Source organism: Microbacterium sp. LCT-H2, from assembly GCF_001866135.1.
Taxonomy (GTDB): domain Bacteria; phylum Actinomycetota; class Actinomycetes; order Actinomycetales; family Microbacteriaceae; genus Microbacterium.
In genome coordinates, this window is record NZ_MODW01000002.1 from 110719 (window position 1) to 341404 (window position 230686).

General features: G+C 70.4%; 203 protein-coding genes, 1 tRNA gene, 1 pseudogene and 1 riboswitch (2 of these 206 running past the window's edge). Of the genes and pseudogenes, 124 read left to right on the forward strand and 81 right to left on the reverse strand.

Features of this window, described 5'->3' with window-relative positions; genetic code table 11:
- Positions 1-639, reverse strand: partial view of an MDR family MFS transporter gene (locus tag BK819_RS05010; protein WP_071328184.1) — the beginning only. 837 nt of this gene lie to the left of the window's left edge; 639 of the gene's 1476 nt are visible here — the first part of the coding sequence; its start codon is at positions 637-639; its stop codon lies beyond the left edge, outside the window.
- Positions 640-804: 165 nt separating this feature from the next.
- On the opposite strand from BK819_RS05010, the gene BK819_RS05015 reads away from it, so the two are divergent.
- Positions 805-2880, forward strand: a complete 2076-nt coding sequence (locus tag BK819_RS05015; RefSeq protein WP_071328714.1) for an ABC transporter ATP-binding protein — start codon at positions 805-807, stop codon at positions 2878-2880.
- 12 nt (positions 2881-2892) lie between these two features.
- Here BK819_RS05015 and BK819_RS05020 read toward each other — a convergent pair whose 3' ends face one another.
- Genes BK819_RS05020 through BK819_RS05050 form a run of 7 tightly spaced genes read right to left on the reverse strand, consistent with a single transcriptional unit; the run spans position 2893 to position 10212 of the window.
- Positions 2893-3666, reverse strand: coding sequence for an SDR family NAD(P)-dependent oxidoreductase (locus BK819_RS05020; protein WP_071328185.1), 774 nt, complete (start codon positions 3664-3666; stop codon positions 2893-2895).
- Between the two features lie 22 nt (positions 3667-3688).
- A complete protein-coding gene (locus BK819_RS05025; RefSeq protein ID WP_071328186.1) occupies positions 3689-4636 on the reverse strand; it encodes a glycosyltransferase family A protein in 948 nt (315 codons plus the stop codon).
- Between the two features lie 22 nt (positions 4637-4658).
- Entirely contained in the window at positions 4659-5795 is a 1137-nt protein-coding gene (locus BK819_RS05030; protein ID WP_071328187.1) for a cysteine desulfurase family protein, read from the reverse strand.
- Positions 5796-5799: 4 nt separating this feature from the next.
- Positions 5800-6651: a carboxylating nicotinate-nucleotide diphosphorylase gene (gene nadC / locus BK819_RS05035; RefSeq protein ID WP_071328188.1), complete on the reverse strand. Its 852-nt coding sequence runs from the start codon at positions 6649-6651 to the stop codon at positions 5800-5802.
- Positions 6651-8165, reverse strand: a complete 1515-nt coding sequence (gene nadB, locus BK819_RS05040) for an L-aspartate oxidase (RefSeq protein ID WP_071328189.1) — start codon at positions 8163-8165, stop codon at positions 6651-6653. The genes nadC and nadB overlap by 1 nt, the downstream gene beginning before the upstream one ends.
- Complete coding sequence (nadA, locus tag BK819_RS05045; RefSeq protein ID WP_071328190.1) at positions 8162-9499, reverse strand: quinolinate synthase NadA; 1338 nt, start codon at positions 9497-9499, stop codon at positions 8162-8164. The genes nadB and nadA overlap by 4 nt, the downstream gene beginning before the upstream one ends.
- Positions 9496-10212, reverse strand: a complete 717-nt coding sequence (locus BK819_RS05050; RefSeq protein ID WP_071328191.1) for an NUDIX domain-containing protein — start codon at positions 10210-10212, stop codon at positions 9496-9498. The genes nadA and BK819_RS05050 overlap by 4 nt, the downstream gene beginning before the upstream one ends.
- Before the next feature lie 265 nt (positions 10213-10477).
- On the opposite strand from BK819_RS05050, the gene BK819_RS05055 reads away from it, so the two are divergent.
- The 13 genes from BK819_RS05055 to BK819_RS05115 all read left to right on the forward strand — a co-directional run bounded on the left by BK819_RS05055 (position 10478) and on the right by BK819_RS05115 (position 26628).
- Complete coding sequence (locus BK819_RS05055) at positions 10478-12175, forward strand: ABC transporter substrate-binding protein (protein WP_071328192.1); 1698 nt, start codon at positions 10478-10480, stop codon at positions 12173-12175.
- A 43-nt stretch (positions 12176-12218) separates the two neighbouring features.
- A complete protein-coding gene (locus BK819_RS05060) occupies positions 12219-13214 on the forward strand; it encodes an ABC transporter permease (RefSeq protein WP_071328193.1) in 996 nt (331 codons plus the stop codon).
- Complete coding sequence (locus BK819_RS05065) at positions 13207-14187, forward strand: ABC transporter permease (protein WP_071328194.1); 981 nt, start codon at positions 13207-13209, stop codon at positions 14185-14187. The genes BK819_RS05060 and BK819_RS05065 overlap by 8 nt, the downstream gene beginning before the upstream one ends.
- Positions 14184-15038 (forward strand): ABC transporter ATP-binding protein, encoded by an 855-nt coding sequence (locus tag BK819_RS05070; RefSeq protein WP_071328195.1) that lies wholly within the window; start codon positions 14184-14186, stop codon positions 15036-15038. Before BK819_RS05065 ends, BK819_RS05070 begins: the two co-directional genes overlap by 4 nt.
- Positions 15035-15892 carry an ABC transporter ATP-binding protein gene (locus BK819_RS05075; RefSeq protein WP_071328196.1) on the forward strand — a complete coding sequence of 286 codons (858 nt, stop codon included), beginning with the start codon at positions 15035-15037 and terminating at the stop codon, positions 15890-15892. Before BK819_RS05070 ends, BK819_RS05075 begins: the two co-directional genes overlap by 4 nt.
- 49 nt (positions 15893-15941) lie before the next feature.
- A riboswitch (glycine riboswitch) is annotated at positions 15942-16036 on the forward strand.
- A 147-nt stretch (positions 16037-16183) separates the two neighbouring features.
- Positions 16184-17299, forward strand: coding sequence for a glycine cleavage system aminomethyltransferase GcvT (gene gcvT / locus BK819_RS05080; protein ID WP_071328197.1), 1116 nt, complete (start codon positions 16184-16186; stop codon positions 17297-17299).
- The gene (gcvH, locus tag BK819_RS05085; protein ID WP_071328198.1) at positions 17296-17673 is read left to right on the forward strand and encodes a glycine cleavage system protein GcvH; all 378 of its coding nucleotides are present in this window, start codon (positions 17296-17298) and stop codon (positions 17671-17673) included. Before gcvT ends, gcvH begins: the two co-directional genes overlap by 4 nt.
- Before the next feature lie 61 nt (positions 17674-17734).
- Positions 17735-20575 carry an aminomethyl-transferring glycine dehydrogenase gene (gene gcvP / locus BK819_RS05090; protein WP_071328715.1) on the forward strand — a complete coding sequence of 947 codons (2841 nt, stop codon included), beginning with the start codon at positions 17735-17737 and terminating at the stop codon, positions 20573-20575.
- Positions 20576-20790: 215 nt separating this feature from the next.
- Complete coding sequence (locus BK819_RS05095; protein ID WP_071328199.1) at positions 20791-22425, forward strand: ABC transporter substrate-binding protein; 1635 nt, start codon at positions 20791-20793, stop codon at positions 22423-22425.
- 101 nt (positions 22426-22526) lie between these two features.
- Positions 22527-23453 carry an ABC transporter permease gene (locus tag BK819_RS05100; RefSeq protein ID WP_071328200.1) on the forward strand — a complete coding sequence of 309 codons (927 nt, stop codon included), beginning with the start codon at positions 22527-22529 and terminating at the stop codon, positions 23451-23453.
- Positions 23446-24390, forward strand: a complete 945-nt coding sequence (locus tag BK819_RS05105) for an ABC transporter permease (RefSeq protein WP_071328201.1) — start codon at positions 23446-23448, stop codon at positions 24388-24390. Before BK819_RS05100 ends, BK819_RS05105 begins: the two co-directional genes overlap by 8 nt.
- The gene (locus tag BK819_RS05110; RefSeq protein WP_071328202.1) at positions 24387-26060 is read left to right on the forward strand and encodes an ABC transporter ATP-binding protein; all 1674 of its coding nucleotides are present in this window, start codon (positions 24387-24389) and stop codon (positions 26058-26060) included. Before BK819_RS05105 ends, BK819_RS05110 begins: the two co-directional genes overlap by 4 nt.
- Position 26061: 1 nt before the next feature.
- Complete coding sequence (locus BK819_RS05115; protein WP_083391669.1) at positions 26062-26628, forward strand: PH domain-containing protein; 567 nt, start codon at positions 26062-26064, stop codon at positions 26626-26628.
- 7 nt (positions 26629-26635) lie between these two features.
- Here BK819_RS05115 and BK819_RS05120 read toward each other — a convergent pair whose 3' ends face one another.
- Positions 26636-27379, reverse strand: coding sequence for a CPBP family intramembrane glutamic endopeptidase (locus tag BK819_RS05120; RefSeq protein WP_071328716.1), 744 nt, complete (start codon positions 27377-27379; stop codon positions 26636-26638).
- Positions 27380-27570: 191 nt separating this feature from the next.
- Here BK819_RS05120 and typA point away from each other — a divergent pair, with 191 nt between their 5' ends.
- Positions 27571-29484 carry a translational GTPase TypA gene (typA, locus tag BK819_RS05125; protein WP_071328204.1) on the forward strand — a complete coding sequence of 638 codons (1914 nt, stop codon included), beginning with the start codon at positions 27571-27573 and terminating at the stop codon, positions 29482-29484.
- Between the two features lie 186 nt (positions 29485-29670).
- On the forward strand, positions 29671-30555 hold the full coding sequence (locus tag BK819_RS05130; RefSeq protein ID WP_177173795.1) for a phospholipase: 885 nt from the start codon (positions 29671-29673) through the stop codon (positions 30553-30555).
- Between the two features lie 107 nt (positions 30556-30662).
- Here the strand turns inward: BK819_RS05130 and BK819_RS05135 are convergent, their stop codons facing one another.
- Positions 30663-31211, reverse strand: a complete 549-nt coding sequence (locus BK819_RS05135) for a helix-turn-helix domain-containing protein (protein ID WP_071328205.1) — start codon at positions 31209-31211, stop codon at positions 30663-30665.
- 96 nt (positions 31212-31307) lie between these two features.
- On the opposite strand from BK819_RS05135, the gene BK819_RS05140 reads away from it, so the two are divergent.
- From BK819_RS05140 to BK819_RS16330, 6 genes are all read left to right on the forward strand, one after another.
- Entirely contained in the window at positions 31308-32018 is a 711-nt protein-coding gene (locus tag BK819_RS05140; RefSeq protein WP_071328718.1) for an AzlC family ABC transporter permease, read from the forward strand.
- Positions 32015-32329, forward strand: coding sequence for an AzlD domain-containing protein (locus tag BK819_RS05145; protein WP_071328206.1), 315 nt, complete (start codon positions 32015-32017; stop codon positions 32327-32329). Before BK819_RS05140 ends, BK819_RS05145 begins: the two co-directional genes overlap by 4 nt.
- Positions 32330-32369: 40 nt before the next feature.
- A complete protein-coding gene (locus BK819_RS05150) occupies positions 32370-32780 on the forward strand; it encodes a histidinol dehydrogenase (RefSeq protein ID WP_256209393.1) in 411 nt (136 codons plus the stop codon).
- Between the two features lie 9 nt (positions 32781-32789).
- The gene (fdxA, locus tag BK819_RS05155; protein WP_017203330.1) at positions 32790-33110 is read left to right on the forward strand and encodes a ferredoxin; all 321 of its coding nucleotides are present in this window, start codon (positions 32790-32792) and stop codon (positions 33108-33110) included.
- 9 nt (positions 33111-33119) lie between these two features.
- Positions 33120-34232 (forward strand): succinyldiaminopimelate transaminase, encoded by a 1113-nt coding sequence (dapC, locus tag BK819_RS05160; protein ID WP_071328207.1) that lies wholly within the window; start codon positions 33120-33122, stop codon positions 34230-34232.
- Positions 34233-34422: 190 nt separating this feature from the next.
- Positions 34423-35712 carry a citrate synthase gene (locus BK819_RS16330; RefSeq protein WP_083391672.1) on the forward strand — a complete coding sequence of 430 codons (1290 nt, stop codon included), beginning with the start codon at positions 34423-34425 and terminating at the stop codon, positions 35710-35712.
- A 79-nt stretch (positions 35713-35791) separates the two neighbouring features.
- Here the strand turns inward: BK819_RS16330 and BK819_RS05165 are convergent, their stop codons facing one another.
- Both BK819_RS05165 and dapD read right to left on the reverse strand, forming a co-directional pair.
- Positions 35792-37162, reverse strand: a complete 1371-nt coding sequence (locus BK819_RS05165) for a DEAD/DEAH box helicase (RefSeq protein WP_083391673.1) — start codon at positions 37160-37162, stop codon at positions 35792-35794.
- Positions 37163-37399: 237 nt separating this feature from the next.
- The gene (gene dapD / locus BK819_RS05170) at positions 37400-38353 is read right to left on the reverse strand and encodes a 2,3,4,5-tetrahydropyridine-2,6-dicarboxylate N-succinyltransferase (RefSeq protein WP_071328208.1); all 954 of its coding nucleotides are present in this window, start codon (positions 38351-38353) and stop codon (positions 37400-37402) included.
- A 66-nt stretch (positions 38354-38419) separates the two neighbouring features.
- Here dapD and dapE point away from each other — a divergent pair, with 66 nt between their 5' ends.
- The 3 genes from dapE to BK819_RS05185 all read left to right on the forward strand — a co-directional run bounded on the left by dapE (position 38420) and on the right by BK819_RS05185 (position 40959).
- The gene (gene dapE / locus BK819_RS05175; RefSeq protein ID WP_060923139.1) at positions 38420-39493 is read left to right on the forward strand and encodes a succinyl-diaminopimelate desuccinylase; all 1074 of its coding nucleotides are present in this window, start codon (positions 38420-38422) and stop codon (positions 39491-39493) included.
- Entirely contained in the window at positions 39475-40692 is a 1218-nt protein-coding gene (locus BK819_RS05180; protein ID WP_071328209.1) for a hypothetical protein, read from the forward strand. Before dapE ends, BK819_RS05180 begins: the two co-directional genes overlap by 19 nt.
- Before the next feature lie 93 nt (positions 40693-40785).
- The gene (locus BK819_RS05185; protein WP_071328210.1) at positions 40786-40959 is read left to right on the forward strand and encodes a DUF3117 domain-containing protein; all 174 of its coding nucleotides are present in this window, start codon (positions 40786-40788) and stop codon (positions 40957-40959) included.
- An 81-nt stretch (positions 40960-41040) separates the two neighbouring features.
- Here the strand turns inward: BK819_RS05185 and BK819_RS05190 are convergent, their stop codons facing one another.
- The gene (locus tag BK819_RS05190; protein WP_071328211.1) at positions 41041-41679 is read right to left on the reverse strand and encodes an O-methyltransferase; all 639 of its coding nucleotides are present in this window, start codon (positions 41677-41679) and stop codon (positions 41041-41043) included.
- A 90-nt stretch (positions 41680-41769) separates the two neighbouring features.
- On the opposite strand from BK819_RS05190, the gene BK819_RS05195 reads away from it, so the two are divergent.
- Positions 41770-42144 (forward strand): twin-arginine translocase TatA/TatE family subunit, encoded by a 375-nt coding sequence (locus BK819_RS05195; protein WP_060923136.1) that lies wholly within the window; start codon positions 41770-41772, stop codon positions 42142-42144.
- A gap of 9 nt (positions 42145-42153) precedes the next feature.
- Here the strand turns inward: BK819_RS05195 and BK819_RS05200 are convergent, their stop codons facing one another.
- Genes BK819_RS05200 through BK819_RS05215 form a run of 4 tightly spaced genes read right to left on the reverse strand, consistent with a single transcriptional unit; the run spans position 42154 to position 45578 of the window.
- A complete protein-coding gene (locus BK819_RS05200; RefSeq protein ID WP_071328212.1) occupies positions 42154-42648 on the reverse strand; it encodes a YcxB family protein in 495 nt (164 codons plus the stop codon).
- 22 nt (positions 42649-42670) lie between these two features.
- Entirely contained in the window at positions 42671-43792 is a 1122-nt protein-coding gene (locus tag BK819_RS05205; RefSeq protein WP_071328213.1) for an Mrp/NBP35 family ATP-binding protein, read from the reverse strand.
- Positions 43789-44310, reverse strand: coding sequence for a DUF1003 domain-containing protein (locus BK819_RS05210; RefSeq protein WP_071328214.1), 522 nt, complete (start codon positions 44308-44310; stop codon positions 43789-43791). The genes BK819_RS05205 and BK819_RS05210 overlap by 4 nt, the downstream gene beginning before the upstream one ends.
- Entirely contained in the window at positions 44310-45578 is a 1269-nt protein-coding gene (locus BK819_RS05215) for a magnesium transporter MgtE N-terminal domain-containing protein (RefSeq protein WP_071328215.1), read from the reverse strand. Before BK819_RS05215 ends, BK819_RS05210 begins: the two co-directional genes overlap by 1 nt.
- Positions 45579-45665: 87 nt before the next feature.
- Between BK819_RS05215 and BK819_RS05220 the strand changes: the two genes are divergently transcribed.
- Both BK819_RS05220 and BK819_RS05225 read left to right on the forward strand, forming a co-directional pair.
- On the forward strand, positions 45666-46364 hold the full coding sequence (locus BK819_RS05220; RefSeq protein ID WP_071328216.1) for a general stress protein: 699 nt from the start codon (positions 45666-45668) through the stop codon (positions 46362-46364).
- A complete protein-coding gene (locus BK819_RS05225) occupies positions 46361-47038 on the forward strand; it encodes an alpha/beta family hydrolase (protein ID WP_143049255.1) in 678 nt (225 codons plus the stop codon). Before BK819_RS05220 ends, BK819_RS05225 begins: the two co-directional genes overlap by 4 nt.
- Before the next feature lie 259 nt (positions 47039-47297).
- Here the strand turns inward: BK819_RS05225 and BK819_RS05230 are convergent, their stop codons facing one another.
- A complete protein-coding gene (locus tag BK819_RS05230) occupies positions 47298-48719 on the reverse strand; it encodes an aminopeptidase P family protein (RefSeq protein ID WP_071328217.1) in 1422 nt (473 codons plus the stop codon).
- A 36-nt stretch (positions 48720-48755) separates the two neighbouring features.
- Entirely contained in the window at positions 48756-49778 is a 1023-nt protein-coding gene (locus BK819_RS05235; RefSeq protein WP_071328218.1) for an endonuclease/exonuclease/phosphatase family protein, read from the reverse strand.
- A 114-nt stretch (positions 49779-49892) separates the two neighbouring features.
- On the opposite strand from BK819_RS05235, the gene BK819_RS05240 reads away from it, so the two are divergent.
- Positions 49893-50756, forward strand: a complete 864-nt coding sequence (locus tag BK819_RS05240; protein ID WP_071328219.1) for a PHP domain-containing protein — start codon at positions 49893-49895, stop codon at positions 50754-50756.
- A 62-nt stretch (positions 50757-50818) separates the two neighbouring features.
- Complete coding sequence (locus BK819_RS05245; RefSeq protein WP_071328220.1) at positions 50819-51724, forward strand: DUF817 domain-containing protein; 906 nt, start codon at positions 50819-50821, stop codon at positions 51722-51724.
- Positions 51725-51733: 9 nt separating this feature from the next.
- Here the strand turns inward: BK819_RS05245 and BK819_RS05250 are convergent, their stop codons facing one another.
- On the reverse strand, positions 51734-53254 hold the full coding sequence (locus BK819_RS05250) for a DEAD/DEAH box helicase (RefSeq protein WP_071328221.1): 1521 nt from the start codon (positions 53252-53254) through the stop codon (positions 51734-51736).
- A gap of 193 nt (positions 53255-53447) precedes the next feature.
- Here BK819_RS05250 and BK819_RS05255 point away from each other — a divergent pair, with 193 nt between their 5' ends.
- Positions 53448-54161, forward strand: a complete 714-nt coding sequence (locus tag BK819_RS05255) for a ferritin-like fold-containing protein (RefSeq protein ID WP_071328222.1) — start codon at positions 53448-53450, stop codon at positions 54159-54161.
- Between the two features lies 1 nt (position 54162).
- Here BK819_RS05255 and BK819_RS05260 read toward each other — a convergent pair whose 3' ends face one another.
- Positions 54163-54450 carry a hypothetical protein gene (locus tag BK819_RS05260; RefSeq protein WP_071328223.1) on the reverse strand — a complete coding sequence of 96 codons (288 nt, stop codon included), beginning with the start codon at positions 54448-54450 and terminating at the stop codon, positions 54163-54165.
- 7 nt (positions 54451-54457) lie between these two features.
- The gene (locus tag BK819_RS05265; protein ID WP_025102974.1) at positions 54458-54682 is read right to left on the reverse strand and encodes a DUF3107 domain-containing protein; all 225 of its coding nucleotides are present in this window, start codon (positions 54680-54682) and stop codon (positions 54458-54460) included.
- Positions 54683-54833: 151 nt separating this feature from the next.
- Here BK819_RS05265 and BK819_RS05270 point away from each other — a divergent pair, with 151 nt between their 5' ends.
- Entirely contained in the window at positions 54834-58043 is a 3210-nt protein-coding gene (locus tag BK819_RS05270) for an ATP-dependent DNA helicase (RefSeq protein WP_071328224.1), read from the forward strand.
- On the forward strand, positions 58040-61522 hold the full coding sequence (locus BK819_RS05275; protein WP_071328721.1) for an ATP-dependent DNA helicase: 3483 nt from the start codon (positions 58040-58042) through the stop codon (positions 61520-61522). The genes BK819_RS05270 and BK819_RS05275 overlap by 4 nt, the downstream gene beginning before the upstream one ends.
- On the opposite strand, the gene BK819_RS05280 is transcribed toward BK819_RS05275, so the two are convergent.
- The gene (locus BK819_RS05280) at positions 61468-62817 is read right to left on the reverse strand and encodes a hypothetical protein (protein ID WP_071328225.1); all 1350 of its coding nucleotides are present in this window, start codon (positions 62815-62817) and stop codon (positions 61468-61470) included. The genes BK819_RS05275 and BK819_RS05280 overlap by 55 nt on opposite strands.
- 64 nt (positions 62818-62881) lie before the next feature.
- Between BK819_RS05280 and nudC the strand changes: the two genes are divergently transcribed.
- Together nudC and BK819_RS05290 are read left to right on the forward strand one after the other, a co-directional pair.
- Entirely contained in the window at positions 62882-63763 is an 882-nt protein-coding gene (gene nudC, locus BK819_RS05285; RefSeq protein WP_071328226.1) for an NAD(+) diphosphatase, read from the forward strand.
- Positions 63760-65481, forward strand: a complete 1722-nt coding sequence (locus tag BK819_RS05290; protein ID WP_071328227.1) for an ATP-dependent helicase — start codon at positions 63760-63762, stop codon at positions 65479-65481. The genes nudC and BK819_RS05290 overlap by 4 nt, the downstream gene beginning before the upstream one ends.
- A gap of 828 nt (positions 65482-66309) precedes the next feature.
- Here the strand turns inward: BK819_RS05290 and BK819_RS05295 are convergent.
- Positions 66310-67710: a zinc-dependent metalloprotease gene (locus BK819_RS05295; protein WP_071328228.1), complete on the reverse strand. Its 1401-nt coding sequence runs from the start codon at positions 67708-67710 to the stop codon at positions 66310-66312.
- A gap of 118 nt (positions 67711-67828) precedes the next feature.
- Between BK819_RS05295 and BK819_RS05300 the strand changes: the two genes are divergently transcribed.
- The 4 genes from BK819_RS05300 (at position 67829) to BK819_RS05315 (ending at position 74123) form a co-directional block, all read left to right on the forward strand.
- A complete protein-coding gene (locus BK819_RS05300) occupies positions 67829-68920 on the forward strand; it encodes a PDZ domain-containing protein (protein ID WP_083391675.1) in 1092 nt (363 codons plus the stop codon).
- Positions 68921-68994: 74 nt separating this feature from the next.
- On the forward strand, positions 68995-71901 hold the full coding sequence (locus BK819_RS05305) for a UPF0182 family protein (RefSeq protein ID WP_071328229.1): 2907 nt from the start codon (positions 68995-68997) through the stop codon (positions 71899-71901).
- Between the two features lie 225 nt (positions 71902-72126).
- A complete protein-coding gene (locus BK819_RS05310; protein ID WP_071328230.1) occupies positions 72127-73017 on the forward strand; it encodes a hypothetical protein in 891 nt (296 codons plus the stop codon).
- Positions 73018-73280: 263 nt separating this feature from the next.
- Positions 73281-74123: a universal stress protein gene (locus BK819_RS05315; protein ID WP_071328231.1), complete on the forward strand. Its 843-nt coding sequence runs from the start codon at positions 73281-73283 to the stop codon at positions 74121-74123.
- 23 nt (positions 74124-74146) lie between these two features.
- On the opposite strand, the gene BK819_RS05320 is transcribed toward BK819_RS05315, so the two are convergent.
- The 4 genes and pseudogenes from BK819_RS05320 to BK819_RS05335 all read right to left on the reverse strand — a co-directional run bounded on the left by BK819_RS05320 (position 74147) and on the right by BK819_RS05335 (position 77300).
- Positions 74147-75022 carry an aminoglycoside phosphotransferase family protein gene (locus tag BK819_RS05320; RefSeq protein WP_071328232.1) on the reverse strand — a complete coding sequence of 292 codons (876 nt, stop codon included), beginning with the start codon at positions 75020-75022 and terminating at the stop codon, positions 74147-74149.
- 73 nt (positions 75023-75095) lie between these two features.
- Positions 75096-75782: pseudogene (locus BK819_RS05325) on the reverse strand (TMEM175 family protein).
- A gap of 25 nt (positions 75783-75807) precedes the next feature.
- A complete protein-coding gene (locus BK819_RS05330) occupies positions 75808-76968 on the reverse strand; it encodes a glutathione-independent formaldehyde dehydrogenase (protein WP_071328233.1) in 1161 nt (386 codons plus the stop codon).
- 258 nt (positions 76969-77226) lie between these two features.
- A tRNA-Met gene (locus BK819_RS05335) sits at positions 77227-77300 on the reverse strand.
- Between the two features lie 78 nt (positions 77301-77378).
- Between BK819_RS05335 and BK819_RS05340 the strand changes: the two genes are divergently transcribed.
- Positions 77379-78188, forward strand: coding sequence for a carbon-nitrogen hydrolase family protein (locus BK819_RS05340; RefSeq protein WP_071328234.1), 810 nt, complete (start codon positions 77379-77381; stop codon positions 78186-78188).
- Positions 78189-78197: 9 nt separating this feature from the next.
- On the opposite strand, the gene BK819_RS05345 is transcribed toward BK819_RS05340, so the two are convergent.
- Positions 78198-79400 carry an aminotransferase class I/II-fold pyridoxal phosphate-dependent enzyme gene (locus tag BK819_RS05345; RefSeq protein ID WP_071328235.1) on the reverse strand — a complete coding sequence of 401 codons (1203 nt, stop codon included), beginning with the start codon at positions 79398-79400 and terminating at the stop codon, positions 78198-78200.
- Between the two features lie 95 nt (positions 79401-79495).
- Here BK819_RS05345 and BK819_RS05350 point away from each other — a divergent pair, with 95 nt between their 5' ends.
- The 3 genes from BK819_RS05350 to BK819_RS05360 are packed head-to-tail and all read left to right on the forward strand — an operon-like array spanning position 79496 to position 83803.
- The gene (locus tag BK819_RS05350; RefSeq protein ID WP_071328236.1) at positions 79496-81070 is read left to right on the forward strand and encodes a S1C family serine protease; all 1575 of its coding nucleotides are present in this window, start codon (positions 79496-79498) and stop codon (positions 81068-81070) included.
- Between the two features lie 46 nt (positions 81071-81116).
- Positions 81117-82370 (forward strand): CDP-glycerol glycerophosphotransferase family protein, encoded by a 1254-nt coding sequence (locus tag BK819_RS05355; protein WP_071328237.1) that lies wholly within the window; start codon positions 81117-81119, stop codon positions 82368-82370.
- The gene (locus tag BK819_RS05360) at positions 82367-83803 is read left to right on the forward strand and encodes a CDP-glycerol glycerophosphotransferase family protein (protein WP_071328238.1); all 1437 of its coding nucleotides are present in this window, start codon (positions 82367-82369) and stop codon (positions 83801-83803) included. The genes BK819_RS05355 and BK819_RS05360 overlap by 4 nt, the downstream gene beginning before the upstream one ends.
- 10 nt (positions 83804-83813) lie before the next feature.
- Here the strand turns inward: BK819_RS05360 and BK819_RS05365 are convergent, their stop codons facing one another.
- Positions 83814-84839 (reverse strand): glycosyltransferase, encoded by a 1026-nt coding sequence (locus BK819_RS05365; RefSeq protein ID WP_071328723.1) that lies wholly within the window; start codon positions 84837-84839, stop codon positions 83814-83816.
- Positions 84840-84986: 147 nt separating this feature from the next.
- On the opposite strand from BK819_RS05365, the gene BK819_RS05370 reads away from it, so the two are divergent.
- The 6 genes from BK819_RS05370 (at position 84987) to BK819_RS05395 (ending at position 90908) form a co-directional block, all read left to right on the forward strand.
- A complete protein-coding gene (locus tag BK819_RS05370; protein ID WP_071328239.1) occupies positions 84987-86270 on the forward strand; it encodes a CDP-glycerol glycerophosphotransferase family protein in 1284 nt (427 codons plus the stop codon).
- Entirely contained in the window at positions 86267-87037 is a 771-nt protein-coding gene (locus tag BK819_RS05375; RefSeq protein ID WP_071328240.1) for a biotin--[acetyl-CoA-carboxylase] ligase, read from the forward strand. Before BK819_RS05370 ends, BK819_RS05375 begins: the two co-directional genes overlap by 4 nt.
- Before the next feature lie 94 nt (positions 87038-87131).
- On the forward strand, positions 87132-87644 hold the full coding sequence (locus tag BK819_RS05380; protein ID WP_083391712.1) for a PH domain-containing protein: 513 nt from the start codon (positions 87132-87134) through the stop codon (positions 87642-87644).
- A 59-nt stretch (positions 87645-87703) separates the two neighbouring features.
- Complete coding sequence (locus BK819_RS05385) at positions 87704-88864, forward strand: 5-(carboxyamino)imidazole ribonucleotide synthase (RefSeq protein ID WP_256209395.1); 1161 nt, start codon at positions 87704-87706, stop codon at positions 88862-88864.
- A gap of 125 nt (positions 88865-88989) precedes the next feature.
- Entirely contained in the window at positions 88990-89457 is a 468-nt protein-coding gene (gene purE, locus BK819_RS05390; protein WP_060922793.1) for a 5-(carboxyamino)imidazole ribonucleotide mutase, read from the forward strand.
- Positions 89454-90908 carry an LCP family protein gene (locus tag BK819_RS05395; protein ID WP_071328243.1) on the forward strand — a complete coding sequence of 485 codons (1455 nt, stop codon included), beginning with the start codon at positions 89454-89456 and terminating at the stop codon, positions 90906-90908. The genes purE and BK819_RS05395 overlap by 4 nt, the downstream gene beginning before the upstream one ends.
- A gap of 176 nt (positions 90909-91084) precedes the next feature.
- Here BK819_RS05395 and BK819_RS05400 read toward each other — a convergent pair whose 3' ends face one another.
- Together BK819_RS05400 and BK819_RS05405 are read right to left on the reverse strand one after the other, a co-directional pair.
- Positions 91085-91651 (reverse strand): hypothetical protein, encoded by a 567-nt coding sequence (locus BK819_RS05400; RefSeq protein ID WP_071328244.1) that lies wholly within the window; start codon positions 91649-91651, stop codon positions 91085-91087.
- 142 nt (positions 91652-91793) lie between these two features.
- Positions 91794-93557, reverse strand: a complete 1764-nt coding sequence (locus BK819_RS05405) for a DUF4012 domain-containing protein (protein WP_071328245.1) — start codon at positions 93555-93557, stop codon at positions 91794-91796.
- A gap of 122 nt (positions 93558-93679) precedes the next feature.
- On the opposite strand from BK819_RS05405, the gene BK819_RS05410 reads away from it, so the two are divergent.
- The 13 genes from BK819_RS05410 to BK819_RS05470 all read left to right on the forward strand — a co-directional run bounded on the left by BK819_RS05410 (position 93680) and on the right by BK819_RS05470 (position 110111).
- Entirely contained in the window at positions 93680-94753 is a 1074-nt protein-coding gene (locus tag BK819_RS05410; RefSeq protein WP_071328246.1) for a glycosyltransferase, read from the forward strand.
- A 101-nt stretch (positions 94754-94854) separates the two neighbouring features.
- A complete protein-coding gene (locus BK819_RS05415; RefSeq protein ID WP_083391676.1) occupies positions 94855-98211 on the forward strand; it encodes an LGFP repeat-containing protein in 3357 nt (1118 codons plus the stop codon).
- A 28-nt stretch (positions 98212-98239) separates the two neighbouring features.
- Positions 98240-99235 carry a GDP-mannose 4,6-dehydratase gene (locus BK819_RS05420; protein WP_071328248.1) on the forward strand — a complete coding sequence of 332 codons (996 nt, stop codon included), beginning with the start codon at positions 98240-98242 and terminating at the stop codon, positions 99233-99235.
- Positions 99232-100389, forward strand: coding sequence for a LegC family aminotransferase (locus tag BK819_RS05425; protein WP_071328249.1), 1158 nt, complete (start codon positions 99232-99234; stop codon positions 100387-100389). Before BK819_RS05420 ends, BK819_RS05425 begins: the two co-directional genes overlap by 4 nt.
- On the forward strand, positions 100386-101549 hold the full coding sequence (gene neuC / locus BK819_RS05430) for a UDP-N-acetylglucosamine 2-epimerase (protein ID WP_071328250.1): 1164 nt from the start codon (positions 100386-100388) through the stop codon (positions 101547-101549). The genes BK819_RS05425 and neuC overlap by 4 nt, the downstream gene beginning before the upstream one ends.
- Positions 101546-102643: an N-acetylneuraminate synthase family protein gene (locus tag BK819_RS05435; RefSeq protein WP_071328251.1), complete on the forward strand. Its 1098-nt coding sequence runs from the start codon at positions 101546-101548 to the stop codon at positions 102641-102643. Before neuC ends, BK819_RS05435 begins: the two co-directional genes overlap by 4 nt.
- Entirely contained in the window at positions 102636-103274 is a 639-nt protein-coding gene (locus BK819_RS05440; protein WP_071328252.1) for an acetyltransferase, read from the forward strand. The genes BK819_RS05435 and BK819_RS05440 overlap by 8 nt, the downstream gene beginning before the upstream one ends.
- 7 nt (positions 103275-103281) lie before the next feature.
- Positions 103282-104313, forward strand: coding sequence for a nucleotidyltransferase family protein (locus BK819_RS05445; protein WP_071328253.1), 1032 nt, complete (start codon positions 103282-103284; stop codon positions 104311-104313).
- Positions 104310-105008, forward strand: a complete 699-nt coding sequence (locus BK819_RS05450; protein ID WP_071328254.1) for a cytidylyltransferase domain-containing protein — start codon at positions 104310-104312, stop codon at positions 105006-105008. The genes BK819_RS05445 and BK819_RS05450 overlap by 4 nt, the downstream gene beginning before the upstream one ends.
- Complete coding sequence (locus BK819_RS05455; protein WP_071328255.1) at positions 105005-106450, forward strand: hypothetical protein; 1446 nt, start codon at positions 105005-105007, stop codon at positions 106448-106450. Before BK819_RS05450 ends, BK819_RS05455 begins: the two co-directional genes overlap by 4 nt.
- A 108-nt stretch (positions 106451-106558) precedes the next feature.
- A complete protein-coding gene (locus BK819_RS05460) occupies positions 106559-107488 on the forward strand; it encodes an ABC transporter permease (RefSeq protein ID WP_256209396.1) in 930 nt (309 codons plus the stop codon).
- The gene (locus tag BK819_RS05465; RefSeq protein WP_071328257.1) at positions 107485-108222 is read left to right on the forward strand and encodes an ABC transporter ATP-binding protein; all 738 of its coding nucleotides are present in this window, start codon (positions 107485-107487) and stop codon (positions 108220-108222) included. Before BK819_RS05460 ends, BK819_RS05465 begins: the two co-directional genes overlap by 4 nt.
- On the forward strand, positions 108219-110111 hold the full coding sequence (locus BK819_RS05470; protein WP_071328258.1) for a DUF6541 family protein: 1893 nt from the start codon (positions 108219-108221) through the stop codon (positions 110109-110111). Before BK819_RS05465 ends, BK819_RS05470 begins: the two co-directional genes overlap by 4 nt.
- Here the strand turns inward: BK819_RS05470 and BK819_RS05475 are convergent.
- Together BK819_RS05475 and BK819_RS05480 are read right to left on the reverse strand one after the other, a co-directional pair.
- Complete coding sequence (locus tag BK819_RS05475; RefSeq protein WP_071328259.1) at positions 110095-110448, reverse strand: DUF2304 domain-containing protein; 354 nt, start codon at positions 110446-110448, stop codon at positions 110095-110097. The two genes, BK819_RS05470 and BK819_RS05475, sit on opposite strands and share 17 nt — an antisense overlap.
- A 2-nt stretch (positions 110449-110450) precedes the next feature.
- On the reverse strand, positions 110451-111149 hold the full coding sequence (locus BK819_RS05480; RefSeq protein ID WP_071328260.1) for a glycosyltransferase family 2 protein: 699 nt from the start codon (positions 111147-111149) through the stop codon (positions 110451-110453).
- A gap of 57 nt (positions 111150-111206) precedes the next feature.
- Here BK819_RS05480 and BK819_RS05485 point away from each other — a divergent pair, with 57 nt between their 5' ends.
- The 7 genes from BK819_RS05485 to BK819_RS05515 are packed head-to-tail and all read left to right on the forward strand — an operon-like array spanning position 111207 to position 119300.
- Positions 111207-112385: a glycosyltransferase family 4 protein gene (locus tag BK819_RS05485; protein WP_071328261.1), complete on the forward strand. Its 1179-nt coding sequence runs from the start codon at positions 111207-111209 to the stop codon at positions 112383-112385.
- Between the two features lie 44 nt (positions 112386-112429).
- Complete coding sequence (locus tag BK819_RS05490) at positions 112430-113041, forward strand: acyltransferase (protein WP_256209397.1); 612 nt, start codon at positions 112430-112432, stop codon at positions 113039-113041.
- Positions 113038-114135 carry a DegT/DnrJ/EryC1/StrS aminotransferase family protein gene (locus BK819_RS05495; RefSeq protein ID WP_071328262.1) on the forward strand — a complete coding sequence of 366 codons (1098 nt, stop codon included), beginning with the start codon at positions 113038-113040 and terminating at the stop codon, positions 114133-114135. Before BK819_RS05490 ends, BK819_RS05495 begins: the two co-directional genes overlap by 4 nt.
- Positions 114135-115121 (forward strand): Gfo/Idh/MocA family protein, encoded by a 987-nt coding sequence (locus tag BK819_RS05500; protein ID WP_071328263.1) that lies wholly within the window; start codon positions 114135-114137, stop codon positions 115119-115121. Before BK819_RS05495 ends, BK819_RS05500 begins: the two co-directional genes overlap by 1 nt.
- A 3-nt stretch (positions 115122-115124) precedes the next feature.
- Positions 115125-116903: an ABC transporter ATP-binding protein gene (locus BK819_RS05505; protein WP_071328264.1), complete on the forward strand. Its 1779-nt coding sequence runs from the start codon at positions 115125-115127 to the stop codon at positions 116901-116903.
- 11 nt (positions 116904-116914) lie between these two features.
- A complete protein-coding gene (locus BK819_RS05510) occupies positions 116915-118147 on the forward strand; it encodes a glycosyltransferase (RefSeq protein ID WP_071328265.1) in 1233 nt (410 codons plus the stop codon).
- On the forward strand, positions 118137-119300 hold the full coding sequence (locus BK819_RS05515; RefSeq protein ID WP_071328266.1) for a hypothetical protein: 1164 nt from the start codon (positions 118137-118139) through the stop codon (positions 119298-119300). Before BK819_RS05510 ends, BK819_RS05515 begins: the two co-directional genes overlap by 11 nt.
- A gap of 21 nt (positions 119301-119321) precedes the next feature.
- Here BK819_RS05515 and BK819_RS05520 read toward each other — a convergent pair whose 3' ends face one another.
- The 3 genes from BK819_RS05520 to BK819_RS05530 form a co-directional block, all read right to left on the reverse strand.
- Positions 119322-119762 (reverse strand): hypothetical protein, encoded by a 441-nt coding sequence (locus BK819_RS05520; RefSeq protein WP_071328267.1) that lies wholly within the window; start codon positions 119760-119762, stop codon positions 119322-119324.
- The gene (locus tag BK819_RS05525; protein ID WP_256209399.1) at positions 119759-120928 is read right to left on the reverse strand and encodes a glycosyl transferase; all 1170 of its coding nucleotides are present in this window, start codon (positions 120926-120928) and stop codon (positions 119759-119761) included. The genes BK819_RS05520 and BK819_RS05525 overlap by 4 nt, the downstream gene beginning before the upstream one ends.
- A 149-nt stretch (positions 120929-121077) precedes the next feature.
- Complete coding sequence (locus BK819_RS05530; protein ID WP_071328268.1) at positions 121078-122253, reverse strand: acyltransferase; 1176 nt, start codon at positions 122251-122253, stop codon at positions 121078-121080.
- A gap of 56 nt (positions 122254-122309) precedes the next feature.
- Between BK819_RS05530 and wecB the strand changes: the two genes are divergently transcribed.
- Genes wecB through BK819_RS05555 form a run of 5 tightly spaced genes read left to right on the forward strand, consistent with a single transcriptional unit; the run spans position 122310 to position 127432 of the window.
- A complete protein-coding gene (gene wecB, locus BK819_RS05535; RefSeq protein ID WP_071328726.1) occupies positions 122310-123383 on the forward strand; it encodes a non-hydrolyzing UDP-N-acetylglucosamine 2-epimerase in 1074 nt (357 codons plus the stop codon).
- A 54-nt stretch (positions 123384-123437) separates the two neighbouring features.
- Complete coding sequence (locus tag BK819_RS05540) at positions 123438-124733, forward strand: nucleotide sugar dehydrogenase (protein ID WP_071328269.1); 1296 nt, start codon at positions 123438-123440, stop codon at positions 124731-124733.
- Positions 124733-125869 carry a UDP-galactopyranose mutase gene (gene glf / locus BK819_RS05545; protein ID WP_071328727.1) on the forward strand — a complete coding sequence of 379 codons (1137 nt, stop codon included), beginning with the start codon at positions 124733-124735 and terminating at the stop codon, positions 125867-125869. Before BK819_RS05540 ends, glf begins: the two co-directional genes overlap by 1 nt.
- Positions 125870-125879: 10 nt before the next feature.
- The gene (locus BK819_RS05550) at positions 125880-126698 is read left to right on the forward strand and encodes an ABC transporter permease (protein WP_071328270.1); all 819 of its coding nucleotides are present in this window, start codon (positions 125880-125882) and stop codon (positions 126696-126698) included.
- Positions 126698-127432, forward strand: coding sequence for an ABC transporter ATP-binding protein (locus BK819_RS05555; protein WP_071328271.1), 735 nt, complete (start codon positions 126698-126700; stop codon positions 127430-127432). The genes BK819_RS05550 and BK819_RS05555 overlap by 1 nt, the downstream gene beginning before the upstream one ends.
- 22 nt (positions 127433-127454) lie before the next feature.
- On the opposite strand, the gene BK819_RS05560 is transcribed toward BK819_RS05555, so the two are convergent.
- Genes BK819_RS05560 through BK819_RS05570 form a run of 3 tightly spaced genes read right to left on the reverse strand, consistent with a single transcriptional unit; the run spans position 127455 to position 130913 of the window.
- Positions 127455-128042, reverse strand: a complete 588-nt coding sequence (locus tag BK819_RS05560; protein ID WP_071328272.1) for a hypothetical protein — start codon at positions 128040-128042, stop codon at positions 127455-127457.
- Between the two features lies 1 nt (position 128043).
- A complete protein-coding gene (locus tag BK819_RS05565) occupies positions 128044-129006 on the reverse strand; it encodes a glycosyltransferase (protein WP_071328273.1) in 963 nt (320 codons plus the stop codon).
- A complete protein-coding gene (locus tag BK819_RS05570) occupies positions 129003-130913 on the reverse strand; it encodes a glycosyltransferase (RefSeq protein ID WP_071328274.1) in 1911 nt (636 codons plus the stop codon). Before BK819_RS05570 ends, BK819_RS05565 begins: the two co-directional genes overlap by 4 nt.
- 146 nt (positions 130914-131059) lie before the next feature.
- Here BK819_RS05570 and galE point away from each other — a divergent pair, with 146 nt between their 5' ends.
- Positions 131060-132049, forward strand: a complete 990-nt coding sequence (gene galE / locus BK819_RS05575) for a UDP-glucose 4-epimerase GalE (RefSeq protein ID WP_071328275.1) — start codon at positions 131060-131062, stop codon at positions 132047-132049.
- A gap of 10 nt (positions 132050-132059) precedes the next feature.
- Here the strand turns inward: galE and BK819_RS05580 are convergent, their stop codons facing one another.
- Both BK819_RS05580 and BK819_RS05585 read right to left on the reverse strand, forming a co-directional pair.
- Complete coding sequence (locus BK819_RS05580) at positions 132060-133358, reverse strand: O-antigen ligase (protein ID WP_071328276.1); 1299 nt, start codon at positions 133356-133358, stop codon at positions 132060-132062.
- The gene (locus BK819_RS05585) at positions 133355-134770 is read right to left on the reverse strand and encodes an O-antigen ligase (protein WP_071328277.1); all 1416 of its coding nucleotides are present in this window, start codon (positions 134768-134770) and stop codon (positions 133355-133357) included. Before BK819_RS05585 ends, BK819_RS05580 begins: the two co-directional genes overlap by 4 nt.
- 69 nt (positions 134771-134839) lie before the next feature.
- On the opposite strand from BK819_RS05585, the gene manA reads away from it, so the two are divergent.
- From manA to BK819_RS05605, 4 genes are all read left to right on the forward strand, one after another.
- Positions 134840-135967: a mannose-6-phosphate isomerase, class I gene (gene manA, locus BK819_RS05590; protein ID WP_071328278.1), complete on the forward strand. Its 1128-nt coding sequence runs from the start codon at positions 134840-134842 to the stop codon at positions 135965-135967.
- A gap of 160 nt (positions 135968-136127) precedes the next feature.
- Positions 136128-136445 carry a WhiB family transcriptional regulator gene (locus tag BK819_RS05595; RefSeq protein ID WP_060921730.1) on the forward strand — a complete coding sequence of 106 codons (318 nt, stop codon included), beginning with the start codon at positions 136128-136130 and terminating at the stop codon, positions 136443-136445.
- Positions 136446-136527: 82 nt separating this feature from the next.
- Complete coding sequence (locus BK819_RS05600) at positions 136528-139560, forward strand: glycosyltransferase (RefSeq protein ID WP_083391679.1); 3033 nt, start codon at positions 136528-136530, stop codon at positions 139558-139560.
- Entirely contained in the window at positions 139557-140939 is a 1383-nt protein-coding gene (locus BK819_RS05605) for a DUF5719 family protein (protein WP_071328279.1), read from the forward strand. Before BK819_RS05600 ends, BK819_RS05605 begins: the two co-directional genes overlap by 4 nt.
- A gap of 9 nt (positions 140940-140948) precedes the next feature.
- Here BK819_RS05605 and BK819_RS05610 read toward each other — a convergent pair whose 3' ends face one another.
- Entirely contained in the window at positions 140949-141374 is a 426-nt protein-coding gene (locus tag BK819_RS05610; RefSeq protein ID WP_240742964.1) for a hypothetical protein, read from the reverse strand.
- 77 nt (positions 141375-141451) lie between these two features.
- On the opposite strand from BK819_RS05610, the gene BK819_RS05615 reads away from it, so the two are divergent.
- Entirely contained in the window at positions 141452-141658 is a 207-nt protein-coding gene (locus BK819_RS05615) for a DUF3499 family protein (RefSeq protein WP_025103036.1), read from the forward strand.
- A gap of 29 nt (positions 141659-141687) precedes the next feature.
- On the opposite strand, the gene BK819_RS05620 is transcribed toward BK819_RS05615, so the two are convergent.
- On the reverse strand, positions 141688-142497 hold the full coding sequence (locus BK819_RS05620; protein ID WP_071328280.1) for an RDD family protein: 810 nt from the start codon (positions 142495-142497) through the stop codon (positions 141688-141690).
- Positions 142498-142513: 16 nt separating this feature from the next.
- Here BK819_RS05620 and BK819_RS05625 point away from each other — a divergent pair, with 16 nt between their 5' ends.
- The gene (locus BK819_RS05625; protein WP_071328281.1) at positions 142514-143506 is read left to right on the forward strand and encodes a stage II sporulation protein M; all 993 of its coding nucleotides are present in this window, start codon (positions 142514-142516) and stop codon (positions 143504-143506) included.
- A gap of 16 nt (positions 143507-143522) precedes the next feature.
- On the opposite strand, the gene BK819_RS05630 is transcribed toward BK819_RS05625, so the two are convergent.
- From BK819_RS05630 to BK819_RS05650, 5 genes are all read right to left on the reverse strand, one after another.
- The gene (locus BK819_RS05630) at positions 143523-144830 is read right to left on the reverse strand and encodes a DUF58 domain-containing protein (protein WP_071328282.1); all 1308 of its coding nucleotides are present in this window, start codon (positions 144828-144830) and stop codon (positions 143523-143525) included.
- The gene (locus BK819_RS05635) at positions 144831-145754 is read right to left on the reverse strand and encodes a MoxR family ATPase (protein WP_256209416.1); all 924 of its coding nucleotides are present in this window, start codon (positions 145752-145754) and stop codon (positions 144831-144833) included. It abuts the gene before it with no gap.
- A gap of 97 nt (positions 145755-145851) precedes the next feature.
- Entirely contained in the window at positions 145852-147036 is a 1185-nt protein-coding gene (locus BK819_RS05640; RefSeq protein WP_071328284.1) for a DUF4350 domain-containing protein, read from the reverse strand.
- Positions 147033-147704: a DUF4129 domain-containing protein gene (locus BK819_RS05645; protein ID WP_256209401.1), complete on the reverse strand. Its 672-nt coding sequence runs from the start codon at positions 147702-147704 to the stop codon at positions 147033-147035. The genes BK819_RS05640 and BK819_RS05645 overlap by 4 nt, the downstream gene beginning before the upstream one ends.
- Complete coding sequence (locus BK819_RS05650) at positions 147671-149017, reverse strand: glycerophosphoryl diester phosphodiesterase membrane domain-containing protein (protein WP_071328730.1); 1347 nt, start codon at positions 149015-149017, stop codon at positions 147671-147673. Before BK819_RS05650 ends, BK819_RS05645 begins: the two co-directional genes overlap by 34 nt.
- Positions 149018-149112: 95 nt before the next feature.
- On the opposite strand from BK819_RS05650, the gene mtrA reads away from it, so the two are divergent.
- From mtrA to hpf, 5 genes are all read left to right on the forward strand, one after another.
- A complete protein-coding gene (gene mtrA / locus BK819_RS05655; RefSeq protein WP_025103044.1) occupies positions 149113-149793 on the forward strand; it encodes an MtrAB system response regulator MtrA in 681 nt (226 codons plus the stop codon).
- A 7-nt stretch (positions 149794-149800) separates the two neighbouring features.
- A complete protein-coding gene (mtrB, locus tag BK819_RS05660; protein ID WP_071328285.1) occupies positions 149801-151480 on the forward strand; it encodes an MtrAB system histidine kinase MtrB in 1680 nt (559 codons plus the stop codon).
- Positions 151477-153195 (forward strand): LpqB family beta-propeller domain-containing protein, encoded by a 1719-nt coding sequence (locus BK819_RS05665; protein ID WP_071328286.1) that lies wholly within the window; start codon positions 151477-151479, stop codon positions 153193-153195. The genes mtrB and BK819_RS05665 overlap by 4 nt, the downstream gene beginning before the upstream one ends.
- Positions 153196-153286: 91 nt before the next feature.
- Entirely contained in the window at positions 153287-153934 is a 648-nt protein-coding gene (locus BK819_RS05670; RefSeq protein WP_071328287.1) for a ComF family protein, read from the forward strand.
- A gap of 131 nt (positions 153935-154065) precedes the next feature.
- A complete protein-coding gene (gene hpf, locus BK819_RS05675) occupies positions 154066-154722 on the forward strand; it encodes a ribosome hibernation-promoting factor, HPF/YfiA family (RefSeq protein ID WP_071328288.1) in 657 nt (218 codons plus the stop codon).
- Between the two features lie 62 nt (positions 154723-154784).
- Here hpf and BK819_RS05680 read toward each other — a convergent pair whose 3' ends face one another.
- Both BK819_RS05680 and BK819_RS05685 read right to left on the reverse strand, forming a co-directional pair.
- Positions 154785-156113, reverse strand: a complete 1329-nt coding sequence (locus BK819_RS05680; RefSeq protein WP_071328289.1) for a hypothetical protein — start codon at positions 156111-156113, stop codon at positions 154785-154787.
- A gap of 80 nt (positions 156114-156193) precedes the next feature.
- A complete protein-coding gene (locus BK819_RS05685; protein ID WP_071328290.1) occupies positions 156194-156826 on the reverse strand; it encodes a PadR family transcriptional regulator in 633 nt (210 codons plus the stop codon).
- A 189-nt stretch (positions 156827-157015) separates the two neighbouring features.
- On the opposite strand from BK819_RS05685, the gene secA reads away from it, so the two are divergent.
- A complete protein-coding gene (gene secA, locus BK819_RS05690) occupies positions 157016-159820 on the forward strand; it encodes a preprotein translocase subunit SecA (RefSeq protein WP_071328731.1) in 2805 nt (934 codons plus the stop codon).
- A gap of 67 nt (positions 159821-159887) precedes the next feature.
- Positions 159888-161114, forward strand: a complete 1227-nt coding sequence (locus BK819_RS05695; protein WP_071328291.1) for a pyridoxal phosphate-dependent aminotransferase — start codon at positions 159888-159890, stop codon at positions 161112-161114.
- On the opposite strand, the gene BK819_RS05700 is transcribed toward BK819_RS05695, so the two are convergent.
- A complete protein-coding gene (locus BK819_RS05700) occupies positions 161005-162288 on the reverse strand; it encodes a P-loop NTPase (RefSeq protein ID WP_071328292.1) in 1284 nt (427 codons plus the stop codon). The genes BK819_RS05695 and BK819_RS05700 overlap by 110 nt on opposite strands.
- On the reverse strand, positions 162285-162905 hold the full coding sequence (locus tag BK819_RS05705; RefSeq protein WP_071328293.1) for an SAF domain-containing protein: 621 nt from the start codon (positions 162903-162905) through the stop codon (positions 162285-162287). Before BK819_RS05705 ends, BK819_RS05700 begins: the two co-directional genes overlap by 4 nt.
- A 98-nt stretch (positions 162906-163003) precedes the next feature.
- Between BK819_RS05705 and BK819_RS05710 the strand changes: the two genes are divergently transcribed.
- Positions 163004-163282, forward strand: coding sequence for a helix-turn-helix domain-containing protein (locus BK819_RS05710; protein ID WP_060923181.1), 279 nt, complete (start codon positions 163004-163006; stop codon positions 163280-163282).
- Positions 163283-163285: 3 nt separating this feature from the next.
- On the opposite strand, the gene BK819_RS05715 is transcribed toward BK819_RS05710, so the two are convergent.
- Positions 163286-163897, reverse strand: a complete 612-nt coding sequence (locus BK819_RS05715; protein WP_071328732.1) for a hypothetical protein — start codon at positions 163895-163897, stop codon at positions 163286-163288.
- Positions 163898-164081: 184 nt separating this feature from the next.
- On the opposite strand from BK819_RS05715, the gene BK819_RS05720 reads away from it, so the two are divergent.
- A complete protein-coding gene (locus tag BK819_RS05720; protein ID WP_071328294.1) occupies positions 164082-164468 on the forward strand; it encodes an Rv3235 family protein in 387 nt (128 codons plus the stop codon).
- 24 nt (positions 164469-164492) lie between these two features.
- Complete coding sequence (locus BK819_RS05725; protein ID WP_071328295.1) at positions 164493-165977, forward strand: sensor histidine kinase; 1485 nt, start codon at positions 164493-164495, stop codon at positions 165975-165977.
- Positions 165978-166037: 60 nt separating this feature from the next.
- Here BK819_RS05725 and BK819_RS05730 read toward each other — a convergent pair whose 3' ends face one another.
- A complete protein-coding gene (locus tag BK819_RS05730; RefSeq protein WP_017203224.1) occupies positions 166038-166286 on the reverse strand; it encodes a WhiB family transcriptional regulator in 249 nt (82 codons plus the stop codon).
- A 230-nt stretch (positions 166287-166516) separates the two neighbouring features.
- Here BK819_RS05730 and BK819_RS05735 point away from each other — a divergent pair, with 230 nt between their 5' ends.
- Complete coding sequence (locus tag BK819_RS05735) at positions 166517-166903, forward strand: hypothetical protein (RefSeq protein ID WP_071328296.1); 387 nt, start codon at positions 166517-166519, stop codon at positions 166901-166903.
- Positions 166904-166918: 15 nt separating this feature from the next.
- Here the strand turns inward: BK819_RS05735 and bcp are convergent, their stop codons facing one another.
- Genes bcp through aroA form a run of 3 tightly spaced genes read right to left on the reverse strand, consistent with a single transcriptional unit; the run spans position 166919 to position 169792 of the window.
- A complete protein-coding gene (bcp, locus tag BK819_RS05740; RefSeq protein ID WP_071328297.1) occupies positions 166919-167392 on the reverse strand; it encodes a thioredoxin-dependent thiol peroxidase in 474 nt (157 codons plus the stop codon).
- Positions 167393-167401: 9 nt separating this feature from the next.
- Positions 167402-168472: a ribosome small subunit-dependent GTPase A gene (rsgA, locus tag BK819_RS05745; protein ID WP_071328298.1), complete on the reverse strand. Its 1071-nt coding sequence runs from the start codon at positions 168470-168472 to the stop codon at positions 167402-167404.
- A 3-nt stretch (positions 168473-168475) separates the two neighbouring features.
- Positions 168476-169792: a 3-phosphoshikimate 1-carboxyvinyltransferase gene (aroA, locus tag BK819_RS05750; RefSeq protein WP_071328299.1), complete on the reverse strand. Its 1317-nt coding sequence runs from the start codon at positions 169790-169792 to the stop codon at positions 168476-168478.
- Positions 169793-169915: 123 nt separating this feature from the next.
- Here aroA and BK819_RS05755 point away from each other — a divergent pair, with 123 nt between their 5' ends.
- The 3 genes from BK819_RS05755 to BK819_RS05765 are packed head-to-tail and all read left to right on the forward strand — an operon-like array spanning position 169916 to position 172112.
- Positions 169916-170521 carry a sigma-70 family RNA polymerase sigma factor gene (locus tag BK819_RS05755; protein ID WP_200839056.1) on the forward strand — a complete coding sequence of 202 codons (606 nt, stop codon included), beginning with the start codon at positions 169916-169918 and terminating at the stop codon, positions 170519-170521.
- Entirely contained in the window at positions 170518-170763 is a 246-nt protein-coding gene (locus tag BK819_RS05760) for a zf-HC2 domain-containing protein (RefSeq protein WP_025103064.1), read from the forward strand. Before BK819_RS05755 ends, BK819_RS05760 begins: the two co-directional genes overlap by 4 nt.
- A 47-nt stretch (positions 170764-170810) precedes the next feature.
- Positions 170811-172112 carry a GNAT family N-acetyltransferase gene (locus tag BK819_RS05765; RefSeq protein WP_071328300.1) on the forward strand — a complete coding sequence of 434 codons (1302 nt, stop codon included), beginning with the start codon at positions 170811-170813 and terminating at the stop codon, positions 172110-172112.
- A gap of 62 nt (positions 172113-172174) precedes the next feature.
- Here the strand turns inward: BK819_RS05765 and BK819_RS05770 are convergent, their stop codons facing one another.
- On the reverse strand, positions 172175-175858 hold the full coding sequence (locus BK819_RS05770; protein WP_071328301.1) for a multifunctional oxoglutarate decarboxylase/oxoglutarate dehydrogenase thiamine pyrophosphate-binding subunit/dihydrolipoyllysine-residue succinyltransferase subunit: 3684 nt from the start codon (positions 175856-175858) through the stop codon (positions 172175-172177).
- A 161-nt stretch (positions 175859-176019) separates the two neighbouring features.
- Here BK819_RS05770 and BK819_RS05775 point away from each other — a divergent pair, with 161 nt between their 5' ends.
- The 3 genes from BK819_RS05775 to BK819_RS05785 all read left to right on the forward strand — a co-directional run bounded on the left by BK819_RS05775 (position 176020) and on the right by BK819_RS05785 (position 179965).
- The gene (locus BK819_RS05775) at positions 176020-177474 is read left to right on the forward strand and encodes a GuaB1 family IMP dehydrogenase-related protein (RefSeq protein WP_071328302.1); all 1455 of its coding nucleotides are present in this window, start codon (positions 176020-176022) and stop codon (positions 177472-177474) included.
- A 113-nt stretch (positions 177475-177587) separates the two neighbouring features.
- The gene (locus BK819_RS05780) at positions 177588-178907 is read left to right on the forward strand and encodes a hemolysin family protein (protein ID WP_071328303.1); all 1320 of its coding nucleotides are present in this window, start codon (positions 177588-177590) and stop codon (positions 178905-178907) included.
- Positions 178904-179965: a hemolysin family protein gene (locus BK819_RS05785; RefSeq protein ID WP_071328304.1), complete on the forward strand. Its 1062-nt coding sequence runs from the start codon at positions 178904-178906 to the stop codon at positions 179963-179965. Before BK819_RS05780 ends, BK819_RS05785 begins: the two co-directional genes overlap by 4 nt.
- A 59-nt stretch (positions 179966-180024) precedes the next feature.
- On the opposite strand, the gene BK819_RS05790 is transcribed toward BK819_RS05785, so the two are convergent.
- Positions 180025-181092, reverse strand: coding sequence for an NADH:flavin oxidoreductase/NADH oxidase (locus BK819_RS05790; protein ID WP_071328305.1), 1068 nt, complete (start codon positions 181090-181092; stop codon positions 180025-180027).
- A gap of 56 nt (positions 181093-181148) precedes the next feature.
- On the opposite strand from BK819_RS05790, the gene BK819_RS05795 reads away from it, so the two are divergent.
- Genes BK819_RS05795 through BK819_RS05815 form a run of 5 tightly spaced genes read left to right on the forward strand, consistent with a single transcriptional unit; the run spans position 181149 to position 185405 of the window.
- Entirely contained in the window at positions 181149-181979 is an 831-nt protein-coding gene (locus BK819_RS05795; RefSeq protein ID WP_071328306.1) for an ADP/ATP-dependent (S)-NAD(P)H-hydrate dehydratase, read from the forward strand.
- Between the two features lie 20 nt (positions 181980-181999).
- Entirely contained in the window at positions 182000-183214 is a 1215-nt protein-coding gene (locus BK819_RS05800) for a hypothetical protein (protein WP_083391681.1), read from the forward strand.
- 4 nt (positions 183215-183218) lie between these two features.
- A complete protein-coding gene (locus BK819_RS05805; RefSeq protein WP_071328308.1) occupies positions 183219-183551 on the forward strand; it encodes a thiamine-binding protein in 333 nt (110 codons plus the stop codon).
- A gap of 9 nt (positions 183552-183560) precedes the next feature.
- Positions 183561-184790 carry an MFS transporter gene (locus tag BK819_RS05810; protein WP_071328309.1) on the forward strand — a complete coding sequence of 410 codons (1230 nt, stop codon included), beginning with the start codon at positions 183561-183563 and terminating at the stop codon, positions 184788-184790.
- A gap of 9 nt (positions 184791-184799) precedes the next feature.
- Positions 184800-185405: an NUDIX domain-containing protein gene (locus BK819_RS05815; protein WP_071328310.1), complete on the forward strand. Its 606-nt coding sequence runs from the start codon at positions 184800-184802 to the stop codon at positions 185403-185405.
- 6 nt (positions 185406-185411) lie between these two features.
- On the opposite strand, the gene BK819_RS05820 is transcribed toward BK819_RS05815, so the two are convergent.
- Together BK819_RS05820 and BK819_RS05825 are read right to left on the reverse strand one after the other, a co-directional pair.
- Positions 185412-186617 (reverse strand): homoserine O-acetyltransferase, encoded by a 1206-nt coding sequence (locus BK819_RS05820; protein WP_071328311.1) that lies wholly within the window; start codon positions 186615-186617, stop codon positions 185412-185414.
- A gap of 105 nt (positions 186618-186722) precedes the next feature.
- Complete coding sequence (locus BK819_RS05825) at positions 186723-188045, reverse strand: bifunctional o-acetylhomoserine/o-acetylserine sulfhydrylase (protein ID WP_071328312.1); 1323 nt, start codon at positions 188043-188045, stop codon at positions 186723-186725.
- Positions 188046-188204: 159 nt separating this feature from the next.
- Between BK819_RS05825 and BK819_RS05830 the strand changes: the two genes are divergently transcribed.
- Genes BK819_RS05830 through BK819_RS05840 form a run of 3 tightly spaced genes read left to right on the forward strand, consistent with a single transcriptional unit; the run spans position 188205 to position 190309 of the window.
- Positions 188205-188987: an SDR family oxidoreductase gene (locus BK819_RS05830; RefSeq protein ID WP_177173796.1), complete on the forward strand. Its 783-nt coding sequence runs from the start codon at positions 188205-188207 to the stop codon at positions 188985-188987.
- On the forward strand, positions 188984-189697 hold the full coding sequence (locus BK819_RS05835) for a uracil-DNA glycosylase (protein WP_071328314.1): 714 nt from the start codon (positions 188984-188986) through the stop codon (positions 189695-189697). The genes BK819_RS05830 and BK819_RS05835 overlap by 4 nt, the downstream gene beginning before the upstream one ends.
- A 9-nt stretch (positions 189698-189706) precedes the next feature.
- Positions 189707-190309 carry a GNAT family N-acetyltransferase gene (locus tag BK819_RS05840; RefSeq protein ID WP_071328315.1) on the forward strand — a complete coding sequence of 201 codons (603 nt, stop codon included), beginning with the start codon at positions 189707-189709 and terminating at the stop codon, positions 190307-190309.
- Positions 190310-190388: 79 nt separating this feature from the next.
- On the opposite strand, the gene BK819_RS05845 is transcribed toward BK819_RS05840, so the two are convergent.
- The 6 genes from BK819_RS05845 to BK819_RS05870 form a co-directional block, all read right to left on the reverse strand.
- Positions 190389-191177, reverse strand: coding sequence for an ABC transporter ATP-binding protein (locus tag BK819_RS05845; protein ID WP_177173797.1), 789 nt, complete (start codon positions 191175-191177; stop codon positions 190389-190391).
- On the reverse strand, positions 191174-191965 hold the full coding sequence (locus BK819_RS05850) for an ABC transporter ATP-binding protein (RefSeq protein WP_071328316.1): 792 nt from the start codon (positions 191963-191965) through the stop codon (positions 191174-191176). Before BK819_RS05850 ends, BK819_RS05845 begins: the two co-directional genes overlap by 4 nt.
- Complete coding sequence (locus BK819_RS05855) at positions 191962-192831, reverse strand: ABC transporter permease (RefSeq protein ID WP_071328317.1); 870 nt, start codon at positions 192829-192831, stop codon at positions 191962-191964. Before BK819_RS05855 ends, BK819_RS05850 begins: the two co-directional genes overlap by 4 nt.
- Entirely contained in the window at positions 192828-193778 is a 951-nt protein-coding gene (locus BK819_RS05860) for an ABC transporter permease (protein WP_071328318.1), read from the reverse strand. Before BK819_RS05860 ends, BK819_RS05855 begins: the two co-directional genes overlap by 4 nt.
- Before the next feature lie 16 nt (positions 193779-193794).
- Positions 193795-195312: an ABC transporter substrate-binding protein gene (locus BK819_RS05865; RefSeq protein ID WP_071328319.1), complete on the reverse strand. Its 1518-nt coding sequence runs from the start codon at positions 195310-195312 to the stop codon at positions 193795-193797.
- 92 nt (positions 195313-195404) lie between these two features.
- Positions 195405-196322, reverse strand: coding sequence for an alpha/beta fold hydrolase (locus tag BK819_RS05870; RefSeq protein WP_071328320.1), 918 nt, complete (start codon positions 196320-196322; stop codon positions 195405-195407).
- Positions 196323-196499: 177 nt separating this feature from the next.
- Here BK819_RS05870 and BK819_RS05875 point away from each other — a divergent pair, with 177 nt between their 5' ends.
- From BK819_RS05875 to BK819_RS05885, 3 genes are read left to right on the forward strand one after another with little or no spacing between them, the layout of a single operon-like run.
- Entirely contained in the window at positions 196500-196976 is a 477-nt protein-coding gene (locus BK819_RS05875; RefSeq protein ID WP_071328321.1) for a carboxymuconolactone decarboxylase family protein, read from the forward strand.
- Positions 196973-197707, forward strand: coding sequence for a tyrosine-protein phosphatase (locus BK819_RS05880; protein WP_071328322.1), 735 nt, complete (start codon positions 196973-196975; stop codon positions 197705-197707). Before BK819_RS05875 ends, BK819_RS05880 begins: the two co-directional genes overlap by 4 nt.
- 33 nt (positions 197708-197740) lie before the next feature.
- The gene (locus BK819_RS05885; protein ID WP_071328323.1) at positions 197741-198211 is read left to right on the forward strand and encodes an SIP domain-containing protein; all 471 of its coding nucleotides are present in this window, start codon (positions 197741-197743) and stop codon (positions 198209-198211) included.
- A gap of 1 nt (position 198212) precedes the next feature.
- On the opposite strand, the gene BK819_RS05890 is transcribed toward BK819_RS05885, so the two are convergent.
- From BK819_RS05890 to BK819_RS05905, 4 genes are all read right to left on the reverse strand, one after another.
- Complete coding sequence (locus BK819_RS05890) at positions 198213-198656, reverse strand: Fe-S oxidoreductase (RefSeq protein WP_071328324.1); 444 nt, start codon at positions 198654-198656, stop codon at positions 198213-198215.
- Positions 198653-199456, reverse strand: coding sequence for an arginase family protein (locus BK819_RS05895; protein WP_071328325.1), 804 nt, complete (start codon positions 199454-199456; stop codon positions 198653-198655). Before BK819_RS05895 ends, BK819_RS05890 begins: the two co-directional genes overlap by 4 nt.
- A 63-nt stretch (positions 199457-199519) precedes the next feature.
- Positions 199520-200263, reverse strand: coding sequence for a PspA/IM30 family protein (locus BK819_RS05900; protein WP_071328326.1), 744 nt, complete (start codon positions 200261-200263; stop codon positions 199520-199522).
- Between the two features lie 59 nt (positions 200264-200322).
- Positions 200323-202356 carry a TPM domain-containing protein gene (locus tag BK819_RS05905; protein WP_071328327.1) on the reverse strand — a complete coding sequence of 678 codons (2034 nt, stop codon included), beginning with the start codon at positions 202354-202356 and terminating at the stop codon, positions 200323-200325.
- A 122-nt stretch (positions 202357-202478) separates the two neighbouring features.
- On the opposite strand from BK819_RS05905, the gene BK819_RS05910 reads away from it, so the two are divergent.
- The 4 genes from BK819_RS05910 to BK819_RS05925 are packed head-to-tail and all read left to right on the forward strand — an operon-like array spanning position 202479 to position 206049.
- Positions 202479-203318: a DUF3097 domain-containing protein gene (locus tag BK819_RS05910; protein WP_071328328.1), complete on the forward strand. Its 840-nt coding sequence runs from the start codon at positions 202479-202481 to the stop codon at positions 203316-203318.
- 41 nt (positions 203319-203359) lie between these two features.
- Complete coding sequence (trmB, locus tag BK819_RS05915; RefSeq protein ID WP_071328329.1) at positions 203360-204085, forward strand: tRNA (guanosine(46)-N7)-methyltransferase TrmB; 726 nt, start codon at positions 203360-203362, stop codon at positions 204083-204085.
- Positions 204082-204933, forward strand: coding sequence for a CPBP family intramembrane glutamic endopeptidase (locus BK819_RS05920; RefSeq protein ID WP_071328330.1), 852 nt, complete (start codon positions 204082-204084; stop codon positions 204931-204933). The genes trmB and BK819_RS05920 overlap by 4 nt, the downstream gene beginning before the upstream one ends.
- Positions 204934-204972: 39 nt before the next feature.
- Positions 204973-206049, forward strand: coding sequence for a DNA polymerase IV (locus tag BK819_RS05925; RefSeq protein WP_071328331.1), 1077 nt, complete (start codon positions 204973-204975; stop codon positions 206047-206049).
- Between the two features lie 2 nt (positions 206050-206051).
- On the opposite strand, the gene BK819_RS05930 is transcribed toward BK819_RS05925, so the two are convergent.
- The 3 genes from BK819_RS05930 to BK819_RS05940 are packed head-to-tail and all read right to left on the reverse strand — an operon-like array spanning position 206052 to position 207756.
- Positions 206052-206453 (reverse strand): RidA family protein, encoded by a 402-nt coding sequence (locus BK819_RS05930; protein ID WP_071328332.1) that lies wholly within the window; start codon positions 206451-206453, stop codon positions 206052-206054.
- Between the two features lie 43 nt (positions 206454-206496).
- Positions 206497-207330, reverse strand: a complete 834-nt coding sequence (locus BK819_RS05935; RefSeq protein WP_071328333.1) for a mechanosensitive ion channel family protein — start codon at positions 207328-207330, stop codon at positions 206497-206499.
- Positions 207331-207369: 39 nt separating this feature from the next.
- On the reverse strand, positions 207370-207756 hold the full coding sequence (locus BK819_RS05940; protein WP_025103101.1) for an SHOCT domain-containing protein: 387 nt from the start codon (positions 207754-207756) through the stop codon (positions 207370-207372).
- A gap of 180 nt (positions 207757-207936) precedes the next feature.
- Between BK819_RS05940 and BK819_RS05945 the strand changes: the two genes are divergently transcribed.
- The 3 genes from BK819_RS05945 (at position 207937) to BK819_RS05955 (ending at position 213356) form a co-directional block, all read left to right on the forward strand.
- Positions 207937-209586 carry a SulP family inorganic anion transporter gene (locus BK819_RS05945; RefSeq protein WP_071328334.1) on the forward strand — a complete coding sequence of 550 codons (1650 nt, stop codon included), beginning with the start codon at positions 207937-207939 and terminating at the stop codon, positions 209584-209586.
- A gap of 125 nt (positions 209587-209711) precedes the next feature.
- On the forward strand, positions 209712-210692 hold the full coding sequence (locus BK819_RS05950) for an FUSC family protein (RefSeq protein WP_071328335.1): 981 nt from the start codon (positions 209712-209714) through the stop codon (positions 210690-210692).
- Positions 210693-210824: 132 nt separating this feature from the next.
- Positions 210825-213356, forward strand: a complete 2532-nt coding sequence (locus BK819_RS05955; protein WP_071328336.1) for a LuxR C-terminal-related transcriptional regulator — start codon at positions 210825-210827, stop codon at positions 213354-213356.
- A 22-nt stretch (positions 213357-213378) separates the two neighbouring features.
- Here the strand turns inward: BK819_RS05955 and BK819_RS05960 are convergent, their stop codons facing one another.
- The 4 genes from BK819_RS05960 to BK819_RS05975 all read right to left on the reverse strand — a co-directional run bounded on the left by BK819_RS05960 (position 213379) and on the right by BK819_RS05975 (position 219454).
- Positions 213379-215721, reverse strand: coding sequence for an arylsulfatase (locus BK819_RS05960; protein WP_071328337.1), 2343 nt, complete (start codon positions 215719-215721; stop codon positions 213379-213381).
- A 122-nt stretch (positions 215722-215843) separates the two neighbouring features.
- The gene (locus BK819_RS05965; protein WP_071328338.1) at positions 215844-216515 is read right to left on the reverse strand and encodes a GAP family protein; all 672 of its coding nucleotides are present in this window, start codon (positions 216513-216515) and stop codon (positions 215844-215846) included.
- On the reverse strand, positions 216516-218195 hold the full coding sequence (locus tag BK819_RS05970) for a SulP family inorganic anion transporter (protein WP_071328339.1): 1680 nt from the start codon (positions 218193-218195) through the stop codon (positions 216516-216518).
- A gap of 122 nt (positions 218196-218317) precedes the next feature.
- Positions 218318-219454 (reverse strand): AI-2E family transporter, encoded by a 1137-nt coding sequence (locus BK819_RS05975; protein WP_256209403.1) that lies wholly within the window; start codon positions 219452-219454, stop codon positions 218318-218320.
- 181 nt (positions 219455-219635) lie between these two features.
- Here BK819_RS05975 and BK819_RS05980 point away from each other — a divergent pair, with 181 nt between their 5' ends.
- Entirely contained in the window at positions 219636-222089 is a 2454-nt protein-coding gene (locus BK819_RS05980; RefSeq protein WP_071328340.1) for a LuxR C-terminal-related transcriptional regulator, read from the forward strand.
- A 13-nt stretch (positions 222090-222102) separates the two neighbouring features.
- On the opposite strand, the gene BK819_RS05985 is transcribed toward BK819_RS05980, so the two are convergent.
- Complete coding sequence (locus tag BK819_RS05985) at positions 222103-222519, reverse strand: DUF6325 family protein (RefSeq protein WP_071328341.1); 417 nt, start codon at positions 222517-222519, stop codon at positions 222103-222105.
- Positions 222520-222672: 153 nt separating this feature from the next.
- Here BK819_RS05985 and BK819_RS05990 point away from each other — a divergent pair, with 153 nt between their 5' ends.
- The 5 genes from BK819_RS05990 to BK819_RS06010 all read left to right on the forward strand — a co-directional run bounded on the left by BK819_RS05990 (position 222673) and on the right by BK819_RS06010 (position 228152).
- Positions 222673-223107 carry a DUF6325 family protein gene (locus BK819_RS05990; protein ID WP_071328735.1) on the forward strand — a complete coding sequence of 145 codons (435 nt, stop codon included), beginning with the start codon at positions 222673-222675 and terminating at the stop codon, positions 223105-223107.
- A 1-nt stretch (position 223108) separates the two neighbouring features.
- Positions 223109-223459 (forward strand): SHOCT domain-containing protein, encoded by a 351-nt coding sequence (locus tag BK819_RS05995; RefSeq protein WP_071328342.1) that lies wholly within the window; start codon positions 223109-223111, stop codon positions 223457-223459.
- A 28-nt stretch (positions 223460-223487) separates the two neighbouring features.
- Positions 223488-224810, forward strand: coding sequence for a hypothetical protein (locus tag BK819_RS06000; protein ID WP_071328343.1), 1323 nt, complete (start codon positions 223488-223490; stop codon positions 224808-224810).
- Between the two features lie 80 nt (positions 224811-224890).
- The gene (locus tag BK819_RS06005; RefSeq protein ID WP_071328736.1) at positions 224891-227224 is read left to right on the forward strand and encodes an arylsulfatase; all 2334 of its coding nucleotides are present in this window, start codon (positions 224891-224893) and stop codon (positions 227222-227224) included.
- Positions 227225-227267: 43 nt separating this feature from the next.
- Entirely contained in the window at positions 227268-228152 is an 885-nt protein-coding gene (locus tag BK819_RS06010; protein ID WP_371259835.1) for a formylglycine-generating enzyme family protein, read from the forward strand.
- Positions 228153-228167: 15 nt separating this feature from the next.
- On the opposite strand, the gene BK819_RS06015 is transcribed toward BK819_RS06010, so the two are convergent.
- Positions 228168-229100, reverse strand: a complete 933-nt coding sequence (locus tag BK819_RS06015) for an HAD family phosphatase (RefSeq protein ID WP_071328737.1) — start codon at positions 229098-229100, stop codon at positions 228168-228170.
- 157 nt (positions 229101-229257) lie between these two features.
- Here BK819_RS06015 and BK819_RS06020 point away from each other — a divergent pair, with 157 nt between their 5' ends.
- Positions 229258-229467, forward strand: coding sequence for a heavy-metal-associated domain-containing protein (locus tag BK819_RS06020; RefSeq protein ID WP_025103117.1), 210 nt, complete (start codon positions 229258-229260; stop codon positions 229465-229467).
- On the forward strand, positions 229467-230686 hold the 5' portion of the coding sequence (locus BK819_RS06025) for a cation-translocating P-type ATPase (protein WP_071328345.1). 1036 nt of this gene lie beyond the right edge of the window; 1220 of the gene's 2256 nt are visible here — the first part of the coding sequence; its start codon is at positions 229467-229469; its stop codon lies beyond the right edge, outside the window. The genes BK819_RS06020 and BK819_RS06025 overlap by 1 nt, the downstream gene beginning before the upstream one ends.

Sequence of the window (230686 nt, forward strand, 5' to 3'; positions counted from 1 at the left end):
CACGTCCAGCGGAGCCTTACGGGTCTCGCCGAGGTTGGTCATCCACTTCGCCCCCATGCCGAGCGAGATCAGGGCGATGGGCAGCACGATCGCGAACAGCGCGCGCCAGTTGAACGCGTCGAGCACGGCGCCGGCGAGCGTCGGACCGATGGCTGGCGCGAGCGAGATGACGAGGCCGACGCGGCCCATCATGCGGCCGCGCGACTGCGCGGGCACGACGTTCATGATCGTCGTCATCAGCAGCGGCATCATGATGCCGGTGCCCGCCGCCTGGATCACGCGGCCCACGAGCAGCACGGAGAAGCCGGGCGCGACGAGAGCCACGAGCGTGCCGAGCGAGAACGCCGTCATCGCGGCGATGAAGACCTGCCGCGTCGTGAAGCGCTGCAGGATGAAGCCGGTGGTCGGGATGACCACCGCCATGGTGAGCATGAACGCGCTCGTCAGCCACTGCCCGAGCTCGGGCGGGATGCCGAGGTCGGTGTTCAGGTGCGGGATCGCGATGCCCATCGTCGTCTCGTTGAGGATGGCGACGAAGGCGGCGACGAGCAGCAGCCAGATGACCCGCATGTCCTTGCGGGGGATGCCCCCGCTCGATGCGGGGGGCGTCGTGATGGAGCCGGTATCGACGGCAGACATGGGCGGCCTCCAGGGCATCGGAGAGAAGGGGAAGGTGCGAGAGTTCGCGAGAGTCATTCAGCGTAACGGGTCGGACGGACATTTCATTCCGAAATCTGGGATATCGCTGAACGTCGGGACAGCGGAGCCGGTGTCGTGGGAGGTGAGTACGCTGGCGCCATGAGCATGGGCGGGATGGGCGGCGGTCCGCGGGGCGGTTTTCGCGGCGTGGACGAGGACGCCCAGCGTCGGCTCAACGCGGAAGCTCCGAAGATCGACGGACTCGGCACCCGGGTCGTCGCCCTGTTCAGCGCCTACCGGTGGCGCATCCTCTTCACCGGGGTCCTCGTGGTGCTCGGCGCGGGCATCGCGGTCATCCCGCCGCTCCTCGTGCAGCGCATCTTCGACGACGCCCTGTTCCCCGTCGACGGCGGCGGCCCCCACCTCTCGCTGCTCGGCGTGCTCGTCGGGGCGATGGTCGGCCTCTTCCTCTTCTCGGCGGTCCTCGGCGTCGCGCAGACCTGGCTCACCGCCACGGTCGGCAACAGCGTCACGGGCGACCTCCGGGTGCGGCTGTTCGAGCACCTGCAGGCCATGGAGCTCGGCTTCTTCACCCGCACGAAGACCGGCGTGATCCAGTCCCGGCTGCAGAACGACGTCGGCGGCGTCTCCGGCGTGCTGACGAACACCGTCACCAGCATCCTCGGCAACGCCGTCACGGTGATCGCCTCCCTCGTCGCGATGATCCTCATCGACTGGCGCCTCACCCTCATCGCCGTCGTGCTCATGCCGTTCCTCGTGCTCGTGCAGCGACGCGTGGGACAGGTGCGCGCCCGCATCGCGGGGGAGACCCAGGAGTCGCTGTCCGAGCTGACCTCCATCACCCAGGAGACCCTGAGCGTCTCGGGCATGCTGCTCTCCAAGGCGTTCAACCGCCAGCGCACCGAGTCCGAGCGCTACCAGCAGGAGAACCGCAACCAGGTGCGCCTCCAGGTGCGGCGGGCGATGAGCGGTCAGGGCTTCTTCGCGGTCGTCCAGGTCATCATGGCCAGCGTCCCTGCCGTCATCTACCTCGTCTCCGGATACCTCATCGCGGGCGGGACGGGAGCGATCACCGCGGGGACGATCGTGGCCTTCACGACGGTGCAGGCGCGGCTGCTCATGCCGCTCATGGGGCTCATGAGGGTCTCGCTCGATCTGCAGACCTCGTCCGCGCTGTTCGCCCGCATCTTCGAGTACCTCGACCTCGTCCCCGAGATCACCGACGCCCCCGATGCGATCGCCGTGGCGCGGGCACCGGGTCCGCGCGGACGCATCGAGTTCCAGGACGTCGTGTTCCGGTATCCGGACGCCGCGGCCGACTCGCGTCCCACGCTGCACGGGGTTTCCTTCGTGGCCGAGCCCGGGCAACACGTCGCCTTCGTCGGCCCCTCCGGTGCGGGCAAGACGACGATCCTGTACCTCGCACCGCGCCTGTACGAGGCCAAGGGCGGCGCGGTGCTGTTCGCGGGGGCCGACGTGCGCACCCTCACGCAGGAGTCGATCATCGACGACGTGGGCATCGTCTCCCAGGAGACCTACCTGTTCCACGCGACGATCCGGGAGAACCTCCGCTACGCGAAGCCCGACGCGACGGACGAGGAGCTGGTCGCCGCCTGCACCGCGGCCAACATCCACCACATCATCGCGGGCTTCGAGAAGGGCTACGACACGGTCGTGGGGGAGCGCGGGTACCGGCTCTCCGGTGGCGAGAAGCAGCGCATCGCGATCGCCCGTGTGCTGCTGAAGGACCCGCCGGTGCTCCTGCTCGACGAGGCGACCTCCGCCCTGGACACCGTGTCCGAGCGCGTGGTGCAGGAGGCCCTCGACGAGGCGGCCAAGGGGCGCACGACCCTGTCGATCGCGCACCGCCTGTCGACGGTCATGGGGGCGGACGTGATCCACGTGCTGGAGGCCGGGCGCATCGTGGAATCCGGCACCCACGCCGAGCTGCTCGCGCAGGGGGGCCTCTACGCCGAGCTGGCGGCGCAGCAGGTGGCCGCGTCCCGCGTGCTCGACGCGGAGATCGAAGCGGAGGCCGAGGAGGAGGCGGCGATCCGGGGCGGTGTCGAGGAGGGCGTCGAGACCGGCCTCGCCGCGCGCCGTGCGGATCGCGAGCCGGAGGACTCCGCCGCAGCCGACGCCGTCGTGGCGCTGACGACGGGCGTCCCGCTGCCGACGGCATCGAGCACCGACGCCCGGCCGCGCCGGACCGACGGGTGACGACCGCGAGGGTCAGTGCACGGAGAGCCCGCCGTCGATGAACAGCGACTGGCCCGTGACGTAGGCCGAACCCGGACCGGCGAGGAAGACCGCGGCTGCGGCGAAGTCCTCGGGGAGGCCGTTGCGTCCGATCATCGTGCGGGCCGCGAGGGCCGCGATCGTGGCGGGGTCCTTCTGCAGACGGGCGTTCAGGGGCGTGAGGACGAATCCCGGGACGAGGGTGTTGCTCGTCACGCCGGTGCCGCCCCAGGCCTCGGCCTCCGAGCGCATGAGCGACTCGACCGCTCCCTTGGAGGCGCCGTAGACCCCGCTGCCCACGAACGCGCGGTGCGCCTGCTGCGAGCTGATGTGGATCAGTCGCCCGTACCCGCGCGCCGCCATGCCCTGCGCCCAGCGCTGACCGAGGAGGAACGGGGCGAGCGCATTGACGGTCATCGTGACGTCCCAGTCCGCCTCGGTGATCTCGGCGTAGGGCGGACGGATGTTGATGCCTGCGGAGTTGACGAGGATGTCCGGCTCACCGAAGGGGACGGCCGCAGCCTCCGCGACCTCGTGGATGCCGTCGCGGGTGCTCAGATCGCCGACGACGCCCGCGGCCCCGTACCCCTGGGCGTTCAGCTCCTCGACGGTCTCGGCGATGCGCTCCGCGCCGCGGGCGACGATCACCGTCGCCGCGCCGGCCCGGGCGAGCGCCGTCGCGATGCCACGGCCGATGCCCGAGCTGCCGCCGGTCACGACCGCGGTGCGGCCGTCGAGCGCGAACAGCGAGGAGAGGTAGTCGGTCATGCGGGGGTCCTTCGGGCGGGGCTCACCACGCGAGGGCGTCGGCGAGGGTGGGGTCGGGGCGGGCGTCGGCGAACTCGGGAAGGGCGCGCAGCTCGGCCAGGAACGCGGAGACCTCCGCCGCGTAGGCGGGGTCGGGGTGCGTGTCCGCGATCTCCCGGAGCGGAGCGACGTCCATCGCGAGGATGAGGTCGAGCCGGGCGGTCACGGCGGCGTGCGCGCCCGCCTCCTGCAGGACGCGGATCCCGCCGCGGAGCGCGGCGAGGTAGTCGCGGAGCACGGGGAGCTGCGCCTTGCTCTGGGTGATCGAGGTGCCGTCCGCTCGGACGCGCCAGCGCACCACGACGTCCGGCAGCACGTCGAAGGCGCGTGCCCGGGTGTACATCGTCTGCGCGACGACCTGGTCCTCGTAGGCCACCCCTTCCGGGAACCGCAGATCGGACCACATCTCCGTGCGGCTCACCTTGGACCAGGCGACGATGTTCGACACGGCCTGCGGGTGCTCCGCGAGGGTGGTGCCGAGGCGGGCAGGAGTCGTCGCCGCGGCCACCCACGGCTGCACGCGGCCGGGCACATATCCTTGCCCCACGGGGCGCAGCCGCACGTAGGCGCCGGCGGCGAAGTCGCTCTCCGTGCGCTCGAGCGTGCCCACGAGCGTCGCCAGCGCGTCCGGCATCAGCTCGTCATCCGCGTCGAGGAATCCCGTGAAGGGCGTGTCGACCCGTGCGAGGCCGACATTGCGCGCGGCGCCGAGCCCGATGGAAGCCTCATGCCGCACCACCGTGAAGCGGGCATCCCTCGCGGCGGCGTCGGCGAAGATCGCTCCCGTGTCGTCGGTGGAGCCGTCGTCGATGAGGATGGCACGCCACCGCTCGTCCGTCTGCGCGCGGAGGGAGTCGAGAGCGGCGGGGGCGAACGCGGCGATGTCGCGTCCTGGCACGATCAGCGTCACGATCGGGGTGGGGGCGGTCACTCCGCCGAGTCTAGAGCCGTCGTCAGCCGCGGACGGCGTCGACCGCCTCCGCGACCAGTGCGGCGAGGTGCTCGGGAGCGTCCGCCGGGAGGGCCGCCCGCCCGAACGTGAACCGCACGGCCGTCTGGGCGACCGCGGGGGCGATGCCGCACGCGAGCAGCACGGGGGAGGGCTCATCGCTGTCGGCCGCGCAGGCGGAGCCGCTGGACGAGATCACCCCGCGGCGCTCCAGCCCCAGCAGCACCGCCTCGCCGCTCACGCCGGAGATGGTGAAGCTCGCGGTGCCGGGGAGCCGGTGCACGGGATCCCCTGTCAGCGCGGCGTCGGGCACCCGTCGGGTCACCTCGGCGATGAAGCGCGCTGTGGCGGCCCGCACCCGCGGCGCCGCGTGCTCACGCTCCCGCTCGGCGAGCTCCAGTGCCGTCGCCAAGCCCACCGCTCCCGCGACGTCGACGGTGCCGGACCGCCGTCCGCGCTCCTGACCGCCGCCGTGCAGGAGGGGTTCCAGAGGGAGCCGACCGCGGACGACGAGCGCCCCGGTGCCCTTGGGAGCACCGAGCTTGTGCCCGGCGATCGACACGGCGTCGGCATCCAGCTCGTGCAGGGGCAGCCAGCCGGCCGACTGCACGGCGTCGATATGGAGGGGCACGCGGCGGGCGCGGACGACCTCACGGAGTGCCGCGATGTCCTGGACGGTGCCGATCTCGTTGTTCGCGTGTCCGACGGACACGACGGCCGTGTCGTCGGTGAGCACCGTGTCGAGGGCGTCCGACGTGATCCGCCCGGTTCCCTCGACCGCGGGCATCGCCACCGTCACCCCGTGGAACCGCGCGAGGTACGCCGCCGACTCCCGGATCGACTCGTGCTCGATGGGGGACACCACGACCCGCTGCCGCCCGGAGGCGAGCGCTCCCAGGGCGAGGCCCTTCACGGCGAGGTTGTTCGCCTCCGTGCCGCCGCCGGTGAAGACGACGTCACCCGCCCGCACCCCGAAGACGCGGGCGACCCTGGTGCGGGCATCCTCCAGCGCGCGCGCCGCCGTCTCGCCCGCGGTGTGATGGCTGGCGGGGTTGCCGAACACCTCGGTGAGGAAGGGCTCCATGGCCGCCCGCACCTCGGGGCGTACCGGCGACGTCGCGGCGTGGTCGAGGTACAGCACGGACTCAGTCGATCCGCAGGTCGAGTCCGAGGTCCAGCGCCCGCGCGGAGTGCGTGAGGGCTCCGACCGAGATGACGTCCACCCCGGTCTCGGCGATGGCGCGGACGGTGGTCAGGTCGACGCCGCCCGAGGCCTCCACGGTGGCGCGCTCGCCGATGAGGGCCGCACCGGCGCGCAGGTCGTCCAGGGAGAAGTTGTCCAGGAGCACGGTGTGCGCACCGCCGTCGAGCACCGCCGGGATCTGGTCGAGACGGTCGACCTCGACGACGACGTGGGCGGTGTGCGGCAGCCGCGAGAGCGCCTCGCGAAGAGCCGTCGCGAGGTCGAGTCCGGATCGCTGGAGCACCGCGAGGTGGTTGTCCTTCGCCATGACCGCGTCGGAGAGGGAGTATCGGTGGTTCCGGCCGCCGCCGGACACCACGGCGTGCCGCTCGAACGCCCGCAGTCCTGGCGTGGTCTTGCGGGTGTCGGCGATGCGCGCCCGCGTTCCCTCGACTTCGCGGACGTAGGCGGCCGTGAGGGTGGCGACGCCCGACATCCGCTGCACGAAGTTCAAGGCGACGCGCTCGGCGGTGAGGACCGCGCGAGCCGGTCCGGTCACGGTGGCCAGCACGTCGGAGGCGGTGAAGGCATCGCCGTCGCCCACGTGCAGGTCGACCGTGACGTCGGGATCGGTGAGGAGGAACGCGGTGGCGAAGACCTCGCCGCCGCTGAAGACCCCGTCCTCGCGGGCGACGAGGTCGGCCGTGGCGGTCGTCTCCGCGGGGAGCAGGGTGGTGCTGGTGAGGTCGCCCCACGGCGCGTCCTCCTCGAGTGCAGCTCCGACGACGCGGTGCAGGGTGGCGCGGGTGAGCATCAGGCGGTCTCTAGGATCGGTGCGTGTGCCGGGGTCGGCGCGGCGGGGGCGGGGTCATCGCGGTGGTGGGCGCCGACCGAGACGGGGCGGGCCAGGGCGGCGCGGATGGTGGCCTCGGCGACCCGCAGCAGGTTCCGGTCCTCGTGCGCGCGGGCGTCGGAGGGGGAAGGTGTCTCGACGGCCCAGCCGCGCACGATCCGGAGCGCGCGCTGCAGGCCCGATCCGGTCCGGTGCAGGCCGACCTCGTCCCACAGCAGCCGCTGCAGCCCGGCGCGGTCGAACCGGGGGAGGGCCTCCGGTGCGGAATCCGTGTCCGTCGGTGACGGACACGGGGTGATGTCGCCGGCAGCGGGCCACGGTCCGTCCAGCGCGGCGGCGGCCCTGGCTGCGAACACGGCGCCTTCGAGGAGGGAGTTGGAGGCGAGCCGGTTGGCTCCGTGCACCCCCGTGCGGGCGGTCTCGCCGACGGCGTAGAGCCCCGGGATCGTGGTCCGTCCGTGGCGATCGGTGACGACGCCGCCCATGAGGTAGTGGGCGGCGGGGGTCACCGGCAGCGGCGCCCTGGACCAGTCGAAACCGCGAGCACGCGTCACCCGGTCGATGGTGGGGAAGCGGCGGGCGAGCGCGTCCGCACCCAGCGCCGTCGCATCGAGGTGCACGGGCGCCCCCTGCCGGGCGGCCTGTCGGGCGATGGTCCGCGCGACGACGTCCCTCGGCGCGAGCTCGCCGTCGGGATGGCTGTCGAACACGAACCGTCGGCCTTCCTGGTCACGGAGGACGGCACCCTCGCCGCGGACGGCTTCGGAGAGGAGGAAGACGGGGCTGCCGGGAAGCGCGGTCGGGTGGAACTGCACGAACTCCAGGTCGGCGACGGCGGCGCCGGCACGCAGGGCCGCGGCGATGCCGTCGCCCGTTGCCTCCGGCGGATTGGTCGTATGCGCGTAGAGCTGTCCCGCCCCGCCGGTCGCGAGGATCACGGCGTCGCCCCGGATCTCGGCCGTGTCCCCGTCGCGGAGGACCATGATCCCCCGGACCCGTCCCTCCTCGACGACGAGGTCGAGGAGCATCGTCCCCTCGCGGACGGGGATGGACGCGCGCTGAATCGCTGCGCACAGCGCCGCGGAGATCGCGGCGCCGGTGGCGTCACCTCCGGCGTGCAGGATGCGGGCATGGGCGTGCGCGGCCTCCCGCCCGCGGGCGAGAGAGCCGTCCGGTGCGCGATCGAAGGCGACGCCGCGGGCGAGGAGCTCGGCGATCCGGGCGGCGCCGTCCGCCACGAGGGCGTCGACGGCGGCTGGGTCGCACAGACCCGCTCCCGCGCTGATCGTGTCGGCGGCGTGCGTGGCCGGTCCATCTCCCGGCCCGTAGCTCCCGGCCACGCCGCCCTGCGCGAGAGGCGTGCATCCGCCCCCGAGGCCGCCCTTCGTCACGACCGTCACCGTGTGCCCGGCCTCGTGCGCGTGCAGCGCGGCGGTGAGCCCGGCGATGCCGGAGCCGACGACGACGACGTTCATCGCGCCCCGGCGGGCACCGGCGGCTTGGCGGCCAGCATCCGCTCGAGCGCGAGGCGAGCCGGGTCGGCGACATCGGCGGAGACCGTGATGCGGTTCGGTGTGCGACCGGCGACCAGCTCCTCCAGGACCCACGCGAGGTAGCCCGGGTGGATGCGGTACATGGTCGAGCACGGGCACACGACCGGGTCGAGGCAGAAGATCCGGTGCTGCGGGTACTGCGCGGCCAGGCGGCGCACGAGGTTGATCTCCGTCCCGACCGCGAACGTCGTCGGCTCCGAGGCCTCGGCGATGGCACGGCGGATGTACTCCGTGGAGCCGGCCTCGTCAGCCGCGTCGACGACCTCCATCGGGCACTCCGGGTGCACGATCACGCGGACCCCCGGGTGCTCCGCGCGGGCCTGGTCGATCTGCGCCACGGTGAAGCGGCGGTGCACGGAGCAGAAACCGTGCCAGAGGATCACCTGCGCGTCGGCGAGATCCTCCGCCGTCGAGCCGCCGAGCGCGCGCCGCGGGTTCCACAGCGGCATCCGGTCGAGAGGCACCCCCATGGCCTTCGCGGTGTTCCGGCCCAGGTGCTGATCGGGGAAGAAGAGCACCCGACGGCCGCGGGCGAAGGCCCACTCCAGCACCGTGGCGGCGTTGGACGAGGTGCACACGATGCCGCCGTGCCGCCCGACGAAGCCCTTGATCGCCGCCGAGGAGTTCATGTAGGTGACGGGGATCACCGGCACGCGGCCGTCGGCGTCCGGGGTCTCGAGATCGCCCAGCACGTCGGCGAGCTGCTCCCAGCATTCCTCCACCTGGTCGATGTCGGCCATGTCCGCCATCGAGCAGCCCGCGGCCAGGTTCGGCAGGATCACCGCCTGATCGGGCTGCGACAGGAGGTCGGCGGTCTCGGCCATGAAGTGCACGCCGCAGAAGACGATCGCCTCCGCGTCCGGCCGCATCGTGGCGGCGGTGGCGAGCTGGAACGAGTCGCCCACCTCGTCCGCATGCGTCACGACCTCCTCGCGCTGATAGAAGTGCCCGAGGATCACCACCCGGTCCCCGAGCGTGGCTTTCGCGGCTTCGATGCGGCGGTGGAGCTCCGCCTCGCCGGCCTCGCGGTAGGCGGCCGGGAGCTCTCCCTGCCGAGGAGCTCCGGTCGGGATGACGTCTCCCATGGAGGAGCCGGGGCCGTAGCCGGGGCGCGTGTCGAAGTCCCACGGTCCGACGGCGAGGTCGGTGGTGCACGTGGCGTCGGTGGACGCCCCGCCGACGATGGCCTGGATCGCATGGTCGACGGACGGGTCCGCCGGGGGGACCGCGGGCGTCGGGACGAAGGTGATGCTCATCGGGTTCTCGTTTCCTCGGGGCGGAGCGGGCCGCGGTCGGCCAGCTCGACATCGGTGTCATCGCGGTACAGGCGGGCGGGGCGGTGGCTGCCGGTGCGGAAGCGATCGGTCCGGGTGAGGTTTCCCGCCGTCTCCACCTGTCGCCGGAAGTTGGCCGGATCGAGCGAGCGTCCGAGGATCGACTCGTACGCCTCGCGTAGTTCGGCGAGGGTGAACTCCGCGGGCAGGAAGCCCTGGGCCACACGGCTGTAGCCGACCTTGTTGCGCAGCCGCCAGAGCGCGTACTCGATGATCTCGTGATGATCGAAGGCGAGCGCGGGGAGGTCGTCGGCAGCGAACCACTCCACGTTCTCCGGCGCGCGACCCGAGGCCTGGTGTGCGGCGATCTGGGCCTCGACGTCGTCCTGGCGGAGCAGGGCCCAGTACACGATCGAGACGACCCGCGTGGGGGAGCGGTCGACGGCGCCGAAGGCGTAGAGCTGCTCCAGGTAGGTGGGGGCGAGGCCGGTCGTCTCGGCGAGCGTGCGGGCCGCGGCGTCGACCGGCGACTCCTCGGGGGTGAGCCACCCGCCGGGGAGCGCCCATCGCTCCGCGAACGGCTCGCGGGTGCGGCGGACGAGGGGGAGCGCGAGCACGGGCGGACCGTCGTCGCCGCGGCGCAGCGTGAGGATCACCGTCGAGACGGCGACGCGGATGTCCGCACTTCGAGTCATAGGCACCTTAACCTCCGGAGTCGATCTTAGTGTCATTCGGACCTTTAGTGGGCGCCTGTGACGAACAGAAGCGTCGAGTCCGAAACGTTATCTCCTCCCCGCCGGAAGGCTTGTCCCCCCGAGGTGGGTTTGTTAGGTTACTGTCCTAACAAACCCCTTCGAGAGTGGCCACCGGCCGCCTCCCGGGGTTCCCGTGAACCCCGCCCGGGGTTCGGCTCCAACCGGAGAATCCCTCCTGCAGTGCAGCACCGAGAGGAAATGAAGAATGATCCGTAACGGAAAGCGCAAGATCGCGCTCACGGCGGTCGCGGGGGCCTCGGTCCTCGTCCTGGGCCTGACGGCCTGCGGCGGCGGCGGTAGCGATGACGGAGGCGGCAACGCGTCCAGCGACCGCGCCCTCCGCGTCTGGGCCGGCAGCACGACGCCGATCACCACGAACTACAACCCGTTCGCTCCGAACGTGCTCCACGGCGCACTCGGACCGATCTACGAGCCCCTGTTCTTCTACAACAAGACCAAGGACGAGGAGCCCATCGGCCTCATCGGCGAGTCCTTCGAGTACAACGAAGACGGCACGCAGATCACGGTGAAGATCAAGCCGGACCTGAAGTGGAGCGACGGCGAGCCGCTCACGGCCGCGGACGTCGCCTTCACCTTCCTGTACGAGGCGAACAACCCCAAGGGCAACCAGCTGATCTCCGCGGAGGCCACCGACGACACCACGGTCGTGCTCACCTACGGCATCGCGCAGTACACCACGGAGTTCCAGCGGATGGGGTCGAGCTACATCCTCCCCGAGCACATCTGGAAGGACGTCGACGACTTCGCGAACTTCACGAACGAGAAGCCGGTCGGCTCCGGGCCCTACGTCGTCGACAAGACCACCAGCGAGTCCTACACCTTCGTGGCGAACGAGAACTTCCGCGACGCCGACGACCTCGCCATCAAGAAGGTCCAGTACATCGCCGTCGACAACAACCAGACGGCCCAGGACCTCGTCGCCGCGGGCGAGCTGGACTGGACCGGGATGTTCATCCCGAACCCGGACGACGTGACCGGCAACGGCAAGATCGAGTGGATCAACACGCCGCAGGACCCGTCGGTCCTCTACACGTGCTCGAACGCCGACCTCGGCTGCACGGGCCCGCAGACCGACGTCGCGGTGCGTCAGGCGCTGAACGTCGCGATCGACCGCGCCACCATCAAGGACAAGGCGTTCGTCGGTCTCACCGCCGACATCTCGCCCGCCTACACGCTGCTCCCTCGTGACGAGAAGTGGCTCACGGACGACGCGTACGAGGTCAGCCCGCAGGAGGCCAATGTCGAGGAGGCCACGTCCATCCTCGAAGCCGCCGGCTACACCAAGGGCTCGTCGGGCATCTACGAGAAGGACGGCGTTCCGGTCGAGCTCAGCCTGATCTCGGTCGACGGCTGGACGGACTACAACGACGCCGCGAAGCTGATCGCCGAGCAGGCCGAGGCCGCGGGCATCAAGGTCACCCCGTCGACGGTGCAGTGGCAGGAGTTCGTCGACACCCGGCAGTCCGGTGAGTTCCAGCTGATCGTCGGTGGTGTGGTCGGCACGACCATCGCCGACCCGTTCCAGATCTACCGCGACTGGTTCGGCGGCACCGAGGTGCAGTCCACCAGCCCGGTCGGCACCGAGATCCCCCCGGGGCGCTGGAACTTCAGCCGCTACAACAACCCCACCGTCGATGCGGCCATCCAGCAGGCCATCAGCACCGAGGACGAGGGCGAGCGCAAGGAGCTCTACGCGACCATCCAGGACGCGATCGTCAATGACGTGCCCTACATCCCGCTCGTGATCAACGCCACGCAGACCTTCTACAACACGAAGGACTACACCGGGTGGCCGACGGAGGAGAACCTCTACGCGTTCCCGCCGTCCTGGGGCGCCATCGCCGCCGGTTACGTGCTGACGCAGATCAAGCCCGCCGGCTGAGTGACGAGAGGAGCAGGGGAAGCAGGAAGTCAGGACGAGTGACATGAAGTTCTATGCACGAAGGATCGGGTTCTACGCGTTCACGCTGTGGGCTGCGATCTCCATCAACTTCCTGCTTCCCCGGCTGATGCCGGGGGATCCCGCCGACATCATGATCGCCAAGATGCAGCGGGCCGGCGGAGAGGTCTCCGAGACCACCATCCGCAACATCAAGCTCCTGCTCGGCGGTGATGACTCCTCCCTCTGGGAGCAGTACCTCGCCTACTGGGGGCGCATGTTCCAGGGCGACCTGGGCGTGTCCGTGACGAAGTTCCCGACTCCCGTCGCCGAGCTCATCGCGGGTGCTCTCCCGTGGACCCTGGTGCTCGTCGGCACCGCCACCGTCATCTCCTTCCTGCTCGGCGTCGTGCTCGGCGCCTGGGCCGGGTGGAAACGCGGCACCTGGGTCGACCACCTCATCCCGGCGACCACCGTGCTGCAGTCCATCCCGTACTTCTGGCTCGCGCTCGTCCTCATCGCCGTCTTCGCGGTCGGGCTCGGCTGGTTCCCGATGTTCGGCGGCTACGACGTCTTCGACTTCCCGGACGGCCCGGAGCCGACCTGGGCGTTCTTCACCGACGCCGTCGCCCACTCGCTCCTCCCCGCGATCACGATCGTGATCAGCTCCGTGGGGGGCTGGATGTTCGGCATGCGGAACATGATGGTCTCCACACTCGCCGAGGACTACGTCCTCACGGCCGAGGCCAAGGGACTGCGGCCGCGACGCATCATGACGACGTACGCGGCGCGCAACGCGGCCATCCCGTCGATCGCGGGCTTCTCGATCACCCTCGGGTTCGTCGTCGCCGGCTCCATCGTCATGGAGCAGGTGTTCACCTACCCGGGTGTCGGCAAGCTCATGTTCCAGGCCGTCACCAACAACGACTACGCGCTGATGCAGGGACTGTTCCTCGTGATCACCCTCACGGTGCTCGTCGCCAACTTCTTCATGGACCTCGTCTATGGCTTCATCGACCCGAGGGCTCGCCAGAATGTCTGACACGAAGAACCCGCTCCTCGTGGAGGAGCCTCCCACCGTCGCCCCCGAGGGCACCGTCGCCCTGGCCACCCAGCGTCAGGACCGCCGGCGTCGCCGGATCCTGCCCAGCACATCGCCGAAGTTCATCGTCGGGTCCGTGCTCGTGCTCGCCATCGTGCTCTTCGCGATCATCGCGCCGTTCTTCACGCAGAACCCGCGCAGCACCGACAACCCCGCCCTCGCCGCGCCCTCGGCGGAGCACTGGCTCGGCACGACCAAGCTCGGCAACGACGTGCTTGCGCAGCTCGCCGTCGGGGCGCAGGGGTCGCTGCTCATCGGCGTGACGGCCGGCGGCATTGCCATCGTGCTCTCCCTCCTCTTCGGCGTCCTGGCCGGGTACCTCGGCGGCTGGCGGGAGGACGTCCTCGCTCTCCTGACCAACGTCATGATCGTCATCCCCGGGCTGCCGCTGGTCATGGTGATCGCGTCGTTCGTGCCGCAGCGCAGCTGGCAGCTCGTGGCCTTCGTCCTCGGCATCACCTCGTGGGCCGGCGCGGCCTACGTACTGCGACTACAGACCCGCTCGCTCCGCACCCGCGACTACGTGTACGCCTCGAAGGTGGCGGGGGAGAAGTCCTTCCGGGTGATCCTCGTCGAGATCATGCCGAACCTGCTCCCGCTGCTGACCGCGCAGTTCCTCTTCGCGATCATCTTCGCCATCCTCGGCGAGGCGGGCCTGTCCTACCTCGGCCTCGGTCCGAACTCCTCGATCACCTGGGGCTCGATCCTCAACGACGCCCAGTCCGGTCAGGCTCTCGGCCGCGGGGCGTGGTGGTGGTTCGTGCCGCCGGGCATCATGATCGCGATCCTCGGCGCGGGACTCGCGCTGATCAACTTCGCCATCGACGAGGTCATCAATCCGAAGCTGCGCAACGCGCCCGATGCGGCCCGTCGTCTGCGCAAGGCCGCGAAGGAGAAGGGGGTCACCGCATGAGCGACGCCGTGCTCACCGCCAGGAACGTCTCGATCGAGTACGAGGTTGACCCGCCCGTCAAAGCCGTCCGCGACGTGTCGCTGACCCTCCACCGGGGTGAGATCCTCGGACTCGCGGGGGAGTCGGGCTGCGGCAAGACGACCCTCGCGTACGGGATGAACCGGCTGCTCAAGGCGCCGGCGCTGATGACCGACGGCGAGATCGTTTTCCACGACCGCGACGGCCATGACATCGACGTCGTCGGACTCGACGGGGACGGGCTGCGCGCCTTCCGCTGGGACAAGATCTCGATGGTCTTCCAGGGGGCGATGAACTCCCTCAACCCCGTCATCTCCGTCCGCGCGCAGATCTTCGACATCTTCGACACCCACCGCCCCGGAATGTCGAAGAAGGCCAAGCAGGAGCGCGCCGAGGAGCTGCTCACGCTCGTCGGCGTCGACCCCGGCCGGCTCACGAGCTTCCCGCACGAGCTCTCCGGCGGCATGCGCCAGCGCATGATGATCGCGATGGCGCTCGCGCTCGACCCGCAGGTCATGATCATGGACGAGCCCACCACGGCGCTCGACGTGGTCGTGCAGCGCGGCATCATCCGGGAGATCATGCGCCTGCGCGAGAAGCTCGGCTTCGCCGTCATCTTCATCACCCACGATCTGCCCATGCTGATCGAGATCAGCGACCGCATCGCGGTCATGCTGCAAGGGCGGATCGTCGAGCAGGGCACCGCGGAGGAGATCTACCGCAACCCGCAGCACGAGTACACCCAGCGGCTGCTGTCGAGCTTCCCGTCCCTCACGGGCGAGCGAGGCGACTTCGTCCGCAGCGGCGGCGTGAACCGGGAGGTCATCCGATGAGCGTGGACGGGACGAGGCGCGACGGCACCCTCGAGGCGAGGAACCTCGTCAAGGACTTCCACCTGCGGTCAGGGTTCCGCACGCGCGTGCTGCACGCGGTGAAGGACGTGTCGTTCACGCTGGAGGCGGGGCGGACCACGGCTCTGGTCGGCGAGTCCGGTTCGGGCAAGTCGACCATCGCCCGGATGCTGATGAAGCTGGAGACGCCGACCTCGGGAAGCATCCTGCTCGACGGCGAGGAGTCCGGCACGCGGGGGACGGCTCTCGAGCGCTACCGGTCGGACGTGCAGATGGTCTTCCAGGACCCGTTCGCCTCGCTCAACCCGTTCCACACGATCGTCCATCACCTGGAGCGTCCGATCCGGCTGCACCACCCGAAGCTGGACGGCGGCGAGGTGCGGGCGCGGGCGATCGAGCTGCTGGAGCGTGTGCGGCTCACCCCGGGGGAGAACTTCGCCGAACGGCGTCCGCACGAGCTCTCCGGCGGGCAGCGGCAGCGCGTGGCGATCGCGCGGGCCCTCGCTCCCGGTGCCCGGTTCATCGTGGCCGACGAGCCGGTGTCGATGCTCGACGTGTCGATCCGGCTCGGCGTCCTCAACCTGCTCGCCGAGCTGCAGCGCGAGGAGAACCTCGGCGTCCTCTACATCACGCACGACCTCGCGACCGCGCGGCACTTCTCCGACGACATCATGGTCCTCTTCCAGGGTGACGTCGTGGAGCGGGGAACGGCCGACGAGGTGATCCTGAGCCCGCAGCACGAGTACACCAAGACCCTCCTGGCGGCGGCACCGGAGCCGGAGAACCTCGGCAGGCTCCGCGACGAGGTCCGGGCGGAGCTCGCCCTGGGCTCCTGAGCGGGCGGGGGAGACCGCTAGACTGAACCCACAATCGAAGACAGGCCGAACGACCGACGCGGGAGAGCCCCGGCGCATGCAGCCGGGCACCGAAGGAGCAAGCCTCCCCGCCAATCTCTCAGGTACGCGTACCGCGGAGGTCCGGCCGCTCTGAAAAGCGATCCCGAGCACCGGGGGATCCGCCGACGGTGAAAGCCCTGCGCACGCGGGCGAAGCTCTCAGGCCCATGACAGAGGGGGAGTTCCCAGGGACGACGTCGTCGTCCCGCCCGACCCAGCCCGGGAGAACTCCATGTCCGACCCCCGCTACACCACGTTGCGCGAGCGCCATGAGGCGCTCGGCGCCTCCTTCACCGATTTCGGCGGCTGGCAGATGCCGGTGCGCTACACGTCCGACCTCGCCGAGCACCACGCGGTGCGGCAGGCGGCGGGCATCTTCGACATCTCGCACATGGCGGAGTTCTCGGTCCGCGGCACCGGCGCCGCGGCCTTCCTCGACTACGCGCTCGCCGGACGGCTGTCGGCGCTCCCGATCGGCAAGGCGAAGTACTCGCTGCTGCTGACGCCCGAGGGCGGCATCGTCGACGACGTGATCGTCTACCGCCTGGCCGACGACGACTTCCTCATCATCTCCAACGCGGGCAACCGCGACGCGGTGCGGCAGGCGCTCACCGTGCGCGTGGCGGACGCGGACGCGGGCGCCGTGGAGGTCGCCGACGTCTCGGACGACTACGCGCTGATCGCCGTTCAGGGCCCGCGGGCCGAGGAGATCCTCGCGGCGACGGCGGGCATCGCCGACGTCAGCGTCCCCTGGGCGGAGCAGAAGTACTACGCGTGGGCGACCGCGTCGTTCGCCGGGGAGCCGCTGCTCCTCGCCCGCACCGGCTACACCGGGGAGGACGGCTTCGAGCTCCTCGTCCCGGCCGCCCACGCCACCGCGCTGTGGGACGCCGTGCTCGACGCCGGCGCCCCGCACGGCCTGGTGCCCGCCGGCCTCGCCGCCCGCGACACGCTCCGCCTGGAGGCGGGCATGCCGCTGTACGGGCATGAGCTCAGCCTCGACACCGCACCCGCCCAGGCCGGCCTCGGCCGGGTCGTGGTCGCCGCGAAGGAGCGTTTCGTCGGCAAGGAGGCACCGGCACCGGCCGACGACGCCCGCATCCTCGTCGGGCTGACGGCGGAGGGGCGACGCGCCGGCCGCGCCGGCTACGCGGTCGTCGACGCCGACGGCTCTCCGATCGGCGAGATCACCAGCGGCGCTCTGAGCCCGACGCTGGGCCACCCCATCGCGATGGCCTTCGTCGACCCTTCTTCCGCCGAGGAGGGAACCGCAGTATTCCTTGATGTGCGGGGGACCCGTATCCCCGCGACCGTGACCGCCCTGCCTTTCTACCGGAGGAACAAATGACCGACCTCAGCGCACTCCGCTACACCGACGAGCACGAATGGATCGCCGGTGACGGCGCCACCGTCACCATCGGCATCACCGACTACGCCGCCGAGAAGCTGGGGGACGTCGTCTTCGTCGAGCTCCCCGCCGTCGGCACCGAGCTGACCGCCGGCTCCGTCGTCGGCGAGATCGAGTCCACCAAGTCGGTCGGGGAGCTCTACGCCCCGGTCGCCGGCACCGTCGTCGAGATCAACGACGCCGTCGTCGACGATCCCTCGCTCGTCAACGCCGAGCCGTTCGAGGGCGGCTGGCTGCTCAAGGTGTCCGTCGCCGCCGGTGCGCTGGACGGACTGCTGGACCGCGACGCGTACGTCGCACTCACGGAGGGCTGATCCGGACGTGGTTGCATTCGCCGATCGTCACATCGGACCGACCGAGGCCGCCCAGCGCACGATGCTCGACGCGCTGGGTCTCGGCTCCGCCGGCAACGGGACGCTGAGCCCGGTCGAGGAGCTCATGCGACAGGCCGTCCCCGCCTCGATCTACACGGGACCGGAGGACGCGGTCGCCGACTCCCGCATCCCGGTCGCCGCGTCGGAGACCGAGGCACTGGCCGAACTGCGTGCCCTCGCCGCGCGGAACACGGTGAACCGCTCGATGATCGGCCTCGGCTACTACGGCACCGTCACGCCGCAGGTCATCCAGCGCAACGTGCTCGAGAACCCGTCCTGGTACACGGCCTACACGCCGTACCAGCCCGAGATCTCGCAGGGGCGCCTGGAAGCGCTCATCAACTTCCAGACCATGGTGGCCGAGCTCACCGGCCTCACCACCGCGAACGCGTCGATGCTCGACGAGTCCACCGCGGTGGTGGAGGCGATGCTGCTTGCGCGCCGGGCCTCGAAGACCGCGTCGAACGTCTTCGCGGTGGATGCGGATGCGCTGCCGCAGACGAAAGCGATGCTCGCGTCCCGGGCTGAGGCGCTCGGCATCGAACTCGTCACGGTCGACTTCGCGGCGGGGGAGGAGCTGCCCGCCGAGCTCTTCGGCGTCTTCGTGCAGTATCCGGGGGCCTCGGGCCGCGTGTGGGACCCGTCCGCGGTGTTCGACGCCGCGCACGTCGCCGGTGCGCTCGCCGTCGCGGCCGCCGACCTGCTCGCGCTGACGCTCCTCACCGCTCCCGGCACCCTCGGGGCCGACGTGGCCGTGGGCACGACCCAGCGCTTCGGCGTGCCGATGGGCTTCGGCGGCCCGCACGCCGGCTACATGGCCGTGCGCGCAGGCCTGGAGCGGCAGCTGCCCGGACGCCTCGTCGGCGTCTCCGTCGACGCCGAGGGCAAGCCGGCCTACCGTCTCTCGCTGCAGACCAGGGAGCAGCACATCCGCCGCGAGAAGGCGACGTCGAACATCTGCACCGCCCAGGTGCTCCTCGCGGTGATGGCGTCGATGTACGCGGTCTACCACGGCCCGGACGGGCTCCGTGAGATCGCCCGCGACGTCGCCGCCAAGACGACGACGCTGCGCGACTGGCTCGTCGAGGCCGGCGCCGAGGTCGTCCACGAGGACTTCTTCGACACGCTCGCCGTGCGCGTGCCCGGCCGGGCGGCGGAGTACGCCGACCAGGCGCGAGGCGGCTTCGGCATCCTCCTGCGGGTCGCCGACGCCGACACGATCGGCATCGCGGTCGACGAGACGACCACGGTGACCGAGCTGCACCAGGTCGCGCAGGTCTTCGGCGGGAAGCAGGAGCGCGCCTTCGGCTTCGGTCTCGGCGACGCGGACGCGCTGCCGGACGCCCTCCGCCGCGAGGACGAGTACCTTACGCACCCGGTGTTCCACAGCCACCGCAGCGAGACCGCCATGATGCGGTATCTGAAGAGCCTGTCCGACCGGGACTACGCCCTCGACCGCGGCATGATCCCGCTCGGCTCGTGCACGATGAAGCTCAATGCCGCCACCGAGATGGCCGCCATCACGTGGCCGGAGTTCGCGAGCATCCACCCGTTCGCCCCGGAGGCCGATGTCCGCGGCTACCTGGAGCTCATCGACCAGCTCGAGGGCTGGCTCGCCGAGATCACCGGGTACGACGCGGTGTCGCTGCAGCCGAACGCCGGCTCCCAGGGGGAGCTGGCGGGTCTCCTCGCGATCCGCGGCTACCACCGCGCGAACGGCGATGACCACCGCATTGTGTGCCTCATCCCGTCCTCTGCCCACGGCACGAACGCGGCCTCCGCCGTGCTCGCCGGCATGAAGGTCGTCGTGGTGGCGAGCGACGCGCTCGGCAACGTCGACCTGGACGACCTCCGCGCGAAGATCGCCCAGCACGCCGACGACCTGGCGGCGCTGATGATCACGTACCCGTCCACGCACGGCGTCTACGAGGAGCAGGTCGTGGAGATCACCGGGGCCGTGCACGCGGCCGGCGGTCAGGTGTACGTCGACGGCGCGAACCTCAACGCACTCCTCGGCTACGCGCGCTTCGGCGACCTGGGCGGCGACGTCTCGCACCTCAACCTGCACAAGACCTTCGCGATCCCGCACGGCGGCGGCGGCCCGGGCATCGGTCCGGTCGCGGCGAAGGCGCACCTCGCGCCGTACCTGCCGTCGCACCCGCTCGCGCAGCGCGCCGAGCACTTCGGCGGGCACACGTTCGAGGGCGCGGTGATCTCCGCGGCCCCGTACGGCTCCGCGGGCATCCTCCCAATCTCGTGGGCGTACGTGCGCATGATGGGCGCGGAGGGGCTCCGGCGCGCGACCGCCGCGGCGGTCCTCTCGGCGAACTACATCGCCGAGCGCCTCGGCGGGCACTTCCCGGTGCTCTATACGGGGGAGAACGGACGGGTCGCGCACGAGTGCATCCTCGACCTGCGTCCACTCAAGGAGGCCACCGGCATCTCCGTCGACGACGTCGCCAAGCGCCTGATCGACTACGGGTTCCACGCGCCGACCATGTCGTTCCCGGTCGCCGGCACCCTCATGGTGGAGCCCACCGAGTCGGAGGACCTCGACGAGATCGAGCGGTTCATCGAGGCCATGATCATGATCAAGGCCGAGGCGGACGCCGTCGCCGCGGGGCGCTGGCCCGCGGACGACAACCCGCTCGTGCACGCCCCGCACACCGCCGTCTCGCTCATCGCGGGGGAGTGGACGCACGCCTATACCCGCGAGGAGGCCGCCTATCCGGTGCGCTCCCTGGTGGCGGCCAAGTACTGGCCGCCGGTCCGCCGGATCGACCAGGCGTACGGCGACCGCAACCTCGTCTGCGCCTGCCCGCCGATCGAGGCCTTCGCCTGACACGGACCCGCACGACGAACGGCGTCGCGCCCGCCTCCCGGCGGCGCGGCGCCGTTCGGGTTACGCCATGTTTCCGTCATGTGACAGATGGTCACCACTCAGTAACAGTTCGTTAGCCGAACGTCCTGGACGCGCGACCACCGGGTTACGCTCAGGTATCCCTGCGCGCTCGATGATGAGCCGCGCAGAATTCCCACGTCCACAGGAGGACAAAAGTGAAGCGCAACAAGATCGCCCTCGCGGGCAGCGCACTGTTCGTGATCGGCGCCCTGACCCTGGCAGGCTGCGCCAGCGGCGGCGGCAACGATTCCGCGGAGGAGACGCCCTCGGGTGACCCGACCGCGGTGATCTCGGTCAACAACACCGAGCCGCAGAACCCCCTCATCCCGACCAACACCAACGAGGTCGGCGGCGGCCTGGTGCTGCAGAGCATCTTCGCGGGCCTGGTGTACTACGACGCCGAGGGCGCCGTGCACAACGATCTCGCCGAGTCGATCGAGACCGAGGACGCGCAGACCTACACGATCAAGATTAAGGCCGACCAGACCTTCGCCAACGGAGACCCTGTCGACGCCGAGTCGTTCGTCAAGGCCTGGAACTACGGTGCCGCGCTCGACAACAAGCAGCTCTCGAGCTACTTCTTCGAGTCCATCGAGGGCTTCTCCTATGAGGAGAACGTGCCGGAGCTCTCCGGCCTCAAGGTCGTCGACGACCTGACCTTCACCGTCAAGCTGAAGCAGCCGGAGTCCGACTTCCCGCTGCGCCTGGGCTACACCGCGTTCTTCCCGCTGCCGGCCTCGGCCTGGGACGACCTCGAGGCCTTCGGCGAGAACCCGATCGGCAATGGCCCGTACGTCTTCGCGGAAGAGGGCGCCTGGCGGCACAACGAGAGCATCGAGCTCGTCAAGAACGAGGACTACACCGGCCCGCGCGAGGCGCAGAACGGTGGCGTCGACATGAAGCTCTACGCCAGCACCGAGGCGGCCTATGCCGACCTCCAGGGTGGCGAGCTCGACATCATCCAGGAGATCCCGGACACCGCTCTGCAGACGTTCGAGACCGACTTCCCGGACCGCACGGTGAACCAGCCGGCCGCGGCGAACGCCACCATCACCATTCCGGAGCGCCTCGAGCACTTCAGCGGTGAAGAGGGCCAGCTGCGCCGCGCGGCGATCTCGCACGCCATCAACCGTGAGGAGATCACCGACGTGGTCTTCAGCGGCACCCGCACGCCGATGAAGGACTTCACCTCGCCGGTGATCGACGGCTACTCCGAGGACATCCCCGGCTCCGACGTGCTCGACTTCGATGCCGACAAGGCGAAGGAGCTGTGGGCCGAGGCCGACGCTATCGCACCGTGGACCGGATCCTTCCAGATCCAGTACAACGCCGACGGCCCCAACCAGGGCTGGGTCGACGCGGTCGCGAACCAGATCAAGAACAACCTCGGCATCGAGGCCTCGGGTAAGCCGATCCCGACCTTCGCCGAGCACCGCACGCTGATCACCGAGGACAAGGCGACCACCGCCTTCCGTACCGGCTGGCAGTTCGACTACCCGTCGATGTTCAACGGCCTCGGCCCGATCTTCGGTACGGGTGCAGGCTCGAACGACGGCGACTACTCGAACCCGGAGTTCGACAAGCTCCTCGACGAGGGGTCTGCGGCCCCGGACGTCGAGGCGGGCATCGCCAAGTTCCAGGAGGCGCAGGAGATCCTCTTCCAGGACCTCCCTGCCATCCCGCTGTGGTACACCAACGCCATGGGCGCCTGGGGCGAGTCGGTCGAGAACGTCGAATTCGGGTGGGACACCTGGCCGATCCTCTACCAGGTCACGAAGGACGGCGAGTAAGTCTGACAGCACGAACCTGTGAGGCGGTGACGGTCGTCCGTCGCCGCCTCACAGGCTGTGTTGGTCACACTGACTCCGCCTCCTGACTACGGGACAGACGCATGCTCGGCTACATCCTGAGACGTCTTCTGCAGGTGATCCCCGTCTTCTTCGGGGCCACCCTGCTCATCTACTTCCTCGTGTTCGCCATGCCCGGTGACCCGATTCTCGGGCTCTTCGGCGACCGGACCCCGAACCCGGCCGTGGTGGCACAGCTGCGCGAGCAGTACCACCTGGACGACCCGTTCCTAGTGCAGTACTGGTACTACATCACCGGTGTCTTCCAGGGCGACCTCGGCACGACCTTCTCCGGCCGGCCGGTGTCGACCGTGCTGGCCGAGACGCTTCCCGTCACCGGTCGACTCGCGGTGATGGCCATCGCTATCGAGTTCACGCTGGCGATCATCATCGGCACGATCTCGGCGCTGCGCAAGGGCAAGCTCTTCGACCACACGATGCTCATCGTCGCGCTCGTGGCGATCGCGATCCCGATCTTCGTCGTCGCGTTCCTGGCGCAGTACTTCCTCGCGATCAAGCTGGGCTGGTTCAAGCCGACCGTCGGGTCGGACAACGACTGGGGTGGCCTGTGGCTGCCGGCCATCGTGCTCGGCTTCAGCCTGTACGCCGTGAGTATGCGGCTGATGCGCAGCTCGGTCATCGACACGCTCAACCAGGACTGGGTGCGCACCGCGTACAGCAAGGGACTGTCGCGCGGTCGCGTGATCCCCGTGCACGTGCTCCGCAACTCCCTCATCCCGGTGATCACGAACTCGGCGACGAACTTCGGCGTGCTGCTCGTCGGCGCGACCGTGACCGAGGGCATCTTCAATGTGCCGGGCGTCGGCAACACCTTGTACCAGGCCGCGATCCGCAACGAGGGGCCGACGGTGGTTTCCTTCGTCACGGTGTTCGTGATCCTGTACGTCGTGGTCAACCTCATCATCGACCTGCTGTACGGTCTGCTCGACCCAAGGATCCGCTATGCCTGACCCCACCACGCAGAATCACTATGTCGCTCCGGTCGAGACGGAGACCATCTCCGTCGATGCCGTGCGGATCGCGGAGAAGCCGCGAAACCTGTGGCGAGACGCGTGGACTGACCTGCGTCGTCGTCCGTTGTTCTGGTTCTCGGTCATCCTCGCGCTGTTCTTCCTGGCGATGGCCCTGTTCCCCACGTTGTTCACGTCGGTACCGCCCAACAGCCAGTGTGAGCTGTCCAACAGCAATGCCGGCCCCGCGGACGGTCACCCGCTCGGCTATACGTTCCTGGGATGCGACATATACTCCCGTATCGTCTGGGGCGCACAGACCTCGCTCTCCGTCGGGCTCCTCGCGACCGCGATCTCCTCGATTCTCGGTCTGATCATGGGGGCGCTCGCGGGGTTCTACGGCGGCTGGCTCGACTCGGTGCTGTCTCGGATTGGCGACATCTTCTTTGCCATCCCGTACATCCTCGCCGCCGTCGTCGTCATGACGGTCTTCTCCCAGTACCGCTCGGTGCCCGTGCTCGCACTCGCCATCGGTGGCTTCGCGTGGGCGGCGACTGCGCGCGTCGTGCGGGCCGAGGTGCTCCGCGTCCGGCAGTCCGACTTCGTCGTGGCCTCCCGCGCGCTCGGGCGCTCGAAGTTCCGCACGCTGGTGGGACACGTCATCCCGAACGCGCTCGCGCCGCTGCTCGTGGTGACGACGCTGGGACTCGCTGCCTCGATCGTCGCGGAGGCCACGTTGTCGTTCCTCGGCGTCGGTCTCGGAAGCGACGTGATGTCGTGGGGAAATGACATCGGACAGGCGCAGAAATCGCTGCGTGTGGCGCCCATGGCTCTCATCTATCCGTCGATCGCGCTCACGCTGGCCGTGCTCGCCTTCGTCAGCCTCGGCGAGCTCATCCGAGACGCCATCGACCCGAAGGCGAGGGCACGGCGATGACCGCACGCGCAACCGCACAGATCCCGCTGCTCAGCGTCCGTGACCTCACCGTCGCGTTCCGCACTCAGGAGGGGGAGAAGGAGGTCCTCCACGGAGCGAGCTTCGACATCTTCCCGGGTGAGACCGTCGCCATCGTGGGCGAGTCCGGTTCGGGCAAGTCCACCACGGCGAGCGCCATCGTGAACCTCCTGCCCGGAACCGGTGTCGTCACCGGAGGATCGATCACTCTCGACGGCCGGGAGCTGACGAAACTCGGTCGCCGGGAGATGGAGGCCGTCCGCGGTCGCGAGATCGGCTTCGTCCCGCAGGACCCGATGTCGAACCTCAACCCGGTGTGGAGCATCGGCTTCCAGGTGAAAGAGGCGATCCGTGCGAACGGGATCGCCCGGGGCCGCGAGGCCGTGAAGGCGCGGACGATCGAGGTGCTGAAGCAGGCCGGACTCGCCGATGCCGAACGGCGTCTGCACCAGTACCCGCATCAGTTCTCCGGCGGTATGCGCCAGCGGGCGCTGATCGGCATCGGCCTCGCGGCCGATCCGAAGCTCCTCATCGCGGATGAGCCGACCTCGGCGCTGGATGTCACGGTGCAGCGGGTCATCCTCGATCACATGGCGACGCTCACGCGTGACAAGGGCACCTCGGTGCTCCTCATCACGCACGACCTCGGCCTCGCGGCCGAGCGTGCGGAGAAGATCATCGTGATGAGCAACGGCAACATCGTGGAGGCCGGGCCGAGCCGGCAGATCCTGGAGAACCCGCAGCATCCATATACCCAGCGACTGGTCGGGGCCGCACCGAGCGTCGCGTCGCAGCGCATCCAGGCGGTCGTGGAGGATCGGGGCATCGAGACGCTCGACGACCTCGCCGCCATCCCACCCACGGTGCGCGTCGCCGGACTCACCAAGGACTACAAGATCCGTCAGGGGAACTTCCGCAGCGAAGCCTTCCGGGCGGTCGACGACGTCTCCTTCGAGATCCCGCGGGGGAAGACGCTCGCGCTCGTCGGCGAGTCGGGGTCCGGCAAGTCGACCGTCGCGAAGATGGTCCTGAAGCTCGAGGAGCCCACCAGCGGCACCATCGAGATCGACGGCCAGGATGTGTCCCGCCTCTCGAACGCGCAGGCGTTCGGGTTGCGTCGCCGCATGCAGCCGGTGTTCCAGGACCCGTACGGATCGCTCGATCCGCTGCGCAACATCGGGAACACGATCTCGGAGCCGCTGCAGATCCACGGAGTGGGCGACCGCGCCGCGCAGCGGGCGCGCGTCGAGGAGCTCCTCGACCAGGTGGCCCTGCCCCGTGCACTGGCCACCCGGTACCCGAACGAGCTGTCCGGCGGTCAGCGGCAGCGCGTCGCGATCGCTCGCGCGCTCGCCCTCAAGCCCGACATCGTCGTGCTCGACGAGGCGGTGTCGGCGCTCGACGTGCTCGTGCAGGACCAGATCCTGCAGCTGCTCGCCGAACTCCAGTCGGAGCTGAACCTCACCTACCTCTTCATCACGCACGACCTCGCGGTCGTCCGGGTCTCCAGCGACCTGGTCTGCGTGATGGAGAAGGGCAAGGTCGTCGAGCAGGGCACGGTCGACGAGATCTTCGCGAACCCGCAGCAGGAGTACACGGATCGTCTCCTCAAGGCGATCCCGGGGGCGTCGATCCCGCTCGGCGGCCGCTGAGGTGGCATCTTCCGCACACCCCGAGGGCGCACGGACCTTCCGTGCGTCCTCGGGCACCGTCGTCTTCGTCCTCAGCATCCTGCTGGTGCTGTTCCTGCTCGGGGACACCGTCGTCAACGGCAGCATCGTGCAGGCGCTGCTCGTGGCGCCCTGGCTGCTGCTCGGTCTGTGGATCGTGTACGAGACGGCCTTCGTCTCCTTCGTCCGCGTGGATCAGGAGGGGGCCGTGGTGCAGAACCTGCTGCGTCGCACGACCTTCGGCTGGGCGCGTGTGCAGGACATCGACATGCGCTGGCAGCTCGAGTTCACGCTCGACGACGGTCGCACCCTGAGCTGCTGGGGCGGACCGGCCAAGGCGCGTCCGCCTCGTCACTCCCGTGATGACGACGCGGTGCCGAAGGTGCCGTCGGCGCTCCGGGTGCTCACCGGCATCCGCGATCTGTGGAGCACGGCGCCCGCGACGGCGGATGCGCCGATCCGACGCAGCTGGGACGGTCCGGCCCTCATCGCCCTCGCCGTCATCGTGCTGTGGGCCGTCGCGGCGCTCGTCGTCGTCAACCTCGGCTGAGCGCGCCTCAGCCGGGGAGACCGAACAGGCCGGGCCAGGTCGCCGCGGCCCAGGGGTAGCCGACGAACGCCGCCGCATCGATGAGGAAGTGCGCCACCAGGAACGGCAGCAGTCGACCGGTGCGGTGGTAGAGCCACCCGAAGAGCAGTCCCATCGCGAGGTTGCCGATGAAGGCGCCGGGCCCCTGATAGAGGTGGTACGTCGCACGGAGCACCGAGGTCGAGACGATGATCGTCCACGGCGACCACCCGAGCTGCCGCAGGCGGGCGAACAGGTACCCGAGCACGACGAACTCCTCCTGGAGCGATGCGCGGGCGGCGGCGAGCAAGAGGATCGGCACGGTCCACCAGTGCGCGTCCAGACCGGCGGGGTTCACGGCCACGAACAGTCCGAGCGCCCGGCCGCCGAGGTAGAGCGCCAGTCCCGGCACGCCGATCGCGAGGACGAGGAGCACGCCCCGGCCGATGTCGCCGCCCACGCGAGTGCCGTCGAGGCCGAGGCGCTCCAGGTGCGGGCGACGGCGCTGCCACAGCAGGAAGCACACGAGGAGCACCGGCACCAGGGCGAAGCCGATGGACAGCACCTGATAGATGAGGTCGAACACCTCCCGGTCGCTGCGGGAGGGGTTGAGGGTGGCGGTCTGATCTGCGAGGGGCGTGTCGTCGGTGAGCCGATAGGCGAGCTGCACGATCGCGTAGACCGCGGACTGACCCAAGCCCAGGGCGAGCACGATGGCGATCTCCCACCACAGGCGCGCTCGACCCTCACGCGGTTCGTCGCGCCGGGTGGGCGCGGTCGACGGCGTCTGCGGCGCCGGGGGAGTCGGGTCGGGGAGGGTCACGGGACGATGGTACGACGTGCGTTCAGGAACCCGATCCGCGCGTACGTTATCCTGGAACGTCGGCTTCCCGGCGCAACCCCACACTCTTTGAGGACCCTTGTATGGCGCACGCCCTCCGCTCTGACCTCCGCAACGTCGCAATCGTCGCCCACGTCGACCACGGCAAGACCACGCTCGTCGACGCGATGCTCCGCCAGACGGGCTCCTTCGGCGAACACTCGCACGTGGAGGAGCGCGCCATGGACTCCAACGACCTGGAGCGCGAGAAGGGCATCACGATCCTCGCCAAGAACACGGCGATCACCTACAAGGGCAAGCACGCCGACGGCAAGGAGATCACGATCAACGTGATCGACACCCCCGGCCACGCCGACTTCGGCGGCGAGGTCGAGCGCGGCCTGTCGATGGTCGACGGCGTCGTGCTGCTCGTGGACGCGAGCGAGGGTCCGCTGCCGCAGACCCGCTTCGTGCTGCGCAAGGCGCTCGAGGCGAAGCTGCCCGTCATCCTCCTCGTCAACAAGACCGACCGTCCGGATGCCCGGATCGCCGAGGTCGAGGAGGAGGCGCACGACCTCCTGCTGGGCCTGGCCTCCGACCTCGTCGACGACGTGCCCGATCTCGACGTCGACGCGCTGCTCGACGTGCCCGTGGTCTACGCCTCCGGTCGCGCCGGCGCCGCGTCGCAGAACCGTCCCGCCGACGGGTCGCTGCCCGACAACGACGACCTCGAGCCACTGTTCGAGGCCATCCTCGAGCACGTCCCGGCCCCGGCCTACGACGACGAGGCTCCGCTGCAGGCCTGGGTCACGAACCTGGACTCCAGCCCCTTCCTCGGTCGCCTTGCCCTGCTGCGCGTCTTCAACGGCACGCTCAAGAAGGGCCAGACGGTCGCCTGGGTCCGCTCCGACGGCACCACCAGCAACGCCCGCATCACCGAGCTGCTGAAGACCCGCGCCCTGGAGCGCTACCCGGCTGAATCCGCCGGTCCCGGCGACATCGTCGCCATCGCCGGCTTCGAGGACATCACGATCGGCGAGACCATCGCCGACCCCGAGGACATCCGTCCGCTGCCGGCCATCACGGTCGACGACCCCGCGATCTCCATGACGATCGGCACGAACACCTCGCCGCTCATGGGCAAGGTCAAGGGACACAAGCTCACCGCCCGCATGGTGAAGGACCGCCTCGACCGCGAGCTCATCGGCAACGTGTCGCTCAAGGTCGTCGACATCGGCCGTCCCGACGCCTGGGAGGTGCAGGGCCGCGGCGAGCTGGCCCTCGCGATCCTCGTCGAGAACATGCGCCGCGAGGGCTTCGAGCTGACGGTCGGCAAGCCGCAGGTGGTCACGAAGAAGATCGACGGCAAGGTCTACGAGCCCTTCGAGCACCTGACCATCGATACGCCGGAGGAGCACCTCGGCGCGATCACTCAGCTCCTCGCGAACCGCAAGGGTCGCATGGAGAACATGACCAACCACGGCACCGGCTGGGTGCGCATGGAGTTCGTCGTGCCCTCGCGTGGTCTCATCGGCTTCCGCAGCGAGTTCCTCACGACCACCCGCGGAACCGGTATCGCCAACGCGATCTCGCACGGCTATGAGCCGTGGGCGGGGCAGATCACCACCCGCCAGAACGGCTCGATCGTGGCCGACCGCTCGGGTGTCGTCACCCCGTTCGCGATGATCGCGCTGCAGGAGCGCATGTCGTTCTTCGTGCAGCCGACCGAAGAGGTCTACGAGGGCATGGTCATCGGCGAGAACTCGCGCGCCGACGACATGGACGTCAACATCACCAAGGAGAAGAAGCTCACCAACATGCGCTCCTCCACGGCCGACAACTTCGAGTCGATGACGCCGCCGCGCATCCTCACGCTGGAGGAGAGCCTGGAGTTCGCGCGCGACGACGAATGCGTCGAGGTGACTCCGGAGAAGGTCCGCATCCGCAAGGTGATCCTCGACCAGACCGTCCGCGGTCGCGAGGCCTCGCGTCTCAAGCGTCAGGACGCGAACGCCTGATCGCACCGCACTCCTTGAGAGAGGGCCCCACGCCGCCGCCCGGCCGCGTGGGGCCCTCTCTCATGAAAATCCCAGGTGAGGGCTAGTTTTCGCTCAGGTTGATGACGCAGACTCGTTGACTTGCGCCCGGGGCGAGCTCCCGATGAGTCCCCGATATGGGCGTACGACGACCCGAAAGTCAAAGCCTTGCTTCAGAAGACCCGTGCGCTTCGGCGCGCCTCCGACGCGGCAGCCGCTCGCGCCACCGTCACCCGTACCCCCCTGATCGCCCTCGGCGCCGCCACGGCCGCGCTCGTCGGCATCACCCTCAGCGTGGGCCTCGCCTCCGCCCCGGCGGCCGGAGCAGAGCGCTCCGACGCCACCGCCGCCGTCACGAGCCACGACCTCGGCGCCGAGCCCCTCGCCCGCATCGCCGATCAGGCCGTCATGACGGTCGCGAACGCGACCGATGCGGTCGCCGCGGCGAAGAGCCTGACCGCGGAGGTCACCGAGTCGGGCCTCGACGTGGGCGCGGCGGCGTCCGTGGACACCACCGCTCTCGAGGACGACCTGGAGACCCTCGCCGACCGATCCACCCTCCCGCTGGTCCTCATCACGGTGACGGCCGAGCAGGCCGAAGCCGAGACCGAGAAGGTCGTGACGGCCACCGCAGACCTCCAGGCGGCCTTCACGGCCGCGCAGGAGAAGAAGGCGGCGGAGGATGCTGCCCGCGTCGCCGAGGAGAAGGCGGCGGCCGCAGCAGCCGCGCTCGCCTCCGCGAACACGCCGGACGGCGCTCGGGCCACCGCACAGCAGATGATGGCGGACCGCTACGGCTGGGGCGGCGACCAGTTCTCCTGCCTGAACTCGCTGTGGAACAAGGAGTCCGGCTGGAACTACCAGGCGTACAACAACGACGGGGGAGCGACCGGCATCCCGCAGGCGCTGCCCGGCAGCAAGATGGCCTCGGCGGGCGCCGACTGGCAGACGAACGCCGCCACCCAGATCGCCTGGGGCCTGCAGTACATCGCCGACGCCTACGGCACCCCGTGCACGGCCTGGGGGCACTCCCAGGCCATGAACTGGTACTGAGCCGAAGAGCCATCCGCCGACCCGGCCTCTTGTGGGCGAACCGGCCCCTTGTGCGCGAACGCAAGGGGCCGGTTCGGTCGCAAGGGGCCGGGCCGGGGGAGTGATCCTCAGCGGAGCTCGGAGATGAGCACGGCGCTCGTCCCGGGCGCGATGGCCTCGAACACGTGGGCCGCGTCGCCGGCATACGTCAGGTAGTCGCCCGGGTTCAGCACCACGGCATCCTCGGGCGGGCCGACCCGCGCCTGTCCGGCGATGAGGATCACGTGCTCGATCGTGCCCGCATGGTGGGGGTCCGAGCGCCGGGGGTCGCCGGGCTCCGCCTGGATGAGGTACACGTCGCGCCGGGCGCCCGGAGGGCTCGCCGAGAGGAGGGTGGCGCTGTAGGCGGCGGCAGAGGAGGGCACGCCCGCGAGGTCATCGGCGCGGATGAGGGTGGGGGAGTTGGCCTGCTGGTCGACGAGCACCGCGAAGGGCACGCCGAGTGCGACGCCCAGCGCCCACAGCGTCTCGACGCTCGGGTTGCCGGCACCGCTCTCGAGCTGGGAGACCGTCGCCTTGGAGATGCCGGCCCGCCGGGCGAGCTCGGAGACGGACAGGTTCGCCGCCTCGCGCTCGCGGCGGAGCGTGCGGGCGATGCGGGTGCGGAGATCGTCCATGCGTTCATCATGGCAAACGATCGTTCGCTTGACTATGCATCCGGGCATGTTCAGAATGATGATCGTGTGTTCAGCGAAGCGAACGGGTGGCGGTCGATGACCGCTGAACGTGAGGTGTGGCGCGAGGCCCTCGGCGTCGTGCTCGCCACGAGCGCCTATGGCATCTCCTTCGGTGCGCTCGCCGTGGCCGCGGGCCTCGACGTGTGGCAGGCGTGCGTGCTCAGCCTCCTCATGTTCACCGGCGGGTCCCAGTTCGCCTTCGTGGGCGTCTTCGCCGCCGGCGGACTGGCCGCCCTGCCGTCGGCGATCGCGTCCGCCGCCCTGCTCGGGGTGCGCAACGTCGCCTACGGGATGCGCATGTCGCCGGTCGTCGGCGGGGGACCGGCACGACGAGCGCTCGCCGCGCACTTCACGATCGACGAATCCACCGCGGTGGCTATCGCGCAGGACGATCCGCGCCTGCGCCGGGTGGGCTTCTGGGTCACGGGGGTCGGTATCTTCGTCGGCTGGAACCTCACCACGCTCGTCGGCGCGCTGGTCGGCGACGTGCTCGGCGACCCGAAGGCCTGGGGGCTGGACGCCGCGGCGGCCGCGGCGTTCCTCGCCCTGCTGTGGCCGCGACTGCGCCGGCGGCAGGCGGTCGCCGTCGGCATCGCGGCGGCCGTGATCGCGGCCGCCCTCACCCCGTTCCTCCTGCCCGGACTCCCCGTGCTCGTCGCCGCTCTCGTCGCTATCGTCGTCGGGTGGTTCAACTGGCTGGAGACACCGCGAGCCGCAGAGGTCGTCGACGGGGAGGCCGGCGCATGAGTCTCTGGAGCGCCATCCTCCTCGCCGCCCTGATCTGCCTCGCCCTGAAGGCCGTGGGCTATCTCGTGCCGCCGAAGGTGCTCGAGGCGCCCCGGCCCGCCCGCATCTCCGATCTCCTCACCGTCGCGCTGCTCGCCGCCCTCGTCGCGGTGCAGTCCCTCGGCGACGGGCAGGCCATCACCGTCGATGCGCGTGTCCCCGCCCTGCTCGTCGCGGCGGGACTCCTCTGGCTGCGGCAGTCATTCCTCGTGGTGGTGGCGTCCGCCGCCCTCGTCGCCGCGCTGCTGCGGCTGTGGGGTCTCGCCGCCTGACGCGTCGATTCGCCGGACTCCGCCCGGGTAGGATCGGGGGGTGCGCGGGAAGTGGTTGTCGAGGGTGCTGTCCTGGGTGGCCGCTGCCCTGGTGGGCGGGGTCTACGGAGTGGCCGGAACCATCGCGCACAGCGTCCTGTGGGGCCCGATCCCGATCGGCCTGATCGTCGCCGCGATCGCGTGCGCCGCGATCCTCATCGCGGTGCGGGCGCTCACCCATGACCGGGGCGCCGCGGTCGCCGCCGGACTCGGGATGCTGGGCATGATCGTGCTCATCTCGGGCGTCGGTCCCGGTGGCTCGGTCGTCGTGCAGGAAACCCTCGCCGGGCGCATCTGGACGTATCTCGCCGCCGGCATCGTGCTGCTCGTCATCGCGTGGCCGTCGTTCTCCCGGCAGCCGGTCCGCCCCGCCACGCCGTCCTCGGAGGAACCCGAGGTCCACGGGTCGTAGACTGAGGGGGTGACGTATGTGATCGCCCTCCCGTGCGTCGATGTCAAGGATCGCGCCTGCATCGACGAGTGCCCCGTTGACTGCATCTACGAGGGCGAACGGTCGCTCTACATCCACCCCGACGAGTGCGTGGATTGCGGAGCGTGCGAGCCGGTGTGCCCCGTCGAGGCGATCTACTACGAGGACGATCTGCCCGACGAGTGGCAGGACTACTACAAGGCCAACGTCGAGTTCTTCGACGAGATCGGCTCGCCCGGCGGCGCCGCCAAGGTCGGCGTCTACCCGTTCGACCACCCGATCATCGCCGCGCTCCCGCCGCAGGGCGAGTAGGCCCGCTCCGTGAGCGTCCGCGACCTCGCCGACTACCCGTGGGACGCCGTGGTCCCGTATCGTGAGCGCGCCGCCCGGCATCCGGGCGGACTCGTCGATCTCTCCGTCGGCTCGCCGGTCGATCCCACGCCGGAGATCATCCGTCAGGCCCTCGCCGCAGCGACCGACGCCCACGCCTATCCGCAGACCGTCGGCACCCCCGCGCTCCGGGAGGCGATCGTCGACTGGTACGCCCGCCGCCGTGGCGTCCCGGACCTCCGGGTCGACAACGTGCTGCCGACGATCGGCTCCAAGGAGCTCGTCGCGCTGCTGCCCACGCTGCTGGGGCTCGGCGCCGGAGACATCGTGGTCCACCCCCGCGTCGCCTACCCGACGTACGACGTCGGCGCGCGGGTCGCGGGAGCGACGCCTGTCGCGGCCGACGACCCGACGGAATGGCCGGAGGGGGCGCGGCTCATCTGGATCAACAGCCCGGGCAACCCGGACGGTCGCACGTGGACCGTCGAGGAGCTCTCCGCGGCCGTGCAGCGGGCGCGTGAGCTGGGGGCCGTGCTGGCGAGCGACGAGTGCTACGCCGAACTGGGATGGGACGGTCCGTGGGCCGAGGAGCCCATCCCGTCGGTGCTCGACCCCCGGGTGACCGGCGGCACGCGGGCGAACCTCCTCAGCGTCTACTCTCTGAGCAAGCAGTCCAACCTCGCCGGCTACCGGGCGGCCTTCGTCGCCGGCTGCGCCCGCGTGGTCGGCGAACTCCTCACCGCACGCAAGCACCTCGGCCTCATGCCGCCCGCGCCCGTCCAGCGGGCGATGGCCGTCGCCCTCGGGGACGAGGCTCACGTGGGGGCGCAGAAGGAGCTCTACCGTGAGCGGCGGGCGCTGCTGCTTCCCGCCGTCGAGGACGCCGGCTTCCGCATCGACGGCTCGCAGGCCGGGCTCTACCTCTGGGCGACCGAGGGGCGCGACGCCTGGGAGTCGATGGCGCGTCTCGCGGACCTCGGGATCCTCGCGGGCCCCGGGCACTTCTACGGCGCCTCGTCGCCTGAGCACGTGCGGCTGTCGCTGACGGCGCCGAGCGACCGCGTAGCCGAGGCGGCTCGGCGCCTGCGCGACGCGGTTCTGTAGGAACCCTCCCTGTTGCGCCGATCTCTTTGGCCGTTGTCACAGTAGGCCTGCGCGACGACTAGGCTGTAAAGGCGATTCGGTCGGCACCCGGCCAGGCGCTCGGCGCCCGAGAGATCGCCAGTTCCGGCTTGATCAAGAACTTGCTGACGCCCGCGACGCCGGGGCGATCAGACAGAAGGAGGAGGTCCGCGTGAGCGCTGCGGCAGACCAGACGGCGAAGCTGACGATCGGCGAGACCACCGCCGAATTCCCCCTGGTGCGCGGTACCGCGGGCCACGACAGCATCGACTTCTCGACGCTGACCCGTCAGACCGGTTACACCGGTCTCGACTACGGCTTCGTCAACACCGCCTCCACGAAGTCGGACATCACGTTCATCGACGGAGACAAGGGCATCCTGCGCTACCGCGGCTACCCGATCGAGCAGCTCGCCGGCAGTACCAGCTACCTCGAGGTCGCGTGGCTGCTCATCTACGGCGAGCTGCCGTCCGCCGTCGAGCTGGCGGAGTTCGACGAGAAGATCCGCCGCCACACGCTGCTGCACGAGGACCTCAAGCGCTTCTTCTCGGCGCTGCCGCACACCGCGCACCCCATGTCGGTGCTGTCCTCCGCCGTCGCGGCCCTGTCGACGTACTACGAGGGCCAGACCGACCCGCACAACCCCGAGCACGTCGAGCTGAACACCATCCGCATGCTCGCCAAGCTTCCGGTCATCGCCGCCTACGCGCACAAGAAGAGCGTCGGCCAGGCCTTCCTCTACCCGGACAACTCGCTCGGCTTCGTGGAGAACTTCCTGAAGCTGAACTTCGGCGTGAACTCCGAGCCGTACGAGATCAACCCGACCATGGTGAAGGCCCTCGAGCTGCTGCTGATCCTGCACGAGGACCACGAGCAGAACGCCTCGACCTCCACCGTCCGTCTCGTCGGCTCGACGGGGGCCAACCAGTTCGCCTCCGTCTCGGCGGGCATCCAGGCCCTTTCCGGGCCCCTGCACGGCGGCGCGAACGAGGCCGTCCTCACGATGCTCGGCCAGATCCGCGACTCGGGTCAGAGTGTCTCCCGGTTCGTCGAGCGGGTGAAGAACAAGGAAGAGGGCGTGAAGCTCATGGGCTTCGGGCACCGGGTCTACAAGAACTACGACCCGCGCGCCAAGCTCGTCAAGGAGGCCGCAGACGAGGTGCTGAGCTCGCTCGGCGTCACCGACCCGCTCCTGGACCTCGCGAAGGAGCTCGAGGAGATCGCCCTCGCAGACGACTACTTCCGTGAGCGGCGCCTGTATCCGAACGTCGATTTCTACACGGGCGTGATCTACAAGGCGATGGGCTTCCCCACGCGCATGTTCACGGTGCTGTTCGCGATCGGTCGCCTTCCCGGCTGGCTCGCGCAGTGGCGCGAGCTGCAGCTCGACCCGCAGACGAAGATCGGCCGTCCGCAGCAGCTCTACACCGGGTCGCCGGAGCGCGCGTTCCCGACGCGCTGAGCGCGGCGCCGCAGACGCCGAAGGCCCCCTCGCACCGGAGTGCGAGGGGGCCTTCGCCATTGTGAGGCGTGAGCTGGGATCAGCGTCCCTGCGCGCCGCGCGTGCCCTGACGGCCCTGGCCGCCCTGACGCTGCGAGCCCGGCGCGCCGCCCTGGCCCGCGGAGCGCGGGCGACGGCGACGGCGGGACGGCGGGGTGGTCGCGGTGCTCTTCTCGCCGCCCGCCGGCCGCTGCTTCGCGGAGCGCTGCTGCTGCGGCTGCGGGGGAGCCGGGCGCACGTGCGGAGCACGCTCGGGGACGAGCTCGGTCACGGCGTCGGCGGTGAGGTTCTCCAGCGGTGCCGTGATCGCGGCCTTGCGCAGGAGATCCTTCACGTCGCGGCGCTGCTCGGGCAGGACCACGGTGACGACGGTGCCCGCCGCCCCGGCTCGCGCCGTGCGGCCCGAGCGGTGCAGGTAGGCCTTGTGCTCGACGGGCGGGTCGACGTGGACGACGAGGTCGACGTTGTCGACGTGCACACCGCGGGCCGCGACATCGGTCGCGACGAGGACGCGGACGCCCCCGTCGGCCGGGTCGGTGGAGAAGGCGCCGAGGTTGCGCTCGCGTGCGTTCTGGGAGAGGTTGCCATGCAGGTCGACGGCGGGGATCCCGGCGGCGGTGAGCTGCTTCGCGAGCTTCTTCGCCTGGTGCTTGGTGCGCGTGAAGAGGATGCGACGACCGGTGCCCGAGGCGAGGTCGCGCACCAGCACGGTCTTGTTCTCGGGGGAGTCGACGACGAGCACCCGGTGGGTCATCTCGCCGACGGGCACGCTCGCCTCGTCGACCTCGTGGCTGACGGCGTTCGTGAGGAACCGGCGGGCGAGGGTGTCGATGCCGCGGTCGAGCGTGGCGCTGAACAGCAGGCGCTGACCGTCGGCGGGCGTCGCCGAGAGGATGCGGGTGACGCCGGGGAGGAAGCCGAGGTCGGCCATGTGGTCGGCCTCGTCGAGCACGGTGACCTCGATGGCGCTGAGGCGCACGACCTGCTGCTTCATGAGGTCTTCCAGGCGGCCGGGGCAGGCGACGACGATGTCGACGCCGCCCTGCAGCGCCTGCTCCTGCGGACGCTGGCTGACGCCGCCGAACACAGTGGTGACGCGAAGGCCGACGGCCTCGGCGAGCGGGGCGACGGTCGCGGCGATCTGGGTGGCCAGCTCGCGGGTGGGGGCGAGCACGAGGCCGCGGGGCAGGCCGGACCGGCGCTTGTGGCCGGAGGCCGCCAGGCGGGCGACGAGCGGGAGCGCGAAGGCGATGGTCTTGCCGCTGCCCGTGCGTCCGCGACCGAGGAGGTCACGGCCGGCGAGCGAGTCGGGCAGGGTGTCACGCTGGATCGCGAACGCCTCGGTCTTCCCGGAGGCGGTGAGAACGGTGGCGAGCTCGGCGGGAACGCCGAGCTCGAGGAAGGAAGGCATGCAGAGAACTCCGTCAGCGCACGAGAACGGCGCGGGATAGTGGGGTGAGGTGGGCGAAGACGCAGCGAGTGCGCGTCCGTTCGCCGTGCGAATGGCCAGTTCGGGCTGGAGAGGGGAGCGCGGGCGCTCGCTTCGGTCCTCGGAGACCCCTAGACGACGACGATGCTGACCGGCCGGCGGCGCGGGCAACGACCCCAGTCTACCAGCGGAGACCGGTCGAAGGCTGCAGGTGGGCTGTCAGGCGTGGAGCGCTTCGTTGAGCGTCACGCCGACGCCGGCCCGACGGACGGCCTCGACCGCGCCCGTGAGCGAGTTGCGACGGAAGAGCAGGCCGTCCTGGCCCGAGAGGTCGGCGCCCTTGACGGTCTTGCGTCCGCCATCGGCCGTCGCGGGACCGTCGGCGAGCACGATCTTCGTCCCGGCGGTGACGTAGAGCCCGGCCTCCACGACGCAGTCGTCGCCGAGGGAGATGCCGATGCCGGCGTTCGCGCCGAGAAGCGTACGGGCGCCGATCGACACGCGATGCGACCCGCCGCCGGAGAGCGTGCCCATGATCGAGGCGCCGCCGCCGATGTCGCTGCCGTCGCCGACCACCACGCCCTGCGAGATGCGCCCCTCGACCATCGAGGCGCCGAGGGTGCCCGCATTGAAGTTGACGAAGCCCTCGTGCATGACCGTGGTGCCGGGGGAGAGGTGGGCGCCGAGCCGTACGCGCGAGGCGTCGGCGATGCGTACCCCGGCGGGCTGCACGTAGTCGGTGAGACGAGGGAACTTGTCCAGGCCCTGGATCTGGATCCCGGCGCGCTGAAGCTGCGGGCGCAGGCGTGCGGCATCGGCGGGGAGCAGCGGGCCGGCATTGGTCCAGGCGACGTTCGGCAGGTGACCGAAGATGCCGTCGAGGTTGAGGGTGTTCGGCCGCACGAGCAGGTGCGACAGCGCGTGCAGGCGCAGATAGGCGTCCGCGGTGGAGGTCGGGGCCGCGTCCAGGTCGATCGTGAGCTCGACCACCGCGAGGGTGACGTCGCGGCGCTCGTCCGGACCGGTCTGCGCGTCGAGCGCGGTGCGCGCGGCGGCGACCTCGGCCTCGGACGGCGTGGAGGAGCGGACCTCCGGGTACCACGCGTCGAGGACCGTGCCGTCGCTCGCGGTGGTCGTCAGGCCGAGTCCCCAGACAGATCGTGCGTCGCTCATGCCTCCACGGTATCGCGCCGACGACGGTGTCCCGTCCCGCATGACGGGCATCAGTAGGCTGGGGGCATGGTGCTCGATCTGACCGCGTCCTCCGCCGACATCACCCGCGCGATCTGCGACGTCCCGAGTGTCTCCGGCGACGAGAAGACACTCGCCGACCTGATCGAGGAGGCCGTGTCCGGTCTGCCGCACCTGGAGGTCATCCGGCACGGCAACACGGTCGTCGCCCGCACGGATCTCGGTCGGGCGCAGCGCGTCGCGATCGCCGGGCACATCGACACCGTGCCCCTCAACGACAACCTGCCCACGCGCGACATCGAGATCGACGGCGTGCCGTATCTGTGGGGAAGGGGCACCGTCGACATGAAGGCGGGGGTCGCGGTGCAGCTCAAGCTCGCCGCCGAGCTCACCGACCCCGCGATCGACGTGACCTGGATGTGGTACGACAACGAGGAGGTCGCGGCGTCCCTGAACGGCCTCGGACTTCTCGCCGCGGCACGACCCGACCTGTTCCAGGCCGACTTCGCCATCCTCGGGGAGCCGTCGAACGGTCAGGTCGAAGGCGGGTGCAACGGCACGCTGCGGGCGATCGTGCGGACCACGGGCGTCCGCGCGCACAGCGCCAGGGCCTGGATCGGCGAGAACGCGATCCATCGCGCGGCCCCCATCCTCACCCGACTGTCCGAGTACCGGGCGCGCGAGGTGATGGTCGAGGGCCTGCTCTATCGGGAGGGGCTCAGCGCGGTCCGCATCGCGGGAGGAGTCGCGGGCAACGTCATCCCGGACGCCTGCGAGGTCGAGGTCAACTACCGCTTCGCGCCGAGCAAGTCCGCGGCCGACGCCGAGGCTCACGTCCGAGCGGTCCTCGCCGGATTCGACGTCGAGATCACAGATGCCGCCGAGGGCGCCCGCCCCGGCCTGGACGCGGACATCGCGCGCCGGTTCGTCGCGGCTGTCGGTGCGGAGCCGCAGCCGAAGTACGGCTGGACCGACGTGGCGCGCTTCTCGGCCCTCGGCATCCCGGCCGTGAACTACGGGCCGGGCGATCCGCATCTCGCCCATCACGACGAGGAGCGTGTGCCGCTCGCCCAGATCGACGCCGTCGAGCGGGGTCTGCGCGCATGGCTGACGTCGCACTGACGCTCGCACGGCGCTGGGCGCGGATGCCGCTGGCTCTGCGCATCGGCATCGTCTACGTCCTCGCACGGGTCGTGACGACCGGATTCCTCATCGCCGCTGCCTCCCTGTCCACGGTGTTCTCTCGCTTCGGCGGCGACGCCGGGCTCGTGGACTTCGTCCTCGGCTGGGATGCGCAGTGGTACTGGCAGGTGGCGGTGCACGGCTATCCCACCGACCTTCCGCTGACCGACGACGGGAAGGTGGCAGAGAACGCCTGGGCGTTCATGCCCGTGTTCGCGTATGCCGCGAAGGCGTTGGGCTTCGTGCTCGGATCCTGGGGCGCGGGCGCTCTCGTGCTCTCGCTCGGAGCCGGCTACCTGGCCTGTCTCGCCCTGCATCGTCTGCTCCACGACCGCATCGGGAACGCGGCGGCGCTGTGGGCCGTCGTCTTCTTCGCGTCCGGACCGCTGGCCGCCCTCTTCCAGGTCGGCTACGCGGAGACGCTCTTCCTGCTGCTGCTCTTCCTCGCGCTGGATGCGACGATCCGGCGGAAGTACGCGTGGCTGTACGTGCTCATCCCGGTGCTGGGGTTCACCCGCCCCGGGGTGCTCGCCTTCGCCCTGTACCTCGGCCTGCACGGCATCCTCCGCTGGAGAAATCGCCGCACCGATCCGCTGGGCGCCCGAGAGGTCGTGCACATCGTCGCCCTCGGTGCGCTCGCGACCGCCACCGGGTTCGCTTGGCAGCTGATCGCCGGTGTCGTGACCGGCGACCCCGGCGCCTACCTCGCCACCGAGCTCGCTTGGCGACGACACTGGATCGCCGGCGGCGTCGAGGGCTTCGTGCCCTTCGAGGGATGGGTGCAGGCATCGCAGTTCTGGTTCGAGCTGTGGGGCCTGCCGGCCGGCTGGGGGCCGGTCGCGCTCATCGTGCTCGTGGTCGCGGCGGCCGCCGCGCTGCTGCTGTCCCCGCAGGTGCGGGCGCTCGGCCCCGACCTCCGTCTCTGGAGCGCGAGCTACCTGCTCTACCTGCTCGCGGTGTTCTTCCCGCAGTCGAGCACCTTCCGCCTGCTGCTGCCGCTCAGCCCGGCGTGGGGTGCGGTCGCGGTGCCCCGCTCACGAATCTGGCGCCTCGGGGTGCTGGCACTGTGCCTCGTCGGCCAGTGGGTGTGGATCTACCACGTGTATGCCCTCGGCAGCACGTTCTGGCAGGTGCCCTGACGACGCGGGGGAGCGGATTGTGTCCCCGCGTCGTCCACGGCACGGTCGCACCCGATAAACTCGTCCCATACCACCGGAGGAAAGGGAGCCACGATGGCAGCGATGAAGCCGAGGACCGGAGACGGACCCATGGAGGCCGTGAAAGAGGGACGACTCATCATCGTGCGTGTTCCGCTCGAAGGAGGAGGCCGCCTGGTCGTCTCCGTGAACGACGCCGAGGCCAAGGAGCTTCACGACGTGCTCGGTGCCGTCGTGGCCCCGGCCTGATCGAACCCGGTCCGCGGAAGCGCGACCGCAGAGGGCGAGGGATCGCGGATCCCCCGCCCTCTTCGCGTCCGGGGCGTCTGCTCAGGCGCGGTCGTCGAGGCGGATCAGCTGCAGCAGGCCCTCGCCCGCGGGGGAGACGGTCGCCAGCACCGCCGACGACTCCTGCGTCTCCTGGACCAGCGATCGATAGGCGGCGGTGATGTCGTCGCGCTGGACAGGGTCGGCCACGCGGCCGCCGGCGAGGATGCGGGGCACGAGCACCAGGCCACCGGTACGGGCGAGACGGAGTCCGTGCGAGACGTACTCGATGACGTTCTCGGGGTCGGCATCGACGAGGACGATGTCGTACGACGCCTCGTTCATGCGGGGGAGCACGTCGATCGCGCGCCCGGCGATGAACCGCGCGCGGGTGGCGGGCACCTTCGCGTCCGCGAACGCCTGGCGGGCGGCGGCGAGGTGCTCGGGCTCGTTGTCGATCGAGGTCAGCACCGCGTTCGGGGCCCCGCGCAGCAGCCAGAGTCCGGAGACGCCGGCGCCGGTTCCGATCTCGACGATGGAGCGGGCGGTGCCCGCGGCGGCGAGCACGGCGATCTGCGAGCCGACGACGGCGCTGATCGGGGCCGCCCCCAGCTCCACGGCGTGGGCGCGAGCGCGGGCGATGGTCTCCGGCTCGACGATGGACTCGCGAAGGAAGCGCGCGTTGGCGTCGTGCTCGCTCATGACCTGCCTCTCCCTGCGTGCATGGCTGATGTGTCCAGGGTATTCGCTCACCGCGCGCAGAGCCCGCAGGCGCGGCGGTAGCCTGGTCACATGACGTTCGGCCTCACCTTCGAGAAGCTGCTGCTCATCGGCCTGATCGCAGTGCTGATCATCGGCCCCGAGCGTCTGCCGCGTGCCGCGGAGGCCTTCGCGAGCATCGTGCGCAAGGCCGGCGAGTACATCCGCGACACGAAGTCCCGCGTCCGCGAGGAGATGGGTCCGGAACTCGACGACGTGGACTGGCGCAAGCTGGACCCGCGGCAGTACGACCCCCGGCGCATCATCCGCGACGCGCTCCTGGAGGAGCCGGAGCCCGCGACCCCCGCGCAGGCGACCGCGACGATCGCGGAGCCGGTGGCCCCGCGCACCGCGCCGCCGACCTTCAGCGCGGAGAACCGACCGCCGTTCGACACCGAGGCGACCTGAGTCGTCCGTTCAGGAGATCCGGGCCCGCAGCATCGCCAGCTCCTCCTCGCTGAAGAGCGAGCGCGGGATGGCGGTGGCGACCGAGGAGTCGCGCACCTTGAAGATCACGGCGTCCCTGCCGACACGGAGGCTCTGGAACGTGCGGTACGGGATCTCGGAGCGGCGGCGATCGCTTCCCAGCTGCAGCCTGTCCTCGTCCAGCGCGACCCAGACCACGCTCTCGACCGGCATCGCGGTACGGACGGCCCTGCGGGCGCTCGAGGTGGTCAGGATCACCGCGTAGGCACCCAGCGCCACCGTCATGGCGGGCAGCCAGGCGACGATCGTGCTGACCTCCGCTCCGCGGGAGAGGAGGGCGTTGAGCGTGAAGACGGAGAGGACCAGTCCGGCGGCGAGTGCGACCCACATCACGATCGCGACGGGTCTGGTTAGGGAGTACACGGCGGCGTCACGTGCCATCCGCCGCAGCAGGCTCTCATCCACGGTCACAGAACGGTGCGGCATCCGTCCATCCTTCCACGCGGCCTCATCCGATCGACATCGGCAGCGAGCGTCCGGCGAGGCCACGGCCCCGTCGGGCGAGGCCGGCGGCCATCGTCCGGATCGCCTGCGCGGCGGCGTCGTCCGGCGCGGAGGTGACGACCGGGACGCCCTCGTCCCCGCCCTGACGGAGTGCCGGACTGAGCGGGATGGAGGCCAGCAGCGGCACCGGCGCGCCGGGCTCGGACAGCGCCTCCGCGACCGCTGCACCGCCGCCCGCACCGAACAGGTCGACGACGGTGCCGTCGGGGAGGGTGTACGCGGACATGTTCTCGATCACGCCGATCACGCGCTGACCGGTCTGGCGCGCCACGAGTCCGCTGCGGATGGCCACGTCGGAGGCCGCTGCCTGGGGAGTGGTGACCACGAGCACCTCGGCGTGCGGGAGGAGCTGCCCGATCGAGATGGCGATGTCGCCGGTGCCCGGCGGCATGTCGATGAGCAGGACGTCGAGGTCGCCGAAGAAGACGTCGGTGAGGAACTGCGAGACCGTGCGGTGCAGCATCGGTCCGCGCCAGGCCACGACGGACTCCCCGTCGCGGAGGAACATCCCGATGGAGATGGTCTTCACCCCGTGGGCGACCGGCGGCAGCATGAGGTCGTCGATGCGCGTCGGCTGCGTGCCGGCGGGGATGCCGAGCAGTCCGGGGATCGAGAAGCCGTGCACGTCCGCATCCACCAGGCCGACGGCGAGGCCCTGGTCGGCGAGGGCGACCGCGAGGTTCGCGGTGACCGTCGACTTGCCGACGCCGCCCTTGCCGCTGGAGACGAGGATCACGCGGGTGAGGGAATCCGGCCCGAAGGGCATGTGCCGTGCCGGGCGTCCCGCGCGAAGCCGCTCGGTGAGGGCCTTGCGCTCGGCCGGGGTCATCACCCCCACCTCGACCTCGACGTCCGTGACCCCGGGGACCGCGGCCGCGGCACCGCGCACGTCGCGCTCGATGCGGTCGGCGGCGGGGCATCCGACGATTGTCAGCACGATGCCCACACGCGCCACCCCGTCCTCGACCGAGATGTCGCGCACCATGTCGAGGTCGCCGATCGGTCGCCGCAGCTCCGGATCGGTCACCGCCGCCACCGCGGCCCTGACGTTCTCGGCCGCGGTCATGAGGCGGTGCCGCCCGCGGGCTTCTCCTCGGCGTCGCCCAGCTCGGCCAGCAGGGCACGGAGCTCCTGCCGCAGCACGTCGCGGGTGACCACCTGCGCGTTGCGCTCTTCCAGCGACATCCGCAGCGCGACGATCTCGCGGGCGAGATACTCGGTGTCGGCGAGGTTCCGCTCGGCGCGCTGCCGGTCCTGCTCGATCTGCACGCGGTCGCGGTCGTCCTGGCGGTTCTGCGCGAGGAGGATGAGCGGCGCGGCGTACGAGGCCTGCAGTGACAGCATGAGGGTGAGCGCGGTGAAGCCCAGCGCGGCGTCGTCGAAGCGCACCTCGTGCGGCATCAGCGTGTTCCAGCCGATCCAGAGGATGCAGAAGAGGCTGAGGATGACGAGGAACGCCGGGGTGCCCATGGCGCGGGCGACCCACTCCGTGAAGCGTCCGAAGCGGTCGCGGGAGGTGGAGCGGGGGCGGGTGCTCGTCCGTCCAGGCGCGTCGAGGCGGGCGGCCCGCTCCTTGCGCGCCATCAGCGCGCCTCCGTCACGGGCGGAGTCACATCGTCGCTGTCGTGAGTGCGCCAGTCGTCCGGCAGCAGGTAGTCGAGCACGTCGTCGATGCTGATCGCGCCGACGAGGCGGTGGGCTGCGTCGATCACGGGCAGCGAGACGAGGTCGTAGCTGGCGAGCATGCGGGCGACCTCGGCGGCGGAGGCGGTGACGGGCACCGGCTCGAGGCTGTCGTCGAGGATGGCGCCGAGCCGCTCGTGCGGTGGATAGCGCAGCATCCGCTGGAAGTGCACGAGGCCGAGCAGCCGGCCGGTCGGCGTCTCGAACGGCGGGAGCGTGACGAACACGGCCGCGGCGAGGGCCGGGTGCAGCTCATGGCGGCGGATGAGCGCGAGCGCCTCCGCGACCGTGGCGTCGGCAGACAGGATGATCGGCTCCGGGGTCATCAGACCGCCGGCCGTGTCGGGGCCGTAGCGCAGCAGCATCCGCACGTCCTCGGCGCGCTCCGGCTCCATCCGCTGGAGCAGCTGCTCCAACTGGGCGGGCGGGAGCTGGGCGAGGAGGTCGGCGGCGTCGTCCGGTTCCATCTGATCGAGGATGTCGGCCGCGCGCTCCTCGCCGAGGCGGTCGAGGATGTGCACCTGCTCGTCCTCCGGCATCTCCTCCAGGGCGTCGGCGAGGCGGTCGTCGGAGAGCTCCTCCGCGACCTCGATCATCCGCTGCTGGGGGAGGTCGAGGAGCGTGTTGGCGAGGTCGGCGGCGTGCAGCTCCGAGTAGGAGGCGACGAGCTGCTCGGCGGACTGCGATTCGCCCGGTGCGTGCTCCTCGGTGACCTCGCTCCAGGCGGCGAACGTCGTCGGGCCCTTGGCGAACGGCGACGCCCCGGTCTTCGGTCGGCGCAGGAAGAGCTGGCTGATCGCCCACTCGCCGAGGCGGTTGGGCTCGATCGCGACATCCTCGATGACGGCAGTGCCGCTTCCGTCCGTGAGGCTCACGCGTCGGCCGAGCATCTCCGCGAGGACGCGCACCTCGCCGGCGCGCGGCGAGAAGCGACGGACGTTGATGAGCCCGGTGGTGATGACCTGTCCGGACCTGATGGATGTGACTCTACCGATCGAGAGGAACACGTGGCGGCGGCCGGGGATCTCCACGACCAGTCCGATCACGCGCGGGGCCGCGGTACTTCGATACACGACGACGACGTCCCGGACCTTGCCGAGCCGGTCGCCGACGGGATCGAAGACGGCGCACCCGGCCAGGCGCGCGGCGAAAACCCGTTGTGTGCTCACCCGACCAGCGTAGCCCGCGGCGTGCCGGGACGGCGGTCGCGGCGGTCGCTCGGCCGGACGCGGGGCACGACGTGGAAGAATAGCCGGATGAGCATGCTGAATCGCCCCGCGAGCGGCACGGACACCGGTGAGATCGTCGCCTCCATGCGCGACTACGAGAGCGCGCAGAAGGCGGTGTCGAAACTGATCGCCGGAGAGGTCCCCGCGCGCGACATCGCGATCGTCGGTCAGAGCGTGCGGACGGTCGAGCGGGTGACCGGACGGCTCGGCTATGCTGCGGCCGCACGGTCGGGAGCGATCAACGGCATCCTCATCGGCCTGTTCCTCTCGGCGATCCTCGTCCTCGGCAATCCCGAGGTGCCGATCCAGCTGTTCGTCGGCTTCGTCCTCATCGGCGTCGCCGTGGGCATGCTGCTGAGCCTGATCACCTACGCGATCGTGCGCCGCCGTCGGGACTTCGCGAGCGTGACGCAGTTCGCCGCGGATCACTACGAGGTGACCGTGCAGCCCGGTTCGCTGGCGAAGGCGCGCCAGGTCCTCGGTGCGCAGCGCGTCGCCCCGGTGCGTCCGCCGGTGAACCTGGACGAGCCGCCGAAGTACGGCGAGCGGATCCCGGCCGGCTCTCCCCAGCCCTCGCCTGAGCCCGCACCGGCGCCTGAGCCTGCCCCGGCGCCTGAGCCTGCACCGGCGCCTGAGCCTGCACCGGCGCCTGAGCCCGCGCCCGAACCGGGACTTCCGCCGCGACCCGCCGACCCGGAGACCGGCACCCCCGGATCGGTGAGGTGACCCCGGAGCCCACGCCGGTCCGCATCGAGGTCGCACTGCCGACCGGTACGACGACGGTGTCCGCCGACTGGACGCCGGGCACCGGTGACGATGTCGTGCTGATCGCCCACGGGGCCGGAGCGGGGAAGGACCACCCCTTCCTCGTCGGGTACGACCGCGCACTCGTGGCGCTCGGGTACACGACGCTGCGCTTCAGCTTCCCGTACGCCGAGCAGGGACGCCGCATGCCCGGTCCGGCCGCGCACGCCGTCGCGACGTGGCACGCTGTGGTCGCCGAGGCCCGCGCGCGAGCGCCACGAGCCGCCGTGTGGGCCACCGGGAAGTCCTATGGCGGGCGCATGGCCTCCCAGGCCGTGGCAGAGGGCCTCGTCGTGGAGGGCCTGGTCTATCTCGGCTACCCGCTCCATCCGCCCGGCCGCCCGGACAAGCCCCGGGTCGCCCATCTGCCGTCGATCACGGTCCCGCAGCTGTTCATCGAGGGCACGGCGGATCCGTTCATCCAGCCGATCGCCCAGCTCGACGACGCCGTCGCCGGCTGCCAGGACGCCCGGGTGCACTGGGTCGAGGGCGGCGGGCACTCCTTCGAGGTGAAGGGGCACCGGCGGCCCCCTGCCGAGGTCGGCGCGGACATCGCGTCCGTTGTGGACGCCTTCGTCGCAGCACGACGGGGCTGATCCTCCTCCGAATCGGAGAAACCGGCCGAACCGCGTAATGAACGGCCGGCTCCCGCATCTCTTCCGTGGGAGGCGGCCGCAGGTCTTCGGGGGGAGACACGGCACCGGCACGGGCACCATGCCGGGGGTGGCTCCAGGGATCCTCGGGGGAGGCCCCTGGTCGACCTTCGTCTCCGCGGAGGGGGAACGGGCCGCCGGTCTGGGGAGAGCGGCGGCCCTCCGTCCTCCCCAGCCTCGGCTCAGCGGCTGCGGTCCGAGCTCAGCGCTGCAGACGGGCCATCCACGCCTCGACCTCATCGGCCGTGCGGGGGATGTCCGCGGAGAGGTTGACCGGGCCGTCCTCGGTCATCAGGATGTCGTCCTCGATCCGGACGCCGATGCCGCGCAGCTCGGCGGGTACCGTGAGGTCGTCGATCTGGAAGTACAGCCCCGGTTCGATCGTGAAGACCATGCCCGGGGTGAGGATGCCGTCGTAGTACATCTCGCGGCGCGCCTGCGCACAGTCGTGCACGTCGATGCCGAGGTGGTGCGACGTGCCGTGCACCATGTAGCGCCGATGCTGGCCGCCCTTGTCCGCGTCCAGAGCTTCCTCGGCGGTGACCGGGAGCAGGCCCCACTCCGCGGTGCGGGCGGCGATCACGGACATGGCCGCCGCGTGGACATCGCGGAAGCGGGCGCCGACCTTCGCCGCGGCGAGGGCGGCGTCGGCCGCCTCCCGCACCGTCTCGTAGACGCGGCGCTGCACCTCGGTGAACGTCCCGGACACCGGCAGCGTGCGGGTGATGTCGGCGGTGTACAGGCTGTCGGCCTCGACACCCGCGTCGACGAGGATGAGGTCTCCGGGGATGACCGTGCCGTCGTTGCGCGTCCAGTGCAGGTAGCAGGCGTGCGGCCCGGACGCGGCGATCGTGTCGTAGCCCTCGCCGTTTCCATCCTCGCGGGCGCGCCGATGGAAGACTCCCTCGACGACGCGCTCTCCTCGGGCGTGCGCGACCGCGGCCGGGAGCTCGCGGATGATGTCGTCGAAGCCGCGGGCGGTGATCTCCACGGCCCGACGCATCTCGGCGATCTCGAAGTCGTCCTTGATGAGACGCAGCTCCGAGACGAAACGCGTGAGGGACTCATCCTCCTCGAGGACGAGCTCGCCGTCGAGCGGGGCGAACTCGTGCAGGTGCGCCGTGGCCACCTGCAGGTCGGCGGCGACGCCGTCCAGCGACGGACGCGGACCGATCCAGAACTCGCCCACCGTGGCGTCGGCGTAGAACTCCGTCGTCGTGCGGTCGGCGCGCTCGCGGAAGTAGAGCGTGACGTCGTGCCCGTCGTCCGTCGGCTCGAAGACGAGCACCGAGTCCGGCTCCGCGTCGGACCCCCAGCCGGTGAGGTGCGCGAAGGCGGAGTGCGCGCGGAAGACGTAGTCGGTGTCGTTGCTGCGCTGCTTGAGCGAGCCGGCGGGGATCACGAGCCGCTTGCCGGGGAATGCGGCCGAGACGGCGGCCCGGCGGCGCTCGGCGTACGCCGCCTGGGCGCGCGGCGCGGGCAGGGTATCCGGACGCTCGGCCCACCCGGTGGAGATGGTGTCGAGGAACCCCTGCGGGAAGGGCTGCTTGCGATTGGTCGAGCTGTTCTCGACGGGGGCTTCGACGGTCTCGTCAGCGATGGTGTCGTTTTCTCCGGTGCTCATCCGTCCAGTCTCTCACCTGGACGCGCCAAGCGCGGATCAGCCGGTCGGCTCGAGCTGCACGATGAGGGCGCGATGATCGCTCCCGCCGGCATCTTCGAGGACAGCGGACCCCGTGGGCCGCCAGTTGGGGGACGCCATCACGTGGTCGATGGGGGCGCCGGCGAGGGCAGGGAACGAGCTCGGCCAGGTTCCGGACATCCCGTTCCCGGTCCGGGAGGCAGCGTCGCGGCAGTACCCCATGTCGCCGCCGTCGACGCCGAGGGAGGCCATGTGATCGACGGTGGCGTTGAAGTCGCCGGCGAGGATGAAGTCACCCGCGGGGCACTGGTCGGCGATCCACTGCAGATCGCTCTGCCACTGCTGCATCTCCTCCATGCGCGGCGCGACCGCGTGCACGGCGACGATCGTGGGGCCATCGCCGTCGATCGGCATCAGCACGGCGCTGGGCACGGATCCGGTGTTGTTGCTCCCGTCCTTCGACGACTCGATGACGGAGTACTCGCCGAGCTCGGGGGCCACGAGGACCGTCGTCTGCCACGATTGCGGGCCGTCCTCCACGTCCGGGCGGAACTGCACGTGGTGCACCCACATCGGATGCCCCTGCTCGCGGAGCATGAGCGCGATCCGCTCGCCGACCTCCTCGGTGGTCTCGGGCAGCGCCACCACGTCGGCTTCCTGCTCCAGGATCTCCTGGGCGATCTGCTCGGCGGAGACGGCCTCACCCGCGGTGTTCCAGGTGAGCACCCGCAGGCTCGTGTCGGTTCGCTCGGGAAGGGCGGTCACGCCGAACCCCCGCGTCGCTCCGATCACCCCGGTCGCGCCGGCACCGAGCAGGGCGACGATCAGGATGGACGCCGCGAAGCCGCGCAGCGGCCGGGCGAGCAGGAGCAGCAGCGCCAGCACCGCGATGATCAGGAATCCGCCGAGCACGAGCCCGCGGGCGGCGACGAGCTGCGCGAACGGGTACGTCTGCTCGAGGTTGAAGAACTGCGGCCACACCACGACCGCCGTCGCGATCGCGAAGAGCACGGTGAGCAGGATCCCCAGGAGTCGAAACATCCCCTTCAGCCTAGAAGCGTCGCCTGTGAAGTCCCTGCCTCGCGCCCGGCCCGTCGCCGCGATCGGGGTCCCGGAATCCGCGCCACGCGCGTCGGCGCTCGGTACGCTCGGAGGATGCCCGTTCCGCCCGCCGGTCCCGCCGATCTGCACCTGCACTCCAACCACTCCGATGGCACCGAGGCGCCGGGCGAGGTCATGAGACAGGCGCATCGACACGGCGTGCGGACCGCCGCGCTCACGGACCACGACCGCACCACGGGCTGGACGGAGGCCGGGGACGCCGCCGTCGCCCTGGGCATGACCTTCCTTCCCGGGATGGAGCTCTCCGCCAAGCACGAGTGGCGCAGCGTGCACGTGCTCGGCTACCTCTTCGATCCGGACGACGCGGCGCTGCGGGCCGAGACCGACCGGATCCGGAACGACCGCATCGGGAGAGCGGAGCGCATCGTCCGCAACATCGGCCGCGACTATGACCTGCATTGGGACGACGTCCTGGCCCAGACCACGCTCGACGCGACCGTCGGCCGCCCGCACATCGCCGACGCACTGGTGGCGCGCGGCATCGTGCGTGATCGGGGCGAGGCCTTCGACGGCATCCTCCACCCGCGGGAGGGGTACTACGAGCCGCACTACGCCCCGGACCCGCTGACCGCCGTGCGACTGATCACCCAGGCGGGAGGTGTGGCGATCATCGCCCATCCGGTCACGGCCGGCCGGGACCGGATGATGCCGGTGCCGTACATCGAGCGTCTGGTCGACGCGGGGCTGGCCGGGTTCGAGGTGGACCACCGGGAGAACACGACCGCCGGCAAGAAGCTGCTGCGCGAGCTGGCAGCTCGGCACGACCTCATCGTCACCGGGTCCAGCGATTACCACGGCACCGGAAAACCGAACGTGCCGGGGGAGAACACCACCGCGACGGACATGGTCGCCCGGATCATCGATCGCGCCTCCGGCTCCGGCCCGCGGCGTCCCTGACTCCGGGGGACTGTCGGCGGTCTCCCGGCGTTCTGTCGAAACGGACCGATACGGTCCGAGGCATGCAACGTGCCACCTCGCTGGAGCGCCGCGTCGATGCGACCGCTCGCCGACTCCTCCGTGCGGTGCCGACCTCGGGCTTCCGTGCCGGGCTCGCCGAGTTCGTCGTGTTCGTGCTGAAACAGGCATGGGCGTGCGTGTTCGGGGCAGCCTTGCTGGTGGTGATCGTCGCGGCCCGCCTCTGGTATCCCGACGACGCGGCACTGGCCCGCAACGATGCACTGACGATCGCGGCCGTCCTGATCCAGGTGGCGATGCTCGTGTTCCGCCTCGAGAGTGGACGGGAACTCTGGGTGATCGTGCTCTTCCACATCACCGGCACCGCGATGGAGCTGTTCAAGACCGACGTCGGCTCCTGGGCGTACGCGGCCGACGGCATTCTCCGCATCGGCGGTGTCCCGTTGTTCAGCGGTTTCATGTATGCGGCCGTCGGCTCGTACATGGTGCGCGTGTATCGGCTCTTCGACCTCGGGTTCACCCGCTACCCCCGCCGGTGGGTGACGGCTGTCCTGGCGGCCGCCATCTACGTCAACTTCTTCACCCACCACTGGTGGTGGGATGCGCGCTGGGTGCTCTTGGCAGCGGTCGTCGTGCTGTGGCTGCCCACGATCATGCATGCGCGCGTATGGCGCCGCACCATCCGCCTGCCGCTGCTGGCCGTCTTCGCCGGAGTGTCGGTGTTCATCTATCTGGCCGAGAACATCGGCACCTGGGCGGGTGCCTGGGCGTATCCCGACCAGGCGGATGTGTGGCAGCCCGTGTCCCTGAGCAAGCTCAGCTCGTGGTTCCTGCTGATGATCATCTCGGTCGTGCTCGTCGCCTGGGTCTACCCGCCGCAGGTCCCGGCTGCACTCCTGGAGAACGAGGGGCGCCGCACGGAAGACCGTGCGGCGCCCCTCGGACGATGATGATGCGGATCAGGCGCCCGTGACGGGTGCCGCTCCGGTGCCGGAGCCGCCGCGACGACGGCGGCGACGACGTGCCGGAGCGGGCTTGCCGTCGTGGTGCTCCTTGCCGGCGCCGTCGTGCGTGCCGGCACCCTCGGCGCTGCGGTCGGCGGCCTGCGCGGTCGAGCCCTCGGCGGAGCCGCCCTCGCTCGCCCCGTCGGCGAAGGTCGAGCCGACGGGCGTGGAACCCGTGCGGCGGCGGCGACGGCGGCGCGTGCCGCCCTCCGCGGAGCCTTCGGCGGCGGCATCAGCGGCGCGCTCCGGACGACGGGTGCGCTCGGTCTTGACCGCCTCCTTCTTCGGAGCGCTCACGAGCCGCCCCTTCGTCCCCTCGGGGATGTCGAGGTCGGTGTAGAGGTGCGGGCTCGAGGAGTAGGTCTCGATGGGCTCGGGCTGGCCGAACTCAAGGGCACGGTTGATGAGGGCCCACTTGTGCAGGTCCTCCCAGTCGACGAACGTGACGGCGATGCCGGTCTTCCCCGCGCGGCCGGTACGTCCCGCGCGGTGCAGGTACGTCTTCTCCTCGTCGGGGATCGTGTGGTTGATGACGTGCGTGACGTCATCAACGTCGATGCCACGCGCGGCGACATCGGTCGCCACGAGGACGTCCTTCTTGCCCGCCTTGAACGCGGCCATGGAGCGCTCGCGCTGATCCTGGCCCATGTCGCCGTGCACGCCGCCCACGTTGAAGCCGCGGTCGGTGAGCTCGTCGACGAGTCGCTGCGCCGCACGCTTCGTCCGCGTGAAGATCACGGTCTTGCCGCGTCCCTCGGCCTGCAGGATGCGGGCGATGACCTCGTCCTTGTCGAGCGAGTGCGCGCGGTAGACGAGATGCTTGATGTTCGCCTGCGTCAGACCCTCGTCCGGGTCGTTGGCGCGGATGTGGATGGGGCTGGTCATGAACCGCCGCGCGAGCGCGACGATCGGACCGGGCATGGTCGCCGAGAAGAGCTGGGTGTGCCGCACTGCCGGCACCTTCTGGAAGATCTTCTCGATGTCGGCGAGGAAGCCGAGATCGAGCATCTTGTCGGCCTCGTCGAGCACGACCTCGGTCGCGTTCGAGAGATCGAGCAGGCGCTGGCCGGCGAGGTCGATGAGGCGACCCGGCGTGCCGACAACGATCTGCGCCCCGGCCTTGAGCTGGTCGATCTGTCCCTCGTAGGCCTTGCCGCCGTAGATGGCGACGACGCTCGTGGAGCGGTTGCTCGTGAGGAGGTCGATGTCCTCGTAGACCTGCACCGCAAGCTCGCGGGTGGGGACGACGATGAGGGCCTTGACGCCCGGCTCTGGGTCCTTCCCGAGTCGCTGCACCACCGGGATGCCGAAGCCGAAGGTCTTGCCGGTTCCGGTCTTGGCCTGCCCGATGATGTCCTGCCCCGGGAGGCCGAGGGGGATGGTCTGCTCCTGGATCGGGAAGGCATCGACGATGCCCTTCGCAGCCAGTGCGTCGACGATGTCCTGATCGATGCCGAGTTCGGCGAAACTTGTCACTGTTGTTCAGATGCCTGTCCGGCGACCGTGCGATCGCCTCGTAACGGAGCCACGCCGTCTCGTGTGCCACAGGCGCGGGGCCCCGCTCCGACGGCGGGGACACGCCCAGCCTACCGGAGCGGGGGCTCGGGGCAGGGAGGACGTCGTCGCCCGAGTATTGTGAACGACGTGGCCGACTCGGGAGGAACACCTCGTGGTTAAGTGGTTCTGGCAGCGCGATGCCGCGCCGCGACGCACCCTGGCGCTGCGCAGCCGGGGCGAGCAGAGCGATGCGACGCGCGTCGACTTCGCGGAGTTGGCGCCGGAGCTGGACCGGTTCCTCGGCCAGGCGGCCTACCTGCAGCTGGGCTACTTCGAGACGCTGACGCGGCTCATCCGCGCGACTCCCGAGCTGGCCGAGAAGGAGTCGCTGTCCCGGGCCGCCGGCGCCGCGCTCACCAAGCACCGGGGCATCGTCGACATCATCGCGGCACGCGGTCAGGACCCGACGCAGCTCATGCTCCCGTTCCGCGAGCATCTGGACGCGTTCCGGCGCAAGACCATCGGGGCGCGCCCGCGTGAGACCCTGCTCGCCGTCTACATCACGGCGGGCATGCTCGACGACTTCTACCTCGCGCTCGCCTCGAGCTACGGCGAGACAGGGCGGCGCGTCGCCGAGATCCTGCGCGAGGACGATGCGCGCCACGAGATCGTCGCGATCATCCAGGAGACGATCGAGAGCGACGAGGAGTGGCGTTCGCTGCTGTCCATGTGGGCACGGCGTCTCGTGGGCGACACCATCCTCGTCTGCCGTGCGGCGCTGCGGCCGGAGGTCCTCGCCGTGGAGGAAGCCCGCATCGAGCCGGTGTACACCGAGCTGATGGGAGCGCACGCCCGACGCATGGATGCGATGGGACTCGCGTCCTAGCTCAGATCCCGAGCGCGGCCTTCGCCTGCGCGTCACCGCGTCGACGCGCGGCGGTGAGCGCCCCGGTCACCAGCGCCGCGACCACCGCCGCGCCGAGGATGCTCGCGAGCCATAGCCAGACGCTGTCCTCGCCCACGCCGGCCCATTGCAGGCTCGTGTAGACGATCGCCGAGACGGCGGTCGCGATCGCCGGGGCGAGGGCGACGCCACGGCGTTCGCGACCGCCGATCAGGAAGTGCGCGGAGATGCCGAGAACGCACGCGCCGACGAGGGCGAGGAGGATGTACATGCGCGGGTCAGGCGACGAAGCCCACGCGACGCGACTCCTCGGTGCCCAGCTCGATGTAGGCGAGGTTCGCGGTCGGCACGATGTAGGAGTTGCCCTTCACATCGGCGAAGCTCAGGTGCGAGGCGCTCTGCTCGAGTGCCGCGGAGACCTGGGTGCGGACCTCGTCCGCCGTGGCAGCGGTGTCGAAGCTCAGCTCGCGGCCGGTGTTGATGATGCCGATGCGGATTTCCACGGATGCTCCTTGAAGGTCGTCGGACTCGGCCAACTCTATCGCGCGGCGAGCAGCGGAGACCGGCGACGGCGGCCGTTTCGCCCTGAGCGCACATCCGGTGACGGGCCTCGCCCCCGACGCCGATGTCCGCGCCTCCCGATAGCGTGGAGGGATGATGTCGGATGCCGCCCAGCGAGCCGTGATCACGGCGTCGCCGACCGCGTCCGGCGTCGTGATCGGCGCCCCCGGCACCGGTAAGACGCGCACGCTCGTCGACCGGGTCGTGCAGCTTCTCGAGGTCGAGGGCATGCAGCCGGAGGAGGTGCTGGCGCTCACCCCGAGCAGGCAGGCGGCGACCGCGCTGCGCGACCGCATCGGCGTGCGCATCGGCCAGGCGACGCCGGGCCCGCTGGCCCGATCGCTCGGGTCGTTCGCATTCCAGCTCGTGCGCGGCGCGATGGTCCGGGAGGGGGCTGAGCCTCCGGCGCTGCTCACCGGCGCCGACCAGGATCGCATCATCGCCGAGCTGCTGGCGGGCGACGTCGAAGACGGTCGGATCGTCTGGCCCCCGGCGCTCAGCGAACCCGTCCGTGCGTCGAAGGGCTTCCGCTCCGAACTCCGCGCCTTCCTCGCGGAGTGCACGGAGCTGGGGGCGAGCCCGGCGGAGCTGCGTGCCACCGGTGATGCGGTCTGGACGGCGGCCGCCGACTTCGTGGAGGAGTACCGCACCGTGCTCGACGCCCTGCGGTCCGCCCACCGCGACGCCGCCGACCTCCTCGCTGAGGCGGCGGGGATCCTCCGTACGGCGGACGCCGCGACGCTCGGAGCGCTGGCACCCCTGCGCGTGGTGCTCATCGACGACGCCCAGGAGCTGACGCGCGGCGGGATCGGCGTGGTGCGCGCCCTGCTCGACCGCGGCATCGCGGTCCAGGCCTTCGGCGACCCCGACATCTCCTCCGGCGCCTTCCGGGGCGCGAGTCCCGAGCTGTTCGCCCAGCTCGCCGGTGCGCTCGGCACCGTGCACGTGCTCGACGGCGCCCATCGCCAGCGCCCGCTGCTGACCGCGCTGACGCGTACGGTGACGCAGGCGATCGGCGTGTCCGGACGGGTCGAGCACCGCCGCCCGCCCGCCCCGGTCGCGGGGGACGACGAGGCCGAGGTCTCGACCTTCCTCGCGCCGTCGCCCTACGAGGAGTTCGATCGCATCGCCGGGGTCATGCGCGACTGGCACCTCAGCGCCGGCATCCCGTGGGACCGGATGGCGGTCATCGCCCACGACACCCGTCAGGTGACGGCCCTGGAGACCGAGCTCGCCGCGCGCGAGATCCCGACGAGGGCCGCTGGAGTGCAGCGCCCGCTCGGCAGCGAGGGGATCGTGCGCGACATCGTCGGCATCGTGCGGCTCGCGTTGACCCCGGACGAGGAGCGCACGGTTGGGGCCTGGGAGGAGGCGCTGCGCACACCGTTCGGGGGCATGGACGCGATCGCGCTCCGGCGGCTGCGCGCGCGGCTCCGCCACCTCGAACTCGGGCAGGGCGGCTCGACTCCGGCGCGCGAGCTCCTGCGCGCGGCGATGTCGGAACCGGCCACCCTCACCCTCATCGACGCTCCGGAGTCACGGACCGCCGAGCGCTTCGCCGAGACCGTGGCGGGCGTCGCCCGTGCCGCGGCGGAGGGCGAGACGATCCATGATCTCCTGTGGCGCATCTGGGAGCAGGCCAGGGCCGTCGACGGGCGGCGGCTGCAGGTCGCGTGGCGGGAGATCTCGCTGCTGCCCACCGGCGCCGAGACCGCGCGGTCGCTCGACGCCCTCGTGGCCCTCTTCGACGCGGCCAAGCGCTTCGTCGAGCGCACCCCGAACGAGCGCCCGGAGGTCTTCGTGCGCGACATCCTCGACAGCGAGGTGCCGGAAGACACGCTGTCGTCGCCCGAGCGTCCGGGCACGGTCACACTGCTCACGCCGGCCACCGCGCTCGGCACGGAGTTCGATGCCGTGGTCGTCGCAGGGGTCCAGGACGGCGTCTGGCCCAACGTGCGGCTGCGCGGTGGGCTCCTGCAGACCTGGCGGCTGGCGGACACGGTGACCGCGGCCCGCTCCGGCCTGCCGGCCCAGGTGCCGGATGTCCTCGACCGGCGCCGCGCCGCGCTCCACGACGAGCTGCGGCTGTTCGTACGGGCGATCTCGCGCGCTCGCCACCGGCTGCTCATCACCGCCGTCGACGACGACGATCTGACGCCCAGCGCCTTCTTCGGGTTCCTTCCGCCGCCGGAGCCGCCGGAGCGCCATGCCTCCGCGGAGCACCCGCTCACGCTGCGCGGGCTGGTCGCGCGATACCGTCGGGTGCTCACCACGACGCCAACCGAATCCGCGCGGCGCGAGGCGGCCGCCCAGCTCGCCGTCCTCGCCCGGGAGGGGGTGCCCGGAGCTCATCCGCACGACTGGTACGGGGTCACGGCGCCGTCGACGGCTGCGCCGCTGCGCGATCTCGCCGCGAACGGGGCACGGGTGTCTCCGTCAGCTGTGGAGTCGTACGAGGAGTGCGGCCTCAACTGGGTCGTCTCGGCCCTCGGAGGTGACACCGTCATGCCGCCGACGGCCGGTATCGGCACGATCATCCACGAGGCGATGGAGCGCGTTCCGGACGGCGACCTCGAGCGCATGCGCGAGGTCGTCGAGGAGCACTGGCCGGAGCTCGACTTCGAGACGGCGTGGATCGGTCGCAAGGAGCGCCGTCGCGCCGACCTGTTCGTCGACCGGTTGCACAGCTATCTCGGGGAGGTGAGGCGAGACGGCGGTCGTATCCTCGGCAGCGAGGTGGAGTTCCGGTTCGCCGTCGATGTGTCCGGTGCGACCGCCGAGCCCACCGTGCACCCGGTGGGCGAGGACCGCGGTCACCGTGCCATCGTGCACGGCTACATCGACCGGGTCGAGGCGTACCCGCCCGGGGCGGGCGAGCATGGCCCGGCCCGCGGCCGCGGCTGGCAGTCGATGGCCGGCGGGCCGGAGGGGACCACGGTGGTCGTCGACCTCAAGACCGGGAAGACCGATCCGGAGTCGGACGGCGGCGTGGTCGCTCACGCCCAGCTGGCGGCCTATCAGATCGCGGTGCAGGAGGGCCTCGTGCCGGGGGCCGCGCCGGCCTCGCTCGGGGGCGCGCGTCTCGTCATCGTCTCGAAGACGTTGGCCAAGAGCGACTACCGGGTCGCGCACCAGCACGCGCTGGACGGCGAGGCCCGGTCGCAGTTCCTGAACCGGGTCGCCGAGGTCGCCCGCGGCATGTCGGCGGCGAGTTTCACGGCCCAGGTCGAGGCGCACTGCGCGGACACGCAGCGCCGAGTGCATCCGTGCCGCATCCACACCGTGCCGGCGGTGAGCGCATGACCGCAGGAACCCCGGACGCCGTGCTCTCGGCGACCGATATCGCCGCCGCGCTCGGACTCCCGACCCCGACTCCCGCCCAGCAGCAGGTGATCGAGGCCCCGCTCGAGCCCGCTCTCGTCGTCGCCGGGGCGGGCAGCGGCAAGACGGAGACCATGTCGGCCCGGGTGGTCTGGCTCGTCGCGAACGGGCTCGTCCGCCGGGACGAGGTCCTCGGCCTCACCTTCACCCGCAAGGCGGCGGGGGAGCTGGCGGAGCGCATCGGCGCCCGCCTCGCCGTCGTCGACGAGTACGGTCGGCGGGGCCTGCTCCCGCATCTCCCGGAGATCGTCGCCGGAGAGGCGCTGCGTCGGGTGGCGGGGGCCGCGCCGGGGCGTCAGCGGGAGCTCGTGCGCGCCCACGTCCTCGACGACCTCGCGCGGCACTACGGCACGGGCGAGGAGTCCGGCGCGGTCCGCACGGCCGAGGACCTCCTCATCCGCCCTCGCGTGTCGACCTACAACGCCTTCGCGGACGGCATCGTCCGCGAGCACGCCGCGCGCATCGGTCGGGACCCCGATGTGGCGATGCTCAGCCAGGCAGCGTCCTGGATGCTGGCGCGGGAGGTCGTGCTCCGCAGCGACCTCCCGGAGCTGGAGGAGGTCGACTACGCCCTGGGAACGGTCATCGACGCCGTGCAGCGGCTCGCCGGCGAGGCTCTCGATCACCGGGTCGACCTCGCGGACGCCGAGCGCCTCGCCGCGGCGCAGGCCGCGGCGTTCGAGCCCTACCGCTCCCACGCCGACGTCGAGAAGGCGGCGGTCAACCTCCGAAGCCTGTCGACCCTGACCCGTCTGGTCCGCGACTACATCGCCGAGAAGGACCGGCGCGGGGTGCTCGACTTCGCCGACCAGGTGTCCGGCGCGTTCGACATCGTCGAGTCGGCCCCGGATGTCCGCGCCGAGCTCCGCGAGCAGCATCGGGTCGTGCTGTTGGACGAGTACCAGGACACCTCCGTGATCCAGACGCGCTTCCTCGCGGAGCTGTTCCGCGACACGGCCGTGATGGCCGTCGGCGATCCGCATCAGTCGATCTACGGCTGGCGCGGGGCCAGCGCCGACAACCTCTACGCGTTCCCCCGGTCGTTCTCGAGCGCGGGAGGGGTGCGCACCTACAGCCTCATGACGAGCTGGCGCAACGACCGGAGCATCCTCGATGTCGCCAACCGGGTCCTCGAGCCGCTCCAGCGTCCGGGACTCGACGTCCCGCCGCTGGAGCCGCGGCCGGGCGCGGGGGAGGGCACGGTCGGCGTGCGCTACCCGTTCACGGTCGACGATGAGGCCGCCGAGGTCGCGGCCTGGTTCGCCGAGCGCCGCGCCGCCCACGACGCGACCTCGGCCTCCCCGCACACCGGCGCGATCCTGTTCCGGTCCAAGCGCCACATGCAGACCTTCGCCGGCGCGCTCGCCGCGCGGGGGATCCCGCACCGCATCCTCGGACTGGGCGGACTCCTCGCCACGCCCGAGGTCGTCGACGTGGTCTCGACGCTGCGGGTGGTGCACGATCCGACCGCCGGTTCGGCGCTGATCCGGCTCCTCACCGGCCCCCGCTTCGGCGTCGGGGTGGCCGATATGGCGGCGCTCTACGAGCTGGGGCGCGCGCTCGCGGAGCGCGACACCGCCCTCATGCCCCTCCCTGAGGAGGTGCGGGCGCGGCTGCGCTCCTCCCGTGGCGCCGATGAGGCCGTCTCCATCGTGGACGCGGTCGACATCGTGCGAGCAGTGCGCGACGACTATCGCCTGCTGGAGGGCATCACCCCGGAGGGGCGCGCCCGGATCCGGGCTGCCGGGGAGATGCTGGAGCGCCTGCGCCGCGCGTCGTCCCAGCCCATCCCGGAGCTCATCCGGCTCATCGAGCTGGAGCTCAGGCTCGACATCGAGCTCGCCGCCAACGAGACACGAGGACCGGCGCGCGTCGCGGCCACCCAGTTGCGCGCGTTCGCTGACGAGGTGCGCGCGTTCCTCGCCGCCGATGAACGTGGCACGATCGGCAGCCTGCTGGCCTGGCTCGACAAGGCGGAGAGCACCGACGAGCTGATGCCGCGTCCGGAGCCGCCGGAGCCCGGGGTCGTGCAGCTGCTCACGATCCACGGGTCGAAGGGCCTGGAGTGGGATGCCGTCGCGGTCGTGCGCCTCGTCATCGACGAGCTGCCGGGGCGTGTGTCCGACACCTCCGGGTGGTTCGGGTTCGGGGTCGTGCCCTTCGCGCTGCGCGGAGACCGCGACGCGCTTCCGCGCTTCACCTGGGATCCGGAGGAGGCGATGGAGGGCGAGACCGATCCCGGCAAGCGGCAGAAGCTCGCCCAGGCATCGCTGTCCGGCGGCGCGACGAAGGCGAATCCGCACGGCGGCGCCCTCAAGCGGTTCAAGGACGCCTACCGGGAGTACCAGCGACAGGAGGAGCGTCGTCTCGCCTACGTGGCGATCACCCGCGCGAGGAGCGACCTGCTGCTCAGCGGGGCGCACTGGGCGGGCCAGAAGGCACCACGCACCCCGAGTCCGTACCTGCAGGAAGCCATCGACGTCCTCGGACTCGACGAGATCCCGCCGGTCGATCCGGATGAGAACCCGTACGACGGCCCCGGGGCCACGCTGCACTGGCCGCTCGATCCGCTCGGCGGGCGGCGTGGGGTGGTCAGTGCCGCGGCCGCGGCCGTCGGAGAGGCCCTCCAGGACGACGCGATCGTGCCGACGGAAGAACTGCGTCGGCTGCTGGACGAGCGCGCAGCCCGCCAACGCGGGACGGACGCGCAAGCTCCCACCCGCGTGCCCGCCTCCCGGTTCAAGGACTACGTCACCGACTACACCGGCACCCTGTCCTCGCTCGTGCGTCCGATGCCGGAGCGTCCGTACCGCCAGACCCGTCTGGGGACCCTGTTCCACGCGTGGGTCGAGCAGCGCTCCGAACTCGTCGGTGTCGGGACCCGGGTCGATGAGGCGCTCTGGGAGATCGACGAGGACCAGCCGGAGGGCGACACCGCCCCGGGCGCTCCCGCATCCGGTGCTGCTGCGGACGCCGCCGACCTCGCTGCGCTGCAGGAGACCTTCGAGCGGAGCGAGTGGGGCCCGTTGCAGCCGCTCGCCGTGGAGATCGAGATCGACTTCGCGCTGGGGGCCGGCCTCCCGGGCCTGCACTCAGCTACGGACGCGCACATCGTGATCTGCAAGCTCGACGCGGTGTACCGACGCGCCGACCGCGGCGGACGGATCGAGATCGTGGACTGGAAGACCGGACGGGCGCCACGGACGCCACAGGAGCGCGAGGAGCGGATGCTGCAGCTCGCCCTCTATCGGCTCGCGTACCATCGGCGCTTCGGCGTCCCGCTGGAGGACATCGACGTGGCGCTGTACTACGTGGCCGATGACCTCGTCATCCGCGGGGATCGCGTCTACTCCGAGGAGGAGCTCTTCCAGCGCTGGAGCGCCGCCCGCGCCGCGCGCTGAGCCTCTTCGGAGTCGTCGTCGTCCGCTGCCGGGGACGAGGCGAAGGCGGGCGACTCGCTTCGTCCGCTCCCTCGCGTCTCGGCGAACGCATGTGCGACGCCGGAGAGGTCTTCGGTCTCGATGCCCGCCACGGCGGCGCGGTGCTCCGCGTCGGGTTGAGACGGTGCTCCCGCAGGCGCATCCCGGTCGGCCGACACATCGACCGGGGCATCGCGGTCGGCGTCGTCCGCCTCCGCCGCCCAGAGCTCTTCGGGGTTGTAGGCGTCGGTCTGCATCGAGGTGTCCACCTCGGGAGCGGCCGCTGCCGGCACCCGGTCGAGCGCGTCCATCGCGGAGTCGACATCCGAGCGTCGATCGCCTGGCACGCCGAGGTCGTCATGGCGCAGGCCGTCGGCCAGAGCCTCGAGCAGCGCCGCGGCGTCCGCCACGATGTCCTCGCGCCGCAAGGCGTCGCCGTGGACGAGCCAGCGCGCGAACTCCAGTTCGGCGAGCAGGCGCGCGCGAACCTCGAGGCCGGCGTCGGGAGTGCGATCCATGGCGCGGGCATACGAGCCGTGCACGTCGGCCGCGGCGTCGGGAGCCGCGGACAGCCAGGACAGGTCGAGCGCCGGATCGCCGACGGCCAGACCGTGCCAGCCGATCACGCCGGTGACCTCGGGACCGCGCTCGGGATGATCGTCGAAGAGGAACGACGTGGCCTGCGCGCCGCCGAGGATGACCGTCGACTCGAAGCGCCAGAGGTCGTCGTCGGCGACCGCGTCCCGCCACCGCACCGTGAGGCGGGCGGGGACGCGTCCCGTGGCGGCCGCGGTGTCGACGAGCCGCTCCAGCTCGGCGCGGCTCTCCTCCGCGCTGCGCATCACCAGCCCGGCGCCGCGCACGACCGACGTCGGCAGTGCGTGCACGGCGGCGATCGCCGCACCCATGGACTCTGCGGCCCCGCGTCCGGCTGGCACCATCGCCGCTTCGATCTGGAAGCCGGGGAGCAGCTCGGTCACGAGCGCGCGCCCTTCGCCCACCCGGGTCTCGCCGATGTAGCCGGGCGCGCGGAACGGCAGCATGGCGCGGGCGCCGTCGGTGAGCGCTCGCAGCGCCAGGGCCTCTGCCGCCAGCTCCCGCGCCGCGTCGTCGTCGTCCGCCACGCGGATCGCGAGTTCCCGGCCGTCGGCGAGGGAGGCGACGGCGGAGTCGAAGCGCCCGTCGCCGTCCGCGGTGAGTGCCCGGGTGCCCGTGACCTCCGCGCCGGGAAGTGCGGCCGTCACCGCCGCGGCTAGAGTGAATGGAGAGCGTCCCATGCCCCCAGGGTAGGTCGGCTCAGGGGCGGTCCCGCCTCCGCCACGCCCGTGAAAGAGGGAGTCGATGAGCATTCCGCGCCCGTTCTTCGACCGCGCCGCCGAACTCCGCGAGGAGGAGGGCGTGATCGAGCGTCTGCGCGACGACGCGGGCTCGCGCGTCGTCGTCGTCCGGGAGGGACGGGTGCGGGTGGCAGCCTCCGCGCTGCTGCGCGTCTCCGCGGACGAGGTCGCGGACGGGACATGGGCGCTGCTCGGCCGGGATGCCGACGGCGGCGCGCTCCTGCTCGCCGCGCTCCCGCCGGAGACCGATGCCCTCGACACCGCGCCGGATGAGATCTGGCTCGGACTCCGCGACCTGGGCGGGCGTCTCGACGCCGGGGAGTCCGAGGTGCTCGTCGCCGCGGTCGCACTGGCCGGCTGGCTCCGCGACGCCCCGTTCTGCCCCACCTGCGGCGGAGGAACGGAGCTGCGCAACGCGGGCTGGTCTCGGCGGTGCCTGGTGTGCGGGCGCGAGCACTTCCCGCGGACCGATCCTGCCGTGATCGTCGCCGTCGAGAGCGCGGACGGCGAGCGGCTGCTGCTCGGCGCCAACGCAAACTGGGGCGGACGCATGTACTCCTGCTTCGCGGGTTTCACCGAGGCGGGCGAGTCCCTCGAAGCCACCGTGCACCGGGAGATCGAGGAGGAGTCCGGCGTGCGCCTCTCGGCGCTGCGCTACATCTCCTCCCAGCCGTGGCCCTTTCCGCGCTCGCTCATGATCGGCTTCCGCGCCGTCGTGGAGGACGAATCGGCGGCCAGGGCCGACGGTGAGGAGATCATCGACGTGCGCTGGTTCACACGGGCGGAGATCGGTTCCGCGCTCGCCGGGGACGGCCCCGTCGGGCTGCCGGGGCCCGCGTCGATCGCGCGCGCTCTCATCGTCGACTGGTTCGAGGATCGCCCGTGAGCGCACTCGATGCCCTCGACGAGCGGCAGCGAGCGGCCGCATCGGTGCTGCGAGGACCGGTGGCGGTGCTGGCGGGGGCCGGTACGGGCAAGACCAGGGTCATCACCCACCGCATCGCGCACGGGGTGGATACCGGTGCCTACTCTCCGTCGCGCGTGATGGCGGTGACCTTCACCGCGAAGGCTGCCGGCGAGCTCCGCGGTCGCCTCCGTGCCCTGGGGATCGAGGGTGTCGCGGCTCGCACCTTCCATGCCGCCGCTCTCGCGCAGCTCAACTTCTTCTGGCCCACGCTGGCGGGGGCTCCCGCGCCGTCGATCATCGACAACAAGGTGCGTATGCTCGGCCAGGCCGCCGATGCCCTCCGCCTGCGTCCTCGAACGGCGACCCTGCGCGACATCGCGTCGGAGATCGAGTGGCGGAAGGTGTCGATGATCTCGATCGACCGGTACGCCGAGCTCGGACGCCCGGTCAGCGGGGTCGACCCCACGCAGCTCGTGGAGTTGATGCGCGGCTACGAGGCGCTCAAGGACGAGCGTCACCAACTCGACTTCGAGGACGTGCTGCTCGCGTGCGCGGGGATGCTGGAGACCGAGCCGCGTGTCGCAGCGGCCGTCCACGAGCAGTACCGGCACTTCACGGTCGACGAGTTCCAGGACGTGTCGCCGCTGCAGAACCGGCTTCTGGAGCTGTGGCTGGGGGACCGTCACGACATCTGCGTCGTCGGCGACGCCAGCCAGACGATCTACTCCTTCGCCGGAGCCGACCAGCGGTTCCTGCTCGATTTCGAGCGGCGGCATCCGGATGCGACGGTCGTGCGACTGGAGACCAACTATCGGTCGCAGGCTCCTATCCTGACGGCGGCGAACGCGCTGATGCGCGGTCGCCCCGGGGCGTTGGAGCTGATCCCCGCCCGGGAGCAGTTCACCGCCGAGCCGCCGACGATCACGGCCTACGACTCGGAGGCCGAGGAGGCCGCAGGCATCGCGGCCGGTGTCGCCGCCCGCATCGCCGACGGCGCCTCGCCGGCGGAGATCGCCGTGCTGTACCGGGCCCACGCGCAGTCGGCGGTGCTCCAGCAGGCGCTCGCCGCCGAAGGGATCGCCACCTCGGTACTCGGCGGCACGCGGTTCTTCGCCATGCCGGAGGTGCGTCAGGCGATCCTCGCGCTTCGAGCTGCCGCCGTGGCGCCGACCGAGCACGGATTCCTGCCCGGGGTGCAGCGCGTGCTTCGGGAGCTGGGGCTGACCGAGGAGCCGCCGACCGCCGGGGGAGCGCAGCGCGACGGCTGGGAGGCGCGCCGGGCGATCTTGCGGCTCGCCGAGGAGGCGGGTCCGGAGACGACGCTCCGGTCGTTCAGCGACGAGCTCATGGCCCGTGCCAAGGATCAGCACGAGCCGACCATGCGGACGGTGACCCTCTCGACGCTGCATGCGGCGAAGGGCCTCGAGTGGCCGCATGTCTACCTCGCCGGATGGGCGGAGGGGTCTCTCCCCATCTCGTACGCGACGACGTTCGAGGCCGTCGATGAGGAGCGACGCCTCGCGTACGTCGGGATCACGCGGGCTGCGCGCACGCTCGAGCTCTCGTGGGCGCGATCGGCAGGGCGCGGCGAACGGGCACCGTCCCGGTTCCTGGCGGAGATGGGGACGACGGGTCGCGGCACAGGCATTCTGCGCGAAACCGCACCGAACGCCACACGATCACGCCGTCCGCGCTGATCCGGCCGATGCGCGCCGGATCGGTCGCGGCCAGGAGGTGCGCCGCGACAGCACCCGCCGACGCCACCCTGGCGAGCGTGAGGCGCCCGGGGTCACGGCCCACGAGCTGAGCGTGGAGCAGCGGCCAGGCCGGGTCGCGCGCCGTGTCCTCGGCATCCCGGCAGCTCAGACACGGCGTCAGCCCGGGGACCACGAGCGGCCCCACGGTGATCCGCCCCGGCTCGACGGCGATCGGGAGGTGCGGGTGGTCGGCGCGCAGCATCGGGGCGAACTGCACGGCGGCTGCCGCACCGGGGACGAGGACGACGGCGACCACCGTCGAAGCCCGCGCCTCCGCCTCCGCGAGCGGTACCCCTTCGTCGGCGAGCGTCTCGCACAGGCGCCCCGCAGCGCGGGCGTCGGTGAGGCCGAGCGCGGAGACCCGGGCCGTGCGCGGTCGGTCGGGCTCGTCCCTCAGGGCCGGTTCGACGGCGGCCAGCAGCCGTCGGGCCTCAGCCCACGGCGCGCCGGCGCGATGCGCGATGACGTCGAAGGAGCTGAGCCGGAAACCGCCGCGCATGCGGCTGAGGAGCCGTTCGACCCACGGTGCGGACGCCGGCACCCGGATGCCGCCGTCGTCGCCGATCTGGAGGGTCGTCCCGTCACGCCAGAGCAGCGGGAATGCGGGATCGAGACGGGTCAGGGTCGTCGGGGAGAGCGGCACCCCTCGATTCTGCGGAGCCGCACGGGGCCGCAGGCCGGTTCGAGGGATCGGTGGAGAAATCGGCGGGCCGTCCGCGGTCGGGGAGGGAGAGTGACCCGCCGTCCCCGACCACGCATAGTGCTGGCTCAGACCGGGCGGTCACCCTCGGGAGCGTCGTCGTCGCCGCGGTCGTCGGCGCTCTCCGTGGGCGTCTCCCCGGAGAAGTCGTCGCCGTCCAGCAGGCGGGCAAGGGCCTCGTCGAACTCGTCGGCCACCGGCTGCTCGCCGCGCTCAGCGGCCTGAAGGCGGGCGATCAGCGCTGTCGGGTCGTCGATGTCCTCTGCGGTGGGCATGAGGTCCGGGTAGTCCCACAGGGAGTCCCGGGCCTCGACACCGACGGCGTCGGTGACCGCACGCCACATGGCCGAGGCCTCCCGGATGCGCCGCGGTCGGATCTTGAGCCCGACCAGCGCGCCCAGAGCGTCCTCGGCGGGACCGCCGACCGCACGCCGACGCCGCGCCGCCTCGGCGATCCTGCCGCCGTCCGGCAGCCGGGAGGTGGCGTCCGCGGTGACGACGTCGACCCACCCGTCGATCGTCGCGATGAGGTTCTCCAGCCGGGCGAGGGCTTCGCGCTGCGCCTCGGTCTGCGTGGGGAGGAGGGCGCCGCCCTCGATCGCCGCGCGCAGCTCCTCGGGGTTCGAGGGGTCGAGGCGGCTCGCCACATCCTCCAGAGCGTCGACGTCGACCGTGACGCCCCGGGCGAAGTCGGTGATCTGCGCCATCACATGCAGGTGCAGCCACTTGGCGTGCCGGTACAGGCGGGCATACGCGAGCTCGCGCGTCGCCACGTAGAGGGCGATCTGATCCGCGGGGATCTCGAGCCCCTCCCCGAAAGCGGTGAGGTTCTGCGGGATCACGGCGGCCGTTCCCGCCGGCAGCACGGGGATGCCGACATCGCCGCCGGAGACGACCTCGAGGGAGAGGTTGCCGAGTACCTGCCCGAACTGGGCGGCGAAGACCGAGCCGCCGAGGCCCCGCATCAGGCGTCCCGCCCCCTGCACCACGCCGCGCATCTCCTCCGGCACCTGGGTGTCGAGGGCAGCCGTCAGCGCGTCGGCGATGCTGGTGGACACGGGGTCCGCGATCTCCTTCCACACCGGCAGCGTCTTCTCGACCCATTCGCCGCGGGTCATCGCCACCGGCGGGTCCGCGAGCTCGGAGATGGTGGTCGCCTCGCCCAGCCAGAGGCCGGCGAGAGCGAACGAGTCGGCGAGGGAGGACCGCGAGCCGTCTCCGATGCCCTGGCCCTCGCGGTTCGCGATGTGCAGGGCCTGCCGCAGGGAGTTCTCCCATGGGTCGCCGCCGAAGGCGCCCTGAAGCTGCGCCATGATCGTCTGCATCATCGCGGGGTCGAACGTGAAGCCGTCCATTCCCTGGAACGCGTCGCGCAGCGCCTCGGGGTCGATGTCTCCGCCGCCCTGGTTCGAGAGCATCCGTCGCAGGAACTCCTGGAAGTCCTCCGGGTTCGGTTCGTTGTCTGCCATCTCGCTCGCCCTCTCAGCACGTCTGAAGCCGTGGCATCTACGCTAGTCACAGGTTTCAGTGCGCGACCCCGAAGCGGGCAGATCGCTGTACGCCGCTCGCGAACGACGGAGGATTGCTGTGGAACGACCGCGCGCAGGGAAGCTCGGACTCGGTGTCTGGGCATTGGTGGTCGCGCTCGCCGCGCTCGCCGTCCTCACCTTCCTGCCGTCGCCGTATGTGATCCAGCGTCCGGGCCCCGTGTACGACACCCTCGGCACGGCGAAGAACGCCGACGGCGAGCAGGTCCCGCTCATCAGCGTCGAGGGGACCGAGACGTACGAGACGGGCGGGACGCTCGACCTGACGACCGTCCAGGTGGTCGGCAACCGGGAACGGACGCCGAGCTGGTTCGAGCTCGCTCTCGCGTGGATGGACGCGTCTCGGGCCGTCGTGCCGCTGGACGCGGTGTTCCCCGAGGGTGTGACCACCGAGCAGCGGGACGAGCGGAACGCGATGCTCATGGTCGACTCGCAGCACGAGGCGACGGCCGCCGCGCTGAACGAGCTCGGCTACGACACCGGAGCCGAGGTCGTGGTGGTGGACGCTGTCGAAGGATCGCCGGCCGACGGCCTGCTGCAGGCGGATGACGTGATCACCGCGATCGACGGCACGCCCGTCACCTCGGCGACCGCACTCCGCGAAGCCATCCAGGAAGCGGGCGGCGATCCGGTCGCGCTCACGGTGCGCCGCGACGGCGACGAGCAGACCGTCGAGATCACGCCGGAGGAGCAGACGCAGGACGGCACGACGACGTGGCTGATCGGCATCACCCTGCGCACGGACTACGACTTCGAGGTCGACGTCACGATCCAGCTCGACAACGTCGGCGGCCCGAGCGCGGGGATGATGTTCGCCCTCGGGATCATCGACACCCTCACACCGGGCGAGCTGAACGGCGGCAAGGAGGTCGCGGGTACGGGCACGATCGATGCCGAGGGGACCGTCGGCCCGATCGGCGGCATCCGCCAGAAGCTCTACGGCGCTCGCGACGCCGGTGCGGACTACTTCCTCGCGCCGGAGGCCAACTGCGATGAGGTCGTGGGGCACGTCCCGGACGGCCTGCAGGTCATCCGCACTGCGACCCTCGACGACTCGCTCGCGGCGCTGGAGGTCATCGCGGAGGACGGCGACGTCGACGCGCTGCCGACCTGCGACGTCCCGACCACCTGAGTCGGCGCGGGTCGTGACCCCGCCGTGACCGGTGTGACAGCCTGCCCACAGCGAGCGGTGCCTAGGATGGAGGGGTGACCTCGACCCCAGCCCAGCCCCCGGCCACGCCTCGAACCTCCCGACGCATCCTCGGAATCTCCCTGGTGATCATCGCCGCGCTCATCGCGGCGTTCTTCGTCTTCGCGTCGCTCTACACCGAATTCCTCTGGTTCGACCAGGTCGGCTTCACCGGCGTGCTCACCACGCAGTGGATCGCGACGGCGGTGATGTTCGTCGTCGGCTTCCTCGGCATGGCGGTGCCGCTGTTCGTCGTCATCCAGCTCGCGTATCGGCTCCGCCCGGTCTACGTCCGGCTGAGCTCGCAGCTCGACCGCTACCAGGAGGTCATCGAGCCGCTGCGCCGCCTCGCGATGTGGGGCATGCCCATCTTCTTCGGCCTCTTCGCGGGGTTCGCGGCGGCCGGCAACTGGAAGACCGTGTGGCTCTGGGCCAACGGCGTCGCCACCGGTGAGGTCGACCCGCAGTTCAAGGTCGACACCGGGTTCTACATGTTCGCGATGCCGTTCTACTCGATCCTTCTGGCGTTCGTCTCGGCGGTCCTGCTGCTGAGCCTTCTCGTCACCGCACTGGTGTCGTACCTGTACGGCTCGGTGCGCGTCGGCCAGGGCGAGCTGCGCATCTCGAAGCCGGCCCGCATTCAGCTCGCGGTCATCGCCGGTCTCTACCTGCTCGTGCAGGCGGCGAGCCTGTGGCTGGACCGCTACAAGACCCTCGTGGAGCCGGACGACCGGATCACCGGTGCCGCCTACACGGGCGCCAACGCGACCATCCCCGGCCTCGGCATCCTCGCGATCATCGCCGCCGTCGTCGCCATCCTCTTCTTCATCACGGCCGTCATCGGCCGCTGGCGCTTCCCGCTCGCGGCGACCGCGCTGCTGATCGTGGCCTCGCTCGTCATCGGCATCGGCTACCCGTGGGTGGTCACCACCTTCCAGGTCAAGCCGAACCAGAACGCCTACCAGGCCGAGTACTACCAGCGGAACATCGACGGCACGAAGGAGGCCTACGGCGTCGCCGACCTGGAGACCACGGCCTTCGAGGCCGAGACGGATGCCGAGGCGGGCCAGCTCCGCGCCGATGCCGAGACCACCGCGTCGATCCGCATCATGGACCCGAAGGTCATCCCGCCGACGGTCCGCCAGCTCGAGCAGTACCGCGGTTACTACCAGTTCCAGACGACCATGGACGTCGACCGCTACGAGATCGACGGCGTGAAGCAGGACACGGTCGTCTCCGTCCGCGACCTCGACATGTCGGGTCTGGGCGACGGTGACAACTGGAACAACCGCGTCGCGGTCTACACGCACGGCTACGGCCTCGTCGCCGCGGCAGGCAACCAGCGCACGACCGACGGCGAGCCCGTCTTCCTGGAGCGCGGCATCCCCACCTCGGGCTTCCTGTCCGAGCAGGGCGACTTCGAGCCGCGGGTCTACTTCGGCGAGAACTCCCCGGAGTACTCGATCGTCGGCGCCCCGGAGGGGGCCGACCCGGTCGAGATTGACTACCCGCGCGGCAAGGACGGCTCGAGCGAGACGAAGACGACGTTCTCCGGGAACGGTGGACCGAAGATCGGCGACAGCTTCACCAAGCTGCTCTACGCGCTCAAGTTCCAGTCGGAGCAGATCCTGTTCTCGAACCTCGTCAACGAGGACTCGCAGATCCTGTACGACCGCGACCCGAAGACGCGCGTGCAGAAGGTCGCGCCGTACCTCGAGCTCGACAGCGACCCGTACCCGAGCGTCGTAGACGGCCGCATCGTCTGGATCGTCGACGGCTACACGACGAGCTCGACCTACCCGTACTCGACGAGCGTGAGCCTGTCCGATGCGATCGCCGACTCGAACGTGCCGACGCCGTCGCTCGCGATCGACGACATCAACTACATCCGCAACTCGGTCAAGGCCACCGTCGACGCCTACGACGGATCGGTCACGCTGTACGCCTGGGATGAGGAGGACCCGATCCTCAAGACCTGGCAGAAGGTCTACCCCTCGACCCTCAAGCCGATCAGCGAGATGTCCGGCGAGCTCATGAGCCACGTCCGGTACCCGACCGACCTGTTCAAGGTGCAGCGCGACATCCTCGGCATCTACCACGTCGACAAGGCCGGCTCGTTCGCCCAGCAGGACAACCGCTGGCAGACGCCGAACGACCCGCGCAGCGACGCGATGCTGCAGCCGCCGTACTACCTGACCATGCAGATGCCAGGCCAGGACGAACCGCGGTTCTCGATGTTCTCCACCTTCATCCCCGCCTCCCAGGGTGCGGGGGGCAGCCGTGACGTGCTGATGGGCTATCTCGCCGTCGACTCGGATGCCGGCGCCGAGAAGGGCGTGAAGGCCGAGGGATACGGGCAGTTGCGCATGCTCGAGATCGACACCGACACCACGGTGCCCGGCCCCGGTCAGGTGCAGAACACCTACAACTCGGACACGGCCGTGGTCCCGCAGCTCAACCTGCTCCAGCAGGGGGAGTCCGAGGTCATCTACGGCAATCTGCTGACCCTGCCCGTCGGTGGCGGTCTGCTCTATGTCCAGCCGGTCTACGTGCAGTCGTCCGAGGGGACGCAGCTGCCGCGTCTGCAGAAGGTGCTCGTCGCCTTCGGTGACCGGGTGGCCTTCGAGAACACCCTCACCGAGGCGTTGGACACGCTGTTCGGCGGCGACTCCGGCGCGACCGGTGGGGACGACGAGGTCGAACCCACCGATCCGGGCACGACCGATCCCGACACCGGGGAGACGCCGACCACGCCGACCCCGACGGACGAGCAGGCCGATGCCCTGGCGAAGGCGCAGCAGGCACTGCTCGACCGCCAGGCGGCTCTCGCCGAGGGCGACCTGGAGAAGTTCGGCGAGGCGGACAAGCGGCTCACCGCGGCCGTCGAGAAGCTCCTGGAACTCGAGGCCGCCGCAGGAGAGTGATCCTCCCCGCGCACACGAAAGGGCGCCCTCATAGGGTGCCCTTTCGCGTTCCCCGGTACCTGTGCGCCGGAAGCCGGTCCGCCGCATCAGGCACTCGCGCGAGATCAGGCGTGACTCTGCCCGGTGGCCTGATGCGGCGCGGGTGCATGGTGGCGAGCGTGTTAGCGTGGGCATGTACCGCACCCGGTGGCGGCCTTCATTTCCTGACTCAGCTGGAGGCCCGCAATGCAACACCCACCCCGCGCTCGATTCTTCCGTCGCGACGACAGAGACCAGCTCACAGACCTGGTCAACGCACACCTCTCGACCGTGATCCCGGGAGCCCGCGTCTCGGTCAACACCGTTCTCAGCGCCCTCGAGCGTCAGCCGGACGAGTACGTCCTCGACCCCTGGGTCACTGAGCGCGCGACCATCGTCGTCGAGCAACGCGAACGTCTCGTCGCGGCGGCGCATCTGCAACGGTTCTCCGGCGACGCCCGCGTGAGCGACGACTATCGCGACGCGGGGCTGATCCAGTTCGCGCTGGCCTTTCCGGACTCCGATGACCCTTCGGCCTTCGATGTGCTCCTGCGCGCGTGCGTGGTCCAGCTCCGGACGTGGCGTGTGGCGGCGGTGTACGCAGAGGGACAGCTCCCGTTCCCGGGAGTCACCGGGGTTCCCGACTCCTGGCCCCACGTGCGCGAAGCCTTCGCGAGGGCGGGGTTCGTGCACGCGGGAACGACCGAGGTCGTGCTGATGGCGACGCCGACCGAGCTCGTGGGAGCGGGAGCCGGAAGCGAGGGGATCACGGTGCGCCGCGAGCTCGGTTCCGGCGGGGTCCGTTTCATCGCACGCACCGACGGTGCCGACACCGGGTACCTCGAACTGGACCTCACGGTCGGTCGCCCCGAGCGCCACCCCGTCGGCCCCGTGCTGGCGGAGGTGTCCGATGAAGACGCCGAGGACCCGATCGTGCGGCGCGTGCTCCTGGCAGAAGCCGGCCGGTGGCTGCTGGTCGGGGGCGTGCACGCCGTCCTCGTCGTCGTCGATGGCGAGGACGCGCAGGAACGGACCCGATGGACAGGATTCCGGGAGGTCACCGAGAACTCCCGGGGTTGGCGGTACGTCGGCGAGTAGTCGCCCCGCGCATTCAGGCACTCGCGCCGCTTCAGGCGACCCCCTGCCCGCGGGCCTGATGCCGCGCGGGTGCCTGGTTTCGTGCGCGGCACACCAGGACAGGCGTTCTCGCGGCAGCAGGCGGGCGCGCGAGGTCAGGCGACCTCTGGGCAGAAAGCCTGAGCTGGCGCGACTGCCTGAGTAGGCGGAGGGTTTTGTCCGGGACGGACCGTCGCGCGGGGAGGGGGTGGCATGGGAGGGTGGAGGGAAACAGGGAGGGTGTCGTGACTGAGCGCATCGTTGTGGGAGTGGTGGACACGTCGGCGGGACGACGAGCACTGGAGTGGGCGGCGCACCGCGCACGGTCGCGGAAGGCCACGCTGCTCCTCGCGAGCGTCGTCGGGGGAGCGGTCGGCGCCGTCGGAGAGGGCCCCGTGGTGGACGCCGCGATCGCGGCTGCGCGGAGTCTGCTGGAGGAGCACGCGGAGACGCTGAAGGATCGGGGCCTGGACGTCGACCTCGTCGTGCTCCGCGGCGACCCGGTCCGACAGCTCGTCTCGACCACCGCGGGCGCGAACCTCCTCGTGATCGGCAGCGACTTCCGTCCGGATGACGCGGACAGCCCTCGACGCGGGGCGCACGGACTGCGCATCGTCGCCGACTCGTCCTGCCCTGTCGTGGTGATCCCCGACATCGAGACCGCCGACCGTCGCGGTGTGGTCGTCGGTGTGGACGGGTCGCCGATCTCGGAGGCCGCGGTCGCCTTCGCCGCCGCCGAGGCCGACCGCCTCGGCGAGCCCCTCATCCCGGTGACGGTGTGGACCCCCGTCCCGCTTCCGCGCGGGGCGCGGGCATACCCCGAGCAGTACCTCTCCTCCATGCAGGAGCTGTCGGAGGAGACCCTCGCCGTCGCCCTCGCCGGACTGCGCCAGACGTATCCGGATCTCGAGCTCCAGCCCCGGGTGGAACGCGGCTACCCGTCCGAGGTCATCAACCGTGCGGCCGCCACCGCGAGCCTCGCCGTGGTCGGATCGCACGGACGAGGGCCGGTCGCCCGCTTCCTGCTCGGCTCCATCAGTCATGAGGTCCTCGCGGCCCTCGCGGCGCCCACTGCCGTCGTCCGCTGACCGGCTCGACGGCATCCGCGGGTCTAGAGCGGGCTGGTCAGCACCTCGTGGAGAACGCGACGGCTGTCGTCGCCACCCGGTCCTGACCCGCCTGCGAGTGTCACCAGGGCCTTCCAGAGCGCCCAGCCGCGAGCCCGTCGCCAGGTCGCGGCATCCAGGTCGACGGCGTCGCGGAACGCGTCGCGCGCGTCGCCGTCGAAGTACGTCCATGCCATGACGAGGTCGCAGGCGGGATCGCCGACGCCGCAGGTGCCGAAGTCGATCATCGCCGACAGGCGGCCGTCGCTGACGAGCAGGTTGCCCACGGCGACATCGCCGTGGAACCAGACCGGCGCGGACTCCCACGCGCTGCCCGTCGCGGCGAGCCAGACGCTCCGGCACAGTTCCGCATCCAGGGTGCCGTCCAGCCGCTGGAGCGCGGCCTGGACCTCGTCGCTGTAGACGCTCGGATGCGAACCGCGGAAGAACGAATGCCGGCCGGTGGCCCGCCCTTCGTGCACGGGGAGAGACCTCAGGACGCGGAGGAGACCTCCGAGATCCACGGCGAGGCGAACGCGATCGAGTTCCGTGGCGCGGTCCACGGTATCGCCGTCGAGCCACCGGCGGATCGACCACGGCAACGGGTAGCCCCGGCCGGGAGCCCCCAGCGCCACGACGGAGGGAACCGCGACAGGCAGCCTTCCCTCGAGGAACGCGAGCGCTCTGCTCTCCTTGTGCACGGCCGCGGCATAGGGCTCGGCGACGGGAAGCCGCACCGACAACTCGTCGCCCAGCCGGAACGTCCTGTTGTCCCACCCCTGACGCGCCACGGCGCGGACGGGCAGGTGCGCCCAGCGGGGGAACTGCTCCTCGACGAGCTCCGCGACGACGCGCGCATCGATGTCGACCGGTCGGCTCACCCCTCGATACTCGCAGAGGTCGCCTCTCGTTGTGGCTCGACCGGCCTCCGAGCACCGGGATGGGGCGCACGCTCTAACGGCGGGACGAGGAGAACAGCCGGGGCCCCTCGTCGTGACCGTGGCTCGTGAAGCCGTAGAAAGCCGGGAGGAGCAGGAAGACGATCGACGCGACGAGCGGGTGCACCGCGACGCCGAGGACCCCGGCGGCGAGGTACAGGGCGACTCCGATGAGTGCGCGCGGGCGTTCGTGGGCGAAGTAGGAGTCGTCGACGTCTTCGTGCGTGAGGTCGGGGTGACGAGCCAGGTACGAGAAGAAGAGCAGCCACGCGGAGCACAGCAGAGCCCCGACGAGAGCGTAGAGCGCCACGGCGACCCGCTCGTCTGCGAGATTCCCGGTCCTCGCCGTCACCGCGATCACCGCGGTGGGCCAGGGGACGAGTGCGAGGGTGGCGAGGATGCCGAGGTTGGCCCATTGCAGGCCGCGGTCCATCACCCGGATCCGCGTGAAGGCGGCCTTGTGGTTCAGCCAGATCACCGCGATATAGACCTACGAGACGGCATACGCCAGATAGGTCGGCCACTCGTCGAGGAGGGCGGGCAGCAGCTCGCCCTCCTCGGCCCGGGGTGGTCGGAGATCGAGCACGAGCAGCGTGATGACGATGGCGATGATCGCATCACTGAACGCGACCGCGCGGCCGGGATCCGCTCGTCCCGCGGCAGGCGCCGGCGAGCGCCGGTCCCGTCGGCCGTCCGTCCCCATCTTCGTCGCCCTCGCGCCCGTCGGGTCACGCCGCCGTCGAAGTGCGATCCGGGTGCAGCACGACCTTCGTCCTGCCGTCGTCCCGATTGTCGAAGTGCTCGTACGCCTGCGGTGCCTCTTCGAGCGGCAGATCGTGGCTGACCACACGGGAGGGTGTCGCCTTGCCGCCGGCGATGAGGTCGCGCAGTCGTCGGTTGTACTTCTTCACCGGACACTGACCGCTCCCGAGCTTCTGGCCGCGGAACCAGAACTCCCCGAAGTCGAAGGCGAGCTTGCCCTGCTTGGCCAGCTCATCCGTGGCGCCGGGATCCTGCGGGATGAACACGCCGACGACGCCGATCTCGCCCGTGAACCGCACCGACTTCACGAGCCGGTTCAGCGTGAGGGTCGGGTCCTCGGTGCCGCTCGGGTCGTGGGCCTGATAGCCGACGCATTCGCAGCCGTTGTCGGCGCCCAGCCCCATCGTCATCTCGTTGACCGCCTCGACGGGGTCCACCGCCGAGTCGTCGATCGCGATCGCCCCCAGCTCCTCGATCTTGCGCAGGCGGTCGGGATGCCGATCCACGACCATGACCCTTCCGGCCCCCTTGAGGATCGCGGAGTAGGCGGCCATGTAGCCGACGGGGCCCGCGCCGTAGATGACGGTCTGGTCCCCGGGCTTCACGTGGGCGAGCTCCGTGGCGTGATAGCCGGTGGGGAAGATGTCCGCGAGCATCACGTAGTCGTTCTGCTTCTCCTCGGCGTCCTCTCCCAGGCGGAGACAGTTGAAGTCGCCCCACGGCACCCGGAGGAGCTCTGCCTGACCACCGGCCCACGGCCCCATGTCGGCGAAGCCGTAGGCGGCTCCCGCCCACTCCGGGACGGGCTGCGCGGTGAGACAGTAGTTGGTGAACCCCCGCTCGCAGTTCTTGCAATGCCCGCAGGCGACGTTGAAGGGCAACGCGACGTAGTCGCCGACCTTCACCTTGTCGACGGCCTTGCCGACCTCGATCACCTCGCCGAGGTTCTCATGGCCGAACCATCGGCCGGTCTCGAAACTCGTCCGGCCTTCGTACATGTGCAGGTCCGAGCCGCAGATGTTCGTCGTGGTGATGCGCACGAGCACGTCGGTGGGGCGTTCGATACGGGCATCCGGTACGTCGGTGACGCTGACCGTATGCGGGCCTTCGTACACTACTGCTCTCATGTCCTCTTCCTTTCAGCGATGTGAAACGTCGATGGAGTGGCGCAGTGAGGAGCGCTGGTCAGGCCATGTCGTTTCGGCTCAGTCTGTGAGCCGGGCCATCGTGACTCCGCGGCGGTGCGCGACGGAGGGCCTTCCCAGATCCGGGGCGGGGGAGGACAATGCGGGAACCGCGCGGCGAGAGCGCCGGCCTGCGGTGACGCCGGACATGCGAAAGGCCCTCCGGCCTGGGATCTCTCCCGGCCAGAGGGCCTTCATTTGTTGCGGGGACAGGATTTGAACCTGCGACCTCCGGGTTATGAGCCCGGCGAGCTACCGAACTGCTCCACCCCGCGGCACAAGAGATAACTTATCACGGATCCGGGGAGGCGTCGAATCGAGCGCGGCACCGGCAGGTGCGAGAGGATGGCGTCATGTCTGAGAACACCGCCGTGCCCGTCGCCGTGTGCCAGTTCGCCCCCACCGATTCGCGCGAGCACAACAGGGAGCAGATCGCCGAGCTCGCCGCAGAGGCCGCGCGGCTCGGGGCGAAGCTGATCGTGTTCCCGGAGTACTCGAGCTTCTTCGTCGACCCGATGGACGAGCGCCTGGCGGCGAACGCGGAGCACCTGGACGGCGAGTTCGTGACCGGGCTCATCGGTCTGGCCGCGGAGCTCGCCGTCGTCATCGTCGCGGGCGTCACGGAGAAGGCCTCGGACGAGGGGCGCGTGCGCAACACCGTCGTCGCCGTGCGCGGCGACGGCATCCTCGCGGTCTACCGCAAGCAGCACCTCTACGACGCGTTCGGGCAGACCGAGTCGGACTGGGTGGAGCCGGGAGACATCGGCGAGCCCGCGGTGTTCGAGGTCGGCGGAGTGCGCTTCGGACTGATGACCTGCTACGACCTGCGGTTCCCCGAGCTGTCGCGGTTTCTCGCGGTCGCCGGCGCCGAGGCGCTCGTGGTGCCGGCGGAGTGGGTGCGCGGACCGCTCAAGGAGCAGCACTGGACCACCCTGCTCGCGGCGCGGGCCATCGAGAACACGGTGTTCGTGATCGCCGCGGACCACCCGGCGCCGATCGGCGTGGGGCACTCACGCATCGTCGACCCGCAGGGCGTCGTCCGCGCCGGTATCGGCTCCGAGCCGGGAGTGGCCCTCGGTGTGGTCGATGGCGCGGTGATCGCCCGCGTCCGTGCGACGAACCCTTCGCTGCGGGCACGGCGGTACGCCGTGGTCCCACGCTGACCGCGCCCCTCAGGGGTGCAGGCTCGCGAGGCGCGTAGCTGCCTCCTCCAGCACCTCCACGCGCTTGCATGCCGCGAAACGCACGAGCCCCGCGTACGTCGGGCGCCGCGCGGGGGACACGAAGGCGGTGAGCGGGATCGCCACGACACCCGCCCGTTCCGGAAGCGCGCGGCAGAAGGCCGCCGCGTCCGTGCCGCCGAGGGCCGTCGCATCGGCCACCGTGAAGTAGCCGCCCTGCGGTGCGTGGACCGTGAAGCCGGCTGCGCGCAGACCGTCGCCGAGGATGGCGTGCTTGCGGGCGAGCGCGGCGGCGGCATCCGAGAAGAACGCGTCGTCGAGGCGGAGGCCCACCGCCACAGCCGGCTGGAACGGGGCGCCGTTGACGTACGTGAGGTACTGCTTGACGGTCAGGACGGCCGTGATGAGCGCGGCGGGGCCGTGCACCCAGCCGATCTTCCACCCCGTGGTCGAGAAGGTCTTCCCCGCGGACGAAATGGTGAGGGTCCGCTCCGCGGCACCGGGCAGGGTGGCGATCGGGACGTGCGGGGTGTGGAAGGTGAGATGCTCGTAGACCTCGTCCGTGACGATCATCGCGTCGTGCCGCGCGGCCAGGCGCACCACCTCGCGGCGCACCTCCTCGTCGAAGACGGCTCCGGTGGGGTTGTGCGGGTCGTTGACGAGGATGATCCTGGTCCGGTCCGTGACGGCCTCCGCCAGCTGATCCAGGTCGGGCTGGAAATCGGGCGCCAGCAGGGGCACCGTCCGGAGGCGAGCGCCCGCGAGCGCCACCGCCGCGGCGTACGAGTCGTAGTAAGGCTCGAAGACGACGACCTCGTCCTCCGGCCCGTCGATGAGGGCGAGCAGGGTCGCGGTGAGGGCCTCGGTGGCGCCGGCCGTCACGATGACCTCGGAGTCCGGGTCGATTGCGAGGCCGTAGAAGCGCTGCTGATGCTCCGCGATGGCCAGAAGCAGATCGGGGTACCCGCGCCCGGGCGGGTACTGGTTGAGGCCGTCGGCGATCGCGTCGCGTGCGGCGGTGAGCACCGCCGCCGGGCCGTCCTCGTCGGGGAAGCCCTGGCCCAGATTGATCGAGCCGGTTCGGGCCGCCGCGGCGGACATCTCTGCGAAGATGGTGGGCGCGACGGAACCGTCCGCGTCGAGCAGACCGGCACCGGCCGCCGTGCGACGCCATGCGCCGGGGATGACACTCATGAAGAACAGGCTAAGGCCATAGCGGAAACTCAAGCTCGGCATAAGGAACGCACAGGGATGCGGGGCATCCTGGAGGAGCGTTGAAGGAGCACACCATGAACCAGGACAACCCGCAGGACCGCCCGGCACCGGCGTCGGACGACGCTGTGTCCGCCGGACACACCCCCCAGATCCCCCAGACCCCCGAGGCCGCGCCGAGCGCGCCGTCTCCGGCCGCCGACGGCACCCCTGCGACGGGCGCACCGGCTGCCTCCGCCCCGGTCGCCCCGCAGGGCCACCACATGCCGCCGACGTTCGCATCGCACGCCGCCGGTACGCCGACGGTGGCCCCCGTGCCGCACGGGCTGGCCGCGCCCGGTCCGGCCGCCGCCGGCGTCCCCGGCGCTGCATTCGGCGTCCCGGCGCAGGACACCCGCCCGCTCGACGGCACCGTGCCGCCGGCGGAGCCGTCTCCCGCCGCCACGAAGGAGAAATCGCGCGGTGGCACCCGCGTCGCGGCGTTCATCGTCGCGGCCGCCCTCGTCGGTGGCGTCGCCGGCTTCGGCGGCGGCGCGCTGCTCACCGGGCTGCAGGACTCGCCGTCCTCCGGGTCGGCGCAGGGACCGCAGACCGTCACGGTGAACAATCCCGGCTCGGTCAACGAGACCACCGCGGTCGCGACCGAGGCTCTTCCCTCTGTCGTGACGATCGAGGTCGCCGGCTCCCAGGAGGCCGGCAGCGGCTCGGGCGTCATCATCAGCAAGGACGGCTACGTCCTCACCAACACGCACGTCGTCACGCTCGGCGGGGCGGCGGCAGACCCGACGATCCGGGTCACGACCTCCGATGGGCGCATCTACGATGCCACCGTGGTCGGCACCGACCCGATCTACGACCTCGCGGTGATCAAGCTCACCGACGCCGAGGGCCTGACTCCGATCGCATTCGCAGACTCGTCGAAGCTGAACGTCGGCGACACCGCCGTAGCCCTCGGCGCCCCGCTGGGCCTGGCGAACTCGGTCACCACCGGCATCGTGAGCGCGCTGAACCGCAGCATCCAGATCGCCTCCTCCGCGCTTCCCGACTCCTCCTCCGAGGACGCCCCGCAGCAGCAGGCGCCGGAGGACGGGCAGAGCGAAGGGCCGTTCCAGTTCGATCTGCCCGGCAACAGCGGGCAGCAGGCCACCGAGTCGATCTCGATCGCCGTGATCCAGACGGACGCCGCGATCAACCATGGCAACTCGGGCGGCGCCCTCGTCAACAGCAAGGGCGAGCTGATCGGCATCAACGTCGCCATCGCGAGCTCGGGCAACTCCGAGGAGTCGGGCTCGATCGGCATCGGCTTCGCCATCCCGTCCAACATCGCCAAGCGCGTCGCGGACGAGATCATCGCCGACGGCGCGGCCACCCACGGCCTGCTGGGCGCATCCGTCCGCGATGCCTCCGGCGTCGAGGGCGCGACCGAGGCCGGTGCGTACATCGCCGAGGTCACCGACGGGGGCGCGGCCGCGGCCGCCGGTCTCCAGGTCGGCGACGTCGTGACGAGCTTCAACGGGGTGCCCATCACGAGCGCGACCGACCTGACCGCGCAGGTGCGTGCGGCGGCGGCCGACAGCAAGGCTGACGTGACCTACGTCCGCAACGGCAAGCAGAGTGAGATCGAGGTGACGCTCGGCACGCTCGCCGGCTGATCCCGACGGTCAGAGAAGGACGCCACCCGCGCGATAGGCTCGCCGGGTGGCGTCCTTCTCTTTCGGCACCGGCAACGCGGCCAAGCTGCTCCGGATCCCGCTGTACGCCCTCGGTCGTCTCGGCACCCTCGTCGTGCCGCGCGGTCGGCGATGGGTCTTCGGCTGCGGTGCCGGCGTCGGCGACGGCGCTCTCGCCCTGCAGCGGTATGCGGCAGGGGAGGGGCATGAGACCCTCTGGCTGACCGGATCGGCGCGCGAAGCGGCCGACGCCGAGGCCCTCGGCCTGCGGACCGTCCCGCGGGGCGGGTTCCGCGGATGGTGGGCGACCGCGCGCGCCGGCGTGCTGATCGTGACGCACGGCCTCGGCGATGTGAACCGCTACGGCAACGGTGGCGCCTTCGTCGTGCAGCTCTGGCACGGTATCCCGCTCAAGCGCATCGGCCTCGACTCGCCGGCCACCACGCAGGTGCCCGCCGTCCCCGGCGCCCCGATCCTCCGGCGCCTCGTCGGGCTGCTGTACCGCGGCGCCGCGCAACGGATCCGCGTCCTGCCCGCCGCCTCGCACCGGGCCAGGGCGCGCCTCGAGTCCGCGTTCGGGCTGAGCGACGGCCGGGTCGTGGTCACGGGGGAGCCGCGCGTCGATGTGCTCTCCCTCGGCACGCCCCAGGAACGCCGCGCGCATGCACGGGCTCTGCTCGCGGAGGCCCTGGGCGCGATCGGCGACGCCCGACGAGTGGTCCTCTACGCGCCGACGTGGCGGGACGGCGCCCCGGACCCCTCGGTGCCGACGGCCGAGGAATGGATGCAGATCATCCGGGTGCTGGAGGAGCACGACGCCGTCCTCCTCGTTCGTTCGCATCCGCTCGGTGACGGCAGCTACACGCCACCGCTGACGACCGAGCGAGTGCGCGCGCTGCCCAGCGCGGTCGTCAGCGACGTCACCCCGGTGCTGGCCGCGGTCGACGTCCTCATCACCGACTACTCCTCGCTCGCCTACGACGTAGGGCTCCTGGACATGCCGGTGGTCTTCCTCGCACCCGATGTGAGGGAGTACGCCCGCACCCGCGGCTTCTACGGGCGCTTCGAGGACGTCGCCGCTTCAGGCCTCGCGACGGGATGGGAGGCGGCGCTCGTCCGGCTGGCGACGCTGCTCGGCGACCCCGCCGCGTTCGACGAGGCTGCCCGACGTTCCGCTACGCTCAGCGCGGAGATGCACGCGTTCCGTGACGGTCAGAACACTCGTCGGGTATACCGGACGATCCGTGCGCGGGGGATCCCTGCGCCGAAGGGAGCAGCATGACGACGGCCCGCATCGATGACACGGCACAGGCGCTGGTCATCGCAGGGACCGGGCAGCGTCCGGAGAGTGCCGAACTCTCCGGACCGCGGGCGCGGGTGGAGGCCCGCGTCACCGGCGGGGGGAAGACCTGGAAGGCGACGTTCGTGCTCCGCGCATCCCGGTGGGGTGGCCCGGAGCTGCCCCTGCCATCAGGTGAGTACGAGCTGCGTATCGGCGGTGCCGATCTGGCGGAGCTGCGTCTCGCGCCGGTCGTGCTCCCGGGCGTGCGGATCGCCGTCGAAGGCGCGCTCGTCCGCATCGCGGCACCCGTCGATCCCGTGTACGACACGGCAGAAGGGCGCTCGACACTCGAGGAGCGCTATGTGGCGCAGACCGGCGGGACGGAGAACGCCGTGTTCTTCGAGAGCTTCTACGGCCGGAGCGTCGGGTGCAACCCCCGCGCCATCGATCGGGAGCTGGCGCGGCGTGCTCCGCAGGTGCGCCGGTACTGGAGCGTCGCCGATCTGTCGGTGGAGGTGCCGGACGGCGCGATAGCGGTCATCGAGGGCAGCCCGGAGTGGTGGCGCGCCCGCGGTGCTGCACGACTGCTCATCGTGAACGACTGGCTGCGCCGTCGCTTCGCGCGCAAGCCGGGGCAGAAGGTGCTGCAGACCTGGCACGGCACGCCCCTCAAACGTCTGGCGCTGCACCGCCCGGGGTTCGACCCCCGGCGGATGGCGGCGGTGGTCAAGGAGTCCCGGCGGTGGGACGTGCTGCTGGCGCAGAACACCTACTCCGCGCGCATCCTCCGCAAGGCCTACGCGTTCTTCGGGCGGCCGATCTGGGTCGACGGCTATCCTCGCAACGATGCTCTGCGCACCGGGGATCCGGTCGCCGTGCGCGCGGCGCTCGGCATCGGAGCCGACGAACGCGTGCTGCTCTACGCCCCGACGTGGCGTGACGACCGTGCGGAGATGGTCGACTTCGTCGATCCGGAACTCCTCGCGCGGCAGACGAACGCCGTCGTGCTCGTGCGCGGTCACTCGCGCACGCTGGGGGAGGGCAGGGACCGTGCCGGCGCGCGGGTGATCGACGTGACCGGCTATCCCGAGACGTCGCAGCTCCTGCTCGCCGCCGACGCCCTCGTGACGGACTACTCCTCCGTCATGTTCGACTTCTCGGTGACGGGCAAGCCGATGTACTTCCTCGTGCCCGACCTCGACCACTATCGCGGTCAGCTCCGCGGCTTCTACTTCGATCTCGCGGAACGCGCGCCGGGCCCGCTGGTCCGTACGCAGGACGAGCTCGTGGCCGCGCTGGACGACCAGGGCCACCGGGAACGGTACGCGGAGCGCTATGCCGCGTGGCAGCGGCAGTTCAACGCGCTCGACGACGGCCGGGCCGCGCAGCGGGTGGTCGACCGGATCCTCGACCTCGGATTCGTCACCCCGTAGCCGTCGGCGTTCAGGGCAGGGGAGTGTTCCGCGTGCCGAGCCGCGATGCGTCCACCGTGTCGCCGGCTCCGCGCAGCACCCCGCCGAGGAAGCCGAGGCCCCACGAGAGGTGCATCGTGGGCAGCACGAGGAGCGTCCACAGGCGTTGCCGCACGCCGCCCCCGCCCGGCGCGAGAGCCACGCCGACCACGAGCAGGACGTAGAGCGCGAGCGGGACGTAGACCAGACCCGAGGCGATGAGGGAGACGATGCCGGACACGACCCCGGTGAGCTGCAGGATCCCGAGGACGACGGCGAGCACGACGAACAGCAGGAGCACGGGTGGGGCGAAGTAGCGCAGACCGTTGCGGCGCCCGAAGCGGCGCACCAGCTCTCCTCGCCAGGCCCCGGTCGCGCGGAACTGTCTGGCCAGTCGCAGCCAGCTCTCCCGCGGCCAGTAGGTCACCGACAGCTCGGGATCGAACCACACCCGGTGGCCGGCCTGACGGATGCGCAGATTCAGCTCCCAGTCCTCGCCGCGGCGGATCGACTCGTCGAAGAGACCGACCTCGTCGAGCACCTCCCGCCGCATCACGCCGAGGTAGGCGGATTCCGCCTCGCCCTCGACGCGGCCGCCGTGATACGCGCCGCCGCCCAGGCCGACCGGGGAGTTGTACAACCGGGCGACGGCCTTCTGGAAGGGAGTCCGGCCCTCGGCGTGCATCACGCCGCCGACGTTGGCCGCCCCCGTGCGCTGCAGCGTCTGCAGGGCACGGGCCGCGTAGCCGGGGGCGAGCTCGGAGTGCGCGTCGACCCGGATGACGGTGGGGTAGCGGCTGGCCCGGATCGCGGCGTTGAGTCCGACGGGGATGTGCGCGGCGGGGTTGTCCACGAGGCGTATCCGGTCGTCGGCAGCGGCCAGTCGGCGGGCGAGGGCCGTGGTGCCGTCCGACGACGGTCCCAGCGCGAGGACGAGCTCGGCCGGAACCCCGACCTCCTGAGCGAGCACCGACGCGACCGCGTGCTCCAGGTAGGCGCGTTCGTTGAGCACCGGCATCACGAAGGACACCCCGGTGACGGGGGCGGGGGATCCGTTGGCTGGCACACGTCGATCATGTCACGCCGCTCCTGCCCCGCCCTCCCAGGCAGAGCGCGGTGGTCGCGGCTCAGCGGGGGCCGCGAGCGGACGAACTATCCTGGAGGGATGGGTGCACTGTCTGACGCGAAGAAGGCCTACCGTCTCCTGCGGCGGGCGCTCGCTTCGCGCTCCGCGGTGCAGCGTGTCCGCCGTCGGCTGGCGGATCAGGCGCCGTACCCGGCAGATCACTTCCGGGTCGCCGTGTACTTCGCAGACGGCGCGGTCAACATGTATCAGATGCGGCAGTGGTACCGCCCGCTCGCCGCGCTCGCCGAGCGGTGGCCCGTGGTGGTGCTCGCGCGCCAGGCGACCGGCGCGGAGAAGCTGCTGGAGGAGGACGGCCCGCCCGTCGCGTTCGTGCCGAAGGTGCGCGATCTCGAGCGGTTCCTGGCCACACAGGACATCCGGCTGGTCCTCTACGTGAATCAGAACACCCGCAACTTCCAGATGTTCCGGTACGGCCGTCGCTGGCATGTGTTCATCAATCACGGCGAGTCCGACAAGATGTACATGACCACGAATCAGTACAAGGCCTACGACTACGCCTTCGTCGCCGGTCAGGCGGCCAGGGATCGGCTGTCGCGGACGCTGTGGGACTACGACGTGGAGAGCCGGACGATCGAGATCGGACGCCCCCAGGCGGACCACTACTCCGGCTCGCTCCCGTACACGCCGGACGACCGTCTCGTCGTCCTCTACGCCCCGACGTGGGAAGGCGATCGTCCCAGCGCGCATTACGGCTCCATCGCCTCGCACGGCGAGCGCCTGGTGGCGCGACTGCTCGCGACGGGCGAGCACCGGGTCATCTACCGCCCGCACCCGCGCAGCGGTGTCATCGACGAGGCCTACGGGGCGGCGCATCGGCGCATCGTCGCGGCCATCGCCGCCGCGAACGCGGCCGACTCGACCGCGCAGCACGTGTACGACGACGGCCCCGAGCTCGGCTGGCAGCTCGCCGCCGCCGACGTCGCCGTCGTGGACATCTCGGCCATGGTGTACGACCGCCTCGCGGCGGGAAAGCCGCTCATGATCACGCGCCCTGTCGACGAAGAGGCCGCCGTCGACACCACCGGCTACCTCTCCGACTGCGAATGGCTGTCCGCGGAGGCGGCGGACGACATCGTCGCCGAGGTCGAGCGCGTGCGGGAGGACGAAGCGGCCGTCGCGCGCCTGCAGATGTGGGTGCGCCACTACTTCGGCGACACGACCCCCGGCGTGGCGACGCAGAAGTTCCACGCCGCCGTCGACCGGCTCATGGGGGAGTGGGAGCGGTGGCGCGACCGGGAGATCGGTGCCGTCCGCGGTGATGCGGACGATGACGACGACGAGGCGGACGACGAGGACGCATGAGCGGCGACTTCTCACGTTCCGCTGCGCTCGTACCGCGTCTCGAGGTCGTCGACGCGACCGGATCGACGAACGCCGACCTGCGGAGAAACGCGGACGACGCCGACGCCTGGCCGCACCTCTCGGTCCTCCTGACCCGGCACCAGACGGCCGGACGGGGGCGGCTGGATCGCCGGTGGGTGGCCCCGGCGGGTTCGGCGCTCGCGGTGAGCGTCCTCCTCCGCGATCTGCCTGCCGAGCCGGCGGCGCGAGGCTGGATCCCGCTCGCCGCCGGGGCGGCCATGACCGAGGCCGTCGCCGCACAGCTTCCTGATGCCGCCGTCGTCCTCAAGTGGCCGAACGACGTCCTCGTCGACGGCCGGAAGATCTGCGGCATCCTCGCCGAGGCCACGCCGACGGCCGTGATCGTCGGGGCGGGCGTCAACACCGCCATGACCGCGACGCAGCTTCCGGTTCCCACGGCCACCTCCTTCGCGGTGCAGGGGACCGTCGTCGACGAGGACGAGCTGCTCCGTTCCTACGTGTCGGCGCTCGACGGCCACCTCCGCGCGCTCGCCGCGGCGGACGACGCGACCGCGAGCGGTCTGCATGCGGCGGTGACCGCGCGGTGCGCGACGGTCGGACAAGCCGTGCGCGTCTCGCTCCCCGGCGGGTCCCTGCTCGAGGGCGTGGCCGTCGGCATCGACGACGAGGGGCGTCTCCTCGTCGCGGCGGAGGGGACCGTGCACGCGGTCTCCGCGGGTGACGTCGTGCACGTCCGGCCTGCGTGACGCGGGGACACGCCGTCTCGCGGACGGTGTTGTCGGCGATCGCGGGCACAATGGGGGTGTGACCCAGCCCGTGACGCTCGGCGGACGCCCGCTGATGCCGCCGCCCGGCACTCCCGCCGAGGAGTTGCTCATCGCGCGCTTCCGCGGCCACGCTCGCCGGCTCTTCTGGTCGGCGCTCGTGCTCGTCGCCACCTTCGGGGCCACCGCCTACTTCTACGGCAACCTTCCGGCCGGCTTCGAGGACTGGATGCTGCTCGCCGCCGCCGGGGTCGTCGTGCTCGTCGCCGTCGTGATCCCCTTCATCGTCTGGTACTCGCGGACGACGACGATCACGACCCGTCGTGTCATCGCGGCCCAGGGCTTGGGCGCGCGCAACCGCCGCGAGATGTCGCACGCCCGCGGCTACACGATCGGTGTCCGCCGGGGTCCGCTGCAGCGGATGTGGGGCTGCGGCACCATCACGCTCTCGAACGGCGTGGACGCACCTCTCCGTCTCGTGAACGTCCCGAACGTCACCCTCGTGCACGAGACGCTCGCGGATCAGATCGAGGTCGGACAGATCCTCGCCCATCGCGACGCCCAGGCGAGCGGCGACGAATTCGCCTGAGCGCGAACTCGCGACCGCCTCCCGGCCCGTTCGCTTCGCCGTTCCCCGGACCAGCGAGCGTGCGGAAGAATGGGCATAACGAATGGAGGCGGCACATGGCGCTGCGTGTGGGCGTGATCGGCGGAGGACAGCTGGCACGGATGATGATCGCTCCGGCGGTCGAGCTCGGTCTCGAACTGCGGGTGCTCGCCGAGGAGGAGGGCATGGCCGCGGGCCTGGCCGCCACAGCGGTCGGCGACTACCGGGACCTCGACACCGTGCGCGCCTTCGCCGCCGACGTCGACGTCCTCACCTTCGATCACGAGCATGTGCCGCAGGAGGTGCTGCGTGCCCTCGTCGCCGAGGGGATCGCGGTGCATCCCGGACCGGATGCCCTCCAGTTCGCGCAGGACAAGCTCGTCATGCGCGCCCGCTTGGCAGAGCTCGGCGTGCCGCAGCCGGAGTGGGCCCCGGTCCGTTCCGCCGATGAGCTGCAGCGCTTCCTCGACGAGCACGATGGTGCCGCGGTGGTCAAGACGCCGCGGGGCGGATACGACGGCAAGGGCGTGCGGGTCGTGCGCTCCGGTGTCGAGGCGCAGGACTGGCTCGATGCGCTCGAGGGCTCTGACGCCCTGCTCGCCGAGGAGCTCGTCCCCTTCGTCCGCGAGCTCGCCCAGCAGGTCGCGCGCCGACCCGGAGGCGAGATGATCTCGTATCCGGTCGTCGAGACCGTGCAACGCGATGGCGTCTGCGCCGAGGTGATCGCCCCGGCGCCCGCGGCGACCGAGCGTCTCGCCGAGGTCGCCGAGGACATCGGTCGTCGCATCGCGGAGGGCCTCGGCGTGACCGGGATGCTCGCGGTCGAGCTCTTCGAGACGGACGACGAGCGCATCCTCGTGAACGAGCTCGCGATGCGTCCGCACAACAGCGGGCACTGGAGCCAGGACGGCGCCGTCACCGGACAGTTCGAGCAGCACCTGCGTGCCGTGGCTGATCTGCCTCTGGGCGACACTCGGCCTCGTGCGGCCTGGGCGGTCATGGTGAACATCCTCGGAGGTCCCGTGGAGGGCACGCTGGGGGACCGTTTCGAGGCGGCGATGGCCGCGCACCCGGACGCCAAGATCCACACGTACGGCAAGGCACCGCGTCCCGGTCGGAAGGTGGGTCACGTCAACGTCGCAGGGGACGACCTCGACGACGCGGTGTACGTCGCCAGGGCGGCCGCGGCCGCCTTCGTCTGAGGATTCCCGCGGCGGCGCACGGGAAAAGACGTGTGCCGCTCGGGTGTTCTCCCAGCGCGAGACCGTAGCCTGATCTGGTGACCGAGCCACTGCACTCCTCCGCCGTCCCTCTGGTCGGCGTCGTCATGGGATCCGACTCCGATTGGCGCGTCATGAGCGACGCGTCCCAGGCGCTCACCGACTTCGGGATCCCGCACGAGGTCGAGGTCGTCTCGGCCCACCGCACGCCGGACAAGCTGATGTCCTATGCGCGGGAAGCCCGAGCTCGCGGCCTGCGTGTCATCATCGCCGGCGCCGGCGGTGCCGCCCACCTTCCGGGCATGCTCGCGTCGATGACGGCACTTCCCGTCGTCGGGGTCCCCGTGCCGCTCGCGTACCTGGACGGTATGGACTCGCTGCTGTCGATCGTGCAGATGCCCGCGGGCATCCCGGTCGCGACGGTCTCGATCGGCGGTGCGCGCAACGCGGGTCTGCTCGCGGCCCGGATCCTCGGTGCCGCGGACGACGAGCTGGCCGACCGTGTCGAGGCTTATGCCGCCGACCTCGAGGCCCAGGTCGAGGAGAAGAACGATCGGCTGAAGGGCTCGCTGTGACCCTTGCGCCCCCGCGCGCGACGCGACGTCCGCTCATCGAGACGCGGCCGCTGCGACACCCGGATACGGCCGACGCCGGGCTCATGTCGAAACGCGCCTGGTGGCTCGTCGGTCTCAACGTCCTGCTGCCGGGGTCCGCGCAGGTCCTGGCGGGCAATCGACGCCTGGGGAGATTCGGACTCGGCGTCACCCTGACGACGTGGTTCCTGGCCCTCGTCACCGTCGGGCTCGTGCTGTTCGCCCGCCCCGTCTTCCTCTGGCTCACGATCGGCGGCGGCTTCGTATCGGCGGCGCTTCTCACGCTCGTGCAGGTGCTGCTCGTGGGAGTCGTGGTCCTCTGGATCGTCCTCACCTTCGACACGCTCCGCCTCGTCCGACTGGTCAAGGTGCCCGCGCCGTCGCGGTTCCTCGTGCCGGTCGTCGCGCTCGTCCTGCTGGGGCTCGTCGGAGGCGTCTTGGGCTACGCGGCCACCGCGGTGGGCTCCGTGCGCGGCAGCGTCGGGGCGATCTTCGGGCAGAGCGGCCCGAGCCTCCCGCCCAGCGACGGCTACTACAACATCCTGCTGCTCGGCGCAGACAGCGGGGACGGCCGCGACTCGATGCGTTTCGACAGCATCTCCGTCGTCTCGGTCAACGCCGAGACCGGAGCAGTGACCATCACCGGGATCCCGCGTGAGCTCCCGCACGCGCCGTTCAGCGACGGCAGCCCGATGCAAGAGCTCTATCCCGACGGCTTCCAGGGCCACGGGTCGTCCACCTGCGGCTGGAACGGGTGGATGAACCATGTCCGCAACGCCGCGGAGGTCTGCCGGGAGGACAAGGGGACCGGGCTCTATCCGGATGCGGAGGCCACGGGTTCGGCGCCGGGCATCGAGGCGACCAAGGATGCCGCGGAGGGCGTGCTCGGTATCGAGATCCCGTACTACGTCTTCGTCGACATGCACGGCTTCGCCGACCTCGTGGATGCTCTCGGCGGCGTCGACATCACCGTCACGGAGCGCCTGCCCAAGGGCGGCCCGCCGGAAGGCTGGTCCGGCACGGACGTGAACGAATGGGCGATCGGCTGGATCGAGCCCGGGCAGCAGCACATGGACGGCGACACGGCCCAGTGGTACGCCCGCTCGCGCTACACGACCAGCGACTGGGACCGCATGAAGCGGCAGCGTGAGCTGCAGGAGGCGATCCTGGCCCAGTTCACTCCGCAGACCGTCCTCACCCGCTTCAACGAGGTGGCGGCTGCGGGCACGGCGCTCATCAGCACCGATCTTCCGCAGGGCAAGCTGCCGGAGTTCTTCGACCTCATGCTGAAGGCCAAGGAGCAGCCGGTCCAGACCGTCGAACTGACACCCGAGAACGGCGTCGACGAGTTCGACCCGAACTACGGCTTCATCCACGAGCTGCTGCAGCAGAAGCTGCACCCGCCGACGGAGACCCCCGTCCCCGCTCCCTGAGTCCGCAGGGGACGACGCAGCCCACGGGCGATGTTCCCGGGAACATCGCCCGTGGGCCGTCCGGTGCATGACCGGATTCGCCAGACGACGGTGATCGGAGGGGGAGGGATCACCGTCGTCCAGCCGGCCACCGCGCAAGGCGGCGACCTGGCTCAGGCGCGCATGCGGCGCGCGATTCAGGCGCGCTTGCGGCGCGCGGCTCCGACGGCGACGAGGGCGCCACCGGCGACCAGAGCGACTGCTCCGCCGCCGATGATCCACGGCGACACCGATCCACCGGTGAGCGCGAGTTCCGTGCCGCCGGTGAGCGGCAGCTCGGTCCCGGCGGGCGCGGCGGTGCCGGGATCGTGGTCGCAGCTGGAGGCAGCGGCGTTCCCGTGCGACACCGTCACCGTGGCGGTGTAGGCCCGGGAACCGGCGAAGTCGAGCGCGTAGGAGCCCTGACCGTCGGAAGGCGGGCGGAACGTGACCGTCAGGCTGCCGTCGGATGCGGCGGTGTTGCCCGAGATGGCGGCGGCACCGGCGTTCTGCCCCGAGACGGACACGCCGACGGTCTCCGCCGGCTCGAAGTACCCGGCGCCGAAAGCGACGGTCGAGACCTCACAGGTGTCGATGATCGCGTCGCCCACCTTCGCGCCCGGAGGCGAGGGGTAGGAGTCGCTCGGCGCCGCAGAGGCGACGGTCGGCGCGGCCAAGATGAGCGCGCCAGCGGTAAGGCTGATGGCAGCCAGTTTCTTCAGCATGATTTCTCCCCAGAATGTCACGCGGAATCGCCTCCGGACACACCCCTGCGTCCGACTGCGCGAAGTCCTCTGCCCCCACGGCAGGTTCACGGACCCCGGTTATTCCCCAGTGAGACGACAGTACCTCATCCGTCGGCGATTGTCACGAGCCGCACTGCAGGGTGTCGCGGGTCAGCTTCGGGGCGACGATCAACGGGGTGTGCTGCACCTCGGTGAGGCGCGCTCCGGCGCCGTCGCCCTGGAACTCCACCGTGATCGTGGTGGAGGCGCCGGGGGCGAGGAGCACCTCGTGCTGCACGACGGAGCGACCGCCGATGGTCGTCGTCTGCACGCCCTCCTCCGTGCCGTCCCGGTCGATATGCGACGGCAGGGCACCGTCCGGACCGTAGACGGCGATCAGGGTGCGCACGCTGCCGGCCGGCACGCCGTAGATGCCGTCCCCGGTGACGTACGGAGGCAGAGAAGTGGCGGCGTCGGCGGGGGCCGTGTTCGACCAGGTGACGCGCACCTGGGTCGTCGGCACCCCCGCGCAGGTCCCCACCGCCGTCGCGATCGAGGCGCGGGTGTAGTAGTCCATCTTCCCGCCGGTCCCGTCGTTGATCAGGACGCCGACCACCGCGGCGTCCTCATCGTCCTGCGGCATGGCGCCGCCGAGCGCGCTGGCGGCGAGGAGCGACTCCTCCGACTCGTGCGCGCTCCAGATCCGGATGCGGCCTTCGCCGGCGGCGTCGGCGAGAGCACGGACGAGGGCCTGCGGCTCCGCGTGGGACAGAGCGGCCGAGAACAGCCCGCCGGCGGCCTGGGCGAAGATCGCGTCCTGAGCCGCGGGATCGGGGATCGCCGCGTAGATCTCCGAGAGGAGCAGGTCGGTCACGGTGTCCGCAGTCGCCGTGAAGGGCCCGAAGGAGAGATCCCCGGTGGCTCGCATGAGGTGTGCGGCGACCACGGCGTCCACCGCGATCACCCCGTCGACCTTCCCCCCGTAGCGTCCCTCCCATCGGGCGGCGATGGTCTGCCCCGCTTCACGGAAGTCGGGGATGCTGGTGATGTTCTGCAGATAGCGGCCGGGGCGGTCCTCGAAGAGCGCGACGGTGCTGTCGCTGAGGGGCAGCGCCGTGTCCAGCGGGGGGAAGTCGCGCGTCGACGCCTGCCGTTGCAGCGTGACCTTGCCGTTCTCCGCGCGCAGGAGCGCGATCGAGCCGATGATGCCGCCCGATGACCGCAGCTCTGCGTTGTTCTGCATCGCGAGAACGTACGTGCGCGGGCCCTCGCCGCCGAGCATGGTCGGCAGCAGGACGGAGGCGCCGTGCAGTGCGCCGACCGCCGTGGCGGCCTGGGTGACGGCGCCGCGCATCTCCCGCACCGCGTCAGCGAGCGGCGGAAGGGTGGCGTCGGCGTCGATGCGGCGGGCCCGCTCCTCCGCCACGGTCAATGCCGCGCTCGCAGTGGCGAGCGGCTTCTCGGCGGCGGCGAAGGGGGCGAGGTCGATCGCCCCGCCTGCGAAGCCGAGGCTCGTGAGGTCGACGTCGTCGGCGACGTCGAGCAGCGGACCGAGGGCTTCCGTGGAGACGTCGTCGGCGATCTCGGCGACCTCGCTCACCGCGCGGAAGTTCGGGCCGATCCAGGGCAGCACAGCGAACGCCTGCCAGATCGGGTCTCCCGTCAGCGATCGGGCCGACTCCGCGTTGCGCGAGATGCGGGCGGCGACCGGGGCTGCGCCATCGAGATCGCCCTCGGCGATGGACTGCTTGAGCTGACTGGTCGCTTTCGAGATCTGCTGGAGGTTGTCGACCGCGCCGATGCCGCGCACCGTGACCCAGCCCAGCGCGAGGACGAGGAACACGAGGACGAGGCCGACGGTCCACCCGACCCATCGGCGGCGGACGGGAAGGCGACCATCGCTCACCCTGGCATTCAAGCACGGCGACGCTGCCTGCCGCGCTCCCGATGCTGTGGGAACGCTGAGTAGCGGTGTGGACGGGTGATGCGCTCCCGGGGTCGTCGGCGTCCCGCGGTTAGCCTGATCGCATGGGTGCTCGACTGCGTGTTGTTCTGGATCAGCTCGTCCATGTCGTCGACCCCGATCAGGCGGCGGCATCACGGGATCTCGCCGCCGGGCTCGTCCAGACGGCCCCGCCGAACTGCACGGTCGACGCGATCGTGCCGTCGGGGGTGGACGTCGACCTGCGCGGTATCGGAGAGGTGCGCACCCTGGCGGTCGGACGCCGTGAGCTCGCCGCGTCCTGGCAGCTCGGTATCGCCCCGGGAGTCGGCGGCGGCCTCATCCACGCACCCACGCTGCTCGCTCCGCTGGTGCGTCATGACCGCGTGCACGACAACGACCAGACGACCGTCACCCTGTGGGATCTGCGGGCCTGGGAGGCGCCGTCCCACCTGTCCAGGGGCGCCGTCGCCTGGCAACGCGGGATGCTCCGCCGTGCCGTGAAGCACGCGGACGCCGTGGTCGTCCCCTCGCATTCCATGGCGCAGCGGCTGTCCGGCCTCGTGAAGCTCGGCGACCGCATCCGCGTCATCGCGGGCGCTCCGCCCCAGGGTCTCGTCCTCCCGGAGGACGCCACGTCGCGCCGCGACACACTCGGCCTGCCGTCGGAGTACCTCGTCCTGTCCGGCCCGCAGGACACCCTGGCCGCCGGGTTCCGCGGGGCGGTCGCGGCCGGTCTCGACGCCGTGGTGATCGGGGCGGCGGAAGGCGCGGAACCGCGCATCGCCGAGATCGCCGCCGCTGCCGGACTGCCCGAGCGTCGCGCGCACATCCGAGGGTCCCTCGAGGTGTCGGACCGCGCCGCCGTCGTCGCCGGGGCCCGCGTCTTCGTCTCCACCGACGCCGTCACCGGATGGCCCTGGCGCGCCGTGGAAGCGATGTCGCTGGGTGTCCCCGTGGTGGCCGTGGAGTCCGGGTGTCATCACGACGTCCTCGCCGACGGGGGAGCGGTGGTCGCCGAAGAGGCACTGCCGGAGGCGATCGAGGACGCGGCGGGCGCCGGAAGGGAGCGCCTGCGCGTGCTCGCCGCCGACCGGTCGCGGGCCTTCTCCTGGGCGAGCGCCGCGGAGCGGGTGTGGAGTCTGCACGCAGACCTCTGAGCACCTGAACGCCAGCTTCGCATCCACGCGACACGCCGGGAGCTGATCGCGTTTCCGTGGCAACAGTGGCATCATCCCGCAACTTCCGTCACACTGGTCACATGTCTCGACGTGCCCCACGCTCTCGAAACACCACGAAGGTCACCCGCCTTCTCACCTGTTTCCTCGCTGCCTCCGCTCTGGTGATCGGCACGGTGGTCCCCGCCACCGCCGCCTCCGCCGCGACCTCGGTCGCACCGACCATCGCGCGCACCGCCGTCGATCCCGCGCAGACGGGGCTGGCCAAGACGTCCCTCGTCGGGTTCACCCCCGGCAACATCATCAGCGACGCCACCTTCACGAACTCGGGCACCATGACCGAGGCGCAGATTCAGACCTTCTTCAACAGCAAGGTCTCGCGGTGCCTCGGTGGGCGTGATGAGAACAACGAGGCGATCGTGTGCCTCAAGGACTTCCGGATGGATACCGTCACCCGTCCCGGTGACCAGTACTGCAGCGGATACTCGGGCGCGGCGAACGAGTCGGCAGCGCGCATCATCTACCGCGTGGCTCAGGCCTGCGACATCAACCCCCAGGTTCTCATCGTCATGCTCCAGAAGGAGCAGGGGCTCGTGACCCACACCTGGCCGAGCGCCTGGCGGTACCGCATCGCACTCGGGCAGGGCTGCCCGGACACGGCGCCGTGCGATCCGAACTACATCGGGTTCTTCCACCAGATCTACGGCGCGGCGCGCCAGATGCAGATCTACATGGAAGGCAAGTGGTTCCAGTGGTACGCGCCGGGACGGACGTGGAACATCCTCTGGCATCCGAACTCCTCGTGCGGCTCGGCGCCTGTCCGGATCGCGAACAAGGCGACCTCGGCGCTCTACTACTACACCCCCTACCAGCCGAACTCGGCGGCGCTCAAGGCGGGTTACGGCAGCGGAAACAGCTGCTCGTCCTACGGCAACCGGAACTTCTACAACTACTTCACAGATTGGTTCGGATCCACGCAGGCCGTGGATCCCCTGTTCGCGATCAATCAGCTCTACACGAAGCTCGGCGGCGCCGGTGGGGTCTTGGGTGCGGCCGGTGCCAAGCCGTCCTGCACGGCTTCGACGACCCGGTGTACCTGGAACTATGCGAAGGGGCTCATCACCTGGACGCGTGCTCTCGGAGCGCTGACGGTGTACGGCGACGTCTACACCGCGTATGCCGCCCAGGGCGGTCTCGGTGGCAAGCTCGGCTATCCGGCCGTGACTCCCAAGGCGGTCACGGATCCGAACGGGAACGGCATCTCCCAGCAGTTCGACAAGGGATGGATCCATTCCTCGAGCAAGGGGACGTTCGCGTCGTCGTCGACGGTCATGACGGCTTACAGTGCGGCCGGATGGTTGCGCGGCACCCTCGGCTGGCCGACGGGTGCGGAAAGCTGTGCGTCGGGACGATGCCTGCAGACCTTCGCCGGCGGAGTGATCCGGTACGACACCGGGAAGCCTGCCTACGTCGTTCCACCCGTCGATGACTCGAACATCCTCACCGTCTACACCGCGCAAGGCGGATCGACGGGCGCGCTGGGTTACGCCGCGGCGGCCACGCAGACCGTGGTCGATCCGAATGGCAACGGCACGGCGCAGCGCTTCGATGGGGGGTGGATCCATTCCTCCGCAGCCGGGACATTCGCCTCGTCGACGACGATCATGACGGCGTACAGCAAGGCTGGCTGGGTCCGTGGCTCATTCGGCTGGCCCACGGGGCCGGAGAAGTGCTCGGGGGACGTCTGCACGCAGCCGTTCCAGCGTGGCGCGCTGCAGTACACGAAGGGTGGGGCGGCAGGCCCCGCGGCGAGCGTCACCAACTCCGCGATCAAGACGGTGTACGACGCCACCGGCGGCGTGAACGGCCCGCTGGGGTACCCGCTGAAGTCGGTCCAGACGGTGACGGACAAGAACGGCAACGGATTCGCTCAGCAGTTCGCAGGTGGGTGGATTCACTCGAGTGCTCGGGGGACCTTTGCCAGCTCGACGGCGATCATGTCGCTGTACTCGGCCGCAGGGTGGATCCGCGGAAACCTGGGTTGGCCCACCGGGGCGGAGAGGTGCTCCGATCTCGGGTGCTCACAGACCTTCGCGAAGGGTACCCTGACGGTCCCGAGCGCTGGTTCGGACGGGGCCAAGGTGACCGCGGCGATCCGTGGTCTGCACGACGCCATCGGCGGCGCGACAGGGTGGATCGGGGCTCCTGTGGCTCTGGTGCAGCACGTCACGGACCCCCAGGGCAACGGCGACGCGCAGAAGTTCGCCAAGGGATGGATCCACTCGTCGGCGAAGGGGACCTTCTCGTCCTCGGCGACCGTCATGGCAGGGTACAGCGCGGCAGGGTGGCTGCGCGGACCGCTCGGGTGGCCCATCGCGGAGGAGAAGTCCGTGACGGACCCGAACGGCAACGGGCTTGCCCAGCAGTTCGCCGGTGGATGGGTGCATTCCTCGGCGGCCGGATCGTTCGCTTCATCCTCGGCGATCATGTCGGCGTACAGCGCCGCGGGGTGGCTGCGCGGATCCCTCGGATGGCCGACCGGTGCGGAGACAGCCGTGACCGACAAGAACGGGAACGGTCTCTCGCAGAAGTTCGCCGGTGGCTGGATCCACTCGTCTTCACACGGGTCCTTCTCATCCTCCGCAACGGTCATGAAGGCGTACAGCGCTGCCGGCTGGCTCCGCGGCCCGCTGGGCTGGCCGATCGGTCCGGAGACGTGCGTGAACGGTTCGTGCGGGCAACCGTTCATGGGTGGATCGATCCGTTATGAGTCGGGCTCGCCTGCGGTCGCGATCCTGACCAATCAGAACGCGGCGATCCAGAAGGCGTATCAGGCCGCCGGCGGTGCCGACGGACCGATGGGCCATCCACTGGCTGCGCTCCAGACTGTGACCGACAAGAACGGCAACGGCTTCGCCCAGAAGTTCACGGGTGGCTGGATCCACTCGTCCGCGGCGGGCACGTTCCCGTCGTCCACGGCGGTGATGGATGCCTACAGCGGCGCCGGCTGGCTCCGGGGCGCGCTCGGCTGGCCGGCGGGCGCGGAGACGTGCGCGGGGGACGTCTGCCAACAGGCTTTCGTCGGTGGCACCATCCGCCTCACGGGAACGAACGACGACGTGTTCCTTACGAACAAGAACGCGGCGATCCAGAATCTCTATACATCCATGGGCGGTGCGAAGAGTTCGCTCGGCTACGCCTCGTCTCACCTGCAGGTCATCTCGGACCCCAACGGCAACGGCTTCGGGCAGGCCTTCACCGGCGGATGGATCCATTCTTCGGATCGCGGCACGTTCGCGACCTCCACGGCGATGATGAAGCTCTACAGCGCTCGAGGATGGATTCGCGGAGACCTCGGATGGCCGACCGGCCCGGAGACCTGCACGGCGACCACCTGCACGCAGACCTTCGCGAACGGCACGCTGTCTTTCACCAGGTGAGGAGGAGGCGGTCCGATAGACTGGCGATATGAAGGTACTGCTCACAGGAGCTGACGGATTCATCGGATCGCACCTGGCGGAGCAGCTCGTCAGGGACGGACATGAGGTGCGGGCACTCGTCCTGTACAACTCGTTCGACTCGCGCGGATGGCTCGACGGGCTCACCCCCGAGGTGGCCGCGGAGATCGAGTTCCTTCCCGGTGATATCCGCGATCCGGCGCTAATGATGTCGGCGGTCCGGGACCGTGACGCGGTGCTCCACCTCGCCGCGCTCATCGCGATCCCGTACTCGTACGCGGCGCCGGACCTCTACGTCCAGACCAACATCCAGGGTACGCTCAATCTGCTCAACGCCGCGCGTGCCGCCGGCGTGAGCCGCTTCATCCACACGTCGACGAGCGAGGTCTACGGCACCGCACGGTACGTGCCGATGGATGAAGGCCATCCGTTGCAGGGCCAGTCGCCGTACTCGGCGTCCAAGATCGCCGCGGATCAGATGGTGAACGCGTACCACGCCTCCTTCGGGCTGCCTGCAGTGACCATCCGCCCCTTCAACACGTTCGGTCCGCGGCAGTCCGCCCGCGCGGTGATCCCCACGATCATCAGCCAACTCGCCGCGGGCAAGCGTGAAGTACAGCTCGGCGCACTGACCCCGACGAGGGACTTCACGTTCGTGCCCGACACGGTGTCCGGGTTCACAGCGGCGCTCACCACGACGGCGGCTGTCGGCGAGGTCGTCAACCTCGGCGTCGGGTTCGAAGTCTCCATCGGTGAGACTTTCGACCTCATCGCCGAGGTCATGGGCGTGGACGCGGTGGCTACGGAAGACCCGGCGCGCCTGCGTCCGGCGAACTCCGAGGTGGAGCGGTTGTTCTCGAACAACGCGAAGGCGAGGGAGCTCCTCGGCTGGACTCCGCACTACGACGGCACGGAGGGCTTCCGTGAAGGCCTGCGTGTGACGGCGGAGTGGTTCACCGACCCGGCGAATCTCGCTCGATACCGCACTGACGCCTACATCGTATGAGTGCCGCCACAGAGATCGTCCACCGGTTGCGCGAGGTCGTCGGCGACGACGAATTCGTCGGTCTGCACATTCCCGACATCACCGATGTGGAGAAGCGGCGAGTGATGGAGTGCCTCGACTCGACCTACGTGTCCAGCGTGGGACGGTTCGTGGGAGAGTTCGAAGGCGCGGTCGCCGACTACACAGGGGCGGCGCACGGCATCGCCGTGTCCAACGGGACTTCAGCGCTGCAGGTCGCGCTGCAGCTGGCGGGCGTGCGTCGCGGAGACGACGTGCTCGTCCCGGCCTTGTCCTTCATCGCCACGGCCAACGCCGTCATGCATGCCGGTGGTCAGCCGTACTTCCTCGACAGCGACGAGGGAACGCTCGGACTTTCGGTCGAGGCGGTGGCGGCGGTGCTCCGCAGTGCGCGGACCAGCTCTGAGGGGCTTCTCAACCCCGTCACCGGCAATCGGATCGGCGCGATCGTTCCGATGCACACTCTCGGACATCCGATGCGCATCGGCGAGCTCGTCGCCCTGGCGGACGAGTACGGAGTGCCGGTCGTGGAGGACGCGGCGGAATCGCTGGGAAGCCGCGTCGGGGAGAAGCACACCGGCACGTTCGGTCGGCTGGGAATCTTGAGTTTCAACGGGAACAAGATCCTCACCACAGGCGGCGGCGGGATGATCCTCACCGACGACGACGAGCTCGCCCACAGAGCGAAGCACCTCACCACGACGGCCAAGCAGCCGCACCGGTGGGAGTTCGAGCATGACGAGGTCGCTTTCAACTATCGGATGCCCAACCTCAACGCCGCCCTCGGCGTCGCTCAGCTCGAACGTCTCCCGGCTTTCGTCGATGCCAAGCGTCGGCTGGCCGCGCAGTACAGCGCGGTGTTCGCGGAGCTCGACGGCGTCACCTTCCTCGAGGAGCCACCCGGCACGAGCAGCAACTACTGGCTCTGCGCGATCCGCCTCGATGACGGGGCTGGAACCCGCGACGATGTGCTGGAGGCGACGAACGCTGCCGGGCTGCAGTGCCGTCCCTTCTGGAACCTGCTCCCGCACCAGGCCCCCTACCGGAATCTGCCGCACGGTGGCTTCCCGGTGGCAGAGGCTCTGCACGCGAGTGTCGTCTGCATCCCCAGCTCCCCGGCACTGGCTGACGCATGAGGAAGGTAGCCGTCCTGACCGGAACCCGCGCAGACTACGGGTTGTTGCGCGGACTGCTGCGGCAGATCGTCCAGGATCCTGAGCTGGAGTTGCAGCTCCTCGTCACGGGTACGCATCTCCGTGACGACTTCGGACGAACCGAGCGTGAGATCGAGAGAGATGGATTCCGGATCGCGGCCTCCGTGCCGATCTGGTCCGGAGACGACACCCGGGCCGCGGTGGCCGCCGACGTCGGCGCCGCACTGCCGGCGTTCGCCCAGGCGCTTACCGCGCTTGCACCGGACGTGCTGGTCGTCCTCGGCGACCGGTTGGAGGCCTTCGCCGCTGCCACGGCCGCGACGATCCTCTCGGTGCCGGTTGCCCACATCCACGGGGGCGAGGTGACCGAGGGAGCGATGGACGAGGCTCTCCGTCACTCCATCACGAAGATGTCGTACCTCCATTTCGCCTCGACCGAGGAGCATCGGCACCGGGTCATCCAACTGGGTGAGGACCCGCAGCGCGTGTACTTCCTCGGAGCGCCGATCGTCGACGCGCTCGCCGGTATGGACCTGCAGTCGCCGTCGGACGTGGAGAAGGAGTTCGGGATCCGGCTGCCCCAGCCGACCGCCCTGGTCACCTTTCATCCGGCGGTGATGGATGTCGCGCCGCCGGACCAGCTCGTCGAGGAGCTGCTCGCGGGCCTCCTCGCGGTGGACGGGCTCCACATCGTGCTCACAGGTTCGAACTCGGACATCGGAACCTCCGATGTCCGCGCCCTCATCGCTGCGTTCGTCGCGGAGAACGGCGACCGCGTGGATTTCGTGGAATCGTTCGGCCAGCGCGGATACCTCAGCGCCATGGCGGCCGCCTCGGTGGTCGCCGGCAACTCCTCCAGCACGGTGCTCGAGGCCCCTGTTCTCGGGATCCCTTCGGTTCTGGTCGGCGATCGGCAGAAGGGACGCCCGCTGTCTCCGAGTACCGCCACGCCGGAGCCGCACAGGGAGGCCATCGCCGCCGCGCTCCGCTCCGCTCTGCAGGGCCGGTCCGGAGCGACGGAGGCGGCGATCTTCGGGCGTCCAGGATTCGCGCTGCGTGCGGCGGCGGTGCTGCGTGAGAGTGCACTCCCGCATCCGCCGCGAAAGACTTTCCATGACCTTCCGAAGGAGTCGACCTCATGACCGCACCCGTATTCGTGATCGCCGAGGCCGGCGTGAACCACAACGGATCGATCGAGACGGCGGAGGAACTCGTCGATCTCGCCGCGTCCTCCGGTGCCGATGCGGTGAAGTTCCAGACGTTCTCCGCCGACGATCTCGCGCTCGAGTCGGCGGGACTCGCCGACTACCAGCGCACGTGCGATGACGATCATCGATCGCAACACGACCTGCTGCGGCGGCTCGAACTGACGCATGACGAGTTCCGACGTCTGCGAAACCGCTGCGCGGAGCGTGGCATCCAGTTCCTCTCCACTGCTTTCGACCTGCAGGGGCTGGACTTCCTCGTCGACGAGCTGCGGATCCCGCTCGTCAAGATCGCCTCCGGGGACCTCACCTTCGCTCCGCTCCTCGTCGCCGCCGGCCGCACCGGATTGCCTGTCATCCTGTCCACGGGAATGGCAGACCTCGCGGAGATCGACCGTGCTTTGCGCTTCCTCGCCGCGGGGCTTCAGCAGCATGACGGCACGCTGGAGCGCGGGGCACGGCTGACGCCCGACGTCTTGGACGAGGCGTGGCGACGCCGCGACGAGGTCCGGGATTTCGCCGCGCATGTCACGATCCTGCACTGCACGACCGAGTATCCGGCGGCCGACTCCCACCTCAATCTGCGAGCGATGCAGACGATCGCCGGCGAGTTCGGGCATCGAGTGGGCTATTCCGATCACTCCCTGGGGTCGCTCGCCTCGGTCCTCGCCGTGGGGATGGGGGCGACCGTGCTGGAGAAGCACTTCACCTTCGACGTCGCCGCCGAGGGGCCGGATCACGCCGCCTCCCTGGACCCCGATGGGCTCCGCGATTATGTGGCTGACGTTCGCCGAGTGCCGGTCATGCTCGGATCCGCAGAGAAGCGGTGCCAGCCGGTGGAGGAGGGCAACCGGGCGGTCGTCCGACGCAGCCTCGTGGCGGTGCGGGACCTTGCGGCGGGTGAAGTGATCGGTGAAGACGACGTCGCCTGCTTCCGTCCGGCATCCGGTCGGACCTCCTTCGATTTCTGGGAGGTCGTCGGGACGTCGGCGACACGGTCCTACACGCGTGGTGATCTCATCGATGCATGACCTCCTGCTGCTCGGAGCAGGCGGCCACGCCCGGTCCGTCCTCGCTGCGCTGCGCGGCGGGGAGGCAGTCGTCAGAGGCGCACTCGCACCCTTCGCTCCGGAACGCTCACTCGGTGTGCCCTACCTAGGTGACGACAGTGTGCTGGCTTCGTTCGACCCGGACGATGTGGCGGTCCTCAACGGTCTCGGTCCGGTAGCCGCCCGTGCTCGTCTGCACGAGCTGGCGGTCTCGCTCGGGTTCCGAGTCGAGAGCGTCGTTCACCCCCGCGCGATGGTGGACGCCGCCGCGACCGTGTCGCCCGGCGCGCAGCTCTTCGCCGGCGCCGTTGTCAACACCGGGGCGGTCATCGGCGCCGGGGCGGTGGTGAACTCCGGGGCGGTGGTCGAGCATGACTCCGTGGTCGGGGACCATAGCCATATCGCGCCGGGAGCCGTCGTCGCAGGCGGGGTGCGGATCGGCGACGGCGTCCATGTCGGGCTCGGCTCACGGATCATCGAAGGGGTCACGGTAGGGTCGGGATGTGTGGTTGGGGCGGGAGCCGTGGTGATCCGCGACGTGCCTGCGTGGACGACGGTCGTCGGTGTCCCGGCCCGCCCTATCACCGACAGGAGGGTGTCCCGTGACGGTTGATCGACCTATGCTCGTCGTCTCGCCCGACGTCAGCATCCGGACGGCTCTCGAGCGGATCGACCGGGGGGCGTTGCAGATGGTCTTCGTGGAGGATGCCGACGGTCGGTTGATCGGTGCGTTGAGCGACGGCGATGTCCGCCGCGGTCTCATCGCCGGCTCCGAGCTGGGCGACGCCGTGGCGACGGTCATGAACCGCACTCCGGCGACGGTGGGCCCGCATGCAACGCAGGACGACATCGCCGCGCTCAAGGCGCAACGAGGTATCCGTGTCGTCGCGGTCGTGGACTCGCGAGGGCGCATGATCGACATCGTCGGTGAGAACGAGCGCATCGGGACACCGCTCGACATCCCCGCCGTCTTGATGGCAGGCGGTCGAGGGCAGCGGCTGTATCCGCTCACCAAGGACATCCCCAAGCCCCTCGTGCCGCTCGGTGAGACGCCGATGATCGACATCATCCTGGGACGGTTGCGCAGCCAGGGGTTCCGACGCGTCTACGTTTCGGTGAATCACCTCGGACATCTGATCGAAGAGCACCTCGGTGACGGGACGGCCCACGGCCTCGAGATCAGCTTCCTCCACGAGCCCGCTCCGCTCGGCACCGCTGGCGCGCTCGCGCAGCTTCGGGGACGCATGGGCACTCCGTTCGTGGTGATGAACTCGGATCTGCTCACACAGGTGGATCTCCGGCGCATGCTCTCCTTCCATCGCTCCCTCGGAGCCGCCGCGACCATCGGCGCCCGGGAGTACGGCTTCGAGATCCCCTACGGCGTGATCCGTCGCGACGGCGACAGCGTCGTCGAACTCGCGGAGAAGCCGTATCACAGCGAGTTGGTGAGTGCGGGCATCTACGTCCTGGAACCCGACGCCCTGGAGGCGCTGGGGGAGGACGAGTACTGCGACATGCCCAGCCTGTTGGCGCGCCTGATGGACGGCGGGCAGCGGGTCGGAGCGTTCGAGATCCATGAGGAGTGGATCGATGTCGGACGCCCAGAGGATCTCGAGCGCGCCAGGCAGGCGTGGGAACGGAACGGCCGATGAGGATTTGCACGATCACGGTGCGAGCGGGATCGAAGGGTGTCCCGGGGAAGAACTTGCGTGTCGTCGCCGGTCGGCCTCTCTTCGGCCACTCCGTCGCGCAGGCGGTGGCGACCGGTCTCTTCGACGAGATCGTCGTCTCCAGCGATTCGGAGGAGATCCTCGCTCAGGCGCCGGCCTTCGGTGCGACGGGCGTGGTCCGCCGGCCTGCGGAGATGGCGACGGATACGGCGGGGAAGGTCCCGGCGATCGCACACGCCGTGCGCACCACAGAGGAGCGCACCGGGGCCCAGTACGACGTCTGCGTCGACCTCGACGCCACCAGCCCCTTGCGGACGATCGATGACATCCGCGACGCGGTCGCGCTGTTCGAGAGTGCACGGCCCGAGTCGCTGATCACCGGTGCCGAAGCGCGCCGCAATCCGTACTTCAATCTCGTCGAGGAGCAGCCGGACGGCACCGTCGCGGTGAGCAAGACCCCGGACGACGCCGTGCTGCGTCGCCAGGACGCGCCCCGCTGTTTCGATATGAACGGCTCCATCTACGTGTGGCGCCGGTCGTCCCTCCTGGACGATCAGGTCGTCTTCTTCCCGTCGACGATTCTCTTCGAGATGCCGGCTGAGCGTTCGATCGACGTCGACAGCGAGTTCGATTTCCGTATCGTGGAATGGCTCATGGGTCAGAGGAGCGACCTGTGAGTCAGGACGCTCGCGACATGGATGTGCGCACCTCTCCGGCTGTCCGCGCCCTGCTCGATCTCGAGGACGCAATGCCGGACAGTCTGCTCGAGGTGCTGCCTGGATCCACGGTGCCCTTCTGGGCGCAGGTGCGAGTGCAGATCGCGTGGGCACTCGCCGAGCAGGACACCGGCAGCGTCGCGGTGACCTCTGCATCCACGTGGTCACGACGTGCCGAAGCGCGGCGGGTGCTCCGCGGGTTCCTGCCGAGCCGTTGGGACGCCGTCCGGCGGGCACGCCCGCACGACGTCCTCTTCTACGTGTCGGGTGCCACCCTCGCTGCCGAGGCGAACCGGGCTCGCAACTGGCTCGTCGACGACTTCGCCGAAGCCACCCCCGGAGCGGTCGTCGTTCAGCTCCGCCCCCTCCCGTCGCCCCTCGGATCGCCCTCGTTCCGGCCGACCCTGAGCATGGAGGCTTCCGTGGCTCGCGCGCGGTGGCGCGAGCGGGGCAATCCCGTCCCGGCCTCCACCGTCTCCAGCGCGATGACGCTTCTCTCGGACTTCGCTCAGCGACTAGGCCGGCCCGCGGACGCCTTCGCCGCCATCGGGGCACGTGCCATGCGCGATGCCCGGCTCCGTCCGTTCCAGCTCGCCGAGCTCGAGCGCATGCTGGACCGCGTGCGTCCGCGTGTCGTCTTCTACGACAACGGCTCGTACACGTACAACGGCGAGTCCGTTGGGCTGATGAAGGACGCAGGCGCGTACGTCGTGGAACCGCAGCACGGCTGGATCGGTCCTTCGCACGCCGCCTACAACTTCGGTCGGGTCTTCGCGCACCCCTCGTTGGCTCGTGCGATCCCGGACGAATTGCTCACCTTCGGTGACTACTGGTCGCGGTCCGTCCGTCACCCTGGAGCGGTGACCGCGATAGGCAAGCCCCACCTCGAACGACAGGTCGCTTCAGCGCCTGCACAACGCCCGAAGCGGATCCTCGTGGTGTCATCGCGCAGCGACCCGGCCGCGAGCGACGCTTTCGTGACGACACTGCGCGCTTCCCTGGATCGCGAGTGGGAGGTGGCTTTCCGACCGCATCCCGGCGAGCGCAGCGGCGTCGAACAGCGTTACCCGAGCATCGCGGCGGATGCCGGGATCGAGATCGACGTCACCCCGGACGTGTATGAGTCTCTGAAGACCACCGCCGTGGTGGTCGGGGAGGCGAGCACCGTGCTGTTCGAGGCGCGCGCTTTCGGCTGCCTTGTGATCGCTCGCGACAGCGCATTCGCAGAGACCGTCATCGGGGACGCCTTTGGTACGCGGATCCGCGGAGTCGAGGAGGCCGTGGAACGCCTGCGGGGACTCACGGACGACGAGGCCCGCCTCGGGGAGGCTGACCCGGACATCTGGGCGCCCGGAGCGGTCGAGACGTATAGGCGCTGGCTCGCGGATCGAACCGCGAAGTGAGGTTCGACGCCAGGACGCGCGTCGCTGGAGGGGGCTTTCAGCGTGTCTGACCTAGAATTGCTTCGTTCCGCGGCGGTATCCGTCGCCGCGTCCTGAATGAGTGGGCCTGTGACCGTAACCCGAGATCTTTTCGCTGCCGTCCCGCGCAACCAGTTCGACACCCCCGGAAAGAGTCGTGGGCTGATCGACGTGGTGCGCTGGCGGTACCTGCTGCGTCTGCTCGTCCGGACCGGCGTCACGACCCGCTATCGCAACTCGGTCCTTGGGTGGACATGGTCGTATGTCCGGCCCGGGGCGCAATTCCTCGTCTTCTGGGTCGTCCTGGGTCTGTTTCTCAGCCTCGACCGTGGCATCCCGAACTATGCGGTGTATCTGTTCTCGGGGATCATCGTCATCAACCTGTTCTCCGAGGCCTTCAAGAACGCGACCACCTCGATCGTCGGCAACGCGCCGCTGGTGCGAAAGGTGTTCCTGCCCCGACAGCTCTTCGCCGTCTCTGCGACGATCGTGGCGCTCGTCCATTTCCTGCCGCAGATGGCTCTCCTGCTAGTGGTGTGCCTTTTCCTCGGCTGGCTGACTCAGATCTCCGTCTTGGGTCTCCTCGCGATGGTCGCGGCCGTGGTGATCGTGATGGTCTTCAGCCTCGGACTCGGACTGCTCTTCGGCGCGCTCAACGTCCGGTACCGTGACGCCGAGAACATCGTCGAGCTCTTCCTCCTCCTCGCGACCTGGGCATCGCCGGTGCTTTACAGCTGGACTCAGGTGCAAGACGCCGTCGTGAACACACTGGGATGGCCGCAGTGGATCGTCGAGATCTATCTCCTGAACCCCATCACCCAGGCGGTGGAGTTGTTCCACTACGCATTCTGGCGCCCCGTGACAGAGGGCGTCGTGACGGCGACGGGGGAGACGATGGCCTCCCTGCCCCCCGGACTCGCGTGGAACACCCTCTTCGCGTTCCTCATCGCCGCCGCAACGCTCCTGATCGGCCAGGCGGTCTTCCGTCGGCTCGAGGGAAGGTTCGCCCAGGATCTATGACAATGCAGACCACGCAGCGCCCGAGCATCATCGTCGACGGCGCCCGCAAACGTTTCACGCTCAACCACGCGTTCTCCCTGAAGGACACGGTGGTGTCCTGGATCAAGCGGCGCAAGCTCACGAGCGCATTCGAAGCCCTCAAGGGTGTGGACCTCGTGATCGACGAGGGCCAATCGGTGGCCATCCTCGGTTTCAACGGGTCAGGGAAGTCGACCCTGCTCAAGCTCATCTCCGGTGTCATGGAACCTGATGAGGGCGAGGTGCTCACCCGAGGACGGGTCGCCGGCCTCATCGAGGTCGGCGCCGGTTTCCACCCGGAGCTCTCGGGGCGGGAGAACGTGTTCCTCAACGCGGCGATCCTCGGGATGAAGAAGCACGAGATCGAGGCGAGATACGACGAGATCGTCGCGTTCAGCGAGATCGAGCAGTTCATCGACCAGGAGGTCAAGCACTACTCGTCGGGCATGTTCATGCGGCTGGCCTTCTCCGTCGCGATCCATGTCGAACTGGATGTGCTGCTGGTCGATGAGATCCTGTCCGTCGGCGACGCACCCTTCCGAGAGAAGTGTCGTCTGAAGTTCGAAGAGCTCATCGCAGCAGGGAAGACGTTGGTGGTGGTCAGCCACGACATGGAGATGGTGCGGGAGCTGTGCACCCGCGGTGTCGTCATCAGCAAGGGGCAGGTCGTCTACGACGGAGATATCGAGGGCGCCATCGCCCTGGTGGACGCGTGAGCGCCTGGCTGGCGCAGACGCCGGCGCTGGTGACTGCGCTCGCTCTGCTCGTGATCCCCGGACTTCCTGCCGGCCTCATGCTCCGCGGCGTCTCGGCCGTCGTTCGTCTCGGTGCCTCGATCGGCGTGTCTCTGGGCATCGTGGCCGCGTCGTCGCTTGTCGCTCCTCTCCTCGGAATGCGCTGGAGCCTGCTTCCGGTCGGGATCGTCAGCGCCGTGGTCTGGGCAGTGGCGGCGATACTGCGTCTGTTCGGTCGCCGCTCGGCAGTCATCGCTCATGTCCGGACGGGCCTCGGTGTGTGGCTCGCGATCGCGGCGGCCTTCATCGGGTGGGTCGTCATCCTCATGGTCGGCATCGGAAGCCCGGACGACCCCTCGCAGCTCTACGACGGTCTGTTCCACCTGAATGCTGTCGAGTTCGTCGCGGCCACGGGGGATGCGTCGCCCCTCCACATGACGATGGTGCTCCCCGGCCACAGCACATCGTTCTATCCGACGCTGTGGCACGCCCTCACGAGTCTGGTGCTCCCCGTCGCGGGAGACGTCGTGGCCGCGACCAACGTCGTGACCATCGCCGTCATCGCTCTCATCTGGCCCGTCGCCCTCGCCGCTGTGACGAGAGTCGTCTTCCCCTCGCGTCCCGACGCGGCGATTTGGGCTCCGCTGGTCGGCTTCGCCTTCAGCGTCTTCCCGCTGGGATTCCTCAACTGGGGCGTCCTCTATCCGAACCTGATCGGCACAGTGCTGATTCCGATCCTGATCGCGGCCGTGCTCCTCGCGTTCGCGCCGGCAGTCTCCTGGCCCGAGCGGACTCTGCGCATCCTCGTCGCTCTCGCCGTTGCCGCGGGAACCGGTCTCGGGCATCCGTCTGCGCTCCTGGGGGGCCTGGTGCTCCTGCTCCCCTTCGCCCTGTGGCGCGCGTGGGAGGTCGCTCGTCGCGGGGGGACGGCGACCCGAGTGGCCGTGGGTGCAGGCGTCGTCGTCGGGTTTGTGGCCTTCGTGGCGCTGTGGAGCAAGGCGAACGTCACCACTCACGAGTGGCTGCCCACCCAGACGATCGCGCAAGCCACGGGGGAGGTGATCTTCCTCAGCCCCGTGGGGCGCAGCACCGGACTCCTCCTGGGCCTCCTGGTCCTTCTCGGCATCTGGCGCGTCTGCAGAGATCGCCTCTGGTGGGTGCTGTCCTCCTACCTCGTCAGCGTCGTGCTCTACATCGCCTCCGCGTGGCTCCCGGTGCTGCCCCTGCGCAGCTTTCTCGTCGGGATCTGGTACGACGACACGACTCGGGTGGCCGCTCTGCTAGCGATCTGGGGGCTTCCACTGGCCGCTCTCGGGATGACGCTCGTCGTCGACAGGCTGCGTGCGCTCTGGCGTGCGGGGCGACGGGTCACGGCCGTCATCCTCATCGCGGTCGTCGCCGTCCTGGCGGCCACTCATCTGCTCGCCGTGCGCAACGATCTGCGCTACATGCGTGATGTCAGCTATCGCTTCGACAGTGCGTCCCAAGGACTCTCTCCCGACGAGGCAGCTCTGTTCGAGCGCCTGGAGACCGAGCTCCCGGAGGACGCGCTGGTCATCGGCGATCCGCTCACGGGCGCGGGGCTGCTCTTCGCCTACACCGGGCATGATGTGGTCTTCCCGCACGTGACCGGCCGGTACGGCGCGGACGCGGCGCTGCTGGCGCGCACCCTGGTGGAGGGGGACGCGGCCGTCTGCGACGCGATCGAGAACCTCGGGGTCACGCATGCGCTCGACTTCGGCGACACCGTGCTCTTCCAGAACCACTACACCACCTACGACGGTCTGCACCATCTGGGCGAGTCCTCGATCCTCACCGAAGTGGACCGCGTGGGGGACGCGGCGCTCTACGAAGTCACGGGTTGCGACTAGCGTCCTTCTCGTGCTCCTCCGCTTCGAGCAGCGAGATCTTGCGAGCGAGCAGGGTGAGCTGACGCTGCAGAGCGACGTTGCGCCGGTACTGGGAGTACACGAAGGCGAGGAACATCACGATGAGGCCGTACAGAACGAGGTCGGTGCCACGGCCGACCCCGACGAGTTGAGCGAGCCAGCTGAGCCACTGCGGGAACAGCACGGAGAGCACGGCGACGACGACGAAGAGCCCCATGAGCAGGCGCCGGATGGCGAGGTGGCTGTCGGCGCCGGTGCGGCGCATCATGAAGACAGCGAGGATGACGATCGCGGCGATGAGAAGGACCTGGATCCACATGATCAGCGCACCACCAGGTCGACGAGGATGTTCACGGAGTTCAGCACGCTCTGGCCCTTCGCCTTCGAGTAGTCGGTGTAGAGGAGTTCCACGGGATACTCCTTCCATGGCAGACGGGTCCGCCCCAATTCGAGCACGATCTCGGTGGCGTGTGCCATGCGGTCCTGCTTGAGCTCGATGCCCTCGGCCGCGTCCCGGCGGATCACGCGCAACCCGTTGTGGGCGTCGGTGAGCTTCAGGCTCGTGGTGAGGTTCGTGACCCACACGGCCGTCTTCAGGATGACCTTCTTCATCCATCCGGGGTTGGTCCGGTCGTCGAGGAAGCGGGAGCCGAACACGATGGCGACATCTTCGTCCCTGGCGAGCTGGAGCATGCCGAGGGCGTCCTCCACTCGGTGCTGGCCGTCCGCGTCGAAGGTCACGATGTAATCGCACTCGGGGTGTGCCAGAGCGAAGTCGATCCCCGTCTGCAGGGCTGCCCCCTGACCGAGATTGACCGGATGCTGCACGAGGTGCGCCCCCGCCGCGGCGGCTTCCGCCGCCGAGCCGTCGCTGGATCCGTCGTCGACGCAGACGATGTGGGTGAAGTGGGGCTTGAGGCTCTCGATCACGCCGCCGATCACGCTGGCTTCGTTGTAGAGGGGGATCACGACCCAGGCGCGAGGATCGGCGGGGGAAGGCGCGGGGACGCTCGAGGACATGGTTCTATTGTGTCAGGTGTCGATTCGGGCGCCGGTCCACCGAACAGCAGGGGCAGGATGTCGAGGAGACGACGCGCCGTCATCGCGACACGGCTCTACACGCCGGAGGTGACCGCCGCCAGCTTCCGGATGGAGGCGCTCGCCCACGCGCTGGCCGCCGACACGGATGTCACCGTCCTGAGCACGAAGCCGCCGCGGGACACGGTGATCGCCGATGCCCCTGGCGTGGTCGTGCGTCGCGCGCCGGTGCTCAGAGACCGCAGCGGAGCCATCCGCGGGTACGTCCCGTACCTGTCGTTCGACGTGCCCCTCTTCTTCCGGCTGCTGGTCCGGCGGAGCGACGTGATCGTCGCCGAGGCGCCGCCGACGACCGGGTTCGCGGCCGCGATCGCCGCCTTCCTCACTCGACGCCCGCTGGTCTACTACCCCGGCGACGTATGGACCGACGCGGTCGCCTCGATGGACGCCCCCGGCCCGGTGGTGGCGGTCATGCGGTTCGTCGAGCGCTTCGTCCTGCGCCGCGCGGCACGGTCGCTGGCGGTCTCCACGGAGGTCGCCGATCGGCTTGCCGCGATCGGCGGGCGACCGGAGCGTGTCGTGACGGTGGGCAACGGGATCGACACCGCGGTCTTCCGTCCCGACGTCGTCCCGCACGAAGCGGAGCGGCCCTACTTCGTCTACACCGGCACGATGTCGGAGTGGCAGCAACCCGACGTCTTCATCCGTGCGCTCGCTCTGCTCCCGGATGAGGACGTCGAGCTCCGGTTCTTCGGACAGGGAGCCGTGGAGGCAGAGCTGAAGGAACTCGCTGCACGGCTCGCACCGGGCCGGGTGCACTTCGGAGGACTCGTCGGCCCCGCGACCTCGGCCTCGTGGATCCGTGGAGCCGTCGGGGCGCTGGTGAGCATCGTCCCCGGGATCGGCTACGACTTCGCCCGACCGACCAAGACGTATGCGGCGGCCGCGGTCGGGACCCCCGTGCTCTTCACGGGCGCGGAGACCGGCGGCGAGGTCGTGCGTGCGGGCGGACTCGGCGAAGCCGTCGGATTCGACCCGGAGGAGGTGGCGGCGGCCATGCGGCGGCTGCTCGGCGAGTGGGCGTCGGGGGAGACCGAGCGCATCCGGGAGGCTCGGGCCGCGTGGGCGGTGGACAACGCCTCGCTCACCACCGTCGGCGCCCGCGCCGCGGAGGTCGTTCGCGGCGCGCGTCGAGGTTCGCGGAGCAACGGCAAGTAGAATCTCGTCAGTGCTGCCTCATCGCGCAGCGTGCAAGGAGCCCCGTGACTGAAACCTCCCGCGTGCGGATCGTCGATTCCGCCGATGTGTCCGCCGACGCCGTCATCGGCGACGGATCCTCCATCTGGCACCTCGCCCAGGTCCGCGAACAGGCCCGCCTCGGCGAGAACTGCATCGTGGGTCGCGGTGCGTACATCGGTACCGGTGTGGAGATGGGCGACAACTGCAAGGTGCAGAACTACGCCCTCGTCTACGAGCCCGCCAAGCTCGGCGACGGCGTGTTCATCGGCCCCGCCGTCGTGCTCACCAACGACACCTACCCCCGCGCGATCAACGCCGACGGGAGCCTGAAGAGCGCCCACGACTGGGAGCCGGTCGGGGTCACCATCGAGCGCGGCGCATCGATCGGCGCCCGTGCCACCTGCGTCGCCCCGGTGACGATCGGCGCCTGGGCGACGGTCGCGGCCGGCGCCGTGGTCGTCAAGGACGTCCCGGCGCACGCCCTCGTCGCCGGCGTCCCGGCCCGGCGCATCGGCTGGGTCGGCGAGGCGGGTGTCCCGCTCACCCGCGGCGACGACGATCACACCTGGGTGTGCCCCGCGACCGGGGCGCGCTTCATCGAGACCGACGGAACACTGACCAAGGAGACCGTGTGAGCGAGTTCATTCCCCCCGCCAAGCCCCTCATCGGCGACGAAGAGCGCGAAGCCGTCGATCGCGTCCTCCGCAGCGGCATGGTCGCGCAGGGCCCCGAGGTCGCCGCCTTCGAGCAGGAGTTCTCGGCGCACTTCGTGCCCGGCCGCCCGTCGGTGGCGGTCAACTCCGGCACCGCAGGCCTGCACCTCGGTCTGCTCGCCGCGGGCGTCGGCCCGGGCGACGAGGTCATCGTGCCGTCCTTCACGTTCGCCGCGACCGGCAACTCGGTGGCGCTCACCGGGGGCACCCCGGTCTTCGTCGACATCGAGCCGGACACGTTCTCCCTGGACCCCGAGGCGGTCGCCGCCGCGATCACGCCGAAGACCAAGGGCATCCTCCCCGTGCACCTCTACGGACACCCGGCCCGCATGCGCGAGCTCGAGGCGCTGGCCGCCGAGCGCGGCGTCGCCCTGTACGAGGACGCGGCGCAGGCGCACGGCGCGTCGCTCGACGGCCGCCCGGTCGGCTCGTTCGGCGAGTTCGCCATGTTCAGCCTCTACCCGACGAAGAACATGACCAGCGGCGAGGGCGGCATGGTGACCACGGCGACCGACGAGATCGCCCGTCAGGTCAAGCTGCTGCGCAACCAGGGCATGGAGCGGCAGTACGAGAACGAGATCGTGGGCTTCAACGCCCGGATGACCGACATCCACGCCGCGATCGGTCGTGTGCAGCTGACCAAGGTGGACGGCTGGACGAAGACCCGTCAGCAGAACGCGGCCTTCCTCGATGCGAACCTGCAGGGCGTCGTCGTCCCGCCGGTCGCCGATGGTGCCGTGCACGTGTACCACCAGTACACGATCCGCGTCCCCGAGGACCGGGACGGCTTCGTGGCCGCGCTGAAGAGCGAGCACAACGTCGGCGCCGGCGTGTACTACCCGATTCCGAACCACCGGCTCCCGTCGCTCGCGCACTTCGCTCCCGGGCTCGACCTTCCGGAGACCGAGCGTGCGGCGCGCGAGGTCGCCTCGCTGCCGGTGCACCCGTCACTCAGCCAGGACGACCTCGAGCGCATCGTCGCCGCGGTGAACGCCGTCGCGAAGGCGGGTGCCTGATGGCGGACCTGCGCGCCGGCCTCCTCGGCGTCGGGATGATGGGCCGCCACCACGCCCGCGTGCTCCGCGAGCTCGACGGTGTGGAGCTCGTCGCGATCGCCGACCCCGGTGGCGACCCGCACGGCGTCGCCGGCGACCTGGAGATCCTGCACGACATCGACGCGCTCATCGGCGCCGGCATCGATATCGCCGTGGTCGCCGTTCCCACGCGATTCCACGAGGACGCGGCGCTCAAGCTCGCGGCCGCCGGCGTGCACACCCTGGTCGAGAAGCCGATCGCGCACACGGTCGACGCCGGCCAGCGCATGGTTGACGCCTTCGCTGCGGCCGGACTGGTCGGGGCGGTCGGGCACATCGAGCGCTTCAACCCCGCCGTGCAGGAGCTGCGTCGCCGGATCGAAGCCGGCGAGCTCGGCGCCGTGTACCAGGTGGTCACCCGCCGGCAGGGTCCGTTCCCGTCGCGGATCGCCGACGTCGGCGTGGCGAAGGACCTCGCCTCGCACGACGTCGACCTCACGGCCTGGGTCGTGCAGAGCGATTACGAGCGGGTGTTCGCCCAGACCGCGTTCAAGAGCGGTCGCGAGCACGAGGACATGATCACGATCACCGGCCGGACGGCCAACGGCGTGATCGTGAACAACATCGTCAACTGGCTGAGCCCGATGAAGGAGCGCGTCACGGTCGTCACGGGGGAGAAGGGCGCCTTCGTCGCCGACACCTCCACCGGCGACCTCACCTTCTACGCCAACGGCACGATCCCCCTCGAATGGGAATCCGTGTCCTCCTTCCGCGGGGTCTCCGAAGGAGACGTCACGCGCTACGCGTTCGCCAAGCGCGAGCCGCTGCGCGTCGAGCATGAGGCCTTCCGCGATGCCGTGCTCGGGCAGCAGACCGACGTCGTCACCATGGAGCAGGGACTGCGGACGCTGACTGTCGTGGAGGCTGCTCTAAGCTCCGCACGCAGCGGTGATGCCGTCGTCATCTGAGTCATGATCCAGCTCGTCCGGACGCTTCGCCGTCTTCTTCCTTTCCTCCCGTCGTCGGCGAAGAAGTTCCTCGGGATCTTCGCCGTGGTGACCTCTGTCCTGGCTCTGGTCGACGTCGTCGCGCTGATGCTGCTCGCGCTCACCCTCGCCGCCAGCGTGACGAGAACCGACATCGTCCTCCCCCTCATCGGCACGGTTCAGGCTGATCAGGTTCTCTGGCTCATTCTGGTGCTCGCGGTGATCGTCGTGGCCAAGTCTGCGGCGAACGTGTGGCTGCAGTGGATCGCGACGCGACGGTTCGCCTCCTACGAGCTCGCTGTCGGTCAAGAGCTGTTCGGCGCCTACATCCGCTCATCATGGACGGATCGGATCTCGCGAAACAGCGCCCAGATCGTGCAGATGTCTGACACCGGCATCGCCAGCGTGATCGCCGGGTTCCTCCTCCCCGCCACCACGCTCCCCGGCCTCATCGTGACTTCGGTGGGCGTGGTGACAGTGATCGTCGTCGCCCAGCCGGTGACGGCCCTCGTCACGATCGTCTATCTCGGTGGGATCGCCGTCCTCCAATACCTCGTCCTGAGCGGGAAGACCCGCCAGGCGGCCCGTGTAGCGCGCAATTCGTCTCTTCGTGTGGCCACGCTGATCTCCGGGATGGTGGCATCGCTGAAAGAGATCACGCTCCGGGGCAAGGCGGATGAAGTGAGCGAGGTGATCCGCGTGAACCGGCAGCGCACCGCGCGGGCTCGCGCGAACGCAGGATTCCTTTCGGCGGTTCCTCGCTTCATCTTCGACGCTGCGATCATCGGCGGTTTCGTGATCGTCGGAGGAGCTGCCTTCCTCCTCGGCGGAATCGATCAGGCGATCTCCGCGGTGGCGCTGTTCGGTATCGCCGGCTTCCGTCTCGTGCCTTCCCTCACGGGCTTCCAGTCCGTCATCACCCGAACGATCACGTCGACCCCCTACGTGGACGCCGTCATCGCCGACGTGGAGGCGTCGAAGAAGTTCCTTGCAGACCGCGAACAGCTGGGTAAAGAACCCTTGCCGGGGGCACCGCGGCTCCTCCAGCTCTCCGGAGTTGGGTTCACGTTCCCGGGCAGCGACGTGGCAGCGGTCCGCGATGTGGGCATCCGCATCCCGATTGGGACGACCGTCGGGATCGCCGGTGCGTCCGGCGCCGGCAAATCGACCCTGGTCGACCTGCTCCTGGGGCTGCTGACCCCCACCGAGGGATCGATCACGATCGACGACAAGCCTCTCGAGGACGTGCTCGAGGCATGGCGATCCCACGTGGGGTATGTGCCTCAGGAAGTCACCTTGTTCGATGGCACGATCGCGCAGAACATCGCGCTCACCTGGGGTGATGACGTCGACCTCGTGCGTGTCGAGGATGCCGCTCGTCGCGCACAGCTCTGGAGCGTGATCGAGCAGCGTGCCGACGGTCTCCAGGCGCGTGTGGGGGAGCGGGGGCTCACGCTATCGGGCGGACAGCGTCAGCGGCTGGGCATCGCGCGCGCACTCTACTGCGATCCCTTGGTCCTCGTCCTCGATGAAGCGACCAGCGCCCTGGACACCAAGACCGAGGCGGACGTCTCCGCAGCCATCCGCGACCTCAGGGGCGATGTCACCGTGATCGCCGTGGCACACCGCCTGAGCACGATCATGGATTCGGATCAGATCCTCTTCATGCAGGACGGGACGGTGGCGGCGCAGGGCACTTTCGCCGAGGTCGTCGCCGCCAGCCCCGCCTTCGCCGATCAGGCGAAGCTGGCGGGGCTCGCCTGAGAGAGGACGTCATGAGCCTGCGCAACAACGCCGTCGAAGCGGTCCGTGCCGTCACCGGACTCATCCCCGATCCTCTGCTCGCCCGGATCATGCCCGGGACTCTCGGCTGGGATCAGGGAAGGATGCAGGTCGCGTCTGCTCCCGAGGCGGAAGTGCGTCTGCTGATCGCACCCACGAACTCGGCTGGCCAGGCGCACCAGTGGGCGCACGCTGTGGAATCCCATCTCCCGGGTGTGGGCGCAGTGAACTACATGACCTCGAACGAGCGCACGGACAGATTCGGCTTCCCGTCGGACGTTACCGTGCCCGACTCCGGTTACCTCTTCGCGCACGGATGGCAATCGCGCCAGCGGCGCGCCATCGTCGAGGGGTTCACGCACGTCCTCGTGGAGTCGGGACGGCACCTCTTTGGTCCCCGGCCCTGGCGGTCTCCGCTGGACGTCCTGGACGACGTCGCCGCCCGAGGCGTTCACGTCGGCCTGCTGTGGCACGGCAGTGACATCCGGGTACCGAGTGCGCACGCCGCCTGGGAGACCGATTCCCCCTTCGGGGCGCGCGGTCGATATCCCCGTGCGGCGACGGCGACACTCCAGGCCAATGCGGAGCGTCGGCGCCAGATGATCCTCGACTCCGCGTATCCGTCGTTCGTCTCGACGCCGGGGCTGCTCGACGTCCCCAGGTCGCAGTGGCTACCCGTCGTCGTGGATCCCTCGCGATGGAGGACCGACTCGGAACCGCTACGCCACGACGTCCCGGTCGTCGCCTATGTACCGAGCAACTCCGCGATGAAGGGCGACGAGTCCGTCGACAGCCAACTGGAGGAGCTGGCCGCCGAAGGACTCATCCGCTACACGAAGCTCGAGGGCATAGCGTCGGCGGACATGCCAGCGGTGTACGGTTCCGCCGACATCGTCCTGGATCAGTTCCGTCTCGGAGACTACGGGGTGGCGGCCTGTGAGGCCATGGCCGCCGGGCGCGTGGTGATCGGTCATGTGCATGAGGATGTCCGGGCGGCGGTCCGCGTCCACACCGGCATCGACCTGCCCATCGTCGAGTCCCGGTTCGACCGGGTCGGTGAGACGATTCGCGGGATCCTCGCCGACCCGCACTCGGCGCGTCGCCTCGCGGCCGACGGCAGACGCTTTGTGGAGCAGGTACATGACGGCCGGAGATCCGCGGCCGTGCTGGCGACGTTCCTCGGGGTCACCGATCCCGCGGACGGAAAGGAGAACCGTGGCGTCTGAGACCCCCCGCCCTCGCATCCTGTGCATCTCTTTCTCCGAGGTGGTGTCCGACTCCCGCGTCCTCCGGCAACTCGACGTTCTGGCCGAGTTCGGTGACGTCACGACCCTCTGCTACGGAGATCGACCAGCGGGCGCCGTTGCGCACATCGAGATTCCCCGACAGCTGCCGTCGCTCCCGCAGACGCCGTCCGGGGTCCTGAAGCTCGCGTTGCGACGCTACCGTTCGGTAGAGCTCGAAGCACCGGCGCTGAAGGAGGCTCTTCGACTCCTGGGTGACCGTGAGTTCGACATCGTGGTCGCCAATGAAGCGCGGGCGCTTCCCCTGGCGTTCCGCGTTCAGGGTGCACCGCGCATCTGGTGCGACCTCCACGAGTGGGCGCCGGAGGAGCGAACCCATGTCCTCTCCTGGCGGCTTCTGATCTCGCCGTTCATGCGGTGGGTGTGCGCGGAGTACCTCCCGCGGGTCGACGCGGCCACCACGATCAACGACTCGATCGCAGAGATGTACGCGGATGCGTTCGCCGTCACTCCGGAGATCGTCCGCAATGCCATCGCCCACCGGCCCGATCTGCAGCCCTCACCGGTTCGCAAGGGTCTCGTGCGCCTCGTCCACAGCGGCGGCGCCGTGCCGGGGAGGAACATCGAGGCGATCATCGATGCTGTCGACGAACTGGGGGACGGCTACTCACTGGACTTGTACCTGATCCCCTCACGGCAGGGGGATTCCTACTGGAGGGATCTTCAGGCGCGCATCGCTGCCAGCCCTCGTACGACCCTGCATGCCCCCGTGCCACCTGACACGCTGCCGGAGACCCTCAATCCCTTCGACTTGGGTGTCTTCATCCTCCCGCCCCTCACGCCGAACCACCGGTACATGCTCCCCAACAAGTTCTTCGACTTCGTGCAGGCCCGGCTGGGCGTGGTGTTCGGCCCGTCGGTCGAGACGGATCGCCTCATCGAGAATGAGCATCTGGGACTGGTCACCGGGGGGTATTCGGGAAGCGATGTCGCCGCATCGATCCGGAAGGTGACCTCGGACGACATCGAGGCGTTCAAGCGGTCGGCCGACGCGGCGTCACGGACGCTCTCCTCAGAGCGAGATGTCGCGGTCGAGCGGGCGATCCTCTCCCGCTTGGCAGCGCCGCGGGACTGACTCGATCGCCTCAGGGCGTGGTCAGGCTGCCGGACGCCGCGAGGTGAGCAGAGCGCGGGCGGGGGCGAGGCCGAAGACGCCTCGTGTTCCGGCGGGCGCCCACCCGTGCAGGGCCTTCCAAGCTGCAAGCACGCTGTCCCTTTCGAGCGCGACGATGAGGTCTGCCTGTGCGACCGCTCGTCGCAGCTCCGCGCTCCGACGAGCGGCGGCCGCGAAACGCCGGCTCCCGTCGAGCGGGCTCAGCCGCTTGATGTTGCGCCCTATCACCGATGACTCCAGTGCTCTGGCGAGCCGACTGCGGGAGGGGAGCGCCGCCGCTCCGAGCCGGATGAGCGGGCTCGCGTCCTGGGCGTCGCTCGCGACAGCGGTGACGAGCGTCACACGGTCACCTTCCCGGTCCAGCGGCAGCGATTCCAGGGCCGAGGCGAACGAGCCGCCGGGGGAGAGGAGCAGGATGTTCATCGTCCGACCTCCCCAGCGGCGATCCGCTTCGTCCAGGCCTCGATGCGAGGCGTCAGCTGCGCGGCACGGGAGTACCGCTGAGAATACGTGCGTGCCGTCGTCCGGTCGTCGTCGCTCTGCGTCGCCGCGTGTTCGGCCGTCGCGATGAAGGCGTCGGCGATCGCCTCGGCCGTCATCGCGACGGAACCGTACCATCCGGGGTAGTCGGCGAGCGTGCGGGACGTCTCGTTCTCCGGGTCGTGCACGGAGACGATGGGCAGCCCTGTGGAGGCGTACTCGTAGACCTTGCCGCCGGTGATGAAGCGCCCCGCGCCGAACGTCAGGACGAGGGCGTCGAACGTCGCGTACGTCGCGGCGATGTCGGCTCGTCCCACTGGCCCGAGGTACCTGATGTCGTTCTCCTCGAAACGCTCCATCGCCTGCACCATGTTGGCGCCGGGGACACCGAAGTGGTCCAGGTATCCGTAAAGATCCATCCGCGCGTCGCGCACGAGAGTGCTCCGTTCCCGAGCGAGGGCCCAGCCGTCGATGAGTTCCTGCAGAGGGATCGCGCCGGAGATCGTGCCGATGTAGCCGAAGACCAGCCCGTCATCCCGGCCGTCGCGAGGAGGGAAAGCCAGCGGGTTGTCATAGCCGTTCTCTACGACCAGGAAACGGTCGGAGAACTCGGGATACTGCTCGGCATACCAGTCCCGGATCGGAGTGTTGACGAACCAGACTTCCGCGGCGTCCTCGATAAGCGTGCGCTCCCACCGGCCGGCGCGGCTGCGAGGCTCGATCACTCGCCGTCCGGAGTATATGTCGACAGCCCACGCATCCCGGTGGTCCATGACAGCGGGCACGCCGAATTCCGTGCTCAGCACGTGACCAGGGATGAAACCGACGTTCGGGTTCGCTGTGCCGATGGTGAGGTCGACGGGGGATTCGTGATGGATCCGCCGAGCTGCCTCTTCCAGGACCGGACGCCACCCGCCGTAATTGCGTTCCGGGAAGGAACGCTGACCGCGCCAGGACTGAATGGTGTTCCAGATCTCGGGAGCATGCGCGCGCAGCCACGACCATTCGCCGAGGTCGTTCGCGAAGGCGCCAGAGGTGAACGGAACTCGGATGATCTCGATGGCCGGGTCTACCTGCGCCTCGAGCGTCAGATCGACGCCTGTGGACATTTCGAATACTTCGCGCGGAACGGTCAGCACCGTGACCTTCCAGCCCGCTCGAGCGAAGGCGTTCGCCGTCGCCCAGGCGCGATAGACACCGCTCCCACGAGAGGGAGGGTATCCCCATGCGACATACAGCAGGTGCGGCGTCTTCGTGGTCACTGGCGCTCCTCGATCACGGGTTCCTCCGTCGGCCGTCGGTCGTTCCGGCGCATCGCGCGCTGCTCGACCTTCTTGTTCTGCCATGCGCGCAGGCGCTTCTCGACCGGGCGCTCGATGAAGGCATGCAGAGCCCATGCCGCGATGATCGAGGACCCGAGAAGGACGAGGATCCAGATCACGCCGGCGACTCCGTGCTGAGGGCCCAGAGAGCCCAGCACGATGTAGATCAGTGTGGCGTGGATCAGGTAGAACGCATAAGACCACTCGCCGAGGAGCACCAGGGGGCGTGAACGCGCGATCCGCGTCTTCCCTGCGAGATCCGCGGCGGCGAAAGCGCAGATCAGCAGAGCGAAGAGGGCTGTCATGATCTCACTGACGAACGAGGCGAGCACGTCGTAAACGGGAGCCAGATACGGCACCCTCTGGAAGATCTGGAGCCCAAGGAGGAAAGCGACGAGAAGCGTGATCGGCACGAAAACCGGTATCCGTGGCCGCCACCCCAGGCGGATGGACCAGGCAAGGCACATCCCGATGACGAACTCGTTGAGCCGAAGGATGGGCCAGGGCAAGCCGGCGAGCCACCCGGCGGGATCGAGGATGATCAGCGCACGGGCTCCGACACTGAGGCCGAGGACGCCCACCGCCGCCCACAGCGCAGCGCGGCTCGAGAGGAGCTTGAGGACGCGCGTGATGAAGGGGTGCATCGCGTAGAAGAACATCTCGGCCGTGAGCGTCCACGCAGCGGGATTCCCCGCGAAGAGCACCGCCGGGTCGCGGGACCAGCCTTGGAGCAGCAGCACGCACAGGACCAGGACCGCGATGTCGAAGGGCTTCACCCAGGTCTGTTGCGGGTCAGGGGAGTAGCTGTAGAAGACCGGGATCGCAACGATCAGGGTCACGATGTGCAGCGGATAGATGCGGGCAAAGCGTCGCCAATAGAAGGTTCCGATGCCGACCGTCGGACGCCACGACCAGGTGAGCACGAATCCCGAGAGGATGAAGAAGAACGCCACGCCGAAGTTGCCGTACCTAGCGACGTCGCCGATCACCCCGGGGAGGGGGACGACGTTGCGGACGTGGAAGAAGAAGACGGCGAGCGCGGCCCACCACCGCAGGCTGGTCAGTGAGTCCAGTCGGGGCGTCCGCGCCTCGGTGACGGTAGCGCTGGCCATAGGCTCCCCATTGTAGAGGTGTGGACCGGTCAGAGTGGCAGGTAGAGTCGGCGATCGTGAAGATCGTCAGCGTCGTCGGCGCCCGCCCGCAGTTCGTGAAGCTCGCTCCCATCCACAAGGCGGCGCTCGCCGCCGGAGTGGACCACGTGATCGTGCACACCGGCCAGCACTACGATCCGATGCTGTCCGACGTGTTCTTCGACGATCTCGGGATCGGCGCACCGGACGTGCACCTCGGGGTCGGGAGCGGGTCCCATGGCGTGCAGACGGGCGCGATGCTCGCCGCGCTCGACGCGGTCTTCGACGAGCACCGTCCGGACTGGGTGCTGGTGTACGGCGACACGAACTCCACGGTCGCCGCGGCGCTGAGCGCGGTGAAGATGCACATCCCCGTCGCGCATCTCGAGGCGGGTCTGCGCAGCTTCAACCGCCGGATGCCCGAGGAGCACAACCGGGTGATGACAGACCACGCCGCTGACCTGCTGCTCGCTCCGACGCAGGTCGCCGTCGATCATCTGGAAGCGGAGGGGCTTTCCGCCCGCACTGTGCTCGTCGGCGACGTCATGACCGATGTGCTGTTCGAGGTGCGTGATGAGGTGGCAGGGCGGCCCTCGATGTTGCTGGAGGAGCTGGATCTGGAGGCGGAGGGGTACTACGTCGCCACCATCCATCGCGCCGAGAACACGGACGACCCCGCTCGTCTCGCCGAGGTGGCAGCGGGCCTCGCGGGTCTGGACAAGCCGGTCGTCCTGTTGGCGCACCCTCGGGTGGTTGCCAAGGCGGCGGCGCACGGCATCCCGCTCACGCAGGGGTCCCTGATCGCACACCCGCCGCTCGCCTACCCGGATCTCATCGCCGCCGCGTTGTCGAGCGCGGGCGTCGTGACGGACTCCGGCGGGCTTCAGAAGGAGGCCTTCCTCCTCGGCGTCCCCTGCACGACCGTGCGCACGGAGACGGAATGGGTGGAGACGGTCGAGCTGGGCTGGAACGTGCTCGCGAACACGGCGGAGGAGATCGCAGCCGGCGTGACCCGTCCTCGCCCACAGGAGACCGCGGCGGCGCCGTACGGCGACGGTCACGCAGCCACGCGGGTCATCGAGGCGCTGCAGTCTCACGGCGCCGACATCTGAGGGGGACCTCGTCGCTGGGAGTCCGCCCATGCTGCGCCCCATAGACTGGACCCCATGCGTATCGCCGTCGTGGCCCTCGGAAAGATCGGGCTTCCCCTCGCCGTCCAGTTCGCCTCCTCCGGTCACGATGTGGTCGGCGTCGATGTCAACCAGAAGGCGGTCGACATCATCAACGCCGGGCAGGAGCCGTTCCCCGGTGAGGCCCACCTGGCGGAGAAGCTGCAGGAGCTCGTTCCGGCCGGCCGGCTTCGCGCGACGACCGATTACGCCGAGGCGATCCCGGGAGCCGACGCCGTCGTCCTCGTCGCCCCCGTGTTCGTGAACGACGAGACGTGGGAGCCGGACTTCCAGTACATGGACTCGGCGACGCGCTCGCTCGCCGAGCACCTCACGCCCGGCACCCTGGTGTCGTACGAGACGACGCTGCCCGTGGGGACGACCCGGAACCGCTGGAAGCCCATGCTCGAGGAGGGTTCCGGCCTGACGGAGGGCACGGACTTCTTCCTCGCGTACTCGCCGGAGCGCGTGCTCACCGGGCGGGTCTTCGCCGACCTGCGCAAGTACCCGAAGCTCATCGGCGCACTGTCCGACGAGGGGAACCGTCGCGCCCGCGAGTTCTATGAGGCGGTCCTGCAGTTCGATGAGCGTCCCGATCTCCCTCGCCCGAACGGCGTGTGGGACCTCGGCACGACCGAGGCCTCCGAGATGGCGAAGCTCGCCGAGACCACGTACCGCGACGTCAACATCGGCCTGGCCAACCAGTTCGGGCTGTTCGCCGCTGCCCACGGGATCGATGTCTATAAGGTGATCGAGGCCTGCAACTCGCAGCCGTACAGCCACATCCACCGCCCGGGCATCGCCGTGGGCGGACACTGCATCCCGGTCTACCCTCGTCTGTACCTCTCCACCGACCCCGACGCCGACATCGTGCGGGTGGCGCGCCAGCTCAACGCCTCCATGCCGGAGCGCCTGGTGGCGCAGGCAGAAGGCATCCTCGGCGACCTGAGCGGTCTGCGGGCGGTCGTGCTCGGAGCCGCCTATCGCGGCGGCGTCAAGGAGACGGCCTTCTCCGGTGTGTTCCCGACCGTCGAGGCGCTGCGCGCCCGCGGTGCCGAGGTCGTCGTTCACGACCCGCTGTACACCGACGAGGAACTGCGTCGACTCGGGTTCGAGCCGTACGACCTCGGCGGACCGGTCGATCTCGCCATCCTCCAGACCGACCACGCCGACTATCGTGAGCTCAGCCCGGCCCAGCTGCCGGGAGTGAAGCTCCTCGTGGACGGTCGCGCGGCCACGGACGCCGCGCTGTGGTCCGGGACGCCGCGTCTCGTGGTGGGGACGGCAGCCTGATGGATCTTCTCGTCGTCGGGTCGGGTTTCTTCGGCCTCACCATCGCCGAGCGCGCCGCGGAAGCGGGCCGCAAGGTCACCGTCATCGACCGCCGCTCCCACATCGGCGGCAACGCCTACAGCGAGGCGGAACCCGAGACCGGGATCGAGGTGCACCGCTACGGCGCGCACCTGTTCCACACGTCGAATGCGACGGTGTGGGAGTACGTCAACCGCTTCACGTCGTTCACGAACTACGTGCACCGTGTCTACACGACCCACAAGGGCGTCGTGTTCCCGATGCCGGTGAATCTCGGGACGATCAACCAGTTCTTCCAGGCCGCGTACACGCCGGACCAGGCCCGTGCGCTCGTCAGGGAGCAGGCGGGCGAGTTCGATGTGAAGTCCGCGACGAACTTCGAGGAGAAGGGCATCGCGCTCGTCGGGCGCCCGCTGTTCGAGGCGTTCTTCCGCGACTACACGGCGAAGCAGTGGCAGACCGACCCGCAGAAGCTCTCCGGCGACATCATCAGCCGGCTCCCGGTGCGCTACACCTACGACAACCGCTACTTCAACGACACGTGGGAGGGGCTGCCCACCGACGGCTACACCGCGTGGCTGGAGCGCATGGCCGACCACCCCAACATCGAGGTGAAGCTGGACGTCGACTACTTCGACGAGTCCCAGGCCCTGAACAAGAAGGCCACCGTCGGGCAGGTCCCGGTGGTCTACACGGGCCCCGTCGACCGCTACTTCGACTACGCCGAGGGCGCGCTGAGCTGGCGTACGCTCGACTTCGAGCAGGAGGTGCTGGACGTCCGCGACTTCCAGGGCACCAGCGTCATGAACTACCCGGACATGGACGTGCCGTACACGCGCATCCACGAGTTCAAGCACTTCCACCCGGAGCGCAAGGACGTCTACGAGTCCGACAAGACCGTCATCATGCGGGAGTTCTCCCGCTTCGCCGAGCGCACCGACGAGCCCTACTACCCGGTGAACACCCCGACTGACCGCGAGGGCCTGCTGGCCTACCGCGAGCTCGCGAAGGGGGAGAAGGACGTCCACTTCGGCGGTCGCCTGGGCACGTACCAGTACCTCGACATGCACATGGCCATCGGGTCGGCGCTGTCGCTCTGGAACAACACTCTCTCCTAGACTCGGAATCGTGAGTCACGCTGCTGTCGGGGCGCCCGGGACGCCCCGGCGCTATCTGCATTCGCTGTGGCTGCTGTCGGCCCGTGACCTCAAGGTCCGGTACGCGACGAGCTTCCTCGGCTACGTGTGGTCTGTTCTCGACCCGCTGGTGATGAGCGCGATCTACTGGTTCGTGTTCACCCAGGTGTTCCGTCGCGACGTCGGTGAGCAGCCGTACATCATCTTCCTCATCAGCGCGCTGCTGCCGTGGGTGTGGTTCAACAGCTCGGTGTCGGACTTCACGCGGGCGTTCAAGAAGGACGCCCGTCTCGTCCGCTCGACGTCGATCCCGCGCTCCATCTGGGTGAACCGCATCGTGCTCAGCAAGGGCATGGAGTTCCTGTTCTCGCTGCCGGTGCTGGTGCTGTTCATCGTGGTCAATCTCCTGTTCGAGAGCCATCCCGACCAGGTGGTGCAGATCGGCTGGGGCGTGCTCTGGGTGCCGGTGGCGATCCTCATGCAGACGATACTGCTCGTCGGCCTCGGCCTGCTGGTCGCGCCGCTGTGCGTGCTCTACACGGACCTCGAGCGCACCACGGCGCTCATCCTCCGGGCGATGTTCTACGCCACCCCGATCATCTACAACGTCACGGACCTGCCCGGTGTCTTCCAGACGCTCGGCGCCTTCAACCCGCTCGCCGGGATCTTCATGCTGTATCGCATGCCGTTCTTCCCGGACCAGTGGAACCCGTTCACGCTCACGGTCAGCGCCGTGATGTGCCTGCTCATCCTCGCGCTCGGCGTCTGGGCGTTCCGGCGTCTCGAGCGCCCCGTGTTGAAGGAGCTGTGATGGACGCCGCGATCGACGTGCAGGGCCTCGGTGTGCGCTTCCGCCGCAACCGTCGCGGGCAGCGCAGCTTCAAGGACCTGTTCGCCGGGGCATCCCGGCGGTCGCGTCCCGGGGAGTTCTGGGCGCTCCGCGACGTCTCGTTCACGGTGCAGCCGGGCGAATCGATCGGCGTGGTCGGACGGAATGGGCAGGGCAAGTCGACGCTGCTCCGCCTCGTGGCCGGTGTGCTGCTGCCCGATGAGGGCTCGGTCAGCGTCAATGGCGGCGTCGCTCCGCTCATCGAGATCACCGGCGGTTTCGTCGGCGATCTGACGGTCCGGGAGAACGTCCGGCTGACTGCAGGACTGCACGGCATGTCGAAGGACGAGGTGGCCCGCCGATACGACGACATCATCGCGTTCGCCGAGCTCGCCGGGTTCGAGGAGACGCCGTACAAGCACCTCTCCAACGGAATGAAGGTGCGCCTCGCGTTCTCCGTCGTCTCTCAGCTCGACGAGCCCATCCTGCTCGTCGACGAGGTCCTCGCGGTGGGCGACAAGGCCTTCCGTGAGAAGTGCTACAAGCGCATCGACGAGCTGCTCTCAGACGGTCGTACGCTGTTCTTCGTCAGCCATAACGAGCGCGATCTGCGCCGCTTCTGCAGGAGGGGACTCTATCTGGACCGCGGCACGCTCGCCCTGGATGCCCCGATCAACGAGGTGCTCGACCGCTACAACGCGGACTACTCCGTCTGAATCGTGCTCGGACCCCGGGGCGTCAGAGTCCCACGAGGCTGCGCAGGTCTGCCGCCGCAGCGCGCGCGCTGTCGATGGCCGCTGACGCACCCGAGCCGTCCTCGACCGCCGCGCGCAGTGCCGTGAGCCGCTGGGCGTAGGTCTCCACGCCGGAGCGCCAGGAGTCCTGGATGGAGGACGGCGGCAGGGCGTCGCCCAGGCGCTGGGCGTCCTCCTGGAGGGAGTCCACGACGGGAAGCGCATCCTGACCGCTCGCCCCGGCGACGATGTCGAGACCCCGATCGGCGGAGTTCAGCCACCCGGACACCTTGTCGCGGAACACCTCGATCGTCGGATCGCCGATCGGGGGCGCCGTCGTGATCGACGTCGGCTCGGGGGTCGTCGTCGGAGTGGGAGTGGCGGTGGGCGTCTCGGAGGGGGTGGCCGTCGGAGACGGACTCGTGCTGCCGACGGGCTCGGGGCCACCGTCGCGCGGGAGCAGGAAGAACAGCAGGATACCGACGATCGCGAGCGCCGCGACGCTGAGACCGACGATCAGCCACACCCGACCGGTGCGCTTCGGCGCGGGGGGAAGTGGGGCCCATCGCACCTCGGGCTGGGGCTCGTCCATCTCAGGCCTCCAGGGGGCTCATCGGCTCCCAGGTGCGATCGCGACCGATGCGGCCACCGTCCCTGAGCCCACGGAACAGGTTGCTCGTGCCGCGGACGGTGCGCTCGACGAAGACGAGCCGGATCAGCTCCTTGAAGAACGTCGCGGTCGTCCCGAGGCCGAACAGCACGGGGTTGTAGACGCCGTGCACGCGGTAGTACTGCTTGATGAAGGCTCGGTTGCGCATGATGTAGTAGCGGTAGGCGTTGCTCGAGGCGTTCATGTGCCGGATGCCCATGTCCCACTGCCGGATCTCGCGCGTGCGGCGCAGCACGAACTCGTCGACGATGACCGCGGTGGTCAGGCGAGACGCCAGCCACCCGTACATCTGGTCGTCCCAGTAGATGAAGAAGCGCGGGTCGGGGAGGCCGATCTGCTGCACGATCGAGCGGTGGATGAACATGCCCTCGAAGCAGCCGCTGTTCATCTCCTTGTACCCCGAGGAGTCGAAACCCGCCGGGGCGAACGGGATCGGGATGCCCATGCGCTCCGCGATGCGGTACTGCCAGTAGAACTCGCTGCCGTCGTAGTCGTAGCGCCGTCCCTGGATGCTCTTGAATCGCGGCGCCCAGGCGCCCATCCGGGCGAGACCGTCCGGGAGCACCTCGACGTCGTCGTCCATCATCCAGATCCACTGGGCGCCGAGATCGTACGCCGTGCGCATGCCCTCGCTGAAACCGCCGGAGCCACCGGTGTTGACGTCGAGACGGCGATAGACGAGGTCGGTTCCGATGTCGTCTCGGAAGGACTCGACGACGTCGGTCGTATCGTCCGAGGAGGCGTTGTCGATCACGATCACGTGGCCCGGCTTCGGGTCCATCGCGGTGATGCTGGTGAGCAGGCCGGTCAGCAGATGCGAGCGGTTGTACGTGACGATGACGATCGCGGCGGAGGAGGGATCGAAGGGACGGGCGTCGGCGGTCATGCCTTCTCCTCGAAGACCTGCTGCCAGGATTCGGCGGAGACCAGGTCCGGCAGAGCGGCGCGGTACTGGCGCTGGAGCTCCGGCCACCGTCGTCGCAGCTCGGCGTGCAGGCGCACGGACTCGCGCAGCATGCGGCGGTACTTGGCGCGGTCGCGCGTGTAGATGTTCTTCCCGGAACCGTCGGCGGCGCTCACGAGAGCGCTGTCATACAGCGGGAGGCGCCACCAGTGCGCGTCGCCCTTGCCGAACTCCACCTCGGGCTGAGCGATGTTCGCGGGGTCAGGGCGGTGCACCCAGTGCGAGAGGAGCGTCTTCAGGGTGAAGATCCGCAGTCGCACGCCGGTCGGGCTGTCGAACTCGTTCTTCGGCAGCCGCTTGTAGACCTGGCGGCCGCGGCGGGAATGGAGCACCCGGGCAGGGTCGCGATGGATCACCGTCTCCGGGTACTCGGCGGCCAGGGCGCGTGCGGCCGGCATCGCCGTGCCTAGGTTTCGGCGCATATGGTCGGGTCCGGAGAGCACGTCGCGCAGAGCCCGGTTGCGCAGCGCCACCGGGTAGTACTGCATCATCATGAGATGCTTCAGGTCCACGCGGCGGCTGTGCACGATGAGGCGGCCGCCCCGGGGTGCTCCGGAATGCAGGAGCCCGGCGACGATCCGGTTGCGGGCGTGGAAGTAGGCCTGCCAGTCGATCGAGTCGTCCTTGTTCACCCAGGAGACGTGCCAGAGCGCCACACCGGGCATCGACACGGTCGGGAAGCCCGCCTCGCCGGCACGGAGGCAGAATTCCGCGTCGTCCCACTTGATGAACGCAGGGAGCGACAGTCCCACCGTGCGGACCGCGTCGAGCGGGATGAGGCACATCCACCACCCGTTGTAGTCGGCGTCCATCCGCATGTGCAGCAGCGGCGACTGGCGCAGATTGGCGACACCGAAGTCGTGCGGCATCTTCTCCTGGTAGAGGTTGCGCCACATGAAGGGGCCCTCGTCGACGACCTCCGCCCAGCCGTGCAGCTTGGGGCGGTCGAGGAGGTCGAACATGTGTCCGCCGACGAGCACGGGCGTGGTGGCGAACTGACCGAAGACGATGGAGCGTCGCAGCGACTCCGGCTCGATGCGGACGTCGTCGTCCAGCAGCTGCACGAAGTCGCTCTCGGGGCGCTGCAGGGACTCGTGCATCGCACGGGCGAAGCCGCCCGATCCGCCGAGGTTGCCCTGGCGGATGACCTGCAGGGTCTCACCCAGACGCTCGGCGACCTCGGCGTAACCGTCCTGGTCCGCGACGAGCTGCGTGCCCTGGTCGACGAGGAAGATGCGGTCGACGAACTCCAGCGCATCCGGAGAGGAGGCGAGCGCCCTCAGGGTCTCGACGCAGTAGTCGGGCTTGTTGTAGGTCGTGATCCCGAGAGAGGCCTTCCCGGTGCGGGCGGGGGACTGCTCGGTGGTCCACTCCGCGCCCTCGAGCACGGCCGGCTTCTCGTCGGCGACGATGTCGAACCAGATCCAGCCGCCGTCGCTGTACTGGGTGAGGTCGAGGTCGAACGAGGTCGTGGCCTCGCCGGTCACCTCACGCGTGGCCACGCGCTGGCGCACACCGCCGCCGTTGGAGCGGTAGACGAGGATGGTCGCCGGCCCCGTGGTCCGTACGGTGAGCTGCACCTCGCGGACGCTCGTCCAATGCTGCCAGTATGACGCGGGGAACGCGTTGAAGTAGGTTCCGAGGGAGACACGCCGACCGGCCACGATCCGGGCGCGGTGCCGTCCCAGGATGTTGCCGAGATGCGCGCGACTGGAGACCCGGACCGGTTCCTCCTCGATCACGGACCACGTCTCCGGGTCTGCGTACAGCGGGAGCAGATCGGGGTCGCGATCGAGCGGGAAGACGACGTTCTGAAGGACGTGGGCCACAGGGAGGTTCTCCGTTGTTGATGCCGCGGCCGCTGCCGGAGGGCAGCGCGGGACTCGACGAGCAGTGAGTAGCCTACCGGTGGTCGCCTTCGGATCTGCGGAGAGCCGATCCCCTGCGCTCGGCGTGGCTGGCTAGACTGACCGCGATGAAGGTACTGATCACCGGCGGGGCCGGCTACATCGGATCGACCGTGGCGACGGCGTGCATCGAGGCCGGGATCCAGGTCGTGGTGCTCGACGATCTGTCCACCGGGCTGGCGGCTTTCGGTGAGGGACGCAACCTCTACGTCGGCGACATCGCCGACGCCGACGTCCTCGACCGGCTGCTGGCGGACCACCCCGACATCGATGCCGTCGTGCACTGCGCCGCCCGGATCGTCGTGCCGGAGTCCGTCGCCGATCCGCTCGGCTACTACGACAGCAACGTCGGCAAGACGATCACTCTGCTGCGACGCCTGCGCGACGCCGGCATCGCGCGCATCGTCTTCAGCTCGTCTGCCTCGATCTACGCGGGGGAGACCGGCGACGGCGTGGATGAGGGCGGCCGCCTCGCCCCCTCCAGCCCCTACGCGGCGACGAAGGCCATGGTCGAGCAGATCCTCGCCGACGCCGCAGCAGCCGGCGACTTCCGCGCCATCGCGCTCCGCTACTTCAACCCGATCGGTGCCGACCCGAAGCTGCGGACCGGACTGCAGAATCCCACGCCGTCGCATGCGCTCGGCAAGATCATGCAGGCGCGGGCGGCGGGGGAGCCGTTCCAGATCACCGGCACCGACTGGGCGACCCGCGACGGATCGGGCCTGCGGGACTACATCCACGTCTGGGACCTCGCGCTCGCGCACGTCGCGGCGGTGGCCCGGTTCGACGATGTCGCGACGCCGGAGCAGCCGTATCAGGTGATCAACCTGGGCACCGGCGACGGCGTCACGGTCCGCGAGCTGGTTCAGGCCTTCGAGAGGGTGACCGGGGACCCGCTGCCCGTCGTCGAGACCGATCGCCGACCCGGGGACCAGGCCGGCGCCTTCGCGATCGTGGAGCGGGCGCGCGAGGTGCTGGGGTGGCGCGCGGAGCGCTCCGTCGACGACGGCGTCCGCGACGCCCTCGCCTGGGCGGAGAAGCTCCCCACCGTCCGCTGACGGCGCGCCGTCACTCCTGCGGGCGCAGAGTGGGGATGGCGCCGGTATGCGCGGCGTCGATGTTCTCGCGCCACGAGCGGGACTGCCCGGCGCGCAGGGCGCACAGGGCGAGCATGAACCACCCCGCGCCGACGAGTGTGAAGCTCTCGAACATCGAGTCCACCGCGAGAGTCACGAGCGTGATGGGCGTCCAGGCGTACACGACGGAGCGGCGGACGCTCGCGACCAGCCAGGAGCGGATCAGCGCGATGCCGCCGAGCAGGAGGAACAGCACCAACCCCGCCGCGCCGAGCTGCAGCAGCACGTCGAAGAAGGCGTTCAGCGCGCTCTGATGCCGGTCGTCGAGCTGGAAGTTGATGAACGTGAACGGATACTCTCCTCGGGCCCAGTCGCCGAACCAGCCCCATCCGGTGATGGGCTTGACGGCCACGAAGTCGAGGATCATGTTCCACAGCTCGGCCCGCATGGAGAAGTCGGATCCGGCGTCGAGCAGCGCGATGATCTGGTGACGCAGGGCGAATGCGACGGTGAGTGCGAGGGCGACCAGGACGCCCAACGTCCATTGCACGAGGTTCCGACGGGCCGGGGCGGTATGGCGGACGATGGTGAGCGCGACCGTGACGATTCCGACGGCGACGGCCAGCACGAGCACCGTCGGCGAGGACGACAGGAAGGCCAGCCCGCCGGCGAGGGCGACGGAGACCACCGCGAGAGGCGGATCGACGGATTGGGTGCGCCACTCGATCACGAAGGTGATCAGGGCGAGCACGGCGATGAAGCCGAGCATGTTCCGGCTGCCGAACAGTCCCTGGACCGGGCCGCCGGAGGCGAGATTGCCCTGGATGTCCAGGAAGGCGAACGGGAGGTCGAGGAGCACGCCCGAGAGGATCTCCACGCCGAGGGAGATCCCGAGCAGGACGCGGAGGGTGTCGCCCAGCGCGCGGACGGTCTGCAGCGTGTCGCGGATGTGTCCGATGGTGATCGCGAGGAATGCGTAGCCGAAGAGCGAGAGCCAGCCCAGGATCGTGTCGGAGCGGTCGGTCGTCCACACCAGGCTCACGAGAGCCCAGGCGAGGAAGGCCAGCAGCGAGGACGGCGCGATGCGCAGCGGGGACAGCTCCTCTCTCCGCACCCAGAGGATCGCGGCGCCGAGCAGGCACAGGGCCGTGATGATGGTGGCGAGGGTGACGGCCGACGTCATCCGTCCGATCGCGAACGAGCCGAACACGGCGGTCAGTGCCGCCAGCGTGAACGCCCGCGCCATCTCCGCCGAGCCGAGGAGGCGGGCGAGCGGGTGTGCCACCGTCACGGCACCCGCCGCGGCGTCGCGCCGCGTTCGAAGACGAGATCCCGCTCGCCGACGCCTACCAGTGGCACCGACTTGAGCTTGAACGACAGCATCACCAGGAGCAGCCACCCCCACAGCATGATGGGGGTCGACTCGGTGAGCCCCTGCACCAGCAGCACGACGGTGAACAGGCTGGGCAGCAGCGTGAGCGGGGAGTAGGGGCGCCGCGCGTCGAGGTCCCACCGGGGGCGGTCGACGGCGAAGAACCAGGAGCGCCACAGGAGGCTGGCGTAGGCCACGGCCATCAGTACGAGGCCGACGATGCCGAGCTGCAGCAGCACGTCCAACCACATGTTGTGGGCGTGGAACACGGTGATCCCGTGGTCGACGATCCAGCCGTCGAAAGCCGGGTCCGTGGGCACCCACGGGCTGGAGAAGCCGTTGCCGATGACGGGGTGCTCGCCGACCCGTTCGAGGACCGCCGCCCAGATCTTGTCGGAGCGGCCGGTGAGGTCGGCGCTGCGGCCGAGGAGGCCGAGGAGGGGCTCGCGCAGCAGCCACACGGCGAGAACGCCGAGGACGGTGGAGCCGATCGCGACGACGTAGATGCGAGTGCGCGCGGTGGGCGAGGCCGCTCGACGCATCAGCAGGGCGACGACGAGGACCACAGCGGCCGCGGCGGCGCACACGAGCGCGGTCGCCGACGCGGTGCGGACGAGGAAGTATGCCGCGAGGAGCATCCACAGCGCGAGCGTGGTCCGCCAGCGGGCTCGCGCGGCGAAGAGCACGCCGAAGGTGATCAGCGCGAACAGCGACACGATGCCGAGCAGGTTCGCGTTGCCCAGGATGCCCTGGATGCGTCCGCCGTCGAAGAGGTTGTCGCGGACCCAGTACCACTGGGGGTCGATCTTCCCGTCGGGGATGTCGGCGAAGTTCGGCAGCAGGGGACCGTGGAGGACCAGCGACACCCACAGCTCGAGGGCGAGGGAGAGGCCGAGGATCCATTTGAAGGCCGACGACAGGGCGCGCACGATCTCATGCCAGGTCAGCACGTGTGCGATGAACAGACCGTTCACCGTGACGGCCGCCAGGAGCACACCCGTGGCGACGGTGGGGACGCGCCACTGCGACCAGGCGACCGAGAGGAGGGCGAGTGCCGTGTAGCCCATGGCCGCCCACGGCAGCCGACGCCAGCGGAAGGACTGCGGGCGCTTCCTGGCGAGCATCGGGACGCCGATCGCGAGGGTGGCTGCGCTGAAGAGGGCGAGCACGATCGCGGCCCCGATCTCGCCGACGAGGTTGTACACCGCCGAATGCGCGAAGGCCACGAACAGGACGGCGATGACGTATCCGCGTAGCAGGAGATGCCCCGTGGACTCGCGCTCGGGCGCGGTGGGCGGGGCTGCCACCGGGTGCTTGGTGTACTGGGCCATCGCGACTCAGGCTACCTCGACGGGCCCGGATCCGACCTGTCCGTCGCGCCGGGCTCTACGCTGGGGGGCATGCTGCGCAGCCTCACCAACGTGCCCCGCGACTACGCCTGGGGATCGTCCTCCCTCCTCGCCGAGCTCGAAGGCCGCACCCCGACGGGCGTGCCGGAGGCCGAGGTGTGGTTCGGCGATCACCCGGGCGATCCCGCCGACCTCGCGGACGGCGGGACGCTGGACGAGGTGACCGGGGGCACGCTGCCGTACCTGCTGAAGCTCCTCGCCGCCGCGCGGCCGTTGTCGATCCAGGTGCACCCGACTAGGGAGCAGGCGCAGGAGGGGTGGGCACGGGAGAGCTCGCTGCCGCTGGACGACCCGCGGCGGAACTACCGCGACGCCAATCACAAGCCGGAGCTGATCGTCGCCCTGAGCGATCGCTTCGAGTCGCTCAGCGGCCTGCGTCCGGTCGCGGACACCCTGCGACTTCTCGACTCCCTCGACGACGTCCCCGGGGTGCGCTCCCTGCGGGAGCGGCTCTCGGGCGAGGGTGACCCGCTCCGGGGCGCGATCGGCTGGCTGCTCGGAGGGCAGGCGCAGGGCGACGTCGACGAAATCATCTCTGCCGTCGTCAGCGCCGCCTCCGGTGACGCAGGGGAGCGGGAGCCGGCTCTGCGGGCGGTGGCCGCGATCGCCGAGGCCTCGCCGGGCGACCCGGGGGTCGTCGTCGCCCTGCTCATGAACCACGTGGTGCTGCGCCGCGGCGAAGGCGTCTTCCTGCGGGCGGGACTCCTGCACGCCTACCTCTCTGGCCTCGGCGTGGAGATCATGGCGGCGAGCGACAACGTGCTCCGCGGCGGTCTGACCCCCAAGCGCATCGATGTCCCCGAGCTGCTCGCCGTGCTGGACACCACCCCCGGCGAGGTGCCGGTGCTGCGGCCGACGGCCGACGAGGCCGTGACGACGTACTCCGTGCCCGTCCCCGATTTCGCGCTCCAGCGGGTCCGGATCGATGACGCTCCGGTGACCCTGGACGTCTCCGGCCCGACGATGGTGCTGGCCACGGCCGGGGCGGTCCATGTGACCGCGGAGTCCGGCGTCGAGACCGTCGTCCCGGTCGGCACGGTGGCGTTCGCCGACGCCGACGAGCGCTCCCTCACGCTCTCCGGTGCGGGCGAGGCCTTCGTCGCGACCCCCGGCCGCTGAGGCGTCGCCCCGGGTCGGCGACACGCCGAGGGACGTCCAAGAACCTTCAAGAATCGCTTGAGGGTTTACGATCCGCGACTTGACCGGAGGGAATGACACGGGTGTAATTAGGTGAGCACGGCCCGCCAGGGGGGCGGTTTCTGAAGGGTTGGAGGTCGAGATGACGGGTTACCGTTCCGATGTGCCGGAGAACTGGTTCGTCGATCCGGTCAACCTCGGTGTCCCCGGGGTCCGCCGGTCCGACCAGGATGACGACAACGCCCTCGCCTGGCAGAGCGACGCGCTCTGCTCGCAGACCGACCCCGAGGCGTTCTTCCCGGAGAAGGGCGGCTCGACGCGGGACGCCAAGCGTATCTGCACGGCGTGCGACGTCCGTGGCGAGTGCCTCGAGTACGCGCTGGCCAATGACGAGCGCTTCGGCATCTGGGGCGGTCTCTCCGAGCGCGAGCGGCGCAAGCTCAAGCGTCGCGCCAGCTGACCCGACTTCGCGGCGCGGCTTCCCGGGCGCGCCGGGAGCGGTGCGCATCCCGGCGTGACGCCCCGCATAGGCTGACCACGTCATGCCAGCCCGAGTTCATGCCCTCATCGTCGCGCGCCCCGGCCCCTCCGCCCGCGCCCAGCTCCTCCGCACGCTCGACGCGGTGCGCTCGCAGACGCTCCCGCCCGCGGCCGTCACGCTGATCATCTGCGGCGACGCCACCACCGCACGGGAGAGCGAAGCCGTCGCCGCGACCGTCGAGGGCATCATCGAGGCGCGCGCGTCGACCTCCTTCGCCGAGGCTCTCGATCTGGCGCGCCCCCGCGTCCTCGACGGATCGGCGATCTGGATCCTCGCGCAGGACACCGCTCCGCACCCGCGTGCGCTGGAGCGCCTCACGGGCATGCTGGAGCGCTCGCCGTCCGCCGCGATCATCGCGCCGAAACTCGTCGCCACCGACAACGAGCGCGAGATCGTCTCCTTGGGCGTGAGCATGACCACGTTCGGCCGCTCGGTCGAGCTGGCGGCCGGGGAGTTGGACCAGGGCCAGCACGACCGGATGGACGACGCCCTCGGCGCCGACATCCGCGGCCTGCTCATCCGCGGCGAGGTGCGCGAGGCGTTGCGCCCCGATCCCGCCCTCGGCGGTGCCGACGAGGGTCTCGACCTCGGCGTGCGCGCGCGGCTCGGAGGCGGCCGTGTCGTCCTCGCTCCGGCTGCGCGGGTCTCCGCCGCCCCGGACGGCCCTGCGGCGCTCCCTGCGGGACGAGCACGCCGCGCCTTCGTCACCCGCCTCGCACAGTTGCACCGCCGCCTCGCCTATGCGCCTGCCGCCGCCGTGCCGCTGCACTGGCTGACGTTCCTGCCACTCGCACTGTGGCGTTCCCTCACCCATCTCATCGGCAAGCGGCCGGAGGCCGTGTTCCCGGAGTGGGGGGCGGCTCTCCTCGCGATGGTCCGTTTCGGCGCCGTCGCCCGATCGCGCGCCCGGATCCGTTCGTTCCGTTCCTCCAGCTGGGCGAGCATCGCCCCGCTGCGCGTCACCCCCGCACAACTGCGTCGTCGGCTCGACGACGGGCACGGCAGCGAGCACGGTGCCGTCAGCGAGCTCCGCTTCTTCTCCGGGGGCGGAGCCTGGGCGGTGCTGGCCGCGCTGGTGGTGAGCATCGCCTCCTTCACGAGTCTCCTGGCGTGGCCGGCGCTGGGAGGCGGTGGCCTCCTGCCCTTGCGTGAGACCGTGGGCGCGTTGTGGCAGGACGCGGCATGGGGTCTGCGCGGGGTCGGTGTCGATCTCGTCGGACCGGCCGACCCGTTCGCCGCGATCATCGCCGTCCTGGGGTCGCTGTGGCCGGGCGCGCCGTCCTTCGCGATGGTGCTGCTGTGGATCCTCGCGCTGCCGCTCGCCGTCCTCGGCGGATGGTTCGCCGCGACTCGGGTCACCGATCGGGCCGGACTGCGCATCTTCGCCGGCATCGCGTGGGCGCTCGCGCCGACCTTCCTCACCGCGCTCGTGGACGGGCGTCCTTCTGCCGTGCTCGTCCACCTGCTGCTCCCATGGCTGTTCCATTCGGCGGTGGTCGCCCACCGCTCCTGGGGCGCGGCGGGCAGTGCGTCCCTGCTCCTGGCGGCGGTCGTCGCCTGTGCGCCGGTCCTGGCTCCGGCCCTCGCGCTGCTGTGGGTCGTGGCTCTGGGGATCGTGCTCGGCACGGCGCAGTTCCGAGGGGCGGGCCGCCTGCTCTGGCTTCCCCTGCCCACCGCGGTGCTGTTCGCTCCCCTGATCTTCTGGCAGCTCGCCCACGGCACCGCGCTCGGTCTGCTCGCCGATCCCGGCCTGACGTGGCTCGGGCCGCAGGCGTCGGCTGACGCCGCCGGACGCCTGGCGATCGCCGGGGGCTTCCCGACGAGCGATCTGGCGGGCTGGGCGAGCGTCGTCCCCGGAACCTGGGCAGCGCTGCTGTGCGCACCGCTCGCGCTGCTCGCGCTGGGGTCAGCCGTCTCCCCTCGATGGCGGGCGGGCATCACCCTGCTGGTCGTCGCGCTCAGCGGACTCGCGACCGCCTTTCTCGCCGTCGGGATCAGCGTCGCCGCCGCGGGGAGCGCTCCGGTGCCGATCTGGCCCGGCACCGGTCTGAGCCTCGCCTGGATCGGCGTCGTGGGTGCCGCGACGATCACGCTCGACACGGCGATCACGCTGCCGCGCCTGCGCGTCGCCGCCACAGGGGTGGCCGCCCTCGCTCTCGTGGTGTGCGCCGTCCCCGCTCTCACCGCCTTCCACACCGACCGCTCCGCACTGACGAACGGCCCCGAATCCACCCTTCCCGCCTATGTGCGAGCCCAGGCGGCCGGGGATCGGCCGATCTCCACTCTCATCCTCACGCCGCAGAACGACGGCGGTCTCGCTGTCGACGTGGTGCACGGTCCCAGCGAGACCCTCGGCTCGCAGACGACGATGCTCTCGACGGCGGTCGAACCGCAGGGGACCGACATCGCGACTCTCGCCGTCGACCTCATCTCCGCCCGCGACTTCGACGCGCCGGCGGAACTGCTCGCGCAGGGGATCAGCTACGTCCTCCTCGCGGAGGCGCCGGGTGAGGGGGATCGCGCACGCACACTGCGCACGGCGTCCGTCGCCGCGATCGACCAACGGGCCGGCCTCGTGCAGGCAGGGTCGACGGATCGAGGAGTCCTCTGGCGTCTCGAGGGCGAGCCGGCGGCGCCGGCGTCGCTGAGCGCGACCCAGGAGGGCACGGCCCGGATCGTCGTGACGGTGCAGCTCCTGGTCCTGCTCGCCGCGCTGCTCCTGTCCATCCCGACGCGCGCGTCGCGTCGGGCGGCGCGGGCGCAGTCGCGGATCGTCGGCAGGGCGCCGGAGGAGCCGCTGGTGCTCCCGCGCCATGCGGAGGACACCGTGCCAGACGCAGCCGACGTGCCGCCGGTCGGCGCCGTCGAGGATCCGCAGGACGAGCCCGCGCTGGCCGACGAGGCGCTCGCCCCGATCGCCGACGCCCAGCCGACCGACGAAGACCATGACGACGTGCCGGACGGCGATCCCACCGACACCCCTGCGTCCGTCGAGAGCCGAGGAAGCACCGGCACCGAGGAGGACCACCGATGACCGGCAACCGTGCGTTCCGCGTCGCCGCGACCAGTGCGCGCGTCGTCACCGGAGTCGTGGTCGCCGCGGCCTGTGTGCTGGGCGTCGCGACCGCCGTGCACGCCCCTTGGCCGACCGTGACGCACGAGCCGGCACAGCAGCAGGTGACTCCGCTCCCCGGGGACAGCGTCCTGGTGTGCGCGGGCGATTTCCACGCTCTCGGTCGCAACACGGCCGCCCCGTCGGAGATGCGCCGGGCGGCGACTCCTGAACTCACGACAGGGGGCACGAGCGGTGTCCCGTCGCAGGCGGGGCTCGCCGTCCCGGATCTGGTGGACGGGCAGGAGGTGCCCGTGCTCACCGGTGCCGTCGAGGGACGCACGGCGCCGCTCATCGCGGGAGCCGAGTCGTCCACCCTGGCCTCGGACGACCTCGCCGGTTTCGCGGCTTCGCCCTGCGGCATCCCGCGGCTGGAGTCGTGGCTCGTCGGAGGGTCGGTGGGCACCGGAGCCGAGGACGTGGTCCTCCTCGCCAACGCGTCCGACGTCCCCGCGACCGTGACCCTCGCGGTCTACGGATCGGCGCGTGGCGGTCGTACCGTCATCGTCCCGCCGCGCACGCAGACGGCGCTGCCGCTGACCTCCGTCGCCGCAGGGAACGACATCCCCGTCGTCAAGGTGAGCGCGGTCGGGGCACCGGTCCGCGCCGTCCTGCAGTCCGCGCTGATGCAGGTGCTCGACCCGGTGGGGGCCGACCAGCAGGAAGCGGTGCCCGGGCCTCAGCAGCGCGTCGTGCTCCCGGGCGTGCAGGCGTTCGCCGCGACGGGGGACCAGGGGGACATGACGGTGCTGCGACTGCTTGCTCCCGGCGCGGACGCGCTCGCCCAGGTCCGTGTGACCGCCGAGGGCGGCGGCCCCGGTCTGGACGAGTTCACGGTGCCGCTGACCGCGGACGAGCCGGCCCAGGTCTCGCTCAGCGGACTCGAGCCCGGGACGTACACCGTGGAGATCGAGGCCGACGCCCCGGTCATCGCGGGAGTCCGTCAGCAGGACGGCTTCGGAGCGGATTCCGACTTCGCGTGGGTCACCCCCGCCCCCGAGATCGATGCGGAGGTCGCGTTCGCGGTGCCGTCCGGTCCGTCTCCGCGACTGCAACTGGCCAACACGTCTGACGAGGACACCACCGTCTCGCTCTCGTCCGTCGACGGCGGCTCGCCGCAGGAGATCGTCATCCCGGCGGGGGAGACCCGTGGCCTCGATGTCGCCGCGGAGACGACCTACCTGCTCCGGCCCTCGGGCGAGGTGCACGCCGCCGTCGCGATGACCGCGCCCGGCGCCGTCGCCGTGCTCCCGGTCCCACCGTCCCCTGGTGTCGAGACGTCGATCACCGTCTACCCCTGACGAGCCGGATCAGTGGTCGTGGCCCAGATCCCACGGCTCCCGGCCCACGTACTCGGCCGCCGCGCGGAAGACAGCGCTCTCGATCGCCATCCGTCGATGCGCGGCGTCGTCGTGACCGGGCGGAAGAAGGCGTTCGATGGGGATGCGGAAGAGGACGATCCTCCGCTGCTCACGGTCGAGATGCCAGCGCGGCACCTCGCCGTCGGCGTCGTATGACGGCAGCGCACCGATCTCGAACCGGACGTCCTGGAGCTCCGGCCACGTCCCGCGGAGGAACTCGACCGCGGTGCCGACGGTGAGATCGAAGCGATCGATGCGCCCGTCCAACGGGGCGAGCGGAGGCTTGACGACCTCGCTGCGCCCGAGGCGGCCGTGTCGGCCGTGCCTGGCACCGCGGCGAGCGGTGGAGGCGGGGACGGAACGGCGACGGGGCATGTCGAAAGTCTAGGCGCAGCGGCCACTTCCGGCGCGGCACCGCCGCCGCGGTCGGATGGAGTCGTACGCTGACGGAGATGGACGGACGACTGTGCTCGAAGGTCGGCTGCGCGCGCGAGGCCGTGGCCACCCTCACGTATGACTACGGCGACCAGATGGCTGCGCTCGGCCCGCTCGGCGCGGCGAACGATCCGCAGGCGCACGACCTCTGCGCGCCGCACGCCGACCGGCTCTCGGTCCCCGCGGGATGGCTCGTCGTCCGCCACGAGGCGCTGCGCGCATGAGCGTCGACCGGCCCTGACCGGCGAGGCCGTCAGACGCTCAGACGACGACCGGTCAGGCGCTCCGCGCGCCGGTCCGCGTTGGCGAGCGCGCGGCGTTCGCGCTCGCGCCGGAGAACGGTGACACCGACCAGGACGAGCTCGGGTGGCGCAGCCGGCAGCGGGGAGATGAAGGGCGCGGCCTCGGCGAGCAGATCACGGGCCACTCGCTCCCGTGCAGCCGGGAGCATGCGAGGAGCGCTCACCAGGAACTGCGAGATGCGCCGGGCGAGTCGGTCCGGAAGGCGCGCCACATCGGCCACCTGCGCCCACGCCGTTAGCTGCGGAGGCAGCACCGGCGCGAGCGTGACCAGCTTCGGAGTGCGCACCCGCTGGCTGTACGTGCCGGCGACGAGGTCGCCGAGGCGCTGGGATCGTGCGGTGAAGGCGCCGACGAGCACGGCGAGGCCGCCGAAGGTGAGGTAGATCTCGAGGACGCCGAGGAGCGCGCGGATGAACGCGTGGCGGAATCCGGCCGCTCCGCCGTCCATCCGCACGATCCTCCCGCCGATGGCCAGCTTTCCGAGGCTGCGTCCCTTGAGCGCCACCTCCATCGTGATCGGCAGGACGACGAAGCTGAGGACGAGGGAGGCCACGAGGGCGATGCGGTCCGTGGCCGGGTCGAGCACGCCGATGTCGAGGAGCCAGATGCGCAGGAGGATCGATCCGATGAAGACGGCATAGCCGAGCAGCATGTCGATGACGGCGCCGGCCGCCCGAAGGAGGAACCCCACGGGCTGGACGTCGATCGCGACCGCCTCCCCGGAGAGCACCTCGTCGGAGACGTCGATCTGCGCGGACATGAGTACAGTAAATCAGGTGGATGCCGATGCCCTCACCGATGCGCGCCGGTCCGAATGGGAACGGCTGGACACCCTCAGCCGCGCCCGTCTGGACGGCGCCGGGGTGGACGAGCTCATCGTGCGGTACCGCGCCGCCTCGGCCGACCTCGCGGAGCTGAAGACCTCCGTCGGGGAGTCGCCGCAGGGCGCCTACCTCTCCACGATCCTCGTGCGCGCGCGGCTCCGGCTCACGGGTGCCGCCGACAGCATCCTCACGCAGACGTCGCGGTTCTTCCGGCTCCAACTGCCCGCAGCCCTGTACCGGCTGCGGTGGACGACCCTCGTCATCGCCCTCGCCTTCGTGGCCGTCGCCGTCGGCACCGCGGCCTGGATCGCGAGCGACCCCGCCCTGGTGGCCACGCTCGGGCCGCCCGACACTCTTCAGCAGTACGCCGACGAGAGCTTCACCGGGTACTACACGGAGAACCCCGCCGCCGTGTTCATGGGCATGGTCTGGACGAACAACGCCTGGATCGCGATGCAGTGCGTGCTGTTCGGCGTGACCGGGATCTGGCCCGTCTACATGCTCGTGCAGAACGCCATGGGTCTCGGCACCTCCGGAGCGGTGATGGCCGTCCATGACAAGGCCGACCTCATGGTCCTGTACATCCTTCCGCACGGCATGCTCGAGATGACGTGCATCTTCGTCGCTGCGGCCGCGGGTCTGCACATGTTCTGGGCCTGGGTCGCCCCGGGCCATCGCACCCGCGGCGAGGCGCTCGCGGAGGAGGGCAGAGCACTGGCCACCGTCGCCCTCGGTCTCGTGTTCGCGCTCTTCCTCTCCGGACTCGTCGAGGGTTTCGTGACCGGATGGGCCCTGCCCTGGCCGCTCAAGATCGGCATCGGTGCCGCGGCCCTCGCGGTCTTCCTCATCTACATGCTCGTGACCGGCCGACGCGCCTCTCGTCGCGGCGAGACCGGTGATCTCGTGGAGTACGAGTCCGGCACGCCGCGGCTCGTCGCCGGGTGAGGGCCGGCGTCCGCGGTCAGAGCCGCCCCGCCGCCTTGAGCTCGAGGTAGCGGTCGGCGATCCGCGGCGGAAGGTCTTCGGGATCCGCGGCGATGGCCTCGCCACCGGCCCGACGGATCGCGTCGGCGACGTTCTCGGCGTCCCGCAGCGTGCGCTCGGCGGCGGCGGCGAGGTAGACGTCCTCCCTGGACCGTCGGGCGCGGGCGAGCGCGGCGATGCCGTCGTCTGTCACCGAGCCGACCAGCACCGTCATGGCCCGCGAGGCGTCGGGGAAGGCGCCGAGGAAGCCGCGAGCCGATTCGGCGGCGTCCTGCGCCGTGAGGACGACGAGTAGGGAAGGGCGCGTGGTCAGCGTACGCACCGCTGCGAAGGCCGCATGCCAATCCGTGTCCACGAGTCGGGCGTGCACCGGAGCCATCGCATCGGTGAGCGCGGGCAGGAGCGCGGCGCCGTCCACTCCGGTCACCCGCGCCCGGGCGACCCTGTCGTGCATGAGGAGGTGGACGTGATCCCCCGCCCGTGCGGCGAGCGCCGACAGCAGGAGCGCCGCCTCCAACGCCGCATCGAGCCGCGTGCCGTCACCGACCCTGGCGGCAGCCGTGCGGCCGGTGTCGACGATGAGGACCACATGCCGGTCCCGCTCGGGACGCCAGGTGCGGAGCATCGTCGTCCCCGCCCGCGCCGTCGCCCGCCAGTCGATCGAGCGGACGTCGTCCCCGCGGACGTACTCGCGCAGCGAGTCGAACTCGGTGCCCTGGCCGCGGACCTGGATGCTCGTGTTGCCGTCGAGCTCGCGCAGGCGCGCCAACCGGGAGGGCAGATGCTTGCGCGAGGTGAAGGCCGGGAGCACGCGGATCGCGCCGCGGACGGGGTGCTGCGCCTGTCGGCCCGCGAGCCCCAGTGGCCCGCGGGACCGGAGCACGACGAAGGCACTGACGAGCTCGCCCCGGCGCCGCGGACGCAGGGGGATGTCCACCCGCCGTCGTTCGCCGGGCGGGATGCGCAGGTGCTGCCGCTCGGACGGCGCTCCCGCGGTGGGCTGCCAGGCGTCGCGGAGGAGGACGTCGAGCAGCCGGGCCCCGCGGTTCTCCACCGCCACGCTCACCGGGATCAGCTCGCCGAGGCGCGCGCGCGACGGGACCCGACGGGTGACGGTCGCCGCGCGCGGGTCGCCTGCGAAGACGAGATCGACGCCGACGAGGAGGGCGCAGAGACCGATCCACCCGCCCAGGACGGCGTAGGGCGGGAAGCCCGCCAGTCCGGCGAGGACCAGCGGCACGATGCCGACGGCGAGGGCAACGGCGAGACGGCCCGTGACGAACACCTAGATCGGCACCCGGGTCTGCTGGACCACCGACGTCAGCACGGCGTCCGCGGACACGCCCTCCATCTGGGCGTCGGGGCGGAGCTGGAGACGATGCCGCCACACCGGCACGAGCATCGTCTGGACGTGGTCGGGGGTCACGGCGGTGGAGGCGTTCAGCCACGCCCAGGCCTTCGCCGCGGCGAGGAGGCCGGTCGAGGCGCGGGGGCTGGCGCCGAGCTCCACGGACGGCGACTGCCGGGTCGCCCGGGCCAGATCGACCACATAGCCGAGGACGTCGTCGGTCACGTCCACCCGGGCTGCGGCGCGCTGGGCGGCGCGGATCTCGTCGGCGCCGATCACCGCCTCCACTCCCGTGAGGTCCCGCGGGGAGAAGCCCTGGGCGTGGCGTCGCAGCACGGACACCTCCGCGTCCCGCTCCGGCATGCCGACGACGAGCTTCATCAGGAAGCGGTCGAGCTGGGCCTCCGGCAGCGAGTACGTCCCCTCGTGCTCGATCGGGTTCTGCGTCGCGGCGACGAGGAAGGGATCGGGCAGCGCGCGGCTCACACCGTCCGCCGAGACCTGGCGTTCCTCCATCGCCTCCAGGAGCGCCGCCTGTGTCTTCGGCGGTGTGCGGTTGATCTCGTCCGCCAGCAGGATGTGGGTGAAGACCGGTCCGGCGCGGAAGTCGAACTCCCCGGTCCGGGCGTCATAGACGAGAGACCCTGTGACGTCCCCCGGCATCAGGTCGGGCGTGAACTGCACCCGCTTGGTGTCGAGGCCCAACGCGCGTGCGAACGAGCGCACGACGAGGGTCTTCGCCACCCCCGGCACCCCTTCCAGCAGCACGTGGCCCCGAGCCAGGAGCGATACGAGGAGGCCGGTGACGGTGCCGGCCTGGCCCACCACCGCTTTGTCGACCTCGGTGCGGACGCGGTGCATGGCCTGCCGCAGCGCGGCGTCGTCGGCGGGACTGTTCTCGTCGGTCACGGGGTCTCCTCGGCTTCGGTCGGGAAAGGGATGCGGGGTGGACGGGTGCTCATGCGGGGCTCCCCGGGGGCTGTGTGCTCGTCTCCACGGCTGTCTCCAGCTCGTCCAGGCGTCGGGCGAGGGCGACGAGCGCGGCGTCATCGCCGGGCGGTGGCCCCGCCAGAAGACTCTGCAGTGTGCCGCGGGGGATCCGGAGGCGATCGGCGGCGGCGTCGGCGATCTCGTCCGCGTCGGCGTGCACGGCCAGCCCGAGGCGTCGCGCGAGTCGTCTTCGGGCGCCTTCCCGGAGCGCTTCGGCGGCGTGCGCGGCGTCGGCGGCCCTGGCGGTGAGGCGGGCGCGTCCGTGCATGGTCTCCGACGCGCGCACGGTGACGGGGAGCGTCTCGGCGACGAGCGGACCGAATCGCCGGCCTCGGGCGATCGCGACGGCGAGGCCGGCGATGAGCAGCAGCAGGATCGCCGGCGTGACCCATTCGGGGGTGAGCGTGCCGAGGGTGTCGGGGGAGGCGGTCTCGATGTCGGTGTCCTCGAAGGACGGCACGTACCAGACGACCCGGTCGGTCTGCCCGAGCAGGGCGAGGGCGAGCGCGGCGTTGCCGTCTTCGGCGAGAGCCGCGTTGCTGAACAGCTTCACGCCCTCGACGACAGCGCGGTATCCGTTCCTCTCATCGACGAGGACGGCGGCGGCGCCGTCTTCGCCGAAGCAGCCGGTGACGCCGTCGGCGGGGGCGAAGAGCCGATCGGGGCGGATATCGCCGATCTCGGCGAAGGCGGGCACGGCGCACCCGGCTGATCGCGGCGATGCCGAGCCGGAGGCGTTCTCTCCGATGGCGAGTTCGCTCAACAGGTGCGTTCCCGTGGAGAGGAAGACGACTCGGTCGGCCGGGGCGAGGAGATCCGCCAGCGCGTCGTCGGAGAGGGCGTAGGGATTGGTCAGGGCGAGGGTGCTGTCCGCGTCGAGAGCGGCGACAGCGGCGGCCCGGGAGCGGACGACCTCCACCTCGACCCCCTGATCCCGCAGGATCTCGGCCAGGGCGAGGGCGCCGGTTCCCGAGCGGCTCTCCGGATCGAGGGTGCCGCGCGCGCCGGGTCCGCTCGCCGCGAGCTGGGAGGCCGCGAGGGCGACCCCGATCACGAGTGCCGCGACGAGGAGCCATCCGAGGACGGAGGCGGTGCGACGCCGCGGACGCTCGGCGGTGCCGCCGGCGGCGAGGGCGGGTGCGGTCGTCGTCAAGCGGGCACCTCCTCGGGGCGGCGGGCACGGAGGCGTTCGTCGGTCGCAGCGAGGTGCCGGTAGTCGTCCTCGGTGGCCGGGTGCCGGAGATAGCGCACATCGTCGAAGCATGCAGCGGCGCGCCGGAGGGCGTCCGCCTCATCGGCGAACACCGCGCTCGCGGAGCGGGCGAGCGACTGCGCGGTCGCGCCGGGCGCCGGATCGATGAGGTCCCGTTCGAGCAGGTTGCGGGCGATCGCGCGATACCGGAGCACGACGGCGGTGTCCCAATCCTCCTGGCGTGCGCTGCGCTCGGCATCGGCGCGGAGCTGTGCGGCGCTGCGGTCGTCGGCGGCACCGAGTAGGTCGCCGGGCGCGCGCCGGATCGTCCGGGAGCGTCGGGGGCGTCCCCAGACGATCAGCGCGGTGATCAGGGCCGCGGCGATGAGGACCGTGACGACGATGAGCGCGGTGGGGCCGACGTTCGCCCCGTTGTCCCCGCTGAAGAGATCGGTGAGGAAGCGCATCACATCGCGGGCGAGCAGATCGAACCAGGTGGGCTTGGCGTCCGCGTACCGCGGGTTGGACAGCTCCTCCTCGGCCCAGCGTCGTGCTTCGTCCCCATCCGGGACGAAGACGTCGTCGAAGCGTCGCATCATGGCTGCGGGGCGCTGCCCGGAGCTGTCCATCCGCCGCCGGCCTCGGCGGGGGGTGAGGCCGACGGCGCCGGTGCGGGCGGGGGCGGCGGGGCGAAGGCGGGGGGAGCGGGAGGCGCCGTCTGCACGCCGGGCGCGGGCGGTGGCGCGTACCCGGGGGGACCGTACGCCGGGGGACCGTACCCGGGGGTGCCGTACCCGGGGGTGCCATACCCGGGGGCACCGTATGCCTGCGTCATCATGACGTGCTCCGGCACCTGGCGCGGCGGGGGAGCACTGGTGACGGCTCGCGAGGGATCGACCGCGAACGGATCGCCGAGCTGCTCCTCGGGGAGGCCGAGGTCGCGGCGCTCGACATGGGAGAGGAGGGCCTGGTCCAGACCCTCGTAGCGCATCCGGCAATCGAGGTAGACGAGCACGCCGCCGGTGCTCTGCACGACGATGGCGATCGCCTGCAGGATCAGCAGGAGCACCTGCGGGGCGAGGAGAGCGAAGACGTACCCGACGACCGCGCTCGGCTCACTGGCGCCGGTCGGCGCGATGACGGTGCCGAGGAACGAGGAGAGCATGGCGGTCGGGAAGCTGACCACCTGCATCGCGAGGCCCATGATCAGGCTGATGAGGAAGGTGACGCCGAACGCGACCCAGAACCGGCCGCGGGTCAGGCGCCAGGACCGCACGAACGCCTCCCGGAAGCGCGCGCGCTCCAGCACGAGGATCGAGGGGACGAGCAGCAGCTTGGTCGACAGCCAGACCGTGAGCGGGATCGCTGCCAGGCCCAGGAGGACCACGACGAGCACGACGATGCCGATCATCTCGGGGGTGCCGCCGAGGCCGCCGGCGATGAGCGCGCCGATGACCCCCGCGACGATCGCCAGGCCGCCGAAGAGGGCGACCACCGAGAGGGACGCGAACCCGGCGAGCCGCCAGAACGCCGGGAGCATGCGACGCCACAGCATGCGCAGTGTCGCCTTGACGCCGATCGTGGCGTAGCCGACCTCGGCGGCCACGACGCCCTGCATGAGAGCGGTGAACGCGATGGACGCGAGCCCGACGATGAGTCCGGCGAGGAGGTTGATGGCGATGGTGCCGGCGAACACGGCCTCGAAGTCGGGGGAGGAGGGCGAGACCGTCTCCAACCGGGAGAACGTCGTGAACAGGACGACGCCCATCACCCCGGCGGTGGCGATGACGACCACGAGCTGGATGACGACGGCGAACCCGAACAGGACCTTGGGATTGTGCCGCAGCGCCGCGAAGGCCTTGCCCAGCAGCATGCCGAAGGTCAGCGGGTGAAGGGGGATGATGCCCTTCCGGGGAGCTGGGGTCCACGTCTGGCCGCTCACGGGCCTCCCTCCGTCGTGCGCTCCCATCGTGTCATATCCTCGTGCTGAGGCGCAGACCTGCGGAGGGCGGGACTCGGTGCCATAAGGTAACAGTTATGACCTCACGCATCCTTGTGGTCGACGACGACACCGCGCTCGCCGAGATGATCGGCATCGTGCTGCGCACGGAGGGATTCGAGCCGGTGTTCTGCGCGGACGGCGCGCGCGCCGTCGACGAGTGGCGCGCGCAGCGTCCCGACCTGGTGCTCCTCGACCTGATGCTCCCCGGTATGGACGGCATCGAGATCTGCACGCGGATCCGCGCCGAGTCGGGGGTGCCGATCATCATGCTGACGGCACGCAGCGACACGGCCGACGTGGTGCGCGGTCTCGAGGTCGGGGCCGACGACTACATGGTCAAACCGTTCAATCCCAAGGAGCTCGTGGCGCGCATCCGTACCCGGCTGCGGCCGACGCCGCAGGCCTCCAGCGAGCAGCTGCGGATCGGCGACCTCACCGTCGACGTGGACGCGCACGAGGTGCGCCGCGGGACGACGCCGATCGCCCTCACACCGCTGGAGTTCCAGCTCCTCGTGGCCCTCGCCTCCAAGCCCCAGCAGGTGTTCTCCCGGGAGATGCTCCTCGAGCAGGTCTGGGGGTACCACTACAAGGCCGACACCCGGCTCGTGAACGTGCACGTGCAGCGCCTGCGGGCGAAGGTGGAACTCGACCCGGACAACCCCAAGATCGTCATGACGGTCCGCGGCGTGGGCTATCGCGCCGGCAGCGTCACCTAGGGACCCCATGGCCGCGACGACAGCGACCACGGCCGTCGCCGTCCTCCGCGACTGGCGCGGTTGGCCGGACGTGCTGGCGGCGCTGTGGCGACGGTCGCTCCGGTTCCGCACCCTCGCGATCACCCTGGTCGCCACCTCGTTGGCGATCTTCATCACGTGCGTCACGATGGCGCTCGTCATCCAGAACGACCTCTTCGTCTCCCGGAAGAACGTGGCGCTGGAGGACGCACGGCGTGCGGTGGACCAGGCGCAGTCGCTTCTGGACGTGGCGGAGGTGGGCGATGATCCCGCCGCTCTGACCGATCTGTGGAACGGCATCCCCGACACCCTCTCCCGGACGTCGAGTGCTGATCTGCTCGCCGGCTTCAAGATCCAGGACGGCTCGGGGGCGGTCCGGCTCAACGGCTTCACCGCCGGACTCACACCGGATCTGCTGAGCCCCGAGCTGCAGGCCAGGGTCCGCGAGTTCGACGACCGGCAGGCCTGGCAGTCCGTCGCCCTGCCCACGGAGGACGGCGGCGTGGTGCCGGGCATCGTCGTGGGGCAGCAGCTCCAGGTGCCGCAGGCCGGGTCCTTCGAGATCTACTTCGCCTACGACCTCGCCGACGCCGACCAGACCCTCGTCTTCGTGCAACGCACCCTGTGGATCGCCGGGATCGGGCTGGTGGCCATCGTCGCGGCCATCTCCTGGATCGTGCTGCGGACGGTGTCCACTCCGATCGTCCAGGCGGCGGAGACGAGCGCGCGGCTCGCGGCGGGTGACCTCGGGGTGCGGCTGGAGGTGCACGGTGAGGACGAGCTCGCGACGCTCGGTCGCTCCTTCAACGCGATGGCCGACAGCATCGAGGCGCAGATCAAGGAGCTCGGCGAGCTGTCGATGGTCCAGCAGCGCTTCGTGTCCGACGTGTCGCACGAGCTGAGGACCCCGCTGACGACGATCCGCCTCGCCGCCGACATGCTCAACGACCAGCGCGACGAGTTCGACCCCACGACCGCACGCACCGCCGAGCTCCTGCACGCGCAGGTGCAGCGGTTCGACACGCTGCTGGCCGACCTGCTGGAGATCAGCCGGTACGACGCGGGGTCCGTGCAGCTCGAGCTGGAGGCGACGAGTCTCGCGCAGCTCGCGGAGGACGTCATCGAGCAGATGCGGCCGCTCGCCGAAGGACACGGCACGGAAGTCCGTCTGGTGGCGCCGGGGGGCTACTCGCCGGTGGACATGGACCCGCGCCGCGTGCGGCGGGTGCTGCGCAATCTCATCGGCAACGCGATCGAGCACGGAGAGGGACGCCCGGTCGTCGTCACGGTGGACAGCAACCAGCACGCGGTGGCGGCCGGTGTCCGCGACTTCGGGCTCGGCATGGACCCCGGGGACGCGGAACGGGTGTTCGATCGTTTCTGGCGGGCCGATCCGTCGCGCCAGCGCACGATCGGCGGCACGGGGCTCGGACTGTCGATCGCCCTCGGCGACGCCACGCTGCACGGCGGGACCCTGGCGGTCTGGTCGGAGCTCGGCGTCGGCTCGCACTTCGTGCTCACCATCCCGCGCCACGACGGAGTGCTGGACGGTCCGAGCCCGATCCCGGTGGAGCCGCAGGAGCCGCTCGCCGAACTCGGTGATGCCACGCAGCCGATCTCCATCGCCGAGGCCTACTCCGATCTGCTCGACGGGAAGGATCAGTCATGAGCACGCGCATGAGGAGTCGATTCGTCCGTGGCGCCGCACTGGCGTTGGTCGCGCTCCTGCTTCCCGCGTGCGCCGGGCTGCCGACGAGCGGAGACGTCGCCGTCGGGCTGGAGCTGGGGGAGTCGCCTGACGACGTCGACGTGCTCCCGGTGGCCTCCGGTCCCGTGGCGGGGGCGGGGCCAGAGGAGATCGTGGAGGGGTTCCTCGAAGCCGGCATCACCACCTCCGACAACTGGGCGACGGCCCGGGAGTTCCTGGCCCCGCCGCTGCAGCGCAGCTGGCGGCCTTCGGCGGGGGTTTCCATCGACGCCGGGCCGGAAGCCCGCACGTTCACCTCCGACCTCGCCGACGATCAGCTCGAAGACGCCGAGGAGGCCGAGGTCCAGGTCCTGCTCGAGCTGGTCGCGAGCGTCGACGACTCCGGGGCGTACAGCGGCGCCCCCGGCGATTCGAGCGTGCCGTTCGCTCTCGCCCGTGGCGAGGACGGCGAGTGGCGGATCACCGAGGCACCGGACGGCGTGGTGATCGACCAGAGCAGGTTCCCGAACGTGTTCGAGGGATACTCGCTGCAGTGGTTCGATGCGCGCTGGTCGCGGCTGGTCCCGGACATGCGATGGTTCCCGCGACGCCAGAGTCCGGCGACGACCGTCACGCAGGCACTCGTCAGCGGCACGCCGGCGGAGTGGCTCGATCCGGCTGTGCAGACGGCTTTCCCCGCGGACGTCCAGCTCGCCCAGGACGCGGTGCTGATCACGGGGCAGGCGGCGGAGGTGGCGCTGACGCGCCCCGCGGCGAGCCTGGACGACACGACCCTGGCCCGGATGCGCACACAGCTGCAGGCCACGCTGAAGGCCGCGGGGGTGAACGTCACCCAGGTGCGCTTCAGCGTCGACGGCAGAGCGCTCGATGCGGGGGTCGTCGACGTCGTGGGCACCACGCCGGAACCGGGGACGCTCGTGCTGAAGGACGGCAGGTTCGGTCGCATCGTCGGCGACGAGATCGCGTCGATCCCCGGGATCAGTGCGCAGATCCAGGCCGTTCCGCAGCCGATCTCGGCGATCGACGTGGCCGCGGACGATGCGACCGCCGCATTGCAGCTGGACGACGGCCACGTGTACCTGGCGACCGAGGATGCCCGCAACGAGCTGGATGCCCGCCCGGGTCTCGTGCAGCCGTCCCTCGATCCCTATGGCTACGTGTGGTCGGTGCCCGCGGGAGCGCCGCAGGCACTGCTCGCGGTCGGCCCGGATGTCGTCGGGCACCAGGTGGCCGGCGCGTGGCCGAACGCCTCGGCCATCTCGGACATCCGGGTCGCCGCCGACGGCGCCAGGGTCGCTGCGGTGGTGCGCGTCGGCGGCCAGCTCTGGGTCGTCGTCGCGGCAATCGTCCGGGACGGCGCCGGGGTGCCCACAGAGCTCGGTGAAGTGCGACAGCTCATCCAGCTCACCGAGCCGTCGACCGGGCTCGTCTGGCTGGGACCCGATCGGCTCGCCGTGCTCACGGATTCCACGACGCCCCGGCTGATCATGCAGCCGGTCGGCGGACCGGCATCGGCGGAGAGCGCGCCCAGCGATGCCGCGTCCATCGCCGGTGCCAGGACTCCTGCAGGCGTGCGCATCCTGGACACCACGGGGCAGTTGTTCGCGCACGCCGGTTCGGCGTGGCGGGAGATCGCCGAAGGGGTCTCCGTCCTCGCCACACGCGCCGGCGAATGACCTTTCCTGCACGGAACGGGATCCCCCTCGATCGGTTTCACCGCTGCCGCGGGATGATTCGCGAGCACGCTTCCGGCGGCAGGATCTCGGCATGGGGATCACGACACGGATCGGCGAGCTCGCCGCGGAGACCGGGGCGTTGCTGCTCGCGGCGAGCTGCGCGGGGTGCGAGCATCCCGGTACCGTGCTGTGCGACTCCTGCCTGGGCGCTCTCGCTCCCGTGCCGCGGGAGGTGCGTACCCCGGACGGGCTGCGGGTTCACGCCGCCCTCGTCTTGGATGGCCCGGTCGCTTCCTGCATCCGGCGGCTGAAGGGAGCGGGGCAGACCGTGCTGGCCCGGCCGCTGGGTGCCGCACTCGCCGCTGTGCTCCTGCCCGCCCTCGTGCCGGGGGCGTGGGTGGTCCCCGTCCCCACCTCCCGGGCCGCGTTCCGCCGGCGCGGCTACCGCGTGCCCGAGCTCCTGGTGCGGCGCGCCGGTGCGGAGCCGCAACGCGTCCTCGCGCTCACCCGGCGCGTGCGGGATCAGCGGGAGCTGCCTGCTGCGGCGCGGTCCGACAACGTCCGCGGGGCGATGCGCGCGCGCCGACAGGGGCACGGTGCGCCTGCGGTCCTGGTGGACGACGTGGTGACGACGGGGGCCACGCTCGACGAGTCCACGCGAGCCCTCGCCGCCGTCGGATTCGTGGTCGTCGGGGCCGTCGCGCTCGCCGCCACGCCGCCGCCGACCGAATCCGGATGAGGTTCATCGGAGACTCACTGGAGACACAGGGCCTCAGGCCGTGACATCCGCGGCGGGTCGGACTACGGTGGGGTGTCACAAGGCGACCACGGTCCGCCCTTGGCCGGGTGGACCGGGACAAGGAGGCAGCAATGGAAACGAGCATCGTGGGCGTCGGAGTGGGCATCACCGATCGCTTCCGCACCGTCGTCGAAGAGAAGATCGCCAAGATCCAGACCCTCGCCGCCAAGGCGCAACGTCTGGACGTGAAGGTCACGCACCGGGTCTACCGCAACGGTCGCGTCCCGGATGAGACGGTCGAGCTGACCCTGGTTGGCAAGGGCCCCGTGGTCCGTGCCGAGGCCGTCGACGGCGACAAGTTCGTGGCGCTCGACCTGGCGATCGACAAGATGACCGAGCAGCTGCGCCGCGCGAAGGAGAAGCGCGTCGACGGACGGCAGCATCCGCGCGGACCGCACTTCGAGAAGGGCAGCGGTTCGCTCGAGGGCATCGATGTGCAGCCGGCCTCCGCCGAGGTGCTGCACGCCGTGGCGACGGGCAGCATCCCGGTGCAGACCGAGGAGGAGGAGGACTACTCCCCGGTAGTCATCCGCACGAAGAGCTTCGAAGCGGAGTGGATGACCGTGGAGGAGGCCGTCGACCGGATGGAGCTCGTCGGGCACGACTTCTTCCTCTTCGTCGATGCGCGCACGGACCACCCGAGCGTGGTCTACCGCCGCAAGGGCTGGGACTACGGAGTCATCGCCCTGAGCACGCAGGCGCCGCCCGCCGAGGCGCTCGCCTCCTGAGACGACCGAGAACGGCCCGACCCCGCGGGGGTCGGGCCGTTCTCGTGCAGTGGTGCGGAACGTTAGTCGAAGATGCCGTCCAGGAGGCTGCCGATGACGAGGCCGCCGAGGATGCCGGAGGCGAGGTCGCCACCGCCCATGCCGCCGCCGCGACGAGGGCCGCCACCCCAACCGCCGCCGCCCCAGTCCTGGTCCTGCGGGCGCGAGGAGTCGATGTCGCGCTGTGCGAGCTGGAGAGCCTCTGCCGCGAGATGAGCCACCCGGCGGGCCTGGGTCAGTGCCGCCTCGCGGGTGTCCTCGGCGGGGAGGAGAGCCGGCAGGTCGACCCGCAGCCGCTCGGCCTCCGCCAGCCGCGTGCGCGCGTCCGCGCCGATCCATCCGCGGTGGCCGGCGATGAGCCCGCGAGCGACGCCGAGCTGGCGGTCGGCGTCGTCCATCGCGTGCTGCACCTGTGCGATGGACGGCAGCGGGTTCTCGGCGCGGTGTCGCGCGGTGGCGATGGCGTGGTCGAGGCCCGCGTTCGCTTCGCGCAGCTGCGAGAGCTCGGCGAACGGGTCGTTGGGCTGACCCGAGGGGGTGAGCGCGGCGAGAGCCGCCTGCAGACGGGCGACGGCTTCCGCCACCGCGGGCGTGGACGGAGCGGTCCGCGCCGCGATGAGGTCGTTGCGGGAGTCGGCGATCACCTCGGCGAGGGTCGATTCGGCGCGCAGCGCCTCGATCTCGAAGTCCTCCACCGCATCGAGCAGGGCGCCCGCACGACGCGTCGCCTCGGTGGCCGTCTCCAATGCGAGGTTCGCCTCCTCGTTCTGCTTGGCGGCACGGCGGCGCTCCGAGATGTCGGCGCTGTGGGTGGCGAAGCGGATCAGCTGCTCCGCCTCGGCGGCGCTCGCGGTGATCTGGTGCATCGCGGAGTCGGAGTAGCGCGCGGAGAGCCGGGACACGGTCTCGTCCGTCTGCGGGATGCGGGCGCTCAGCGCCTCCGCGTCCGCCCGGACCTGCGCGATGATCTCGGGCGCGCGCCGCACCTTCGCGACGGACTCCGCGAGCACGGTGGTCTTCTCGTCGAGCAGGTCCTGGGCCCAGTCGCAGAGCTGAAGGATGCGCGCGTTCCGCGTGCGCAGCTCCTCGTCGGTGTCCGGGATCTCGTCGTGGTTGAGCTGGTGGAGCTGGAACGCCTCTCGCAGGTGCGTCCGCACCGACAGCAGCGCGGCCTTGAGGTCGGCGGTCAGGGACTCGCCGAGCTCGGCCTCCGCGAAGACGAGCTCGTCGGAGGTGGTGCGGATGCGCTCGTCGGCGGCGACAAGTGCCTGCTCCGCACGCCGGGCGAGGTCCGCGTCCTGCGCGGCGAGTTCTTCCTGTTCGCGTTTGCGTCTGCCCCAAAATCCAGCCATGTGCCGATCCTAGTTTCCCGGGCGCGTGCGCGGGCTGAGCATCCGCTCCAGGCGAACGGAGGGCGTCGTCGCCGAACTCTTCAGGCGGGCACCGCGACGGGGTCGCCGCCGGCGACGGCGGACGGCAGCGTCTTCGCCGGGCGCCCTCTCTTGGGGCGTTCCGTCGTGAGCTCCAGGGCCATCTCCGGATGCGGGTGCTGCGCGAGTCGTGCCTCCGCCTGGTCGAGCCATCGCAGCTCGGCCTCCGCGGCGCACACGAGGGAGTCGAGGACGAGCGACCACGCGAGGTCCTCGGGACTGCCCGCCGCGAGTCCGGGGGAGGGCGTGCGGCGCAGCTCGTCCAGCCGCTGCTGCGAGGCGTCCCGCTGACTGCGGAGGATGGTCGCGGCATCGACTCCGGGCAGGGTGGCGGCGACCGCGAGCTTCACGGCGAGCTCCTCGCGCGTCGCCGGGGCGCGGAGCACCGGAGCGGCGAGCCAGCGCGCCGCCTCGGCCGAGCCCGCCGCGGTGATGCGCCAGTAGACATGGCCGTGCTCGTCGGCCTCCCCGCGCTGGACCAGCCCGTCGCGCTCGAGCCGCTCCAGGGTGTTGTAGATCTGGCCGACGTTGAGCGGCCACGTCGATCCGGTCCGGCGGTCGAACTCGTGCCGCAGCTGGTAGCCGTAGCAGGGGCCCTGATCGAGGATGGCGAGCAGGCTCTGGCGTACGGACATGACCGGTCTCCTGAAGGCTGGCGGATGGAAAGCAGTGCCGAGTATATGCATACCGGGCAACTTCCCGGACGCGACGCGGCGGACCCATGCAGGCGACGTGGAGGTCACAGGCCGGTAACATGGCAAAGTATGCCTGGCGCCCGCCTCACGGCGGCCGGCGAATGACCCAATGACAGGGAGATGACATCCGTGGCGAATCCTCTTGAGAAGCTGCTGCGCGCAGGTGAGGGGCGGATCATCCGCCGTCTGAACCAGGTGGTGAAGGCGGTGAACGCCCTCGAGGAGGACATCTCCCAGCTCACGGACGACGAGCTGCGCAACGAGACCGCCGAGCTGCGCGCCCGCTACGAGAAGGGCGAGACGCTCGACCAGCTCATGCCCGAAGCCTTCGCCGCGGTGCGTGAAGCCGCCAAGCGGACACTCGGCATGCGCGCTTACGACGTGCAGATCATGGGTGGCGCCGCCCTGCACCTCGGGAACATCGCCGAGATGAAGACCGGTGAGGGCAAGACCCTCGTCGCCACCTTCCCCGCCTACCTGAACGCGATCGCCGGCGAGGGCGTGCACGTCATCACCGTGAACGACTTCCTCGCGAGCTACCAGGCGGAGCTCATGGGCCGCGTCTACCGCGCGCTCGGCATGACGACCGGGATCATCGTCTCCGGCCAGACGCCCGCCGTGCGCCGCGAGCAGTACGCGGCCGACATCACCTACGGCACGAACAACGAGTTCGGCTTCGACTACCTCCGCGACAACATGGCCTGGCGCAAGGAGGACCTCGTCCAGCGCGAGCACTTCTTCGCGATCGTCGACGAGGTGGACTCCATCCTCATCGACGAGGCCCGCACGCCGCTCATCATCTCCGGGCCGTCCTCCGGCGAGGCGAACCGCTGGTTCGCGGAGTTCGCCAAGATCGCGCGCACACTCGTCGCCGGCGAGGACTACGAGGTCGACGAGAAGAAGCGCACCGTCGGCGTCCTCGAGCCGGGCATCGAGAAGGTCGAGGACTATCTCGGCATCGACAACCTCTACGAGTCCGCCAACACGCCGCTCATCTCGTTCCTGAACAACTCGATCAAGGCGCTCGCGCTGTTCAAGAAGGACACCGACTACGTCGTGATGAACGACGAGGTCATGATCGTCGACGAGCACACCGGGCGCATCCTCGTCGGGCGCCGCTACAACGAGGGCATCCACCAGGCGATCGAGGCGAAGGAGGGCGTGCCGGTCAAGGCCGAGAACCAGACCCTCGCCACCGTCACGCTGCAGAACTACTTCCGCCTCTACGACAAGCTCGCCGGCATGACCGGTACCGCCGAGACCGAGGCCGCCGAGTTCATGTCGACGTACAAGCTCGGCGTCATCCCGATCCCGACGAACAAGCCGATGATCCGCAAGGACCAGCCGGATCTGGTGTACAAGAACGAAGCCGCGAAGTTCGCGCAGGTCGTCGAGGACATCGCGGAGCGCCACGCGAGCGGGCAGCCGGTGCTCGTCGGCACAACCAGCGTCGAGAAGAGCGAGTACCTGTCGCGCCTGCTCGCCAAGAAGGGCGTCAAGCACGAGGTCCTCAACGCGAAGAACCACGCGCGCGAGGCGGAGATCGTCGCCCGCGCCGGCCGCCTCGGGGCCGTCACGGTCGCGACGAACATGGCCGGTCGAGGCACCGACATCATGCTCGGTGGAAACGCCGAGTTCCTCGCGGTGCAGGAGCTGAAGGCGAAGGGCCTCGACCCGGTGGAGACGCCGGAGGAGTACGAGGTCGCCTGGGACGAGACCTACGAGGCCATGAAGAAGGTCGTCGAGGAGGAGGCCGAGAAGGTCATCGAGGCCGGCGGCCTCTACGTGCTCGGCACGGAGCGCCACGAGTCGCGCCGTATCGACAACCAGCTCCGCGGTCGTTCCGGACGTCAGGGCGACCCGGGCGAGAGCCGGTTCTATCTGAGCCTCACCGACGACCTCATGCGGCTGTTCCAGTCGGGCGCCGCCGAGGCGATCCTGGCCCGCACGAACTTCCCCGACGACGTCCCGATCGAGTCGGGCCTCGTGTCCCGGGCGATCCGCAGCGCGCAGTCGCAGGTCGAGGCGCGCAATGCCGAGATGCGCAAGAACGTCCTCAAGTACGACGACGTCCTCAACCGTCAGCGCGAGGCGATCTACGCCGACCGCCGCCACATCCTCCAGGGCGACGACATCGCCGATCGGGTGCAGCACTTCATCGAGGACGCGATCAGCGGCGTCGTGAAGGACCACACCGGCGAGGGCCACAACGAGAGCTGGGACTTCGACGCCCTCTGGACCGAGCTGAAGACCCTGTACCCGGTGAGCGTCACGATCGACGAGGTCGTGTCGGAGGCCGCCGGACGCAAGGGCGGCATCACCGCCGAGGGCCTGACGCGCGAGCTGCTGTCGGACGCGAAGATCGCCTACGAGAAGCGCGAGGAGTCGCTCGGTGAGGCCGCGACCCGCGAGCTCGAGCGCCGTGTCGTCCTCCAGGTGCTCGACCGCCGCTGGCGCGACCACCTCTACGAGATGGACTACCTCAAGGACGGCATCGGCCTCCGGGCGATGGCGCAGCGCGATCCGCTCATCGAGTACCAGCGTGAGGGCTACGCGATGTTCCAGTCGATGATGGGTCAGATCAAGGAGGAGTCGGTCGGCTACCTCTACAACCTCGAGGTCGAGGTCCGTCGCGCCGGCGATGCCGAGACGGCAGAGGTCGAGGCCAAGGGGCTCGCCACCGACGGCGGAGAGCAGCGCCTGGAGTACTCGGCGGCGAACGACGCCGGAGAGGTCGAGGTCCGCAACGACCGCGGGCAGGTCCAGCAGGCCGCGACCGACCGGATGCGCCAGGCCGCGGCACGGGCGCAGGCTCCGCAGCAGGCCGAGCCGGAGGAGGCCCCGCGCGGCGCCTTCGGCCAGCGCACGGAGCCGGCCGCCCCGGCGGCGGGCAACCGCGAGCAGCGGCGCGCGCAGAGCAAGAAGAAGAAGTAGCCTTCGGGTGACGAGGAGGGCCAGTCCGTGCGGATTGGCCCTCCTTGCGTCCCTGTAGGCTTGATCGATGACACCATCGCGCACCTTCGACCAGTCGTCGAAGCTCAAGAACGTCCTGTACGAGATCCGCGGAAACGCCCTCGTCGAGGCGGCGCGATTGGAGGCAGAGGGCCACCGGATCCTCAAGCTCAACACCGGCAATCCCGCGATCTTCGGCTTCGACGCCCCGCATCAGATCGTGCACGACATGCTCGCCGCGCTCCCCACAGCCCACGGGTACAGTGACAGCAAGGGCATCATCTCCGCCCGGCGTGCCGTGGTGAGCCGGTACGAGGAGATCGAGGGGTTCCCCCGTTTCGATCCCGATGACGTGTACCTCGGCAACGGCGTCTCCGAGCTGATCACCATGACCATGCAGGCGCTGCTGGACGAGGGGGACGAGGTCCTCATCCCCGCTCCCGACTACCCGCTCTGGACGGCCATGACGAGCCTCGCGGGCGGCACGCCCGTGCACTACCTCTGCGACGAGGAGCAGGGCTGGCAGCCCGACCTCGAGGACATCCGGTCGAAGATCACCCCGCAGACCAAGGCGCTCGTGATCATCAACCCGAACAACCCCACCGGGGTGGTCTATTCGCAACAGGTGCTGGAGGGCCTCGTGCAGATCGCGCGCGAGCACCAGCTCCTCATCCTCTCCGACGAGATCTACGACCGCATCCTCTTCGACGACGCGGTGCACATCCCGACGGCGACCCTGGCCCCCGACCTGCTCTGCCTCACGTTCAACGGGCTCTCCAAGACGTACCGCGTGGCCGGCTACCGCTCCGGCTGGATGGTCGTCACCGGGCCGCAGGACCACGCCAAGGGCTTCATCGAAGGCATCACGCTGCTGGCGTCGACGCGGCTCTGCCCGAACGTCCCGGCGCAGCACGCCGTGCAGGCGGCGCTGTCCGGCGTGCAGTCGATCGACGCCCTCATCGCACCGACCGGGCGGCTGCACGAGCAGCGCGACATCGCCTGGGAAGGTCTGGAGGCCATCCCCGGCGTGTCCTGCGTGAAGCCGCAGGGCGCCCTCTACGCGTTCCCCCGCCTCGACCCGGACGTGCATGAGATCCGCGACGACGCCAAGCTCGTCTACGACCTGCTGGTGTCCGAGCACATCCTGCTCGTGCAGGGGACGGGTTTCAACTGGCCGACGCCGGACCACCTGCGCCTGGTGACCCTGCCAGAGCCGCGAGTGCTGAGCGAAGCCGTCGAGCGCCTCGGGAACTTCCTGTCGAGCTATCGGCAGTAGTCTCCACGGAGACGGACGGGTCGAGGTCGGCCGCGAGCCGGCGCACGGCGGCCACCAGCGCCGACCGCGGCGCGACATCGGAGATCGGCCGGGCATGCAGGAGAGCCGCATCGACGGCACGGCGGTCCAGAGGGAGGAAGGCGATATCGGTGAGCCCGGCGAACCGCTCCAGCGTGCGTCGGATCTGACTGCGGGCGTCGAGGCCGAGCGGCCCGGGACGGACCTGGTTCACGACGACCGTCACCGGAGTCTGGCCGACCAGACGCCGCAGCTCTGCATGGTCCCGTAGGAAGCGGCTGATCCCCAGCGGGTCCGCCAGGGCCACGGCCACGACCCGGTCCGCCTCGCTCAACGTCGCGACGGTCGCGGCGTGTCGCCGCGGGCCGACCACGTCGTACATCGCCTCCTCGTCCGTGTCGACGGCGGCCGAGACGTCCACCACCGTCTCTTCCGCCCACCTCCGGCAGACCGACAACGTCGCCCGCATCCGCGCGTCGGAGAGCTCGGGCCAGCGGCTCGGCCGGTTGAGGCCCGCCAGCACGTCGACCTCGGTGCCGCCTGCCGCGAGCCGGGCGGACAGGCGGGTCAGCTCGGCCGGATCGAGCGCACCGGCCTCGGCACGACGGCAGGCTGCCGCGAGCCCGGGGCCGTCGTCGTCCATCCCGAGGAGCAGAGCCAGAGAGGGCGCCACGGTGTCGGCGTCGATCAGCGCCGTCCGGCGTCCGCGCCGCGCGAGTTCCACGGCGAGCTGAACGGCGATCGTGGAACGCCCTGGTGCTCCGTGCGAGCCCCAGATAGCCGTGAGGCGGGACGCCGCCGTCGGTGTGCCCGCGACAGGGGGCCGCACGTCGGTGGAGAGCGCTGCAGCGATCTCCCACCCCGGAGCATCCGCGCGCAGCGGCGGGGCGAGGCCCATCCGCAGGACCGCCCGACTGTCCGTGCCCCCGAGGGTGACGATGCGGACACCGGCGCGATCGCACGCCGAAAGGAGTTCGGGGGTCAGCACAGCCCTGGTCGCGGGGGCGACGACAGCCTCCACGTCCGGTTGCAGGCGGGCGATGATCGCGGAAGCGGACGCGGACGGAAGGCTGAGCGCTGAGACGCCCTCCCATTCGAGTTCGGCGACCAGCTCGTCGGCTCGAGGCTGGGTCACGGCGAGGAGGACGACGCTCACGACCCGGCTCCGACCGGGACGACCGAGAGCGCGGCGCCACCGGTGACCGCGGCGAGGACCGCAGCGACGTCGCTCCGATCGATCACGATCTCCAGCTCCGCCGCATTCTCCGCCAGCAGTCCCTCCGGCTCGAGGACAGCGCGGACGACGACGTCTCCCACGAGGATGCGGGGTTCATCGTACGAGCGTCCGTCGTCGCGCAGCGGTGCCTGCCAGATCTCCACCTCGGTTCCCGCTGCGACGTCCTCCGGGAGACCCACGCTGCTCTCGACGACGACCGTCGTCGTGCGACTGTCCGAGGCCGCCGTCGTCGCTGTCCTTGGCACCAGCTCGCCCTCCGTGAGCGTTCGGATGGCGACCTGTCCCGCAGGGAGCTGATCCGGCCGGAGGTACTCGTCGGTCGCCGCGCCGAGCGCCACATCGACCGTCTCGAGATCGGCGGCTCGGAGGACCTCCCCGCGAACGATCGTGCGTCGTGCCTGGAGCACCGGGACCGCCTGGTCCGACGAGGTGAGCACGAACCAGACGCCGGCGATCGATGCGAGGACGAGCACGATGCCCACCGCGAAGCGGGCATCGCCGCGGAAGCGACGAGGGGAGCGGGAGAGCGGGGCCATGGCGATATGGTCACAGAAGCAGGGGACCGGGCCGTCGAGTTATCCACAGGCTCGCGCCTGCCCGTACGGCGTCCGCCGTGGGCACCCAGAATGAGGGCATGACACCCCCGCACCCGCACACCCCCCGGTTCCTCGCGCCTGCGCAGGTGGCAGAGCTGCTGAGCATCGACGTGGACGAGGTCATCGCGCTCGTCCACGCCGGTCACCTTCGCGGCGCCCCCCTGGGCGCTCCCGCGCGCTGGCGCATCGAGGAGCCGAGCATCGAGGAGTACCTGGCCGCGCAGACGGAGGAGGCGCGCCGGATGGCCCTGTGGCGGCAGTCGCAGGCCGCGAGCTTCCCCGAGCTGTGGGGCTCCTCCGCGGCGCGGCACCGCTGAGCGTCAGAGCGTCGCCGTCCCCTGCACCCGGATCGCCGCCAGCGCCGTGTACGGCACCATCCTGAATCCTCGGACGGCGTCGGCCCGACGCGCTGCGCCGCTGTCGTGCTCGGCGAGGTCGAGATGATCGGCGGCGGCGCGATCGATGGTCCCGTGGAGGTCGTCCCCGACGAGGAGACGGAGGTGCACCGGGAGGCGACGACGCGCGAGGTCGCGGAGAGCGAACCCCAGCGACATCCGCTCGCGGAGCGTCAGCGCCCCCTGGCTCTCGTCGACGAGGCTGCTCAGCATCGCACCATGGTCGACGCTGAGCCCGAGGACCGATGTCATCGGGATCAGCAGCAGGGAGCTCGGCACGCGCGCGCCCTGGGGCACTCGGGAGACGGCGGCGAGCCAGTCCACTCCCAAGGACCGCAGCCCGACGGGGACGCGGGCCCCGTCGGCGAGGTGGAGCGTCGTGTCGGTGTGCTCGGCGCACAGATGCCGCAATCGTGCGCGCAGATCGAGCCGGGCGATGCGGAGCCGCTCGGACTCGGCGTCGCGGGCGGCGCGTTCCGCCTCCCACTCCGCGGCGAGCTGTCCTTCCAAGTCGTCGAAGAGGGATTCCCAGTGCACCCGACCGAGCGTAGGGGCCGGCGTCGCCTCGTCCGAGTTATCCACATCGCTGCCGAGACCGCACTCCTTTCGGCCCGTGGTGCGGTCGTCTACGGGTTGTCCACAGACCTGAGCCGGTGGCGCCCGCACCGCACCGGGATCGTGTTCTACTGACGGCTCGCCGACCCCGTGAAGGGAGATCGAGATGATGCTGGCCGAGTACTTCGGACCGCAGCCCACCCCGGCCGATGAGCTTCCGGACCCCGCACTCCTCGTGCGGAGCCTCACCCAGGGCGCGCTCGAGGCTCTGGCGGGGGTGCGGGAGGTGGATCAGCTCGCCCGGTGGTTCAGCGAGGAGGCCTACCGCAGCGTGGTCGTCCGGGCCAACCTCGCCGCCCGTGCGCGCAGCGCTCGTGGTGTCGCGCCGACCCGGCCCACCTTCGTCATCCGCACCGTGCGGGTGACCCACCCACGGGACGGCATCGTGGAGGCAGTCGTGGTGGTGGCGGGACCGGGGCGCACACGTGCCGTGGCCATCCGGCTCGAAGGGCTGGACCGACGGTGGCGCGCGACGTCGCTCGCCATCCTCTGAGGCGGGGGAGCCTAGGCTGGTGAGGTGTCAACCCTCAGTGATCTCGCCCAGGCCCAGGGCCTTCTGACCGACGACGACGTGGAGTGGCTGCACCGGCTCGCCGGTGACGGACAGCTCCTCGCTGACCTCGCCTCCGCCGACATCGTCCTGTGGATCCAGACGGACGACGGATCGTTCGTCGCCGTCGCGCACGCACGACCGAGCGGCGCGGCGACGCTCTTCTACCGTGACATCGTCGGGGAGCGGGTGCGTCCGCAGTGGCGCACTCAGGTGCAGGGCGCCTTCGAGTCGGCGGAGATCGTGGACTCCTCCTCGCCCGACTGGTTCGAGGAGACGCCGACCAGGGTCCGCGCCGTCCCGATCGTCATCGAGCGTCGGGGTGAGGATAAGGCTCCCCGCGTCATCGGCGTGGTCACCCGGCACACGAACCTCGGGGAGGTGCGTACGCCGTCGCGTCAGCAGATCACCTTCGACGAGTGTGCCAACGACCTGTTCCGCATGATCGCAGACGGCAGCTTCCCGGACCCGGCAGCACCGACGTCACCGCGCCGTGGCGCTCCACGGGCGTCGGACGGCCTGATCCGGATCGACGTGGACGGCATCACGACTTTCGCCAGCCCCAACGCCCTGTCCGCGTTCAATCGGATGGGTTTCGACGACGAGTTGGAGGGGGAGTCCCTGGCCGAGGTGACCACCCGGCTCGTGCCGCCCTCCCGGCAGGTCGACGAGTCGCTGCCCGTGGTGGTGACCGGACGGGCACCGTGGCGGACGGACATCGAGGCGCGTGGCGTGACGGTCTCGCTCCGTGCCATCCCTCTGAAGGATCACGGCACGCGCATCGGGGCCATCGTGCTCTGCCGCGACGTCTCGGAGCTGCGCCACCAGGAGCAGGAACTCATCACCAAGGACGCGACGATCCGGGAGATCCACCACCGCGTCAAGAACAACCTGCAGACCGTGGCCTCCCTGCTCCGGATCCAGGCGCGACGCACGCACTCCGACGAGGCGCGGGATGCTCTCACACAGGCCATGCGTCGTGTGGACGCGATCGCGGTCGTGCACGATACCCTCGCCCAGGGTCTGACGCAGAAGGTCGACTTCGACGAGGTCTTCCATCGCGTGCTCAAGCTCGTCGCCGAAGTGGCGTCGGCTCCCAACACGCGCGCCCGCACCCAGTCGACGGGACACTTCGGCGTGCTCCCGAGCGAGTACGCCACTCCGCTGGCCCTGGCCCTGACGGAGGTCGTGACCAACGCGGTGGAGCACGGCCTCGCCGGGCAGGAGGGTGTCGTGACCATCGACGCCAAGCGCACCGAGGACAATCTCCGCGTGACGGTCCGCGACACGGGCCACGGGCTTCCGGAGGGCCGGATCGGTCGGGGCCTGGGCACACAGATCATCCGCACCCTGATCCAGGGCGAGCTCGGTGGCACGATCGACTGGCGGGGGAGCGAGGGCGAGGGGACCGAGGTGGTCATCGACATCCCGCTGCGCTGGCTCGAGCGCTGACGCTCTACCGGAACATGCAGAAGCGGCCTGAGACGATGTCTCAGGCCGCTTCTGCGAATCTCAGGAAGCGCGGCGGGCGCGTGCGGCGCGACGCTTGAGCGCGCGGCGCTCGTCTTCGGACAGGCCGCCCCAGACGCCCGAGTCCTGGCTGGTCTCCAGGGCGTACTGCAGGCAGATCTCGGTGACCGTGCACGTCGCGCAGACGGTCTTGGCCTTCTCGATCTGATCGACGGCCGGGCCGGTGTTCCCGACGGGGAAGAACAGTTCGGGGTCGACGGTCAGGCAGGCGGCCTTGTCACGCCAGTCCATGGGGGCTCCTCGGTGTGGATTTCATGAGATGTCGCGATGCGACCTCTCGATTCGGGTGACGGTTCGGGTTCCGCTACCCTGTTGAGATACGGGCGGATGCCCGCTGATTGTGATGCGAACGCGAACGTTCGCCCCACGCCGCTGTGGGAGCACATGACTTTCTCTATTCTGTTACATGAATACCCTGAAATCAAGGGTTTTCTCGTCATTCGATCCCCGGGAGGACACCCGTGCGCGCACCGGGAATCGCCCGCGCCGCCGCCGCCGTCTTGGCGGTCGAAGCCGTCGCCCTGCTCGTGTTCGCCGCGATCGAGATGGCCGGCCTGGGGGCGGGGGACGCGGCGTCGCTGCCGACGGCCATCGCCCTCATCGTCCTGACGCTGATCGGCGCCGCGGCGCTCGCGGCTTTCGCGTTCGGCACCCGGGCCGGACGCTCCTGGGCGCGATCAGGCGGGGTGGTGTTCCAGGTCCTCGCGATCGCGCTGGCGCTCGGCGCTCTCACGCTGCCGCCCATACCGTGGGCCTTCGTGCTCGGACTCGGTATCCCGGCCGTCGCCGGACTGACGCTCCTCATCGCGAGCGCGCGCCGCGAGGGGACCCGACGCGAAGCGGACTGAGTCCGCGCCGTCCTGTCAGGCGTCGATGCCGAGCTGCTTGCGCAGCCGCGCGACGTGACCCGTGGCCTTCACGTTGTACTGCGCGCTGGTGATGACGCCGTCCTCGTCGAGGACGAACGTCGAGCGGATCACCCCTTCGACGAGCTTGCCGTAGTTCATCTTCTCGCCCCAGGCGCCGTACGACTCATGCACGGCGTGATCGGGGTCGCTGAGCAGCGGGAACGTGAGGCCGTCGCGGTCGCGGAAGGCGGCGAGCTTCGCCGGTTCGTCCCTCGAGACGCCGACGACCTGATACCCGGCGCCCTGGAGCGACGAGATGCTGTCGCGGAAGTCGCAGGCCTCGGTCGTGCACCCCGGGGTCATCGCCGCGGGGTAGAAGTACAGCACCGTCTTCGTGCCGCGGAGGTCGGCCAGGCGGACGGTGTTCCCGTCCTGGTCGAGCAGGGTGAAGTCGGGGGCGGCGGTTCCGGTTTCCAGGCGTTCGGTCACCGCCCCAGCCTATCGTCCGGGGGGCTGCTCCGCCTTGTCGGCGAAGGTCTGCAGGAGGCGCTGCAAGGAATCGAGGCGAGCGCGTCCGGTCTCGCTCAGCTCTCCGCGGTCCGCCGCTTCGATGAGGGCGCAGTCCGGGGCATCGGGCAGGTGGGTGCAGCCGCGCGGGCAGTCCTCCGCGATCACGGCGAGCTCGGTGAAGGCGGCGAGGATGTTCGCGGGGTCGACGTGCCCGAGGCCGAAGGAACGGACACCGGGGGTGTCGATGACCCAGCCGGTGCCGTCGGCGCCCTCGTAGCGCAGCGAGACGGTCGAAGAGGAGGTGTGGCGTCCGCGGCCGGTCACCTGGTTCACGTGTCCGGTGGCGCGGCCCGCGGTGGGCACCAGGGCGTTCACCAGCGTCGACTTGCCGACACCGGAGTGCCCGACGAAGACCGTCGAGTGGCCGACGAGCGCAGCGCCGATCTCGTCGATCGGCATCTCGTCCTTCGCGCTGGTGAAGACGCGGAGGTCGAGGCCGTCGAAGTGGGCGAGGAATGGCGCCGGGTCGGCGAGATCGGTCTTCGTCACGACGAGGAGGGGTCGGATGCCGGCGTCCAATGCGGCGACGAGGTAGCGGTCCACGAGACGGGCGCGGGGCTCGGGGTCGGCCGCCGCGACGACGACGAGCATCTGGTCCGCGTTGGCGACGATCACGCGCTCGACCTCGTCGGTGTCGTCGGCACTGCGACGGAGGAGCGAGGTGCGCTCGACGATTCCCACGATCCGGCCGAGCGTGCCCTCGTCTCCCGAGGTGTCGCCGACGACACGAGCCCGGTCGCCCGTCACGATCGGCGTGCGCCGCAGCTCCCGCGCGCGCGCCGCGGTGATCGTGCGCTCCTGCGGGGTGTCCTCGTCGAGGAGCACGGAGTACCGGCCCCGATCCACGCCGAGGACGCGGCCGATCTGCGCGTCCTCGTGCGCAGGACGGCGTTTGGTGCGCGGCCGGTTGGCCTTCGGGTTCGGACGCGTGCGGATGCTGCTCTCGTCGTAGTCCTCGAAGTCGTCCTCGAGGTCGTCGGCGTCGTTCAGCCAGCTCACCCGTCAGCCTCGCAGCATCCGCTCCCAGAGCATGGTGAACTCCGGGAGGGTCTTGGCGGTGGTGCCGATGTCATCGATCACGACATCCGGGACGCGGAGGCCGATCAGCGCGCCGGTCGTCGCCATCCGGTGGTCGTGGTGCGCGGCCCAGGTGCCGCCCCGGAGCGGGCCGGGAACGATGCGGATGCCGTCGGGGAGCTCCTCGGCGGTCCCGCCGAGCGCGCGCAGGTTCCCGACGAGCGCCGCGATCCGGTCGGTCTCGTGGAGACGGATGTGGCCGATGCCGCGGATGGTCGTGGGGCCCTCGGCGAAGGCCGCGAGACCGACGAGGGTCGGCGTCAGCTCGCTGGCGGCGGAGAGATCGAGATCCAGTCCGCGGATTCCGGATCCGGCCCGCACGGTGAGCACCCCGCCGTGCCGGCTGACGTGCGCACCCGCCGCCTGCAGGATCTCGGGGAGCAGCGCTCCGGGCTGGGTCGAGTGCGCCGGCCAGCCGGTGATCGCGACGGAGCCGCCGGCGACGAGGGCCGCGGCGAGGAACGGGGCGGCGTTGGAGAGATCCGGCTCGATCGGGATCTCCTTGGCGCGGGGGACTCCGGCCTCCACCAGCCACTCGCCGACCGCGGGGCGCTCGATCCGGATGCCGCGGCGGCTCAGCGCCTCGATGGTCATGTCGATGTGCGGCAGGCTGGGCAGGCGCTCGCCGGTGTGCACGAGGTGCAGACCGACGTCGAAGCGCGGGGCGGCGAGCAGCAGGCCGGACACGAACTGGCTGGAGGCCGACGCATCGATCTCCACGCGGCCACCGCGGATGTGGCCATGGCCGCGGATGGTGAATGGAAGGGCCCAGGTGCCCTCGTCGTCGATGTCGACGCCCAGGTCGCGCAGGGCGCTGATCAACCCGCCCATGGGGCGGTGCAGAGCCGTCTCGTGCGCGGTGAGATGGACATCCTGCTCGGCGAGGCCGGCCAGCGGCGCGATGAAGCGCATGACGGTCCCGGCCTGGCCGCAGTCGATCGTCGTGCCGCCGCGGAGCTTGCCGGGCGTGATCACGAGGTCGGGACCGAACTCGTGGCCGGCCTCGACCTCCTCGATACCGACGCCGAGCGCGCGGAGGGCCTCCACCATGCGCTGCGAGTCGTCCGAGTGGAGCGGGGCGATCAGGCGACCGGGGCCGTCCGCGATCGCTGCGATGAGGAGTTCGCGGTTCGTGAGGGACTTGGAGCCGGGGATCGTGAGCTCGGCGTGCACCGGGCCGTCGATCGTGGGCGCGGGGTAGGCGCCCTGCACTCGGGTGGGGGAATACCTTTTGGCGCTCATCGGTTCTCACCTTAGTAAACACAGCGCCGTCATCGTGAGAGGCGGCCTCGGTGCGAAGGGAAGAGGATGCCTGCGACGCTGGAACGCGAGGTGATCGACCTCAGCCGCCTAGACTGGCCGGTGATGGACGACACCGCAACCGCAGCCACCGTCGGCGACCCTCGGCGCGAGTTCGAGGAGCAGGCGCTCCCCTTCATGGACCAGCTGTACGCCGCCGCGATGCGTATGACGCGCAATCCCGCCGACGCTGCCGATCTCGTGCAGGAGACCTTCGTCAAGGCCTACGGCTCGTGGTCGACCTTCGCGCAGGGCACGAATCTCAAGGCGTGGCTGTACCGCATCCTCACCAACACGTACATCAACATCTACCGCAAGCGGCAGCGAGAGCCCTTCCAGGGCACCATCGACGAACTCGAGGACTGGCAGCTCGGCGGCGCGGAGTCGACGACGGCTTCGCACAGCCGGTCGGCGGAGGCGGAGGCCATCGACCGCATGCCGGCGTCGGTCGTGAAGGACGCGCTGCAGGCGGTTCCGGAGGACTTCCGGCTCGCGGTGTACCTCGCCGACGTCGAGGGCTTCGCGTACCAGGAGATCGCCGACATCATGAAGACCCCCATCGGCACCGTGATGAGCCGTCTGCACCGTGGCAGGCGGATGCTGCGGGAGCTGCTGGCCGACTACGCCGCGGAGCGGGGAATCGCCGCGGCTGACCCGAGGAGCAAGAAATGAGCGACTGCGGCTGCGACAAGGCCCGTCAGGATCTGGAGGAGTACCTCCGCAACGAGGTGTGCAAGACCGAGCACGCCGAGATCCGCGAGCATCTGGAGAACTGCCCGGCGTGCCGGGACGAGGCTCTGGTGGCGACGACCCTCACCGAGGTCATCGCCCGCGCCTGCAAGGAGACCGCTCCGGAGGAGCTGCGCGACCAGGTGTTCGCCCGGCTCCGCGAGGTCCAGGCCGCGCAGCACTGAGCGCCCCCGGGGCGCGGAGCGTCGGAGACCGCCCGTAGGCTGTGTGCATGGCCCTCATCGATGCGCGCGGGATCCCCGCTGACCAGACGTCCGTCGACCGCCTCGCGGGGGAGGGCCTCGAGTACCGGGTCCTCGATACGACGGATTCGACGCGCGTCGCCGCTTTCCAGCGGGCGATGGCCCGCGGGTTCCTCGGCGCCGACCCCTCGGAGGCGGCTCGTGAGGAGGGCGTGGGCACGCTGAGGAGCCGGCGCAACATCGGCGTCTACGAGCCCGACGCCCCGGCCGACCGCTTCCCGGTGGCGACCATCGACTCCTGGGTGACGCCGCTGACGATCCCCGGCGGCGAGATCGGCATGTGGGCGATCAGCGGCGTCACGGTGGCAGGCACGCATCGCCGCCGTGGCATCGCGCGGGCGCTGCTGGAGGGGGAGCTCCGTGCCGCCGTCGGGGCCGGCCTCCCGATCGCGGGGCTCACCGTATCCGAGGCCACGATCTACGGGCGCTACGGCTTCGGTTCCGCGGTCCCGGTGTCGCGGTTCACTGTCGACGTCCGCCGCGCCGGGTGGGCGGGTCCCGTTCCGGCGGGCCGCGTGGAGTACATCGAGCGGCAGGAGCTCGCCGACGCGCTGGCGGAGGTGCACGAGCGCGCCCGCACCGCGCGGTCGGGGCAGGTCCCGGGGTGGGCTGCCCGCTGGGCGGGCATCGGCGGGCTCTCGACCACCGACACCGACCGGGACCGGGTGCGCGGCGTCCGCTATCGCGACGAATCCGGTCAGGTGCGCGGCGTGATGGCCTTCCACCTCAGCGAGCGCGGAGGAACATTCCGGTTCGCGTTGCACGTGCGCCTGCTCGTCGGCGAGACGGCGGAGGCGACGGCTGCGCTGTGGCGGTTCGCGCTGCAGCACGACCTCGTCGATGAGGTGACCGCCGATCTCCGACCGCTCGACGACGCCCTGCCGTGGCTGGTCGCGGATCCGCGCGGCGTCACCCAGGAGGTGCACGACCACGGTTGGCTCCGCGTCCTGGACGTCCCGTCCGCGCTCACGGCCCGGACCTACGCCGCGCCGCTGGACGCGGTGCTCCGCATCGACGACGCGCTCGGTTTCGCCGCGGGCACCTGGCGCCTCCGTATCGACGCCGAGGGCCGGGCGCACGTCGACGATGCTCCGGGCGCCGAGGCCGACATCGTCCTCGACGTCTCCGCGCTCTCGTCGATCTACGCCGGCAGCATCCGTGTCGCCGCGCTGCACGGTGCGGGCCGGATCGTCGGCGCGCCCACGGACATCGAAGCCCTGGACCGTGCGTTCGTCGCCTTCCCGGCGCCGTCCCTCGACATCTGGTACTGACCGACGGACCGAGAAGGGCGCCCCGGCCGAAGCCGGGGCGCCCTTCGTCGTCGGAGAGGCGGTCAGCCCAGGGTGACCGCCGCGCGGATGAGCGTGGCCTGCTCGGTGGCGTGCACCTTGGACGAGCCCGTCGCCGGCGAGGCAGACGCCGGACGCGAGACCGGGCGGAAGGAGCGGTCGCCGGGGACGTCCGCGAAGGCCAGTGCCAGGAACGGCCAGGCTCCCTGGTTCTCCGGCTCCTCCTGCACCCACACGAGCTCGGCGTTCGGGTACGAGTCGGTGATCTTCTTCAGCTCTTCGATGGGCGTCGGGTAGAGCTGCTCCAGACGCACCAGGGCGATCTCCGGGTTCGGGTTCTTCTCCAGCTCGGCGCGGAGGTCCCAGTGCACCTTGCCGCTGTGCACGAGGACGCGCTTCACGGCGGAACGGTCGAGACCGCGGTCGTCGTCGAGGACCGGCTCGAAGCGGCCGCCGGTGAACGCCTCCACCGGGCTGGTCGCGCCGCGCAGGCGCAGCATCGCCTTCGGCGTGAACACGATCAGCGGCTTGCGCGGACGGGCGTAGGCCTGACGGCGCAGCAGGTGGAAGTGCGACGCCGGGGTCGACGGGCGCGCCACGATCATGTTGTCCTGGGCACACAGCTGCAGGAACCGCTCGATGCGTGCGGAGGAGTGGTCCGGCCCCTGACCCTCGTAGCCGTGGGGGAGCAGGAGTGTGACGCTGGACTGCTGACCCCACTTCTGCTCCGCGGCGGAGATGTACTCGTCGATGACCGACTGGGCGCCGTTGACGAAGTCGCCGAACTGCGCCTCCCACAGCACCAGGGCCTCGGGAGCCTCCACGGAGTAGCCGTACTCGAAGCCGAGCGCGGCGTACTCGCTGAGCAGCGAGTCGTAGACGAAGAAGCGGCCCTGCGCGTCGGACAGGTTCGACAGCGGCAGCCACTCCTGGCCGTTCGCACGGTCGTGGAGCGCGGCGTGCCGCTGCACGAACGTCCCGCGGCGCGAGTCCTGGCCGGCGAGGCGCACCGGGGTGCCCTCGACCAGGAGCGAGCCGAAGGCGAGCAGCTCGCCGAAGCCCCAGTCGATGTTCCCGTTGCGGCTCATGTCGAGGCGCTTCTCCAGCAGCTGCTGGATCTTCGGGTGCACCGTGAAGCCCTCGGGCTTGTTCACGAACGCGTCGCCGATGAGGCGGATGACCTCGGCCGGCACACCGGTGACCTCGGGGGCTCCGACCTGGTCCTCGACCTGCGGGGCCTCCTCCGGGGCGATCGGGGTCGCACCGGTCTCGGCGGCGTGCGTCTCGGCGAAGGCGATCTCCAGACGGTTCTGGAAGTCGGCCTTGGCCTCGTCGTACTCCTCCTCGGTGATGTCGCCGCGACCGACGAGAGACTCCGTGTAGAGGCGGCGGACGGAGCGCTTCGCCTGGATGAGGTCGGTCATCAGGGGCTGCGTCATCGACGGGTCGTCGCCCTCGTTGTGGCCGCGTCGGCGGTAGCAGACGAGGTCGATCACGACGTCGCGGTGGAAGCGCTCGCGGTACTCGAACGCGAGCTGCGCGACGTGGATGACGGCCTCGGGGTCGTCGCCGTTCACGTGGAAGACGGGCGCCTGGATCGTCTTGGCCACGTCGGTCGCGTAGACCGAGGTGCGGGCGTCGCTCGGCGTCGTGGTGAAGCCGACCTGGTTGTTGACGACCACGTGGATCGTGCCGCCGGTGCGGTAGCCGCGCAGCTGCGACATCTGCAGCGTCTCGACGACGACGCCCTGGCCGGCGAAGGCCGCGTCGCCGTGGACGAGGATCGGCAGCCAGGCGAAGGTCCCGATGGGCTTGCGGTCCTGCTTGGCGCGGACGATGCCCTCCAGCACGCCGTCGACCGTCTCCAGGTGGGAGGGGTTGGCCGCGAGATACACCGGCAGCGCCGAGCCGTCGTCGGCGACGAACGTGCCCTCGGTGCCCAGGTGGTACTTCACGTCGCCCGAGCCGCGCTGGTTGCCGGGGGTCTGCGTGCCCTCGAACTCGCGGAAGACCTGGCCGTACGTCTTGCCGGCGATGTTGGTCAGCACGTTCAGGCGGCCGCGGTGAGCCATGCCGATCGCGGCGCCCTCCAGCCCGGCCGTGGCCGCGCCCTGGAGGATCTCGTCGAGGAGCGGGATCAGCGACTCGCCGCCCTCGAGCGAGAAGCGCTTCTGGCCGACGAACTTCGTCTGCAGGAAGGTCTCGAAGGCCTCGGCCTCGTTGAGCTTGCGCAGCACGCGCAGCTGCTCGTCGTGGCCGGGCTTCTGGTACTTGACCTCCACCTTCTCCTGGAACCAGCGGCGCTGCTCCGGGTCCTGGATGTGCATGTACTCGATGCCGAGCGTGCGGCAGTACGAGTCGCGCAGCACACCGAGGATGTCGCGGAGCTTGGCGACGCGGCGTCCGCCGAACCCGCCGGTGACGAACTCGCGGTCGAGGTCCCAGAACGTCAGGCCGTGGCTCTCGATCTCCAGGTCGGGGTGCGAGCGCTGACGGTACTCGAGCGGGTCGATGTCGGCCATGAGGTGGCCGCGCACGCGGAAGGAGTTGATGAGCTCCTGCACCCGGGACTGCTTGTCCACGCGCTCGGCGAGGTCGACCGCGATGTCCGGGTTCCAGCGGATCGGCGCGTACGGGATGCGCAGCGCCGCGAAGATGTCGTCGTAGAAGCCGCGCTGGCCGATCAGCAGCTCGTGCACCTTCTTCAGGAACTCGCCCGAGCCGGCACCCTGGATGACGCGGTGGTCGTAGGTGCTCGTGAGCGTGATCGTCTTGCCGATCGCCAGCTCGTTGAGCGTCTTGTCGCTCGCGCCCTGGAACTCGGCCGGGTACTCGAGGGCGCCGGCGCCGATGATGCAGCCCTGGCCCTTCATGAGACGCGGGACCGAGTGCACCGTGCCGATGCCGCCCGGGTTGGTCAGCGAGACCGTCGTGCCCTGGAAGTCGGCGGCGGTGAGCTTGTTGGCGCGGGCGCGGGTGACGAGATCCTCATAGGCGGCGAGGTACTCGGTGAAGGTCATGGTGTCGGCGCGCTTGATGCTCGGGACCATGAGGGCCCGGGTGCCGTCCGGCTTGGGCAGGTCGATCGCGATGCCGAGGTTGACGTGCGCGGGGGCCACGACGGAGGGCTTGCCGTCGATCTCGGCGTAGAAGACGTTCTGGCTGCGGAACTCGTCGAGGGTGCGGATGAGGGCCCAGCCGATGAGGTGGGTGAAGCTGACCTTGCCGCCGCGGGTGCGGGCCATGTGGTTGTTGATGACGATGCGGTTGTCGATCATCAGCTTGGCCGGGACCGTGCGGACGCTCGTAGCGGTGGGGACGGTGAGCGATTCGTCCATGTTCGCGGCGAGGGTCTTCGGCAGACCGCGCAGCGGGGTGACCTTGTCCTCTTCGGACGGCGGCTGCGTCTCCGTGGACTCCTGCTTCGGCTTCGGCGCCTGGGCGGGGATCGGCGCGGCGGCCGCCGGCTTCGCCGTGGTGCGGGCGACGGGCTGTGCACCGATCACGGGGATGGGAGCGGTCACGGGGTGCGCCGGTGCCGTGGTCGCGGCGGGAGAGGCAGCGCCTCCGGCTGCGGTGGTCTCGGAGTGGTACTTCTCCAGAATGGGCCACCACTCCTTGTCGACGGAGTCGCGGTTCTCCTTGAACTGCTCGTAGAGCTCTTCGACGAGCCAGGAATTGGCTCCGAACCCCCCGTCGCCACCGACGCCGGTCACCTGGTTCGACACGCTCTATCGCCCTCTTTCATCGCTGAAGATCTCCGATGCGGACGCACGACGCAGGATGCGCTCGGGCCCGCACACTCTCGACCACCAAGCCTAACCTGTTTCGACCGCAGAGACGTCGAAGAGACCGACCCGTGCCGCGCCGATCTGGGTACCGTGGAGGCATGGAGTTCTCAGGTGCGCAGCCGACCGTCGATCTGACCTACTCGGACGTCTTCCTGGTGCCGCGCCGTTCGGCCGTCACCAGTCGCCTCCAGGTCGATCTCGCTCCGCACGACGGTACGCCGGCGACGCTGCCGCTCGTCGCCGCGAACATGAACTCGGTGACCGGGCCGAGGCTCGCGGCCGTGCTCGCGCGCCGCGGGGCGCTGGGCGTGCTGCCGCAGGACCTCCCGCTCCAGGAGCTCGACGCCGCGATCCGCGACGTGAAGGGTCAGCCGGTGCTCTGGGACACGCCGCTCGTGCTGCCCCCGGAGGCGACCGTCGCGGACGCCCTCCGCCTGCTCCCCGCTGCGGCGGGCCACGGGATCGTGGTGGGCTCCTGCGCGGCGCCGATCCCCGTCGACCGCATCGTCGGCGTGCTCCCGGCCACCCGTCTCGCGACCGCGCTGCCCGACGCGCAGCTCGGCGACCTCGTGCACCGGGGGACGCCGTCGATCGACGCGGACGACATCGGCTCCGAGCGGCATGCCTTCGACGTCATCACCGAGGCGGACGTCGAGATCGTCACCGTCGTCCACCACGGATACCTCGTCGGGACGCTGAGCGCCCGCAGCGCTCTGCGCGCCACGCTGTACCGGCCGGCCGTGGACGCCGACGGGCGCCTCGCCGTCGCCGCGGCGGTCGGCATCAACGGCGACGTCGGCGCCAAGGCGAAGGCGCTCGCGGCGGCCGGGGTGGACGTGCTCGTCGTGGACACCGCGCACGGCCACCAGGAGGGCATGCTCCGGGCGCTGCAGGAGGTCGCGTCCCTCGGACTCGGGCTCCCCATCGTCGCGGGGAACATCGTCACCGCGGACGGCGTGCGTGATCTCGTCGACGCGGGCGCCTCGATCCTCAAGGTCGGCGTCGGCCCCGGGGCGATGTGCACGACGCGGATGATGACGGCGGTGGGTCGTCCCCAGTTCTCCGCGGTGCTGGAGACCGCGCAGGCCGCCGCCGAGGCCGGAGCGCACGTCTGGGCCGACGGCGGGGTGCGCTACCCGCGGGACGTCGCGCTCGCGCTCGCGGCCGGTGCGGCCTCCGTCATGGTCGGCTCCTGGTTCGCCGGCACGATCGAGGCCCCGGGGGAGCTCCAGCGCGATGCGGACGGGCGTCTGTTCAAGGAGTCCTGGGGCATGGCCTCGACCAAGGCCGTGCAGGCGCGGTTCGGTCGGCTCGACGCCTACGAGCGGGCGCGCAAGGAGCTGTTCGCCGAGGGCATCTCCTCCTCCAAGATCTACCTCGACCCGCTGCGCCCGGGGATCGAGGACCTGCTCGACATGATCACGTCGGGCGTGCGGTCGTCCTTCACCTACGCCGGGGCCGCGACCGTGCCGGAGTTCCACGACCGCGCCCTCGTCGGACTGCAGTCGGCGGCGGGCTACGAGGAGGGCAAGGCGCTGCCGGTCAGTTGGTGATCACCCGCCGCGACCACAGTCCGCTTCTGTAGAATCGAGCGCACTATGGACGACCCTCCCAGTTGCCGAACATCGCCCCACCGTCCCGTTCTCTCCCCGGAGAGGAAGATCTGATGGACTACATCATGTTGGGCGTGGGGCTTCTGCTCACGGTCGGCACCGGCCTCTTCGTCGCGAGCGAGTTCGCCCTCGTGAACCTCGACCGTGCGGACCTCGAAGCGCGGCAGGCGCGAGGCGAGTCCCGCCTCTCGCTGACGATCAGCGCCCTGCGGCACACCTCGACGCATCTCTCCTCCGCGCAGCTCGGCATCACGCTGACCACGTTGCTGACCGGATACACGATGGAGCCGGCGCTGTCGAACCTCCTGCGCCCCACGCTCGTCGCCTGGAACATCCCGGAAGCCGCCGTCGCCCCCATCGCGACCGTGGTGGCGATGTTCGTCGCGACAGTGCTGTCGATGATCCTCGGCGAGCTCGTCCCGAAGAACTTCGCGCTGGCGCTGCCCCTGGCCACGGCGAAGCTCGTCGTGCCGTTCCAGATCGCCTTCACGACGGTGTTCAAGCCGGCCGTGGTCGTGCTGAACGGCAGCGCCAACGGCGTGCTGCGCAGCATGGGCATCGAGCCCAAGGAGGAGCTCTCCGGCGCGCGCAGCGCGGAGGAGCTCTCCTCGCTCGTGCGACGCTCGGCGAGTGCCGGAGTGCTGGAGGCCGACACCGCGACGCTGCTCGACCGCACGCTCACCTTCTCCCGGCTCACGGCGGCGGACGTCATGACGGCGCGCCCGAGCATGCACGCGATCGCCGCCGGCGACTCGGTGGACGACGTGATCCAGCTGGCGCGTCGCACCGGCCACAGCCGCTTCCCGGTCTTCGATGAGGACCTCGACGACATCACCGGCGTCGTGCATCTCAAGGCCGCCATCTCGGTGCCGCGGGAGCGCAGGGCCGAGGTGCCCGTGGGTGCCCTCGCGACCGACCCGCTCCGCGTGCCGGAGACCGCCCACGTCGACGCGCTCATCTCCGACCTCCGCGGTCGCGGCTACCAGCTCGCGGTCGTCGTCGACGAGTACGGCGGGACGGCGGGCATCGTGACGCTGGAGGACCTCGTGGAGGAACTCGTCGGCGAGGTCTCCGATGAACACGACCGGAGCAGGGCCGGCGTCATCCGCAACCGCGACGGGGTGACCTTTCCCGGCGAACTGCGTCCGGATGAGCTGCGCAGCCGTGCGGGCGTCGAGGTCCCGGAGGGCGATGTGTACGACACGGTCGGCGGCTACGTCATGAGCGTCCTCGAGCGGGTGCCGGTCGTCGGCGACGAGGTGCCGCTGGAGAGCGGCACGCTGCAGGTGGTCCGCATGGACGGCCGCCGGGTGGATCGGGTGCGCTACGTCCCGAGACCGGATGCCGTCGTCATCGAGGGGGTGTCCCTGTGAGCGATTGGGGAGGCCTCGCCTGGCTCGTCGTCCTGCTGGCGGCGAACGCGTTCTTCGTCGGCGCCGAGTTCGCCGTGATCTCCGCGCGGCGCTCGCAGATCGAGCCGAAGGCGGAGCGCGGCTCGCGCCCGGCCAAGACGGCGCTGTACGCCATGGAGCACGCGACGCTCATGCTCGCGACCTCGCAGCTCGGCATCACGATCTGCTCGCTGCTCATCCTGAACGTGTCCGAGCCCGCTATCCACCATCTGCTCGCCGTGCCGCTGCACGCGCTGGGCTGGTCGGACGGCGCGGTGGACGTCGTGTCGTTCACGATCGCGCTGCTCATCGTGTCGTTCCTGCACGTCGTGTTCGGCGAGATGGTCCCGAAGAACCTCGCGTTCTCCGTCCCGGACCGGGCTGTGCTGCTGCTGGCGACGCCGCTGGTGTGGGTGTCGAAGGTGTTCATGCCGGTGATCTGGCTGCTGAACGCGGCGGCGAACGGCGTGCTGCGCCTCTTCCGCGTGGAGCCGAAGAACGAGGCGGCGTCGACGTTCACCCTCGACGAGGTGGCGACCATCGTCAACCAGTCGCGCCGTGAGGGTGTGCTCATGGACACCGCGGGCACGGTCACGGCCGCGGTCGAGTTCACCGACAAGAAGGCGCGCGACGTGGCCGTGCCGCTGGGCGACCTCGTCACGCTGCCGCAGACGACCACGCCCGACGACATCGAGAAGGCGGTCGCCCGCTACGGGTTCTCGCGCTACGTGATCGTCGACGACGAGGACGTCCCGATCGGCTACGTCCACCTCAAGGACATCCTGCGGGCCTCGGAGGGCCCGGATGCCGAGGCCAAGGTGCTCGAGCCGATCCCCGGCAAGCGCATCCACCACATGGTGCCCGTGCAGGAGGACACCGATCTGGAGGACGCGCTCGCCGTCATGCGACGGGCGGGTCGCCACCTGGCCAAGGTCCGCGACGCCCGGGGGGAGACCACCGCCGTGCTGTTCCTGGAAGACATCCTCGAGGAGCTCGTCGGCGAGGTGCAGGACGCGACCCGTCGCGTCCGCGGCCACTGACATCCGGACACGCGAAGGCCGCCGGCTCCCTCGGGAACCGGCGGCCTTCGTCGTGGGCGTCAGCGCCAGTGCGCTCGCTCGTACTGCGGCGGCCAGGCGACCTCGTCGCCCAGCTCGTGTGCGGCCCGCAGCGCGAAGTGCGGGTCGCGCAGCCACTCCCGTCCGGCGAAGATCGCGTCGGCCGCCCCGTCGGCGAGTACCTGCTCGGCCTGGGCGGCGGCGGTGATGAGGCCCACGGCCGACACCGGGATCCGCCCGCCCTGGCGGACGGTCTCGGCCAGCGGGACCTGGTAGCCGGGGGAGACGCTGATGCGCTGGTGCGCGACGAGGCCGCCGCTGGAGACGTCGATGAGGTCGGCGCCGCGCGCGGTCGCCCAGCCGCCGACCGTCGCGGCCTCCTCGGGCGTGAAGCCGCCCTCGGCATGATCGGTCGCCGAGATGCGGACGAACAGCGGCACGTCGTCGCCGGCCGTCTCGCGCACCGTGTCCACGACACGCAGCAGCAACCGGGCCCGGTTCTCCAGCGAGCCGCCGTAGGCGTCCTCTCGGAGGTTCGACAGCGGAGACAGGAACTGGTGCAGGAGGTAGCCGTGGGCGCCGTGGATCTCGATGACGTCGAAGCCCGCATCGAGCGCCCGCCTGGTCGCCGCGGCGAACCCGTCGACCACGCGGTCGATGCCCGCTGCGTCCAGGGCGACCGGGGCGGCGAACCCCTCGTAGGCCACCGCAGACGGTGCGCTGGTGATCCATCCGCCTGCCGCGGCGGGGACCGAGCCGCGCTCGTCGGCCCACGGCCACCAGGTCGAGGCCTTCCGCCCGGCGTGCGCGAGCTGGATGCCCGCAGCGGACCCTCGATCGTGGATCGCGCGGACGATCGGGGCCAGTGCGTCGCGCTGAGCGTCGTCCCAGAGGCCGAGGTCGCGCGGGGAGATCCGCCCCTCCGGGACGACGGCCGTGGCCTCGGCGACGATGAGTCCGGCACCGCCCGAGGCGAACTGCGCGAGGTGGGTGTGATGCCATTCCTGCGCCACGCCGTCGACGGCGCTGTACATGCACATGGGGGACACCCAGAGGCGGTTGCGGAACGTGGCGGAGCGGATGGTCAGCGGAGAGAAGAGAAGACTCACCGTTCGACGGTACCGCCGGCGCGGACCGGACAGGGCCGTCGGGCTAACGTGGAGTCATGAGCGACGTGCGCGAGTGGTCCCGCAGCGACGCGGCGCGGTTCTTCCGCACGCCGACCGCCGAGGATGACAAGTACTCGCGGGGCGTCGTGGGCGTGCGCACCGGATCGGCCGCCTATCCCGGCGCCGCGGTGCTGGGCGTCGAGGCCGCGTGGCGCACCGGTGCCGGTTTCGTCCGCTACGTGGGCGCGCCGCCCGCGGTCGCGGCGGTGCTCGCCCGGCGCCCGGAGACCGTCGGCGGGCCGGACGCCGGACGCACGCGGATCGGCGCCTGGGTGATCGGGTCCGGGACCGATCCGGACGACCGGAGCACGGCGGAGGCGCAGGCGCTGCGGGAGATCGTCGACGGCGACGTCCCCGTGGTCATCGACGCCGGAGCGCTCGATCTGGCGCCGACCGCCCGCGCCCCGTTCGTCGCCACGCCGCACGGCCGGGAGTTCGCGCGGCTGCGCGAGCATGTCGGCATCGACGGGGCGGGGGACGATCTCGCCGATGTCCGCGACGTGTCCGCCGCGATCGACGGCGTGGTGCTGCGCAAGGGCGCGCGCACCGTCCTCGCGGCACCCGACGGCACGCTCATCGCCGTCGAGGCGGGGACCGGCTGGCTCGCGACGGCCGGGACCGGGGACGTGCTGGCGGGGATCGTCGCCGCCGTGATCGCCGCGAATCCGGGCAGCCCGCTCGTCGAGTCCGCCGCGGCGGCCGTCTGGCTGCACGGGCACGCCGCCCGCCTCGCCGCCGCGGCGACCGGGGGCGCGAGCGGTCATCCGATCGTGGCGCTCGACGTCGCGGAGGCGCTGCCCCGCGCGGTCGCGGACCTCCTGTCGTGAGGACCACGGCCCGGAGGAGCGTGCTCGCGCTGTGGATCGCCTTCCTCCTCGTCCACGTCCTGACCGCATGGCTGGGCTGGGTCTACCCGAGCCAGCCCATGGGGGACGTCGTGCTGGTCTACGAGCCCTGGGCGACGGCCGCGTGGAGCGGCGGGGAGACCGTGGGCGTCACGGAGTCCTGGGTGTACCCGCAGCTCGCGCTCCTGCCGATGATGCTCGCTGCCGTGCTCGCCGCCCCGTTCCTCCCGCTGCTCGGCGTCTCCGGCGCCTACCTCATCGGCTGGGCGCTGCTGGTCACGGTGCTCGACGCCGTCGCCTTCGCCGTGCTCGTCGGGCGCGGACACGTGCGGGCGCGGCGCACCGCCGCGTGGTTCTGGTGCGCGGCCCTGCTCCTCCTCGGACCCATCGCGCTGTACCGCATCGATGCCGTCACCGTGCCGATCGCCGTCGTGGCCGGCCTCTGGCTGGTGACCCGCCCGACCATCGCCGCGGCGCTGCTGGCCATCGGCGTCTGGATCAAGATCTGGCCCGGTGCGCTCCTCCTCGCGGCGGTCGCGGCCGGGAGGGCGCGGCTGCGGATGCTTCTGGCCGCCGCGGGCGTCACCGCCGGTGTGGTGGTGGTGCTCCTGATGCTCGGCGCCGACACCGAGATCCTCGGCTTCCTCACCGCGCAGACCGGCCGGGGGCTCCAGATCGAGGCGGTCGCCGCGACGCCGTTCCTCTGGATGGCCGTGACGGGGGCCGCCCGCATCGAGTACAGCTACGACATCCTCACCTTCCAGATCGTCGCGCCGGGCGCGGAGGTCGTCGCGACGGTCCTCACCCCGCTCCTGGTGCTCGCCGCGGCCGTCGTCACCGTCGTCGGCGGGGTCAAGGCCGCGCGCGGTGCGTCGTTCGCGCGACTCTTCCCGCCGCTGGCCCTGCTCCTGGTGACGGTGCTCATCGGCCTGAACAAGGTCGGCTCGCCGCAGTTCCAGACCTGGCTGCTCGCACCCGTGATCCTGTGGCTCGTGCTCGACCGCCGCAGGGCACGCACCGCCGCCGCCCTGGTGCTCGCGCTGTGCCTGCTCACGTGTCTCGTGTATCCGCTGAGCTATGACGGGCTGCTGCGTGCCGAAGAAGCCCCCGTCCTGCTGCTGACGATGCGCAACGTCCTGCTCGTCGTCCTCGCCGCCGTGAGCGCCGTCGCGCTCGCGCGGGTCCCCGCCGTCCGTCGTCCTCGAAACCAGGAGTGAACCCATGCTGATCGCCTTCTCCGTCGCCCCCAGCGGCACGCCCGCCGACGGCGCCGAGCGCACCGATGCCTCCGTGCACGATGCCGTGGCCGCCGCGGTGCGCGTCGTCCGCGCGTCGGGCCTCCCGCACCGTACGACGAGCATGTTCACCGAGATCGAGGGGCCCGACTGGGACACCGTGATGGACGTGGTCAAGCGGGCGACCGAGGCGGTCATGCCGTACGGATCGCGGGTGTCCCTCGTCCTCAAGGCGGACATCCGCCCCGGCTACACGGGAGAGCTCGACGCCAAGGTCGAGCGCCTGGAGGCGGCGATCGAGGAGTCCGACGACCGGTAAGCTGAACCGGTGAATCCCTCGACACCTTCGAGGGGTGCGGCGAAGTGGGCGCTCCTCTCCCTCGCCATCGGCAGTTTCGGCATCGGCATGACCGAGTTCGTCGTCATGGGCCTGCTGCCGAACATCGCCGCCGACCTCCTCCCGTCCGTCTGGGCGTCGAGCCAGGAGGAGGCGCTGAGCCAGGCCGGCTGGCTGATTTCGCTGTACGCACTCGGCGTCGTCGTCGGCGCCCCGACCATCGCCGGCTTCGTCGCCCGCTACCCGCGGCATCGGGTGATGATCGTGCTCGCCCTCGCGCTGACCGTCTTCAACGCCCTCACCGTGGTGCTGCCGACGTTCGAGCTCGTCGGGGTCTCGCGCTTCCTCGCCGGACTCCCGCACGGCGCGTACTTCGGCATCGGCGCGCTGGTCGCCGCCGATGTGATGGGGCCGGGCAACCGTGCCAAGGGCGTCGCGTTCATCCTCACCGGGCTCACGGTCGCCAATGTCGTCGGCGTGCCGCTGGGCACCTTCCTCGGCCAGGAGTGGGGCTGGCGCGCGGCCTTCGCGGTCGTCGCGCTCGTCTTCGCGCTCGCCACCGTCTTCATCGCGCTGTTCGTGCCCGCGCACCCGGGGAACCCCGGACGCACGATGCGGGCGGAGCTCGGGGTGTTCCGCATCGGTCAGGTCTGGTTCACGCTCGGGGTGGGGGCGATCGGCTTCGGCGGGTTCTTCGCCGTCTACAGCTACATCGCCCCGCTCGTGACGGAGGTGGCGGGGTCCCCGGACTGGGTCGTGCCGATCGTGCTCGTGCTCATGGGGCTCGGCATGACGGGCGGGAACCTCGTCGGCGGTCATCTCGCCGACATCGACCTCCGCCGCACGCTGCTGCTGGGCCTCGCCGCGATGGCCGTCGTGTTCGCTCTCCTCGCCGTGCTCTCGTTCTGGATCGTGAGCCTGAGCCTCGTGGTGGTCCTCGTCGGGTTCGTCTCGTCCGTGCTGAGCCCGACGATCCAGACGCGGTTGATGGACGTGGCCGGCGACAACCAGTCCATCGCGGCGGCCATGAACCACTCCGCCCTGAACATCGGCAACAGCCTCGGTGCCTTCCTCGGCGGCATCGTGATCGCGATCGGCTGGGGCTTCACGGCGCCGGCATGGACCGGGGCGGTGCTCGCGGTGGCCGGACTCCTCATCGCTCTGGTGTCGTTCCGCGTGGAGGCACGGCGGGTGGCGCAGACGCCGGTCCTCGCGTCGTAGAGTGACGGGGTGACCGCTCCCGACGACGACCTCCCCCTCGCCGGGACCGTCGTGCTGCTGCGCCCGAGCCCCGGCGGCTTCGAGGTGCTGCTGCTGCGCCGTCCGTCGCGAGGCTCCTTCGCGGACGCCTGGGTGTTCCCCGGCGGGAAGGTCGAGCCGGGGGACCGTCAGGCGGGCGCCGCGGACGTCGAGGACGCGCGCCGTGCTGCCGCCAGAGAGACCGCGGAGGAGGTCGGACTCGTCGTCGACGACCTGGTGCCTCTGTCGGAATGGCGGCCGCCCGCAGAGGCGCCCGTGCGGATCCGCACCTGGTTCTTCCTCGCCCTCGCCCCCGACGCCGAGCCGTCGCCTGCCGCCGACGAGGTCGTCGAGCTCGCCTGGGTGTCACCGGGCACGGCCTTCGAGCGGCACGCGGCGGGGGAGTGGCGGCTCTTCCCGCCCACCTGGCTCACGCTGCACCGGCTCTCCGCCTTCATCGACGTCGAGGCCGCGCTGGCCTCCGGCGGAGCGGTCGAGCTGTTCCAGACGGAGGTGCGCGACGGGGGGCGGGCGTTCGGCTGGGCACAGGGGACCCTGCACGCCCACACCCTGCCGTGGCGGTTCGACCCGGCCTGACGCGGTTCAGGCGTCGAGCAGGCGCCGCAGGTGCGTGCCGACGGCCTCGGTCTCGATGAGGAACCCGTCGTGGCCGAAGTCGCTCGTGAGCACCACCGCCTCGCCGTCGAGCACGTTCCGGATGCTCCGGGCGATCCGCTGCTGACCGTCGACGGGGAAGAGGCGGTCGCTGTCGATGCCGAGGACGAGGGTCGTCGCGGTCACCGCCTTCAGGGCCTCCTCCACGCCGCCGCGGCCCCGGCCGACGTCGTGCGAGTTCATGGCCTCGACGAGGGCGATGTAGCTGTTGGCGTCGAAGCGGCGCGTGAACTTGTTCCCGTGGAAGTCGAGGTAGGACTCCACGGCGAAGCGTCCGCCGTGGCCGAGCGGCGACACGTCCGACTGCCAGGAGCGCTGGAATCGCTGGTTGAGCTCGATCGGGCTGCGGTAGTTCAGCAGCGCCATGCGGCGGGCCAGGGCCAGGCCGCGGTGCGGGCCGTCGCCGTCCGCGAGGTCGTAGTACTCGCCGCCCTGGAAGCGCGGGTCCATGCGGATCGTCTCGAGCTGCACGGTGTTGAGCGCGATCTGGTCGGCGGTGGTGACCGGGGGCGAGGAGAGCACGGCGAGGCGCTGCACGCGGTCCGGCTGCGCCACGGCCCACTCGAGCGCGTGCATGCCGCCCATCGAGCCGCCGATCACCGCCGCCCAGCTGTCGATGCCGAGCGCGTCGGCCAGGCGCACCTGCGCCGCCACCTGGTCGCGGATGGTGAGGTAGGGGAAGCGCGACGCCCACTCGTAGCCGTCCGGGGCGATGCTCGCGGGGCCGGTCGATCCCTGGCAGCCGCCGAGCATGTTCGGCGCGATCACGAACCACTCGTCGGTGTCGAGCGGCGCACCGGGGCCGACGACGTCCTCCCACCAGCCGGCGGTCGGGTGGCCGGCACCGGCCTCTCCACGCACATGGCTGTCCCCGGTGAGGGCGTGCAGGACGAGAACGGCGTTATCGCGAGCCGCGTTGAGCTCGCCCCAGCTCTCGTACGCGAGGCGGATGCCGGGGAGCTGGGCTCCGCTCTCCGTGGTGAAAGCGCCGAACGCGGCGAATCGGCGGCCGCCGACGGGGTCGCCGTCCCGCCAGGCGCCGGTGGCCGGCGGGCGGGCACGGAGCAGCCGGACGTCGGCCTCCGTCACCGGTGCCGACGGCACCGTGTCCTCGGAGGTCGTCTGCCAGTCCATGTCTCCATTCTCGCCTGGCGGGTGCGTCCCGGCCCGCAGGTTACGACACCGGACACGACGAAGGCCCCGGACCGTGCGGTCCGGGGCCTTCGCGAGGGCATGCGCTCAGGCGCGTGCGGCCTCCGAGACGGCGCGCGCGGCGGCGAGGGCCTGGTCGAGATCGGCCTTGAGGTCCTCGATGTTCTCGAGTCCCACGGACAGGCGCACGAGGCCGGGGGTCACGCCCGCGGTGAGCTGCTGCTCCGGGGTGAGTTGCGCGTGCGTCGTGGAGGCCGGGTGGATGACGAGCGAGCGCACGTCGCCGATGTTGGCGAGGTGGCTGAACAGGGAGAGGCTGTTGACGAACTCGCGTCCGGCCTCGACCCCGCCCTTGAGCTCGAACGAGAGCACGGCGCCGACACCCTTCGGGGCGTACTCGTTCGCCTTGGCGTACCAGGGCGAGGACGGCAGGCCGGAGTAGTTGACCGCGGCCACGTCGTCACGGCTGTCCAGCCACTCGGCGATCTCCTGGGCGTTCTGCACGTGGCGCTCGATGCGCAGCGACAGCGTCTCGACACCCTGGATGAGGTTCCACGCGCTCTGCGGGGCGATGGCCGAGCCGAGGTCGCGGAGCAGCTGCACGCGGGCCTTGATGATGTAGGCGAGCGGGTCGCCGACCGCGGCCGTGTAGCTGGCGCCGTGGTAGGAGGGGTCCGGCTCGGTGAGACCGGGGAACTTCTCGACGTTCTCCGACCAGGCGAAGGAGCCGCCGTCGATCACGACGCCGCCGATCGTGGTGCCGTGGCCGCCGAGGAACTTCGTGATCGAGTGGACGACGATGTCGGCGCCGTGCTCGAACGGACGGATGAGGTACGGGGTGGCGATCGTGTTGTCGACGATCAGTGGGACGCCGCTCTCGTGCGCGATGTCGGCGACCGTGCGGATGTCGAGCACGTTGATCTGCGGGTTGCCGATGGTCTCCGCGAAGAAGAGCTTCGTGTTCGGGCGGACGGCGCGACGCCACTCCTCGGGGTCGTCCTGGTTCTCGACGAAGGTGACCTCGATGCCGAGCTTGGCGAGGGTGTACTTGAAGAGGTTGTAGGTGCCGCCGTAGATCGAGCTCGACGCGACGAAGTGGTCGCCGGCCTGCGCAATGTTGAGGATCGCGAAGGTCGAGGCGGCCTGACCGCTGGAGAGGACGAGGGCGCCGGTGCCCCCTTCGAGCGCGGCGAGGCGCTGCTCCAGGACGTCCTGGGTCGGGTTCTGGATGCGGGTGTAGATGTTGCCGAACTCGGCGAGCGCGAAGAGGTTGGCGGCGTGGTCGGCGCTGTCGAACACGTAGGACGTGGTCTGGTAGATCGGCGTCGCCCTGGCCTTGGTGACGGGGTCGGGGGCGGCGCCCGAGTGGATCTGCTTGGTCTCGAAACGCCAGGTCTCGGGTGCGGACATGTGTTCCCCCTGGAACGGTCGGAAGGTCGGATGGGCTGGTGCCCTTGCAGCGAGAGTACGGAATATCGCGCCGTGTCAACAACGACCGGGAAATGTGACGTAACACGATGAGGGGCCGAGAACGGGCGGAACCTCCGCGGACATCGTACGGTGGAGGGCATGGCCAACAGACGTGCAGTGGTGACAGGTGCGAGTTCCGGGATCGGTCAGGCGACGGTGCGGGTGCTGCGGTCTCGGGGGTGGGACGTCGTCGGCGTCGCCCGCCGTGCCGACCGGCTCGCCGCGCTCTCCGCGGAGACGGGGGCATCGACCATCGCCTGCGACCTGACCGACGACGCGGCGGTGGCGGCGCTCCTCGCCGAGCTGGAGCGCACGGGACCGGTGCACGCGCTCGTCCAGGTGGCCGGCGGCGCGCGGGGGACCGACCGCGTCGAGGACGCCGCGCTCGCCGACTGGCAGTGGATGTACGACGCGAACGTGCTCGCAACCCAGCGCCTCGTCGCCGGGCTGCTGCCGCTGCTCCGCCGCACCGCGGACGCGGACGGCCATGCCGACCTCCTGTTCGTGACCTCGACGGCCGCGCAGACCGCCTACCCGGGCGGCGCGGGCTACAACGCGGCGAAGGCGGCTGAGGCGATGCTCGTCCGTGCGCTGCGTCAGGAGCTCAACGGCGAGCCGCTCCGGGTGGCCGAGGTCGCCCCGGGCATGGTGCACACCGAGGAGTTCACGCTGAACCGGCTCGGGGGCGACGCCGTCGCCGCGGAGGCCGTGTACTCCGGGGTCGAGGCGCCCCTTCGCGCCGAGGACGTGGCGGACGTGATCGCCTACGCCCTGGACGCGCCGGCCCACGTGAACCTCGACCTCATCACGATGCGTCCGGTCGCGCAGTCGGCGCAGCACCTGCTCGCGCGGGGACCGCTGCGGGTCCGGCCCGTCGAGTGACCGGAGGACGCACCCTCGCCGAGCTCGCGGACGAGGGGCTGATCGACGCAGGGTGGGCGGAGGCGCTGGCTCCGGTGCAGGACACCGTCACGGCGCTCGGGGAGCGGCTGCGCGCCGAGCAGGCGGCCGGCCACGGCTACCTTCCGGCGGGGCCGAACGTGCTGCGTGCCTTCCAGCGACCGCTCGCCGACGTGCGGGTGCTGATCACGGGCCAGGACCCCTATCCGACCCCCGGGCACCCGATCGGGCTGTCGTTCGCCGTGGACCGCGACGTGCGCCCGCTGCCACGGAGCCTGACGAACATCTACAAGGAGCGGGAGACCGACCTCGGCCTTCCACCTGCGCCGCACGGAGACCTCACCGCGTGGAGCGATCAGGGCGTGCTGCTGCTGAACCGAGTCCTGACCGTCCGCCCCGGTGCGGCCGCCTCCCACCGCGGCTGGGGGTGGGAGCAGGTGACGGAGCTCGCGATCCGTGCCCTGGTCGCGCGCGACCAGCCGCTCGTCGCGATCCTCTGGGGGCGGGATGCCGCGAACCTCCAGCCGCTGCTCGGCGACACCCCGGTGATCGCGTCGGCTCATCCGTCCCCTCTCTCCGCCCGCCGCGGCTTCTTCGGCTCCCGGCCCTTCTCCCGCGCGAACGCGCTTCTGGAAGAGCTCGGCAGTGCTCCGGTGGACTGGAGGGTGGAGGGCGAGGGCCCTGGTCTCTAAGCTGAGCGCATGCAGTTCGAGCCCGGGGACCGACGTCGCGTTCTCCCGCGTCATCTCCGCAGGACCACCGCGCCGGACACGTTCTCCTATGTCATCCGTCCCGCGCGGGCGGCGGATCTGCCCCACGTCCGGGAGATCTACAACCACTTCGTCAGCAATTCGGCCGTGACCCTGGACGAGCGACGCAGCAGCATCCCGTACTGGAGGGACAAGTTCACTCTCCTGGAGCGCCTCGGGCTGCCGTTCCTCGTGGCCGTGTCGCCGTCCGGTGCGGTGCTCGGATACGCGCTCGTGCAGCCGTGGGCCGGTAAGAACGCCTACCGCTACACCGTCGAGGACGCGATCTACCTCGGGCCGGGGGCTGCGGGGAAGGGGTTGGGATCGGCGCTCCTGCAGGCGCTGATCGAGGCCTGCGAGCAGCGGGGACTCCGCGAGATCATCGCCGTGATCAGCGATCAGGGGGCGGAGGCCTCGATCCGGCTGCACGAGAAGCTCGGCTTCGTGGAGGCCGGACGCATGGGGCGCGTCGGTCGGAAGTTCGGGCGCGATCTGGGCACGGTGTCGCTGCGCCGCCCGCTGCGTCCGCGTCGTCGTTCCCTCTTCCCGCGCTGACCCACCCCTTTGCGTGCCTCCCACCCCGTTGCGGGCGCACGCAACGGGCCGGAGCAGCCGCAAAGGGGTGGGTCGGCGATCAGGCGTCGGGGATGACGGGGATCGCGGAGAGCAGGGTGCGGGTGTAGTCGGCGGTCGGGTGCAGGAGCACGTCGCGGGTCGGACCGCGCTCGACGATGCGGCCGTCCTTCATGACGACGACCGCGTCGCAGAGGTTCTGCACCACGCCGATGTCGTGCGACACGAGCAGCAGCGTGAGCTCGTCCGCGACCCGCAGCTCCGCGAGAAGCTCGAGGATCTGCGCGCGCACCGTGACGTCCAGCGCCGACAGCGGCTCGTCGCCCACGAGGATCCGCGGACGATGGACGAGAGCGCGCGCGAGAGCGATCCGCTGCCGCTGTCCGCCGGAGAACTCGTGCGGATAGCGGTCGCCCATCTCGGGGTCGAGGCCGACGCGGGCGATGACCTCGCGCACCCGGGCACGGTGATCGCCGTCGATGCCGAGGGCCCACAACGGCTCCCGCACGATCTGCCCCGCGGTCATCCGGGGGTCGAGGGAGGCGTAGGGATCCTGGAAGACGAGTCCCGTCTGCCGACGCAGCCAGTGCAGCGACCGGGCGGAGGCCCCCGCGTCGACGATCCGGCCGGCCACCGACACGGTTCCCGCGGTCGGTCGGTCCAGACCCAGCAGGAGCCGCACGAGGGTCGACTTCCCCGAGCCGGACTCGCCGATGATCCCGAGGGACGCCCCCTCGGAGACGTCCAGGTCGGTCGGCTCCAGGGCCGTCTGCCGCCGGGTGCGCTCGAACGCCGTCCGCTTCGGCATGACGAAGTCCCGTCGCAGCCCGCGCGCTTCGATGAGGCTCATGCCTCTCCTCCCTCAGGCCGCCAGAGCGTCGCGGTCGCGTCCCGCAGCAGCCCCTGCGTGACAGGAGAGGTCGGCGCGGTCAGCAGTCGCGACACCGGCGCGCTCTCGACGACCCGACCGTGTTCGAGCACCACTCCCTCCGTCGCCACCTGGGACAGCACCGCGAGGTCGTGCGTGATGAACAGGAGCGACATGCCCTCGTCGGCGACGAGCCCGAGCATCAGGGACAGGATCTCGGCCTGGATCGTCACGTCCAGGGCCGTCGTGGGCTCGTCGGCGATCAGCAGCCGCGGACGGCAGGCGAGGGCCATGGCGATCGCGACGCGCTGCCGCTGGCCGCCGGAGAGCTGGTGCGGATACCGGTCGACGATGGTCTCCGGGTCGGGGAGTCGCACGCGGGCGGCTTCCGCGATCGCCCGGTCACGGGCCTCGCGCCGGCCCAGGCCTTCGTGGATGCGGATGGACTCCGCGATCTGGCGGCCGACCGTCCGGATCGGGTTGAGCGCCGTCCGGGGTTCCTGGAACACGATGCCGATGTCGTCGCCGCGCAGCCGGGCGAGCTCACGGTCCGGCATCCCGATCAGCTCGGTCCCGTCCCACCGGATGCTCCCGCGTGCCGTCGCCCCCTCCGGCAGCAGTCCGAGCACGGCGAGCGCCGTGAGGGACTTCCCGGAACCGGACTCGCCGATCACCCCGAGGCGGGTGCCGTCGGGGACCTGGAGCGAGATGCCGTCGACCACCCGGCGTCCGTCGATCTCGATGACGAGATCCTCGACCGTCAGACTCATGCGACCACCGCCGGTGTGTGCGTCTCAGCGGCACGGTGCCGCAGGGTGGGGTCCGTGGCTTCCCGGAGCCCGTCGCCGAGCAGGTTGAGGGCCAGCACGGTCAGGGTGATCGTGAGCCCGGGCCAGATCACGGTGAGCGGGTGCACGCCGATGTAGCGCTGGAGATCCGCGAGCAGCAGACCCCAGCTCGGTTCCACGACCGAGGCCCCGAAGCCGAGGTACGACAGGCCGGCCTCCGCGAGCACGGCCACGGCCATCGACCATGAGAGCTGCACGATGAAGACCGGTGCCACGTTCGGCAGGAGGTGACGGACGAGGCTCTGCGCGGGGGTGAGGCCCGACGCGCGCGCGGCCAGCACGAAGTCGCTCTGCTGCACGCGGCGCAGCTCCGGCCGCGTGACCCGCGCGATGTTCACGCCGAAACCGATCCCCACCGCCCAGATCACGACCCAGAGCGACCCGCCCCACACCGACGAGATCATCATCGCGATCAGCAGCACGGGGAAGGCGATGAGGATGTCGACGAACACGGCGACCGTCTCCCGCACGAGCCGGGTGGTCAGGGCGCCGAGGGCGGCGAGGGCGATCCCCACCACTGTGGCCACGAGTCCGGCGCCCACGCTGACGAACACAGTGGTCCGCGCCCCCGCCATGAGCAGGCTCAGGATGTCGCGCCCGGTGTCGTCGGTCCCGAGCACGTGCGGCCACCCCGGCGGCAGCCAGCGGTCGCCGATGTTCGAGGCCCGCGGGTCGAACGGCGTCCAGAAGAGGGACACGACGGCCGCCAGGGCGACGAGGGCGATGACGATCAGTCCGAACCGGCCGGTCGAGGTGCGCCAGAGTCGAGGGAACCAGCGCGTGCTCATGCGGCCTCCCGCTGTCGAGGGTCGATCGCCCGGTGCAGCAGATCCACGAGGAAGCCGACCACCAGCACGAAGCCGGTCAGGACGAGCAGCTCACTCTGCACCTTGACGAGGTCGCGCGTGCCGACGTCGGTCACGAGCATGCGGCCGATGCCCGGAAGCGTGAACAGCTGCTCGATCACGACCGACCCGACGATGATCCCGGCGACCTGGAGGCCGAGGACCGTGATGATGGATAGCCCGACCGCCGGGATGCCATGCTGGATGAGGGCGCGGGTCTTCGTCAGCCCCTTGGCGGCCGCGGTGCGGACGAAGTCCTGTCCGGCCGCCTGCAGGGTCGCGCTGCGCACGAAGCGCATGAGCATGGCGCCCTCGACGATGCCGATGGTGAGGGCCGGCAGCAGCAGCGCCTCGATCGCTCTTCCCGGCGTGGACCATCCGGTGCGGGGGAAGCCCTGGGGCGGCAGCCAGCCGAGCCACACGGAGAACACGACGATCAGCATCATGCCCGCCCAGACGACGGGCACCGCCGCGAGCGCCTGGGCGCCGACGCTGAGCGCCGTGCCGTCGCGGTGGCCGCGGCGCAGGGCGGCGAGGATGCCGAAGGGCACAGCGATGAGCACGGCGATCACCAACGACATGATCCCGAGCGGAACGGTGACCTGTGCCTTGAGCAGCAGCTCCTCGCCGACGGAGGCACCGGACAGCAGCGAGGTGCCCAGGTCGCCGCGGAGGATGCCGCCGATCCAGTCGGCGTACTGCGCGAGCAGAGGCTGGTTCAGCCCCAGCGACTCCCGCAGCGCCTCGACCTCGGCAGGGGAGGCCTGGGTGCCGGCGATGAGCTGGGCCACGTCGCCGGGGAAGACACGCAGCGTGAGGAAGATGAGCGCGCTCGACACGAGGAGCCCTGCGATCAGCAGGGCTCCTCGGACGAGCGCGTAACGCAGCACGGAGCGTCGACCGTCGTCAGCTCGCGGCGGAGACGGTCACACCCGCGAGGTTGATGCGCGAGTTGATCGAGTCCTCCGGGAAGCCGCTGACGATCGGGCTCACCGCCGTGATCGTCTGACCGTTGTAGAGCCAGTCCGCCGCGTGGTCCTCGGAGACGATCCGCGCCGCCTCGGCGAGGAGCTTCGCGGAGGCATCCGGGTCGACCTCGGCCAGCGCCTGCGCGTAGAGGTCCTGCACCTCGGCGTTGTCGTAGCCGAAGTAGTAGTCCGGGTTGGCGAAGTTGCCGAAGTCCCGGGGCTCGACGTGCAGGACGAAGCTGAGGTCGTAGTCCTTGTTGGTGTACACGTCCTCGAGCCAGGTCGGGAACTCCACGGAATCGACCTCGAGGTTCACGCCGACCTTGTCGAAGTCCGAGATGAGGACCTTGGGGACGGTGGTGCCGTAGAACGACGGGATGGTCAGGGTGAGGTCGAGGTCCTCCTGGCCGGCCTCGGCGAGCAGCTCCTTGGCCCGCTCAGGGTCGTAGGAGATGACGTCGGAGAGGTCCTCATAGCCGGGGTCGAGCTCGGGGATGGGGCCGTACAACGGCGTGCCGGCGCCGACGGCCTCGATGAGCGCGTCGTGGTCGATGGCCAGGCGCAGCGCCTCGCGGACCCGGACGTCGTCCAGCGGAGCCTTCTTGTTGTTGAAGGCGAGCGTGGCCTTGTCGGTCGTGCGGCCCGTCGTGAGGGTGAAGTCACCCGAGTCCTCGAGCTGCGGAGCGAGGTTCGGGTCGACGGCGGTGAGGACGTCCACGTCACCGGCGAGAGCGGCGTTCACTCCGGCCGTGAAGTCGGGGATGTACTGGAACTCGACCTCGGCGACGCCCGCCGGCTCGCCCCAGTAGTCGTCGTTGCGGGCGAAGGTGATCGTGCTGCCCTTGTTCCAGCGCGTGAGGGTGAACGGTCCGGTGCCGTTCTCCGCGGTCTTCAGGTCGGTGGTGTCGCCCTTCTTGAAGACGAGGCCGGCCGGGCCGGTGAGGGCGAAGAGGAAGTTCTGGTTCGGCTCGGACAGCACGATCTCGACGGTCGTGTCGTCCGGAGCGGAGATCGAGGAGACGGACGCGAACTCCGCGTTGCCCTGCACCGTCGCGTCGGTGCGGACGGTCTCGTAGGAGGAGACGACGTCGGCCGCCGTCAGGGGCGAGCCGTCGTGGAAGGTGATCCCGTCGTTGAGGGTGAAGGTGTACGTGAGGCCGTCGTCCGACACCTCGTACTCCGAGGCGAGCCGCTCGACGATCTCGTTCTCCTGGGTGCGGCTGACCAGTCCCTCGTAGATGTTGTCGATGAGGATCTGCTCCAGCGCGGCACCGCTGGTGTGCCGGATGTCGAGGTTGGTGGGCTCGAGCACGAGACCGACATGCAGGGTGGCGTCGGGGTCGGGCTCGCCACCCGTGGACGGGGCAGGCTCGGCAGAGCCGGAGCAGGCGCTGAGGATCACGGCGGTGGCCGCGAGCGCGGAGATCAGCGCGAGGCGTCGATAACGTCGGAACATGGGTGTTTCCTCTCGGTGCGGCAGGTGCTGTGTGCCGGTGGGACGAGCCTAGGGTCGGGCGGGATGCGGCGCGGCGGCCGTGGAACGGAACGTCATATTCCGGCCGCGGCCGCGGAGCCGACGAGGGCGGCGAGGTCGCGAGGCGCCGTCTCCTGCACGTTGTGCGTGGCGTCCATCGCGACGACGCGCGCTTCGGGGAGGCGGCGCTGGAACTCCTCGGCGTCGGCAGCGCTCACGAAGCCGCGCTCGGCGCGGACGAGCGTGACGGGCGCGGTGACCGCCGCCAGGTCGTCCCAGCCGTTCTCGTGCAGGACGGACGGGTCAGCCGAGGTGCCGGGGTCGTGGGCGGCGAGTGCGGTGGCGGCGAGGTGGGCGAAGTGGTGCTTCCATTCGACCCGGCCGTCCGGACGGACGCGGGTGTTGAGGAAGACACCGCGCTCGGTCTCGGGGCGGGTGCCGCCGAACCCCAGGGACATCGCCTTGTCGACGAGCTCGTCTCGGGTCGCGAAATCCGTCGGCCCGGCGTAGAACTGCCGAAGCGCCGCAGGGCCGGCGGTGACGTCGATCCCCGGCGTGATGTCGACGACGATCAGCGCGGCCACGAGGTCCGGCCGGGCCGCGGCGACGGCGGCCCCCGTGAGACCGCCGAGCGACTGTCCCACCAGGATCTGCGGCGAGGAGGTCCAGGCGTCCAGCGCGGCGATGACGTCGGCGGCGAGGGTGCGGGGGGAGTAGTCCGCATCGTCGCGCCAGGAGGAGTCGCCGTGGCCGGCGAGGTCGATCGCCAGGAGCGGCTGCCCCAGGGCCAGCGCCGTCGTGTCCCATGTGTGGGCGTTCAGGCCGGCGCCGTGCAGCAGGGTGATGCGTGGCGGCGCGGACCCGAAGCGCAGCCCGCTCACGACGCGACCCTCAGGGAGGGGGAGCGTCAGGCGCTCCACGGTCGGAAGGGGAACGCCGAGCGCGTCGGCCTGCGCGGGAAGATAGGAGAACTCGCTGGTGTCGATCGGCACGCGGCTATTCTGCGCCCCGTTTCGACCCCACGGGAAATGCCGGAGCAAAGTGAGAAGAAATAGGGCGTCCAGACAGGGCGATATGCAAGGTAATCGCGTAGTCAGGTTGGCAGAGTGCATTTCCGAGTGGCCGGTCCTGCACCGTCTCCTGCGCCCGTCGCCGAATATCATGGAGGTATGACCGAACAGCGCGTGCACCTGTCCAAGACGGAGCCTGCGGCCTATCAGGCCCTCGACGCCTTCTCGAAGACGGTCGGCACGATCTGTGCCGAGAACGGCATCGACGATCGGCTGAAGGAGATCGTCATGATCCACTGCTCGCAGCTGAACGGGTGCAGCTACTGCACGCGGATCCATGTGGACCGTGCGGTCGCCGCCGGGCTGGACGTCGACACGATCAGCCAGATCGCCGTCTGGCGGGAGAGCGGTGTGTTCAGCGACCGGGAGCGTGCCGCCCTCGAGCTGGCGGAAGCTTTCACCTTCATCGCGGAGGACGGCATCTCGGACGACGTGTACGACCTGGTGGGGAGTGTGTTCACGGAGAAGGAGTACGCCGCGTTGAGCTGGGCATGCGTGTCGATCAACGCCTTCAACCGCATCGTCATTGCGGGGCGGTACCCGGTGCCCCCGCGCAGCCCCCAGGCGGGCGCGTGACGATCCTCGACGTCGACGGCGTGGCCAACGTCCGGGACGTCGGCGGCATCCCTGCGGAGGGCGGACGCATCCGCAGCGGCGTACTGCTGCGCTCCGGTCAGCTCTCCACCGCGACGACGAACGGCGCCGCGCTCCTGAGGTCGGCGGTGCGCCGCATCGTCGACCTCCGCGACGGCGAGGAGGTCGCCGCGGAGCCGAGCGAGATCGAGGGGCCGGAGACGACCCATCTGCCCCTGTTCCTCGGATCCGTGCGCTCCTTCTTCGAATCCGACACGAGTCTCGACGACCTGTACCTGCATCTGCTGGAGGAGAGCGGCGATCGCCTGGTCGCCGCCGTCCGCGTGATCGCGGCCGGGGAGCCGACGCTGGTGCACTGCACCGTGGGCAAGGACAGGACCGGGGTGACGGTCGCCCTGGCCCTCTCGGCGGTCGGCGCTGATCGGGAAGCCGTCATCGACGACTACGCCCTCACCGAGTCGCAGCTGCCCGCCGAACGGTCGCGGCGGATCGCCGCCTATCTGCGGAGTCAGCATCCGGAGGCGGTCCATGCGGTGGATCTTGCCACCCGCTCGCCGGCCGAGGTGATGCGTCGCCTGCTGGCCCAGGTCGACGAGCGGTGGGGGTCGGCCGCCGGCTACCTGCGCGCGAACGGCATGACCGAGGAAGAGCTCGCCGCCCTGCGTGATGCCCTCGTCGAGCCGGTGTCGGAGGACACCACCCGCGAAGGTTAGGCAAGCCTTCGCTTGGTGTACGATGGGATCACCATGGACACCACGCTCGACACCCGAGGCACGCGCGCGGCTCGCCGCGCGGCGCGCCGTCGCGCACACCACCTGGTGACCGCCGATGAGCACTCGCTGCTCGACCTCGAGGCATTCCTCGCGACCCTCCCGCTGTGCGCGTCCGGTCGCATCTTCATCGAGGTTCCTGATGTCTCCGACATCGGCGTCATCCACGCGCCCGGTCGCATGACCGTCACCTGGCTCGCGCGCTCCGCGCGCTCGGGAGCCCCGGGAAGCGGCCGTGGCTGCGCGCCCGGTGAGGCTCTGGCCCGAGCCACCTGCGCATGGGCGGACGAGATGCTGGTGGACGACGAGGTCGAGACCCACGTCACGCTGCTCGGCGGCTACCTCGGTACCGCTGACATCGTCGAGCACCTCACGGACCGCCTCCGCGTCGCCGTGAACCGGATCCGCGTGCCGGAGCGCTTCGGACTGCTTCGCGTCGAGGGCTGAGTCAGCGCGGGCGGCGCACGTAGTTGCCGTCTTCCAGCCCCGCTTCGATCTCGAAGCGGTTCCGCAGCGGGTCGCGTCCCGCGAACAGATAGAGCACCGGCATCAGGAAGCCGTAGCGCAGCCACTGCTGCTTGTGCACGGCCTCGTGGCGCAGCACCGCGTCGGTGGGCCGCGCGTCGCCGGTGAGGAAGCACCCGCCCACGCAGACGCCGCCGCGGTGGAAGGCCCATCGGGGCATGCCCCGGAACACCCAGAGCCCGCCGCGCCGTTCGATCGGGCCGGTGCTCCACAGCGTGCCCCAGATCCAGCCGACGGCCGTTCCCCAGAGGTAGCCCAGCCGGCTGATCGGCGAGCGCAGCAGGAAAGACGGGATGCGGCGGTCCGCACGGCGTCCGCGGGCGAGGCGCTCCGCCGCGACCGCCTCCCAGTCGGGTGCCGGGCTCACGCGACGGCTCCGACCAGGCGCAGGATCGCTCCGAGGTCATCGACGGCGTCGGCCGGAGTGCGGGGCGCGAAGCCCGCGATGGTCGCCCCGGCGAGGGGGACGCGGCTCCGGAGCTCCCGGATCGCCGTGCTCAGGGACGCGGGAGTCACGCCGAACGGTACGGCGGCGGAGACTCCGGTGAACGACGCCGGGTCGAGGACGTCGACGTCGATGTGCACCCACACCCGCTGCGCGCCCGTGGCCTGCACGGCGTCCGCGAGCGCCCCCGGGTCGTCGAGGTCTGCCACGCCGACGTTCCGGAGACGGTCCAGCTCGTCTGCTTCGGCGTCGTCCACGTTGCGGACCCCCACGGTGACGACACGGTCACGGGGAAGACCGGGGGAGAGGGCGAGCTGCGGTTCTCCCTCTCCGAGGACCGCGCGCAGGGCCATGCCGGAGAACGCTCCGGACGGCGACGTCTCCGGAGTGTGCAGATCGGCGTGCGCATCGCACCAGACCACGGCGAGGTCGTCGGTGCCGCCGGGGAGCGTGTCGAGGGCGGCGACGGTGATGCTGCAGTCGCCGCCGATCAGCACGGTGCCTGCTTCGAGATGTCCGGCGACCAGCTCGCGCGTGCGTGCGAGGGCGCTGAGCCGCCGGACACCCGTGCCCAGCGCCTCACCGGCTTCGACTGGAACGTCGAGGATGGTCGTCGCCGCACGCGGCAGATCGCCGGCGATCGCCGACGCGCCGTCGACGAGGAGCATCGCGCGCGCGGCGGGCGAACCCTGCCACTGCGGCACGACCAGGAAACGCACCATGGGGGACCTCCCGGAGACGGAACCGCGGATGCCCGGGCGTGCACCCGGGCATCCGCGTCGGTGTCAGTTGCCTTCGAGCGCCTGACGCGGCGCGCTGCCGCCGGCCTTCAGCTCGGCGAGGCGCGCCTCGACCTCGGTCAGCTCGCCGAGATCCTCGAGGCTCTCGAACTGCGCGTCGAGGCTCGAGGCGGCCAGCTCCGCCTTGCCCTGGGCAAGAGCCTCCTGGCGGCGGACCTTGTCCTCGAACCGGCCGAGCTCGCTGGTGGGGTCGAGCACGTTGATGGAGCTGACCGCGTCCTGCACCTTGGTCTGTGCCTCGGCGACCTTGGCGCGGGCGAGCAGCTCGCTGCGCTTGTTCTTCAGCTCGTTGAGCTTGTCCTTCATGCCGTTCAGGCCGCTCTTGAGCTTGTCGACGATCTCGGTCTGGGCGGCGATCTGCGGCTCGGCGCTCGTCGCCTCCCGCTCGGCGCTGATCTGGCGCTGCAGGGCGATCTTCGCGAGGTTGTCGAACTTGTCGGCGTCGGCGGTGTTGCCCGCGCCGCGCATCTCGTCGGCCTTGCGGCTGGCGGCGAGGGCCTTGTTGCCCCATTCGTTGGCCGCCTGCACGTCTTCCTCGTGGTCGCGCTCCAGCAGCCGCAGGTTGCCGATGGTCTCCGCGATGGCGGACTCGGCGTCGGCGATGCTGTTGGTGTAGTCGCGGACGAGCTGGTCGAGCATCTTCTGCGGGTCCTCCGCAGAGTCCAGGAGGGCGTTGATGTTCGCGCGGACGAGGGTGGAGATCCGTCCGAAGATGGACTGCTTGGTCATGCGTGGTTCCTTTCAGAGGGGCGTCTTCGAGAGCTTGGCGTATGTGTCTGTGCGGGGGATCAGAAGCGTCGACCTCCGGAGCGTCCGCGTCCGCCGCCCCCGCGGGATCCGCCTCCGCCGAAGCCGGAGCTGCGGAAGCCGCCCGAGGAGCGCCAGCCGCTGCTGCGCCGGGACGAGCCGCCGCCCCCGCCGCCGGCGAGGAGTCCGCCGATGATCCCGCCGAGGATGTCGCCACCGATGCCGGAGCCGCCGGAGCGGGACCCGGAGCCGCCGAAGACTCCGCCCCAGCCGTCGTCCGGATAGCCGCCGGGGGTGTACGCGCGCAGATCGGCCTGCGCGGCGGACGTGGCCTGGCGTGCGAGATCGAGGGCGCGCTGGGCCTCGGCGAGGGCCTTCTCGACATCCGACGTGCGCAGGGTGAGGGCCTGGGTCAACGCGGCGTCGGCAGCGGCGAGGCGCGTGCGGGCGGTGGAGCCCACGGTGCCGCGGCGCGTCTCGATGAACTCCCGGGCGGCCCGGACCTCGGAGGCCGCCTGGGCGAGGGTCTGCTCCAGGAGCTGCTGGGCCCGTCGAGCGCGCTCCACGGCTTCGTGTCCGTGCGCGATCGCACCGTCGATCTGCGCGTTCGCCGCCGTGAGGGCGTCGAGGGCCCGCTGCGGGTTGCGAGGCGTCGCGACGAGATCGGCCTGTGCCCTCTGCAACTGTGCGGTCACCGTCTGGGTGGCACTCGCCAGGGCACCGGTCGGGTCGGGCAGTTGCGCTGCCGCAGCGACATCGCCCTGGAGCTCGGCGACGAGCGCCTGCGCCTGCGCCTCGATGCCGGTCAGCTCGGTGCCGAGCGCGGTGATCGCCTGGATCAGCTGCGCCGCCTGCGCCACCGCCTGCTCGGCCGTGCGGATCGCGAACGCCGCTTCACCGGTGCGCCCGTTCGCGAGGGCCTGGGCCGCGGCGTCGATCGCCCGATCGGCCAAGGCTGCGCGCTCCTGGGCCTGAGCCGGGTTGTCCGTCACGGTGATCAGGGCGGCCTGGTCGTAGGTCGCGACGAGAGCGGCGAGGGCGGGAGCAGCCGAGGCGAGGAGCGGCGTCAGATCGGCGCGCTCTCGCCGCACCCGCTCCAGCTCCTGCGGCGCGTTCTGCTCCAGCCGGCGCAGCTCGTCGAAGGCCTCGGTGTTGTCGTCGAGGATCTCGTCGATCTCGTCGGCCAGCCGGATGATGCGGATGTGCCACGCACGGCGGTCGTGGACGGAATCCTCGATCTCGTCATCGAGCTTCTGCCGCAGATCGAACGCCTCGGCGATCTTCGCCTTCGCCTCGTCGACGGCGCGGGAGAACTCCGCGGTCGCGCCCTCGCCGTACTGCGCCACGGCGAATCCCAGCTCCTCCCGGCTGGAGGTGATGGCGTCGTCCGCACGCACGAGCGCGACGCCGGCCTGCTGCTCGACCTGGGCATCGGTGAGCGTGGAGAACGGGTCGGCGGGGTCGGGTGTCTCCGGCATGGCGCCCCGCTCGCGGATGGCCGCGGTACGGCGTGCGCGCCGGACCAGAGCGACGATGAGCCAGATGAGGAGGGCGGCCGCGACCACCCCGACGACGATCAGCGTGACGCGGAGCGCTCCGGCGCCGCCGTCCCCCTGGATCTCGTCGGCGGCCAGCGTGATCGCGCCGACCCAGTCGCCGTCGCCGGCGAGCGGGGCGATCGCGTCTTCGATGGCGGCGAGCTGCCCGTCGCTCAACGGCCCGGAGGAGTCCGCGGAGATGTAGAGGCTGCGGCCGTCCACGGCGATCGCGAGCAGGTACTGATCGGGGCCGAGCCGGTTGTCGTTCGCGACCTGATCGGCCCATTCGACGCTGTCGTTCGGGTCGGTGAAGTCGTCGACGAGGACGACGAAGAGATCGGCGGAGGAGTTGTCGGTGAGCTCCTGCAGGCGGGACTCGACCTGTTCTTCCTCGGTGGGGGAGAGGACGCCGGCCTGGTCGGTGACATACCCGGAGTCGAGCGTGAGCGGATCGGTCGCGGACGCCGCCGAGGCGGACAGCGCACCCGTCGCGACCGCGAGGGCCAGAGCACCCAGCGTCAGCCACCGTTTCGTCATCGTGTTCCCTCCGACCGGCAGCCGAGCCCCATGTGTCGAGTCTATGCACTGGGTCCGACACGCGACAGCACTCGCGCGCGTCTCGGCGTTCGCCCTCAGCGGAGACACATACGCTGGAAGGCATGGACGACAGGTACGGATCCGACGTGCTGGCAGCGGGCTGGCGCGAGCGCGGCGTGAAGCCGGTGCCGCAGGTGCCCGCCGAGGTCGACCTCGTGGTCGAGGTCGCGGCGGACGGATTCTGCGGCGCCGTGACGAAGGTGCAGGGTGGCACCGTCGAGCTCGAGGACCGGCTGGGACGGCGACGGCTGTTCCCCCTTGGCGGCGGCTTCCTCATCGACGGAGCACCGGTGCGCCTCACCGTGCCGGCGGCATCCGCGCAGGGACCCCGCCGCACCGCCTCCGGCTCCTTCGCCGTGGCGGATCAGCGGGCGCGGACGGCGCTGCCCAGCCGCATCCTCGTCGAAGGGCGGCACGACGCCGAGCTCGTGGAGAAGGTGTGGGGGGCCGACCTGCGCGTCGAAGGCGTCGTCGTCGAGTACCTCCAGGGCGTGGACCTGCTGGACGACCTCCTCGCCGCGGAGCCGCCGAGCGCGCGCCGGCGATACGGCGTCCTCGTGGACCACCTCGTGCCGGGGTCGAAGGAGTCGCGTATCGCCGAGGCGGTCGCTCGCGGACCGCACGGTCGCCATGTCCGCATCGTCGGACACCCGTTCGTCGATGTCTGGCAGTGCGTCACCCCTCGAGCCCTCGGCATCGCCGCGTGGCCCGAGATCCCGCGCGGGGTCGACTGGAAGACCGGGATCTGCCGCGCCTTCGGCTGGCCGCACGAGACGCAGGCCGACACCGCCAGGGCCTGGCAGCACATCCTGTCGAAGGTCACGACCTACCGCGATCTCGAGCCCGCACTCCTCGGCCGGGTGGAAGAGCTGATCGACTTCGTCACCGCGCCCGCCGGCTGACCGCGTCCGGCGGCCGGTGTCCCGGCGACTACCCTGGATCCATGCCCGAACCGCGTACCTTCCGCGATGAGCCGGTGTCCTTCGTGCGTCGGAGCGGCCGGATGTCCGAGGCGCAGGAGCGCGCCTTCACCGATCTCGCCCCGCACTATCTGCTGGATGTGCCGCGCGCGGTGGCGTGGACGTCCGTGCATTCCGAGGCACGGCTCGACGTCGCCGCCGAGTACGGCCGCCAGGCGGATCTCTTCGTCGAGATCGGCTCCGGGCAGGGGCACGCCATCGTCGCTGCCGCGTCGAGCCGTCCGCACGACGACTTCCTCGCCGTGGAGGTCTTCCGCGCGGGGGTGGCCCGAACCATGCTCGATGCCGACCGGGCGGGCGCGCGGAACCTCCGCGTCGTGGAGGCCAACGCGCCGGAGGTGCTGTCCTCCTACCTCCCGGAAGCGGCGGCGGCCGAGGTGTGGATCTTCTTCCCCGACCCGTGGCACAAGAAGCGTCACACGAAACGGCGTCTGGTCCGGCCCGGATTCGGGGACACCGCTGCCAGGGCGCTGCGCGACGGCGGCCTGCTCCGGCTCGCGACCGACTGGGAGGACTATGCGCTCCAGATGCGGGAGGTGCTCGACGCCGAGCCCCTGTTCGAGCGGGCCTTCGAGGGCGACTGGGCCGAGCGGTTCGACGGTCGGGTCATGACCGCGTTCGAGCGGAAGGGTCTCGCGAAGGGGCGCGACATCCGCGACCTCGTGTACCGCCGACGGGATCGTGCATGACGCAGGCCCCTCCGAGCGCGCCCGTGGGGGTGCGCCTCGTTCCCGCGGCGCTGGTGTGCGCGGCCGCCCCGGCCTTCTTCGTGGTGGCGCTGCCCTGGCTCGGCTGGCTGCTGCTGGCGCTGGGCGTCGGCGCCGCTGTGCTCGTGGAGCGCCGCGAGGGGCCGCTCCCCGGGGCGGACGGATCGCGGCGGCCCTCGCTCAGCCGTGACCTCTCGCTGATCGCGCTCGGCATGCTCATCGTGAGCGTCATCCCGCTCGCGGCGGAGCTCGACAACCTGGCCATGCTCCGCTTCACCCTCGCGCTCGGCGGCGCGGTGCTGGTGCCGTATCTGGTCTCGCGGTTCGTCTTCCGCGACCGGGCGATCCGGTTCCCCTGGCGGACCGGGCAGCGCTGGGGACTGCTCCACTGGGGCTGGCTCGTCGCCGTTCTCGTGCTCGGCTGGCTGATCCTGCCCTTCTACTTCATCACCAGCGGCGTCTATCAGAACTGGCCCGTGGTAGACACGCCCGATCTCATCGCGCGGCTGTTCGTCGGCGTCGGGGCGGTCGGCATCTGGGACGAGCTGTTCTTCATCTGCACCGTCTTCGCGCTGCTACGACGTCATTTCCCTGATGCGCTCGCGAACGTGCTGCAGGCCGTCGTGTTCGTCTCCTTCCTCTGGGAGCTCGGCTACCGCGAATGGGGCCCGCTGCTGACCATCCCGTTCGCGCTCCTGCAGGGATTCATCTTCCTCCGGACGCACTCGCTCGCCTACGTCGTCACGGTGCACCTCCTCTTCGACGCGGTGGTCTTCGCCGTCCTCGTCCACGCCCACAACCCGGAGCTCCTGCCGATCTTCCTCGTCTGACGGGGTGACTTCGCGGTCGTCAGCGGCCACACTCGATGCATGGCCGAGTGGGTGCTGCACGTCGACATGGATCAGTTCGTCGCCGCGGTCGAGGTGCGGCGCCGTCCCGAGCTGGCCGGACACCCGGTCATCGTCGGGGGCCGCGGTGACCCGTCCGAGCGGGCCGTCGTCTCGACGGCGTCGTACGAGGCGCGCGCCTTCGGCATCGGGTCGGGCATGCCGCTGAAGATCGCGGCGCGCAAGGCACCGGAGGACGCGGTGTTCCTGCCGGTGGATCACGCGGAGTACGAGCGGGCCTCCGAGGAGGTGATGACGGCGTTGCGGACGCTGCCCGACGTGGTGCTGGAGGTGATCGGGTGGGACGAGTGCTTCCTCGGCGTCGTGACCGATGACCCGGAGGGCGTCGCGCGGGCCGCCCAGCGCGCGGTCGAGGAGGCGACGGGTCTGCAGTGCTCGGTCGGCATCGGAGACAACAAGGTGCGGGCGAAGATCGCGACGGAGTTCGGCAAGCCGCGAGGCGTGTTCCGGCTGACCGCCGACAACTGGTTCGCGGTGATGGGCGACCGGCCGACCCGTGATCTCTGGGGCGTGGGGCCGAAGGTGCAGAAGCGGCTCGCGGCACACGGCATCGCCACCGTGCGCGAACTCGCGGCGGCGGACGAGGAGACCCTCGTCGCGGAGTTCGGTCCCAAGATGGGGCGGTGGTATCTCGGGCTGGGCTCCGGGCTGGGGCCGCGGATCGTCGACGACACTCCGTGGGTGGCACGGAGCCACAGCCGGGAGACCACGTATCAGCAGAATCTCACGACGCGGGAGGCCGTGCAGGAGGCGCTGCGCGAGCTCGCAGGACACGCCTTCGACGACTGCGCCGCCGAGGGGCGCCCGGTCATGCGGGTGCATCTCAAGGTGCGGTACGCCCCGTTCGAGACGAGGACCGTCGGCCGGAAGCTCCCGGCTCCCACGGCGGATCGAGAGGACGTGGTCGCGATGGCGCTCGCGCTCGGTGAGACCCTCGACGCCGACCGCGAAGTGCGCCTGCTCGGGGTGCGGGCCGAGATGACGATGCCCGACGAGCCGGACGGTATCGAGCGCACGCCTGTGCGCGGACGCATGTGACCTCAGTCGCGGATCATCGCGGCGATCGCGCTCACCTCGATGAGCGCTCCGGGCACGCCGAGGCCCGCCACCCGCGCGGCGGTCACGAGGGGCGGAGCGCCGTCCCTGGCGAGGGTGGCGGCCACGGCGCCGTACGCCGCGCGCAGATCGGCATCCTGGTGGATGAGGATGGTCCAGCTCACGACGTCGTCGAGCGTCGCCCCTGCGGACTCGAGCGCGACCCGCGCGTTGTCGAGAGCGCGAAGGGCCTGCGCCCCCACGTCGGGGGAGACGACGGCGCCGGAGGCGTCGACGCCGTTCTGCCCTCCGATGTAGACGGTGGTCGCCCCCGGCGGGATGACGGCGGCGTGACTGAAGGCGGGGCTGCGGACGAGGCCGTCCGGCTGCAGGAAGGTGATGTCCATGCGCAGATCATGCCCGAGGGCACCGACATCGCGCACCCGGGTCTCACACGGGATCGGGCGGCACGAGCGGTGGCGGGGCCGGGACGCTGGTGACGGTGCCGGTGGTGCCGAGGCCGCCGAGGGCGTCGAAGACCGCGACCACGACGGCGGCGCTCACGAGGGCGCCGTGCAGCGGGTGGTGCCAGAACTGCAGCCGCGCGATCAGCCGGTCCCCGCTCACGCTGATCACGAGCGCCCGCACGCCTTCGTGCCGGTGCACGCCCTCCGCCGTCCTGGCCGCATCGACGAGCGGATCGAGCACGCCGTCGATCCGGGTCGTCCCGTCCCGCCGCACCCTGACCTCCACCTCGCTGCGCCGGGCTCCGCGGGTGGAGTCGTTGACCACGGGATCGGAGAGCAGGCGTGCGTTGGGGACGTGGAGGGTGCGGCCGTCGACCGTGTGCAGGATCACCGCGCGGGCGTTGAGCTCGGTCACCGTCCCGGCGATCACAGAGTCCAGCGCCTCCACCACGATCTCGTCGCCGATGCGGACCGTCTGCCGCGCCTGCAGCAGCACGCCGGCCGCGAAGTTGTCCGCCACGCCGCGGAGGACGAGGATCGCGACGATGCCGAGGATGACGACGATCGCGAGCAGGGGCTGCACGTTGGCGCCGAGCATCGCGAGCGCGATGCCGAAGCCCAGCAGGAGGATGGCGTAGCCGACGAACTGCGCGATCGCGGTCCCGACGGCGGGGGAGATTCCGGGTGCACGCCGGAGCAAGGCTGTGGTGCCCCGGCGTGCGAACCGCGAGACGATCCAGGTCGCGAGGGCGACGAGCAGGGCGAGCAGGAGCTGCCACCAATCGATGTCGGTGGGCAGCAGATCCTGCAGGTCCATGCTGCGGGCTCCTCGCGGTGGTGGGGGCGGGCCCGGGGCCTACTGCAGCGCCTTCGCCTTGATGAGGGAGTACTCGTCCGGCGTGATGGTTCCGGCGTCCAGCAGTGCCTTGGCCTTCGCGATCTCCTCGCTCGGACTGCTGCCGGCCACCTGCTGGATGTACGCGTTCGCGGCCTCCTGCGCACGGCGGGCTTCCGCACTGCTGCGTTCGGCCATGCCGTTGCCCCGGGCGATGAGGTACACGAGCGCCGTGAGGAACGGCACGAAGATCAGGAAGAAGATCCACACGGCCTTCCACCAGCCGCTCAGCTTGTGGTCGCGGAACAGGTCCCCGATGATCGCGAACAGGGCGAAGAGATACGCGGTGAAGGCGAAGATCCACAGGAACCACCAGATGATGTCCCAGAACGATGCCCAAAATCCCATGACTGCTCCTTTCTTGGTGCCGCCGTCTCCGGGGCACGCTGGGAACATACCGGCGGGCGCAGCGCCGGTGCACCGGTTCCGTCAGGAGTTCACCCGGGTGACTCGCCACGGTGAGACGGCTCCGGCCGGTCGCGCCCGGAGCGTCGGCAGTACGCTTCCCTCGACGGCGGAGGGAGTCCCATGAGCACAGTGCACCGGCCACCGTGGCTGCTGAGCACTCTGGACGGCTACCAGCGCCGCTGGATCGTGCGCGACGTGCTGGCCGGGCTCTCCGCGGGTGCGGTCGTGGTTCCGCAGGCCATGGCCTACGCGACGATCGCGAATCTCCCGGTGCAGGTCGGCCTCTACACATGTATCGTCCCCATGCTCGTGTACGCCCTCCTTGGTGGCAGTCGGGCGATGAGCGTCTCGACGACATCGACCATCGCGACACTCACCGCGACGACGCTGGTCTCGGCAGGCGTCGCCGCGGGCGCGGACGACGCGATCGGCGCGCTCATGATGCTGACCCTCCTGGTGGGAGCGGTGCTGCTGTTGGCACGGGCGTGTCGGCTGGGATCCCTCGTCGAGAACATCAGCGGAGCGACTGTGCTCGGGCTGAAGATCGGGGTGGGGGCGACAGTCGCCGTCGGGCAGCTCCCGAAGCTCCTGGGGGAGTCCTTCGACTTCTCCGGCCACGGCTTCATCCGCTCCCTGGTCGCCGTCGGGGAAGCGCTCGACAGCGTCAACACCCCGACGCTCCTGCTCTCGGCGGGATCCATCGCCACACTCCTGCTCCTCAAACGCTTCGCTCCGCGGGTCCCCGGCACTCTCGTCGTCGTCGCCGCAGGCATGCTGCTCGTGGGTGTCGGACGGATCGACGATCTCGGTGTCGACCTCATCGCCCCGGTGGCCGGTGGTCTTCCCGTTCCGGGGATCCCGGACCTGTCCGAGGCCGCGGCACTCGTCCCCGGAGCGCTGGCGATCGCCGTCATGGCCTTCCTGGAGTCCGCCGCGGTCGCACGCAGCCTGCGCCAGGCGACGGAGCCGCAGATCGACAGTGACCAGGAGCTCTTCGCAACCGGCGCGGCGAACACGGTCGGTGCCTTCTTCGCGGCCATGCCCGCGGCGGGAGGGTTCTCGCAGAGCGCCGTCAACCAAGGCGCCGGTGCGCGCTCCCAGCTGGCCACGCTGACCACTGTCGGGCTCGCCGTCCTCGTCGCGTTGTTCCTCGCTCCCGTGCTGAGCCTGCTGCCCGAGGCGACGCTCGCGGCGATGGTCTTCACGGCGGTGGCCGGACTCGTCAACATCCCCGAGCTCGTGCGCTGGGCGCGCATCAGCCGGATGGACTTCTGGGTCGCGACCTCCGTGGCGGCCATCGGTCTCACCGCGGGGCTCCTCCCCGCGGTGGCTGTCGGCGTCGTCGTGACGCTGGTGCTCGTGCTGCGAGAGCTCAACATCCCTCGCGTCCGCGTGGTGGGGAGGCGGGGGAGCGCGCTCGGGCTGGAGCCCGAGCGGGGGCTCTACACGGCGAACGCGCTCGCCAATCGGCGGCTCATCGTGCAGACCGTCGCCGCGCAGGCCGAGCCGGTGCGGACGCTCGTGCTCGGACTGCCGCAGCAGGTGGTGATGTCGATCACCGTGCTCGACGCTCTCGAAGCCCTCGATCGGGAGCTGGCGCAGCTCGGCGTGGAGCTCCATCTCGCGGCTCTGCCTGCGGACGCGACCGCTGTCGCGGCTCGGACGTCGTGGTACTCCGCCCTGGCGGCGGACGGACGCGTGCACCCCTCGGTCGATGTCGGGCTCCGGGCCGCGGCGGACCGCGAGGAGCGGCGGCGTTCACCCGGGTGAAGTGGCCGATGAGCGGTGACGTGCGGCCACCGCCTGCCTAGGCTGACGGCACGGAAGAACCACGGGGCAATCGAGACAGGGGAGACGATGCCCGACCGCAGCCGGAACCGGAGAGCGAGGCGGGCATGGCGGCGCGCGCCGGGGTGACGTGGCGATGGTCGCGGTTCGGTCTCGGCGTGCTCTACGCGGTGCCCGCGATGGCGGTCGCGCCGTTCGATCCCGCTGTCGCGCTGGCTCTGAGCATCGGGGTCCTGCCGGCGGCAGTCGTCGGGCTTCCTGCACGGCGACGAGCGCGCTCGGCGATCCCCGTGCTCGGGACGCTGGTCGCGCTGGGGCTCCTTCTCGGTGCCACGCTCGCGCTCGTGCCGGTCCTCGCCGTGCTCGCCGTGGCTGTGCTGGCGGTCCTCGCCAGCATGCTCGCCGCGCGGGAGCGCGCCGGTCAGCTGGCCCTGACCCTGGTCCTGCCCATGGTCGGGATCGGTCTGAGCTTCCCACTGTCGACGACGACCGTCCTCCTGGCCGGCGCGATCGTCGCCGGCTCGGTGTACGCGTGGCTCATCGCCCTGCTCTGGCCGGAACACGAGGCGGGCGTGCGGGCTGCGGCATCGATGCCGAAGGGGCGCGCCTTGCTGATGTACGGGTTCCTGCTGGGTGCCGCCGCCGCGACGGCGGCGGCCATCGGCTTCGCGACCGGGGTCGAGCACGTCGGCTGGGCGACCGGCGCCGTGCTGCTGGTGATGCGTCCGGTGCGAGGCCAGCTCGTCCTCCGCAGCGTCGGTCGGGCGGCGTCGGTGCTCGTCGGGGCGCTGGTCGCGGCGGGGTTCGCCCTGTTGTCTCCGAGCGGGGTGGCGATCGGGCTCGCAATCGGTGTCGTGGTGGGGTGTCTCGGCGCAGTCCAGGAGAGCCGGTGGTACGTCGCGCCGGCCTTCACGACCTTTCTCGTGCTCACCCTGCTGCTGTCGACGTCGGACGAATCGCCGACGTCGCGGTTCCTGGAACGGACCCTCGAGACGCTGCTGGGAGTGGCTCTCGCCCTGTTCTTCGGCGTCCTCGTGCCGACGCTTCTCGCGATGCGACGGCCGTCGCGGGCGGACGTCTCCGAGTGAGCACCTCTTGCGGGACCGCTCCCACTGTGCAATAGACTGCCCGCCAGGGGGAGCAAGGTCGAAATCGGGGGGTTTCGAGTGCTGCACAGTGCAAGAACGGCGGGAACGAGCGAGAGCTCTGAACCCGCTCCGATGAAGGGCGAGGTCCGTCGAGAGCGCCTGCTCTCGCGGTTGACTGCCGCGATGGACGGGCCGTGGACGCTCACGCTCGTGAGCGCGCCGGCAGGATCCGGCAAGACCCGGCTGCTGTCGCAGTGGGCGCAGCGTCTGCGTGCCGATCCCCGCATCCACCTCGTGTGGGTGTCCCTGGAGCGCGGCGAGGCGGACCTGCCGCTCCTGCGCGGCGCCCTCGAGAGAATCGACGATCCCGGACTCCAGGACGCGCTCGCGGCTGTGCCCGCCGTGCGCTCCGCGACGACGGCGCGTGCGCTCGCCAGAGCTCTCCGCGAGGCGAGGAACCGGATCGTCCTCGTCATCGACGACGTCCACCGAGTTGAAGACGAGCACACCGCCCAACTGCTCTCGACGTTCGTGCAGAGCGCTCCCGGCACCGTGCACGTGGTGCTCTCCGGGCGCGGGACGCGGGCGATCCCCCTGGCACGACGCCGCATCGCCGGCGTGGCCCTCGAACTCGATGCCCGTGCGCTCGCCTTCACCCCGGCCGAGGTCCGCGCCTTCTTCGGCGCGCGAGGTCTCCGGCTCTCTCAGGGCGAGGTCAGCACCGTGCTCGCCCGTACCGAGGGCTGGGCGACCGGGCTGCAGCTCATGATGCTCGACGCCGCCGGGGCGCAGACCGTCCTCGGGCCCACGCTGCGCGGGGACGCCCCCGAGGTGGCGGACTACTTCGTCGAGGAGGTGCTCGCCGAGCTCGATGGCGAGCTGCGCTCCTTCCTCGAGACGACCGCGGTCGTGGACCGCTTCACCCCCGAGCTCGCCGCCGTGCTCTCCGGGGCCGACTCCATCACCGCCACGATCGACCGACTGCTCCGCCTCAATGTGGTCGCGGGTCCGGACGCCGAGGATCCGTCCCGCTACCACTATCCGCCGCTGCTGCGGGAGTTCCTTCTCAGCCGGCTGCGGGAAGGCGGTGCCGACCGCGAGGAGCGGCTCCACCGGCGTGCCGCGGAGTGGTTCGCGCAGCATGGGCAGCACCTCCTCGCGTTGCAGCACGCCGTCCGCGGCGGGGAGACGGCCTGCACGGCCGGCGTCCTGCGGCGCTGCGGGATGCAGCTCGTGCTGGACGGCCGGGCGGATACGGTGCGGCGAGTGATGGCGGAGCTGCCGACCGCCCTGCGCGCCGTGCCCACCGTCCGGATGCTCGTCGCCGCAGCGGAGCTGTCCTGCGGAGATCCGTCGGCCGCCGTGATCGTGCCGCCCGTGGGCGCGGGAGAGTCCGACGCCGACCGTCGCTGGCGCCGCGGGATCGACGTGCACGCGGCGCTGCGGCGGGGCGGTATCGCCGAGGCTCTCGACGGCGCTGGAGCCGATCTCCACGACCTCAGCGGAGAGGAGCAGCTCGACACCTACGCCATTCTGGAGGCCGCGACGGCGAAGCTCTATGTGGGACGACTCGACCAGGCGGAGGCGACAGCGCGCCGTGCCGGTGACCTCGCTCGAGCGATCGGCGCCCGCGCGGCGGAACTGCAGGCGGAGGCGGTCCTCGCCACCAGCGTGCTGTTCCGCGGCCGGCTCCGTGACGCGATCGAGGCGGGAGCCGCCTTGGAACGCCGCTGGCACGAGCTCGGTGAGCCGGACAGCCCGTTCTTCGAGGTGACCAGGGTGTGGCGTTTCTGGGGCCCCTACGAGGGCATGCAGATCCTGGAGGGGCCTGAGACCCTGGAGTACTCGGCGCGGGTGATCGCCGAGGGCGGGGAGACCGCGATCGCGCGGGGCCTGCAAGGGCTGCGCGCGCTGCTCGGTGCAGAGCAGGGCGCCGATCCCCACGACGCGGCCGTGCGGCTCCTCGCCACCCTTACTCCCCGTGACGATCTGCCGCTTCCGCCGCACTGGTACGCCATGATGGGGCCCTTCGCGGTGCACGCCTTCGATCGGCTGGGGGAGCCGACGCTCCGAGACCGGTTCATCGCCGACATCGAGGATGCGCTGGGGGACACGGGAGACGTGCTCGTGCTCCGGGCTATCGCCGCTGTGCACGACCGGCGCGATGGCATCGCCCGCGGCGCGCTGGCGCCGGTGCTGGAAGGTGCCTTCCCGTGCCTGCTCCCGGCCTCGCTGATCGACGCCTGGCTGGTGGAGGCGGAGCTCGACGTGCACGACGGGGAGCCGGACCGGGCGCAGTTCGCGCTCGCCACCGCCCTCGCCCTTGCGGAGCCGGAGGAGCATGTGCGCCGGGTCGCCGAGGCGGGCCCCGTCGTCGCCCGCCTGCTCGCGGCCCGCGCGACGGCCGGAGCCCGCACGCACTTCGCGGATCGGGTGCGGGAGCGGCTCGCCGCCGCCGGTGTGCTCGTGGAGGAGGAGCTGACGCAGCGTGAGCGCATCGTGCTGAGCGCCTTGAGTCGCAATGCCACGCTCCGCCAGATCGCCCAGCAGGAGTACATCTCCCCGAACACGGTGAAGACGCATGTGCGCAACATCTACCGCAAGCTCGGGGTCTCGGATCGCGATGGCGTGACAGCGGCCGCCCAGGCCCTCGGATTGCTCTGAGGGCCTGGACGGCCGCCGGTCGTCAGTCGCGGGCCATGGCCGCCGCCAGGTGCGCCTCCAGGTCGAGGTAGGCGTCGTCGGCGACGTCGAAAACGACCTGCGTTATGTGGCCGCCGCGGAAGTCGAACCCGTAGCCGTACAGGGACGACACGGGGTCGGCGCTGTCCCGCCCGATCGTCAGGCCTTCGCCGCAGAGCGAGAAGTGGCCGAGAGTGGTGTGGAGCTCCATTTCGCCTACGACGGCGTCATTGATGTGAAGTCGGAGGGGGCCCACGGCCTCCAGCGAGTCTCCAGTGTGCGTTTTCGTGAACTCGATCCCGACGATGTGGGAACCGGGTGCCGGAATCGGTGCAGATACGTGATTCTCAGGAGGGATGCCGAGGTAGTTGTAGACGTAGTGCACTTCGCCGTCCTTGACGAAGAGTGTGTGTCCGCCGAAGCGGGAGCCGTGCGCGAAGATGACGCCCTCGGTGTCTGGCGTGAACTCGATCTCCGCGGCGATCTTGAAGGAGACGCCGTGGGTGTTCGCCGCCGATCGCTCGGGCACCTCACTGGTGCCCGGGTAGTAGACGAATCGACCGGACGGCGGTACGGGTTGGTGGAACTCCATGTTGAGGAAGGTCTGCAGGTCTTCGGGGTTGCCGATGATCTGGAGGTCGTTCAGTGGGAGCACCGCGTTCGCCTTCGCCTCCTCCATCCAGAGGGCCTTGAGCTCCTCCAGCTTGTCGGGATGCTCGGCGGCGAGGTTGACGGCCTCGGCGCGATCGACGTCCGTGTGATAGAGCTCCCACTCGTCGTCGAGAAAGTGGCCGCCCCCGCTCATCGGGCCATGCATGGCCACGGCCTTCCACCCGTTGTGCCAGATGCCGCGCTGTCCAAGCATCTCGTAGTACTGCGTCTCCTTCGCTGTCGGCGCGTCTGGGGCGGCGTCGAACGAGTAGGCCATCGAGACGCCGGAGAGCGGCGTCTGCTCGATGCCGTTGTAGACCTCCGGGAACTCGACGCCGCAGGCTTCGAGGATCGTCGGCACGATGTCGGTGGAGTGGTGGTACTGATGACGCACCTCGCCGCGGGCCTTGATGCCGGCGGGCCAGTGGATCACCAGCGGATCGCACACGCCGCCCTGGTAGGTGTAGCGCTTGAACATCTTGTAGGGCGTGGAGAAGGCCGCGGCCCATCCGGTCGGGTAGTGGTTGTAGGTGTCAGGGGACCCCAGCGCATCCCTCATCGTGATGTTCTGCGTGATGTCGTCAGGTACCCCGTTGAAGAACTTGCCCTCGTTGACGGAGCCGTTGGGGCTGCCCTCGCCGGACGCGCCGTTGTCGGCGCAGTAGATGATGAGGGTGTTGTCGAGCTGCCCGGACTCCTCCAGGTAGTCCACGATGCGGCCGACCTGGGCGTCGGTGTACTCGCTGAAGCCGGCGTAGACCTCCGCCATGCGCGAGAAAAGTGCCTTCTCCTCGTCGTTCAGGGTGTCCCAGGGACGCACCTCGTCGACAGGTGTGAAGGTGCCCTCCGGCATCGGGTTGAGCGCGGTGAGCTCGGTGCCCTCCGGGACGATGCCCTTCTCGATCATCCGGGCGAGGACCCACTCGCGGTAGGCCTCGTAGCCGTCGTCGAACACGCCCTTGTACTTGTCGATGTACTCCTGCGGCGCGTGGTGCGGGGCATGGTTCGCGCCGGGGCAGAACCACATGTACCAGGGCTTGTCCGGCTCGGTCTGCTTGACGTCGCGGATCATCGACAGCGCGCGATCGGCGAGGTCCTTCGAGAGGTGGTAGCCGTCCTCGGGGAGGTAGGGCTGGTCGATGTAGTGGTTGTCCTCGGCGAGGGACGGATACCAGTTGTTCGTCTCGCCGCCGATGAAGCCGTAGAAGCGGTCGTACCCCTGCGCCAGCGGCCAGTGCTTCTTGGACGCGCCGGCCGTCCACTCATCGATCGGGACGTTGTGGTTCTTGCCCACCCAGAACGTCGACCAGCCGGCGTCGCGGAGGACGTGGGCCATCGTGGTGTTCGAGTCGGGGATGTGGGAGTTGTAGCCGGGGAAGCCGGTCGACGACTCCGAGATCGTCGCGAAGCCGTTGAGGTGGTGGTTGCGTCCGGTGAGGAACGTCGAGCGGGTGGGGGAGCACAGCGCCGTCGTGTGCCACTGGGAGTACGTCAGACCGTTCTGCGCCAGGCGATCCATGGTCGGCATGTTGATGCGTCCGCCGTACGGGGACCAGGCCGCCATGCCGGTGTCGTCATAGAGGACGACCAGCACGTTGGGTGCTCCCTCGCGGGGCTTCGCCGGGAGGAACGCCTCCCAGTCGGCCTCCGAATCGCGGACGTCGAGTTCGATTCTGCCCTGGAAGTCACGGGCCATGTCCATCTCCTTTATCTCTGCCGAACCGCCTTTCCCCGCACAGTACTGCCGGGTCAGGGCCGGGGTCACGGGTCCCGTGACGCGTTCATCCGGGTGATCTCCGTGGCGCGGCGGCGGCGCGCTCAGAAGCTGCCGATGCCCTTGCCGATCAAGGACACGCCGATCACGAGCAGCAGCACGGCCATGATGACCGCATTCTCGGCGGCGAGCCATCCCCGCAGCGCATCGAGCGGGGCGCGCAGCCGTGCGGCGGCGACGAGATAGCCGATGACGGGCACGAGCACGGTCGAGGCCCCGATCAGCGTGAAGACGGCGATCACGAGGATCGTGGAACCCCCGTCGAGCGACGCGCTGCCGATGTCGATCCCGGCTCCGGCCGCCAGGAGGAGGTTCTTCGGATTCACGGCGGAGAGGAGGAGTCCGAGGCCGAGCGCCGTGCCGAAGGACATCGTGTCGATCGCTTTCATCCACGACGGCAGGGCCGCCGGCTGCCCCGCTTTCGGGCGCTTGCGCCACTGACCGACCGCCAGCACCAGCAGCAGGATTCCGAGGATGAGCTGGATGACCCCGCGGATCGGACGAGAGGCATCGGGATCCTCTTCGGGGAGGACCGCCGACAACAGGGTGAAGACGCTGACCGCCAGGACGATGCCCGCAATCCAGCCGAGCAGGAAGCCGACGCTCGTGACCCGTGCCTTCGGGGACAGGAGCATGAGGATGGCGGCGATGATCGGCACAGGGCTGATCGCGACGCCCACGGCGAGGGGGAGGATCTCCCCGATGACGGCACCCATTCAGCTGCCCTTCCTGTTCGGAGCCGGCGAAGCGGCATCGGTCGGAGCGAGGTCGGTGATCGCGGCGCGGTTGGTCGCGTACACGGGCTCCCGGTCGAGCAGGCCCAGCGCGCGGAGGCGGCGGAGCGTGTTCGGGCGGACGCGACTGAAGGCCAGCGGGATCGACTGGGCGTCGAGCCACTCCCGCAGCGCCTGGAACGCCTCGGCCCCGGTGACGTCGACGTCGGTGACGGCTTCCATGTCGATGACGACGTGGTGGACGGCGGACGGGCCGGCGGCGCGGACGGCCTCCTTGACGGCTGCGGAGAACACGGCGCCGTTCGCGAAGAACAGTGGAGCCGCGAGCCGGACGACGATGACCCCCGGTGCCGTGGTCGTGCCCGCAGGAGCGTCCTCCAGGAGGGACTCGCCGGGGTCGCCCGAGGCCTCCAGCACATCGATGGCGGGGTGGGAGGCGCGTTGGGCGAGGTTGATGAGGGCCAGCACGAAGGCCACGACGATTCCTGCGATCGAGCCGACGAACAGGGTCACGAGGAAGCAGACCGCGCCGATGACGAACTCGAACCGGTCCAGGCGCCACAACCGGACGAAGTCGCGGATGCCGAGGAGCGGGATGATCGCGACGCCGACGATGGCCCCGATCGCCGGCGAGGGGATGTCGGCGAGCAGCGCGGTGCCGAAGAGCAGCAGCAGGAGCGTCCCGACGGCGAGCACGAGGGCGGGGAGCTGCGTGCGCGAGCCCGCCTGATCCATCGCCGCGGTGCGTGAGGTCGAGGACCCGACGGCGAAGCTGCCCTGCGCGCCGGCGGCGACGTTCGCGACGCCGAACGCCAGCAGATCCCGGTTGGCATGGAACGGGTAGCGGTGCTTCTCGGCGTAGGAGCGCGAGACGAGCAGGCCCTCCGCCGTGGTGACGAGAGTCAGGGCGATTGCGGAGGGGACGAGCGCGAGCCACAGCGACCAGTCGATGATCGGCCAGGTGAGCGCGGGAGGGCCGGCGGGGACCTCGCCGAGCACGTCCACGCCCCGTCCGTCGAGGCCGGTGAGGACGACCACGACGGTCGTCGCGACGAGGACGATCAGTGCCCAGGGCACCGACCGGAGGTAGCGCTGCCCGACGAGCAGAACCACGACGGAGCAGGCGGCGAGGAGCACGGACCAGCCGTTGAGCGAGGGGAGTCCGGTGACCAGTGCGACGACCTTGTCGACGAACTCCGCGCCGGAGTCGATCTTCACCCCGAGCATCTTCGCGATCTGGCTCACCATGATGTCCAGCGCCAGTCCGCCCACGAAGCCGACGAGGATCGGCGTGGACAGGAAGTTCGCCAGGAAGCCGAGCTTGAAGACGGCGAGCAGCAGGAACATCCCTCCGCAGAGGATGGCCTGGGCGAGGGCGAGGGTGGCGTAGTCGGCGCTTCCCGCGACGGCCAGGCCGCCGATCGAGGAGGCCACCAGGGCGGCTGCCGCGGCGTCAGGAGAGGCGACCAGCTGACGCGACGACACCACGAGCGCGTAGACGACGGTCGGGACGATCAGTGCGTACAGCCCGGCGGTCGCGGGGAGCCCGGCGATCTGGGCGTAGCCGATGTTGAGCGGGATGGCGATCGCCAGGAGGGTGACTCCCGCGGTCAGCTCGGTGACGAGGTTGCGTCGGGTCAGGCCCGCGAGCGGACGCGGCATGCGCTCTCCCTTCGTCGCCGGTGGTGTCCGGCTTCACGATGGCATCGTCGGACGGCGACGACCAGAGCGGCGGGCAACCTCGCCCTGGTGATTTCGCGGTGCGGTGCCGGCGGCGCGCGGCGTCAGCGTCGGCGGAAACGGCGTCGAGTCGGCGCCGCGGGCGCCGTCGGCGTCGGCGACGGCTCGGGGAGAGCGGTGCGGTCGCCGCTGACCCAGCGCACCCAGGTCGATCCCGGGTCGCCCTCCAGGACGAGCGCGCGTACGAGGAGGGTCAGCGGGATCGACAGGATGGCGCCGAGCGGCCCGATCACGAAGGTCCAGAAGATCACGGAGAAGAAGCTCAACGTGAGGCTCAGGTCGACCGCGTCGCTGACGAACTTGGGTTGGACGAGCACCTGGAGCACGACGTTCACCACGCAGTACACGGCGATGACGCCGAGGAGCAACGGCCAGCCGCCCACCACGAAGGCGAGGATCGCGGGCGGGATGAGACCGAGCACGAAGCCGATGTTCGGGATGAAGTTCGTCACGAAGGCGAGGATCGCCCAGACCACCGGGGCGGGGACGCCCATCCACCACAGCGCGAGGCCGTCGATGATCGCCACGACGGCGCCGAAGGCGGCGTTGACGACGTAGTACCGGCGAACCCCCGTCTGCAGATGGGCGATGCGCCGCAGGACCGGGCCGTGCGTGGTGCCGAAGAGCGCCGGCGCGGTCCGGTATCGGGCTGCGTCTGCTGCGAGGAAGATGATGTAGGCGCAGACGAAGAACAGGGCGGTGGCGACGCCGAGCACCGCGCTGCCCAGGCTCCCCGCCACACCGAGCAGGGTCTCGGGATCGAGGATCGAGGCGGCCGCATCCGCCGCCTCCTGATCCAGCCCGAGGGACTGCAGCCAGGCGACGACCTGATCGGCGGCGCGCACGAGGCCGTCCTGGGACGCCAGGTCGCCGACGAGTCGGGCGAACTGGGTGCCGGCAAGCCACAGCAGCGCCGCCACCGCCAGCAGGATCACGTAGGCGAGGACGATCACGGCCGTCGTCCCGATCCAGGCGGGTCGGCCAGGGCGCTGGAAGGGCCGACGGATCGGCTCGCCGATCACGACGATGACGATCGCGAGGGCCAGGGGGCCGAAGACCTCACGCGCCAGCGAGACGCCCGCGAGGACGATCGCGCTCGCTGCCAGGATCAGCAGGGTCCGCAGAGCAGGGGAGATCGCGCGGTCTGTCGCGGGGCCGGGAGGAGTCGAGAGCGGGGTCACGCCGCCAGCGTAGCCCCCGGCACTTTCATCCGGGTGATTGCGGGCTCACCCCCTGGAAGGGGGCGCGGACCCGTGGTTTCGTGTTGCCATGTCGCCTCCCGTACGTTCCACGAGGCCGGGACCGACGATGCGCTTCCGGCCACCCGCCCCGCCCATCGGCGTCCTCCCGCGGGAACGCGTGATGTCAGCGATCACGGCGGCGGTGGCCGCCGACGGGGTGACGGTCCTCAGCGCACCGAGCGGTTACGGCAAGACGACGGCCGCCACGGCCTGGGCCGCGACGCGCGACGACGTCGCCTGGCTCACGCTGAGCGCCTCGGACGACGATCCCGCGCTGCTGACGTCCGGGGTCATGAATGCGCTGGCCCTCGCCGCCGACCGCGCGGGCCGCACATTCGCCGTGCCCCGTGACGTCGAGGACCCGGTCCGCGCCTACCGGCAGATCTGCGCGGCGCTGCAGGATGCCGAGCATCCGGTGCACCTCATCGTCGACGATGCGCACCGCGCGGGCGAGGGCTGGCGCGAGGGGCTGCTCGGCCTGCTCGCCGACCAGCCTCCGGACGGTCTCCGTCTCGTCCTCGTCGGCACGACGCTGATCGAGGTCACCCTGTCCCGACACCGCCTCATGCACCCCGGATCGTTCGTCGGCGTCGACGTGCTCCGGTTCTCCACCGAGGAGATCCGCCGTCTGATGCTGTCCCTCCCCGGCGGACTCGACGCGACTGCGGTCCGAGAGGAGACCGGCGGGTGGCCCATCGCGGTCCGGCTCGTGCTCGTGGGCGGTGCCCTGCCGTCCACCGCCGGGTCGACGGCATCCTCCTTCCTCAGCGAGTACGTCCGCGAGCACGTGCTGGCTGCGCTGCCGCCGGGACTCGCCGACTTCGTGCTCGACGGCACCGTCTGCGCGGAGCTGACCCCGGAGACCGCGGCGGTGGTGACGGCGAGGGGGGACGCCGCCGAGCTCCTCGAGAGCTGCGTCCGACTCGGCCTGTTCCTCGACCGTTTCGACGGCCCGACCGGCCCGATCTATCGGTGGCATCCGGCGTTCGCCCGTCGGTGTGCCGACCTCGCGCGGACGGATGCCGACAGGTATGCCGCCGCGCACCGCCGCGCCGCCCGCGCTCTGGAGGGTACGGACCCGATCGCCGCCGTGACGCATGCGCGCCGCGCCGGGGACCCCGTCGGTGCCAGGGCCATCCTGCTCCGCCACTGGCTGGGGCTCGTGGTCGGCGCGTCGGCGGGGGACGTCGAGCGGACGGCGATCTCCCTCCTGCGGGACACGCCGGATGATCCACAGCTCCTCCTCGTGCGGGCCGGTGCCAGCGATATCCTCGGAGACCATCGCGTCGCCCGAGAGCTGTGTCGCCGAGCCGAGGCGCTCCTCGATCGGACGCCGGGCACGGGCGACCCGGCGGTCTTGGTCATCGTCCGCCTGCTGCTGGCGGAGTCCTCCGCCGAGACGGCCGTGTCTGGTCCCGAGATCCGCGCGCTCCTCCAGGCCGAGGACGACCGGATGTACGGCGGCCGGGTGGCCCTCAACCATCTGCTCGGATGGACAGCGCTGCGCAATCGGGAGGCGCCGGATCTCGCGATCGAGTACTTCTCCGCCGCGGCGCGGGAGGCGCGGGAAGCGGGAGACCGCGACCTCACCTCCCGCGCGCTCGGTCACCTGGCGTACGGCCTCGCCGCCTCGGGTCGGCTCTCGGAGGCTGCGACCGTCCTGGCCGAGGAGGAGAGCCTCGGAGACACCGTTCTCCCACGGAACACCTTCGCGAGCGGAAGCGCCGAGGCCGCCGCCGGATGGGTCGCCTACTGGTCCGGCGAGGCGGAGGAGGCGGTGCGGATCTTCGAGGCGGCACGCGAGGAGGCGGGTTCCGGGCGGGATCTCGCCGGCCATGCGCGCATGATGGGCGCCTATGCCGCCGCGCTCACGGGAGACCCCGCGATCTGTCGTCGGGCCGCCATCGGGGTGCAGGAGCTCCCCATCGACGTCGTGCAGGGGGTGGCGTGGCCGGCGTTCCGCGAATCGTCGGTGGCGCTGCTCGAGGAGGCGGTGGGGCGGAGGGAGCGCGCGCTGCGCATCGCGAAGAAGTACGCGGGCGGCACCGACCTCCCGCTCGTGGGAGTGGCCCTGTCCGGCATCCTGCGTCGCGCCGAGGAGCATGCGGCGGCGCTGGAGATGCTCCGATCGTTGCGGGGCGCCTCCGAGCTGTCGTACGTCAAGGCCGCCACGCTCATCACCGCGGCGGTGCTGCGGCGCGGGACCGGACACCACGAGCAAGCTCATGACCTGTGCGAGGCCGCGCTCGCCCTGGCCTCGCAGGAGAACCTCGTCGTGCTCTTCGGCCCGCGGGAGGTCGCGGTACGGCGCCTGCTGCAGGCCCAGGTGCATCACGGCACGCAATTCGAGGAGTTCATCGAGAAGTGCCTCGCCGTCGACGCCGTGGGGTCAGTGACGGACCGGCTGTCGGAGCGAGAGCGCGACGTCTTCCATCAGATGCAGACCGCACGGACACTGCCGGAGATCGCCCAGGAGCTGCGCGTCTCGGTCAACACGGTGAAGACGCACCAACGTGCGATCTACCGGAAGCTCGGGGTCTCATCCCGCCGGGAGGCCGTGTACGCCATGGTCTGAGTCGGGAGGGATGTCAGGCCTGTGCACCGAGCGTCGCCACCAGGGCGGCGTTCGCGACCGCGGAGGGGATCGCCTGCGTCGCCAGGATACGATCGCCGCCGTCTTCGACCTCGCGGACGAAGCGCACGTCCCAGCGCTGTTCTACCAGGATCACCGCAGCGACCGCCCCCTGTGGCACCCAGGGGAGGAAGTATCCGACGTCGTCGAGGGAGATCAGGCCCGGCGCGTAGAGGGGCAGACCGGCGAGCGAGAAGTCGTCTCCGTCGACCTCCGTGATGCGGTGCCCCTCGGCGGCGTCGTGGCGCACGACGAGGAAGTCGAGCACGCGCAGCGTGCCGTCCTCGACCTGACGCAGCAGCGGTTCGAGGACGGGTGGTCCCGGGTGTGCGTTGCGGAGCTCGACCACGACGAACGCCACGTCTCCCAGCACCCGGCTCCTCATGGCCACCTCGATTCGCTCCGTCCTCCGATGGTGACAGCCGCGCGGAGAGGGAGTCCCGAATCCTCACCCGGAGCGGGTGAGGATTCGGCGAGCGGGCGACGATGGCGGTGCCATTCTGGACCGCGGATGAAGGGTGACGACATGAAGGAGTTCCGATTCGGACCCGTCGAGTTCTATCTCGTGGGCTTCGACGGTGATCGACCGGATCCGTCCACGTTCGGGGCGCTGACCGACCTGGTGTCGACGGGCGTGGTGCGCGTGCTGGACTTCGTGCTGGTGACGCGGACGGCGGACGGGGAGCTCGAGATCCTCGAACGGGAAGAGGCTGAGGAGCCCCTGACCCTCGACGGCCTCGAGCCGATCGTGTCCGGACTTGCGAGCGAGGACGACGTCCGCGCCTTGGCCGAGGTCGTGCCACCGGGGCGGTCGGCGGCGGTCGTGGTCCTGGAGCTCCTCTTCGCCCGGACCCTCGCCCAGGCTGTGGCCGAGGCGGGAGGCCAGGTGCTGCGCAGCGAGCGCGTTCCGGCTCCCGTCGTCAACGCGGTGATGGACATCCTCGAACAGGAAGGTGATTGACATGCCCTTGCGGAGATTCGGTCGGCCGGGGCTCATCGGTCTCGCCGCGCGGACCGCGGTGGTCGCGGGGACGGCGACCGCGGTGCAGGGAGCCGCGATGCGGCATCAGGAGCGCCGTGCGCAGAGCGAGTACGAGCAGCAGCAGTACGAGGCCGCCCAGCAACAGGCCCAGCTGGACGACGCGGCTCGGAACGCGGCTGCGCAGTATGCGCCGCCGCCGAGCCCGCCGGCCGCGCCTCCCGCACCGGCCGACGACCTGATCGCCCGGCTTCAGGAGCTCGGATCGCTGAAGGCCTCCGGCGTGCTGACTCAGGAGGAGTTCACCGCCGCGAAGCAGAAGCTGCTGAGCTGAGCGTCGCGACGATCGAGACCAGACGCCGATGAGCGAGATCGAAGACCTGCGGGAACGACTGCGCGCGCTGGAGCTGGAGAACGAGGCGCTCCGACGCCCTCGACGCCGGATCTCGGCCCGGAGCATCATCGCCGGGATCGTGCTCGTCGTCGCCGTGCTCCTGGCGCCGATCGCGGCGATGGGGACGTGGGCCCGACTGCAGCTCGTGGATGCGGACCGGTTCGTCGCGACCTTCGCTCCGCTGGCCGAGGACCCGGACGTGCAGGACTTCGTCGCCGACCAGGTGACGGCGGCGATCGACGAGCAGGTCGACCTGGATGCGGTGGTCGGCGAGCTCTTCGACGGCCTGCGTGCCCTCGACCTCCCGCCGCGTGCCACAGCCGCCCTCGGGTTGCTGGAAGCCCCGGCCGCGTCGGGGTTGTCGTCCCTGATCGACGGCGTCGTGCACGATGTGGTCTCGTCGCAGCAGTTCGCCGACATCTGGGCGGAGACGTTGCGCTTCACGCACGAGCGCGCCGTCGCGATCCTGCAGGACGAGCCCGGCACCGCGCTGGAACTCAGCGACGACGGCGTGCTCTCGGTGGACGTGGGCGCGGTCGTCGAAAGGGTCAAGGAGGCTCTGGCGGAGCGCGGGGCCGGGGTGGCCGACCTCATCCCGGTGATCGATCGCACCATCCCCGTGGTGCAGGCCGACGCGCTGGTGCTGGTCCGCACGGTCTACCAGATCGCAGTGACGGCGGGGTTCTGGCTGCCCTGGGTGGTCCTCGGCCTCGTCGTCCTCGGCGTGCTGCTCGCGGTGAACCGGCCGCGGGCGCTGTTCTGGACGAGTGCGGGTTTCGCCGTCGTCTTCTTCCTCCTCGCCGCCGGGATGGGCGTCGGGCGCGGGTTCTTCGTCAGCGCCGTCAGCCCGTCGATCATGACGGCCGCGGCGGCCGAATCGCTCTTCGATCAGCTCACCGCGCTCCTCGGCTCCACGATCGTCGCGCTCGCTCTGGTCGGGGTGCTCATCGCGCTCTGGGCCTGGCTCGCCGGGTCGAGCCGCAGCGCCCTCACGGTGCGGCGCGTCACGGAGAGCGGGTTCGGGGCGCTGCGCGACGCGGCTGAGGCGCGCGGGATCTCGACCGGGCGGTTCGGGCGGGCGGTCGACCGCTATCGCGGTGCGATCCTCATCGCGGGGATGGCGATCGGGGTCCTGATCCTTCTGGCGACGCGTCCGGTCACCTTCGGAGCCGTCCTCGGCGTGGCGCTCGGCGTGCTCGTGCTGACGATCCTCGTCGAGCTGCTGCGGCGCCCAGGGCCCGCCACGGTCGTCGAGGACGCCGCCGACGCCGAGGCCACCCTGCCCGGGTGAGGACCCCTGTCGGGATGTAGGCCGGGTCCGGAGACTCGGATCGAGGCGCGCGCGGCCGCGCCCAGAGCGAAGGAGAGATGATGCCGGAATTCAATGCGGACTTCGCGGGCGAGATCAGGCTGGACGTCCGCGACTCCCGTCCCGACTGGTCGCCGTACGAGCTGCGGAAGGCGCCCGAGGGCGCTCCGAACGTCCTCGTGGTGCTCTACGACGACACCGGGCTCGCCTCCTGGTCGCCGTACGGCGGCCGGATCTCGATGCCGACCATGGACCGTCTCGCCGCTGGCGGCCTCACCTACACGCAGTGGCACACCACGGCGCTGTGCTCCCCGACGCGGTCCACCATGCTCACGGGACGAAATCATCACGTCAACCGCGCCGGCGTCATCATGGAGGGCACGAACGGCTTTCCCGGCTTCGCGGGACGGCTTCCCGCGGAGTGCGCGACGATCGGACAGGTGCTGCAGGAGAACGGGTACAGCACGTTCTGGCTCGGCAAGAACCACAACGTCCCGGAGGAGGACATCGCTCCGGGCGGCAGCCGCTCGATGTGGCCGCTGCAGCTCGGGTTCGACCGCTTCTACGGATTCCTCGGCGGCGAGACGAACAACTGGTACCCGGACCTCGTGGAGGACAATCACTTCATCGAGCAGCCGTACGGCCCGGAGGAGGGGTACCACCTGTCCAAGGACCTCGCCGATCAGGCGCTCGCGATGATCAGGAACCAGCAGGCGTCGAATCCCTCGAAGCCGTGGTACATGTGGTTCTGCCCGGGGGCGAACCACGCGCCGCACCACGCTCCGCAGGAATACATCGACAAGTACAAGGGCGCGTTCGACGACGGCTACGATGCCTACCGCGACTGGGTGCTCGCCCGGATGATCGAGAAGGGCGTGCTGCCGGAGGGCACGCGGATGACGCCGTTCAACCCGCTGCCGGAGGACGCCGCGAACCCCGCCGACCACGTGCGTCCGTGGTCGGAGCTGAACGACGACGAGCGGAGGCTCTTCGCCCGGATGGCCGAGGTCTTCGCCGGTTTCTCCGAGTACACGGACGCACAGGTCGGGCGGATCGTGGACTATCTGGAGGAGACGGGGCAGCTGGAGAACACGATCATCTTCTACTGCGCCGACAACGGCGCCTCCGGGGAGGGGTCGCCGGACGGCTCGGTGAACGAGAACAAGTTCTTCAACGGCTATCCCGACGACCTCGCCGAGAACCTCGCGATGATCGACACGCTCGGGTCCGCCGACACCTACAACCACTACCCGACGGGGTGGGCGGCGGCGTTCTCCACCCCCTTCCAGATGTTCAAGCGGTACTCCCAGTACTCCGGCGGCACCTGCGACCCGATGGTCGTGCACTGGCCGAAGGGCATCGCCGCGAAGGGGGAGCTGCGCCACCAGTACCACCACTCGGTGGACGTCGTCGCGACGGTGCTCGACGTGATCGGCATCGAGATGCCGGAGTCGTTCCGTGGGGTGCCGCAGCGACCGCTCGACGGCGTCTCGATGCGATCTTCCTTCGACGCCGCGCCGGACGGGCCGACGACGAAGACGGTCCAGTACTACTCCATGCTCGGGACGAGGGGCATCTGGAAGGACGGCTGGAAGGCCGCCGCCGTGCACGCGCCGCTGAGCGGCAAGGGTCACTTCGATGATGACGTCTGGGAGCTGTACCACGTGGCGGAGGACCGCTCCGAGTCGGACGACCTGGCCGCGACCCACCCGGAGAAGCTGCAGGAGCTCATCTCCGCGTGGTTCGCGGAGGCGGAGGCGAACTTCGCGCTTCCGCTCGACGACCGGTCGGCCCGCGAGATCCTCACGGTCCCCAGGCCTCAGGCGGAAGAGCCCCGGGAACGGTACGTGTACTTCCCCGGCACCGCGGCGGTGCCGGAGAGCGTCGCGGTGAACATCCGCGGGCGCTCTTACAAGATCATCGCCGACGTGATCCTCGACGAGGGGGCGGAGGGCGTGCTGTTCGCCCACGGCTCTCGCTTCGGCGGGCACTCGCTGTTCCTCAAAGACAACAGACTCGTCTACGTGTACAACTTCCTCGGCATCCCACCGGAGCAGTCGTTCTCCTCCGACGAACTCACCCCGGGCCCGCACACCCTCGGCGTGGAGTTCGTCCGCGAGGGAGCGGGGGAGCACGGCGAGTCCGTCGGCACGGCCACGCTGTACGTCGATGATCGCGCCGTGGCGTCGGGTCCGATGCGGGCGCAGGTCGGGAAGTTCACGCTGTGCGGCGACGGTCTCTGCGTGGGGTGGGACAGCGCCGACCCGGTGAGCGCCCAGTACCGCAACCCGTTCCCGTTCACCGGCGGCAAGCTGCTGGGCGTGGCGGTGGACGTGAGCACAGAGCAGTATCTCGATATGGAACTCGAGGCGGCGGCGATGCTGTCGCGGGAGTGATCGAACGGAGGGGGCCGAGGCCTAGCATGAGGTCATGACGGCGATGATCGAGATCCCCGGCGGAACGCTTCTCATGGGGTCGGACGAGTTCTACCCGGAGGAAGGACCAGTCCACGAGCGGCGCGTGGAGGCGTTCACGCTGGATCAGCATCCCGTGACGAACCGCCAGTACGCCGCGTTCGTCGAGGACACCGGGTACGTCACGATCGCCGAGCGGCCGATGGACCCCGCCGACTATCCCGGCGTGCATCCGGACGACCTCGTCCCCGGCGCCATGGTTTTCACACCGACCACCGGCCCCGTGGACCTGCGCGACTGGCGGCAGTGGTGGCGGTGGGAGCCGGGGGCGTCCTGGCGCCACCCGTTCGGGCAGGGGTCGTCGATCGACGACCGCCTCGACCATCCGGTCGTGCAGGTCGCGTATCCCGATGCCGCTGCCTACGCCGCGTGGGCCGGCAGGCGCCTGGCCACCGAGGCGGAGTGGGAATGGGCGGCGCGCGGTGGGCTCGTCGGTGCCCGCTTCGCCTGGGGTCAGGAGACGAAGCCGGACGGCACCCTCATGGCCGACACCTGGCAGGGTGCCTTCCCCTACCGGAACGACGGCGCAGACGGGTGGATCGGCACCGCTCCGGTCGCCTCGTTCCCCGCGAACGGCTACGGCCTGCACGACATGATCGGCAACGTCTGGGAGTGGACGGACGACTACTGGACGCATCGCCACGTGCCGCCGGGTGCGGCGGGTGTCGACGCCGGTCAGCGCGCGAGCCTGTTGTCGTCCGAGCCCGGGTCACCCATCCCTCGCCGCGTGCTCAAAGGCGGCTCGCACCTCTGCGCCCCCGAATACTGCCTCCGCTATCGCCCCGCGGCGCGGTCGGCCCAGGCGGAGGACACCGCAATGACCCACATCGGCTTCCGCTGCGCTCTCTGACCGGTGTTCTCCGCCTCAGACGGAGTCGGGGAACACGGACGCCCAGTCGTCCTTCACGCTGACCACGGTGTAGCCCCGGTCGGCTGCGGCGTCCAGGGCCCGCTCGGCTCCCGTGTCGTAGGGGGTGTCGTCGCGGCCGCCATCGTCGTGATGGATCAGCAGTGCGAGCCCGGGCCGCGGGCCGCCGTGCGCGAAGTCGAGCATCGGCATGTCGCCGTTGGAGTTGCCGGCCGCCAGCAGCGGGCGCCGGCCGATCCGACTCCAGATCCGCACCGGCTTCTCCGGTCCGTCGTCGAAGAACGCCAGGGCCGAGGAGTAGCGGATGCTGGCATCCTTCTCGTCGTAGGAGAGTCCGAGCGCCGAGCCGATCACCCGCTCGGGAGGGATGCCGTAGTTCGCCTGGGTCATCGGCCGCATGAAATCGCGCTCGCCGCCCGACACGATGTAGCACGTGAAGCCGTGGCTCTCGAGGTACCGCAGCAGCTCGACCATCGGGCGGTACACCGATTCGGCGTAGGGGCGGCCCAGGAGCGGGTGCTGGGCCGTGCGGTAGAACTCCGCCACGGAGCGGGCGTAGTCCTCCACGCTCACGCCGTCGGTCAGTCCCAGGAGCGCCTGGATGATGACTCCGAGGTCGGAGTCGTCGCCGGCGTAGTGCTTGTCGATCGCGGTGCCGAGCCAGGCGAGGTCACCGGTGACCGCTGCTCGGTAGGGCTGCCGGTCGGCCAGGGACGGGTCGCGGGTCGCCTCTTCGCGCCAGCGCTCGACGACGTAGTGCAGCTGGGTGGGCATGGGCTTCTCCGACCAGAGAGTGCCGTCGTTGTCGAACACCGCGATGCGTTCGTCGACGGGGACGGCGTCGGTGCCCTCCGTCACGGCGGCGACGAACGCCTCGATCGTGCGCCGCGTGCCGGTGTCCCGCCAGGAAGCCAGAGGTGAGGAGTCCATGACCGCGATCTTCACAGGCCCGGCGACGGATGCCGAGCGTCCCTCACCCGGAGCGGACGAGTCCCGCTGCGGCCCGGGCGTGCGGGAATACCCTCGGAGGGTATAGAGTTGTGCCGAAGGAGTACCCCAGGGGGGTATCCCGAGGAAAGGAAGCATGATGAGCACGAGCGAGTACCAGGTCACCGGAATGACCTGCGGCCACTGCGAGATGGCGATCCGCGACGAGGTGTCGCGCATCCCCGGTGTCGAGGGTATCGATGTCAGCGCGCAGAGCGGGAGACTCGTGGTGCGCAGCTCCGCCCCCGTCGACGACACGGCCGTGCTGGCCGCCGTTGACGAGGCGGGCTACCAGGCGGTCCGGTCCTGATGGACACCCCGTCCGCGACCAGCGTGGAGCTGGAGATCGGCGGCATGACGTGTGCGTCGTGCGCGATGCGGATCGAGAAGAAGCTCAACCGTCTCGACGGCGTCACCGCGACCGTGAACTACGCCACCGAGAAGGCGACGGTCACGGCGCCGGAAGGCGTGGACACCGCCGTGCTCATCGCCGAGGTCGAGAAGACCGGCTACACCGCCGTCGTTCCCGCGCCTCCCTCGCCGAAGGGTGCGCAGCCCGACGGAGAGCAGCCGGATCCGGAGCTCACGGCGTTGCGTCACCGGTTGATCGCGTCCGTCGTGCTCACCGTCCCGGTCATCGCGATGGCGATGATCCCGGCGCTCCAGTTCACGTATTGGCAGTGGCTGTCGCTCGCGCTCGCGGGCCCCGTGATCGTGTGGGCGGCGTGGCCGTTCCACAAGGCGGCGTGGATCAACCTCCGGCACGGTGCGGCCACGATGGACACGCTCATCTCCATGGGCACGATCGCCGCCCTGCTGTGGTCGTTGTACGCGCTCTTCTTCGGCACCGCCGGGATGCCCGGCATGACACACCCGTTCGAGCTCACCGTCGCGCCCAGCGACGGCGCCGGGAACATCTACCTCGAGGTCGGGGCGGGGGTGACCACGTTCATCCTCGCCGGGCGCTACTTCGAGAAGCGCTCGAAGCGGCAGGCCGGTGCGGCGCTCCGGGCGCTGCTGGAGCTCGGCGCGAAGGAGGTCGCCGTGCTCCGGCAGGGCGTCGAGACCCGGATCCCGACGAGCGAACTGCGGGTCGGGGACGCATTCGTCGTGCGCCCGGGGGAGAAGATCGCCACCGACGGCGTGGTGGTCAGCGGCACGTCCGCGGTCGACGCCTCGATGCTGACCGGCGAGTCGGTGCCCGTGGAGGTCGGTGCCGGCGATGCCGTCACCGGAGCCACGGTGAACGCCGGGGGACGCCTGGTGGTGCGTGCGACCCGCATCGGCGCAGACACCCAGCTCGCCCAGATGGCGCGGCTCGTGGAGGAGGCGCAGACCGGGAAGGCCGAGGTGCAGCGCCTCGCGGACCGTATCTCCGGGATCTTCGTGCCGATCGTGATCGTGATCGCCCTCGGCACGCTGGGAGTGTGGCTGGGGGCCGGGTTCCCGGCGTCCGCCGCCTTCACTGCCGCGGTCGCGGTGCTCATCATCGCCTGCCCCTGCGCGCTGGGGCTGGCCACGCCGACCGC

Bases quoted from the DNA above. Each gene is read 5' to 3' on its own strand.
- BK819_RS05555 (WP_071328271.1), top strand. From the start codon at position 126,698: ATGGACGCCGCGATCGACGTGCAGGGCCTCGGTGTGCGCTTCCGCCGC.
- BK819_RS05965 (WP_071328338.1), bottom strand. From the start codon at position 216,515: ATGGGTGCCGTCATCGGGGAGATCCTCCCCCTCGCCGTGGGCGTCGCG.
- BK819_RS05275 (WP_071328721.1), top strand. From the start codon at position 58,040: ATGACCGCAGGAACCCCGGACGCCGTGCTCTCGGCGACCGATATCGCC.
- BK819_RS05365 (WP_071328723.1), bottom strand. From the start codon at position 84,839: ATGCCGGTGCTCAACGAACGCGCCTACCTGGAGCACGCGGTCGCGTCG.
- BK819_RS05500 (WP_071328263.1), top strand. From the start codon at position 114,135: ATGGCGGACCTGCGCGCCGGCCTCCTCGGCGTCGGGATGATGGGCCGC.
- BK819_RS05370 (WP_071328239.1), top strand. From the start codon at position 84,987: ATGGGTGCACTGTCTGACGCGAAGAAGGCCTACCGTCTCCTGCGGCGG.
- BK819_RS05865 (WP_071328319.1), bottom strand. From the start codon at position 195,312: ATGTTCCGACGTTATCGACGCCTCGCGCTGATCTCCGCGCTCGCGGCC.
- BK819_RS05920 (WP_071328330.1), top strand. From the start codon at position 204,082: ATGACGCAGGCCCCTCCGAGCGCGCCCGTGGGGGTGCGCCTCGTTCCC.
- BK819_RS05295 (WP_071328228.1), bottom strand. From the start codon at position 67,710: ATGGCAGACAACGAACCGAACCCGGAGGACTTCCAGGAGTTCCTGCGA.
- BK819_RS05050 (WP_071328191.1), bottom strand. From the start codon at position 10,212: ATGACTCGAAGTGCGGACATCCGCGTCGCCGTCTCGACGGTGATCCTC.
- BK819_RS05310 (WP_071328230.1), top strand. From the start codon at position 72,127: ATGCAACACCCACCCCGCGCTCGATTCTTCCGTCGCGACGACAGAGAC.
- BK819_RS05350 (WP_071328236.1), top strand. From the start codon at position 79,496: ATGAACCAGGACAACCCGCAGGACCGCCCGGCACCGGCGTCGGACGAC.
- dapE (WP_060923139.1), top strand. From the start codon at position 38,420: ATGGTGCTCGATCTGACCGCGTCCTCCGCCGACATCACCCGCGCGATC.
- BK819_RS05100 (WP_071328200.1), top strand. From the start codon at position 22,527: ATGCTCGGCTACATCCTGAGACGTCTTCTGCAGGTGATCCCCGTCTTC.
- BK819_RS05065 (WP_071328194.1), top strand. From the start codon at position 13,207: ATGTCTGACACGAAGAACCCGCTCCTCGTGGAGGAGCCTCCCACCGTC.
- BK819_RS05825 (WP_071328312.1), bottom strand. From the start codon at position 188,045: ATGTCCGCACCCGAGACCTGGCGTTTCGAGACCAAGCAGATCCACTCG.
- BK819_RS05340 (WP_071328234.1), top strand. From the start codon at position 77,379: ATGTCTGAGAACACCGCCGTGCCCGTCGCCGTGTGCCAGTTCGCCCCC.
- BK819_RS05445 (WP_071328253.1), top strand. From the start codon at position 103,282: ATGCTCGTCGTCTCGCCCGACGTCAGCATCCGGACGGCTCTCGAGCGG.
- BK819_RS05895 (WP_071328325.1), bottom strand. From the start codon at position 199,456: ATGGTGCGTTTCCTGGTCGTGCCGCAGTGGCAGGGTTCGCCCGCCGCG.
- BK819_RS05875 (WP_071328321.1), top strand. From the start codon at position 196,500: ATGACCGAACAGCGCGTGCACCTGTCCAAGACGGAGCCTGCGGCCTAT.
- BK819_RS05560 (WP_071328272.1), bottom strand. From the start codon at position 128,042: ATGGACGAGCCCCAGCCCGAGGTGCGATGGGCCCCACTTCCCCCCGCG.
- BK819_RS05930 (WP_071328332.1), bottom strand. From the start codon at position 206,453: ATGGACATCACCTTCCTGCAGCCGGACGGCCTCGTCCGCAGCCCCGCC.
- BK819_RS05070 (WP_071328195.1), top strand. From the start codon at position 14,184: ATGAGCGACGCCGTGCTCACCGCCAGGAACGTCTCGATCGAGTACGAG.
- BK819_RS06000 (WP_071328343.1), top strand. From the start codon at position 223,488: ATGAGCGAGATCGAAGACCTGCGGGAACGACTGCGCGCGCTGGAGCTG.
- BK819_RS05540 (WP_071328269.1), top strand. From the start codon at position 123,438: ATGCGTATCGCCGTCGTGGCCCTCGGAAAGATCGGGCTTCCCCTCGCC.
- BK819_RS05585 (WP_071328277.1), bottom strand. From the start codon at position 134,770: ATGGCCCAGTACACCAAGCACCCGGTGGCAGCCCCGCCCACCGCGCCC.
- BK819_RS05245 (WP_071328220.1), top strand. From the start codon at position 50,819: ATGCAACGTGCCACCTCGCTGGAGCGCCGCGTCGATGCGACCGCTCGC.
- BK819_RS05235 (WP_071328218.1), bottom strand. From the start codon at position 49,778: ATGTTTCGACTCCTGGGGATCCTGCTCACCGTGCTCTTCGCGATCGCG.
- BK819_RS05885 (WP_071328323.1), top strand. From the start codon at position 197,741: ATGGACACCACGCTCGACACCCGAGGCACGCGCGCGGCTCGCCGCGCG.
- BK819_RS05110 (WP_071328202.1), top strand. From the start codon at position 24,387: ATGACCGCACGCGCAACCGCACAGATCCCGCTGCTCAGCGTCCGTGAC.
- BK819_RS05530 (WP_071328268.1), bottom strand. From the start codon at position 122,253: ATGGCCAGCGCTACCGTCACCGAGGCGCGGACGCCCCGACTGGACTCA.
- BK819_RS05230 (WP_071328217.1), bottom strand. From the start codon at position 48,719: ATGAGCACCGGAGAAAACGACACCATCGCTGACGAGACCGTCGAAGCC.
- BK819_RS05240 (WP_071328219.1), top strand. From the start codon at position 49,893: ATGCCCGTTCCGCCCGCCGGTCCCGCCGATCTGCACCTGCACTCCAAC.
- BK819_RS05060 (WP_071328193.1), top strand. From the start codon at position 12,219: ATGAAGTTCTATGCACGAAGGATCGGGTTCTACGCGTTCACGCTGTGG.
- BK819_RS05840 (WP_071328315.1), top strand. From the start codon at position 189,707: ATGCAGTTCGAGCCCGGGGACCGACGTCGCGTTCTCCCGCGTCATCTC.
- BK819_RS05435 (WP_071328251.1), top strand. From the start codon at position 101,546: ATGACCGCACCCGTATTCGTGATCGCCGAGGCCGGCGTGAACCACAAC.
- BK819_RS05620 (WP_071328280.1), bottom strand. From the start codon at position 142,497: ATGTCCGCGCAGATCGACGTCTCCGACGAGGTGCTCTCCGGGGAGGCG.
- trmB (WP_071328329.1), top strand. From the start codon at position 203,360: ATGCCCGAACCGCGTACCTTCCGCGATGAGCCGGTGTCCTTCGTGCGT.
- glf (WP_071328727.1), top strand. From the start codon at position 124,733: ATGGATCTTCTCGTCGTCGGGTCGGGTTTCTTCGGCCTCACCATCGCC.
- BK819_RS05220 (WP_071328216.1), top strand. From the start codon at position 45,666: ATGAGCATGCTGAATCGCCCCGCGAGCGGCACGGACACCGGTGAGATC.
- mtrA (WP_025103044.1), top strand. From the start codon at position 149,113: ATGACCTCACGCATCCTTGTGGTCGACGACGACACCGCGCTCGCCGAG.
- BK819_RS05600 (WP_083391679.1), top strand. From the start codon at position 136,528: ATGCCAGCCCGAGTTCATGCCCTCATCGTCGCGCGCCCCGGCCCCTCC.
- BK819_RS05605 (WP_071328279.1), top strand. From the start codon at position 139,557: ATGACCGGCAACCGTGCGTTCCGCGTCGCCGCGACCAGTGCGCGCGTC.
- BK819_RS05950 (WP_071328335.1), top strand. From the start codon at position 209,712: ATGGCGGCGCGCGCCGGGGTGACGTGGCGATGGTCGCGGTTCGGTCTC.
- manA (WP_071328278.1), top strand. From the start codon at position 134,840: ATGCTGCGCAGCCTCACCAACGTGCCCCGCGACTACGCCTGGGGATCG.
- BK819_RS05830 (WP_177173796.1), top strand. From the start codon at position 188,205: ATGGCCAACAGACGTGCAGTGGTGACAGGTGCGAGTTCCGGGATCGGT.
- BK819_RS06015 (WP_071328737.1), bottom strand. From the start codon at position 229,100: ATGGACTCCTCACCTCTGGCTTCCTGGCGGGACACCGGCACGCGGCGC.
- BK819_RS05260 (WP_071328223.1), bottom strand. From the start codon at position 54,450: ATGTACATCCTCCTCGCCCTCGTCGGCGCGTGCGTTCTCGGCATCTCC.
- BK819_RS05020 (WP_071328185.1), bottom strand. From the start codon at position 3,666: ATGACCGACTACCTCTCCTCGCTGTTCGCGCTCGACGGCCGCACCGCG.
- BK819_RS05055 (WP_071328192.1), top strand. From the start codon at position 10,478: ATGATCCGTAACGGAAAGCGCAAGATCGCGCTCACGGCGGTCGCGGGG.
- aroA (WP_071328299.1), bottom strand. From the start codon at position 169,792: ATGAGCGCCAAAAGGTATTCCCCCACCCGAGTGCAGGGCGCCTACCCC.
- BK819_RS05210 (WP_071328214.1), bottom strand. From the start codon at position 44,310: ATGGCGCGCAAGGAGCGGGCCGCCCGCCTCGACGCGCCTGGACGGACG.
- BK819_RS05415 (WP_083391676.1), top strand. From the start codon at position 94,855: ATGTCTCGACGTGCCCCACGCTCTCGAAACACCACGAAGGTCACCCGC.
- BK819_RS05635 (WP_256209416.1), bottom strand. From the start codon at position 145,754: ATGCACCGCGTCCGCACCGAGGTCGACAAAGCGGTGGTGGGCCAGGCC.
- BK819_RS05505 (WP_071328264.1), top strand. From the start codon at position 115,125: ATGATCCAGCTCGTCCGGACGCTTCGCCGTCTTCTTCCTTTCCTCCCG.
- BK819_RS05935 (WP_071328333.1), bottom strand. From the start codon at position 207,330: ATGGACCTGCAGGATCTGCTGCCCACCGACATCGATTGGTGGCAGCTC.
- BK819_RS05135 (WP_071328205.1), bottom strand. From the start codon at position 31,211: ATGGACGATCTCCGCACCCGCATCGCCCGCACGCTCCGCCGCGAGCGC.
- BK819_RS05485 (WP_071328261.1), top strand. From the start codon at position 111,207: ATGTCGAGGAGACGACGCGCCGTCATCGCGACACGGCTCTACACGCCG.
- gcvT (WP_071328197.1), top strand. From the start codon at position 16,184: ATGTCCGACCCCCGCTACACCACGTTGCGCGAGCGCCATGAGGCGCTC.
- BK819_RS05475 (WP_071328259.1), bottom strand. From the start codon at position 110,448: ATGTGGATCCAGGTCCTTCTCATCGCCGCGATCGTCATCCTCGCTGTC.
- BK819_RS05595 (WP_060921730.1), top strand. From the start codon at position 136,128: ATGACGGGTTACCGTTCCGATGTGCCGGAGAACTGGTTCGTCGATCCG.
- BK819_RS05820 (WP_071328311.1), bottom strand. From the start codon at position 186,617: ATGGACTGGCAGACGACCTCCGAGGACACGGTGCCGTCGGCACCGGTG.
- BK819_RS05795 (WP_071328306.1), top strand. From the start codon at position 181,149: ATGAGCGACGTGCGCGAGTGGTCCCGCAGCGACGCGGCGCGGTTCTTC.
- hpf (WP_071328288.1), top strand. From the start codon at position 154,066: ATGGAAACGAGCATCGTGGGCGTCGGAGTGGGCATCACCGATCGCTTC.
- BK819_RS05955 (WP_071328336.1), top strand. From the start codon at position 210,825: ATGAAGGGCGAGGTCCGTCGAGAGCGCCTGCTCTCGCGGTTGACTGCC.
- BK819_RS05465 (WP_071328257.1), top strand. From the start codon at position 107,485: ATGACAATGCAGACCACGCAGCGCCCGAGCATCATCGTCGACGGCGCC.
- BK819_RS06010 (WP_371259835.1), top strand. From the start codon at position 227,268: ATGATCGAGATCCCCGGCGGAACGCTTCTCATGGGGTCGGACGAGTTC.
- nadA (WP_071328190.1), bottom strand. From the start codon at position 9,499: ATGAGCATCACCTTCGTCCCGACGCCCGCGGTCCCCCCGGCGGACCCG.
- BK819_RS05780 (WP_071328303.1), top strand. From the start codon at position 177,588: ATGGACTACATCATGTTGGGCGTGGGGCTTCTGCTCACGGTCGGCACC.
- BK819_RS05850 (WP_071328316.1), bottom strand. From the start codon at position 191,965: ATGAGTCTGACGGTCGAGGATCTCGTCATCGAGATCGACGGACGCCGG.
- BK819_RS05910 (WP_071328328.1), top strand. From the start codon at position 202,479: ATGGACGACAGGTACGGATCCGACGTGCTGGCAGCGGGCTGGCGCGAG.
- BK819_RS05610 (WP_240742964.1), bottom strand. From the start codon at position 141,374: ATGCCCCGTCGCCGTTCCGTCCCCGCCTCCACCGCTCGCCGCGGTGCC.
- BK819_RS05145 (WP_071328206.1), top strand. From the start codon at position 32,015: ATGAGTCTCTGGAGCGCCATCCTCCTCGCCGCCCTGATCTGCCTCGCC.
- nudC (WP_071328226.1), top strand. From the start codon at position 62,882: ATGAGCATTCCGCGCCCGTTCTTCGACCGCGCCGCCGAACTCCGCGAG.
- BK819_RS05980 (WP_071328340.1), top strand. From the start codon at position 219,636: ATGTCAGCGATCACGGCGGCGGTGGCCGCCGACGGGGTGACGGTCCTC.
- BK819_RS05925 (WP_071328331.1), top strand. From the start codon at position 204,973: ATGGCCGAGTGGGTGCTGCACGTCGACATGGATCAGTTCGTCGCCGCG.
- BK819_RS05510 (WP_071328265.1), top strand. From the start codon at position 116,915: ATGAGCCTGCGCAACAACGCCGTCGAAGCGGTCCGTGCCGTCACCGGA.
- BK819_RS05710 (WP_060923181.1), top strand. From the start codon at position 163,004: ATGACACCCCCGCACCCGCACACCCCCCGGTTCCTCGCGCCTGCGCAG.
- typA (WP_071328204.1), top strand. From the start codon at position 27,571: ATGGCGCACGCCCTCCGCTCTGACCTCCGCAACGTCGCAATCGTCGCC.
- BK819_RS05755 (WP_200839056.1), top strand. From the start codon at position 169,916: ATGGACGACACCGCAACCGCAGCCACCGTCGGCGACCCTCGGCGCGAG.
- nadB (WP_071328189.1), bottom strand. From the start codon at position 8,165: ATGAACGTCGTCGTCGTCGGCTCCGGCATCGCCGGGCTCACCGCCGCG.
- BK819_RS05185 (WP_071328210.1), top strand. From the start codon at position 40,786: ATGGCAGCGATGAAGCCGAGGACCGGAGACGGACCCATGGAGGCCGTG.
- BK819_RS05615 (WP_025103036.1), top strand. From the start codon at position 141,452: ATGGACGGACGACTGTGCTCGAAGGTCGGCTGCGCGCGCGAGGCCGTG.
- galE (WP_071328275.1), top strand. From the start codon at position 131,060: ATGAAGGTACTGATCACCGGCGGGGCCGGCTACATCGGATCGACCGTG.
- BK819_RS05670 (WP_071328287.1), top strand. From the start codon at position 153,287: ATGGGGATCACGACACGGATCGGCGAGCTCGCCGCGGAGACCGGGGCG.
- BK819_RS06020 (WP_025103117.1), top strand. From the start codon at position 229,258: ATGAGCACGAGCGAGTACCAGGTCACCGGAATGACCTGCGGCCACTGC.
- BK819_RS05525 (WP_256209399.1), bottom strand. From the start codon at position 120,928: ATGTCCACAGGCGTCGATCTGACGCTCGAGGCGCAGGTAGACCCGGCC.
- BK819_RS05360 (WP_071328238.1), top strand. From the start codon at position 82,367: ATGACGACGGCCCGCATCGATGACACGGCACAGGCGCTGGTCATCGCA.
- BK819_RS05480 (WP_071328260.1), bottom strand. From the start codon at position 111,149: ATGTCCTCGAGCGTCCCCGCGCCTTCCCCCGCCGATCCTCGCGCCTGG.
- BK819_RS05075 (WP_071328196.1), top strand. From the start codon at position 15,035: ATGAGCGTGGACGGGACGAGGCGCGACGGCACCCTCGAGGCGAGGAAC.
- mtrB (WP_071328285.1), top strand. From the start codon at position 149,801: ATGGCCGCGACGACAGCGACCACGGCCGTCGCCGTCCTCCGCGACTGG.
- BK819_RS05645 (WP_256209401.1), bottom strand. From the start codon at position 147,704: ATGGACAGCTCCGGGCAGCGCCCCGCAGCCATGATGCGACGCTTCGAC.
- BK819_RS05440 (WP_071328252.1), top strand. From the start codon at position 102,636: ATGCATGACCTCCTGCTGCTCGGAGCAGGCGGCCACGCCCGGTCCGTC.
- BK819_RS05345 (WP_071328235.1), bottom strand. From the start codon at position 79,400: ATGAGTGTCATCCCCGGCGCATGGCGTCGCACGGCGGCCGGTGCCGGT.
- BK819_RS05995 (WP_071328342.1), top strand. From the start codon at position 223,109: ATGCCCTTGCGGAGATTCGGTCGGCCGGGGCTCATCGGTCTCGCCGCG.
- BK819_RS05195 (WP_060923136.1), top strand. From the start codon at position 41,770: ATGACGTTCGGCCTCACCTTCGAGAAGCTGCTGCTCATCGGCCTGATC.
- BK819_RS05720 (WP_071328294.1), top strand. From the start codon at position 164,082: ATGATGCTGGCCGAGTACTTCGGACCGCAGCCCACCCCGGCCGATGAG.
- gcvH (WP_071328198.1), top strand. From the start codon at position 17,296: ATGACCGACCTCAGCGCACTCCGCTACACCGACGAGCACGAATGGATC.
- BK819_RS05165 (WP_083391673.1), bottom strand. From the start codon at position 37,162: ATGCCTTCCTTCCTCGAGCTCGGCGTTCCCGCCGAGCTCGCCACCGTT.
- BK819_RS05375 (WP_071328240.1), top strand. From the start codon at position 86,267: ATGAGCGGCGACTTCTCACGTTCCGCTGCGCTCGTACCGCGTCTCGAG.
- BK819_RS05665 (WP_071328286.1), top strand. From the start codon at position 151,477: ATGAGCACGCGCATGAGGAGTCGATTCGTCCGTGGCGCCGCACTGGCG.
- BK819_RS06005 (WP_071328736.1), top strand. From the start codon at position 224,891: ATGCCGGAATTCAATGCGGACTTCGCGGGCGAGATCAGGCTGGACGTC.
- BK819_RS05450 (WP_071328254.1), top strand. From the start codon at position 104,310: ATGAGGATTTGCACGATCACGGTGCGAGCGGGATCGAAGGGTGTCCCG.
- nadC (WP_071328188.1), bottom strand. From the start codon at position 6,651: ATGCTCACCCGCGCCACCCTGCACCGCGTCGTCGGAGCTGCACTCGAG.
- BK819_RS05205 (WP_071328213.1), bottom strand. From the start codon at position 43,792: ATGACCGCGGCCGAGAACGTCAGGGCCGCGGTGGCGGCGGTGACCGAT.
- BK819_RS05565 (WP_071328273.1), bottom strand. From the start codon at position 129,006: ATGACCGCCGACGCCCGTCCCTTCGATCCCTCCTCCGCCGCGATCGTC.
- BK819_RS05330 (WP_071328233.1), bottom strand. From the start codon at position 76,968: ATGAGAGCAGTAGTGTACGAAGGCCCGCATACGGTCAGCGTCACCGAC.
- BK819_RS05775 (WP_071328302.1), top strand. From the start codon at position 176,020: ATGGAGTTCTCAGGTGCGCAGCCGACCGTCGATCTGACCTACTCGGAC.
- BK819_RS05410 (WP_071328246.1), top strand. From the start codon at position 93,680: ATGGGTGCTCGACTGCGTGTTGTTCTGGATCAGCTCGTCCATGTCGTC.
- BK819_RS05520 (WP_071328267.1), bottom strand. From the start codon at position 119,762: ATGAACATCCTGCTCCTCTCCCCCGGCGGCTCGTTCGCCTCGGCCCTG.
- BK819_RS05765 (WP_071328300.1), top strand. From the start codon at position 170,811: ATGGCCCTCATCGATGCGCGCGGGATCCCCGCTGACCAGACGTCCGTC.
- BK819_RS05425 (WP_071328249.1), top strand. From the start codon at position 99,232: ATGAGTGCCGCCACAGAGATCGTCCACCGGTTGCGCGAGGTCGTCGGC.
- neuC (WP_071328250.1), top strand. From the start codon at position 100,386: ATGAGGAAGGTAGCCGTCCTGACCGGAACCCGCGCAGACTACGGGTTG.
- BK819_RS05270 (WP_071328224.1), top strand. From the start codon at position 54,834: ATGATGTCGGATGCCGCCCAGCGAGCCGTGATCACGGCGTCGCCGACC.
- BK819_RS05105 (WP_071328201.1), top strand. From the start codon at position 23,446: ATGCCTGACCCCACCACGCAGAATCACTATGTCGCTCCGGTCGAGACG.
- BK819_RS05940 (WP_025103101.1), bottom strand. From the start codon at position 207,756: ATGGGATTTTGGGCATCGTTCTGGGACATCATCTGGTGGTTCCTGTGG.
- BK819_RS05380 (WP_083391712.1), top strand. From the start codon at position 87,132: ATGCCGCCGCCCGGCACTCCCGCCGAGGAGTTGCTCATCGCGCGCTTC.
- BK819_RS05695 (WP_071328291.1), top strand. From the start codon at position 159,888: ATGACACCATCGCGCACCTTCGACCAGTCGTCGAAGCTCAAGAACGTC.
- gcvP (WP_071328715.1), top strand. From the start codon at position 17,735: ATGCTCGACGCGCTGGGTCTCGGCTCCGCCGGCAACGGGACGCTGAGC.
- BK819_RS05200 (WP_071328212.1), bottom strand. From the start codon at position 42,648: ATGCCGCACCGTTCTGTGACCGTGGATGAGAGCCTGCTGCGGCGGATG.
- BK819_RS05015 (WP_071328714.1), top strand. From the start codon at position 805: ATGGGCGGGATGGGCGGCGGTCCGCGGGGCGGTTTTCGCGGCGTGGAC.
- BK819_RS05845 (WP_177173797.1), bottom strand. From the start codon at position 191,177: ATGAGCCTCATCGAAGCGCGCGGGCTGCGACGGGACTTCGTCATGCCG.
- BK819_RS05680 (WP_071328289.1), bottom strand. From the start codon at position 156,113: ATGGCTGGATTTTGGGGCAGACGCAAACGCGAACAGGAAGAACTCGCC.
- purE (WP_060922793.1), top strand. From the start codon at position 88,990: ATGGGATCCGACTCCGATTGGCGCGTCATGAGCGACGCGTCCCAGGCG.
- BK819_RS05140 (WP_071328718.1), top strand. From the start codon at position 31,308: ATGACCGCTGAACGTGAGGTGTGGCGCGAGGCCCTCGGCGTCGTGCTC.
- BK819_RS05760 (WP_025103064.1), top strand. From the start codon at position 170,518: ATGAGCGACTGCGGCTGCGACAAGGCCCGTCAGGATCTGGAGGAGTAC.
- BK819_RS05280 (WP_071328225.1), bottom strand. From the start codon at position 62,817: ATGGGACGCTCTCCATTCACTCTAGCCGCGGCGGTGACGGCCGCACTT.
- BK819_RS05990 (WP_071328735.1), top strand. From the start codon at position 222,673: ATGAAGGAGTTCCGATTCGGACCCGTCGAGTTCTATCTCGTGGGCTTC.
- BK819_RS05190 (WP_071328211.1), bottom strand. From the start codon at position 41,679: ATGAGCGAGCACGACGCCAACGCGCGCTTCCTTCGCGAGTCCATCGTC.
- BK819_RS05945 (WP_071328334.1), top strand. From the start codon at position 207,937: ATGAGCACAGTGCACCGGCCACCGTGGCTGCTGAGCACTCTGGACGGC.
- BK819_RS05400 (WP_071328244.1), bottom strand. From the start codon at position 91,651: ATGCTGAAGAAACTGGCTGCCATCAGCCTTACCGCTGGCGCGCTCATC.
- dapD (WP_071328208.1), bottom strand. From the start codon at position 38,353: ATGAGCGACGCACGATCTGTCTGGGGACTCGGCCTGACGACCACCGCG.
- BK819_RS05855 (WP_071328317.1), bottom strand. From the start codon at position 192,831: ATGAGCACGCGCTGGTTCCCTCGACTCTGGCGCACCTCGACCGGCCGG.
- BK819_RS05730 (WP_017203224.1), bottom strand. From the start codon at position 166,286: ATGGACTGGCGTGACAAGGCCGCCTGCCTGACCGTCGACCCCGAACTG.
- BK819_RS05970 (WP_071328339.1), bottom strand. From the start codon at position 218,195: ATGCCGCGTCCGCTCGCGGGCCTGACCCGACGCAACCTCGTCACCGAG.
- BK819_RS05705 (WP_071328293.1), bottom strand. From the start codon at position 162,905: ATGGCCCCGCTCTCCCGCTCCCCTCGTCGCTTCCGCGGCGATGCCCGC.
- BK819_RS05685 (WP_071328290.1), bottom strand. From the start codon at position 156,826: ATGTCCGTACGCCAGAGCCTGCTCGCCATCCTCGATCAGGGCCCCTGC.
- BK819_RS05905 (WP_071328327.1), bottom strand. From the start codon at position 202,356: ATGACGAAACGGTGGCTGACGCTGGGTGCTCTGGCCCTCGCGGTCGCG.
- BK819_RS05900 (WP_071328326.1), bottom strand. From the start codon at position 200,263: ATGACCAAGCAGTCCATCTTCGGACGGATCTCCACCCTCGTCCGCGCG.
- BK819_RS05420 (WP_071328248.1), top strand. From the start codon at position 98,240: ATGAAGGTACTGCTCACAGGAGCTGACGGATTCATCGGATCGCACCTG.
- BK819_RS05805 (WP_071328308.1), top strand. From the start codon at position 183,219: ATGCTGATCGCCTTCTCCGTCGCCCCCAGCGGCACGCCCGCCGACGGC.
- BK819_RS05180 (WP_071328209.1), top strand. From the start codon at position 39,475: ATGGCTGACGTCGCACTGACGCTCGCACGGCGCTGGGCGCGGATGCCG.
- BK819_RS05960 (WP_071328337.1), bottom strand. From the start codon at position 215,721: ATGGCCCGTGACTTCCAGGGCAGAATCGAACTCGACGTCCGCGATTCG.